Source organism: Elusimicrobiota bacterium, assembly GCA_016721625.1.
Classification (GTDB): Bacteria; Elusimicrobiota; Elusimicrobia; order FEN-1173; family FEN-1173; genus JADKHR01.
Genome location: JADKHR010000001.1, coordinates 2,075,070 through 2,305,755 on the forward strand (window position 1 = coordinate 2,075,070; position 230,686 = coordinate 2,305,755).

At 58.5% G+C, this 230,686-nt stretch carries 186 protein-coding genes, 1 tRNA gene, 1 other RNA gene and 3 pseudogenes (2 of these 191 only partly in view); 150 read left to right on the plus strand and 41 right to left on the minus strand.

The window, feature by feature from the left end:
- The 20 genes from argH to glmM form a co-directional block, all read left to right on the plus strand.
- Positions 1-1,291: the 3' portion of an argininosuccinate lyase gene (gene argH, locus IPP35_09035; protein MBL0059234.1), read on the plus strand. Its footprint begins 59 nt before the window's first position; only the last 1,291 of its 1,350 coding nucleotides appear in the window; its start codon lies off the left edge, out of view; it ends in the stop codon at positions 1,289-1,291.
- On the plus strand, positions 1,288-2,604 hold the full coding sequence (locus tag IPP35_09040; GenBank protein MBL0059235.1) for a TolC family protein: 1,317 nt from the start codon (positions 1,288-1,290) through the stop codon (positions 2,602-2,604). Before argH ends, IPP35_09040 begins: the two co-directional genes overlap by 4 nt.
- Complete coding sequence (locus IPP35_09045; GenBank protein MBL0059236.1) at positions 2,601-3,575, plus strand: patatin-like phospholipase family protein; 975 nt, start codon at positions 2,601-2,603, stop codon at positions 3,573-3,575. The genes IPP35_09040 and IPP35_09045 overlap by 4 nt, the downstream gene beginning before the upstream one ends.
- 43 nt (positions 3,576-3,618) lie before the next feature.
- The gene (locus IPP35_09050) at positions 3,619-4,566 is read left to right on the plus strand and encodes a tetratricopeptide repeat protein (protein MBL0059237.1); all 948 of its coding nucleotides are present in this window, start codon (positions 3,619-3,621) and stop codon (positions 4,564-4,566) included.
- Positions 4,563-5,834 carry a diaminopimelate decarboxylase gene (lysA, locus tag IPP35_09055; protein MBL0059238.1) on the plus strand — a complete coding sequence of 424 codons (1,272 nt, stop codon included), beginning with the start codon at positions 4,563-4,565 and terminating at the stop codon, positions 5,832-5,834. The genes IPP35_09050 and lysA overlap by 4 nt, the downstream gene beginning before the upstream one ends.
- On the plus strand, positions 5,831-6,682 hold the full coding sequence (locus IPP35_09060; GenBank protein ID MBL0059239.1) for a diaminopimelate epimerase: 852 nt from the start codon (positions 5,831-5,833) through the stop codon (positions 6,680-6,682). The genes lysA and IPP35_09060 overlap by 4 nt, the downstream gene beginning before the upstream one ends.
- 9 nt (positions 6,683-6,691) lie before the next feature.
- Complete coding sequence (locus tag IPP35_09065) at positions 6,692-7,594, plus strand: 4-hydroxy-tetrahydrodipicolinate synthase (protein MBL0059240.1); 903 nt, start codon at positions 6,692-6,694, stop codon at positions 7,592-7,594.
- Between the two features lies 1 nt (position 7,595).
- A complete protein-coding gene (locus IPP35_09070) occupies positions 7,596-8,375 on the plus strand; it encodes a 4-hydroxy-tetrahydrodipicolinate reductase (GenBank protein MBL0059241.1) in 780 nt (259 codons plus the stop codon).
- A gap of 2 nt (positions 8,376-8,377) precedes the next feature.
- Positions 8,378-9,145, plus strand: a complete 768-nt coding sequence (locus IPP35_09075) for a fumarylacetoacetate hydrolase family protein (protein MBL0059242.1) — start codon at positions 8,378-8,380, stop codon at positions 9,143-9,145.
- Positions 9,100-9,513, plus strand: coding sequence for a hypothetical protein (locus tag IPP35_09080; GenBank protein MBL0059243.1), 414 nt, complete (start codon positions 9,100-9,102; stop codon positions 9,511-9,513). Before IPP35_09075 ends, IPP35_09080 begins: the two co-directional genes overlap by 46 nt.
- Positions 9,514-9,588: 75 nt before the next feature.
- The gene (locus IPP35_09085; protein ID MBL0059244.1) at positions 9,589-10,767 is read left to right on the plus strand and encodes an LL-diaminopimelate aminotransferase; all 1,179 of its coding nucleotides are present in this window, start codon (positions 9,589-9,591) and stop codon (positions 10,765-10,767) included.
- A 22-nt stretch (positions 10,768-10,789) separates the two neighbouring features.
- On the plus strand, positions 10,790-11,665 hold the full coding sequence (locus IPP35_09090; protein ID MBL0059245.1) for an EamA family transporter: 876 nt from the start codon (positions 10,790-10,792) through the stop codon (positions 11,663-11,665).
- On the plus strand, positions 11,662-12,420 hold the full coding sequence (locus IPP35_09095; protein ID MBL0059246.1) for an RNA methyltransferase: 759 nt from the start codon (positions 11,662-11,664) through the stop codon (positions 12,418-12,420). Before IPP35_09090 ends, IPP35_09095 begins: the two co-directional genes overlap by 4 nt.
- A complete protein-coding gene (gene folK / locus IPP35_09100; GenBank protein MBL0059247.1) occupies positions 12,410-12,910 on the plus strand; it encodes a 2-amino-4-hydroxy-6-hydroxymethyldihydropteridine diphosphokinase in 501 nt (166 codons plus the stop codon). Before IPP35_09095 ends, folK begins: the two co-directional genes overlap by 11 nt.
- A complete protein-coding gene (gene panB / locus IPP35_09105) occupies positions 12,907-13,731 on the plus strand; it encodes a 3-methyl-2-oxobutanoate hydroxymethyltransferase (GenBank protein MBL0059248.1) in 825 nt (274 codons plus the stop codon). Before folK ends, panB begins: the two co-directional genes overlap by 4 nt.
- A 19-nt stretch (positions 13,732-13,750) precedes the next feature.
- Positions 13,751-14,638, plus strand: coding sequence for an alpha/beta fold hydrolase (locus tag IPP35_09110; GenBank protein MBL0059249.1), 888 nt, complete (start codon positions 13,751-13,753; stop codon positions 14,636-14,638).
- Positions 14,635-15,474 carry a pantoate--beta-alanine ligase gene (locus tag IPP35_09115; protein ID MBL0059250.1) on the plus strand — a complete coding sequence of 280 codons (840 nt, stop codon included), beginning with the start codon at positions 14,635-14,637 and terminating at the stop codon, positions 15,472-15,474. Before IPP35_09110 ends, IPP35_09115 begins: the two co-directional genes overlap by 4 nt.
- Before the next feature lie 75 nt (positions 15,475-15,549).
- Positions 15,550-16,359 carry a TIGR00159 family protein gene (locus IPP35_09120; GenBank protein ID MBL0059251.1) on the plus strand — a complete coding sequence of 270 codons (810 nt, stop codon included), beginning with the start codon at positions 15,550-15,552 and terminating at the stop codon, positions 16,357-16,359.
- On the plus strand, positions 16,356-16,493 hold the full coding sequence (locus tag IPP35_09125) for a hypothetical protein (GenBank protein MBL0059252.1): 138 nt from the start codon (positions 16,356-16,358) through the stop codon (positions 16,491-16,493). Before IPP35_09120 ends, IPP35_09125 begins: the two co-directional genes overlap by 4 nt.
- Positions 16,494-16,665: 172 nt before the next feature.
- Entirely contained in the window at positions 16,666-18,006 is a 1,341-nt protein-coding gene (gene glmM, locus IPP35_09130) for a phosphoglucosamine mutase (protein MBL0059253.1), read from the plus strand.
- On the opposite strand, the gene IPP35_09135 is transcribed toward glmM, so the two are convergent.
- Complete coding sequence (locus tag IPP35_09135; protein ID MBL0059254.1) at positions 18,003-19,454, minus strand: hypothetical protein; 1,452 nt, start codon at positions 19,452-19,454, stop codon at positions 18,003-18,005. The two genes, glmM and IPP35_09135, sit on opposite strands and share 4 nt — an antisense overlap.
- 50 nt (positions 19,455-19,504) lie before the next feature.
- Between IPP35_09135 and IPP35_09140 the strand changes: the two genes are divergently transcribed.
- The 9 genes from IPP35_09140 to IPP35_09180 all read left to right on the plus strand — a co-directional run bounded on the left by IPP35_09140 (position 19,505) and on the right by IPP35_09180 (position 29,830).
- The gene (locus tag IPP35_09140; protein ID MBL0059255.1) at positions 19,505-20,248 is read left to right on the plus strand and encodes a pyridoxine 5'-phosphate synthase; all 744 of its coding nucleotides are present in this window, start codon (positions 19,505-19,507) and stop codon (positions 20,246-20,248) included.
- A gap of 5 nt (positions 20,249-20,253) precedes the next feature.
- Entirely contained in the window at positions 20,254-22,119 is a 1,866-nt protein-coding gene (gene glmS / locus IPP35_09145) for a glutamine--fructose-6-phosphate transaminase (isomerizing) (GenBank protein MBL0059256.1), read from the plus strand.
- A gap of 54 nt (positions 22,120-22,173) precedes the next feature.
- Complete coding sequence (lpdA, locus tag IPP35_09150; protein ID MBL0059257.1) at positions 22,174-23,523, plus strand: dihydrolipoyl dehydrogenase; 1,350 nt, start codon at positions 22,174-22,176, stop codon at positions 23,521-23,523.
- The gene (lipA, locus tag IPP35_09155; GenBank protein ID MBL0059258.1) at positions 23,520-24,398 is read left to right on the plus strand and encodes a lipoyl synthase; all 879 of its coding nucleotides are present in this window, start codon (positions 23,520-23,522) and stop codon (positions 24,396-24,398) included. The genes lpdA and lipA overlap by 4 nt, the downstream gene beginning before the upstream one ends.
- Positions 24,395-25,504 carry a glycine cleavage system aminomethyltransferase GcvT gene (gene gcvT / locus IPP35_09160; GenBank protein ID MBL0059259.1) on the plus strand — a complete coding sequence of 370 codons (1,110 nt, stop codon included), beginning with the start codon at positions 24,395-24,397 and terminating at the stop codon, positions 25,502-25,504. The genes lipA and gcvT overlap by 4 nt, the downstream gene beginning before the upstream one ends.
- A gap of 1 nt (position 25,505) precedes the next feature.
- On the plus strand, positions 25,506-25,877 hold the full coding sequence (gene gcvH, locus IPP35_09165; protein ID MBL0059260.1) for a glycine cleavage system protein GcvH: 372 nt from the start codon (positions 25,506-25,508) through the stop codon (positions 25,875-25,877).
- Positions 25,878-25,909: 32 nt separating this feature from the next.
- Positions 25,910-27,238, plus strand: a complete 1,329-nt coding sequence (gene gcvPA / locus IPP35_09170; GenBank protein MBL0059261.1) for an aminomethyl-transferring glycine dehydrogenase subunit GcvPA — start codon at positions 25,910-25,912, stop codon at positions 27,236-27,238.
- The gene (gene gcvPB, locus IPP35_09175; GenBank protein MBL0059262.1) at positions 27,235-28,701 is read left to right on the plus strand and encodes an aminomethyl-transferring glycine dehydrogenase subunit GcvPB; all 1,467 of its coding nucleotides are present in this window, start codon (positions 27,235-27,237) and stop codon (positions 28,699-28,701) included. The genes gcvPA and gcvPB overlap by 4 nt, the downstream gene beginning before the upstream one ends.
- A 103-nt stretch (positions 28,702-28,804) precedes the next feature.
- Positions 28,805-29,830: a Fic family protein gene (locus IPP35_09180; protein MBL0059263.1), complete on the plus strand. Its 1,026-nt coding sequence runs from the start codon at positions 28,805-28,807 to the stop codon at positions 29,828-29,830.
- Positions 29,831-29,837: 7 nt separating this feature from the next.
- Here the strand turns inward: IPP35_09180 and IPP35_09185 are convergent, their stop codons facing one another.
- Complete coding sequence (locus IPP35_09185; protein MBL0059264.1) at positions 29,838-30,221, minus strand: sulfite exporter TauE/SafE family protein; 384 nt, start codon at positions 30,219-30,221, stop codon at positions 29,838-29,840.
- A 7-nt stretch (positions 30,222-30,228) separates the two neighbouring features.
- On the minus strand, positions 30,229-31,944 hold the full coding sequence (locus tag IPP35_09190; protein MBL0059265.1) for a hypothetical protein: 1,716 nt from the start codon (positions 31,942-31,944) through the stop codon (positions 30,229-30,231).
- A 261-nt stretch (positions 31,945-32,205) separates the two neighbouring features.
- On the opposite strand from IPP35_09190, the gene IPP35_09195 reads away from it, so the two are divergent.
- On the plus strand, positions 32,206-32,787 hold the full coding sequence (locus IPP35_09195) for an outer membrane beta-barrel protein (GenBank protein MBL0059266.1): 582 nt from the start codon (positions 32,206-32,208) through the stop codon (positions 32,785-32,787).
- A 77-nt stretch (positions 32,788-32,864) separates the two neighbouring features.
- Positions 32,865-33,560: a hypothetical protein gene (locus IPP35_09200; protein MBL0059267.1), complete on the plus strand. Its 696-nt coding sequence runs from the start codon at positions 32,865-32,867 to the stop codon at positions 33,558-33,560.
- Between the two features lie 24 nt (positions 33,561-33,584).
- Here IPP35_09200 and IPP35_09205 read toward each other — a convergent pair whose 3' ends face one another.
- A complete protein-coding gene (locus IPP35_09205) occupies positions 33,585-34,307 on the minus strand; it encodes an HAD-IA family hydrolase (GenBank protein ID MBL0059268.1) in 723 nt (240 codons plus the stop codon).
- 4 nt (positions 34,308-34,311) lie between these two features.
- Entirely contained in the window at positions 34,312-34,758 is a 447-nt protein-coding gene (locus IPP35_09210) for a MazG family protein (GenBank protein ID MBL0059269.1), read from the minus strand.
- Between the two features lie 88 nt (positions 34,759-34,846).
- Here IPP35_09210 and IPP35_09215 point away from each other — a divergent pair, with 88 nt between their 5' ends.
- The 8 genes from IPP35_09215 to IPP35_09250 all read left to right on the plus strand — a co-directional run bounded on the left by IPP35_09215 (position 34,847) and on the right by IPP35_09250 (position 43,892).
- Positions 34,847-35,497 (plus strand): bifunctional precorrin-2 dehydrogenase/sirohydrochlorin ferrochelatase, encoded by a 651-nt coding sequence (locus tag IPP35_09215; protein MBL0059270.1) that lies wholly within the window; start codon positions 34,847-34,849, stop codon positions 35,495-35,497.
- A complete protein-coding gene (ccsA, locus tag IPP35_09220; GenBank protein ID MBL0059271.1) occupies positions 35,484-36,401 on the plus strand; it encodes a cytochrome c biogenesis protein CcsA in 918 nt (305 codons plus the stop codon). The genes IPP35_09215 and ccsA overlap by 14 nt, the downstream gene beginning before the upstream one ends.
- Positions 36,398-37,483: a glutamyl-tRNA reductase gene (locus tag IPP35_09225; protein ID MBL0059272.1), complete on the plus strand. Its 1,086-nt coding sequence runs from the start codon at positions 36,398-36,400 to the stop codon at positions 37,481-37,483. Before ccsA ends, IPP35_09225 begins: the two co-directional genes overlap by 4 nt.
- Positions 37,480-38,403 (plus strand): hydroxymethylbilane synthase, encoded by a 924-nt coding sequence (gene hemC / locus IPP35_09230; protein MBL0059273.1) that lies wholly within the window; start codon positions 37,480-37,482, stop codon positions 38,401-38,403. The genes IPP35_09225 and hemC overlap by 4 nt, the downstream gene beginning before the upstream one ends.
- Before the next feature lie 32 nt (positions 38,404-38,435).
- A complete protein-coding gene (locus tag IPP35_09235; GenBank protein ID MBL0059274.1) occupies positions 38,436-38,603 on the plus strand; it encodes a hypothetical protein in 168 nt (55 codons plus the stop codon).
- Between the two features lie 124 nt (positions 38,604-38,727).
- Positions 38,728-41,127, plus strand: a complete 2,400-nt coding sequence (locus tag IPP35_09240) for an MMPL family transporter (GenBank protein ID MBL0059275.1) — start codon at positions 38,728-38,730, stop codon at positions 41,125-41,127.
- A gap of 180 nt (positions 41,128-41,307) precedes the next feature.
- Positions 41,308-41,499 carry a hypothetical protein gene (locus IPP35_09245; protein ID MBL0059276.1) on the plus strand — a complete coding sequence of 64 codons (192 nt, stop codon included), beginning with the start codon at positions 41,308-41,310 and terminating at the stop codon, positions 41,497-41,499.
- A gap of 14 nt (positions 41,500-41,513) precedes the next feature.
- Positions 41,514-43,892, plus strand: coding sequence for an MMPL family transporter (locus tag IPP35_09250; protein ID MBL0059277.1), 2,379 nt, complete (start codon positions 41,514-41,516; stop codon positions 43,890-43,892).
- Here IPP35_09250 and IPP35_09255 read toward each other — a convergent pair.
- The 3 genes from IPP35_09255 to IPP35_09265 are packed head-to-tail and all read right to left on the minus strand — an operon-like array spanning position 43,889 to position 48,028.
- Positions 43,889-44,692, minus strand: coding sequence for a hypothetical protein (locus IPP35_09255; protein ID MBL0059278.1), 804 nt, complete (start codon positions 44,690-44,692; stop codon positions 43,889-43,891). The two genes, IPP35_09250 and IPP35_09255, sit on opposite strands and share 4 nt — an antisense overlap.
- 13 nt (positions 44,693-44,705) lie before the next feature.
- The gene (locus IPP35_09260; protein MBL0059279.1) at positions 44,706-46,064 is read right to left on the minus strand and encodes a DUF1329 domain-containing protein; all 1,359 of its coding nucleotides are present in this window, start codon (positions 46,062-46,064) and stop codon (positions 44,706-44,708) included.
- Positions 46,065-46,096: 32 nt separating this feature from the next.
- Entirely contained in the window at positions 46,097-48,028 is a 1,932-nt protein-coding gene (locus IPP35_09265; protein MBL0059280.1) for a DUF1302 domain-containing protein, read from the minus strand.
- A gap of 326 nt (positions 48,029-48,354) precedes the next feature.
- Between IPP35_09265 and cobA the strand changes: the two genes are divergently transcribed.
- From cobA to IPP35_09350, 17 genes and pseudogenes are all read left to right on the plus strand, one after another.
- Entirely contained in the window at positions 48,355-49,953 is a 1,599-nt protein-coding gene (gene cobA, locus IPP35_09270; GenBank protein ID MBL0059281.1) for a uroporphyrinogen-III C-methyltransferase, read from the plus strand.
- A pseudogene (locus IPP35_09275) lies at positions 49,950-50,758 on the plus strand (inositol monophosphatase). The gene cobA and the pseudogene IPP35_09275 overlap by 4 nt, the downstream one beginning before the upstream one ends.
- A 32-nt stretch (positions 50,759-50,790) precedes the next feature.
- Entirely contained in the window at positions 50,791-51,144 is a 354-nt protein-coding gene (locus IPP35_09280; protein ID MBL0059282.1) for a cupredoxin domain-containing protein, read from the plus strand.
- A 46-nt stretch (positions 51,145-51,190) separates the two neighbouring features.
- The gene (hemB, locus tag IPP35_09285) at positions 51,191-52,180 is read left to right on the plus strand and encodes a porphobilinogen synthase (GenBank protein MBL0059283.1); all 990 of its coding nucleotides are present in this window, start codon (positions 51,191-51,193) and stop codon (positions 52,178-52,180) included.
- Complete coding sequence (locus tag IPP35_09290) at positions 52,177-53,040, plus strand: MBL fold metallo-hydrolase (GenBank protein MBL0059284.1); 864 nt, start codon at positions 52,177-52,179, stop codon at positions 53,038-53,040. Before hemB ends, IPP35_09290 begins: the two co-directional genes overlap by 4 nt.
- Positions 53,037-54,314: a glutamate-1-semialdehyde 2,1-aminomutase gene (hemL, locus tag IPP35_09295; protein MBL0059285.1), complete on the plus strand. Its 1,278-nt coding sequence runs from the start codon at positions 53,037-53,039 to the stop codon at positions 54,312-54,314. Before IPP35_09290 ends, hemL begins: the two co-directional genes overlap by 4 nt.
- Before the next feature lie 201 nt (positions 54,315-54,515).
- Positions 54,516-55,508 carry an alanine dehydrogenase gene (gene ala, locus IPP35_09300; GenBank protein ID MBL0059286.1) on the plus strand — a complete coding sequence of 331 codons (993 nt, stop codon included), beginning with the start codon at positions 54,516-54,518 and terminating at the stop codon, positions 55,506-55,508.
- Positions 55,509-55,673: 165 nt separating this feature from the next.
- Positions 55,674-56,906 (plus strand): DUF1015 domain-containing protein, encoded by a 1,233-nt coding sequence (locus IPP35_09305; protein ID MBL0059287.1) that lies wholly within the window; start codon positions 55,674-55,676, stop codon positions 56,904-56,906.
- 602 nt (positions 56,907-57,508) lie between these two features.
- Complete coding sequence (locus IPP35_09310) at positions 57,509-58,261, plus strand: TolC family protein (GenBank protein ID MBL0059288.1); 753 nt, start codon at positions 57,509-57,511, stop codon at positions 58,259-58,261.
- 27 nt (positions 58,262-58,288) lie between these two features.
- On the plus strand, positions 58,289-58,774 hold the full coding sequence (locus IPP35_09315) for a TolC family protein (protein MBL0059289.1): 486 nt from the start codon (positions 58,289-58,291) through the stop codon (positions 58,772-58,774).
- A gap of 11 nt (positions 58,775-58,785) precedes the next feature.
- On the plus strand, positions 58,786-59,901 hold the full coding sequence (locus IPP35_09320; protein ID MBL0059290.1) for an efflux RND transporter periplasmic adaptor subunit: 1,116 nt from the start codon (positions 58,786-58,788) through the stop codon (positions 59,899-59,901).
- Between the two features lie 83 nt (positions 59,902-59,984).
- Positions 59,985-61,487: a hypothetical protein gene (locus IPP35_09325; GenBank protein ID MBL0059291.1), complete on the plus strand. Its 1,503-nt coding sequence runs from the start codon at positions 59,985-59,987 to the stop codon at positions 61,485-61,487.
- A gap of 119 nt (positions 61,488-61,606) precedes the next feature.
- A complete protein-coding gene (locus tag IPP35_09330) occupies positions 61,607-62,740 on the plus strand; it encodes a glycosyltransferase family 2 protein (protein MBL0059292.1) in 1,134 nt (377 codons plus the stop codon).
- A 29-nt stretch (positions 62,741-62,769) separates the two neighbouring features.
- Complete coding sequence (metG, locus tag IPP35_09335) at positions 62,770-64,464, plus strand: methionine--tRNA ligase (GenBank protein MBL0059293.1); 1,695 nt, start codon at positions 62,770-62,772, stop codon at positions 64,462-64,464.
- Between the two features lie 6 nt (positions 64,465-64,470).
- The gene (locus IPP35_09340) at positions 64,471-66,147 is read left to right on the plus strand and encodes a hypothetical protein (GenBank protein MBL0059294.1); all 1,677 of its coding nucleotides are present in this window, start codon (positions 64,471-64,473) and stop codon (positions 66,145-66,147) included.
- A gap of 22 nt (positions 66,148-66,169) precedes the next feature.
- On the plus strand, positions 66,170-67,144 hold the full coding sequence (locus tag IPP35_09345; GenBank protein ID MBL0059295.1) for a hypothetical protein: 975 nt from the start codon (positions 66,170-66,172) through the stop codon (positions 67,142-67,144).
- A gap of 102 nt (positions 67,145-67,246) precedes the next feature.
- Entirely contained in the window at positions 67,247-68,506 is a 1,260-nt protein-coding gene (locus tag IPP35_09350) for a glycosyltransferase (protein MBL0059296.1), read from the plus strand.
- A 114-nt stretch (positions 68,507-68,620) separates the two neighbouring features.
- Here the strand turns inward: IPP35_09350 and IPP35_09355 are convergent, their stop codons facing one another.
- Positions 68,621-69,394 (minus strand): IS3 family transposase, encoded by a 774-nt coding sequence (locus IPP35_09355; protein ID MBL0059297.1) that lies wholly within the window; start codon positions 69,392-69,394, stop codon positions 68,621-68,623.
- A complete protein-coding gene (locus IPP35_09360; GenBank protein ID MBL0059298.1) occupies positions 69,391-69,666 on the minus strand; it encodes a transposase in 276 nt (91 codons plus the stop codon). The genes IPP35_09355 and IPP35_09360 overlap by 4 nt, the downstream gene beginning before the upstream one ends.
- Before the next feature lie 97 nt (positions 69,667-69,763).
- Here IPP35_09360 and IPP35_09365 point away from each other — a divergent pair, with 97 nt between their 5' ends.
- The 3 genes from IPP35_09365 to IPP35_09375 all read left to right on the plus strand — a co-directional run bounded on the left by IPP35_09365 (position 69,764) and on the right by IPP35_09375 (position 74,418).
- Positions 69,764-70,444 (plus strand): HAD hydrolase-like protein, encoded by a 681-nt coding sequence (locus tag IPP35_09365; GenBank protein MBL0059299.1) that lies wholly within the window; start codon positions 69,764-69,766, stop codon positions 70,442-70,444.
- A gap of 229 nt (positions 70,445-70,673) precedes the next feature.
- Entirely contained in the window at positions 70,674-71,912 is a 1,239-nt protein-coding gene (serS, locus tag IPP35_09370; protein MBL0059300.1) for a serine--tRNA ligase, read from the plus strand.
- Positions 71,913-71,943: 31 nt separating this feature from the next.
- On the plus strand, positions 71,944-74,418 hold the full coding sequence (locus tag IPP35_09375; protein ID MBL0059301.1) for a beta-galactosidase: 2,475 nt from the start codon (positions 71,944-71,946) through the stop codon (positions 74,416-74,418).
- Between the two features lie 563 nt (positions 74,419-74,981).
- On the opposite strand, the gene IPP35_09380 is transcribed toward IPP35_09375, so the two are convergent.
- Together IPP35_09380 and IPP35_09385 are read right to left on the minus strand one after the other, a co-directional pair.
- A complete protein-coding gene (locus IPP35_09380; GenBank protein ID MBL0059302.1) occupies positions 74,982-75,965 on the minus strand; it encodes an ATP-binding protein in 984 nt (327 codons plus the stop codon).
- A 639-nt stretch (positions 75,966-76,604) separates the two neighbouring features.
- A complete protein-coding gene (locus tag IPP35_09385; GenBank protein MBL0059303.1) occupies positions 76,605-76,769 on the minus strand; it encodes a hypothetical protein in 165 nt (54 codons plus the stop codon).
- Between the two features lie 55 nt (positions 76,770-76,824).
- On the opposite strand from IPP35_09385, the gene IPP35_09390 reads away from it, so the two are divergent.
- The 20 genes from IPP35_09390 (at position 76,825) to IPP35_09485 (ending at position 95,782) form a co-directional block, all read left to right on the plus strand.
- Positions 76,825-77,340, plus strand: coding sequence for a response regulator (locus IPP35_09390; GenBank protein ID MBL0059304.1), 516 nt, complete (start codon positions 76,825-76,827; stop codon positions 77,338-77,340).
- A gap of 215 nt (positions 77,341-77,555) precedes the next feature.
- Positions 77,556-77,885, plus strand: a complete 330-nt coding sequence (locus tag IPP35_09395) for a type II toxin-antitoxin system RelE/ParE family toxin (GenBank protein MBL0059305.1) — start codon at positions 77,556-77,558, stop codon at positions 77,883-77,885.
- Positions 77,886-77,899: 14 nt separating this feature from the next.
- Positions 77,900-78,256, plus strand: coding sequence for a helix-turn-helix transcriptional regulator (locus tag IPP35_09400; GenBank protein MBL0059306.1), 357 nt, complete (start codon positions 77,900-77,902; stop codon positions 78,254-78,256).
- Between the two features lie 271 nt (positions 78,257-78,527).
- Positions 78,528-80,960, plus strand: coding sequence for a hypothetical protein (locus tag IPP35_09405; protein ID MBL0059307.1), 2,433 nt, complete (start codon positions 78,528-78,530; stop codon positions 80,958-80,960).
- A complete protein-coding gene (locus IPP35_09410) occupies positions 80,960-81,247 on the plus strand; it encodes a barstar family protein (GenBank protein ID MBL0059308.1) in 288 nt (95 codons plus the stop codon). Before IPP35_09405 ends, IPP35_09410 begins: the two co-directional genes overlap by 1 nt.
- Before the next feature lie 219 nt (positions 81,248-81,466).
- Positions 81,467-81,766: a barstar family protein gene (locus tag IPP35_09415; protein ID MBL0059309.1), complete on the plus strand. Its 300-nt coding sequence runs from the start codon at positions 81,467-81,469 to the stop codon at positions 81,764-81,766.
- Positions 81,767-81,786: 20 nt separating this feature from the next.
- Positions 81,787-82,077, plus strand: a complete 291-nt coding sequence (locus tag IPP35_09420; GenBank protein ID MBL0059310.1) for a barstar family protein — start codon at positions 81,787-81,789, stop codon at positions 82,075-82,077.
- A gap of 978 nt (positions 82,078-83,055) precedes the next feature.
- Positions 83,056-84,198, plus strand: a complete 1,143-nt coding sequence (locus tag IPP35_09425) for a GAF domain-containing sensor histidine kinase (GenBank protein MBL0059311.1) — start codon at positions 83,056-83,058, stop codon at positions 84,196-84,198.
- A gap of 119 nt (positions 84,199-84,317) precedes the next feature.
- Entirely contained in the window at positions 84,318-84,833 is a 516-nt protein-coding gene (locus tag IPP35_09430) for a response regulator (protein MBL0059312.1), read from the plus strand.
- Positions 84,834-84,895: 62 nt separating this feature from the next.
- Positions 84,896-85,444 carry a hypothetical protein gene (locus IPP35_09435; protein ID MBL0059313.1) on the plus strand — a complete coding sequence of 183 codons (549 nt, stop codon included), beginning with the start codon at positions 84,896-84,898 and terminating at the stop codon, positions 85,442-85,444.
- A 26-nt stretch (positions 85,445-85,470) separates the two neighbouring features.
- Complete coding sequence (locus IPP35_09440) at positions 85,471-86,931, plus strand: GAF domain-containing sensor histidine kinase (protein ID MBL0059314.1); 1,461 nt, start codon at positions 85,471-85,473, stop codon at positions 86,929-86,931.
- Positions 86,932-87,527: 596 nt separating this feature from the next.
- Positions 87,528-88,460 carry an acyl-CoA thioesterase gene (locus IPP35_09445; protein MBL0059315.1) on the plus strand — a complete coding sequence of 311 codons (933 nt, stop codon included), beginning with the start codon at positions 87,528-87,530 and terminating at the stop codon, positions 88,458-88,460.
- Positions 88,387-90,441, plus strand: a complete 2,055-nt coding sequence (locus tag IPP35_09450) for a GAF domain-containing protein (GenBank protein MBL0059316.1) — start codon at positions 88,387-88,389, stop codon at positions 90,439-90,441. Before IPP35_09445 ends, IPP35_09450 begins: the two co-directional genes overlap by 74 nt.
- Before the next feature lie 13 nt (positions 90,442-90,454).
- Positions 90,455-90,607 carry a hypothetical protein gene (locus tag IPP35_09455; GenBank protein ID MBL0059317.1) on the plus strand — a complete coding sequence of 51 codons (153 nt, stop codon included), beginning with the start codon at positions 90,455-90,457 and terminating at the stop codon, positions 90,605-90,607.
- A complete protein-coding gene (locus IPP35_09460; protein ID MBL0059318.1) occupies positions 90,597-91,703 on the plus strand; it encodes an outer membrane protein transport protein in 1,107 nt (368 codons plus the stop codon). Before IPP35_09455 ends, IPP35_09460 begins: the two co-directional genes overlap by 11 nt.
- A 180-nt stretch (positions 91,704-91,883) precedes the next feature.
- Positions 91,884-92,858 (plus strand): hypothetical protein, encoded by a 975-nt coding sequence (locus IPP35_09465; protein MBL0059319.1) that lies wholly within the window; start codon positions 91,884-91,886, stop codon positions 92,856-92,858.
- Positions 92,749-93,948, plus strand: a complete 1,200-nt coding sequence (locus IPP35_09470) for a hypothetical protein (GenBank protein MBL0059320.1) — start codon at positions 92,749-92,751, stop codon at positions 93,946-93,948. Before IPP35_09465 ends, IPP35_09470 begins: the two co-directional genes overlap by 110 nt.
- Positions 93,949-94,026: 78 nt before the next feature.
- Positions 94,027-94,260 carry a hypothetical protein gene (locus tag IPP35_09475; protein ID MBL0059321.1) on the plus strand — a complete coding sequence of 78 codons (234 nt, stop codon included), beginning with the start codon at positions 94,027-94,029 and terminating at the stop codon, positions 94,258-94,260.
- A gap of 2 nt (positions 94,261-94,262) precedes the next feature.
- Entirely contained in the window at positions 94,263-94,601 is a 339-nt protein-coding gene (locus IPP35_09480) for a type II toxin-antitoxin system PemK/MazF family toxin (protein MBL0059322.1), read from the plus strand.
- Positions 94,602-94,711: 110 nt separating this feature from the next.
- Positions 94,712-95,782, plus strand: coding sequence for a Fic family protein (locus IPP35_09485; GenBank protein ID MBL0059323.1), 1,071 nt, complete (start codon positions 94,712-94,714; stop codon positions 95,780-95,782).
- Positions 95,783-95,907: 125 nt separating this feature from the next.
- Here the strand turns inward: IPP35_09485 and IPP35_09490 are convergent, their stop codons facing one another.
- On the minus strand, positions 95,908-96,408 hold the full coding sequence (locus tag IPP35_09490; GenBank protein ID MBL0059324.1) for a response regulator: 501 nt from the start codon (positions 96,406-96,408) through the stop codon (positions 95,908-95,910).
- Positions 96,409-97,072: 664 nt separating this feature from the next.
- Between IPP35_09490 and IPP35_09495 the strand changes: the two genes are divergently transcribed.
- From IPP35_09495 to IPP35_09540, 10 genes and pseudogenes are all read left to right on the plus strand, one after another.
- Positions 97,073-97,279 (plus strand): hypothetical protein, encoded by a 207-nt coding sequence (locus IPP35_09495; protein ID MBL0059325.1) that lies wholly within the window; start codon positions 97,073-97,075, stop codon positions 97,277-97,279.
- A gap of 280 nt (positions 97,280-97,559) precedes the next feature.
- Positions 97,560-99,113: a hypothetical protein gene (locus tag IPP35_09500; GenBank protein ID MBL0059326.1), complete on the plus strand. Its 1,554-nt coding sequence runs from the start codon at positions 97,560-97,562 to the stop codon at positions 99,111-99,113.
- A gap of 258 nt (positions 99,114-99,371) precedes the next feature.
- Positions 99,372-100,624: pseudogene (locus IPP35_09505) on the plus strand (IS256 family transposase).
- Positions 100,625-101,627: 1,003 nt separating this feature from the next.
- Positions 101,628-109,763: an RHS repeat protein gene (locus IPP35_09510; GenBank protein MBL0059327.1), complete on the plus strand. Its 8,136-nt coding sequence runs from the start codon at positions 101,628-101,630 to the stop codon at positions 109,761-109,763.
- 78 nt (positions 109,764-109,841) lie between these two features.
- Positions 109,842-110,699 carry a hypothetical protein gene (locus IPP35_09515; GenBank protein MBL0059328.1) on the plus strand — a complete coding sequence of 286 codons (858 nt, stop codon included), beginning with the start codon at positions 109,842-109,844 and terminating at the stop codon, positions 110,697-110,699.
- A gap of 207 nt (positions 110,700-110,906) precedes the next feature.
- Positions 110,907-119,192, plus strand: coding sequence for an alpha/beta hydrolase (locus IPP35_09520; GenBank protein MBL0059329.1), 8,286 nt, complete (start codon positions 110,907-110,909; stop codon positions 119,190-119,192).
- Positions 119,189-119,632: a hypothetical protein gene (locus IPP35_09525; GenBank protein MBL0059330.1), complete on the plus strand. Its 444-nt coding sequence runs from the start codon at positions 119,189-119,191 to the stop codon at positions 119,630-119,632. Before IPP35_09520 ends, IPP35_09525 begins: the two co-directional genes overlap by 4 nt.
- A gap of 353 nt (positions 119,633-119,985) precedes the next feature.
- Entirely contained in the window at positions 119,986-121,110 is a 1,125-nt protein-coding gene (locus IPP35_09530; GenBank protein ID MBL0059331.1) for an acyltransferase, read from the plus strand.
- A 299-nt stretch (positions 121,111-121,409) separates the two neighbouring features.
- Positions 121,410-121,883: a hypothetical protein gene (locus IPP35_09535; GenBank protein ID MBL0059332.1), complete on the plus strand. Its 474-nt coding sequence runs from the start codon at positions 121,410-121,412 to the stop codon at positions 121,881-121,883.
- A 9-nt stretch (positions 121,884-121,892) separates the two neighbouring features.
- Positions 121,893-122,369, plus strand: coding sequence for a transposase (locus tag IPP35_09540; GenBank protein ID MBL0059333.1), 477 nt, complete (start codon positions 121,893-121,895; stop codon positions 122,367-122,369).
- A gap of 45 nt (positions 122,370-122,414) precedes the next feature.
- Here the strand turns inward: IPP35_09540 and IPP35_09545 are convergent, their stop codons facing one another.
- Positions 122,415-123,230 (minus strand): IS3 family transposase, encoded by an 816-nt coding sequence (locus IPP35_09545; protein MBL0059334.1) that lies wholly within the window; start codon positions 123,228-123,230, stop codon positions 122,415-122,417.
- 23 nt (positions 123,231-123,253) lie between these two features.
- Entirely contained in the window at positions 123,254-123,568 is a 315-nt protein-coding gene (locus IPP35_09550) for a transposase (GenBank protein MBL0059335.1), read from the minus strand.
- Between the two features lie 266 nt (positions 123,569-123,834).
- Here IPP35_09550 and IPP35_09555 point away from each other — a divergent pair, with 266 nt between their 5' ends.
- The 3 genes from IPP35_09555 to IPP35_09565 all read left to right on the plus strand — a co-directional run bounded on the left by IPP35_09555 (position 123,835) and on the right by IPP35_09565 (position 134,041).
- Positions 123,835-125,088 (plus strand): IS256 family transposase, encoded by a 1,254-nt coding sequence (locus IPP35_09555; GenBank protein ID MBL0059336.1) that lies wholly within the window; start codon positions 123,835-123,837, stop codon positions 125,086-125,088.
- Positions 125,089-125,900: 812 nt separating this feature from the next.
- Positions 125,901-133,577, plus strand: a complete 7,677-nt coding sequence (locus IPP35_09560) for a hypothetical protein (GenBank protein MBL0059337.1) — start codon at positions 125,901-125,903, stop codon at positions 133,575-133,577.
- Positions 133,544-134,041 carry a hypothetical protein gene (locus tag IPP35_09565; protein MBL0059338.1) on the plus strand — a complete coding sequence of 166 codons (498 nt, stop codon included), beginning with the start codon at positions 133,544-133,546 and terminating at the stop codon, positions 134,039-134,041. Before IPP35_09560 ends, IPP35_09565 begins: the two co-directional genes overlap by 34 nt.
- Positions 134,042-134,293: 252 nt before the next feature.
- Here IPP35_09565 and IPP35_09570 read toward each other — a convergent pair whose 3' ends face one another.
- Together IPP35_09570 and IPP35_09575 are read right to left on the minus strand one after the other, a co-directional pair.
- Positions 134,294-134,887 carry a ThiF family adenylyltransferase gene (locus tag IPP35_09570; GenBank protein MBL0059339.1) on the minus strand — a complete coding sequence of 198 codons (594 nt, stop codon included), beginning with the start codon at positions 134,885-134,887 and terminating at the stop codon, positions 134,294-134,296.
- Entirely contained in the window at positions 134,884-135,201 is a 318-nt protein-coding gene (locus tag IPP35_09575; GenBank protein ID MBL0059340.1) for a ThiF family adenylyltransferase, read from the minus strand. Before IPP35_09575 ends, IPP35_09570 begins: the two co-directional genes overlap by 4 nt.
- 196 nt (positions 135,202-135,397) lie before the next feature.
- On the opposite strand from IPP35_09575, the gene IPP35_09580 reads away from it, so the two are divergent.
- The gene (locus IPP35_09580; protein ID MBL0059341.1) at positions 135,398-137,314 is read left to right on the plus strand and encodes a hypothetical protein; all 1,917 of its coding nucleotides are present in this window, start codon (positions 135,398-135,400) and stop codon (positions 137,312-137,314) included.
- Positions 137,315-137,351: 37 nt separating this feature from the next.
- Here IPP35_09580 and IPP35_09585 read toward each other — a convergent pair whose 3' ends face one another.
- The gene (locus IPP35_09585) at positions 137,352-138,212 is read right to left on the minus strand and encodes a ThiF family adenylyltransferase (protein MBL0059342.1); all 861 of its coding nucleotides are present in this window, start codon (positions 138,210-138,212) and stop codon (positions 137,352-137,354) included.
- A 371-nt stretch (positions 138,213-138,583) separates the two neighbouring features.
- Between IPP35_09585 and IPP35_09590 the strand changes: the two genes are divergently transcribed.
- The 5 genes from IPP35_09590 to IPP35_09610 all read left to right on the plus strand — a co-directional run bounded on the left by IPP35_09590 (position 138,584) and on the right by IPP35_09610 (position 145,728).
- Positions 138,584-140,500 carry a hypothetical protein gene (locus tag IPP35_09590; protein MBL0059343.1) on the plus strand — a complete coding sequence of 639 codons (1,917 nt, stop codon included), beginning with the start codon at positions 138,584-138,586 and terminating at the stop codon, positions 140,498-140,500.
- The gene (locus IPP35_09595; protein MBL0059344.1) at positions 140,490-142,319 is read left to right on the plus strand and encodes a PorV/PorQ family protein; all 1,830 of its coding nucleotides are present in this window, start codon (positions 140,490-140,492) and stop codon (positions 142,317-142,319) included. Before IPP35_09590 ends, IPP35_09595 begins: the two co-directional genes overlap by 11 nt.
- Positions 142,320-142,452: 133 nt before the next feature.
- Complete coding sequence (locus tag IPP35_09600; GenBank protein MBL0059345.1) at positions 142,453-143,853, plus strand: HAMP domain-containing histidine kinase; 1,401 nt, start codon at positions 142,453-142,455, stop codon at positions 143,851-143,853.
- A complete protein-coding gene (locus IPP35_09605) occupies positions 143,850-144,539 on the plus strand; it encodes a response regulator transcription factor (GenBank protein MBL0059346.1) in 690 nt (229 codons plus the stop codon). Before IPP35_09600 ends, IPP35_09605 begins: the two co-directional genes overlap by 4 nt.
- Before the next feature lie 181 nt (positions 144,540-144,720).
- Positions 144,721-145,728: a transposase gene (locus tag IPP35_09610; GenBank protein MBL0059347.1), complete on the plus strand. Its 1,008-nt coding sequence runs from the start codon at positions 144,721-144,723 to the stop codon at positions 145,726-145,728.
- Between the two features lie 24 nt (positions 145,729-145,752).
- Here the strand turns inward: IPP35_09610 and IPP35_09615 are convergent, their stop codons facing one another.
- The 3 genes from IPP35_09615 to IPP35_09625 are packed head-to-tail and all read right to left on the minus strand — an operon-like array spanning position 145,753 to position 146,564.
- Complete coding sequence (locus tag IPP35_09615; GenBank protein ID MBL0059348.1) at positions 145,753-145,902, minus strand: transposase; 150 nt, start codon at positions 145,900-145,902, stop codon at positions 145,753-145,755.
- Between the two features lie 12 nt (positions 145,903-145,914).
- Positions 145,915-146,211 carry a transposase gene (locus tag IPP35_09620; GenBank protein ID MBL0059349.1) on the minus strand — a complete coding sequence of 99 codons (297 nt, stop codon included), beginning with the start codon at positions 146,209-146,211 and terminating at the stop codon, positions 145,915-145,917.
- The gene (locus IPP35_09625; protein MBL0059350.1) at positions 146,208-146,564 is read right to left on the minus strand and encodes a transposase; all 357 of its coding nucleotides are present in this window, start codon (positions 146,562-146,564) and stop codon (positions 146,208-146,210) included. The genes IPP35_09620 and IPP35_09625 overlap by 4 nt, the downstream gene beginning before the upstream one ends.
- A gap of 398 nt (positions 146,565-146,962) precedes the next feature.
- Between IPP35_09625 and IPP35_09630 the strand changes: the two genes are divergently transcribed.
- Entirely contained in the window at positions 146,963-148,063 is a 1,101-nt protein-coding gene (locus tag IPP35_09630; protein MBL0059351.1) for a hypothetical protein, read from the plus strand.
- Positions 148,064-148,163: 100 nt separating this feature from the next.
- On the opposite strand, the gene IPP35_09635 is transcribed toward IPP35_09630, so the two are convergent.
- Both IPP35_09635 and purE read right to left on the minus strand, forming a co-directional pair.
- Positions 148,164-149,162 carry a hypothetical protein gene (locus IPP35_09635; protein ID MBL0059352.1) on the minus strand — a complete coding sequence of 333 codons (999 nt, stop codon included), beginning with the start codon at positions 149,160-149,162 and terminating at the stop codon, positions 148,164-148,166.
- Positions 149,163-149,875: 713 nt separating this feature from the next.
- Positions 149,876-150,367 carry a 5-(carboxyamino)imidazole ribonucleotide mutase gene (gene purE / locus IPP35_09640; GenBank protein ID MBL0059353.1) on the minus strand — a complete coding sequence of 164 codons (492 nt, stop codon included), beginning with the start codon at positions 150,365-150,367 and terminating at the stop codon, positions 149,876-149,878.
- A gap of 66 nt (positions 150,368-150,433) precedes the next feature.
- On the opposite strand from purE, the gene IPP35_09645 reads away from it, so the two are divergent.
- From IPP35_09645 to IPP35_09815, 35 genes are all read left to right on the plus strand, one after another.
- Entirely contained in the window at positions 150,434-151,177 is a 744-nt protein-coding gene (locus tag IPP35_09645; GenBank protein ID MBL0059354.1) for a Crp/Fnr family transcriptional regulator, read from the plus strand.
- A gap of 180 nt (positions 151,178-151,357) precedes the next feature.
- On the plus strand, positions 151,358-151,738 hold the full coding sequence (locus IPP35_09650; protein MBL0059355.1) for a cyclic nucleotide-binding domain-containing protein: 381 nt from the start codon (positions 151,358-151,360) through the stop codon (positions 151,736-151,738).
- A gap of 364 nt (positions 151,739-152,102) precedes the next feature.
- The gene (locus IPP35_09655) at positions 152,103-152,717 is read left to right on the plus strand and encodes a hypothetical protein (protein MBL0059356.1); all 615 of its coding nucleotides are present in this window, start codon (positions 152,103-152,105) and stop codon (positions 152,715-152,717) included.
- A 224-nt stretch (positions 152,718-152,941) separates the two neighbouring features.
- The gene (locus IPP35_09660; protein ID MBL0059357.1) at positions 152,942-153,688 is read left to right on the plus strand and encodes a hypothetical protein; all 747 of its coding nucleotides are present in this window, start codon (positions 152,942-152,944) and stop codon (positions 153,686-153,688) included.
- 193 nt (positions 153,689-153,881) lie between these two features.
- Positions 153,882-154,379 carry a zf-TFIIB domain-containing protein gene (locus IPP35_09665; protein MBL0059358.1) on the plus strand — a complete coding sequence of 166 codons (498 nt, stop codon included), beginning with the start codon at positions 153,882-153,884 and terminating at the stop codon, positions 154,377-154,379.
- A gap of 165 nt (positions 154,380-154,544) precedes the next feature.
- Positions 154,545-155,033 (plus strand): NAD(P)H-dependent oxidoreductase subunit E, encoded by a 489-nt coding sequence (locus tag IPP35_09670; GenBank protein ID MBL0059359.1) that lies wholly within the window; start codon positions 154,545-154,547, stop codon positions 155,031-155,033.
- Between the two features lie 28 nt (positions 155,034-155,061).
- Positions 155,062-156,684, plus strand: coding sequence for an NADH-quinone oxidoreductase subunit NuoF (gene nuoF / locus IPP35_09675; GenBank protein ID MBL0059360.1), 1,623 nt, complete (start codon positions 155,062-155,064; stop codon positions 156,682-156,684).
- Positions 156,681-157,385, plus strand: coding sequence for a bidirectional hydrogenase complex protein HoxU (gene hoxU, locus IPP35_09680; GenBank protein MBL0059361.1), 705 nt, complete (start codon positions 156,681-156,683; stop codon positions 157,383-157,385). The genes nuoF and hoxU overlap by 4 nt, the downstream gene beginning before the upstream one ends.
- The gene (locus tag IPP35_09685; protein ID MBL0059362.1) at positions 157,382-157,918 is read left to right on the plus strand and encodes an NADP oxidoreductase; all 537 of its coding nucleotides are present in this window, start codon (positions 157,382-157,384) and stop codon (positions 157,916-157,918) included. Before hoxU ends, IPP35_09685 begins: the two co-directional genes overlap by 4 nt.
- Entirely contained in the window at positions 157,911-159,338 is a 1,428-nt protein-coding gene (locus IPP35_09690; protein ID MBL0059363.1) for a Ni/Fe hydrogenase subunit alpha, read from the plus strand. Before IPP35_09685 ends, IPP35_09690 begins: the two co-directional genes overlap by 8 nt.
- A gap of 42 nt (positions 159,339-159,380) precedes the next feature.
- On the plus strand, positions 159,381-159,794 hold the full coding sequence (locus tag IPP35_09695) for a peptide chain release factor-like protein (protein ID MBL0059364.1): 414 nt from the start codon (positions 159,381-159,383) through the stop codon (positions 159,792-159,794).
- A 286-nt stretch (positions 159,795-160,080) separates the two neighbouring features.
- Entirely contained in the window at positions 160,081-161,361 is a 1,281-nt protein-coding gene (locus tag IPP35_09700) for a TolC family protein (GenBank protein ID MBL0059365.1), read from the plus strand.
- Positions 161,358-164,477 carry an efflux RND transporter permease subunit gene (locus IPP35_09705; protein ID MBL0059366.1) on the plus strand — a complete coding sequence of 1,040 codons (3,120 nt, stop codon included), beginning with the start codon at positions 161,358-161,360 and terminating at the stop codon, positions 164,475-164,477. Before IPP35_09700 ends, IPP35_09705 begins: the two co-directional genes overlap by 4 nt.
- A 13-nt stretch (positions 164,478-164,490) precedes the next feature.
- The gene (locus tag IPP35_09710) at positions 164,491-165,942 is read left to right on the plus strand and encodes a TolC family protein (protein ID MBL0059367.1); all 1,452 of its coding nucleotides are present in this window, start codon (positions 164,491-164,493) and stop codon (positions 165,940-165,942) included.
- Positions 165,935-169,105, plus strand: a complete 3,171-nt coding sequence (locus tag IPP35_09715) for an efflux RND transporter permease subunit (protein ID MBL0059368.1) — start codon at positions 165,935-165,937, stop codon at positions 169,103-169,105. The genes IPP35_09710 and IPP35_09715 overlap by 8 nt, the downstream gene beginning before the upstream one ends.
- Positions 169,099-170,325, plus strand: a complete 1,227-nt coding sequence (locus IPP35_09720) for a M48 family metallopeptidase (GenBank protein MBL0059369.1) — start codon at positions 169,099-169,101, stop codon at positions 170,323-170,325. Before IPP35_09715 ends, IPP35_09720 begins: the two co-directional genes overlap by 7 nt.
- An 83-nt stretch (positions 170,326-170,408) precedes the next feature.
- On the plus strand, positions 170,409-170,846 hold the full coding sequence (gene tadA / locus IPP35_09725; protein ID MBL0059370.1) for a tRNA adenosine(34) deaminase TadA: 438 nt from the start codon (positions 170,409-170,411) through the stop codon (positions 170,844-170,846).
- Positions 170,843-171,178: a PilZ domain-containing protein gene (locus tag IPP35_09730; GenBank protein ID MBL0059371.1), complete on the plus strand. Its 336-nt coding sequence runs from the start codon at positions 170,843-170,845 to the stop codon at positions 171,176-171,178. Before tadA ends, IPP35_09730 begins: the two co-directional genes overlap by 4 nt.
- A gap of 204 nt (positions 171,179-171,382) precedes the next feature.
- Complete coding sequence (locus tag IPP35_09735; GenBank protein MBL0059372.1) at positions 171,383-172,567, plus strand: transposase; 1,185 nt, start codon at positions 171,383-171,385, stop codon at positions 172,565-172,567.
- Between the two features lie 219 nt (positions 172,568-172,786).
- Positions 172,787-173,134: a transfer-messenger RNA gene (gene ssrA, locus IPP35_09740) on the plus strand.
- A gap of 243 nt (positions 173,135-173,377) precedes the next feature.
- Positions 173,378-174,385, plus strand: a complete 1,008-nt coding sequence (locus tag IPP35_09745) for a hypothetical protein (GenBank protein ID MBL0059373.1) — start codon at positions 173,378-173,380, stop codon at positions 174,383-174,385.
- Complete coding sequence (locus IPP35_09750) at positions 174,373-181,284, plus strand: hypothetical protein (protein MBL0059374.1); 6,912 nt, start codon at positions 174,373-174,375, stop codon at positions 181,282-181,284. The genes IPP35_09745 and IPP35_09750 overlap by 13 nt, the downstream gene beginning before the upstream one ends.
- Positions 181,285-181,697: 413 nt before the next feature.
- Positions 181,698-182,477, plus strand: a complete 780-nt coding sequence (locus IPP35_09755) for a tryptophan synthase subunit alpha (protein ID MBL0059375.1) — start codon at positions 181,698-181,700, stop codon at positions 182,475-182,477.
- Between the two features lie 14 nt (positions 182,478-182,491).
- On the plus strand, positions 182,492-183,328 hold the full coding sequence (locus IPP35_09760) for an acetyl-CoA carboxylase carboxyltransferase subunit beta (GenBank protein ID MBL0059376.1): 837 nt from the start codon (positions 182,492-182,494) through the stop codon (positions 183,326-183,328).
- Between the two features lie 7 nt (positions 183,329-183,335).
- Complete coding sequence (locus tag IPP35_09765) at positions 183,336-184,649, plus strand: bifunctional folylpolyglutamate synthase/dihydrofolate synthase (GenBank protein ID MBL0059377.1); 1,314 nt, start codon at positions 183,336-183,338, stop codon at positions 184,647-184,649.
- The gene (locus IPP35_09770) at positions 184,646-185,551 is read left to right on the plus strand and encodes an ROK family protein (protein MBL0059378.1); all 906 of its coding nucleotides are present in this window, start codon (positions 184,646-184,648) and stop codon (positions 185,549-185,551) included. The genes IPP35_09765 and IPP35_09770 overlap by 4 nt, the downstream gene beginning before the upstream one ends.
- A gap of 2,186 nt (positions 185,552-187,737) precedes the next feature.
- Entirely contained in the window at positions 187,738-188,772 is a 1,035-nt protein-coding gene (rfbB, locus tag IPP35_09775; GenBank protein MBL0059379.1) for a dTDP-glucose 4,6-dehydratase, read from the plus strand.
- Complete coding sequence (locus tag IPP35_09780) at positions 188,769-190,085, plus strand: UDP-glucose/GDP-mannose dehydrogenase family protein (protein ID MBL0059380.1); 1,317 nt, start codon at positions 188,769-188,771, stop codon at positions 190,083-190,085. Before rfbB ends, IPP35_09780 begins: the two co-directional genes overlap by 4 nt.
- Positions 190,086-190,515: 430 nt before the next feature.
- Entirely contained in the window at positions 190,516-192,171 is a 1,656-nt protein-coding gene (locus IPP35_09785; protein MBL0059381.1) for a thiamine pyrophosphate-binding protein, read from the plus strand.
- Positions 192,111-192,374: a hypothetical protein gene (locus IPP35_09790; protein MBL0059382.1), complete on the plus strand. Its 264-nt coding sequence runs from the start codon at positions 192,111-192,113 to the stop codon at positions 192,372-192,374. Before IPP35_09785 ends, IPP35_09790 begins: the two co-directional genes overlap by 61 nt.
- Before the next feature lie 328 nt (positions 192,375-192,702).
- Positions 192,703-194,127, plus strand: coding sequence for an ABC transporter substrate-binding protein (locus IPP35_09795; protein MBL0059383.1), 1,425 nt, complete (start codon positions 192,703-192,705; stop codon positions 194,125-194,127).
- Positions 194,124-194,537: a hypothetical protein gene (locus tag IPP35_09800; protein MBL0059384.1), complete on the plus strand. Its 414-nt coding sequence runs from the start codon at positions 194,124-194,126 to the stop codon at positions 194,535-194,537. Before IPP35_09795 ends, IPP35_09800 begins: the two co-directional genes overlap by 4 nt.
- A 13-nt stretch (positions 194,538-194,550) precedes the next feature.
- Positions 194,551-195,483, plus strand: a complete 933-nt coding sequence (locus tag IPP35_09805; GenBank protein ID MBL0059385.1) for a transporter — start codon at positions 194,551-194,553, stop codon at positions 195,481-195,483.
- A 245-nt stretch (positions 195,484-195,728) separates the two neighbouring features.
- A complete protein-coding gene (locus tag IPP35_09810) occupies positions 195,729-197,729 on the plus strand; it encodes a hypothetical protein (protein MBL0059386.1) in 2,001 nt (666 codons plus the stop codon).
- 80 nt (positions 197,730-197,809) lie between these two features.
- On the plus strand, positions 197,810-198,301 hold the full coding sequence (locus IPP35_09815; protein MBL0059387.1) for a transporter: 492 nt from the start codon (positions 197,810-197,812) through the stop codon (positions 198,299-198,301).
- A gap of 40 nt (positions 198,302-198,341) precedes the next feature.
- On the opposite strand, the gene IPP35_09820 is transcribed toward IPP35_09815, so the two are convergent.
- A complete protein-coding gene (locus IPP35_09820; protein ID MBL0059388.1) occupies positions 198,342-200,417 on the minus strand; it encodes a ThiF family adenylyltransferase in 2,076 nt (691 codons plus the stop codon).
- 158 nt (positions 200,418-200,575) lie between these two features.
- On the opposite strand from IPP35_09820, the gene IPP35_09825 reads away from it, so the two are divergent.
- Genes IPP35_09825 through IPP35_09845 form a run of 5 tightly spaced genes read left to right on the plus strand, consistent with a single transcriptional unit; the run spans position 200,576 to position 206,269 of the window.
- Entirely contained in the window at positions 200,576-201,967 is a 1,392-nt protein-coding gene (locus IPP35_09825; protein MBL0059389.1) for a HAMP domain-containing histidine kinase, read from the plus strand.
- Positions 201,964-202,650, plus strand: a complete 687-nt coding sequence (locus IPP35_09830) for a response regulator (GenBank protein MBL0059390.1) — start codon at positions 201,964-201,966, stop codon at positions 202,648-202,650. The genes IPP35_09825 and IPP35_09830 overlap by 4 nt, the downstream gene beginning before the upstream one ends.
- Entirely contained in the window at positions 202,643-204,052 is a 1,410-nt protein-coding gene (locus IPP35_09835) for a VCBS repeat-containing protein (GenBank protein ID MBL0059391.1), read from the plus strand. Before IPP35_09830 ends, IPP35_09835 begins: the two co-directional genes overlap by 8 nt.
- Positions 204,049-204,507 carry a hypothetical protein gene (locus tag IPP35_09840; GenBank protein ID MBL0059392.1) on the plus strand — a complete coding sequence of 153 codons (459 nt, stop codon included), beginning with the start codon at positions 204,049-204,051 and terminating at the stop codon, positions 204,505-204,507. Before IPP35_09835 ends, IPP35_09840 begins: the two co-directional genes overlap by 4 nt.
- Positions 204,508-204,538: 31 nt before the next feature.
- Positions 204,539-206,269 (plus strand): PorV/PorQ family protein, encoded by a 1,731-nt coding sequence (locus IPP35_09845; GenBank protein ID MBL0059393.1) that lies wholly within the window; start codon positions 204,539-204,541, stop codon positions 206,267-206,269.
- Positions 206,270-206,282: 13 nt separating this feature from the next.
- Here the strand turns inward: IPP35_09845 and IPP35_09850 are convergent, their stop codons facing one another.
- Positions 206,283-207,425 (minus strand): hypothetical protein, encoded by a 1,143-nt coding sequence (locus IPP35_09850; protein MBL0059394.1) that lies wholly within the window; start codon positions 207,423-207,425, stop codon positions 206,283-206,285.
- Between the two features lie 67 nt (positions 207,426-207,492).
- Here IPP35_09850 and IPP35_09855 point away from each other — a divergent pair, with 67 nt between their 5' ends.
- The 3 genes from IPP35_09855 (at position 207,493) to ygiD (ending at position 210,075) form a co-directional block, all read left to right on the plus strand.
- Positions 207,493-208,509, plus strand: a complete 1,017-nt coding sequence (locus IPP35_09855; protein ID MBL0059395.1) for an NAD-dependent epimerase/dehydratase family protein — start codon at positions 207,493-207,495, stop codon at positions 208,507-208,509.
- Positions 208,510-208,597: 88 nt separating this feature from the next.
- Positions 208,598-209,263 carry an NAD(P)H-dependent oxidoreductase gene (locus tag IPP35_09860; GenBank protein MBL0059396.1) on the plus strand — a complete coding sequence of 222 codons (666 nt, stop codon included), beginning with the start codon at positions 208,598-208,600 and terminating at the stop codon, positions 209,261-209,263.
- 80 nt (positions 209,264-209,343) lie between these two features.
- A complete protein-coding gene (ygiD, locus tag IPP35_09865; GenBank protein MBL0059397.1) occupies positions 209,344-210,075 on the plus strand; it encodes a 4,5-DOPA dioxygenase extradiol in 732 nt (243 codons plus the stop codon).
- Positions 210,076-210,503: 428 nt separating this feature from the next.
- Here the strand turns inward: ygiD and IPP35_09870 are convergent, their stop codons facing one another.
- The 5 genes from IPP35_09870 to IPP35_09890 all read right to left on the minus strand — a co-directional run bounded on the left by IPP35_09870 (position 210,504) and on the right by IPP35_09890 (position 213,687).
- Positions 210,504-210,971 (minus strand): arsenate reductase ArsC, encoded by a 468-nt coding sequence (locus IPP35_09870; protein MBL0059398.1) that lies wholly within the window; start codon positions 210,969-210,971, stop codon positions 210,504-210,506.
- 16 nt (positions 210,972-210,987) lie between these two features.
- The gene (locus IPP35_09875) at positions 210,988-211,239 is read right to left on the minus strand and encodes a TM0996/MTH895 family glutaredoxin-like protein (protein MBL0059399.1); all 252 of its coding nucleotides are present in this window, start codon (positions 211,237-211,239) and stop codon (positions 210,988-210,990) included.
- A gap of 11 nt (positions 211,240-211,250) precedes the next feature.
- Positions 211,251-212,198 carry a permease gene (locus tag IPP35_09880; GenBank protein MBL0059400.1) on the minus strand — a complete coding sequence of 316 codons (948 nt, stop codon included), beginning with the start codon at positions 212,196-212,198 and terminating at the stop codon, positions 211,251-211,253.
- Positions 212,192-213,280: an ACR3 family arsenite efflux transporter gene (gene arsB, locus IPP35_09885; GenBank protein MBL0059401.1), complete on the minus strand. Its 1,089-nt coding sequence runs from the start codon at positions 213,278-213,280 to the stop codon at positions 212,192-212,194. Before arsB ends, IPP35_09880 begins: the two co-directional genes overlap by 7 nt.
- 62 nt (positions 213,281-213,342) lie before the next feature.
- On the minus strand, positions 213,343-213,687 hold the full coding sequence (locus IPP35_09890) for a metalloregulator ArsR/SmtB family transcription factor (protein ID MBL0059402.1): 345 nt from the start codon (positions 213,685-213,687) through the stop codon (positions 213,343-213,345).
- A gap of 84 nt (positions 213,688-213,771) precedes the next feature.
- On the opposite strand from IPP35_09890, the gene IPP35_09895 reads away from it, so the two are divergent.
- Genes IPP35_09895 through IPP35_09915 form a run of 5 tightly spaced genes read left to right on the plus strand, consistent with a single transcriptional unit; the run spans position 213,772 to position 218,835 of the window.
- Positions 213,772-215,013 (plus strand): aminoacetone oxidase family FAD-binding enzyme, encoded by a 1,242-nt coding sequence (locus tag IPP35_09895; GenBank protein ID MBL0059403.1) that lies wholly within the window; start codon positions 213,772-213,774, stop codon positions 215,011-215,013.
- Positions 215,014-216,612 (plus strand): hypothetical protein, encoded by a 1,599-nt coding sequence (locus IPP35_09900; protein ID MBL0059404.1) that lies wholly within the window; start codon positions 215,014-215,016, stop codon positions 216,610-216,612.
- Between the two features lie 21 nt (positions 216,613-216,633).
- Complete coding sequence (locus IPP35_09905; GenBank protein ID MBL0059405.1) at positions 216,634-217,341, plus strand: hypothetical protein; 708 nt, start codon at positions 216,634-216,636, stop codon at positions 217,339-217,341.
- Positions 217,342-217,372: 31 nt separating this feature from the next.
- Positions 217,373-218,137, plus strand: coding sequence for a hypothetical protein (locus IPP35_09910; GenBank protein ID MBL0059406.1), 765 nt, complete (start codon positions 217,373-217,375; stop codon positions 218,135-218,137).
- Complete coding sequence (locus IPP35_09915; protein MBL0059407.1) at positions 218,134-218,835, plus strand: hypothetical protein; 702 nt, start codon at positions 218,134-218,136, stop codon at positions 218,833-218,835. Before IPP35_09910 ends, IPP35_09915 begins: the two co-directional genes overlap by 4 nt.
- 463 nt (positions 218,836-219,298) lie before the next feature.
- Here IPP35_09915 and IPP35_09920 read toward each other — a convergent pair whose 3' ends face one another.
- From IPP35_09920 to rpsP, 11 genes are all read right to left on the minus strand, one after another.
- Positions 219,299-219,502, minus strand: a complete 204-nt coding sequence (locus IPP35_09920; GenBank protein MBL0059408.1) for a hypothetical protein — start codon at positions 219,500-219,502, stop codon at positions 219,299-219,301.
- Position 219,503: 1 nt separating this feature from the next.
- Entirely contained in the window at positions 219,504-219,749 is a 246-nt protein-coding gene (locus IPP35_09925; protein ID MBL0059409.1) for a sodium-dependent bicarbonate transport family permease, read from the minus strand.
- 3 nt (positions 219,750-219,752) lie between these two features.
- A complete protein-coding gene (locus IPP35_09930; GenBank protein ID MBL0059410.1) occupies positions 219,753-222,131 on the minus strand; it encodes a phosphoenolpyruvate carboxylase in 2,379 nt (792 codons plus the stop codon).
- 629 nt (positions 222,132-222,760) lie between these two features.
- Positions 222,761-222,997, minus strand: coding sequence for a hypothetical protein (locus IPP35_09935; protein MBL0059411.1), 237 nt, complete (start codon positions 222,995-222,997; stop codon positions 222,761-222,763).
- Positions 222,998-223,173: 176 nt separating this feature from the next.
- Positions 223,174-223,263 (minus strand) — tRNA-Ser (locus IPP35_09940).
- Between the two features lie 134 nt (positions 223,264-223,397).
- Positions 223,398-223,787: a YraN family protein gene (locus tag IPP35_09945; GenBank protein ID MBL0059412.1), complete on the minus strand. Its 390-nt coding sequence runs from the start codon at positions 223,785-223,787 to the stop codon at positions 223,398-223,400.
- 13 nt (positions 223,788-223,800) lie between these two features.
- Complete coding sequence (locus IPP35_09950) at positions 223,801-224,445, minus strand: ribonuclease HII (protein ID MBL0059413.1); 645 nt, start codon at positions 224,443-224,445, stop codon at positions 223,801-223,803.
- A 25-nt stretch (positions 224,446-224,470) separates the two neighbouring features.
- The gene (gene rplS, locus IPP35_09955; GenBank protein MBL0059414.1) at positions 224,471-224,878 is read right to left on the minus strand and encodes a 50S ribosomal protein L19; all 408 of its coding nucleotides are present in this window, start codon (positions 224,876-224,878) and stop codon (positions 224,471-224,473) included.
- 7 nt (positions 224,879-224,885) lie between these two features.
- Positions 224,886-225,605 carry a tRNA (guanosine(37)-N1)-methyltransferase TrmD gene (gene trmD / locus IPP35_09960; protein ID MBL0059415.1) on the minus strand — a complete coding sequence of 240 codons (720 nt, stop codon included), beginning with the start codon at positions 225,603-225,605 and terminating at the stop codon, positions 224,886-224,888.
- A gap of 48 nt (positions 225,606-225,653) precedes the next feature.
- On the minus strand, positions 225,654-225,890 hold the full coding sequence (locus tag IPP35_09965) for a KH domain-containing protein (GenBank protein MBL0059416.1): 237 nt from the start codon (positions 225,888-225,890) through the stop codon (positions 225,654-225,656).
- A 10-nt stretch (positions 225,891-225,900) separates the two neighbouring features.
- Positions 225,901-226,155, minus strand: a complete 255-nt coding sequence (gene rpsP, locus IPP35_09970; protein ID MBL0059417.1) for a 30S ribosomal protein S16 — start codon at positions 226,153-226,155, stop codon at positions 225,901-225,903.
- Between the two features lie 360 nt (positions 226,156-226,515).
- Here rpsP and IPP35_09975 point away from each other — a divergent pair, with 360 nt between their 5' ends.
- The 3 genes and pseudogenes from IPP35_09975 to carA form a co-directional block, all read left to right on the plus strand.
- The gene (locus IPP35_09975; GenBank protein ID MBL0059418.1) at positions 226,516-228,072 is read left to right on the plus strand and encodes an FAD-dependent thymidylate synthase; all 1,557 of its coding nucleotides are present in this window, start codon (positions 226,516-226,518) and stop codon (positions 228,070-228,072) included.
- A gap of 208 nt (positions 228,073-228,280) precedes the next feature.
- Positions 228,281-229,569 (plus strand): annotated as a pseudogene (locus IPP35_09980) (adenylosuccinate synthase).
- A protein-coding gene (gene carA, locus IPP35_09985; protein ID MBL0059419.1) for a glutamine-hydrolyzing carbamoyl-phosphate synthase small subunit crosses the window boundary here: on the plus strand, positions 229,566-230,686 show its 5' portion. The gene runs 28 nt beyond the window's last position; only the first 1,121 of its 1,149 coding nucleotides appear in the window; it begins with the start codon at positions 229,566-229,568; the stop codon falls past the right edge of the window. The pseudogene IPP35_09980 and the gene carA overlap by 4 nt, the downstream one beginning before the upstream one ends.

Consider the following 230,686-nt stretch of genomic DNA (forward strand, 5'->3'; position numbering starts at 1 on the left):
GTTGGCGCCCTACGACCTTGCGGCGTCCATGGCCCATGTGGAAATGTTGGGGCGGCGGCGGATCCTGCCCCGGGGGGATGTCTCCAAAATCGTCGCCGGGCTGAAACGTTTGCTGGCCCGGGTGCGAAAAGGCGGCCGACTGCTCGCCGCCGAAGACGTCCATTTCGCTATCGAAAAAAGCCTCTACAAAGAAATCGGGCCCGTGGCGGGGAAAATGCACACGGCGCGGTCCCGGAACGACCAAACGGTTACCGCCCTCCGTCTCTACCTTCGGGACAAGATCGATGGGATCGACGCCCGTTTGAAAAGTTTGATCGAGGCGTTCCTCCGACAATCGGAGGCAAACGCCTCCGCGGTGATGCCCGGCTATACCCATTTGCAACCGGGCCAACCCATCCTGGTGGCCCACCATCTGCTGGCTTACGGGTGGATGTTCCAGCGGGATCGGGAACGGCTGGCGGACGTCCGCCGGCGGGTGAACCAGCTTCCCCTGGGAGCGGCGGCGCTGGCGGGAACGAGCTTCCCCATTGATCGCCACGGCGTGGCGAAACGGCTGGGGTTCCAGGGGGTCATCCCCAATTCCATGGACGCCGTGAGCGACCGGGACTTCCTGGTGGAATTCCTGGCCGCGGCTTCCCTGGTCATGACGCATCTCTCCCGGTTCGCCGAGGAATTGATCCTTTGGTCCAACCCGTCCTTCGGGTTCGTCCGTCTGGACGACAAATTTACCACGGGGTCCTCCATCATGCCGCAAAAACGGAACCCCGATATGGCGGAACTTTTGCGGGGAAAAACGGGCCGGGTGTTCGGCGACCTGACGGCGCTGTTGACGATCCTCAAAGGCACGCCGCTGGCCTACAACCGGGATTTTCAGGAAGACAAGCCTCCCCTGTTTGACACGGTGGAAACCGTGGAGGCCTGTTTGGACGTGACGGTTCCCATGGTCCGGACGATGAGCGTGGACGGGGAGAAAACCCGCGCGGCCTGTGGCCTGGGGTTTCTGCTCGCCACGGAGGTGGCGGACGGATTGGCGCGTCGGAGTCTTCCGTTCCGGGAAGCCCACGGCGCGGTGGCCCGGGCGGTGCGTTTCGCGGCGGAACGGAAAATCCCGCTGGAAGAAGTTCCGCTTTCCTTCTGGCGGGAACTCGCGCCCCAGGCCGGCCCCTGGATCCTCCAGGCGCTCTCTTTGGATAAGGCGGTGGACGCCCGCCGGTCCTTCGGTGGAACGGCTCCCTCGGAAGTCCGGAAGCAGAGGGCCGCGCTCCGACGGATTTTGGGGTCAAAACCGTGAGGGTCTCTGCCTCCAGGTTTGCGTTTTTCACCTGGTGGCTGGGGCTGGTCGTCTTCGGGACGGCGGGCGTGGCCCGCGCCGCGGGGGACGGAACGCCCGAGCCGGACCGGGTGCTGACGCTGGAGCAAAGCGTTCAAACCGGTCTCCAAAACAGCCAAGCCCTTCTCTCGGCCCGGGACGATGTGCGGATCGCCCAACAACGCATCGTCGAGGCGAGGTCCCTCTATTTTCCAACGCTGGCCTTAAACATGAACGCGTCCCGTTACCGCGCCAACGACCCGGTCGTCCTCCCGGGAGATTTCGGGTCCACGGTGTTGGTCCCCTCCAGCGAACCGGAAAATTTCTACGCCGGCCGCCTGGGCCTCCGCCAGATGATTTACAACGGCGGCCGCAATCAGATGAACCTCCGCCTGGCGGAAGCGGCTTTGGAACAGGCGCGCCTGCGGGAAGAGGAGATCCGCGGCCAGGTGACGGCGGATGGGGTGCAGGCGTTCTTCGACGTTTTGTTGGCGCAAAAGCGTTTGGCCCTGACCCAAGAAACCGAGCGGACCCTGGCGGCCCGGGCGGAAATCGTGCGGCCGGGCGACGAGTTGGCGCGCGGCACCCTGGACGTCCTCCGGACCCGGCTCCGCCGGGAACGGGCCGAACGTCGGCGGGAGGAGGAGCGCGCCACTCTCGCGTTCCTCAGCGCCGTGGGCCTCGAGCTCTATACCCGGGTGGGAATGTCCGGAGAGTTGGAAACGACTCCGGTGCGGGAACCCCTCCCCAAACTGTTGGCCCGTGCTCAGGAAGTCCGACTCGAAATTCGCGGCACGGAATATCAGAGGGAAATCGACCGACTGGCCGTGAACCTGACCGAATCCGAGCGGAACCCCGTGGTGGCCTTCGGCGCCGCCTACGAATTGAACAACGACAGTTTTCCCTTGGACCGGTCCTTCTGGAACGCGACCTTGAACGTGAACCTGCCGATCTTCGACGGGTTCGCCAGCCGGGCGCGAATCCGCCAGACGCGCTTGCTGGCCGACCAGAGCCGGATCTCCCGCGCTTCGGTGGAAGACCGCATCAACCGCGAAGTGCGGGAGACCTATGGGGACGTCCTCTTTTGGCAGTCGGAAATCGAGAACCGAAAAGCGGACCTCGACCGCATCTCGGACCTCGTGACGCGTTTGGGGGCGGGACGGAACGCGGCGGAGCGGGCCCCCATGCTGTCGGAACTGTTGGCGGCGGAAGAGGCCTATTGGGAATCCATACACGGCCATCGGGTGGCGCGGGCTCGGCTGGAGAAAGCCGTGGGTTTGCCCCTGGCTCCATGAACCGCCGGTCCCTGTTGGCCGGATGGCTCTCGATCGGGCTGGCTTTTCCCGCCATCGCCGAGGTTCCGGAACCCCGAACGGCCGGGGCGGTCGTCACGGACGCGCTCTGGCTAAAGCTTCGTTCTTTACCTCCGGCGAAACGGCCTCGGATCGGCCTGGTTCTGTCCGGGGGAGGCGCCCGCGGGTTGGCCCACATCGGGGTGTTAAAGGTGTTGGAGCGGGAAGGCGTTCCCGTGGACCTCGTGGTGGGGACCAGCGTCGGAGCGATTGTGGGAGCCCTGTATGCCGCCGGGGTGCGCACCTCCGAAATTGAAGGCATGGCGGCGGAAGTGGGGTGGGAGCAACTCACCGACCTTTCCTCGGCGCGGGTGGTGCGGCTCCTGGTGTCGGAACGGCTTTTGTCCACGCAAAAGATGGAGAAATACCTCCAGGCCCGGATCGGCGAGAAAACCTTCGCCGATTTAAAAACCGAGTTCGCCTGTCTGGCCACCGATGTGCGCACGGGCGAAGGGGTCGTTCTCCGGGAAGGGAGCGTGGCTTTGGCCGCGCGGGCCAGCGCCACCATGCCGGGGATCTTCGAACCCGTGCCCTTCCGCCATCGTCTGTTGATCGATGGAGGAGTCGTGGACAACGTTCCCACGGAGGTGGCCCGCCGCCTGGGCGCCGACATTCTCCTTTGCGTTTACGTTCCGGTGGACCTCAGCCGAAACAATGTTTCCAACGTGCTCACCATGATGACCCAGGTGCTTTACATTCAAGGCCAGGCCATGAGCGAGGACCGCGTCAAACGGGCGGATTTTCTGATCAAGCCGGAGGTCTCCGACATTTCGGCTTTGGAGTTGTGGCGTTCAAGGGAATGCATGGAGGCCGGACAACGCGCCGCCGAAGCGGCCTGGCCGGAACTCAAGAAACTATTGGTGGAAAAATTGTTTGAACGATCTTTGTCGCCGACGCCACCGGTGGCCAAATAACGTGGGCGCCCGAAGAGTGTCCGCGCGGGGAGGCGGGGTCGGTTTGTTTCTTTTCGTCGTTCTTGTCCCCTTTTGGGTTCAAGCGTCGGAACTCTCCCATCGGGAAAGGGAATCTTTGGCGCGGGAGGCGGAGACGGCGTTTCAGGCCGGGCGGTACGAGGACGCCCGACAGAAATGGAGCGCCGCCCTGGCCGACGGGGCCTCTCGAGCGGAAAAACGCCTCTGGATCCCCGCCCTTGGGCGGGCCTATGAAGCGGAGGGAAACTTCCAGAAGGCGTTGGCTTCTTTTCAGGAAGCCTACGACGCCGCCCCCACGGAAGTCGACCGGATGGTGGATCTGGCTCGGCTCTACGACGCGGTGGAAATGGACGATCAGGCGATCCGCTTTTATGCCGAAGCCCATCAACGGAACCGCGACCGGCGGGACGTTTCCTTGGCGTTGGCCCGGCTCCACAAACAGGGGGGGCGCCTGGCGGAGGCTCGAGGCCTGGCCGACGCCGCCGTGCGGGCCGAACCCCGGGACTTTTCCGCCCAGGAACTTTTGGCCGAGATCGAGGAAGCCCAGGGAAACCTGGGCGACGCCTCGCGCCGCCGGGAATCCATCGTGTCCCAACGTCCGACGGCGGAGGGCTATATGAAACTCGGCTATCTCTGGGCCCGGCAGGACGCCTTTGAGCAGGCGGACATCGCCTTCTCCCGCGCGGAACAGGTCGGGATCGCGGGGCCCGAAGCCCATTTTGAGCAAGCCGTACTGGCCTGGCGGCAGGGAGACCGTCCCCGCGCGGCCCTCTTTATAGAACAGACCGAGAAGATGTCTCCCGGGTATTTTCCCGCTGGTTTTCTCGGGGGTCTGCTGGCGTTGGAGGCGGGGGATACTTCGCGCGCCGAGGCTCGCCTCGACCCCATGGTGGCGCCGGACGCCGAAGCCCGGAAGTGGCGGGATATTTTGGAGGTGGGGATCGTCGGGTACACCGCGGGAGGAAACCCTTGAAAGAAAAACCGTACAGCACGTTTCGTTACCGAAACGGCGATCTTTACGTGGAAGACGTGAAACTTTCCGCTTTGGCCCGCCGGTTCGGGACGCCGCTTTACGTGTATTCAGGAAGCAAGATCCGCTCCCAGTTCGAGGCTTTTGATCGGGCTTTCGCCGCGCACCCCCACACGGTGTGCTACGCCATGAAAGCCAACGGAAACCTGTCGGTGATCCGTCTTTTGGCCCAGGCCGGGGCGGGGGCGGACATTGTTTCCGGGGGGGAACTGTTCCGTGCGCTGAAGGCCGGCGTGGCCCCCCACCGCATCGTTTTTTCGGGGGTCGGGAAAACGAACGAGGAGATGATCTCCGCGCTCAAAGCCGGGATTTTGATGTTCAACGTGGAATCTTCCGAAGAGATGGACGCCTTGGCCCGCGCGGCCCGGCGGTTCGGTAAGCCCGCCCCGATGTCCATCCGGGTGAACCCCAACATCGTGGTGGACACGCACCACCACATCACCACCGGCAAGGCCGAAAACAAGTTCGGTGTCATGATCGCGCATGCCGAGGCGCTCTACCGGCGGGCCGCCAAAAACCCTTGGCTCCGGGTGACGGGGATCCAGGCCCACATCGGGTCCCAGCTCCTGGACGTGCGGCCTTACCGGGAAACGTTGGAAAAACTCCTCCACCTGGTGGACCGGCTGGAACGGGCGGGGATTTCCCTGCGCGTTCTGGACATCGGCGGTGGCCTCGGTGTGTCCTATGCCAACGAGCGCTCCCCCCGCCCCGCCCGGTTGGCGGAACAGCTTTTACCCCTTCTCCGGGGGAGGAAGCTTCATCTGCTTTTCGAGCCCGGCCGGTTCCTGGTGGCCGAGTCGGGCTGTTTGCTGACGAAGGTTCTCTATCGAAAGGAGCCCGGGCACAAAAATTTCGTGATCGTCGACGCCGCCATGAACGACCTGGCCCGCCCGGCGCTCTACGACGCGCACCACCCGCTCTGGCCGCTTCGCCGGGCCCGGGTGGGAACCTATGTGGCGGACGTCGTGGGCCCCATCTGCGAGTCCGGGGATTTTCTGGCGAAAGCCCGGCGCGTGCCGCGCCCCCGGCCCGGTGACGTCTGGGCCGTGATGGCCGCCGGGGCCTACGGTTTTTCCATGAGTTCCCAGTACAACGCCCGTCCCCGCGCGGCCGAGGTTTTGGTTCTGGGCCGGAAGGCGTGGGTCGTCCGGGAACGCGAAACGTTCCGGGACTTGGTCCGCGGAGAAATCATTCCGGAGGCGCTCCGATGAGGAAGCTCCCATTCACCAAAATGCACGGCACGGGCAATGATTTTGTTTTGCTGGACGCTCTGCGCCATCCGGTTCGGGTGACGGCGGTTTTGGCCCGCCGCCTGTGCGACCGGCGGTTCGGCGTGGGCGCGGACCAGGTCCTGGTCCTGGCCAAGTCGAAATCAGCCGACTTCAAAATGTTGATCTATAACGCGGACGGGTCCCAGGTGGAAATGTGCGGCAACGGCATTCGGTGCCTGGCGCGGTACGCCTTCGAGCGGGGCCACACGAACAAGCGGGAACTGTCGGTGGAAACCCTGGCCGGCCTCCGGCGTCCCGTCGTCCAGCGCTCCCTCGTCCGGGTGGACATGGGCCCGCCGATTTTGGACGCGGCGCTCGTCCCCACCCGCGCCCAGGGGCGGGTGATCGATCACCCGTTTTCGCTCCAGCCCTTGCCCGCTTCCCGCCGCGGGAAGGGCGCGGTGAAACTCCAGATGACCTGTCTTTCCATGGGGAACCCCCACGCCGTCATTTTCGTGGAGGACGTGGACGCGGTTCCCCTGGCGGAATGGGGGCCGGTGATGGAGAGCGATCCTTTTTTTCCCCGGCGGACCAACGTGGAATTCGTCCAGGTGAAAGATCCCGACCACGCCCGCGTCCGTGTGTGGGAACGCGGCAGTGGAATAACGCTGGCGTGCGGCACCGGCGCCTGCGCCGTGGGGGTGGCCGGCGTGTTGACGGGGCGGTTTCACCGAAAAGTGACGCTGTCTCTTCCGGGCGGGGACCTCGGCGTGGAATGGGCGGCTGATAACCGGGTGTATCTCACGGGCCCGGCGGCCTTCGTTTTCGACGGAACGTTCGACCTCTAAGGAGCGATTATGTTTGAAGGTTCAGCGGTGGCGTTGGTGACGCCGTTTTCCAACGGCGCGGTGGACGAAAAGAAGTTGGCCGAGTTGGTGGAGTTTCAAATCGAGGCGGGAACCTCGACCCTCGTCCCCTGCGGGACCACGGGCGAATCCGCCACGCTCTCCCACGCGGAACACGGGCGGGTGATCGAGCTCGTGATTAAATTTGCCCGCAAGCGCGTGCGGGTGTTGGCCGGCGCGGGATCCAACTCCACCTCCGAGGCCGTGGCCCTCACGCGCCACGCCAAAGAGGCCGGTGCCGACGGGGCCCTCCACATCACGCCCTATTACAACAAACCCACTCCGCGCGGGTTGGTCGAGCATTTCCGCGCCGTGGCCCGGGCGGCGGATCTCCCCATCGTGCTTTACAACGTCCCCGGCCGCACCGGCGTCAACATGCTCCCGGCCACGGTGATCGAACTGGCCCGTTTGGAAAAAAACATCGTGGGGATCAAGGAAGCGTCCGGAAGTTTGGACCAGGCGACGGAAATCGCCGGGGCGCTGGGCGACTCCTTTGAACTTATTTCCGGCGACGATTCCCTCACCCTCCCGATCCTGAGCGTGGGCGGGAAAGGCGTCATCTCCGTGGTCGCCAACCTGGTTCCCAAGGACGTCTCCTCCCTCTGCGCCGCGGGGTTGCGGGGGGACTGGGTGGAGGCCCGTCGCCTCCACCACAAGCTTTACCCGCTCGCCAAGGCGATGTTCATAGAGACGAGCCCCATCCCGCTGAAGACGGCCATGGGGTGGCTGGACCTTTGCTCGCCGGACCTTCGTCTTCCTCTCGTCCCGTTGGAAAAGCCGAACCAGGACAAACTGGAAAAGGTCCTTCGGGAGTATGGTCTGGTGGCCCCTCGACGGAAACACCCGGTCTGTTGACATGGCTCCGCTCAAGCTCGGGGTGATCGGCGTGGGGGGCCGCATGGGCCGCGCCATCCTGGAGCTGGCTCTCCAAGACCCCCACGTGCGGCTGGCCGCGCTTCTGGAAGCCCCCGGGAGCGCCGCCGTGGGCGAGACACAGAACGGATTCCGGGTGACGGACGACGTGGCCGCGTCTTTGCCGGGGGTGGACGCTCTGATCGACTTCACCGCGCCCGCGGCCAGCGTGGCCCACGCGGCTCTCGCGGCCCGGGGGTCGGTTCCCATCGTGATCGGAACGACGGGGGTGGACGAAGGGGGACGGAAGGCCTTGGCGGAAGCCGCCCGCCGGATCCCGGTGGTTTTCTCCCCGAACATGAGCCTGTCGGCGAACGTCTTGTTCGACGCGGCGGAACGAATGGCCGCCCTCTTGCCGGACTACGACGCGGAAATTTTGGAAACGCACCACAGTCGAAAGAAAGACGCTCCGTCGGGAACGGCCCAGCGTTTAGCCGACGCCGTTCAGCGCGGCCGGAAGGCGGGCCGCTTCGTCTATGGCCGCCAGGGGCTCGTGGGGGAGCGGAAGAAGGACGAGATCGGCGTCCACGCCGTGAGGGGCGGCGACGTGGTGGGGGACCACACGGTCCTTTTTCTCGGGAACGGAGAGCGGATCGAACTCGTTCACCGCGTCACCTCGCGCACCGCTTTCGCGGCGGGCGCCCTCGCCGCCGCCAAGTGGGTCATCGGCAAGCCCGCCGGGCTCTACGACATGCGGGACGTGTTGGGGTTGAACAAAGCGTGACGTTGCCGCGAAACCGGTTCTGCCGGTTTGAATGGGAGGGCACGGTCCGCTGGGGGGTGGTGGAGGGAAACTCCGTTGAGGAAATTCTTCCCGATCCCTTCGGGCCCTTTGAAGGGACGGGCGTTCGGTGGCCGCTTCAGACGGTTCGCCTGCGGGCCCCCGTTCAACCGAGCAAGATCGTGGCGGTAGGGGTCAACTACGCCGACCACGCCAAGGAGTTCGGCCATACGCCGCCCGCCGAACCGTTGATTTTTTTGAAACCCCCCAGCGCGGTGATCGGACCGGGAGAGGCCATCCGTTGTCCCCGCCGGTCGAAACAGGTGGATTTCGAAGCGGAGATCGCCGTGGTGATCGGCCGCCGGGCGCGGTCGGTTTCCGTCCGCCGCGCTTTGGACTATGTTCTCGGCTACACGCTCATGAACGACGTGACGGCCCGGGACCTCCAGCGTTCCGACGGCCAATGGACCCGGGCCAAGGGGTTCGACACCTTCGCTCCCCTGGGCCCTTGGATCGCGACGGGGCTGTCTCCCCGCGATCTCAAAATTCAGGCCACCGTGAACGGCCGACGCCGCCAATCGTCGTCGACGAAACAGTTGATTTTCGACGTTCCCGCGCTGGTGTCTTTCGTGAGCGGGGTCATGACCTTGGAACCGGGCGACGTGATTTCCACCGGGACCCCGGCGGGCGTCGGCCCTTTGAAACCGGGGGATTTGGTGGAGGTCCGTTGCCCCTCCATCGGGCGGCTCCAAAACCGGGTGGCGCGGGCGTGATCGGCCGGGCCTGGAAACGGGTCCTGTCGCTTTGGGAAGACGGGGCGGCCGACGGAGAGCCGGTCTACGATCCCGTGCACGTGGCGGCCGTCGTCGTCGGATGTCTGCTGGCCCTGGGGGTCCTCTTCTGGGTTCTCTGGGGTTTCCTGGTCTGCGAGGGCGGGCTCTTCACGAAAATCCTCCCGTTCCTTCAGGTCGTGTTCACGTCGAAAACGTTAAAAGATTTCGGTTATGAGGGCGCGCCCTACGCTTTGGGGATTTTCGAGGGATGGATCATTAATCTGAGCGCCCTGGGGATGTCCTTGGCTCTTTTGGCCGGCGGCTGGCGGGTGTTCCGCTCCCTTCCCCCGGAACGCCGGAATCCATAATCTTTCGGTGGCTCTTGTGAAACATGTTTTTCTTGTTTTTCGAAACCGCATCGACCGGCGTTTTCCGCCGAAGGAGTGTCTTCCATGAACCTTTCCCCTTCCGACCGTTTGGGTCGACTGCCGCCCTATTTGTTCGCCGCCATCGACGCGGCCAAGAAAGCCGCCCAGGAAAAAGGTGCGGACATCATTTCGTTGGGGGTCGGCGATCCGGACCTGCCCACCCCGCCCCACATCGTCGCGGCGGGCCAAGCCGCCCTGGCGAACCCGGCCAACCACCAATACCCCTTCGGCGCGGGCCTCCTAGGGTTCCGCCAGGCCGTGGCCCGGTGGTATAAAGCCCGTTTCCACGTGGACTTGGACCCGGCCACCGAAATCCACGCGTTGATCGGGTCCAAGGACGGGCTCACGCACTTGCCCCTGGCTTTCCTCAACCCCGGCGACACGGCCATCGTGCCCGAACCGGCTTACCCGGCCTATAACGCGTCCATCCTCTTGGCGGGGGGGGAAACCCATTTCGTCCCTCTGTTGGAGGAGAACGGATTTCTCCCCGACCTGGCCGCGATTCCAAAATCGGTCCTGGCTTCCGCGAAACTGTTTTATCTCAATTATCCCTCCAACCCTCTTTCGGTCACGGCGCCCCGGACCTTCTATGAATCCGTCGTTCGCCTGGCGCGGGACCACCGGTTCCTGGTGGTCCACGACGCGGCCTATTCCGAAATGTATTACGAGGAGCCGCCCTTGTCTTTCCTCGAAATCCCCGGGGCCAAGGACGTGGGGATTGAATTCCATTCCTGCTCCAAAACCTACAACATGACGGGGTGGCGCGTGGGCTGGGTGTGCGGAAACGCCGAGGCCGTCCGCACGCTGGGCCGGCTGAAGGATAACTTTGACTCCGGGGTGTTCCAGGCGGTTCAGGAGGCGGGCGTCGCCGCGCTGACCGGGCCCCAGGATGGCGTGGCCGAGATGCGCCGGATTTATCGCGAACGCCGCGACCTGTTCGTGCCGAAACTTCGCGCCTTGGGTTGGCGGGTGACCAATCCGCCGGCCACGTTCTACGTGTGGGCGCGTACCCCGGCGGGGTTCACCTCGGCCCAAACGGCGGAGCGTCTCCTTCAAGAGGCCCACATCGTGTGCACGCCCGGAAACGGTTTCGGCCCTTCCGGGGAAGGATACGTTCGGTTCGCCCTCACGGTTCCCACGGCGCGCCTGGAACTCGCCCTGGAGCGGATCGGTCGAATGAAGTGGACGCATTAACGGAACGAACCCGTTTATCGTCGTGAACTCTTCTTCCCGCCGAGGGGCGGTTCGGATCGCCTTGGCGGCGGTTCTCTTCGGTCTGCTGGGGGCCATGGTCAAGAGCCTGTCCGCGGATCTGCCCAGCGCCATGATCGTGTTCTTCCGGAACGCGGTGGGTCTCCTGGCCCTGCTCCCGTTCCTCCGGGGCTCGGGGGGGCTCCGCACCCAAAACTTCGGCGGCCATTTCGCCCGATCGCTGGCCGGCGTGGCCTCCATGTACCTTTCCTTCTATTCCATTGGACGGATGCGGTTGGCGGACGCCTATGTTCTGGCTTACACCGCACCGCTTTTCATGCCGTTCCTGGCCCGCGGGTGGTTGGGAGAGCCCCTCTCTCGCCGCGTCGGGGTGGCGTTGGCTCTGGGGTTCGGGGGCGTCCTCCTCCTGCTCAAACCGGGTTGGGGGGTGTTTCAGCCGGTGGCTCTGGTGGCCCTGGCGTCGGGCTTCCTGTCCGCCGTGGCCCAGGTCGGTATCCGCCAGTTGACGCGAACGGAACCCCCCGTCCGCATCGTGTTTTATTTCGGGCTCATCGCGACGGCCCTCACCGCTCCGCCGCTGGCGGGCGTATGGACCGCGCCGTCCGGTCGGACGTGGATCGTTTTAGGGGTTTTGGGCGCGGTGGCCACGGCGGCCCAACTGATCATGACGGAAGGCTATCGGCTCGCATCCCCGGGCGACGTGGGGGCTCTGATGTATCTCGCCGTGGCCGTGGCCGGCGTGGCCGACTGGATCCTCTGGCGGCGCTTGCCGGATCCCGTCTCTCTGGCGGGAATCGGATTCATCATGGCCGCGGGCGCGTGGATCCTTCGGGCGGTCCCCCCGGCGCGGCCGGCCGTCCCTCTTTCTCCAGTGCCATGAACCTCCGCTTCGTCCTCGTCCGACCCCGAAACCCCCTGAACATCGGCGCCGCGGCGCGCGCCATGGCGAACTTCGGGTTCAACGACCTCGTGGTCGTCAAACCCTTTGCCCCCGTCTGGCGGGAGACGACCTCCGCGGTGGGCGCGGAACAGTTGGTGCGCGAAGCCCGGGCTTTCTCCTCCATCGACGAAGCCATCGCCGACTGCCATCTCGTGGTCGGCACCACGGCGCTCCGGGCGCGGCGGCTGGAGCGGCCCGTGGTGTCCCTTCCGAATCTCGCGGACTATTTGGCCCGGGAAGACCCCTCCCCCTGGCGGAAGAAAAGAGGGGAAACGTTCCAAACGGCGATCCTCTTCGGCCCGGAGAAAACGGGTCTCTCCACTCCCTATCTGGAACGGTGCCATTTCTGGTTGACCATCCCCACGGACCCCGCCTGTCCCTCCATGAACATGGGCCAATCCGTGGCCCTCTGCGCCTACGAATGGGCCCGGAGTCTCCATCGCTTGGCTCCCCGGCCGCTTCCCGGCCCCTCCTCCTTGGCCACCACCGGAGATCTCGATCGCCTGGTGCGCCAGGTCATGGATTTGTTCGAAGCCGCCGACTACCTTCCCTTTCTGCCCCGATCCTCCCAGGAGCGGAAAGTCCGCCGCCTCTTTCAGCGATGGCGGATCCACCGCCAGGACGTCCAATTGATGCATGGACTCTTCCGGTTTCTCCTGCAGGGTCTGGCCGGAGATTCTCCCCGTGGCCGCTGAACGGGTGTTCGTGGGGTTGGGCTCCAACGTGGGCCGTCGGCTGGTGTTCCTCCGGCGGGCGGTGCGGGCCTTGGGCCGGGTTCCCGGGGTTCGGGTCATTCGGGTTTCTCCCGTCTATGAAACGGCCCCGGTCGGGCCCCGTCAACGGGATTTCTTGAACGCGGCGGTGGAACTGCGTTTCAGGGGCGAACCGTTGGCTCTGTTGGGTCACTTGAAATCCATCGAACAAAACCTGGGGCGCCGCCGGCGAAAGCGCTGGGGGCCCCGGGAGATCGACCTGGATTTGATTTTTTTCGGCCAACGCCGTTGTTGCGCGGCGCTTCAACTGCCCCACCCCCGTTGGAAAGAACGTAAATTCGTCGTTTGGCCCCTGACCGACATCGCGGCGCGGTTCAAAGACCCGACCGATGGGCGTTCCCTGGCGCACACCCGTCAAAAATTGACAGGTTCGGACCAAAGCATTAGACTGTACGAACGGTCCCTCCGATGACGAAAAAACCAGTCGCCCGCCCCGAAAAAGTGACGGTTCGTACCCTCCGGGAAATGAAACGGAAGGGAGAAAAAATCGTCGCTCTCACCGCCTACGACGCCCCCATGGCGCGCCTTTTGAACCGGGCCGCCGTGGACGTGATTTTGGTGGGCGATTCCGTCGGCAACGTCAAACTCGGTTTTTCGAACACTCTTCCCGTGACTCTGGACGATATGCTCCACCACACCCGCGCCGTTCGGCGGGGAAACAGCCGGGCGTTTCTCGTGGCCGATATGCCCTTCCTTTCCTACGAGTTCGATCCCAAGGACGCCGTGCGCCAGGTGGGGCGCCTGATCAAAGAAGGTGGCGCCGAAGCCGTGAAAGTCGAAGGTGCGGGCGCCATCCTTCCGTCGATCCGGGCGCTGGTGGCCGCCAACGTTCCGGTGGTGGGCCATCTGGGATTGACCCCGCAATCCGTGCACCGATTGGGGGGCTATCGGGTACAGGGCCGCGTCCGCCGGGAGGCGGCGGTTTTGGTGCGGGAAGCCCGACGGTTGGAGTCCGCCGGGGTGGTCGCCTTGGTGCTGGAAGCCGTGCCCGAGGCCCTCGCCCGACGGGTCACCCGCGCGCTCAAGATCCCGACGATCGGGATCGGAGCCGGGGTTGGAACCGACGGACAGATTTTGGTTTTGGACGACCTCCTGGGTTTTTCGGACGCCCCGGCGCCCCGCTTCGTTAAACCCTATGCCGCCCTCTGGGCCGAAGCTCTCTCCGCTGTCCGGCGCTATGGGGCGGACGTTCGCTCCTCCCGGTTCCCCGGCGCCGGGCAGACCTACCACTGATGCCCGGTTCCCTCCACCCATGAGGGATATCCTGTTCGTTCTCCCGTTTCTTGTCGTCGGGGCGATCTTGTTCTGGGGGTGGTACACCTCGGGTCTTGTCCTGCACGGCGAGCGAGATCCGCTCACCGCGACGCCCCGAACCTTCGGCCTTCCCTATCGGGAGGAATCATTTTCCTCCGAAGACGGCGTCCCCTTGCGCGCCTGGTTCGTGCCGAGTTCCAAGCCCACCGACACGACCCTGGTCGTCTGTCACGGGTGGGGAGCGAACCGCTCCGACGTTCTGGAGCGGACCCATTTCTTGTCGGGCCGGGGCGGGTACCACTTGTTTTTCTTCGATTTCAGAAACCACGGGGAAAGCGGGGCGGGACGTTCGTCCCTTTCCCGTTACGAGGCGGGGGACCTGCGGGCCGCGCTCGCGCACCTGCGGGCCGCCCACCCGGCGGAGGCGGCGCGCGTCGGATTCTACGGGATGTCCATGGGCGCGGCGGTTTGTCTCTGGGTGGCCGCCCAGGACGCCGGGGTTGCGGCGGTCGCGGCCGAAAGTCCTTACAGCGATTTTAACGGCGCCGTCACGCGATTTGGTCGAATTTTCTACCACACCCCTCCTCTCCTTTCCCGGCTCACCCTGTGGTTTGTCCGTCGGCGTCTCGGGTTCGACCCCAACGAATACGCGCCCATCCTCGCCGTCGGGCGGTTGGCTCCCCGGCCCCTGTTCCTTCTCCAAGGGGAGGAAGACGGCCGAACCCCGCCGGAAGAAGGCCGACGTCTTTTTCAGGCGGCAGGGGAGCCCCGGACGATCTGGACGGTCCCGGGCGCGGATCACGGGGAGGTGGCGGAGGTGGGGGGTCGGGATTACCAGGATCGAGTGCTCGCTTTTTTTGACGGCGTGTTCGGGCCCCGTTCATGAAAATTCTGCGCGATCTTGGGGCCCTGCGGGCCACCGTGCGGTCGTGGCGCCGGGCGGACCGGTCCGTGGGTTTGGTCCCCACCATGGGCGCCCTGCATGAGGGGCACGCCTCCTTGATCCGCCGGGCCCATGGGGAAAACGACGTGGTGGTCGTTTCCATTTTCGTGAATCCGACCCAGTTCGGCCCCCGGGAGGATTTTACCCGTTACCCCCGCCCGTTCCATCGGGACGCCGCTCTCTGCCGGCGGGAAGGCGCGGCGGCGATCTTCGCCCCGTCGGCCGACGAACTTTACCCCGCCGGCTTCGACACCTGGGTGACCTCGGATAAACTTTCCGCCCCCCTCTGCGGCGCCTTCCGCCCGGGCCACTTTCGGGGGGTGGCCACGGTGGTGCTCAAACTGATGAACCTGGTCCAACCCGCCCGGGCCTATTTCGGGGAAAAAGATTTTCAACAATGTCGGGTCATCCAAAAGATGGTGCGGGACCTGGACGTCCCGGTTCAGGTGGTCCCCTGTCCGACGGTTCGCGAGCCTTCGGGTCTCGCCCTCTCCAGCCGGAACGCCTTCCTCTCTCCCGGTGATCGGGCCGCGGCCCCGCTCCTGCGCCGCGCTTTACGGGTGGCCGGTCAAGTGTTAAAATCCCGACGGAATCTTTCCGAGGCACGGCGGGCGGCCCGGGACGTGGTGCGGAAAATCCCGGGGGCCAAAATCCAGTATCTGGACATCGTCGACCCGGAAACCCTGGCGCCTCTTTCCCGCGCCGGGGGTCCCGCCCTGGTCGCCGCCGCGGTGTTCGTGGGCCCCACGCGGCTGATCGACAACGAACGAGTGATGTAAGAAAATGTCCGAGGAGGCCCGCCGTCCGTCCGGGGGATCGTTTCCCTGTTTCGTCTGTCGGCATTTCACTTTCCTATGATGCCTCTCCTCTCCCGTTTATGGCAGGGCTCCTTTGTCCACCTGGTGGACATCGCGCTCGTCGCCTTCCTTATTTACCGCGTCCTGCTCCTCATTCAAGGAACGCGGGCCGTTCAGGTGCTTCGGGGTCTCGTGATCCTCGCTCTGGGGACGTTTCTGGTGGAGCACGTGCTTGGACTTCCGACGCTCGGGTGGTTGCTCCGAACCTTCTGGATGGCGTGGGCCGTGGTGCTGGCGGTGGTCTTTCAGCCGGAACTGCGCGCGCTCCTCGCGCAACTGGGAAGCCGGCGGCTCGGCCGGGTGCTCATCCCCCAGGAACTCCGTTTTATCGATGAGATCATCGACGCCTTGCGGGAAGGCGCGGCCGGCCGCGTGGGAATGCTGATCGTTTTGGAGCAGGAAACGGGCCTCCGCAATTTCATCAGCACCGGAACGATCATCAACGGCGAGGTCACCCGCGATCTGTTGTTGACGATTTTTTATCCCCACACGCTTTTGCACGACGGCGCGGCGATTTTGCGGGAGGACCGCCTGGTGTCGGCGGGATGCGTTTTGCCCCTGTCCAACGATCCGGAGTTGGCGAGAATCATGGGCACCCGCCACCGGGCGGCCTTGGGGGTGAGCGAAATTTCCGACGCCATCGTTCTGGTCTTAAGCGAAGAAACGGGGACGGTGTCCATGGTGCGGAACGGGAAGATTGAGCGGGACCTGAAACTCGAGGATCTGGCGGAACGCCTGCGGGACTTCTATCGGTCCCTGGGGGAGAAGGGTCTCCTCCGTCGGCGGTCCCGGGAGCCGGACCTATGATTCGTTGGAAACGGAACTGGGAACTGAAGCTGATGGCCGTCCTTCTTTCTCTTTTTCTGTGGCTGGCCTTGCGCCTAAGCCCGAGCGTTCCGCCGCCGGCCCCGTGGCCCGCCGGCGCGGAGGAGCCTCGCTGAGAAAGGAATGAGTCGTTTCAGCCGTAGGATCCCTCCCCTGGATAAGGGGAGGGCGAGGGAGGGGTGGCTTTCAAACCTGGAGGTCCCCGTGTGCGGCCGAACCGAATAAGCAACGATCGCGCCAGGAGGAGGACATCGATGAGATCCAAGGGAACGCGAGGAACGAAATAACGTGCGAAAACTTTTCGGAACGGACGGCGTGCGCGGGGTGGCGGGCCGATGGCCGTTGACCCCGGCGTTTGTCCGTCGTCTCGGCTGGGCGACGGGGACTGTCCTGGCGGAACGGGAGCCGCGACGTCCGCGGGCCCTTTTTGTCGTCCGCGACACCCGCGCCTCGGGGCCGGTTTTGGTTCGCGCTTTGGCGGAAGGTTTGGGCGCGGCGGGTTTTCGTGTTTTGGACGGCGGCGTTTTGCCGACCCCCGCCGTCGCCGCCCTCTTGCCCACCTTGCCCGCGGCCGCGGGCGCGGTTCTTTCGGCCTCACACAATCCCGCGGCGCACAACGGCGTCAAGCTCTTCGGCCCCGGCGGTTTGAAACTGGACGACCGGTGGGAAGAGGCCATCGAACAGCGGGCGCTCTCCAACGATTCGATGCCCGTCCCCCGGGCGCGCGTGAAACCGTGTCCGGGCGCGCGGGAAAGCTACCTTCAGTTTCTCCTCCGGGGTTGGCCCGCCGGAGCGTCCCTGCGCGGCGTTCCGATCGTGCTCGATTGCGCCCACGGCGCCACCAGCGACGTGGCTCCTCGGCTCTTCCGCCGATTGGGCGCTCGGGTCACGGTCCTTTCGGCGTCGCCCACGGGGCGGAACATCAACCTTCATTGCGGCGCCCTTCACCCCGAGGCGCTCGCCCGCGCCGTTCGCCGCACGGGCGCCCGGCTGGGCGTGGCGTTCGATGGGGACGGCGACCGCGCGATCTTCGTGGACGAGGCGGGTCATCCCCGGGACGGGGACGCGGTCCTCTTGGCCGCCGCACGACAGTGGCGGGCCCGGGGACGGTTGAGGGATGGAACCGTGGTCGTCACGGTCATGAGCAACCTGGGTCTTCTGCGCGCCTTGGAGGCGCTGGGCCTCCGGACGGAAGTCACGGCCGTGGGAGACCGGTATGTGTGGCAGGGTATGCGGAAAACCGGCGCGCGGCTGGGCGGGGAACCGTCGGGGCACGTGATCTTTCGGGATTTCCTCCCGACGGGGGACGGTATTTTAACCGCTCTTCAAGTGGCGGCGCTCTTGGTGGAGACGGGACGGAATTTTTCCGCTCTGACGTCCTTGGCTGTCCATTATCCCCAGGTGCTGGTGAACGTTCCCGTGCGGGAAAGGCGCCCGTTGGAGGCGATCCCAGGTTTCGCCCGAACGCTGGCCCAGGTGAACGCCGCCCTGGGCGACACCGGCCGAACCCTGGTTCGCTATTCCGGAACCGAACCCCTGCTCCGCATCATGATCGAAGGCCCCGACCGCGCCGTCATCCAGTCCCATGCCGACGAGCTGGCCCGTCTGGTCCGCGCCGCGTCCGTTTAGTTCCCGACTCCCCGCACCCGTTCATAGAGCGCGATCTCGCCGGAGGGCGTGACGGTGCGCCGCCGGAAGAAGGCGGGGTCTTTCAACCATCCTTCCGTTTCCCTCAAGGCCCGCATCGTGGGGTTCCCCTCCCGGGTGAAGCCAAGGTCCAAGCGCTTTTTCCAAAGCACGTAACGGATCCCCCGTCGGTCCAGTTCCCGGGTGAAGGCGGCGGCGTCGGTTTCAACCGGCAGAGGCTGGAACAATCGCCCCGTGTGGAGGAGGTCCGTCCCGTAAAAGGCGCCGGCAAATCGGTCGCCCGGACCCGTGTGGGTTTGAATCCAGGAATAGGTCGTCGCCAACTCCGTCGGCAGGTTCCCAGAGTCCGCCCTGAAAAGAAAAAGGCCCTGGCCCAAGAACGCCGTCAGAGCCGGGACCATCAAGACCGCCGCGATGGTTTTAGGTTGGCGTTCTATCCATGGGAGGGGAACGGACTGCAGGGCCGCCGCCCAAACGAAAGGAAGAAGGGGGACCCCATACCGATCGTACCACCAGGGCCAGAGCAGGTGCATGCCCAGGCTGAAGGCGAGGAAGAGATCCGCCGCTTGCCACGGACGGCGTCGGAGCGCGGCCATGGTTCCTGCGACCGCCGCTCCGGCCAGGGCGAGTCCGGAGGCCAGGGCCCAGTCGGTTCGGGCCCAGGGAAGCGGTAAAAGGGTCTGACCCAGGGTCTGGAGGAAGGTGCGGAGGTTGGTGAGCGCGTTGGTCCAGATCATGGCCGGGGTGGCGCCGGCGTAGAGCGTTCGCAGTTCGTTGGTTTCCTGAACCCCGCCTCCCGCTCGGCTCCACAGCCACCAGAGGGCGAAACCCCCCAGGGGAATCGCCGAGGCCCAAGCCAGATCCCGCCACCGTTTGCGAACCGCGAGAGCGATCCAGAGGGCGACCCACAAGGGGGTGGCCGCGGGCCGGATCAGATAGGCGGCCAAAAGGCCGCCGCCCAGAAGGATCCCGGACCGGTCGAACGATAACAGCACCAAAAGCGCGGCGCAGAGGAACGGACCTTCCGGCATGACGACGCCGCTCCGGGACAGGACGAGGGGGTTGAGGGCGAACAGCAGAGTGAGCGCCAAAGCCACGGGTTCCGGCCAACGCCGGCGGAGCCACCACCAGAGAAGCGGCACGCATGCGGCGAGGAAAAGCGCGGCCGCCTGTTGGTAGGCCCAAAAGGCGTCGGGACCCACGGCCGCCACGGGGGCCAGGAGGGCGGGCCAACCCGGGGTCGTTTGGAGGATGGAGGGACGGCCCGGCAGAAACCACCAGCGGTAGTGGCCTTCGGCCACGGATTGGGCGGCCAGGACGTACAGGGCATCGTCGTGCTCCCGGCCCAAAAAGCCCTGGGGGCACGCCGCCCACACCGCGGCGGTGGCCGCCGCCACAACCGTCGGAATAAAAACTCGGGAAATCCTCATCGGCTGGCATCATAGCGAAATAGCGCGCGATATGAAATAATTGAAGCAGAATCACCTCGGCGAACCCTGTGCCCCTCCTCGGCGTCAACATCGACCATATCGCAACGGTCCGGCAAGCTCGCCGGGCGGAGAGGCCCGACGTGGTGGCGGCGGCGCGCGCGGCGTTGGCCGGCGGGGCCGATTCCATCACGGTGCATCTCCGGGAAGATCGACGCCACATTCAGGACATCGATGTGTCGCGGTTGGGGAAGGTGGACGGTCTTCGTTTGAATCTCGAGATGGCGGCCACCGATGAGATGATCCGCATTGCGCGGGTCATCCGCCCCTCCAGCGTCTGTCTCGTCCCGGAACGAAGACAGGAGTTGACCACCGAGGGTGGTTTGAACGTGGCGGGCCAACTGGCGCGGGTGCGCGAAGCTTGCCGAAAGATTTCCGCCAGGGGGATCGCCGTGAGCCTGTTCATCAACCCGGATCCGGAACAGGTGGCGGCGGCCAAAGACGCGGGGGCGACCTTGATCGAGCTTCACACGGGCGCCTACGCCGGGGCCTCGGGCGCGGCCCGGACCTCGGAATTGAAGAAGGTTCAGGAGGCCGGATTCTTGGCCCAGCGGCTTGGGCTCGTGGTGAACGCCGGGCATGGGTTGGATTATGAGAACGTCGGCCCCATCTCCCAGGTGGATGGCATGAACGAACTGAACATCGGTTTTTCTTTGATCGCCCGGGCCCTTTTCGTGGGGCTCGAGTCGGCCGTGCGCGAAATGAAAGTTCTTCTGACGAGCGCGGCGGGGAGGTAGTCCCTATGTGTGGAATTGTCGGCTACATCGGACCGGAGGAGGCGGCGGACGTTCTTTTGGACGGTTTGCGCCGCCTGGAATACCGCGGGTACGATTCCGCGGGGATGGTGGTCTTAAACGGGTCTGCCATGGACATTCGCCGGAGCGTCGGCAAATTGGTCAACCTGGAAAAACTCCTCAAGAAATCCCCGCTCGCCGGCCACTCCGGGGTGGGACACACCCGTTGGGCCACCCACGGACGCCCGTCCGAAGAGAACGCCCATCCGCACCGGGACGTCACGGGCCGCGTGGTGGTGGTCCACAACGGCATCATCGAAAACTACATGTCCTTGAAGGCCGGCCTCCAGGCGCGGGGCGTTAAATTTGTATCCCAGACCGACACCGAGGTCGTGGCCCATCTCGTGGGAGAGGCCATCGTCCGCCGAAAACGATCGTCCACCGCCCTTTCTCCCGCGGATTTTCTCGAGGCGGTCCGCGAGGCCCTGTCGGAACTCAAAGGCACCTACGCGCTGGGCATCGTCTCGGCGGATTGCCCGGACGTCGTGATCGGCGCGCGCCGGGAATGCCCCCTCCTGGTGGGGGTGGGGGAAAAAGAGTTCTTCCTCGCCTCCGACGCTCCCGCGATCCTTTCCCGCACCCGGAACGCCATCTTCCTCCAGGACGGCGACCTGGCCCTCCTGACCCGGGAGGGCGTCCAACTCTTCAGCATCGACACCGGCCGCCCCGTGGAACGGCCCACCACCCATCTCCCCTGGGACGCGCTCCAGGCGGAGAAATCGGGCTACCGCCATTTCATGCTGAAGGAAATCCACGAGCAATCCCGCGCCCTGGAAGACACCCTTCGGGGCCGCTTGAATTTGGACGAAGTCAAGGTCCACTTGGACACCCTCAAATTGTCCGAAGACCAAATCCGCGGTTTCCGGAAAATGACGATCGTGGCTTGCGGGACGTCCTACCACGCGGGACTCCTGGCGCGATACCTGTTCGAGAAATGGGTCCAGGCTCCCTGCGATGTGGAAATTGCCTCGGAATACCGTTACCGAGACCCGCTGGTGGGTCCCGGAGACCTGTTGGTCGCCATTTCCCAATCCGGCGAAACCGCGGACACGATTGCCGCCGTGCGCCACGCCAAGGAGAAGGGGGCGAGCACCCTGGCCATTTGCAACGCCGTGGGCTCCACCCTCTACCGGGAATGCCAGGGCAAGATCCTCACCCACTGCGGTCCCGAAATCGGGGTGGCGTCCACGAAAGCGTTTACGGCGCAACTGGCCGTGCTTTATGTTTTAGCGCTTTACGGCGCGTTGATCCGCGGGTCTCTCCCTCGCGTGGACGTGGAAAAGATCATGCAGAACCTGCTTCATCTCCCGCATTGGGTGGGGGAAGCCGTCAAAACCGAACCGGTCGTGAAAGCCCTGGCCAAGAAATTTTTCCACGCCCGAAATTTCCTCTACCTGGGCCGAAACCTCAATTATCCCATTGCCATGGAAGGGGCCTTGAAACTTAAGGAAATTTCTTACATCCACGCCGAAGGGTATCCTTCGGGAGAACTGAAGCACGGCCCCATCGCTTTGATCGACGAGGACATGCCCGTCGTGGCCATCGCCACCCAGGGCCGGGTCTACGACAAAGTCATGACGAATCTGGAAGAAGTCGCCGCCCGGGGCGGGCGCATCATCGCCTTGGCCACCGAGGGCGACGCCCGCGTGGCCGCCCTGACCTCGGACATCGTTTGGCTTCCGGACATCCCCGAGTCCATGTCGCCGGCCGTCAACGTGGTGCCGCTTCAGTTGCTGGCCTACCACATCGCCGTGCTCCGCGGTTGCGACGTGGACCAACCCCGGAACCTGGCCAAATCCGTCACCGTCGAATGAGCCCGTCGGCTCATTTTTTGAAACCCTTCACTTTTCTTTCCAAGGACCGTTTTCATGCCTTCTAAATCCATCGTGGTCATCGGCGGCGGCCCCGGCGGAGAGGCGGCGGCTAAACGGGCGGCGGCTTTGGGGGCGGAGGTGGTTTTGGTGGAACGGGCAAACCTGGGGGGGCTCTGCCTCAACTGGGGGTGCATCCCCTCCAAGGTGTTGCTGGAGGGGGGGCGACTGTTCCACCGCCTCCGGGCGTCGAGTTCTTTGGACGGCGTCTCTTCCGTTTCCCTGTCCTGGGAAAAACTTCAGGAAAAGAAACGCTCCATCGTGGGGAACCTCCGAAGCTCCTTGGAACAGCGTCTGGCCCAGTTGAAGGTCCGGGTGGTGCGCGGCGACGCGCGGTTCCAGAACGAGCGGTCCCTGGTCGTGACGGGGCCGGAGGGGTCCAGGGAACTTTCCTTCGACGCCGCCGTCATCGCCACGGGGTCCCGGCCATTTTTTCCGCCGCCCTTCGATCGCCTCACCGACCAGATCCTGGACAGCGACCGGGTTTTGAGCCTGCCCCGGGTTCCCCAAAGCCTCGTCGTTGTGGGGGGCGGGGCCGTGGGGCTGGAGTTCGCCTGCCTGTTTCAGGAGTTGGGGACCCGGGTGACCGTGGTGGAGAAAATGGCCCAAATCCTTCCCGGCGAAGAAGCGTCGGTGGCCCGGCTCCTCCGGCAAAGTTTCGAAAAGCGGGGGATGGCCGTCCTGACGGAACGAACCGTGGCCACCGCTGAGAAAGCTCCGGATGGCTGGCGTTTGACGCTGTCCGGCGGCGAGACCCTTTCGGCTGAACAGGTTTTGGTTTGCGTGGGGCGCCGGCCCGGTTTGGAAGGGTTGGGGCTGGAGGCCGCCGGGGTGGCCGTCGAAGGCGGCCGCATCGCGGTGAACGAATTCCTGCAAACCTCCCAACCCCGCCTGTACGCGGTGGGGGACGTCAACGGCCTTTCCCTTCTGGCCCATGCCGCCGGGGCCCAGGGCGCCGCCGCGGTGGGGCACGTTTTTGGGGAGGGCGGTTCCTACGATCCCGCCCTGGTTCCCCGCTGTCTGTACACCTGGCCCGAAGTGGCAAGCGTCGGGGAATGGAGCCATTCGGCCCAGGCCAAGGGACTGGACCTCAAGGCCCAACGTTTCTTCTTCCAGGGATCCGCCAAGGCCCTGGCGGATGAAGACACGGAGGGCCTCATCCAAATCCTTTCGGAAAAAAAAACCGGACGCCTCTTAGGGGCCCAAATCATCGGTCCCCACGCCACGGAACTCATCCACATTTTTTCCGTCGCGCTGAAAGCCTCGATGACGGTGAAGGATCTTCACGGCGTAATCTTCGCCCACCCCACCCTGGCCGAAGGGGTTCGGGAGGCCCTCGCGCGATGAGCGGTTCCGGGATGGTTCGGGGAGGGGCGGTGTGGCGGCCGCGGCTTCCCGCCTTCATGAAAGGCGCGGTGCCCAAAGGCCGGGCGCTCTTCGGTGTGCGCTCGGTGTTGGCCGGGGCGGGCCTGCCGACGGTCTGTGAGGAAGCATTGTGCCCCAACCGCACGGACTGCTGGGCCCGGGGGACGCTGGCGTTTCAGATTTTGGGGTCCACCTGCACGCGCCGTTGCGCCTTTTGCGCCGAGGCCACGGGCCGGCCGGGTCCGGTGGACCCCGAGGAGCCCGCAAAAATCCTGGAGGCTGTGCGTCGGCTGAACCTTCGGCATGTGGTGATCACCTCCCCGGCCCGGGACGATTTGGAGGATCAGGGGGCGGGGTCCTTCGCGGCCTGCGTCCGGGCGCTCCGGGCGGGGGCGCCGACGGTCACCGTCGAGCTCTTGGTTCCCGATTTCCAGGGGCGGTCGGATTTGCTAGATTTTGTTTTCAACGCGCGCCCCGACATCTTCAACCACAACATCGAGACGGTCCGTCGCCTCACCCCCGCCGTTCGGGCCCGCGCCACCTACGAGCGTTCTTTGTCCGTCCTTTCCCTGGCTGTGCGGGCCGGGTTGGCGGTGAAGTCGGGGCTCATGGTGGGGTTGGGGGAAACCGCCGATGAAGTGCGGGAGACGTTTCAGGATTTGGCGCGGGCGGGCGTAAGATCTCTCACCGTGGGGCAGTATCTTCCGCCCAGTCCGGCCCATTGGCCCGTGGAGCGGTTTTACACACCGGAGGAGTTCGTGTCTTTGCGAAAAACAGCCCTGACTTTTTTTGAACGCGTGATGGCGGGCCCCCGGGTCCGAAGTTCCTATCACGCCGACGAAATGGCGCTCCCATGACCGCGACCCTCCAACGAACGCCCTTTCACTTCCTTCACAAAAAAAACGGCGCCCGGCTCGTGGAGTTCGCGGGTTGGGAGATGCCGGTCCAATTCGAAAGCGTCATGGCCGAACACCGGGCCGTGCGGGAGCGGGCCGGTGTTTTCGACATTTCCCACATGGGCCAGCTTTGGGTGACCGGGCCCGGCGCCCAGGCGAGTTTGCAGAAACTCGTGACCAACGACGTGGCGGCCCTCCCCGCCGGTCGGGGCCTCTACGCGCTCCTTTGCCGGGACGACGGCGGGGTGGTGGACGATCTTTACGTTTATTGCTTTCAACCGGATCGGTATTTGGTGATCGTGAACGCTTCCAGGGCCGAGGTGGACACGGTCTGGATGCGGGACCGGTTGGAACCCGGCACGGATCTTTCCGAACAGCCCCAAGCGGCGGCCCTCGCCGTGCAAGGCCCCGCCGCGGCGGGCCTCGTCGCCGGGCTCTCCAAAGAGGCCGTTCGGCTCGAAAAAAACGGGGTGGCCGAACTTCCGCTGTTGGACATGGAGCTCGTGGTGGCGCGGACCGGTTACACGGGGGAAGACGGGTTCGAGCTGTTCGGCCCGGCGGGCCACGTGTTCCCCGTCTACGAGTATTTAATGAAGGAAGGGAAATCCGTCGGGCTCGTCAACTGCGGTTTGGGCGCCCGGGATACCCTGCGGCTGGAAATGGGCTACCGGCTTTACGGCCACGAGCTGGATGAGGACCATTCCGCTCTGGAAGCCGGGCTCGGATGGGCCGTGAAGTTATCAAAACCGTTTTTTATCGGCCGCGACGCCCTCTTGAAAGAAAAAGAAATGGGGTCCCGCCGCCGCTTGATCGGGTTCCGGTTGTCGGACCGGGGCGTCCCTCGGGAAAAGTTTGAAATCCAATGTTCCGGCGCGCCGGTGGGGACGGTGACGAGCGGGACCTTCTCCCCTTCCCTGGGGGTGGGGATCGGCATGGGCTACGTGGACAATGCGCGGATGCTAAAGACCGCCGCTTCCGCGGGCGGTCTATCGATTCAGATTCACGGGCGGGCGGTCCCGGCGGAAATGGCCGCGCTTCCCTTCTACCGACGCACCAGAGAGGTTTGACATGGACCCGAAAGACCTTCGTTTCACCAAATCGCACGAATGGATCGCGGCCGACGGAGCGGTCGGGATTTCCGAACACGCCCAGCACGAGATCACGGATGTGGTTTTCGTCGAACTGCCGAAAGTGGGCCGGGCGGTCCAGGCGGAGGAAGCCTGCGCCGTGGTCGAGTCGGTCAAAGCCGCCTTCGACATTTACGCCCCGGTCCCGGGCACCATCGCGGCCGTCAATGAAGAGGGCGCCCGGAACCCCGGCCTCTTGAATAAATCCCCCTACGGGGACGGTTGGCTCTACAAAATCCAAATGACCTCGCCCGCCGACCGCGAAAAATTAATGACCCACGACCAATACCAACAATTTATCAAAGAAAAGTAATTGCCCGATTTATCGGGCAAACGAGAGAATTAATGTTTATCCCGCACACCGACGAACAAAAGAAGGACATGCTCGCGACCATCGGCGTGGCGCGCTTCGATGATTTGATCGGGGCGCTCCCCGCGAATTTGGTGCGGCCGCGGTTGAACCTCCCCGGTTCCATGAGCGAAATGGAATTGGTTCGGCACATGGAGGAACTGGCGTCCCGGGACCACCTGGCCCAGTCGTATTTGGGCGCCGGGGCCTACGAACATTTCGTTCCCACGGCGGTGTGGGCCCTGGCCCTCCGGGGCGAGTTCGCCACCGCCTACACCCCTTACCAAGCCGAGGCCAGCCAAGGCACGCTTCAGTCCATCTTTGAATTTCAAAGCCTCGTTTGTGAACTTTTCAAAATGGACGTGGCCAACGCGTCGATGTACGACGGGGCCAGCGCCGCCGCGGAGGCCTGTTTGGTGGCCGCCAAACACACGGGCCGAAACGAGATTTTAGTTCCCGAAACGGTCCATCCCCAGACCCTTCGGGTCATTCAAACCTATCTGGCCCACAGCGGGGCGCGGGTGACCTCTGTGCCTTGTCCCAACGGCGTTTTGGAACCGGCCTTTCTGCAAAAGAGCCTGGGGCCCGACACCGCCGCGTTATTGATCCAAACGCCTAACTTTTTTGGTTGCCTGGAAACCCACGTCAAAGAATTGTCCGATTTGATTCACGGCGCGGGGGGCCTCTTGATCGCGGCCACGTATCCCGTGGCCCTGGGACTGGTCGCGCCGCCGGGCGAATACGGGGCCGATATCGCGGTGGCGGAGGGGCAATCGTTGGGCCTTCCCCTGGCCTACGGCGGGCCCTACCTGGGACTTTTTGCCTGCAAAGAAGGGCTCCTCCGGAAAATGCCGGGGCGCGTGGTAGGCCAAACCTTGGACGCCGATGGAAAACGGGCGTTCGTCTTGACTCTCCAGGCTCGGGAACAACACATTCGCCGGGAAAAGGCGACCTCCAACATCTGCACGAACCAAGCCCTTTGCGCTTTGGCCGCCACCATTTATCTTTCGTTGGTTGGAAAAAATGGATTTAAAGAATTGGCCGCGCTCAATTTCCAAAAGGCCCATTACGCGGCGGGGGCGCTGGCCCAGCGGGGGTTCCCTTTGGTATTCCCACACCCGTTCTTTAACGAATTCGTGGTTCGCTGTCCGGTTTCCGCTGAACGGATCGTCAAGCGGTTATCGGAAAAACGGGTGCTCGCGGGGCTCCCGCTCGCGGCCCACTTTCCCAAGCGGGCCGAAGAGTTGTTGGTTTGCGTCACGGAGATAAAAACCAAAGCGGACATCGACCAATTTGGCGACCTGCTGGCGGAGGCGGCCCGATGAACGGTGAAAAAGTCGTGGAACCGTTGTCGTTCGAAAAAAGCGCGCCGGGTCGAAAAGGACTTCCGTGGCCGGTCTGTGACGTGCCCTTCGTCCCGGTGGAAAAACAGATTCCCGCGAACCTCCTTCGAAAAGAACCGGCGAAGTTGCCGGAACTCTCGGAACCCCAGGTGGTGCGCCACTTCACGCGGCTCTCTCACTTGAACTTTTCCATCGATACCAATTTCTATCCCCTGGGTTCTTGTACCATGAAACATAACCCCAAGGTCAACGACCGCATCGTCCAAATTCCCGACTTCGCGGGCCTCCACCCTCTGCGCCCTCACGAATTGAGCCAGGGCATTTTGGAGATTTTGTATGAAGTGGAACGCTGGTTGTCGGAAATTTGCGGAATGGATGCTTTCACGCTTCAACCGTCCGCCGGCGCCCAAGGGGAACTGACGGGCATTTTGGTGGCCCGGGCGTACCACGAACATCGCGGAGAGAAGCGCCCCGTGGTGTTGATCCCCGACTCGGCCCACGGCACGAACCCCGCCAGCGTCGCCTTGGCGGGTCTAACCGCGGTGACAGTGAAATCCACCGCCGACGGGCAGGTCGACCTGGATGACCTTTTAAAAAAGCTGACCAAAGACGTGGCTCTGGTCATGATGACCATCCCCAGCACCCTGGGCCTCTTCGAGCCGCGCATCCAGGACATCGCCAAAAAAATTCACGACGCCGGGGCCCTCCTTTATATGGATGGGGCCAACTTAAACGCGTTGGTGGGCCTGGTTCGTCCGGGCGATTTGGGAGTCGACGTGCTTCACGTCAATCTTCATAAAACCTTTGCCACGCCCCACGGCGGCGGCGGTCCCGGCGCGGGTCCGGTGGGCGTCAAAAAAGCCCTCGAACCGTTCCTTCCCGTTCCCCGCGTGGCGTTGGAAAATGGTGTTTACCGCCGAAAGTTTGACCGGGCAACCACCATTGGGCGAGTCCACGGGTTCCAAGGAAATGTGGGGGTTTTAATCCGCGCCTACGCCTACATGCGGCTTCAAGGGGCGGAAGGACTCCGAGAAATCAGTGAAAACGCTATTCTGGCCGCCAACTATTTAAAGGCCAAACTCACGCCGCTCTTCCCGAAAATGCCCGCCGGCGCCTGCATGCACGAGGTGGTGGTTTCCGGCGAAGGGGCCTTCGGCCCCGGGGTCCGAACCTTGGACGTGGCCAAACGTCTGTTGGACTACGGCTACTATGCCCCGACGATTTATTTTCCGCTCATCGTCCCAGAGTCCCTTATGATTGAGCCCACCGAAAATGAAACCAAAGAAACCTTGGACGCTTTCGTTGAAACCCTCCGCACGATTGTGTCGGAATCCAAGGCCACCCCGGATCTCGTCAAAACCGCCCCCCACAGCACCCCCGTCCGCCGCCTGGACGAAGTCAAAGCCGCCCGAGAACCGCGCCTCCGCTATCGTCCTCAACTTTGAATTTTCACCAAAAAAATGAGGGCTCGTTGCTCCTTTTGTTTGTGTCCGCATGACCCTATCCATAACCCTTGACATAAATTTTACATAGATATATCCTGGCTTTATGGGATTTGAGCCGAAATTTAACATCACCGCTGAAACGTTGCGCCTGGTGGCGGAGGCCACCGAACTGCGGGCGTGGATTGCCGCCGCTGTGGTGGATGTCCCTTGGCTCCCAGCGTTGCAGCGAGACACGACCGCCCGGTTGGCCCATTCCTCCACATCCATTGAGGGAAACCCCCTCACTTTGCCGGAGGTTGAGGCCTTGGCCCGAGGAGAACCCATCGGGGCCGAAAGGCGCGCTGCCTTGGAAGTTCTCAATGCGCTCGCCGCCATGAGGTGGATTTGGCGACAAGTCGAAAAAAATAAAATACAGGATAAAGGTCTTCTCCGCTTACATCGCCTCCTGACTGTTGGCCTACTGCCGGAAAAGGCTGTTGGGGCTTACAAGTCTGTCCCAAATCGCGTGATCGACCATCGCGGTCATCCGATTTATATCCCTCCCCGCCCAAAGGACGCTCCTCGGCTAACCCGCGAACTCTTCGCCTGGCTTAATGGGAAGGGGGGGCGATGTTTGCATCCTGTTGTTGTGGCCGCCATTGCTCATCACCAGTTGGTTTCGATTCACCCGGTGTCGGACGGGAACGGTCGGTTGGCCCGCGCCCTTGAGGTTTGGATTCTATATTCTCGGGGATTTGACACACACCATCTGTTCTCTCTGGACGACTATTTTTGGGCGGATCGTCCATTGTATTATCTGAAGATTCAACAAGCGCGCGATTTGGATGACGATCTGACCCATTGGGTGGAATATGTGGCGCAGGGGGTCGTCTCCACACTTAAAGAGACGGTTGAGCGTATCCGCTCGCTTCAGGTCCGGCCACCGTCTTCGAAGATCCTTCTGACAAAAAGGCAAGAGGATCTTCTTCGATATTTAAGGGATCGCGGAGTTGTCACTTCTGCCGATATACAAACGGCGTTCAAATTCACGCGCGCAAGAGCCGGCCAAATTCTAAAACCGTTGGTGTACGAAGGGCTGGTGGAGGTCGTAGGTCGGCAACGGTCCGCCCGGTATCGGTTGGCGAAATAGAAACAGGCTATTTTCGGAGGCGGGAGTAAGTGGTGAGGACCATGTAGGCGCCCATGATCATGGCGAAAACGCCGAAGGCCATTTTGAGAGTGGCCGGGTTCATTCGTTGGGCGAAACGGCCGCTGAGCCAGGCGCCGACGAACAGGGCGACGGCGGCGAAAGCCGCGGCGCGAATGTCCACGTTCCCGTTTCGATGGTATTCAATCACCGCGCCAAGACCGACGGGCAAAAGCAAAATGGCCAAGCTTGTGCCGGTGGCGCGGTGTTGACTGAATCCTGCGAAATACACCAGGGCTGGAACAATAATCAACCCGCCCCCCACGCCAAAAAATCCTGAGGAGATTCCGGCCAATCCCCCAATCAGTGCGTAAATAAGCGGGGATCCGCCCATGGCGCCGCTATTTTTCCGGACCCGCGCCCACCGCCACGGGATCTTCCGGTTCGATCCGGTCCAAAACTTCCGGCGCGAGGTCCGGGGCCACGGCGTTCGGGCTTTCCCAGAGCGTCACGTTCTGTCGTTCGCCCGGAACCCGGTAGACCGACCGGCGGAGCCGGGGGTGCTGGAAGAGGTTGAATTTGAGGGTGAAGGCGGTCCAAACGGCCATGACCGTGGCCGCCAGTGAAAGCGCGCGCTCGATCAGCGTCGGACGGCCGAGGGCTTCGTAGGCCCGGGCCTCCAACTCGCCCACCCATTTTCGAATGGCGGGGTTGGGACCAAACAGCCGGCCCGCGAGGAAGATGGGGTAGGACTTGCGAACCTCTTTCGCGTTCATTCGCGCTTTGGCCCGCAGGAGCGGATTGGGGGAGTCTTTGAGCGTGTGATAGCCCAGGAGCCACGACTCCACCACGCGAAGAATGCTGGGGCCCAACCGCTGGAAATCCTCCTCGTAACACCACTGTTGAATCCCCTCGATCTGGGTAGGGGTCAAGGTGGGGTGTTTGATCATGGTGGTGAACCCGTCGGCGCGTTTGTAAAACTTTTCCGGATCCCCTTGATAGTCGTCCCTCAAAAGACCCGCTTTCATAATGCGGTCATAGAAGGGGGTGCTGGGGACGGGCCCGTAAATCAGGATCTGGGTCAAGGAGGGTTTTAGCTTCATCAACCCCGCCAACTCCGCGGCCACGACGTCGTGGTTTTGATAGTCGAAGCCCACGATCATGGAGGCGAGGATGGTGATGCCGTGTTGACGGAACTCGGTGAAGATGTCTTCCACGGGGCGTCCCTGCTGTTTTCCGTAGCCGGATTTAGTCCCCTCGTAGCCCACCCAGAAACCGTCGATCCCCATTTCCAGAATTTCTTCCACCGTGTACTGGCTGATGGCTTTGATGCTGGAGAAGACGAAAATAGAGGGGAGGCGCCCGCTCCGCTTCACGCAGTCCCGGAACTCCATGGCCCGGGTCTTGTTCAGCAGGAAGTCCTCGTCAAAAATGATGAACACCGTGCTCGGATCGCGGTCGAGGTAGCTTTCCACCACCGCAAAGATGTCTTTTCCTTCCGGCAGGAGTTTCACGTGCCGCCGCTTGAAAAAATGCGAGGTGCAACAGAAATCGCACCCGTTGGGACAGCCCAAACCCGCGAAAATTTTTCCGGTGTGGGAGACCGGGATGGAAAAAATCTTCAGGTCGCTGACGATCAGCGGGTGTTTATAGGGTTTTGGAATCGGCGTTTCGCCCAGCAGGCGACGGAAAAAGGTCACGCCCTCTTCCCGACAAAAGAAGTCCCCGTAGGGGGCCAACACGTCGTCCTGAAGCACGGTCCCATACCCGCCAAGGACGATCTTGCTGTGAGGCGAATACCGGCGGACCAGGGCCACCGCGTCTTTCATCTTGTGGAAAAGCGCCATAATGAAGGAAATGCCCACGTAGTCGTAGCCTTTCTTGAGCTCCCGAATGAGTTCTTTTCGGGACGGGTATTGAAGCACGACGGTCGGGGCGTCCAGGTTCGCGGCGATGTATTCCAAGGAATATTGCACCTGCACCGCCCGGGGGCTGAAAATTCCCTGGGCGCGGGTGACCTGTTTGTGGAGAAGCTCATAGCCCACGGAGTCCGCGTCCCCATATTCCGTCCCAAAAGGACGGCAAACGCTGGTCAACAAAACTTTTTTAGAAGTCACGTGAATCTCCTTTTAACAAAGGGGTCTGATCGGGCAAAAACACACGTCCCGTGTTTCGGGCGGACTCCAACGTTGATTCGCGGAAGGGAAAAGCCGGAAGGGGGAACTAGTTTGATTCAATCAACGAGAGTCTAGAACTTTTTGACCCTTCCCACAAGGAAAACCGAGGGGATTTTTGGTAAATTTGACACATTCTCTCCGGTTTGAGACAATTCCTTAAAGGCGATGATCAAAACAAAATGTGTTTTCAAAGGGGATAAAATGAAAAAAATGGGGGTGTTGCTGGCGTTGTCCTTGGTGGTGCTGGGGGGTTTTTCGGCGAGAGCGGAGAGTTTGATTGAGCTCCGAGCCGGGGCGGGGCTTGTCGGGTCCAACCCGGATGACCTGAACGATAAACTTCAAGGGAGCGGCATGGATTTCAGCTCCGTCGACAACTACAACCTGGATGTTTTCTTCAACCTCCCGCTGATCGGACTCGGGGTCCGAAACGAGTGGCTGAACGACAAACAGTCGGGCAGTGGGCAGGACTTGGAAATAAATGTCAACAACCTAACGCTCCTGGCCGACCTTCGGCTCTTGGACAATGACCTCTTCTACATCGGTCCCATCGTTGGAATCGGCTATCCCTGGGGGGACATAAAGGGGTCCGGCGGGAAGGTGAGTCTGGACAAGTCCCAGTTCAGCTACTCCCTAGCGGGAGAGGCCGGAGTCAAACTTGGCCGTTTCATCCTCGCGGCGGAGGCGGGGTATTCATCCCTTGTGCTTGATACGGAAGACGATACGGCCAAGGTCGACCTTTCCGGGTTCTACGGGAAAGTAATGGTGGGAATCGGCATTTTCTAGTTTCAATTATAAAACCGGCGGGCCGCCCCTCGCACCGTTTTGTACGGGGGGCGGCCCGTGTCGTTTTGAGGAAATCCATGACCACCGTTCCGGCTAAGACCACGCCGTGTTCCGCTTCCATTGAAACCCCCACCCCCTGGCGGCTGTGGGTGGACGGGGCGCTGTCGGGAGAGGAAAACATGCGTCGGGACCAGGAATTGTTGGAGGGCCAGCGCGATCCGGCCGCCGTTCCCGTTGTGCGATTTTTCCGTTGGGCGGCGCCCACGGTGAGTTTTGGGCGGCTACAGCCCAGGGCGGGAGCGGAGTCCTTGGCGAAAGCGGCGGGCGCCGGGAGCGCGGTTCAACGGCCCACGGGCGGCGGGATGGTTTTGCATGATCGAGATTTGAGCTTTTCCATCGCCTGGCGCCGGGATTTGGCGGGATTCCCTCCCTGTGTCAAGGAGGTGTATCGATCTTTTCACGGCGTGGTGGCCGACCTTTTGTGTGCGCGCGGAATGGACGTGGCGGTCCACCAACCCTCCAAAAGGCTCCCGATCGCGCCCGGGGTTTGCTTCAAGGAGCCTGCGGATCAGGACCTTCTTTGGTGCGGGGAAAAAGTCCTTGGCGGGGCGCTCCGGGTGACCCGCTGGGGCCGGTTGTATCAAGGCGACGTGCGGACGGAGGTCTTAGGGCTCGACCCAGACGAACTCGTTCAAGCGATCACCAACGGACTGGCCAAAAAGGTTTTCCTAACCCCTCCCGGGAAGGAACAAGGCGGACAAAAGGCGGTTTAGCTCTGGATGTCGGAAAGGCCGGAATCACTGTTCCTCCACGAAGTCGATGACCTCGTGGAGAGTGCGGATGGACCGGACGCCCTTGGGGCCGGGGTTGTGCCGGTCGAGCAGGAGGGCGGCCAGTCCGGCGCGAGTGGCCCCGCGGTAATCTTCGTGAAGGCTGTCGCCCACATGGACGGCTTCGCGGGGTTTGGCCCGAACGTGCCCGAGAGCCTTGTGGAATAATCGCCGGTCGGGTTTGACCAGGCCTTCCACAGACGACACCAGCAGAAATTCCACTTCTTTCGTAAGTCCGATCCGTTCCGCCAGGGTCACCAGGCGGGAATCCCAGTTGGACACAATCCCCACCCGGTAGCCCTTCCGGCGCAAAGCGCGGAGGGTCGGGATGGCGTCGTCAAAAAGACGCCAATGGCGGGGGTGGGCGAACCGCCCATAAAGGTCTTCGAAATAGCGAAGAAACTTTTCCCCGGTGAAATGGGGGCCCATGACTTGGCTCACCATGTTCCGCCACCATTCCTTTTCCGCCCCGTCGTTTTTCAAATGCGCGACCCCGTGCCGATTTTTCCAGACGTCGCGGAAGCGCTGGTCCACGCGATCAGCGGGAACGCGGACGCCGTGTCGGAGGGCGGTGCGGGCGTATATGTGTCCGACGGAGGGGTGCGCGCGAAGAAGCGTATTTCCCGCGTCGAAGAAAACGGCGCGGATGAAAGGCTTTTTGCGCGAGGCCGTGGGGCGGCGAGCGGCCATGGAACTACCGGGGCCTTTTGGACGGCAAAGGGGTTGAAATTCGTCGATGGGGGGCGGCTTCTTTCCGCTTCAGGTCCCGCTCCCGTTGTTTAATTTCTTTCCAGCGCGCCACCACTTGGGCGGCGGTTTTTAGTTTCATGGAGCCGAAAACGTGAGGGTGTCGGCGGACCAGCTTCTTTGCCAAGCCGTCCACCACGTCGGCCATGGTGAAATGGCCGCGCTCCGTCGCTATTTGGGCATGAAACAGAACCTGCAACAGAACGTCCCCCAATTCTTCGCAGAGATGATCCGGGTCCCCTTGGCGAACGGCGTCGGCCACCTCGGCGGACTCTTCCTTCAAATATTTGAGGAGACTTTTGTGGGTCTGTTTCCGGTCCCAGGGACACCCCCGAGGGCCCCGGAGATGTTTCATAAGATCCACGAGCTGGGAATAGGTGTAGTTTTTTCGCATGGGAGTGTGCCTATTTTATCAGTTTCTCTCGCAACGGCGGGCGGTCATTGTGGTAGAATTCTAGCGCGGCGAGCGCCGCCTGGCCCGAATGCCCTTCTACCCCGCGTTCTTAAATTTGTCCGGCAAGGAGTGCCTGGTGGTGGGGGGAGGACGGCTCGCGCTCCATAAGGCCGAGTCTCTCGTCTTGAGCGGCGCGCGAGTCACCGTGGTGGCGCCGCGGGTCCACCCTGGGTTCCGGCGGTGGGGAGAGGTCCGGGTTCTCCAGCGGGCGTTCCGTCCCGGCGACCTGGCCGGACGGCCCTGGCTCGTGGTCGCGTCCACGGACGACGAAGCCCTTCACGCCCGGGTGGCGGCGTTGTGTCGGCGACGGCGCATCTGGGTGAACGTGGTGGATCGGCCGCCGCTTTGCGATTTTATCGTGCCCTCGGTCGTCCGCCGGGGACCCGTGACCTTTGCGGTTTCTACGGGTGGGTTGAGCCCCGCGGTGGCCAAGTTTCTCGGCGCGGAACTGCGGGCCCTCTTCGGTCCGGAAGTTGGGCGCTTGGCGGCGGTGTTGAAGGGACTGCGGGCGGAACTTCTGCGCGTGCCGATCCGCGCGCGGCGGAAACTACTAGAAGGGCTCGTCACGCGGCGGTGGTTGGAGCGATTGTCGGCCAAACCGTCCAAGGCCACGGCGGATTTTCGGGCGGCCGCGCGCCGGCGGATGAAGAAAATCGGGAGAAAACGTGCAAAGAGTTGAAGCGCTTCTTTTCGATTTTGCCTTCCTGGGCTATCTGGCCGGGGTGATCCTTTATTTGGCCTACGTTTTTTTCCGCCGGGAACGGCACAGCGCTCTGGGGCACCGGGTCCTCGTGGTCTCGGCCCTCCTCCACGCCGCGAGTCTCGGCCTGGGCCTCTGGATGGAAAGCCACCGGCCCGGCCACGTCGCCTACGGGTTCTGGAGCAACTGGTTTGAAAGCCTTTCCCTCTTTTCTTTTTTCATCGTCGCCGTCTTCCTGGCGGTTCAATCCCGGGCCCGCCTCGCCATCTTGGGCGCCTTCGTTCTTCCCTGGGCTCTCCTTTTAATGGGGTTGGCGCTCACCCAGGCCTTCCTGGCCAGCCCTCGCTGTCCCTTCGCTTCCGTGGAGGATTTTCTAAAGGTGGCCGACGCCACGCGCCGCCTCCCCGCCATGCCCAGCACCGTGTGGGCGGCGATCCATGTTCCCCTGCTTTTCTTCTCTTACGCGGCTTTTGCCAACGCCTTCGGGATCGGGTTGGCGTTCCTGATCCAGGAGCGCCAGATCAAAACCCACCGGTCCACGGAATTAGGGTACCGCCTTCCCTCCTTGGAGGAGATGGACCGTTTGATTGCGCGGCTCATCGCGGCGGCCTTCCCGGCCCTCACGGTGGGCCTGGGTCTGGGGATCATCTGGGCCCACTCCGCCTGGGGCGACCGTTGGATCGCCGATCCGAAGGTGCTTTGGTCCGTCGTTGTTTGGGCGGTTTATTTTTCCTATTTGCTTCTGCGTTACGCGTTCAATTGGCGGGGCCGGCGGGGAGCGTACCTTTCTTTGGCGGGGTTCGGTTTGGTTCTCGTGAGCTACATGGGGATCAATTACGTGTCTCGGGCCCACGGCTACGTGGTGGGGAAGGTGTTGGAATGAACCGGCTTCGCCTCGTGGGGCTTTCCCACCGGACGGCGCCGGTGGAGTGGCGGGAACGCTTGGCGGTTCCCGACCATCGCTTGCCGGGATTTCTCGAGTCGCTTCGGCGCGAGGTGGGTGCGGGAGAAGCGGTGGTTCTTTCCACCTGCAACCGCGTCGAGGTGTACGCTGTGACGCCTCCGGAGGGCGAGGCGGAATGCCTGCTCCGGAAAGGGCTCTTGGACCTGCACGGCGACGTTTCTCTGGACGGAAGCCTCTACGCCCTGGAGGACGACGGTGCCGTTCGGCACCTTTTTCGGGTGTCGGCGGGGTTGGATTCCCTGGTGGTGGGGGAGGCGGAGATTCTGGGGCAGGTCAAACGGTCCTACGATTTGGCCCGCCAGGCCCAGTCCACGGGGAAACTCACCAACGTGCTTTTTCAACGGGCCATGTACGTGGGGAAGACGGTGCGGACCGACACGAAAATTTCAGAGGGGCCAACCTCGGTGCCGAGCTTGGCGGTGTCCTTGGCGCGGCGAATCTTCGGCGAATTGGCCGAGAGCCGGGTTCTGGTCGTGGGGGCCGGGGCCATGGCGGAGCAGGCCGTGCGGGCCTTCAAAAGTCAGAAGGCGGCCCGCGTGGTGATCGCCAACCGAACCCTCGAAAAAGCCGTGGCCATGGCCGAACGGTTCGGCGCCCACCCCACCCCTTTCGACGCCCTGCCCCGTGAGCTCGTCCAGGCGGACATCGTTCTTTGCTCCACGGGTTCCCCCGACTTTCTTTTCACGCGCGAGTCTGTATCCCAGGTTCTGGAAGAACGAAAGGGCCGCTCCCTCTTTTTCATCGACATCGCCGTGCCCCGGGATGTGGACCCCGCCGTGGACGACTTGGAGAACGTTTACCTCTACAACATCGACGATTTGGAAGGCCTGGTGGCCGAAAGTTTGGTCCGCCGCCAGGCCGAAATTACGAGGGCCGGCGAACTGGTGGAAGCGAAAACCCAGGAGTTCGCCCCGTGGTACGAATCCTGGCGCCGGGGCGCCACGGCCGCGCTCCGCCACAATGCCCGCTCGTCCATGAGCGCGGAGGCGGAACCCGGATGACGCGCCTGGTGATCGGAACCCGGGGTAGCGCGCTGGCGCTGGCCCAATCAAATTTCGTCAAAAAAAGCCTGGAAACCCTCTCGCCGGAGGTTCAGGTTGATTTGAAAATCATTAAGACGACTGGAGACCGTTTGGCGGACGCGTCCCTGGCCTCCATCGGCGGGAAAGGGGTTTTCACCAAGGAATTGGAGGAAGCGCTTCTCTCGAAAACCGTGGACCTGGCCGTTCATTCGCTGAAAGACCTCCCCACGGAACTTCCGCCCGGTCTTGCCGTGGGCGCCATTTTGGAGCGGGAGGATCCCCGGGACTGCATGGTGTCCCGGTTCGGCGAGCAGTTGATGGAACTTCCCCGCGGGTCGGTGGTGGGCACGAGCTCGCTTCGCCGACAGGCCCAAATCCGCGCGGTGAAAAAAGGGATCCGGGTGGAAGATTTACGGGGCAACTTGGATACGCGCTTGGCGCGGGTGGCCGCGGGCGATTTCTCTGCCGTGGTCGTGGCCTACGCGGGCGTCCGCCGGTTGGGCCGCGCCGAGGAAGTGACCGAGGTTCTCCCCACCGCGCTCATGCTTCCCGCCCCCGGCCAGGGTTTTGTCGCCATCGAGCTCCGCGCCCAGGATCCTGAAACGCTGGGTTGGGTGTCCCAACTGAACCATCTTCCCAGCCAACAAGCCGCCACGGCCGAGCGGTCTTTCCTGGCCGCCCTGGGCGGCGGATGCCGCGTCCCCATCGCCGCCTACGCCCGCGAAGAGTCCGGCCGCTTGGTTCTGGACGGCCTCGTGATCTCTCCCGACGGAAAAACCCAGGTCCGCGGCACGGAATCCGGCCTCCCCGGCCAAGCCGAGACGATCGGCGCCGCCCTGGCCGCCCGCCTACTGGAACAAGGCGCTCTCGAGATCCTCGAAGTCCTCCCGCCTCACTGAACAGTCCGGCTTGCCGGCACACAAGAAAAACAGTGGGCGCTTCCATCGATTCTGATGGATCGGATCCGTTTCTTCTGCTCCTAAAAAAAAGGCAGGAGGCGGTGACCGATCGCCAACGATGGCGTGCCCATTTGAACCGTGCTTTTGCCAAAGGCATGAACGCGGTGCCGCCGCTCACTCCCCACGGGGTCCTGACTTGAACCTCACTCCGTGGTTTAACCCGAAATGTTAGGGTGATTTTCAAGGGAAGCGTGTGGGTGGGCGTCTTTGCCCCTTTGAAATGTTCCCTTGACGTCAGTTCTTTTCCATCATACGCTTAGGTCCATGAGCCCCCGCCCATCTCCTCCCACTGGCACGACCCCCAGCGTCCCGTGGCGCGATCGTTTTTCGGATAGCGCGGCCCGGTTCATTTCCAGCCGGGCAGGGTGGGTGGTCCTGGGGACGTTGTTGTTTGTGGGTTTTTTTTCCGCCTTTCTGCCTCGCGTGACTCCCAAAAATGACAGCTACGATTTCGTCATCGATCGTGACCCGGCAACGGATTTCTTTAACAAATTCCGGAAAATATTCGAGAAAGACGAGTTCTTTGTCATTGCCTACCGGGAGCCAAACCTTTTCACTGAACCGCGCCTTCGGGAACTGAAGGAACTCACGGAGTCTCTCGAAAACGTGGAGGGCGTGACGGATGTCGTAAGCCTCTCCAACGTGGCCGATATGCGGGGGACGGAAGACTCTTTCGAGGCCGATGATTTCCTTCACGAGATTCCCACGTCCCCATCGGCCCTGGCGGCTTTGCGGCGGCGGGCCCTGGCCAATCCTTTGTACGACCGGACCCTCCTTTCGCCGGACGGCCAAACCACGGCGATCGTCGTTTTCACGCCGCTCCCCCCGCCGGGGTCCGACCGGGACATCGAAAAGGAGATCCGGGTGTTGTTGGGCTCGGTGAATAAAATCTTGGCTCCCTACCGCGAGCGGGGCCGGCGATTTGCCGTCGCTGGGTGGCCGGTGACCACGTTCTATATGGGGGAATACATGAAGGCCGACGCGCGGCTTTTTTTCCCTATTTCCTTGTTTCTGACTCTGGTCACGATATGGTTCGTGTTTCGGAACGTGAGGCTTTTATTCGTCGCTGGCCTGGGAATTGTGTTGACGTTGATGGCCACCTTGGGCCTGGCGGGCTTAGCGAAGATCACGATTAACAACGCCTCGATCGCGGTCGTGCCTCTGGTCATGGCCCTGGCGCTCTCGGACATCATCCACATATTCACCCATTTGGATCGACGATCCTTGGACGAGAGCGGAGGCCATCCCGGGAAAGCCCTGGGCCGCGTGTTAAAAATAGTTCTCTTTCCGTGCCTGCTGACGAGCGTGAACACGGGGATCGGTTTTTTTTCCTACACCTTCAATAGCGTTTTGGCCATACGGAGTTTCGGGTGGTTGGCGGCGACCGGAATGATGTTCGAGTTCATCGTCACCTTTGGGTTTGTGGCTCCTCTCCTGACTTTTTTTCGGTCGGATCGGATCTACCGGTCGCCGGAAGCCCACCAGGAGCGGGAAATTCCACGACTCCTGCGTTGGGTTCATGGCGGCGTCACGCGACATCCCTGGTGGCCGTTTCTCCTTTGCTTGGCGGGGTTGGTCTGGGGCGGATGGTTCACACGCGAAGTTAAGGTCAACACGAATCTGGAGGAATTGTTCAATTCGAAATCCCTCCTCCGACAAGACACCAACTTCGTTCGGGACAACCTGGCCGGGATCGAGGCCGTCAGCATCGTTTTTGAGTCCACGCGGGACGCCTTTAAAAACCCCGCTCTGCTCGGCCAAATCGATGCGATCGGCCAAGAAATCAAAGCGAATCCGCGCATTCATTCTTTAATTGGGTTGGGTGAATATTTCAAGGAAATGAATAAAGCCTTCCATGCGGAGGACCCCGCGGAATACCGCCTTCCGAAAAACCAGCGGATGCTGGAACAATTTTTATTGCTTTACGGACGGGACGATCTAAAGGATTACATCACCCCGGCGTTCGATACGACCCGGGTGATGATCCGCGCCTCCGCTCCCAGCTCGAACGAATCGCGCGATCTAGTCCGCGCCATTCAAGAGGTTCTGGACCACCACCCGATCGCGGGGGTCACGGCCACGGTGACCGGGTCCACGGCCCTGAGCGTGCGGACCATGAAGGTCATGGTGGACGACCAAATCAACAACATCGGTCAAACAGTGATCGTGATCTGGCTGATCATGGTGGGGGTTCTGCGGTCCTGGGGGTTGGCCCTGCTGTTCCTTCTCCCCAACTTGTTCCCGATCGTCATCAACTTCGGGCTCATGGGTTTTTTCGGAATTCCTTTGGACTCCGGAACGTCGCTGATCGCGGCGTCAGCTTTTGGGATCATCGTGGACGACACCGTGCATTTTTTTGTCACCTTCGGCGCTTATCGAAAGCGGGGGTTCGGGATTGCCCAGGCCCTGGAGGCCACCACGTTCGAAAAGGGCGAGGCCGCCGTGGCCTCTTTCTTCATCATGGTGATTGCGTTCGGGGTGTTGACGTTATCCCATTTTCAACCGATTCTCATGTTTGGTCTTCTGAACATTTTTATTTTGGTGGTGGGGATGGTGGGAGATCAGGTGTTTCTGAAATCGATTATAACCCTATGGGCCCATTGGCTGGATTGGCGGGACCCCTCTCCTTCCTTGGTCGCCAAAGCGCCGACAGGCGAGGGGTAGCGGGTGACTCCCTTTTCGCCCGCCCGCGAACGGGGAGTGAAGGCGTATTTCTATCCGTTGATTTTTAATGTTCACGGATCTTCCACCCCGCGCGATCGGTCAATAATAAAGTCTGGAAGCTTTTCAAGCCGGTAAATGGTTCCTATCGTGGGACATAAATTTCCATAATGAGTTGAATCGATGCCCCCCAAGCGAATCCTCTTTTTGGCCGAAGCCGTCACCCTGGGGCGGATTTGTCCCAGCTTCGACACGCGAATGCCCGTTATCTTTTTCTGGATCGGCCCCGCTCCGGTCCCAAGGACCAAGTCTCTGCGCCACCGGTTTGAAACTGTTTTGCAGGATTCTTCCATCCAAGGCCGGTCGCCGGTTTGAGGCTCGCCAAAACCATGACGAAACTTTTCGAGAGATGGGTTCTTTATCGGAGCCGCGGCCTGTGGATTTTCTCCCTTTTCACCCTCCTGCTCGGGATTTCGGCCCTCGGGGTGCGGGTGAAAGCGCCCCTTGAAAATTTGGTTCCCCGGACCCATCCCTTCATGCGGACGTTCTTGCCACTGCGGAATGCGTTCGGCGGGGCCAACGTCTTTTTAGTGGCTCTGGTTCCTCGGGAGGGGGATATTTTCAATCCGACGTTCTTCAAGATTTTGGAGGAAACGACCAACGCCGTCCTTCAACTCCCCGGCGTGGACCGCGGGCGCGTTCGCTCGCTGTTCACCCCCGATGTTCGGACGCTGACGATCACGAGCGGCGGATACGAGGGGGAAAACGTCGTCCCCTCGGATTTCGCCGGGACGAAAAACGATTTTGAAAGGGTCAAAACGAACATCGGACTCAACAAAGAGGCCCAGCGTCTGGTGGCCCGTGATTTTCGAGGCGCCATGATCCGCGGGTCTTTGCTGGACTTGGACCCCGCGATGGGGGCTCCATTGGATACGGGCCCTTCCGCCCGGGCCCTGGAAAGCCTCCGCCAACGATGGCAAACCCCCGACCTCCAGGTTCATATACTCGGTTTCGCCACACTGGCGGGGGACATGGCCCAGGGGGCTCGGAAGATCCTGGCGTTCTTCGCGCTGGCCGGCGTCCTCAGCGCGCTGCTTCTGCGACGGATCGTTCGGTATTGGAGCCTGACCGGGATGGCTCTCCTGGCCGCGCTTCTGCCGGTCGTCTGGCTGGTGGGCCTTCTTCGAATGCTCCGGTACGGCATCAACCCCTTGTCCATGCTGATCCCTTTTTTAGTGTTCGCCCTGGGCTTGAGCCATGGGGCGCAGATGGTGAACGCCTGGGCCCGCGAGCGGCGCGCGGGGGCGACGCCAGCGGACGCGGCCGCCCGCTCCATGGACGCCATGCGGTTGCCGGCGGTTCTCGCCCTGGCGACCGATGCTTTTGGTTTTTTGATCCTCTTTTTGGTCCCGGTGCCCATGATCCAGGAAATCGGCGTGACGGCGGGGATCGGCGTGGCCTTGATCATTTTTTCCAACCTGCTCTTTCTCCCCATGCTGTTGTCGTTCTCGGCCGCCGTTCCGACCGACCGACCGTCGAGGGCCGACGGGGTCTGGCGTGGGCTGTCGGAAGCCTCCCGGGGTAAACCCGCCGTTATCCTTTTGATCCTTGCGCTCCTCCTGGGCGGAGGGGCGGCCTATTGGGGGCGGCGCGTGGTGGTGGGAAGCACGCACCCCGGCGTTCCGGAGCTTCGATGGAACTCCCGCTACAATCAAGACTGGCGGGCGGTGGCGAACCTTTTCCCGGTGGGGCTGGACTTATTGACGGTCTACGTTCAAGGCCCTACGGAGATCACTCAGGATTTTGAAACGACGCGGGCCATCGATCGGTTTGCGGAGCGGATGCGAGCCGTGCCGGGGGTCCAGCGGGTGATTTCCTCGGCGGATGGCGTTCGCGCCGCGAACGTCCTCCAAAACGAAGGGTTTCCCAAATGGGCCGGGCTTCCTCACCACCCGCAAACCCTGGGCGCCTACGCCAACCTGGCCGGCGTGGAACAGGGCTTGATGAACGCGGCCGCCGACACCTTGCAACTCCTGGTTTTCACCCAAGGGAACGAAGCCTCTGTCCTGGCCCCGGTCGTGGCCGCCGCGAAAGAGGCCGCCCGGGACCTTTCAACGGACCGCACCCGGTTTCTCCTGGGGGGAGGGAACGTGGCCGTCTTGGCGGCCACCAACGAAACGGTCGCCCGGTTCAATCGGGTCCTCCTCTGGGGGATATGGGGCGCGGTGGGCCTTTGTTGCCTGATCGCCTTTCGCAGTCTGCGCGGGGCCTTGATCGTTACCTTGCCCCTCCTGCTGGCGTCCCTCCTGGCCAACGGGTTGATGGCGCTGGCGGGGATCGGGATCACGCTCTCGACGTTGCCTGTGGTTTCGCTGGGGGTCGGGGTGGGTGTGGATTTCGCCGTCTATCTTTACGAAAGTTATGCCGCCGGTCGGCGGAGCGGGCGGACCCGGGACCAAGCCCTGTTGGACGCCTACCGAACGAGGGGGAGGATGGTGGCCTTTACCGCGAGCGCCACGTCCCTGGGGGTGGGACTTTGGGTTTTTTCGCCGCTTAAGCTTCAAGCGGACATGGGCGGGCTCCTGGCCTTTCTTTTCCTCGCCAACGCGGGAATGGCCTTTCTTCTTCTCCCGCCCTTGATCGGTCTTTTTGAACGGAAGACTACGGGTGGGGGGAAATCCGACGGCTTTCTTCGGGGCCCAGAACGAGGATTTCCCCAGAACCCGCCCTCGCCACTCCGGTCCAACGCGTCCCCTCCTCTGTTTTAAGAATCTTCAAGGTCTCCGGGTCCGGCCCCACGAGGACCGTTCCGTCCCCGGCCAAAACCACGCCTTCGGGATCCCAGGCGCCGGCGTAAAGGGAAGGGCCCTTCCTCGGCAGTCGCTTCCATCGGACCCCGGCGTCCCGGGAGACCCACACCGCTCCGTTGAATCCGTAAGCCGCCAGGGAATTGTTCGGGCCGACGGTCACGCCGAAGAGCGTTTCCCGCTCTTTCACCGGCGTGGTCTTCCAGCCGCGACCGCCGTCCGCAGATCACAGGATGATCCCCTTCTCCGACCACCACCCAAACACCCGGCCTGGGAGAGGCGACCCCGTAGAGGTGTCGATCCCCGCTGGGAAGGGAAATGTTGGTCCAGGTGATCCCGCCGTCCTCGGTCCGGAGGCAGAGACCGTAGGCCCCCACGGCCATGCCCTGCGCGGGGTTTTGGAAAAGAACATCAAAGAGCGGTTCGTCCGCCGCCGGGGCGCTCCGCAACAGACGCCAGCGCCCCCCGCCGTCTTCCGTTTTCAGGATCACTCCCTCATGGCCCACGGCCCACCCCATTCGATGGTCGAGAAACCGCACCGCGGTCAAGGTGACCTCCACCGGCGACTCCGCTTGCCGCCAGGTTTCCCACCGGTTCTCCGAAAGGAGGATGCGCCCCTTCTCTCCCACCGCCACCCAGCGGTCCCCCGCCCGGTCGACGGCCAGAGCCCCGGGCCCGGCGGCCCGTAGCGGGCCTGCCAGGAGGGCCAGGAAAAAAAGACCTCCCTTCGTTGCCCGGAAGAGAGGTCGGAAGAACGTCATGGAACCCTCGGGACTATCGCGTGCCTTGTCCGCGCAGGTTCGCCGGGGTGAAGTAGGCCGCTGGGAATTTGCGTTCCTTCCAGGGAGAGGATTCCTCGTTGGTGAGGTTCAAGGCGAGATAGCGCCCGGAGGGCAAGTCGTAAAAAACCGTCACGGACGCCCAAGGCATGGGGACTTCAAAGTAATTGACGAGGTGCTGTTCCGCAAAATACGATAGCTTTCCCCCCGCATCGTATTTGTCCGAGAGAAGCGGAATCCAGGAATCCTCATCCAGATAAAAGACCCGGCGGGCGTAGAGGTGGCGGAAGCCTTTTTTCAACGTCCCTTCCAGAACCCACACCCGGTGCCGCTCATAGCGGGGGACCTCCTGGTTGAGATGGCCCGCTTTCAGGATGTCCTTGTAACGCAGAGCCGGATCGTTCAACCGATAGGAGTTGTAGGGGACGAACATCTCTTTTTTCCCGATCAGGGTCCACTGATACCGATCCGGCGAGCCGTTGTACATGTTGTAGTCGTCGTAGGTCCTCAATCCCTCCGCGGTCAGGGCCAGGTTGTCGTAGGCCAGGGTGGGGGCCAAACGGACCCGCCGCTGGCCTGGGTTGTACAGCCAGGCGGTGCGATGCTGTTTCACCTGGTCCACCGGTTCGTGGACCAAAAGGATGGACCCCGCCAGGCGAGGCGGGGAGGCGAAGGTTTGCAGGAATTCAAAGAACAGGTTCGGGGTCCGGCGGTCGAGGGGTTTGTCCAGGTTGTTGTAGTGGGGCTCAAAATCCACGGAGCACCGCGACGGGGTGTACGTCCCGTTCCGCAGAACGGGGGCTTCAATGGAGTTCATCCGAAAGGCGGGCCCGCGAAAACGCAGGAGCACGTTCCACACCGCCTCGGCGCCGTCTTTGGGGATCGGGAAGGGCACCCCGTCGGTGGCGTTCAACACCCCGTTGCCGCCATGGGATAATATGGTTTTGGTGGCGTTCTCCCGGGTCTTCTGGTAGAACGCCGCCGGGAAGGATGCCGTCCGCCGGGTGGGATAGACGACCATCGTGTAATCCGGAAACTGGGCGAACAGCGCCAGCTGGCCGGGAGTCAGTTGTTCTTTGTACTGGTCAACGTTCTTGGAGGTGATGGTGAAGAGTGGCTTGTCCTTCGCGAAAGGATCGGCGTAGTGTCCGCCGTTCGCGTGGGGATAGGCGTCTTTCGCCAGGCCTCCCTCCCAGGCGGGGATGGTTCCAGCGGCGTTGCCCTGGCGTTCCGCCCCGACGGGGGTCAGATTTTTTCCCAACGCCGCGGCGTGCGCGGCGTCCACCGCGGCGGAGAGGCCCGCCGGCCAGAACAGGGCCAGGGCCGAAACGATTTTGAGCGCAGTTTTTCCCATAGCGGGTTTCCTCCCAAGGGGTCCCATGGCGGTTAGAACGAGTAGCTCAGGTTCATGGAAACGATGTCCCGGTCCTTCACTGAATTCGACGAGGTCGCCGTTTCCTCCGGCTGATCGGGCGGGTAAGTGCCCGGCGCTGAGACGGACCGGAACGTCCGGCCGCCGAAAAAGTCCGTGTAGGAGAGGTCCAAGGCCCAGTCCTGTTTAAAGGTGGTTCCCAGCCCGTAGCTGAGCGCCTTGACGTTTTCGTTAAAGGTCGCGCTCACGCCGCTCACATCGTGGGAGAACGTTACCCGGGGAGAGATGTTCGTTTGAAAAAAGGAGTCGAGGAAATCCATCCGCGCCGTCACCCGGTATCCCCAGGAATCCTTGGTGGCTTGGCCCTGGATGGGGGCATTGGAAACGCCGCTCCCGGGGTTGGACCCCGGAGCCAAGCTCGTGGCATACCCCTGGTAATACTTGCCATCGGTCAGGTCCATATGGGTATAACCGGCTTCGCCGGCCACGGTGAGGACATCCATTTTCCATAGGGGCCCAAGGACCTTGGTCACGCTCACCTGGGATTGTTGAACGGCCAGCCGTTCGTAGCCTTTGATCTCCGTTCCCATGGGAACCGCTGCCGCCGCGCCCGCTCCGGCCACGTCGGCCCCCGTTAGGAAGTTCGACAATCCGCCCGCCGCCAGGGCCAGTTCGCTGACCGTGTATTGGACCGGTTGATTGGGCCGATAGGAAGATTCCCCCTGGAAAGCGAGTCCCCAGGGTCCCACCGTGTTGAAGCTGAGGCCGTAGATCCGGATGTTCTCCGGATACTCCACAAAGTAGGAGGCGGGCTTATCCGTGCAGTCATCGCCCCAAAAGGCGGGTCCCCCGGCGTCATTGAAAGTTCCTGGGATGTCGATGTATTTCCCGGAACAGTCGATCGGCAATGGCGCAAGCGCGTTGTTGGGATTGTTGACAGACACCCCACCCCGCACGCTTGAAATAAGGGGCGTCCGGCTGTGGTAGTTGACGTGATAGAGCCCGAACTCCGTGTTGTTAAGCAAAGGCGCGAATATCCGTAAGGCGACCCCGGCCTGGCCGGAGTCTTTGGCGTCTCGATCTCCCGACCGAATGCCCCAGACCTGCCCTAAGTTCGTGGTACTCGTGCTAACCGGAGGGGGGATCAGATTGGCGTCGGCGGGTGGCATGTGCTGGTCATACCGACGGCCGGAGCCGAGGAAGATCTTGTCGCCGTCGTCCGAAATCAGGTCATCGGTGCTAAAAAAGGTTCCCCGGGGATCCGTGCGGACGTGGTCGAAGCGCGAGAGGACGAAGCCTTCCAGAGAAAACGTTTTGCCCAGGCTCTGGGAGGCGAAGGCCATGGGGGTCGGGAGGAGAGCTTCCTTAATCTCCGCGCCCGGCACCCGCAGTTTGCTGAGATCGATGGCGTTGGCCACGCTCAGGCCGTTCGGGATAAAGGTGCTTTCTCCCCAGTTCACGACCTGTTGCCCCAGTCGGAGTTTGAGGGATTGGCCCATGACCGGGAATTCAGCCCGCACATAGGCGTCCAACAGCTCGGCGTAGTGGCCGGTGCGGTTGCGCGCCTGGTCGCCCAGGGTTTCGCGGGTGATGTTGGCGAAATCGTAGAAATAGGACCCGCGGGCAAAGGCGCCGAAATTGCGGTAACGGAGGTCCAGCTCGTTGGTCATCTTGACGACATTGTAGGCGGCATCCCCTTTGCTGTAGTTTAGGTTCCCGTCGTCGCCGTTGATGTTGCCCGAAACGCCGCCGTTGGAGATTCCGACCAATTGAGGATCCCTGTCCTGGGCTCGAAAGGTTACGCCGTAGGAAACGGTGGTGTCCAGGTTCCCCTGAAAGTCGCCCGACCCCGGCAGTTGAAAAGCCGAGGCGGGTCCCACCAAAACAAAAGAGAAGCTAGCCAGCGCCCAGCTTACGCGCCCAATGTGTTCACCCTTTCCCTTCATGCATCCTCCTCCTTCCGCCTTTAAACCCAACGCAACGCATTCAGTCTGGATCGCGAAGCAATAAATTTCAAGAGATTAATTTCGCCAGAGAATCACCGTCTGTTTTTCCTGCGGCAATTTCGAATCCCGCGCCCCATCCTTCAGTTTGCCTTCGATAAAAATCCCGACCTCTCCGCCTTGGCGGGGTTTCCTGGCCGCCGGACTTTTGTTTGGTTACCCGTTGACCCGGGCTAAACAAGCCGATCTCCGCAAATAAATCGCCCTCCAGTAAAAAGGCTTGGTCTCGGGCCTTGCAGTGACGTACAAGGGCGTGGTATTGTCTCCCCATGAGCAGATCCTTCCGAGTTTCGACTCCGAACGCCGTCTCCCGCGCGACCCTTCCTGGAAATGGGAAGGGGTTTGTTTATCTGGTGGGGGCGGGGCCGGGGAGGGTGGACCTAATGACGGTGCGGGGGGGGGAGTGTTTGGGGCGGGCGGAGGTGGTGGTGTTGGACGCGTTGGTGGATCGACGGGTTTTGAAACATTGCCGGGCGGGCGTCAAAATAATTGATGCGGGGAAACGGGGCGATGGGCGGGTTCGGATGCGTCAGCCGGAAATCAACCGACTGTTGGTTCGCTTGGCCCGGGCCGGAAAAACCGTGGTGCGGCTGAAGGGGGGGGATCCTTTCTTTTTCGGGCGAGGAGCGGAGGAAGCGGAGGTTTTGGTGGACCACGGGGTCCCTTTTGAGGTGGTGCCGGGGGTGAGCGCGGCGACGTCGGTGCCGGGGTTCGCCGGGATTCCGCTCACGCACCGGGGGCACGCGTCTGTCGTGACGGTCGTCACGGGGCACGAGGGTCGGGAAAATCCTTATCTCGGGGAAACCGCCGGTCAGGCGGTCCGACGGCGGGGGCCGGGGGTGGATTGGTCCAAAATTTCTTCCGAGGGGACGTTGGTGATTTTGATGGGGATCCGACAGCTTCCGCACATCGCCCGCCGGCTTCTCGGTTTAGGCTGGCCGTCGTCCCTTCCCGCGGCGGCCGTGCAGTGGGGGAGTTGGGCCCATCAACGGACGGTGCGCGGAACCCTGAAAGATATTGCCCAACGGGTTCGGCGGGAACGGTTGGGAGCGCCGGCGGTGATCGTGGTGGGGGACGTGGCGGGGCTGGGAAAAAATTTAAATTGGTTTGAAAAAAGACCGCTGTTCGGAAAAACGGTTTTGGTCACCCGGGCCCGGGATCAGGCCTCGCACCTGAGCGCCCTCTTGGAGGAGGCCGGGGCGCGGGTCATTGAAAGCCCGGTCCTCCGGATTGTCCCTTTGCCCCTGGGGCCGGATGGGCGGGGGTTCCTCCGAAACCTTTTAAGCTACGACGGTGTTCTTGTGACAAGCGCCAACGGGGCCCAACTTTTCGCAAAAAGAGTTGGAACGTCCCGCGCCCTTCCGCCGGTCTTCGCCGTGGGCCCTAAAACGGCGGCCGCGTTGGCGGAAGAGCGGATTCCCGTCCAAGGGGTGGCGGACACTTTTCAAGCGGAGGGCATGATGGAACTTTTGGGCAAAAACGTCCGGGGCCGACGGTATTTGTTTCCGCGGGCCGAAGAGGGGCGGGAGGTTTTGGTCGCGGGTTTAACCCGGCGCGGCGCCCGGGTGGACCTCTGGCCGCTCTATCGAACGGTCCCGGTTCCTTTGACGAAAGAGGCCCGCGCGGCTCTCCGAGCGGGCACGGTGGACGCGGTCACGTTCACGTCCTCCTCCACGGCGAACTCCCTCTTGGGCAACTTTTCTGCCCCGGACGTTCACCGTATTTTCTCTCGCGCCCAGGCTGTTTCCATTGGGCCGATCACCTCCCACACCCTGCGGGCTCGGGGGGTACGCCCGACCGAAGCGGCCCGGGAAGCCACGGTGGAAGACCTGGCCCGGGCCGTGGTCCGCGCGGTGGGCGTCCGATGAAAACCGGAATCCCCACCGCCGCGCTCCTCCGCGCCATGCGGCGCGCCTTGGCCGAGGCCGGGGCGATCCATCGGCGTGGGGCCCGGCGAACGTTTTCGATTTCGCACAAAGGCCTGGTCGATATCGTGACCTCCGTGGACCACGCGGCGGAAAAACGAATCCTTGGGGTCTTGCGCGGGGCTTTTCCCGACCACGGGTTTTTGATGGAGGAGTCCGGTCTCCACGCGACCCCCTCCGGGTACCGCTGGATCGTGGACCCGTTGGACGGCACGGTCAACTTCGCGCACCACGTGCCGCTCAGTTGCGTGTCCATCGGTCTCGAAAAGATGGACACCCGTTGCTGGGCGGGGTGTATGCGCCCTTTTCCGAGGAGCTTTTCCTCGCGGTCCGCGGGAAGGGGGCGACCCTGAACGGCCGGCGGATCCGGGTGTCCCAAACGAACCAATTGATCGACGCCCTGCTCGTGACCGGTTTCCCCTACGACCGCTACAAAAAAGCCGCCTTTTATCTTTCTTTCGTCGAGAAGTTCATGAAACGGACCCAGGGACTGCGGCGGCTGGGGGCGGCGGCGCTCGATTTGGCCTACGTGGCGGCGGGCCGGTTCGACGGCTATTGGGAATTCAATTTGAAACCCTGGGACTCGGCCGCGGGGCGGCTACTGGTCGAGGAAGCCGGCGGGCGGATGAGCGATTTCCGGGGCCGCCCCTACACCTCCGCCGACACGTCCCAGACCTTGGCCTCCAACGGATTTCTCCACCCCGCCATGCGGGCTCTCTTAAGACAAATGCCCGCCCTGCGCGTATGATAAAATAGAGACGTTCGACCTGGAGGCATTCCATGAAACGTTTCCTTCCCTGGGCTCTTGGCTTGGTTTTGGCGGCGGCCCCCGTCCTGGCTGGAGAAACCCGCGAGTTGACGCTCCTGAACATCAAATACCAAGGCAAAGTGATGTGGCTTCCCGGAACGATCGTTGTGAAAAAAGGCGATCACGTGAAATTGACCCTCCTGAACAACGTGCCGGAAGATCCCGCCGTTCACGGATTTACGATTCCCGAATTCGGGGTGAAGGCCGAAGCGGCCCGGGGCGTCCCCACCGTTGTGGAATTCGATGCCGTGAAGGCCGGGCTCTTCGACACGAGCTGTCATCTTCATCCCGCCCACCTCAAGGGCCAGCTTTTGGTGATCGACTGAGCGGCGATCGGCGAACAACGGCCATGCGTCCTTCGCTCCCCCCGTTATGAGTTTTCCAAAACGTCGGCTCCGTCGGTTGAGGGCCTCCCCCGCCGTCCGCCGCCTGGTTCGGGAGACGGCGCTTTATCCCCAGGATTTGGTCCAGCCTTTCTTCGTCCGGCCCGGCCGGGGGGAACGGCGCGCGGTGCCAAGCATGCCGGGGGTTTTCCAACTTTCCGTCGACCAATTGGTGAAGGAAGCCCGGGAGACGGCGAAATTGGGGATTCCGGCCGTGATCCTTTTTGGGATCCCGGAGAAAAAAGATGCGGAGGGGCGGGACGCCTCGGATCCGGACGGGATCGTCCAAAGGGCCGTGCGGGCGGTGAAAGACGCCGTGCCGAATCTCCTCGTGGTCACCGATCTCTGTCTTTGCGAATACACCGATCATGGACATTGTGGGATTTTGCGCCCCACCGGAGCCGGTCCAGCGATTGATAACGACGCCACGCTGGAGCGCCTCGCGCAGATCGCCCGCGCGCAGGCAGAGGCGGGCGCCGACTGGGTGGCCCCCTCGGGCATGATGGACGGCGCCGTGGCCGCCATCCGCCGGGCCTTGGACGATGGCGGAAAACAAGAGATCGCGATCTTGGCCTACGCGGCCAAATACGCCTCGGCTTTCTATGGCCCCTTTCGGGACGCGGCGTCGTCCGCTCCCGCCTTCGGCGACCGCCGCACTCATCAGATGGACCCCGCCAACGTTCGGGAAGCCCTGCAGGAAGTCTCTTTGGACATTGACGAGGGCGCCGACATGGTGATGGTGAAACCCGCCTTGGCCTACCTGGACGTGATTCGCCGGGTGCGGGATCAGTTCGACGCGCCGGTGGCCGCCTACAACGTGTCCGGCGAATACGCCATGGTGAAAGCCGCCGCGGCCAAAGGCTGGGTGGATGGCGCGAGGGTGATGGAGGAAATTCTTCTTTCGATCAAGCGCGCCGGGGCCGACGTGATCCTCACCTACCACGCGCGGGAAATGGCGCGCCGGCTCGCCGATCGATGAGGCGGGGTTGGCGGGCGGCCCTCCTCCTTGGCGCCACCGCCTGCGCCCTGCGGCCTGTGGCGCGCCCGCGGGGGGATCCCGACCTGGGAGTGGACGTGCGGTGGTGGGGGCATTCTTGTTTTTCCATCCGGGACAGCGCGGGCCGGGTTTTTTTGCTGGACCCCTTCGACGACACCGTGGGATACCCGCCTCCCCGGGTGAAGCCGGACGCGGTGCTGATCACCCACGACCATTTTGATCACAACGCCGTCCCCCGGGTCCCGGTTTCCGTTCTGGTCCCGGGAGGATCTTCGGCCGCGACCGAGGGCGGGGAATCCCGGCCGGAGCACGAACGACCCGCTCCCAGCCGGCCGTCTTCCGTCGTTCCTTTCCCGGTCGTTCTGACCACGGGAACGGCAACGGCCGCGGGGATCGAAGTCACTGGGTTACTCGCGGACCACGATGACCAGGGAGGACGCCGGAACGGAACCACGCGAGTGTATGTGTGGGAAATGGGCGGTCTTCGTTGGGCGCACCTGGGAGACATCGGCCAAAAGGCCCTTCGGCCGGACCAAAAGGAAGCGCTCGCCGGCGTGGACGTGCTTTTCATCCCCGTGGGCGGCCGGACGACCGTCGACGCGGCAGGCGCGGCCGGTCTTGTCCGGGAAATTGGTCCCCGTATCGTCCTGCCGATGCACTTCGGCACGCCGCGTACACGATTTTTTGAGTTCGATCCCTTGCCCCCCTTTTTGATCCTCTTCGAGCGGGTGAAACGTCTTCCGCCCGGCAGTTTTCATCTTCGAAAGGCGGACCTCCCGCCCGACACCAACGTCTACGTCCCGGCTTCGCCGGACGATGAGAACGTCAAGGAGACCCCGTGAACCGATCCCAAGAATTGTTCCAGCGAGCGAAACAGACCTTTGTGGGGGGCGTGAATTCTCCGGTGCGGGCTTTCCGCGCCGTGGGGGGGACGCCCGTGTTCTTCGACCGGGCCAAAGGGTCCAAACTGACGGACGTCGATGGGAACACCTACATCGATTACGTGGGTTCCTGGGGCCCCATGATCCTGGGTCACGCCCACCCAAAAATCGTGGGCGCCGCCCAACGGGCGCTCAAGAAGGGCAGTTCCTTCGGCGCGCCATCGCCCTTGGAATTGGACCTGGCCGGGCTCGTGCGGGAAGCCTTCCCCCAGGTGGATCTTCTCCGCTTCACAAGTTCCGGGACGGAGGCGTGTCTCTCGGCGCTCCGCTTGGCCCGGGGGTACACGGGCCGCCGTTTGATCGTCAAGTTCGCGGGTTGCTACCACGGCCACGGCGACAGTTTGTTGGTGAGCGCCGGAAGCGGCGCCTTGACCCTCGGCCAGCCGACCTCGGCCGGGGTGCCCAAAGAGCTCGCGCGGCTGACCCTTGTTCTGCCCTACAACGACGCGGCGGCCCTCACCAAGGCCTTCGCCAAGTGGGGGAAAGACATTGCGGCCGTGATCGTGGAGCCCGTGGCCGGCAACATGGGGGTCGTCGTCCCCTCGGTGGGTTTTTTAGAAGCGCTGGCCCGGGTCCCCCGCCGATACGGAGCGCTCCTGATCGTCGATGAGGTGATGACGGGGTTCCGTCTGGCCTGGGGCGGGGCCCAGGGGCTGTTTGGAATCCGCGCGGACCTCACCTGTTTCGGAAAAATTCTCGGCGGCGGACTGCCGGTGGGCGCCTTGGGCGGATCCCGCCGGGTGATGTCGAAATTGGCGCCTTTGGGGCCGGTCTACCAAGCGGGGACGCTGTCGGGCAACCCCGTGGCCATGGCGGCCGGCGCGGCGACGCTCTCTCTCTTGAAACGCGAACCGCCGTACAAAGTTCTCCGGGACCGGGCGGATTCTCTCACCCACGGTCTCCGCGCCATCGGGCGTAGGCACCGCCGGGACATCACGGTGAACGCCGTGGAATCCATGTTCACGCTGTTTTTCACCAAAGGGCCCGTGACCGACCTGGCTTCCGCCGAGGGATCCAATACCCGGGACTTCGGCCGATTTTTCCACGGGATGTTGAAACGGGGGATCTACCTGCCCCCGTCCCAATTCGAGGCCTGTTTCGTCTCCGCCGCCCATTCCCCGGCCGACATCGAGAAAACCCTGGCCGCCGCCGACGCCACCTTTCGGGAGATGTAAAAACCGGCGATCAAGCGCCCTGAGCGGTTTTGAAGCGGATTCCCTCTCCCGCTAGCGGGAGAGGGGGAGGGGATGTTTTCGACGGAAATCCGTTCCTCATCCGCCGCTTCGCAAGCCGTTTTGAAACGGAGGAACGAAGGAAGCGGTGTCGGTTGGGCATTGTGAGCGGCAGGTGCGGTCTGTTTCACCGGAGGTGTACCGATGAATATTTTGTGGTTGTCGGAAAAAGAAGTGGACGGTTTGTTGACGGTGGAGGCGGCGATGCCCCTCGTGGAAGAGGCCTTCGGGCACTTGGCTCGAGGGGAAGCTCAAATGCCGCCCAAGGTCTATTTGGATTTTGAGGAATACGGGGGAGACCTGCGCGCCATGCCGGCTTATATCCCAAAGATTTCCTGCGCGGGGGGGCGCCCCTTCGCCGGGGTGAAAGTGGTCAACTCCCATCCCGGCAACCCCAAACGCGGGCTCCCGACGGTGGCCGCAATTTATGTCCTGAACGATCCCGAAACCGGCATGCCTCTGGCCGTCATGGCCGCCGGGCGGCTCACCGACATCCGCACCGGCGCGGGGGGCGGGTTGGCGGCCAAAACCATGGCCCGGAAAGACTCCACGGTGCTGGGGTTGGTCGGCGCGGGTCGCCAAGCCGCCACCCAGCTGGCGGCCATCCGACCGCTTTTCCCGTTGAAAGAGGTCCGCGTGGCGGCTTTTACAATGGAAGAGGCCCAAACCTTTTGCGCCCGCGAAGCTCGGCCGGGGGGCCCCGTTTTTCGCGCGGTGGGGGTCGAAGAAGCCTGCGGGGCCGACATCGTGGTCACGACGACGCCGGGCCGGGAGGCGGTGGTCAAATCCGCCTGGATCCGGGAGGGGACCCACATCAACGCCGTCGGGGCCGACGCGCCCGGCAAGCGGGAGCTGGAGGTGGAGATTTTAAAACGGGCCCGCATCATCGTGGACAGTCCGGAGCAGGCCCTCCATTCCGGCGAAGTCAATACCGGGATCGACGAGGGAACCCTCACCGTTCGGAACATCGCCGGAAGCCTGGGCGAGGTTTTGATCGGCAAGAAACCCGGCCGCCAATCCGACCGCGACATCACGGTATTCGATTCCACCGGCCTGGCCATCCAAGACGTGGCCGTCGCCGGTTGCATCTACCAGCGCGCCCTCCAGTTGAAAAGAGGACTCACGCTGGAGCTATAAAGCGATTTTCGCGCATCCTTTTTCTCTTAGAAGTGGTTTCCCTCTCCCGCGTGTGACCGCGCTAGCGAGAAATGCCGTGAGGGAACGGCCGGGAAAGGGGATTCCCAAACGCTTCCCTGTTGAATGATGTTAAGGAAGGGAAAAAACTCCATCAAGGACAAAACCATGCCCGACATTAAACCGTTTCGCGCCTTTGTTTACGGCGAAAAATACCGCAAAGCCATTAGACGCCGGGTGTGCCCGCCCTACGACGTGATTTCGCCCGCCGGCCGGGAGGCGTTGATCCAACGGGACCCTTTGAATTTCATACGCGTGGAACTGCCTGCGGGAGACCCGGCCACCCGCTACGCCGAGGCGGCGAAATGGTGGGCGGACTGGAACGCGAGCGGGGTTTTGCGCCGGGCCCCGACCCCCGCCTTCTATGTGTATGAGGCGCGGTTCCGCTCTCCCGTCGACGGCCGCCCGCTGGTCCGGCGCGGATTTTTCGCGGCGCTTAAGGTGGTTCCATGGGGCCAAGGGGTCTTCCCCCACGAAAAAACCCTGCCCACCGCCAAGGTGGACCGTCTTCTTCTTTTCAAAGCGCTCCGCGCCCAAACGAGCCCCATCCAACTTTTGGTGCGGGACTCTTCGGGCCGGATCGAGGCTCTCACCCGCCAACACGCGAAAGGCCGACCCTGGGTTCAATTCAAGGACGAGGCCGGGGTAACCCATCGGGTCTGGGTGTGGAAAAACGACGCTTCGGCCAAAGAACTCCAACGGCTCTTCGCCAAGTCCCCCTGCGCCATCGCCGACGGCCATCACCGCTACGAAACCGCCCTGGCCTACAGCGAATGGGCGCGCCAGGCGTTAAAGAACGGTTCCCCCGCCGCCGACCGGGTCTTGGCTTATTTCTCCTCATCGGACGAAAAGGGTTTGGAGGTCCTTCCGACCCATCGCGCGGTCCCCTGGGAAAAACGAAAGTTCGTGAACCTGGAGAAATGGGGAACCCTTCACCCCGTCAGCGGATTGAAAGCGCTCAAGACCCTCACCGACGGGAAGAAAGGGGCGGGTCTCCTGGAGGTCGGGGTTTACCGCGAGGGAAAATATTATCTCTACACTTTCACCAAAATCCCGAAGGAACTTCTCCGCACCCCCCACGAACGCTTGGCCATGGCCTGCCTCCACGCCGGTCCGCTGAAAGGGTTGGGAAAAGAGGATTTCTTTTTCACCCGCACCCCCGCCGAAGCCGTTAAAAGCGCTAAAAAAAACAAAGGATGGGCCTTCTTCCTGGCCCCCAACACCGTCCAAGAAGTGTTGGCCGTTTCCACCGCCGGGTTCGTGATGCCCCCCAAAAGCACCTACTTCTACCCCAAAATCCCCTCCGGCCTCGTCAGCCACTCTCTCCAAGGGAGTCTCTAGAACGCTGAACGTGGCGGGCCCGTCCAAAAGCCTCCCGCTCATCACCGACGCCAACCTTGAGAAGGCATCCGTCGTTGTCTTCGGGGACATGGTCAATTCCTTTAGAACCAAGATCATAAAACATCATATAGGTATTTTTCATGTTTGTGTTATTTATGGGTTCGTGTTATCATACGCGGAGACCCTTTTCGCCGGGATGAACTGGTTTTCAACTTTGTTACAACTTATTAAGAAGATCTTTCGGTTCGCCGTGCTACCTTATCCCGGTTGAGAGTGAGGGGGAATTCCGCCGAGCCTTTTTGGTGGGGCGGATGGTTAATAAGTTCATTCCATCCCCACGGAATTCCTCACTGCGCTTCACTCCGCGTATCTGATTCTCGGAGGGCTGTCTCTCGGGGGTAGCCCCTTCCTCGGGGGCGGGGTACCCGTGCTTTATGGACAGGATCGTGGGGGGGCCGAACGAAACGATGCCAAACCCTGATCGGCGTTTTCTCGGCAGGAGTCTCCCTTGGATAGGAAACCATTTTGAGGGGCGTGGCCGATTAAAAATGAAGTGGTCAAAAAAGATCATTCAAGAATGTTCAAGGCGGGGTCTGTGGGGTTTGCCCCTCTTTTGGGCGGTTCTCCCCTTAGGGGTTGTCACGGTTCTTGCCGACGCGGAGGAACCTGTTTCGACGGGTACCCTAAGCCTGGCGAACAGTATTGCTTGTGCCTTGGAGAATAACCCGGAAATCCAAATGGCGATTCGGGGAATGGAGGAAGCGAAGTCTCGGTTCGAGGAACGCAAGACCAAAAACTTCCCTAGGCTCCTGGCCCAGGCGGACCTTGAAAGAGGAAGCGGGCCGGCGAGCGATGCTCTCAATTTCAACCAGGCGAGATTGTCCCTGATCCAGCCTCTCTATACAGGGGGGCGGATTCGGGGAGAAGTCAATAAAAACCAAGCCCTTCTAGGTTCGGCCCGAAGCGAAGTGCAAGAGATAAGGAATGACATCGTTTCCCTTGTTAAGCGGACGTACTTTGAAATTCTTGCAACGCGCCAAATCGTGGAGGTCCTGCGCGAGGGCATCGTTCAGTTGGAGAAGGACCACGCGCTGGTGGAAAACCGACTCAAGGCCCGATCGGTCATTCCCTTGGATCTCTTGAGAACCGAAGCCGCCCTTTCGCATCAAAAGCAAGACTTGATTGAAGCCCAGTCCGCACAAAGGCTTGCCGAAATAAAGTTCAACCGCCTCCTGGGCCGGGACCCTCAGGAGTCCGTCCAATTGGAAGATCCCGGGCCGCTTCCTGCCGGAGATTTGGAACCGTTGGAGGAATACCTGCATCGGGCAGAAGTCCATCGCGGTGCGCTCTCTTAATCCCAGGAGGATTTGACCGCCGCTAAAATGGAAATAATTATTGCCCGCGCAGAGAATAGGCCGCATGTGGTTGTGCAAGGTAATTTCGGATACAGCGGCCGCCAATTGTCTTCCCTGGAACAAGACCTGAGCGGACAGCTAAACGCTGTCCTACCGCTCTGGTTCGCCGGCGAATCGAGGCACAGAGTTGGACAGGCCCAATCCGTCCTGGAACAGACGAGAATCTTCGCGGATGAAACCCGGAAACGGGTGGAGGACGACGTAACCGAAGCCTATCTCACCGTTCTCTCGGCCCGCGCTAGGCGGGAAATGGCCAACCGAGTTCTCGAATCCGGGGAAGAGGGCCGACGGGTCGTCGAGGTCCTTTATCGGGAGGGAACGGCCACGACAGAGGACCTCCTAAACGCCCTGTCGGATTGGATCAAGGCCAGAATCGACCGCATCCGAGCAAATGTCGGACTGCTCGTCTCAATTGGAAAACTGGAGCGGTCCGTGGGCGGAACATCGCAGTAGCTGGGAGGGCTATGACGAACACAACGAACGGTAGGGAACAATTGGAGGAGAGGGCCCGGGCCCTTGAAGAGCGGGAGAAAAAACTTTCCACCCTCCAAGAGAGTTTCGAATCACTGATTCCTTTTTTGCGAGAGGATAAGCGGGCGGGGCATGACATCCCGGATATCCGCGAAAGCATGGACGGTGTCCGTCCGGAGGAAACAATCCGCCCCGGGCTCTCACCGGGTCGGCGACTCGGATTAAAATTTCTCGTCGCCATCGCTGTGGCGGCCCTCCTGTTCGTCAAATTCCCATGGACATTGGACGTCCAGGGCGAAGCCCGCCCCTCAACCCGCGCCGTGATCAAAGCCCCTTTCGATGGGGTGTTGGAGGATATCCGTTTTCCTTCCGGAGCACACGTCCGGTCCGGGGACCTCCTGGCCCACATTCGAAGCGCCGACTGGCGGACGGAACTGGAAAAGAAACGGGAACAGATCCGTGTCGTCTTACGCCAAGAAGCCCTTCGGCGGGAGGATGCCCTTCGGCTGGAAGAAATTTACGAACGGACCAAGCGACTATTTGAAGACCACGTCGTCCCTGCTGTGGATTTGGACCGCGCGGACGGGGATCGCCGCCTGGCTTGGATCCAGAGAGGGGAACTGGAGATAGGTAGGAAGGAGCTGGAAGCCCAAGAAGCCCACCTTCACGACATGATCTCCCGCGCGGAATTGCGGTCGCCCACTGCGGGCGTCATCGTCACCCAGAACTTGACCGAGAAAAGAGGTGTATTCTTTGAGACAGGAGACAGTCTTTTCGAGGTCGCTGATCTGAGTCATTTTGTGATTGAAGCGATGGTGCCGGAGAAGCGCCTGTCTCAAGTCAAAGTGGGTCAAAGAGCCAGGGTCCGACTTGAATCTCATGCACGCTGGTTTGAAGGAGCGGTGGCCGGCTTGGCGGATTATTCCGGGAAACCTTTAAGGACACTCGATGAAGTGCTGGCGGAGGGTGGCAATTTCAAGAAGGGCATCATCGTCCGCATTGAATTTCGAGATCCACCGAAGGACATTAAATACGGTATGGATGCCCGCGTGAAAATTCGTTGTCCTCGGGAGAGCCTGTTGAGGAAGCTTTTCGGCGGAGATGATTAATTCGGATGGATGACAACCTGGGAGGGCCCAATTTGGACAAATGTAAAAGAGGATTCGGCGTCCTTGTCCGGAGCGTGAAGAGAATGCTTCTAACACCGTATTGTTTTCTCGCCATGATCCTGGTGTTCGGATTGTTAATCCTTTATATCCGGATCATCACGGTCAACTTCCACGCCATGGGTCCTCTGGCCTTTCTGTGGATGTTCGTTTTTGCTTTTCTCATCATGAATGTCGCACGAATGTTTGTCTGTAGCCTCTATACACTTCTTTTCCCTCCGCCCAAAACTCCGGAACGCTTCCTGTCGGAATTTCCCAGGACGGCGATTCTCTACACCGTCCGGGCGGAATCTTGCGGTCTTTTCGAAAGAATGGAATACACCTTTCGGAACAATTACTGCGGAAATGTCGATCTTTGGATTGCGAGCGGCGATGCCCCCGAATCGTTTTTGGCCTATGAACTCAGTGTCTTGCGTCGTCTCCAGCGACGTTTCGGGGAAGAACGGGTCAAGAGGTTTCACGTCAGCGACCCCGCCAAAAAGAAAAGGGAAATGATGGAACAATGGCTGAAAGAACACGGCCATCATTACCGTTACTTTGTCAATTGCGATGGGGACAGTCTCTTGCCGGAAAACTTTCTGTTGAAACTCTTAAGAAAAGCGGCGCATCCCGCGAACCGAGACGTTGCCATCTTTCAAGCTTCCATCCGGATTGCCAATGCTAAAACTCATTATAGTCACCTCCAAGTGGTTGGAAATAGGATTGGCCTCCGCCTCTATGTGGCTACGGAACAGAATGCCTTTGGCCGCGGTCTCTATTGGGGACACAATGCCCTGGTCCGCATCGATTCTTTCATAGGAGTTTCTATTCCTCCTGGAGTTCTTAGCCATGACATTTGGGAAACCGCCTATTTGGATAAGGCGGGCCAGCGAACCGTTTTTTGTCCGGATGTCGTCAGTTTTGAGGAAGCCCCAGCGAACTACCTGGAATCGCGCAAACGGTCCGCGCGATGGGCCAAGGGAACGTTGCAATCTTGGAAGTTGATCTTCGACGGGGGAATTTCACTTCCCAGCCGGTTCTATGTTTTTGACGGAGTCTATTCCTATCTGTCGAACTTGATTTTTCTCGGTTGGGTCTATTTCGGCATATATCTGGAGAAGACGAGCATTTGGAGCGACATGGTCGGAATGCGGTATATTACGACGTGCGTCGTGTTGTCCATCGTTTTTCTGCACAAACTGGCCGCCGCCCGGGGCGTTCGGGATGTCCTCAGCATTTTCCACGAGATTTTTATTTCCACCATTCTAAGTATGAACAACCTGTTCTATACCTCTTTGGCTCTCCTCCAGATGCCTTTTCATAAGAAATCCGTTTGGGTTCCCATGAAAAAGGATCCACGGGAAACGCTCAGCTTTAAGGACACCTTTCTAAACTTCTGGCCCAGCACGGCTCTCGGAGTCGGAAGCACTTTCGTGGCTTTTCGATTCGCCCCTCAATGGGGGATTTGCTCCATCCCCATGCTGGCCAGTTTTCTGCTTTCCATCCCCACGATCTACTTTACGGCCAAAATCCGAACAGGGGAGCTTTAAATGGAGACGAAAATGAAGCCGCTGTTCCGGTTTCGGGGTTGGGGCGCCGGGCATTCACTCCCGGCGATTAACGCGGTGGAATTGAGGGTTAACGAATCGAGGACTTTAAAGGAGAATCCATGACCCGGCGGCCTTTCGTTTCAATCATCGGTCCTTTCTACAACGAAGAGGATTATATCCGGGATACGCTCTCTTCTCTGGCCGCTCAAGTGGACCATTCGGGGAATCTATTCGACCGTGAGTCTTTCGAGATCATCCTTGTTGATAATAGGAGTACGGACGGCACGTTGGAGGTCATTAAGACATTTTCCGCAGAAAATCCCGGATTAAAATTTAAAGTGCTGAAAGAGATGGAAAAAGGCCATATCCATGCAAGGATCAGCGGTATGCGGTTTGCCATTCATCATCAAAATGGGCCCCATGTGCTTGTCGGAATTGACACCGATACTCTTTTTCCAAAACGATGGCTTCAGTCTCTTCTGGATTGCCTTGAACAAGAGGACGCTTCCGCTTGCGGATCGCCAGGGTATTTCACCGGGGAAATGTGGCTAACGGCGCGCCGCTTATCAGAGCGTTATCTGCGGGAGGTCGGCACTCTCTTCTTCGATCCCGAAACCGTTGAGAAATTGGGAGCAAAAGGGAAAAGATATTTGTTCACACAGGAAGTTTTCAAGGATTTTGAACGTCCTTTTTCCGACTGCGGATTTGCCATCAAGAAAGAGGCTTACCTGAGAGCTGGGGGGTACCGAATCGAACACCAAAAAGCCAACCCGTCGCAGGAACTTCTTGCGGAAGGGTGGAGATTAAAGTTTCAGCTTGACCATCTCGGGGAAAAAGTTTCATACACAGATAAAACATTTTTCACGACAAGTCCAAGGCGCTTTCTGCAAGATTCCGTTGGGATGTTTGACGGAACAACGTATGATACCATGGCGGACTATCGCTCCCGCGTTCGCCAAAGCGATTTCATGAAATTGGACTCCATCGCCGGTAGGCTCAATTTCCGTCATTTACAGGCTTATGTCGTGCGGAATTATATGCTCCTTCCATGCCTGACCAAGGCGCCGCTCCTCCAAAAGAACCGGCGATATTTCGCCGGTTTTTATGACGAACTAGAGGCGGACCTGAAGCGGCTCAGGGATTCTTTGGATTGGAAGGACAGCAATTCAATCTTTGAGACCGGTTACACAGTAACCGAAAAGTACTTTGATAAAGTGTTGAACGTCGTATCCCAATTAGAGTTTAGGGCCTAAAAAGGCTGATTGAATCGCTGGAGGAACCCTTGCGATACCTGATTACAGCGGCTTTGCCTTACATCAACAATGTCCCACATCTGGGTCACATGGCGGGTTCTCATTTGCCCGCGGATATTTTTTACCGTTACGCCAAGATGCGTGGGGATGACTGCGCTTTCGTCGGAGGCTCTGACGAATACGGAACGCCTTCGCTCATGGCGGCGCGCAAGTTGGGCGTTCCGGTCCGCACGTTGGTGGACGCCTTGCACCCCATTCACAAAAACATTTACGACTGGTTCCAGATTTCCTATGACAACTATTCGCGCACCAGCAACGAAACCCATTCAACGACGGTCAACGAGGTCTTTCAACGCATCCTGGAAACGGGCGGCATCGAGGAGAAGGAAATGGAGATGTATTATTGCGTCACGGACGATCAATTCTTGTCGGATCGGTTCGTGAGTGGTAAATGCCCTCGTTGTTTTTTTGAAAAGGCGAACGGAGACCAATGTGAGCGATGCGGAACCTTGATTAACGTCGGCGACCTGATTGAAGCGGCGTGCGTTCTGTGCGGCCGGAACGCGGCCGTAAAAACAACCAGGCACCTCTTCTTCAAACTGAAGGCTTATGAGAAAAAAATTGACAATTTCATCAACGAAAAAAAAGGTCTTTGGAGAGAAACGGTCGTTCACGTGGCGCAGGAATGGTTGAAAGCCGGCTTGCGGGACAGAAGCATCACGCGCGATCTTCCTTGGGGCGTGAGGATTAATCTCCCCGGTTTAGAAAACAAAGTTGTGTATGTGTGGTTTGAGGCCTTGATCGGGTATATTTCGTTCACCAAGGAGCTTGGGGACTCGATCTATAAGAAATTTTGGGAAGATCCGGATGCGCGAGTTGTTCATTTCCTCGGTAAAGACAACATTCCGTTCCACACCGTTTTCTGGCCCGCCATGCTCATGGCTCACGGGCATTTAAATCTTCCTTATTCTGTGTCCGGTTACCAATATCTCACGTTTGAGGGAAAGAAGTTTTCAAAAAGCGAGGGGGTGGGGGTTTTTTGTTACGGGTTGCCAGAGAGTGGAATAGAGGTTGATACGTTGCGGAGCTACCTCACTCAAATATTGCCCGAGAGTAAAGACGCGGACTTCAAATGGGAAGAATATAAAGCGTTCGTGAACAGCGAGCTGATCGGGAAGTTTGGAAACTTTTTTAACCGTGTGATCAGCATGATTCATCGTTATTTCGGTGCAAGCATCCACCTGAAAGAATTCAGCTTGGATCCTCTGGATCAGGAGTTTGTCAAAAGTTGCACGGCAAAAATCCATCTCATTGACGAACTTTTGGGGAAAATCCAAATCAGGGACGCTTACCGTGAAGTCATTAATTTGGCGACGCTGGGAAACCAATATCTCAGCACCAAAGCTCCTTGGGATCTGGCAAAAGCGAATAAAATGGAAGAAGTTGGCCGCACTCTCCATCTGTGTTTGAATTTGGCCAGAGCATTGGCCGTCGTGGCGTTTCCTTTCACTCCGCTGTCGATGGAAAGAGTTTGGGCAGAACAATTGAAAATGCGCGTCGATATTAGGAAATGCTGGGGTTTGGCCGATTCATTGGTCTGTTTGCCTGGCGACCACGAGATCGGGGACCCTCTGCCTCTCTACAAGAAGATCGAAGAAACGGATATTGAGCGATTTCGGCAAAAGACCTCCACCGATTTCAACTTGGAGTCGTTGGTTCGATGAGGGAGCATGAACACAAACGCTGAAAACAGGTTCTTCGGTGTTCACCAGGACATTAGAAAGGTCCTTGGCGTATTCCAGGCGGGCCTCTTAGAAGAAGAAGGGCTGTTGCTTGGATCAGACCTTCCTCGGATCCCGGAGCCCGCTGGGGGTGTTTCGAGTGGGTGGAAGGGGTTGGAAAGATATGGGTGTTTGGACGCACTCCCAAAGGATCCGGAACAGGTCGTGCGCGGGATCGTCCGTGATTTTTTCCCAGGGGCTGTGCGATGGGAGAGTCCTCAGTCCCATTTTAATGTCGGCACGGCGGTGAATGTGGCGGCTTCGGCCGTGTCCATGCTGGCGGGGGCGACAAATATTTATCTAATTAATGATGAACTGGCAGGCAATTCGATCCTGGGCGAAAAGTTGGTCGCCAATATTCTTGCCAAATTGGCGGGTTTAGATCCCATGCGGACATGGGGTATATTTACTTTCGGAGGGACAGGTACGCATCTGTATGGTCTCCGCATCGGATTGCGAAAGGCATGTCCCGAAGCGGACAAGGTCGGGATGCAAGGCAATTGCAGTGTGCTCTTCGCCGAAGACTCCCATTTTGGGAATATGCGAAGTGCGGAATGGCTTGGTGTAGGAAAGGATAATATGACACTCATTAAGGCTCAACCGGATCGGACGACCGATCTGGCTGAGCTTGAAGAAAAGGCCCGTAAAGTTCTTCGAGACGGACGACGATTGGGGTGCATTGTGTTGAACGGAGGAACCACCTATAACCACACAATCGATCCCATACGCCGTGTCGTGGAACTTCGAAACCAGCTGGCGAAAGAGTTCTCTCTTCCCTACAAACCGCACCTCCACGTTGATAGTGTGATCGGTTGGAGTTGGCTCATGTTTCGGGGCTATGATTTTGAGGCAAATCCCTTGGACATACCCACAACCGCTTTGGAGAAGACAAAGAAACAGTACGAACGGATCCGTGACGTTGGGCTCGCGGATTCGTGGGGGGTCGATTTCCATAAAGGAGTTGGTTCTTGCCCGTTGCCTTGTTCCATCGTTATGATCAACGATAACAATGAGTTGAAACATCTTAAACGTGGGCAAGCCGAATTGTTTGCAATGCATCAGCTCGCCTATGAATACAGTGCTTTGAATCCCGTTGATTACACCCTGGAAACCTCCCGCGCTTCGTCCGCCCCTCTGGCGGCCCTCGCTTCATTCCATGCGCTTGGACAGGAGTGGTACCAAAGGCATTTATCGAACTTAGTTCACATCGCGGATTGTGAGCGTCGCGCCATAGACCAACAGTCGGATATGGCCGTTGTCAACCATTTCTCTGACGGGTTCGCTACATTTTTTCGAATCTATCCGAAAACCCTGAATGGGAAAACCACATTTCTCATTGAAAATGAGGAATCCCATACGGAGGCGGCATCTCTCACAAAAGCAATGAACGATTACATCGAGCGTTTTTTCAAATGGGCGAATAAGAATAGGATCGGCAAGGACGGGGGACCCCTCTATTCAAAAAGCAAATGTTTGTGGGTCGGTCCATCGGGGGTCGGGCTTTCCGCATTAAAGCTGTATCCCACATCTCCCTATATTAAGGAAACCGATGCCCACCGGTGCATCGAGGCCATCCGACGCCATAAAGACGAGTTTGACAGGCTAGAGTCCCTGGGTGTTATTTGATAGTGAGGACAACATTCGATAAATGATGGGACTCGATGAAAAACAAATGATTCCATTGCCCACCAATCTCTCTCCTGTGGCGGCTGCATTTCCAACGGCCATGAAGGCAATTTTTCAACGCTTGCACCCAGTTTTTGGTCCTGAGGAATTTCTTTTGTTTGGAGGAGCGGCGATCGATCTTCTGCGTGACCCCACGGCCCCCGTCGCGGATTACGACATAGCGGTGCGGAACCATCCCGCGAAAATTCGAAGATGTAAAGAGGCGTTGGTGCTAAATGGCTTCGATATTGTCGTCAACGAAAGATCGTATTACATACATCGCGATGTGAGGGTGATCTTGGTCGTTGCTAAAAAAGGGGATGAAGTTTTAGACATTAGCTTTCTAGACGATTTTAGCGATATCGGACTATTTGACGTTGAAACCCTCGTGTGTCGGTTCCCCAAAATAGTTGTTCAAGATCCTTTTCACGCTGTCGCCGCGCTTAAACGGCGTGAGGTTCGCTTAATCAGAAGATTGGATCAAGAGGATCCTTTTGTTGTCCTTAGTCGTTTTCTGCATTTATGTTCTAAATATGATTTTCCTATGCATCAGGGTCCCGAACACAAGGGTCTGCAGGAAGAACTTCTTAAGCGAATTCTTCAAAAAGAGCGAAAGTCGTTGTCTCCCAGCGAACGGGTCTCCCCGGCCTCCCATTGTTCAATGGTCTTGCGTTCAATGGCGTCCGCCGCAAATCGTTCGATGTTTTTATTGGATTTGAGCGAGTCCGATTGGTTGGGTTTCACCATGCCGGAACTTAAAGTTCATCTTTTGTCTCTTGGCGAGGCCCGTCGCCCACTGGAAACAGCGCGAGGGAAAACAGATCTGGTGGAAATATTAATTAATTCGATGTCGCCCCGTCTGCGGACCGAATTTTTGCAACGTTTAGAATCATTCCGTCCAAGAGTGTGGGATTTGGAGGATCAAATCATTGTGGATCGGCTCGCCCGCAAAAATTAATTATTTGAGCTTATCACGGATTGTGAAACTCGCGCCAGGGGCTCCACCCCCAGGGCATGGAAGTCATGATCCTGCGCCTCCCGATGAAAGGAGAATTCCCCTATGCCCGGTATCCAGCGGGTTCGGCGATCAGCCAAAGAGCGTAACCAGGATCGCCCGACCCTCTCTCTTTGCATGCTCGTCAAAGATGGTGGACCATCGCTTCAAAAAGGATTGAACCTGGTTTCCCCTTGGGTGGACGAAATTGTCCTTGTTGACAATGGGTCGCGAGACGCGACTTGCCAAGTCGCCGCCCAGCATGGGGCACGAATTCTGCACATGGCGGAAGATCTGCGGGATTTCTCGAAGGCGCGCAATTATGCCTTGGAGGCGGCCACAAAACAATGGATTCTGGTCATCGATGCGGACGAATTCTTACTGCCAGGCGATATAGAAACCATGAAGGGATTTTTAAAAAATCCGCGTTCGGTCGGTTATCGCCTATTCCGTTATAACTATTTTCAAAACGGGGGGTGGTTCTTTAGTCCGCCCGCCTGCCGTCTCTTTCAGAGACATCTGCAAGTGCGGTATGAAAATTGCGTCGACGAGGCCATTGAGCCCACCTTGCGAACGTTGGGGCCGATAGGAACTCTTAATATGAGTCTCCATCACATTGGTTATACGGACCTTACTCACCGCGCGGAAAAAGTTCAGTTCTATCTCGGACTGGCTGAAACCGCATCGAAAGGAAATCCAGAAAATCATGCCGCTTTGTGGCGACTCGTGTTTCGAGCCTTTCTCTTGAACGAACATGGAGAATACGGCGAGGCGGATCATTTGTTAGACCGGTTTTTCGCCATGACCACCGAGGCGGACCTGGCCGCGCAGGGAACCCTGCGCGGCTACATGTTACAAACAAGGGGAAACGAAAAAGAGGCGGAAGCCGCCTATCTTGATGTCTTGTGCACAAAGGGCGGACATTTCAAATTATCCTGTTATAATAAATTGGGTGTTATATACTTCAACAGAGGGGATTTGGAGAAGGCGACCGAGTTCTTTCGTTTGGCCCTTCATCGCGGAGGAGGGGTTCACCCTTTTGTGAATCTTGGGATTTGTCATCTTAAGAAAAGGGAGTTAAACCGCGCGGCCGAGCTTTTTTCTATTGCGCTGGAGGATAATCCGTTCCTTTCTGAAGTTGTTGAATGGAAACGAGTCCCACTCAAAAACGATTACTTTTCTCTCATGCAGGATACTGTCCCAGAAATAGAAATGTTTTACCAGTTCATAATCACAAAGGGGCTACTTGCCCAGAGACATACACAGGAGGGCAACGTTGAAGCCGAAGATCCCGGTTTCGACGGCTCCGATAAATCATCTTTCTGATTCCTGTTGGGAATTTGGCGAAATAGGTCGGCGCCAAGAAAATGCGCTTTCAAGCCTTTGAAAGGGAACAATCAACTATGCCTCGATGGCCACTGGTTTGTACTGCCCCCGTTTCTAGGCAGCCGGGGAACGACTAGTGATGTGGCTGTTGAAGTAGTTTAGCTCAAAAACGTTTGGCGGTATACCGCCGTTCGTTGAATGGGGGTAAAGGGCGTTGTATTTGTCCTCGACCCAGATTCCCAGTTCTTTGAAAAAGACAAACGGGCTCGTCCATTCGCGGAGCCAGACGAGCTCTTCTTTCATGGTGCGGTTGACACGCTCGGTGTCGGCGTTGCCCTTGGGATTGTTGTAGCTGGTGAAGGCTTGATGAATCCCCAGCTCGGAACAAACCTCCATAAACCTCTGGGAGGTGGGCTGACAGCCGTTGTCGCTCATGAGGTGAAGGTCCTGGCCGCGCGCTCCGTGGGGGAATTGGCGGTTGACGGCCATATCCAAGGCCTTAAGCCAATGTTCTGTTTTGGAACGAATATCGGCGTGGTAGCCGACGATCTTTTTGGAATACCAGTCGAGGACAATGACGATGTAGACCCATCCAAAGTTTTGGATGAGGACTTTGGTCATGTCGATACCCCACCATTCGTTGGGGCGAGAGGCTCGTGGTTTGGATTTCATGGGAGTGCGAATAGCCTTCAAGCGTAGATTGGGTTTGACCTGAAGGTTATGTCGACGCATGATGCGCTCGATGCGTTTTTTGTTGACCTTGATTTTGCCGATGCACCGAAGGAAATTCGAAATTCTTCGGTAGCCCCAGAAAGGGTGCTCGGATTTGATCTCTCGAATCGAAGCCAAGAGGTCTTGGTCTCTGAGGTCGACTTTGGGGTAGATCATAGAAGGCCGAATTCGCTTTTTTTTAATTCCATGGTCAACTCCCCGATCATGTGTTTCAATCGGGCATTTTCCCGCTCGAGGGCAAATTCCCGACGGGATTTGTCGGCGATCTCGAAAACAGAGTGGGATTCGGAGAGGAAATGATCCCTCCACTGATAAAACTGCGCCTGAGAGATTTGATGCTCAGCGCAGAGGTCGGCGATGGGTTTTCCTTTGAGGCCCTGTAAAACGATCATGGCCTTGGTTTTGGATTCCCAGTTGCGTCTTTTCATGGCGAATCTCCTTTGTCCGCCACATTTTAGTAGTTCATCAGGCCTTCCTTAAAACGGGGGGCGGTATAGGTTTGATTAGCGGAGAAAGGTCGAATTTATGAAACTTCTTCTTTTTGATCTGGACGGAACGCTCCTCATGACGGGCGGTGCAGGTTTGCGAGCGTTGGATAGAGCCTTTCACACACTCTATGGAATATCGTGCGTTGTTGATGGCGTCTCGATGGCCGGCAAGACCGATCCAGCCATTATACGGCAAGTATTTGAGAAAACTCTCGGACGGCTTGCCGGGAACCGGGATGTGGAGGAGATTGGCGACAAGTACCTGACATTTTTAAACGGAGAGATTAAAAGTTCACCGGGCTACCATGTGATGGAGGGAGTGCAAGAGTTGCTGGAAAACCTCGTCGGCCGGGAGGACGTTTTGTTGGCGCTTGGAACGGGAAATTTGGAACGAGGGGCCAGGATCAAAATGGAGCGGGGTGGGTTGAATCCCTATTTTCTTTTCGGTGGTTTCGGATCGGATGCCGAAGATCGTCGAGAGGTTCTGAAAACGGCAGTGCGGCGCGGAGAAGAACGGGTGAATCGCCCATTTGCGCTGAAGGACATTTTTGTAATTGGCGACACGATCCTGGACGTGCGGGCTGGCAAAGCCATAGGCGCTGTAACGGTGGCGGTGGGGAGTGGCTTCGGACAAGAGGCTGATTTGCGTGCTTCCAGGCCCGACCTCTACATCGATTCATTCCTGAAGGCTGGACTTTTTTATAAACTTCTAAATTAATTCCATTTATTCAATTAAGCTCGTTTACAAAGGGCCGGGCCTTGGGTTCCCTCCGTAGGAGGGATATATCGAAATCATCAAGAACGAACTCCTTCATCAATAGAATCTCGCTTTGGCAAGAGAGCTTGGGATTGTTTCAACTTTTGAGGTCAGAGAAAACAGGTTTTTCGATTTCCAGCCATTTGGACGGACGGAAGACCTGCAGGATTGTCAAATAAAGGGACCTTCAATGTTAGATATTAATTTTATCGAAAACAATATCGATGCCGTTAAGGAAAACTGTCGCCGAAGGCGTTGCCCTGTTGATGTGGAAGCCCTCCTGGCGCTGGAGAAGGAACGCGTCGCTCTCATGGTCAAACACGACGCCGTGCGGGCCTGCCTGAATGAAATGGCTCGATCGTTCAAGGATGTTCCGGCCAGCGAGGAGGACCGTCGCAAAGTTCGCGAGTTGAAGGATGAAATTGCCGGTTTGCCGGACGCGATCGAACAGCTCCAGCGGAAGCGGGATGAACATCTCGCCTTGATTCCGAACATGTTGGATCCACGTGCGCCTGTCGGTGGGGACGAGGCGGCGGTGGTTCTGCGTGAAGTGGGTGAAAAACCCCGTTTCAGTTTCACCCCCCTCTCCCATGATGAGCTGGGCGAAAAGCTCAACATCATCGACATCAAGCGAGGCGTCAGCGTCGCGCGGGCGAGGTTTTACGTCCTGAAGAATGAGGCCGTTCTTCTGCGCATGGCACTGGTGCGGATGTTTTTATCCTTGGTGGAGGGCCAGGGTTGGGAGCTTGTTTCGCCACCCGTCTTGGTGAAAAACAGAACCCTTTTTACGTCCGGGTATCTCCCTTTTTCCAAAAAAGATAATTTCCGAATCGAAGGAGATGACTTATCTCTGATCGGCACCAGCGAACAGGCGCTGGTTGGAATGCACCAGGACGAGATCCTTTCGTCACTGCCTATCCTCTATCTGGGGGATTCCATGTGTTTCCGGACGGAGGCCGGAAATTACGGCCGCGACACGAAGGGGATCATCCGGGTCCACCAGTTCTTTAAGCTGGAGCAGTTCGTTTTTTGCCATCCCGACGAATCGGAGAAGTGGCATCTCCAGTGTTTGTCCAACGAGGAAAAGCTCATGCAGGAGTTGGGCATCCCTTATCGCGTGGTTCTGATGAATTCCGATGATATGGCGGCCCCCGGGGCTCTCAAATACGACACCGAGGCTTGGCTCCCTTCTCAGAATCGTTATCTCGAGATGACATCCAACACAAATATTCGGGATTATCAGTGTCGTCGAGGTCAAATTCGCTTCAAAATCGATGGGAAAAAAGGGTTCCCGCACACGATATCCGCCACGGGCTTTTGTGATCGGCTCATCGTTTCCTTGCTTGAAATATATCAGCAGTCCGATGGCACCATACAGATTCCAGAAAAATTAAGACCCTTTATGAACGGACTGGACCGCATTGCTTGACGTTATTCAGTCCCATCGCGATTAAACTGAAATGATCTACCCTCCTCGACCGGAGCCTCACACGGTGGAAATCGAAGCCACCAACCGGCGCAGGGGAGTGACGTTTTCTTTTGGCGATGGCCTTTTCCTCCTGAACAAAAAACCATTATTTGTCCTATCCGGCGAAGTTCATTATTTCCGGTTGCCCAGGTCCCTCTGGGGGGAACACCTCCGCAAACTCAAAGAGGCGAACCTCAATACGGTTTCCACCTATATTCCTTGGGATTGGCATGAGCCCCGGGAGGGAGTATTCGATTTCACCGGAAAAACCCACCCCCAACGAGACCTTCACCATTTCATCCAACTGGTCAGGGAGCATGGCCTCCACCTAATCCCCAAGCCCGGACCCTATATCATCGCCGAATATCGTGGTTGGGGGATCCCGCTTTGGACGCGGGGAAAATACCCCGACATTTTCGCGCGGGACGCCTCCGGAAGAGGGCTGGGTGAAAGCACCGTGACTCTCCTTCATCCGCAGTTCCTGAACCTGGTGGAAAGATGGTACCGCGAGGTCCTCCCGGTTCTCCGGAAGAACCAAGTTCGGCGGGGCGGCCCGATCCTCCTGGTTCAATTATGCAATGAATCCGGGGTTATTCAATGGCTCAACAAGGAATGCGATATGAGCCCCGTGGTTCAGAATTTGTATAGGGCCTTCCTCCTGAAGAAATATAAGAAAATCCATGCGCTGAACGAGGTCCATGGTTCCGATCATAAAGGTTTCGGGAGCCTCACCCCTCCCGACCCGCTTCCCGTGGCGTCTCCCGCCCTGCTGGCCGCCCAATGGGATTGGCATGAATTCTGGCGGTCCTATTACGCCCGATATTTGAAGCATCTGCGCGGCCGGATGGTCTCCGGAGGCCTCCGGATTCCATTTTTCCATAACGTACCAGGTTGGATCTCGGGCCGGGCTCTTGAGTATCCGGTCAATCAAACCATGTATAAAAACGTGGTGTCTCGGTGCCCGAACACTCTCTTGGCCGTGGACCATATTCCGGAATTCCTGTCTTCGCGTAACGCCCACGATGGGCCGGCCGTCCAGAAGATCAACCGCATTTTTCAGAAGCGCAACGCCCCCCTTTTCGTCGCTGAAATGCAGGCGGGCACTCGGGACCATGGCATTCCTCCCTCTCACCGGGAGCTCGAGACCTTCTATCGTTTGTGTCTCATGGACGGCGCGGCTGGGATTAATTTCTACATGTTCTCCTCCGGCGACAACCCGCCCGGCAAAGGCGAATCGGGCCGTGAGTTCTATTGGAATACGCCTTTGGATTCGCGGGCCCGGGAAGGCCCGTCGTATCCAGGCTTCAAAAGGTTGGGCCGTCTCATCAACGCTTTCGGCCCGGCGATCCTGAAGGCCAAGGTCCGCGCTAAAGTCGCCATCGGTTTTTATCCGCCCTATTACCAAACGGAAGTGATGCCACCGGTTCCTTGTCTTCCCTATGATCTTAAAGCCATGAGGGACACCATCGTTTTCGAGGGACTTATCAAAACGTTAGCAAAGGAGAACCTCGATTACGACGTGTTGGACGTCCGCCGTTCCTCGGTGCGGGATTGGATGGCTTATGATCAAATATGGATCCCCACGTTGGACTTCATGGACAAGAAAGCCCAAGCGAATATCTTGAAATACATCCGCGGCGGCGGCCATGCGTTCCTGTTTCCCCGCCTGCCGGACCGCGATTCGGAGTGGAAGAGAGGTCGCCTGCTCCAGGACGCTCTTCAGATCCGGCCGACGGGGCTCCATCTCGCTCCCCAATCTCAGGTCCATATGGGGGAAGTCAGGGATATCCCCTGTCTAAACCCGATGCAGACATACACAGCCCCTCGCTCCCGGGTGGTCGCTCGAACATCGGATGGAAGGCCCTGCGGGTTATCCGTTCGTTGCGGCCGCGGCCAGGCCACGGTCCTGGGGACCGCTTTTGCCTATACCACTCCCGACCATCTTCGCGCCGTGCGGTCCATCCTGAAAAAAGACGACATTACCCCGGAGGCTTACAGCGACAACGAATACATCACCGTTCGGCAACGGCATGGAAACGGCGCGGGATTCCTGCTCGTGGCGAATATTCACAACGACGAACAGAGGGGAACGATCTACTACAGGGACCCGATCACGAGGAAAACGCGAAAACTGGCGCGGGGACTTCACCTGCCGCCGATGCATTCTTTCATCACTCCCTTGAATTACCGTTTCGGGCCGGTCCTTCTCATCCACGGGACGTCCGAGATCGTGGGATATGAGATCGGCCCATCCCGTGTCGTTCTGGCCATCGGCGGAAATCCGGGGGGCCGCGGTGAAGTGCTTCTATCGTCTCGACGCCCTCTCACCAAAGTAACTTTTGAAGGATTGGACATCCCCTTGCGACGCCATAAGGACGGGACGTTTTCGCTGGAATTCATGTTTGACCAACAAGGGGAAGGTCTTTCATCCCTGGCACTGCATTTCCCAAACAAGGTGATTGCCTGAAGCTTTTGGGCCGACTCGAAGGGGGACGGAATATTCTCCCCTGGCCATCATTCCATTTTAGGGATACTACCTCCTGATGAAGAACCCAGAGGCATTCCGCTGGTGGGAAGCGGAATGAATGCGTCGTCAACCGGTGGACTTCCGTTCAAATCTGCGCCTGGCGAATTCAAGGGGCGCTGAAAAATTTATAACTTAGCAAGGCGGAAAGGGGATGTTGTGCCAGCCTATGTGAGATCACCTTGAAGATCCGTCCCGTTTTGATAGGTTGGTCGTCGCCGGTGACGCCGTTGACGGGGGACGCGTTCGTTCGAAAAACCGCACAGCTGGTAACAAGGGGCAACATCACCCGCATTACGCGGCCAGGCCAACCGGCCCATCCCACTCCTTATGACCCCGAAAACCAGGTGAGCGACTACACTTCGCCAGACCTGGGCGCAGGCCTCACCGCCAAACTTATGCCAACGACCTGGATGGCCACCCCACATTGATCACCCGCCCGGACGGCCAAACGACAACTTTCGATGACAACGCCGGCCACCGAAACGACATTTCCGCTCGCGCTTTCAAAGTTTGGAAAAGAACCGGGTCGCCGAAATTCGGTAAGCATTTTTCCCTGCCAGGGAGGCCACTCCCTCCTGCCGGCAGACCTGAACAAATGGAATTCCGCCCAACTGGGCCTGGGTTCCCAAGTGATGGGGCGCCACAGGACCATCCGATCGTTTACTCTCGATCAATAGCCAGGGTTTGTTTTGCCTGAGGATGAGAAAGTCTGTTTCCTGCCGATCCTTTGTTCTGACGAAGTGTAAGCGGAAAGGGATTCCGGTTCCCTCTTCCCAAGACCGCGTCAAAGAAAGGAGTTCGCACGCCATCCAGTTCTCAAAACGAAGACCGGGGTCGCGCACCCGTGTCCAATCAAAAAGGTAAACCTTTGGAGCTTTCAGCAGAGATCGTTTTATGTTTTTCGAATAAGGCGGGAGGCGAAAGAGGAGATAAAAATCTTCCATCCGACGCAAATGGTTTTTTATTGTCATTGGGCTGAGCTCGATGTGTCCCGCCAGGGAAGCCACCGAAATAGGACTCCCCACCATTTCAGGGAGAAGCTGATACAGGTCGATCAGATATTCCCGATCGATGATTCGGGTGAGGGCCCCAATGTCTTCTCGCACCACCCGGTCAAGATAATCCTGGGACCAACGGGACATAAAGCGGGGGGACCCATGCAAAAAGGGTTCCGGAAAACCGCTGAAATCAAGTAGTTTCTCCAACCCTTCCGCAGGGCTTGGTGAAGCGGCCATCCGTAATTCCATAAACAGCGTTGAATTTTCCGGAGGGGGGTGGATTTTTGATATTCCCTCTAACTCTCCGATCGAAAGGGGGAAAAGGTGAAAAGTGAAATACCTTCCCGCCAAACTGTCGCCCGCCCGCTTAAACATTTCAAACTTCGCCGATCCCGTGATGATGAAGCGATACTGTTCCTGAGTGGAGTCAAAAATCGCCTTAAGAACATTTTTCCACTTGGGATACTTGTGAATTTCGTCAAAACACACCCAGTGGGGATGAGCGCGAGGGGGGGCATCTTTCGGTAAAAAAAAGCTCGTTTTTCTTGTATCGTTCTCGCACGTCTCTGCGGTCCCAGAGATAGTAAAGACCGGGACTCTTATCCTGTTCCAGCTTTTGACGGGCCAGGGTTTTCTTGCCGCATTGGCGGGGGCCCGTGATAAACCTCATCTGGCGCCCCCACTCTTGATCGAAAACGACGGATCCCATCCGGCGGTTCAGCATAATCCCATCCTACACTATTTGGAATCAAAAGTCGACTAAAACACATGAATATGCGTTTTAGTCAGACTAAAATAAATGATCATATTTTTTGGTCGAATTTGAAAATGAGATTTTGACAACTCCTTCAGTTGATTTTTGGGGGTCTGTCCGACTTTCATCCTCCCCAAGAATACCGGCCTCAGTGAAAGCGGATTGTCAGGCCAAAAAGTAATTCCGGTTTTGGGTGAGGTGAGCCCATTTCGATTTTTTTGAAATTGGTCTTAACCAAGGGGCGGGCGCCCCGCGGTCATGGCTCCCCTGGCCAACATCCAATTTTAGGGATACACTGCTTTTGTCGTGAAGAACCCGGAGGTGTCTAGTCGATGGAAGGCGGAATAGATTCGTTGATCCATGATCTCTGAGCACTACCCGATTTCTTTTGCCGCCACCGTCGCCTGCGCCGCGGTGGGATTCGACGCGATCAACCGCTCGAAAGGCGTCTCAAATTGAGACGACAGCGAGGAATGTTTTCCAACAAGGAAAGAATTGGGGGAGAACGGATATTCTATGGACAAAAAAAAGCTTTTCATCCAAAATCTCACCTGAAGAACAAATGTTGTTAATCTGGGGTCAAAGGTGGGTCAAATGAGCCAACCGATCATTTGGGCTGTGGAAGACAGTGTGGAAATGCAAAAGACGTTGCGGGACATTTTCACACGGCTGGGTTGTGCCGTTTCTGTTTTCGGCAAGGCGGAGAATGCTTTGGCGAACCTCAAGGCGGGAGCCCGGCCGGACGTCATGATCCTGGACTTTCGACTTCCGGGCATGAGCGGCCCTCAACTCTTCCGAATCATGGGGATGGACGACACCTTCAAGACCATTCCGGTGGTCCCCTTTACGTCCCACTGGGAAGAGAACTCCCCGTCCCCCATGGCGGTGGAATGGGACACCCTGGCCCTCGCTTTAGCCAAAGGCGAGAAATCCGATATCGACGTCGTCAAGAAGCTGGAAGGAGACGATTTCACGATCCCCGAGCGCTTGATCCTCTCCGTGGCCAACATTTTGAAAAGCTCCCCCAAGGGCCTGCCGAAGGTATATGAAGAGGCCGTCCTCGAACTGGTCCATCGCGTCATGGCCCACCTGAAAGACGCGGGTCTCTGAGGGCGCGGGAGGTCCTTCCGGAGTGGCGAGGCCGGGGCAATGGGATTTATTGAAAGCCGCCATGGGTAAGGACGAACCGCAGATTTCATAGCTGATAAAGTCGAAGGGGTGTTAGGACTCCCCATCGAACGAGGTGACTGTCGTTTCGGGGTCTTGACGTTATTACTCTTAAGTAATATACTGGAAGCGGGGGCGAGGGTGTCTGGGGAGCGCGGATGAGATACAAAGCCATTTATTACACAACGGGACGGGGGGAGAACCCCGTCGCGGAATTTGTGGACGGCTTGGATCCTTTGACCCAGGCGAAGTTTTTCGCCTATGTGGGTTTACTGGAAGAGTATGGGCCGAACTTGAAGAGGCCCTATGCGGATGTGGTGCGTGGGAAGATTCGAGAATTGCGGCCGCGCCAGGCGCGGGTTTTTTATTTTTTCGCCGTGGGCGAGCGGATTGTTTTCGTGCACGGGGTTGTGAAGAAGCGAGACGCCCTGGATTCCGGCGCCATTGACATGGCGCAGGCGCGAATGTTGGATTGGTTGAAACGGTAAGGAGGAGGGGAGAAATGATCAGGCACAAAGAAATGGGCGCGTCCGTGCAAACACATTTCAAGAAAAAAATGATGGATCCAAAATTTCGGCGGCTCTACCAGGCGGAGGAAAAGAAAGTCCGGCTGGGGTATGTGATTCATCGGCTCAGAACGGAAGCGGGGTTGACCCAGGCGGCCTTGGCCCAGCGCGTCGGGGTGACCCAAGGCTATATCGCTCGCTTGGAAACGGCAGATGAAGAGAATTATGAGATGAACACGCTTAAAAAAATTGCCGCCGCGCTCCACCGGGTGGTGGTAATCGGGTTTGCGGAGGAGCCGAGAAGGCATTCGGCCACCGTTTCGCGGAGGGCCAATCCCTTGGTGACGGTTTAATTCGTCGATTGCTCGCCAAGCAGGAACCCGAAAGAGGAGCGGTATTCTTGGCCGCTAATTCAGTGACAAAAGGCCGTGTTATGCGCCGAGCTATTTCGTCTATCTCTTGGCTCGATCCTGTGGTGAAACAGAGTCTTTCCTTGGCCCTGAGCGTTAGCCTCGGGTTTATCCATGCTGCCCCCGCCTTTGCCCAGAACGAAGACCGGTATGCTTACACGCCAAGCAGGGCCCAGGACTTTCAAGAACAATACAAACCCCGCCGAACTTTTCATTGACCTCCCAACTGGATCGGCAAATCCAGATCCAGAACACGGCGTTGCAGTTTCGCTTTGGCCAGAGGATCGAAACCAAAACCCCCACATTCACGCTCAGCCCCAGCCAAACCCCGACTCTTCCCCAACCAAAGTTTCAATTCGGGACGGCACCACCCAAACTGCTTGCATCCTTTAAAGCCGACATCCCGAAACCCCTGGCCCTAAGCCGCGCTGAGCCCAAAGGCCTTTTGGGAGCCGTCGTTAACGCCCTTAAGCCCGTCGTCAACGCCATCAAAACAACGTTCCAAGCCATTGGCACGGCCGTCGGAAAGGTGGTCCAGTTCTTCGCCGTTGATAAAGCCAAAATCACCTACCAGGTCCAGCGGGACCTGGTGTTAAAAGAGAACCCCAACATCCGCGAGGTGTCCCGGGGCACCTTCCAAGTCCCCCCGGGCCAAACGGCCCAACAGGGGGGCCGAACCTGGGAATCGGGAACCACATTTGAAATGAATTCCAACGGCCGGATAAGCCTGACCGAAGGCGTGACCCTCAGTCCCGACCTGGGGGGAATTTCGAGGGCCGACGGGAAACTTCTCCCGGTCAAGATGATCGGGGATAACGGGATCGTCAAACCCGTGGGCATCGACTTCGCCCGGATCGAGCCCAAGACGAACTTTAACTTGACCTATCCAGTGACCATGGACGGCGTGGGTAAAATCCCCGCCGGGGCTTCCATGACCTATGAGGGAACAAAACCAGGGTCCGAAGGACAAACGCCCACCGTCGTCCTCTCGTTCCAAAACGCCCGGCTCGAGAACCACGCCTTCCAATCCCTGGGGAATGGGAAGGAACCACTCTCCCTCGCCCAGGCGGAGATGACTCTCAAAGGGGCCATTTACCAAATCAACAGTCTTTACATGAACCGAGGAAAAGAAAAGTTCTATGGTTCCGAAAAGGGGGAACTGTTTTCCCTGACACAGCTGGAAGGGAAGAATTCGGCGGTTCAAAGCAAATCAGCTGATCTGACCAAACAGTCAAAAAAACTGAGCGACGACACCCAGGGCGCGGTGAACCTGTCCAACCATCACATGGAGAGCCTTCACAAAGTCACCGGGACCCCGGCGACCATCCATTTCCAAACCAAAGAACCCCTGAAAACCCAGAGCGAAACCACCAAATCCCTCCAAACCCAGACCCAGGCCCTCGCGCAACACATGGAACAGGGCGACTACGGCAAGGTGGCCAACGCCGTCACCGATATCGAAACAACCCAAAGCGCCCTGGCCGACCAGATCAAAACACAACAAACCCAGGTGGAGACATTCCAAACCTACAAAAGAGCGGTCAAAGGCTTAGAACAATCCTACGCAAGCATGGCGCCCCAAGCCGACCCCAAGAGCATGCAGGCGGAAGTGACGCCAGAACAGATTTCTGACGCCGCGCCCTACTTCCAAGAGCAAAAGACTGAAATCCGAATCCAATCCACCAATGCCATGAAGGCGCTTAGGGAGATGGAAAAGCAGGGAATCATCACCCCGGCCGAGAAACTCTTAAAGATAGCGGAAATTAAAGTGATCAGTGCGCATTTGTTGGCGGCCAAGCCGGACAACGTCGGGAACGCAGTGATCAAAACGGCCAGTGCCTTGGAGAAGAACTACCAAGGCGTCAGCAAAGATTTTGACGAAGCGATATTTGACCACCTAGACAATGCGGCGGAGAAATATCCCAAGACTATGCAGGCGGTGGGACAGGGCGCGCTGGCCGTGACTGGCGGCGCGGCCATTGTGGGGGTGGGGTTCGGATTGGCGACACAGCCCGCCACAACCGTGGTCGTTGTGGGCGGGGGTATCATCTCCCAAAAGACTTTTGAAGTCATGGGGCTCAGCCCGGAAGCGGCAAGTTTTTATACGGCCATTGTTTTGGTACCCGTGATCGCTGTAACGTCGACGGCCGAGAGTTTTAAAACGATGAATGAGACAGGTGTGGCGGCGTTCAAAAACTTTTTCAAACGGGCTGTCCAGTGGATTGACGATGAAAGGGTCTGGTTGGGAAAGGTTGTTGCCAGCCAAACGGGACATGCGATCAATCCTCTGGGTGTGACGCTCTCAAAAAAATATGAGGTGGCTGGGCTTGACGAAATAATTCAATCCCTCAAAGAGACCGGGAAGCTTCCTGGGGAATATATTTCAAAAGAACACGCGGGATTTCTTGGTTGGAAGCAGAGGCCCGGAGCAACGTTAGACAAAATTGCACCTGGCCGGAGCATAGGAGGGGATGTTTTTGATAACTTTAGAAATCCGTTGCCGATTAAACCCGGAAGAATTTGGTTCGAAGCGGATCTTAATTATTCCGGTGGATTTCGAAACGGACAAAGATTACTCTATTCAAATGATGGATTGTTTTATATCACTAAGGACCATTACAAGAGCTACACACAGGTGATCGAATAATGTCCACTGAAATTCTACTAGACGGTTCCGCCATTAAATCTGAGGCCGATTTTTATTTGGAACTTTCAAAACAAAGGAAGCTTCCCGATTATTTTGGGAATAACCTGAACGCTCTTTGGGATGTCATAACAGGATTTGAAATTTGTTCCCCCAATTCTCCTGTCGATCTGGTTTGGGATAATTCGATAGAATCTAAAAAACATCTCGGGAATGTTTTTGATGAACTCGTTGGACTCTTACGGGAGGCTGAAGAAAAGAAAATCGGGCTGAAGCTTGTCCTGCGATAACGGGAGCTTTTGGAATCGGCACAAAAATGAAGGGGAGATTTTCGTGGATGACAAAAATCAGCACGGGTAACTCCCATTGGTTATGCCCGAGCGTATGTCCACCACCCTCCCGGGGTAAAGGGGCCAGGTCCCCAACGTATCGTCATTGGAAAAAACGGGGAAACGTATGACACGCCCGATCACTACAAAAAATTATTCAAAATCAATTAAAGGGACAGCATGATTAAGACCCGGCAAGTATTGACCATCGCTCATGCGACGTCGTCAAATTCTTTGCATGAAATTCTAGCGGCATCCTTAAATTTTCCGGGTTATTACGGAAAAAATTGGGACGCGTTTCGTGATTGCATATCGGATTCACAACAATCCACTCTTCCGAACGAACTCATTATCAAAGGATGGGAAATCCTAAGGAAAAACCTTCCGGAAGATGCCGCAATGTTGAAAAAATCCCTTGAAGAGATTGCCGGGCAAAAAAACGGCAGCTTTCGTGTATTGTGGGTTCCTGCTGAGGATTAATGGGAAACGGCAGTCATCGAATGAAAAACAAAAAAGTGACTTTAGAAGGGAAAGTTATTCAAACGGAAGAGGATTTTTATGCTCAACTGGAGGAGAAGGTAAAACTCCCGCGTTATTTTGGGCGAAATCTCGATGCTCTCTGGGACATTGCCACTGGGTTGGAAATCAGTTCTCCCATCAATCCATTGGAAATTGTTTGGCTAAACTCGGATTTTTCGAAAAATAATCTTGGTGGGTTTTACGACGACCTGATTTTGCTCTTTAATGATCTTGAGAAAGAGAACGTTGGGATTAAGCTTGCACTTTTCTGAAGGTGGGGCAAAATTGCCCCTTACTGATTAAAGCCGGGGTAAATCTGTGCGATGACACCGAATGACGCATGATTTCTGAACATTACCCAATATCTTTTTTGGCCTCCGTGGCATGCGCGACGGTGGGCTTGTATGCCCTCCGTCGGTCGAAGGGTCGCCCCGAGCGCGTAAGCCTCGCCCGAATTTTATTTTTCGCCTCCGCTTGGACTTCGTTTTCCTTTTCAACCAGTTGGACCCGCGATCCGACCGTAAATATCTATATCGCCCGATCTCTTTATGCCGTGGCCGCTTTTGTCCCCAACGCATTTTGCCGCTTCGCAACGTCCCTCCTCCCCTCTCCGCGACGTTATTTTCATTGGTTCGTTCAGGGGGCCGGGGCTGTGGGCATACTGTTTGCCTTTCTGGCTTTTCATCCTTCCTTTATTATTGGCGTCCGGAACGCGGGAGATATTCACACCGTTTTGCCAGGCCCGCTCTTCGGTATTTTCGTTGTCTTTTTAATGATCGGGATGGGTATCGGATTTCTTGAAATCGCAGCGGGGCACAAATCCCTTGAGGGGATTTATCGAAACAAACTCAAATATTTCTTTTTTGGATTTCTCATGGCGTACTTTGGCGCGGGCTTGCACTTTTTCAGCGCTTTCACCGGGCACGAGCCCTTTTCCCATGATCTATTGATTTTGATTTATGCCGTTTTCGTTTTCTTCGGTCTTTGGAACCCCGGCCGAGATTTTAACGAAATCCTGCGGCGGTTCCTTGCCCAAGGAATATTCGGCGGAGCGTTGGGCCTTCCAACGGCGATGTTGGTTTGGACACTTGGAGGCGGGGTTCCCGCCTCCGCCCTGGTTTTCTTCGCGGTCACCCTGGCTCCCCGCTTTTCCTTAGATGGCGCGAGAATATTTACGCCCTTGTGGACCGCCTTCCCATTCTGCGAGGCAAGTTCGTTCGGCCGGATGTTTAGCCCGGGAGGCATCGGTGGTGTCGGAGCCGCGGAGCCTCGACGAGTGGGCGCGGCGGGTGGTGCGCGCTGTCCAGGACGTATTTGGGGTGCGGTCAGCCAGCGTTCTCCTGCGCCAAGAAGACATGGGCGCCTTTCTGATCCGGGCGGGGGTCGGGCTGACGCCGGGCGAAATGGGCCTTCTTTCCTTGCCTTTCACCAGTCCCGTCGTGTCGATATTGCAATCCAGTGGCCGGTGTCTTCTCGCCGACGCCCTGGAAGGCCTCTTTCCGCAGAGGCGGCGAGATGAATTGGCCGACCTCCGGTTTGTCCATGCCTGCGCCATGGCCCCCATTTTCTCAAACGGGCGGTTATTCGCGCTGATGTGCGTCGGCCCAAAACTCACAGGGGAAATGTTCAATCAGTCGGACATCGACGCCCTGTCTAATTTGGCTCATTCAGCCCAATACGCTCTGGCCGCCGCCCTGGCGGGTCAGTCCCGTGGCCGGCAAAGCGCCTATTGGGCCCATGACATGTTTAGGCCTTTCGGCCCGAAGGGCGCTATTCAGAATGTGGTTCGCGCATTGAGGGGAGATTTTGGCCCTCTGCCGGAGGTGGCGCGGGCGGCCCTGGCTATCGCCGCGGAGGACGCGAATTTTGTTGCGACACATATGAAACAACTCACGAACCCGTTGGCTCAGGAACTGGTTCAAATTCAATCGACGCCCCTGACGGCGGCATTCAACAGGAGTCGCGACCGTTTTTCCCCTCTCGCCAACGAAAAAAGCATTGTTTTAAATGTGGATGTTCCGCCGGAAAACCTGTTGGTGTTTTGCGACGCATCGCTCATTGAACACCGAGTCCTCGCGAACCTTCTGGAAAACGCCATGCGCCACACACCGTCGGGAGGGAAGGTTCGCGTGGGGTACCGCTTGGAGAGTCAAAGGTTCGTCGGTTTTGTGGAAGACACGGGGCCGGGAATTCGAAAGGAGGACCTTCCGACATTGTTTCAACCCGGGACTCAGCTGGATCCCCAAAATAAAGGTCTCGCCGGGCTGGGCCTGGCCAGCGTGAAAAGCGTGATGGAGGCCCACGGTGGCGCCGTCACGGTTCAAAGCGCCCCCGGCCAATGCGCACGTTTTGAGTTTATCCTTCCCATCGGCCGTTCGGTGGGCACGGGTTAATTCGCTCTCTGATTCGGACGGGGAACACCGAAAATCTATGGACAGAATTGGGTATTTCATCCAGAATAACGATCGAAGGTCGCGTGTCCAATTTAATGGATGCTAAATCAAAGGGTCAAATGAGCCAACCGATCATTTGGGCTGTGGAAGACAGTGTGGAAATGCAAAAGACGTTGCGGGACATTTTCACCCGACTGGGTTGTGCCATTTCTGTTTTCGGCAAAGCGGAGAATTCTTTGGCGAACCTCAAGGCGGGAGCCCGGCCCGACGTCATGATCCTGGACTTTCGATTGCCGGGAATGAGCGGCCCTCAACTCTTCCGAATCATGGGGATGGACGACACCTTCAAGACCATTCCGGTGGTCCCCTTTACGTCCCACTGGGAAGAGAACTCCCCATCCCCCATGGCGGTGGAATGGGACACCCTGGCCCTCGCTTTGGCCAAAGGCGAGCAATCCGATATCGACGTCATCAAGAAGCTGGAGGGAGACGATTTCACGATCCCCGAGCGCTTGATCCTCTCCGTGGCCAACATTTTGAAAAGCTCCCCCAAGGGCCTGCCGAAGGTATATGAAGAGGCCGTCCTCGACCTGGTCCATCGCGTCATGGCCCACCTGAAGGATGCGGATCTCTGACGACGAGGGATTCTTTTTGGTGGGTATCCTCTCTTCCGGATCCCCTTTCATGAGAGAAGGCCATGTCTTCTGATTGGCTCGTTTTCCGGTTGGTAACGGCCACCGTCGCCGGCACGGCGTGTTTCATTTTCGCCGCCTTTCTTTTCCTGTTCGGGAAAGATCGACGCGTGAGCCGGTTATTTGCTTTTTCCAATTTATTCCTCGGCCTTTGGAACATCAGCGATCCGGCCATCGCTCTGGCGCCCACTCACGGGGTGGCGTTGTTCCTCGACCGGTTGTCCTATGTGTGGGCCACCCTCCTCATTTTGGTGTTTTTCCGATTTGTTTCGGCGGTGTTGGGCCGCCCGGCCTTGGGCCGAACCGTTTCCACCATTCACGTGGTCTATGGGTTTGTCGTTTCGGCTTTGACGCTCACCCCTTACGTCATTCGGGATGTGAAAACCCTCGGAGATCTGGTGGAGATCCCTGGGCCGCTCTATTCGCTGTTTTCGGGCTATTTTCTTTTTACCCTGGTCGCTTCAGTTCTTGTTTTCAATTCGGCTTGGCGCCGGGCGGAAGGCTTGCGGCGCAATCAGTTGAAATATCTCGCGCTGGTGTCGGCGTTGGCCTGACGGCCGGGGTTTTATATTTCGTCAGCATGTTCGTGCGGGGGGTTCCTCCTTTCTATTTTGTCGTTGAGCTGGCCTATGTCTCTTTAATCCCGATCACCATCGTCCGGATTCGAATGATGGATATCACGCTGGCCCTCCGCTTTTCCGTGGTCTACCTGGTATTGGGCCTCGGCCTTGGTTTGCCTTTGGCCGCCCTCCTCTGGATCCTGTCGGGGAGCCCTTGGGTGGGGGCTATTTCCATGGTGTTGCCTGCCGTCGGTTATTTTTTCATTCAACGCGGGGCGGGGAGGGTGCTTCGCATTGTGGATTTGTTGCCTATCTTTCGAGACCGATACGGGGCTTTGCGCATGCTGGAACACCACGAGCGCGAAGTCGCTCAAGGGGCCTCCCTCCCGGAGTGGGCGGCCCGGTTGGTTAAAGCGATTCAGGAAGTCCTTTCCCCCGAGTTTTCCTTTGTGCTGATCCGCGACGATCAAGAAGGGAGTTTGGTGGTCTCCGCCGGGCATGGAATTGACGATGCAAGGAAAACGTTTCTCTCGATTTCATGCGACGGCCCCTTGGCGACCAGGGCCAAACGGGGCGGCATTCTTCTAAAAGAGGTCATTGAAAATGAGGCCGCTCCGGATCTTCCCCAGTTGCAAAAGGAAATGGCATTTTTGGGAGCGGAAGTGACGGCCCCCATTTATTCCCATGGGCGGGTCGAAGCGCTTCTTTGTTTGGGCCCGAAAATTGGTCGGGACATGTACAACGATGTCGATTTGGCCGGCCTTCACGGTTTGGCGAAATCGGCGGAATTGGCCCTCTGCGCTCTGTTGAGCGGCGCCAAAAGCGAGTTGAAAACGGCCGCCTGGGCCCATGACCTGCTCCAACCTTTTGGTCCCAAAGGAGCCCTTGGGGTGATCGATGGTTTGTTGGCGGGAAAATTCGGCGAACTCTCTCCCCCCGCTCAACAGGCGCTTGAGAAAATGAAAGTCGATATGGATTTCCTCAATCGAAACCTCAAGCGGGTTGTGGTCGGCGGACCCGTTTCTTCAATTAAACGGGTCTCTGTCCGGCTGGGAGAGGTGTATGGAAGGGTCCGTGAACGTTATTCCCCTCTGGCCCACGAACGCGCAGTGAATTTGACGGTCGCCCTTGTCCCTCCCCATCTCACTCTGTCGTTGGACGAGACCCAGTTTGAACGGCGTGTCCTGGGAAACCTTATTGAAAACGCGATTAGACATGCCCCCAAGGGTGGAACCGTGGAGGTCGGATGTCGGGAAGAGGAAACCGAAATTGTCGGATGGGTCAAAGACACAGGCCCCGGAATAAATCCCCAGGATTGTGAAAAGATATTCGAACCCGGGGTTCAATTGGGGAACAACACGGGGCTGAGGGGCCTCGGGCTCTATAGCGCCAGGTTGGTCCTCGCCGCCCACGGCGGGCGAGTGTGGGTCAATCCCGCGACCAAAAACGGAGCCTGTTTTATGTTTGCTTTACCCATCTGACTTCCAAGTATTTGGGGAGGGAAATGATTTCAAGATCTCCAAGAGTTCGGTTCTATCTACCTCAATAACGGCTCAGAACCGCAAGAATCACGTTGCCGAAGGGCACCCTGATAAAGCGTCCAAAATGGTGAGTTTGTGGGGGTGCCAAAAGGACATCGGGCACCTCAAATCCATTTCATGGCCCATTTGCAATGACTTGACCCATTTCCTCTCTCTGAGACACAACAAAATTAGCCGTTAATCGAGTCTAGGTTAAATTTCCTACTATTTTCGGTCCAAATTCTAAAACTGAAGCACGAATTATCTGAGAGGCGCGGTAGAACTTTAGTCCTTCAAAAGTGCCCGCTCTTTTTCAAATGCTTACTGTGAAGACTTCTCCCAGGGTGAGACCCGTTGTGGTTACTGTCTCACTAAGTGAAACGAAACGATTCACCCATGACATGGTAGCTTTACGCGCCCAGCGCTCAGTCGAATTAATGGGATGAAAAGAAATTGTTGAATCATTCGTCTAAAAGATGGAGACTATGAACCAGGGTTGGTCCAGAAATATATGGGCTGGACAAGAAAAAGATTCACCTAGGGAGGGAATCCACCTTATGACCACCGTCGTTGCGAATAGTGAGCGGAGAGCATCAAACCGAAGTGTCTTGGTTGGTGATGTGCCTGTCAAGATTTCTTTTTTTTCTGACGGGAGGTTTAAAGAATTGAAGGCAAATAGAGTAGATCTTGGTGAGATGGGCCTTGGGGCTGAGTTGCAGGATGGAATTCCAGTTGGAGTGCCCGTGACCGTAACGATGGAAAAAAATGGTGCGCCCATCTCAGCGAAGGGAACAGTCCGTTGGGGTCATCCTATAGGCAAATATGATTCGGCAACGATCGAATTGTACAAGGTTGGCATACAGCTAAATCCTCAGTTGAATCAACCAATGATGGATGTCGGAGGGTCGATAAACCAAGACCGAAGAGCGGCTCCCGATCGCCGTCAACCTGGTCCCTGGTTTAACCGGCGAAACACGAACCGTCGAGCCAAGGAATTTGTTTTGGACCACAATGTTTATCTCTCTGATACAAACTTGGTAGGAAATACATATTTTGCAAAACATTTTGAATGGCAAGGGCATGTCCGGGAAGCTTTTCTCTTCCATGTAGTCAATTTTCCGGAATTCGCGAAACTTGGCGTTAAACTAATAACCAAAGAGGCCTCATGTGAATACATGAGCGAGTCCACGCTTGGGGATCCTGTGGCGTTGACTTTGAAGGTGGGGAAGGTCACCTATGCCCGTTTGGAACTTCTTTTTACCTTCATCCATAAAATCACAGGTAAGGTTATTTCTTGCGGGCGCCAACTAATTGTTTTTGGCGGGCCGAAAGGAAAACCAATCGGGATCCCCGACATGATTTTGAAGGGAATTTCCTTACCGTTAAATTTCGTTGTTTTAACCTCAAGGAAGACAAATGCAGGCGGCTTCGATCCCACCGCTTTTCGCGTCATTGGTCTTCCTTGCGTTGGGAGTCGCAGTTTTTCATAACAGACCTAGAACGGGCGCAAGTCTTGGCTATACTATTTTTGCGGCCGCCACTGTTTGGTGGCAGGGGTGTTGGACCATCCTCTTTAACACCACAAACCCCATGTGGGCTGGGATCCTCGTTCGAATTGGTTATTCTGGAATCATTTTCCTGCCGGTAGCCTATTACCATTTCACCATGGAGTATGTGCAACCCGGTGTCCACCGTCAAACCATCTGCTGGAATTATGGAATTGGAATTTTGTTTCTTCTATCCCTTTGGACGACCCCATTTTTTATCAAAGGCTACTACCATTACTCCTGGGGATTTTATCCAAAGGCTGGTATTCTCCACCCAATATTTTTAGCTTATCTGTCCGTTCTGGCTATGGTTGGGATTTATCTACCCTTTAAACAGTTGATTCACCCAGGTAACGCCCCGCTTCGTAAAGCTCAGCTTCGGTTTGTTATTGCGGCCAATCTGATTTATTCCTGTGCAGCTGTCGATTTCCTTGTAAATTATGGAATAGCGTTCTATCCATTTGGATTCGGTTTTATTTTACTTTCGTCAGGAACGGTAGCTTACGCCATTGTCCGTTATGCCCTGCTTGATATAAACCTTGCCTTCCGTCAGGCGACCATTTTATTTTGTTCAGCCATCCTGTTGAGTTTCCCGTTCATGATTTTAATTTGGGTTACAAACTCCCGCGCGGTAGTCTATTTAGTTATCTTCACTCTGTTTCTTATTGCGCCAAAACTGAATGAACGCATTTCCGGATGGGTGACTTCCTCTATTGATCGGCTTCCCCTATTTCGAGGTCGGTACGAGGAATTTGAGCGTCTTCATCTTCATTTCCATAACATTGCGCTAACCCAGACAGTTCCCGAATGGGCGAACGCAATCGTGGCCGTTGCCAGGGACCTTTTCCGGGCCGAGCGGGTTATGCTGTTGTTGAGGGATGAGGTAAAAAAACGCCTTCTCATCAAAGCGCATCACGGATTGCAAGGGGCGAACTCCATTTTCACGTTTCTTCCCCTATCGGGGGCTTTAGCGGCGCATTTGGCAAGGACCCAGATGGCTTTTATTAGGGACATTCACATTCATGATTTCCCGGAAAACGAAAAAGCGGAGGTTTCAGGCGAACTAGAATTTCTTAAAGGATCGGTCTTAATTCCCATTCTCCTGAGCGATCTCCTCTATGGAGTTTTGGTTCTTGGCGCAAAGAGCAAAGGCCGGGTTTATAACTCGTTGGATCTCGCCTCACTTGAAGCATTGGCGCGTGCATCTGAACACACATTGCAAGTCATTCTGAGTGGGCTAAGTCAAGAACAACAGACGGCCGTCTGGGCGCATGATTTGGTTAAACCGTTTACGCACAAAGGGAGCTTTTCGCTTTTAGAAGAAATGCATTCAGGTTCCTATGGGATATTCTCTGATCCCATGAAGAGAGCCCTTGAGCTCATGCTCGGGGATGTGGTATTTGTTCGCAAGCATCTCAATCGTTTGGTTCATCCCGGCGAACCTGAAAGTTATGACATTAGGTCAAGTGCCTTAACTCCAGTGTTTGAACGACTGAGAGACAAATATGGGGTGCAAGCTACCAAGCAAGGATTAAACTGGAGCGTGGTTGTCCCTCCTGGTGATATACGGGTATTTTGGGATCAGGACATGATGGAGCATCGAGTTCTCGGGAATTTGATTGAAAATGCGTTCCGTCATACGTCAAAGAATGGAAACGTCGAGCTGGGATACCGCCTCGAAGGCAATCAGGTTGTCCTTTTCGTAAAGGATTCAGGATCGGGTATTCGGGAAGAATTTATTGAAAAACTTTTTCAACCCCGATCCCAGATTGAGGATGGGCGTGGGGGACTGGCGGGTTTAGGCCTTTTCAGTGCAAAAATGGTAATTGACGCCCACAATGGAAAGATTTGGGTGAAAAGCACGTTTGGAGAAGGCTCAACCTTTTCCTTTGATTTGCGATTGGCGAGCGCTTCAACAACTTAATTAGGAGGAAATGATGAATAATCGGTTCATCTGTTTGCTTGGTTTGGGATGCATGACCGCGATATCGGTGCATGCGGAGGGATTCCGGATTTACGGGATGTCGGCCGAGGCCCAAATGAAAGGGGAGGCGTCGGTGGCGACGGCTCGGAGCGGGGATGCGAACTGAGTACAACCCCGCGGCGCTCCTGGAGGGAGACAAACGAGAAGTGAGCGCGGGGATCAATTACCTGAGGGTCAACGCGGATCACACAAGCCCATCGGGTGTGATGACGGATAATCAGCAAAGTGATTTCCTGCTTCCCTCCGTGTATTATAAACAACAGCTTTCCTCCGCCTGGGCTATTGGCGTCGGGGTAAACACTCCCTTCGGGCTCGCGAGCGAATATGAAAAATCCGCGCCGTTCTCTTACATCACGACCGGAGGAGAGATCAACCTCGTGAACATTTCTCCCAACGTCGCGTATCAGGTGACGAAGAGTATTTCCATTGGCGCCGGGGTCAACTACTATCAATCCACGGCCAAACTAACGCAACAGGCGCCCTGGTCTTTTCCTTCAACGGGGAACCCGGATGGTGAGTTGAAGGTGGAGGGCTCCGGCACCGGGGTGGGTGTTAATAGTGGGGTCTTGTGGAAAATCAACGATAACCAGCGGTTTGGCGCCACCTATAAGAGCGAAGTGAAGGTGAAGTATTCCGGGAAAGACGCTAGTATTGAAAATGTGCCTTTCCTCGGCGGGGCGACCTATAAAACCGGCGTGGAAACGAGCATTCGATTCCCGGACATCCTTTCCATGGGGTATGGGTTCAAGCCCACTGAAAAACTGGAAATCGAGATCGGCGGGCAATGGACCAACTGGACGGACGTGGAGAAACTAACCATCACCTTCGACCAACCCACTGCGTTCCTCCCCAACAACACCCAGAGATTGGATTGGAAGAACTCCTGGGTCGGGCGAGTGGGGGGAACCTACCAGATGAATCCGACCTGGTCCCTGGCGGGAGGGTATTTCTACGACAGCACTCCGACACGCGAATCCACCTACACCCCTTTGGTCGCTGACGGGGACCACCATGTGTTTTCCCTTGGCGCCATGTATAAGTCCGGCGGGTTCAGCGTTGGCATCCCCGCCGTCCTGATCCTTCAAACGGGGACTTCGCACATCGACAACGACATTACCGATATCACCACCACCCAAAACGTGGACGGCAAGTATAACTTGCTGGGGTACCAGCTTGGGCTTGGGGTGAAGTGGGCCTTCTAAAGACTCCCACCGTCGTTCTTGGCGGGGTCCGATCGGGGGGGCAGAGGAATGCCTCTGCTCCCAAGGGGGCCATGGCGCGGTTTTGGTGAAAGAAGTTGGCCCGTCGCTTCACGGACGGGCCGACCATGCGGGGCTGAACATTTAGGCTAAGGGGATCCTTTTATCCCCCACGGGGAATTTGTGGATTATTATTACTTTGGTTCCATGATGTTCTCCGCGGTTTCCGCGGTGGTTTTGGCCTCTTTTCTTCGTGTGAAAGAGGCTCCTCTCCTCACCCTCGCCTGGCGGCTTTCCATGGTCTGCACGTTCGCTTGGAGTTTCGGGCGGGCCATGATGTCGGTTTCCACCACCGCGGGTTCCGCCTTGGGTTGGATGCTATTTTCCTACGTTGGATCCATTTGGGTGTCCGCCTTGTGGCTCTGGGTGAGTTGCGAGTTGACCGGCCAAAAAATCAACCGTTTTTTCTCTTGGGTGGTCGTGGGCTCAAGCGCCTTGTTCAGCGTTGTGAATTTCACGCCCTCCTTCATCGGGCGCGTCGTCCCCAAACTTGGTTTTCGATTTTACGATGACTCTCCCGGGATTTTATTTGAATGTTGGTCATTCCTTTTCACGGTTTCCCTCCTGTGGGCGCTCACGGTGGTATTTCGAGGAATCCGAAGGGCGTCCGGTCACCAGCGGAATAGGCTCATTGCTTTTTTTATTTTCGGCCTGATGGGGTTTTTGGGTTCAGCCACCACCTTCCCTTTGGTCAAAAACATCGGGCTTTACCCGTTCGGGGTATTGGCCGTCGCCGCCTCCACCGTGTTAATGAGTTACGCTGTTTTAAGATACAACGTGATGGATGCAAACCTGGCATTTCGTTACGGGACCATCGGGATGGCGTATGCATTCCTGGGCCTCAGTATTTCGCTGGGACCGTTTTTTGGTGTTCGGGGCGAAACTGCAAGCGTCTTGGCTGATTTCCGTTTTGATTGCCATAGGGGGAAGCCCCTTCCTGTTTCAAAGATTACTGCCCGGGCTGACATCGTGGGTGGATCGCCTTCCCTTGTTTCGAGGGCGGTACCTGGACCGGCAGGCGGCCATCGCCGTATTGGGATCCCTCCAGGACGTGGAAACCATGGGCCGGTTTCCTTGGGCCATCGTCGAGAAGGTTAAAAGCATCATCGACGCGAAATCGTGCAACGTCCTATGGAAGGATGCCGAACAACCCTGGTTCATTGTAAAAGCCCATTATGGCCTTTCCGCGGGCCAGGCCGCTTTCCTTTCCACCCCCCAGGGGGGCCCGCTGGCTAACTTTTTCCGCAGGGGCCCCATCCCGTGCGTTTCCGAATTGTTGGTGGAGCGAGTAAAGTCAGACGAAGCCGAAGGGATTCGTCGGGAAATGAATTTCCTCCAGGCGACGGTGTCGCTCCCGATCTTCTTTCGAGGGGCCCTTCACGCCATCGTCAATATCGCGGACAGGGAAGACGGACGCCCTTACAACGACATTGACCTGGGGCATATGATGGAACTTGCCCATCGATGCGAGCACCGAATGGAAACCCTCATCGCGGGTCTTGCCCACGAGCAAATGACCGCCATGTGGGCCCACGACCTCGTCAAGCCCTTCACGTTGAAGGGGAGTTTCCATTTCATTCAGGAAGGGGTGGAGGGCGTTTTCGGGCCCATTTCTGAAGCCCTGAAGACGGCCTTAAGCATTGTTCTCTCGGACGCGGCGTTCGTCCGGATGCACTTGAACCGTCTTATCCATCCGGGAAATATGGATGTCTTTAACATCGTGCCGAACGTCATTCGGTTCGGCTATGAGCTTCTTCGAGAGAAATACACCATTGAGTCCATCAAGTGCGGAATTACCTGGAAAGTGGACGTGCCGCCGAAGAACATTCGGGTGTTCTGCGACTGGATGATGATTGAACATCGGGTCCTGGCGAACCTGATTGAGAACGCCTTCCGTTATACCCCGAAGGGGGGGGAAGTGGAGCTCGGCTACCGCGTGGAGGGGAACCGGTTCATCACGTTCGTGCGGGACACGGGACTTGGGATCCGGGAAGAAGAACTGCCCCACGTCTTTGAGGCGAGGGTTCAGGGGAAAGAGGGGGAAAAGGGGTTGGCGGGATTGGGGCTCTTCAGCGCCAAGACGGTCGTGGAAGGCCACAAGGGAAAAATCTGGGTGGAAAGCCAAATCGGGAAGGGATCCACCTTTTTCGTTGAATTGCCGGTGGCCAGCGTGGGTGGACCGGAATAATGTTTTGCCGGGTGGCCCCCTTGAACAAAATCCGAATATGCATTAGAATATGCATTGAGGGAGTTTAAGGAGATCCATATGACCTATAAGCGGCTCACCATCACTTTTCCCGAGGACTTAGTCACTCGGGTTCAGCGTTGTATTCATGGACGCGGATTCAGCACCTACCTGGCGGAAGCCGCCCGGGAAAAACTCAAACGGGATGACAAAGCCACGTTGGCCAAGCGGTTGGCCGAGGGATACGCTCAGTCCGGCGGGGAGGACAGGGCTATTGCCCAAGACTGGAATACCGTCACGGCTGACGGATTGTGACAATAAAAAGGGGCCAAATATATTGGGTCGCTCTGGACCCGACCATGGGGGCGGAAATTCAAAAAACTCGGCCCGCGCTGGTGGTCTCTAACGATGTCGGGAACACTCATTCTCCGCTTGTGACGGTCCTTCCCATCACTTCAAAGGCCGAACATGTTTTCCCTTTCGAGGTCCCGCTCCACGGTGGTCAAGGCGGGCTAAAGGAGGGGGGGAAAATAAAAGCCAACCAAATTCGGACCATCGACAAAAAAAGGCTCCGGGGTCGGCCCGTCGGCCAGTTGGATGTCGCGACCATGCGCGCCGTTGACGACGCCATCAAGATTCACTTGGCGTTAAATTAATCCGACCCCCCCGTCTCATTTCTATGCTTCTTCCTCCCGTCCTTCCAGAAGGGAAAATTTGGCCAAAAAGTAGACCCGGCTAATCTTATATAATCTTGTATGCTTGAGGTATGAGAAAGATCCATGGAAAAAATAGATTTGAAAAAAGACTGGAACACCTTTCTCCGGACATCCTGGTCCGGATTGCTCAAATCGATGAGTTGAAGGGCCGATGGATCGCGGGGGCGCGTTTGAGCCCCCAGATTCTGGGACGGTTGAAAAAATCCGTCCTGGTGACATCCACCGGAGCCTCCACGCGCATTGAAGGGGCCTCGCTCTCGGATCAAGACATTGAAAAGCTCATGCGGGGCCTTTCCGTCCAAAAATTCACAAACAGGGACAAACAGGAGGTTCGGGGTTACTACGAACTCCTCCAAAATGTATTTGAGTCCTGGCAAACCATTCCGTTTTCCGAAGGGTCCATCAAACATTTCCACAAGGAACTGCTCAAATACGTCGAGAAGGACAAACTCCACCGCGGGGATTACAAAAAGAGGGAAAACAAGGTCGAAATGGTTTCAAACGAAGGGAAAACCTTGGCCACGATTTTTGACCCTACGCCTGCCTATCTTACGCCTAAAGAAATGCAGGACCTCATGGAATGGACCCGTTCCGCTTTGACGGAGGGAGCTTTTCATCCCTTGTTGGTCATCGGAAACTTTTTGGTGGAGTTCTTGGCCATCCATCCTTTCCAAGACGGTAATGGCCGAATGTCACGAATTCTGACCAATTTATTGATGCTTCGAGCCGGATATCTCCATGTCCCCTATGTTTCCCATGAAAAGTTTGTTGAGGATAATAAATCGGATTATGACATTGCCCTTCGCCGAAGTCAGAAATCGTTCAAAACCAGGGAAGAGAACATCCACCCCTGGTTGTCCTTTTTCTTGGGTGTTATCTTGAACCAATCCAAAATGGCCGTTGATCTGTTGTCTCCCGATGCCTTGGATAAATTGCTTTCTGGGAAGCAGTTGCTGGTGTGGACGTACATTCAATCGGTAAAAGAAGCCTCCCCTCGGGATATTGTTCGCGCCACCCACGTGGCTCGTCCGACGGTCAATCAGGTCCTTAACAAACTGCAAGCGCTTAAAAAGATTGAGCCGCTGGGCCAGGGAAGAGCCACGCGGTATAGAAAACTTTAGGAGGAACGAACAGGCCCCGGCCTCAGCAAAAAGTTGGACCTGGCCGCCGACGACCAACCGGCTAATTGGTGGCGGGCATTTCAAGAACGTCTAATTTTTAGTTTCTCAGGTGTTTGGGGGAAAGGCTAATCCAACAAGGCTCGAACGTGGATTTTCATGGCGGCGCGGAGGGTGGGGGGAAGGGGGATTCCGGCGTTTTGGAGGGCGTGGCCCACCGATAGGATCAACGGGCCCGGCAGTTGGCTGACGTCCTCCCGGCCCCCTTTGGAAACGATGGGGTGGGATCGGTCCGCTTTGGCGGTGGGGCGGGCGGTGACGAAATCCTGGGCCACGGAGACGTTGGTGGCGCTTTCATCGGCGTACATGATCGCGGTGAAGGGGATCACGGCGATGGAGGAAAAACGGGGGTCCATGGCGAACCGGCGATAGAAACTGGCGCCGTCTTCCCCCGGCAGATGGAAATCCAGGATCACCGCGTGAAATGCGGGTTCCCGCTCCAAAATCTCCCAGGCTTCCTCCGCCGTCCCGGCGATGACGATATCACAACCGTACTCCTTCAATTCCCTCTTCAAGGCCGATTGGGTGATCGCCGTGTCTTCCACCGCAAGAATTCTCGGAGTAGGCATGCCCCATTTATACCAACTCCCTCGTGGTCTGACAAGATTGATTTCAGTAGGAACGCGGATTCAGCCTCAATGGAAAGGCCACATCGACAGACTGTGGCAGGAGAATCGAATTCTCCGTGAGGAGCCCAGCTCTCGCACGGAGAAACAGAAACCGATTTTGAATGCGAAAATAGGCCGATACGTAATACAAGTATTATAATGGTTTAAAGTATTGTTACAATAAATTTACATATTGTTAACACAAAAAACGGGCTCCCTGTGGTAGAATACGAAAACGCAAAAGGCCGTTTTGTTTTATTTTCCGACGATGTTTTGTTGGTTGCTGAATTCATATATCGCAAAGAAAATTGAAGAGCTTGAGGAAGGGGGAAGTGTGGCCGAGAAAGATGTCTTTTCGGTTATTGTTTGGACGTCTATGAGACAATACTTTTTGGCGATTTGTTTTGCCGGTTTATTCGGTGTATGCGGGGGGAACGCTTTTGCGGGCCCCGAAGGGCAGGTGCGGGTGGTGGGGGAGGGGGGGGGGACGGAAGCTCAAGGGCAGACTTTGGGGTGTTCCGATAAAATATTTGCCTATTCATCAATCCCAGGGGGCCTTGATTTCCCTTTGGTGATTCGTTTTCAATGGATTCGGCCGGGCGGGATAATCCAAGAAGAAACGTCCGTGCCCCTCAAAGAAGCCCTGAAACCAGGCGCGGAGGTTTATTCGTGGTTGAAGATCGACAGCGGCGGCGGGGTCATGGACGATTTTATCCTGGGTGGGGATTATGGAGAAAGGCGACAGGTTTATGACGGGATGTGGCAGGTGGTTGTCCATGTGGGTAATAAAGAGATAAATCGTCGATCATTTAATGTGGTTTGCCAGCGGTAGGAATTGTCGTGATCGGTTTTCTCCGATCGAAGTAAAAAATGCGGTTGCCAAATGAGGGGGGCATGCTATGAATATTCGAAAATGGGTGGGATTTTTTGCGACCGCCGGGTTGTTGGTTTCCCTGGGGTGCCAAAAAAAAAGCGATGGAGGCGGTGGAACTTCGTCGGGAGGGGGCGTATCTGCATTTACATTGACGCTAACAAAGGCAGGGACAGGGACCGGACGGGTTCAGTCTTCCTCGCCTGGAATCGATTGCGGAAGCGCTTGTTCGAGCGCGACAATGACGGGTTCGGCTGTCACTCTTTCGGCGACGCCGGATACTGGAATGGTTTTTAGCGGTTGGTCCGGGGGCGGATGCTCCGGCACGGGGAGTTGCGTTGTCACCCTGGACGCCGACAAAACGGTGGTGGCGACATTCACCAATCCATCGGCGGTTTTGCGGAGCCTGGTAATCAATAAAACCGGGGCTGGAGTGGGGACTGTTTCTTCATCCCCGGCGGGAATTTCCTGTGGCCTCGATTGCTCCGAAAATTATTCGATCGGGACGTCGGTGACCTTGTCGGCGGTGCCGGACGGCTCCTCCCAATTCGATGGATGGTCAGGTGGGTCGTGCGGGGGGACCGGTCCCTGCGTCGTCGCCGTCAACGACAATACGGTGGTGACCGCGCAATTTTCCGTGACCCCGGTCAGCCTGTTCGCTTTGACCGTTGTGCGAGCGGGAACGGGGGGCGGGTCGGTGGGGTCATCCGTTGCAGGAATAAACTGCGGGGTTGATTGCACCGAGACCTATAGCAACGGAACATCGTTAACCCTCACGGCCACTCCGGACGCCACATCGATTTTTACAGGCTGGAGTGGGGCGTGCGCGGGGACCGGTTCGTGTTTGGTCTCGATGACCGGGGCTCGAACCGCCACCGCCACTTTTGCCAGGATCACGTATCTGCTGGGCGTGACGATGTCGGGTGCGGGCATCGGGACAGTAACTTCCGACCCGGCGGGAATCAATTGTGGGGCGGATTGTTCCGAAGGACTGGTAGTGGGGACGGTTGTTACGTTGACCCCTACGCCGGACGTCTCATCGGTTTTTGCTGGTTGGGGCGGGGCTTGTTCTGGAACGGGGGCGTGTGTCTTCACCGTGTCTGCGGATACCACGGTCTCTGCGACGTTCAATAAGCGGCCGGTCACCCTTTCCATTTCGAAAACTGGAAACGGCAATGGTTTGGTGACATCTTCCCCCCCTGGAATCAGTTGTGGGGCTGATTGCGGGGAAACCTACCTTTACGGCGACACGATCCAACTGGCGGCGACGCCGGATGGTTTCTCGACTTTTAGTGCCTGGTCCGGGCCATGCGCGGGATCCGGAGGTTGTACGGTGACGCTGAACGGCGATTCCAGCCCGTTTGCGGATTTTCAAAAAATTCCTCTGAACGGCACCTACAGCGGCACAACGTCCCAGAGTTACCCCATGTCATTCATTGTCTCCGCTGACAAAATTCAATCCGTCACCTATAAAATAACTGTCAACGGATATTATTGTAGCGGCACCTTTACGGTTACCATGAACTACACAAATGGGCTGGACATCATCAACAATGCCTTCAATGACAACAGTGGGCCGCAAACGTTCGGCGGATTGTTTACCTCGGCTTTCGGGGCGAACGGGAACATTCATGAATATGACGGTTACTGTTCTGGATCTGCGGATGTGACCTGGGCCGCAACACGTCCTATGGGGATCGGATCCGCGCCGGTAGCGATGTTGAGTTCCGCTTCATCGGATGGAGTCCAAGTCATTCGGGGGCCGGATTATGTCAAAACGATTCATCGCGAATGAACAGGAAAGTGATCCGATAGGAAAACATGGTTTTCCCTAAATTATCGGGACCACATGATTTTGTAAATAATAATTCAACGGAGTGAGAACCTATGGAAAAACGAATTAATTTCTTAGGGGTGTTGGGTGTCATTGTTGAGATATACTCAAAAGTTGTGGGTGAGGGGTTGAGGGGATAAAAAAGAAAAGCGTATCCTGTCTGGTGAAAGGAAACAAAAACCCGGTGGTTGACGCCACCGAACCCAGGAGGATACGCTTATGAAAGATGTTAAAACAATTCGGGCAGAAAAACCAGAAGGGCAAGGGGTGGTGGGTACGCTGGAAGAGATCGTGCGCCGCGGGGCGCAACGGCTATTGGAAGTGGCGCTGAACGAAGAGGTGGATATTTTTTGTCAACGCCATGCGGCCCGGGTGGACGAACACGGGCATCGGTTGATTGTCCGCAACGGAAAACAAAACCGGCGGGTCTTGGTGACGGGAGCCGGCCCCTTGGACATTGAGCCTCCTCGTGTGGACGACCGGGTTCTGAAAGGGACGGGGGAGCCACGATTTCAGTCGATCCTGATCCCGCCGTATTTGAGGAAGACCAAGAACCTGGAGGAGCTGGTGCCGTTCCTGTATTTGAAAGGGATCTCCACGGGGGATTTCACGGAAGTCCTGGAGAAGCTGGTCGGGGAAAAGGTGCTGGGATTTTCAGCGGAAAGCGTGGTGCGGATGAAGCGGATCTGGGAACAGGATTACCAAGAATGGATCGGACGGGACATATCGAAGAGCGAATATGTTTACTGGTGGGTGGACGGAATCTATTTCAACGTCCGGCTGGACGATGATCGGCAGTGTATTCTGGTGATTATTGGGGCGAAGGAAGACGGAACCAAAGAACTGGTGGCGGTGGAGGACGGGTTTCGGGAGTCGAAGGAAAGCTGGCAGTCCGTTTTACGGACATTAAAACGGCGTGGATTGGCGAAGGGGCCAAAGTTGGCGATTGGTGACGGCGCGTTGGGGTTCTGGGCGGCGCTGTCGGAGGAATTCCCGGCACGAAGACCCAGCTTTGTTGGGTTCATAAAACAGTCAACGCGCTGGACAAGCTTCCGAAGAGTCTTCAAGGGAAAGGGAAGCAAATGATCCACGACATTTACCTGGCGCCGACGAAAGAGGAAGGACACGCCGCCTTTGACGCTTTCGTCAAAGAGTTCGAACTGAAATATCCGAAGGCGGTGGAAACGATCAACAGGAACCGGGAGAGTTTGCTCACGTTCTACGATTTCCCGGCGGAACATTGGTTGTCGATTCGAAGCACGAACGTGATTGAGTCGACATTTGCAACGGTGCGTCTACGGACAAAAAGAACGAAGGGATGCGGTTCACGGATCGCGACGTTGACGATGGTTTATAAGTTGGCGGAATCGGCGCAGAAGCGGTGGCGGAAATTACGGGGATACAAAAAGTTGACGGCGGTGTGGAAAGGGATCCAATTCAAAGACGGGGTTGAACTGGAAATGGCCGCCTAATTTACGACCGGATGGGATACGCTCCTCAAATCCCACCCACAACATTTGACAATATCTCGTCATTGTTTTATGCGGCGCGATCCTGGCGTGTTCAAAAAAAAAGGATAGCGATGGTTCATCTTCAGGCGGCGGGGTCGTATCCTACGTTGGAAGTTGGACCGGATCAACGTCGCAGTCGAAATCCGTTTCATTCGACGTCGTGCCTGGGGGTATATCATCGGTTTTCTTCAGCTTCTCATCTACCGGGGTATTCTGTTCAGTGTCTGGCACCGCCGTGGTCAATTATAGCACGGCCACACCCCTTGCGATTACGAGCGGGAATTTCGACGATGCTACTGGCAACCCTAGATTTTACGGAACGTTTACTTCTGCAAATTCAGCGTCTGGGGGAATTTACGCTTTTGATTCATATTGTTATGCAACCACAAACGTAACTTGGACAGCGTCTAAACCGGCAGGCTCCCCTGCGATCAAAAATCAACTGGCAGGTATTGCGGCGGGTTCGAATGCCGTGACGTTTCACGAGGGCAATAAAACGATCACAATCTCCAGGCATTCGTTCAAACGATAGTGGACTCAATAAGCCTACGGCTATAGCGCTGGCAGAGCCGTTGAGGTGAAAATCCGAAAAGATACTGGCGGTGGCATGAAAACAGTGGAACGTCGACCTTTTTTCGGGTTTGTAACCTTATCGTTCCTGACGGGCGGGGCCAAACCCTAAATCGGTCCACCACGGGTTCCCCGCTTTTATTCGGTGGGGGCCCGTGGCTTTTGGGGTGGGTAAACCCATGATTTTTCAGTTGACGAAACAGTCATTTAATGTTATAAATAACTACTTGCAACTTGCTCTGCACAAGACCTATAAATATTAGTTTGAAACTCCGTGGAGCACGACATGGGCAAGTATCATCTCCCCCCATCCCCGAATGAGCTTTTCCGTCAAAGAACGACCCGCTACATCCCGGGGGTTATGTTCTTTGGGCGGCCTCTCCAACATTTCCTGATGATTAAGCTCCCCCGCGCCGTGGTGTGGACGTTCCGCCCGGCGTTGGCGGGGGCATTTTTATTGACGACCCTGTTCGGCCCGGCGTCGGCGTGGGCGCAAAGCCGTGCGTCTCAAATGCTGGGCCAGAAGCAGTATGACGAGTTCACGACCTCCAGCGAAGACGGGGCCTATTTCAGCCCGGAGCGCCTGCGGGCGCGGATCGAAGCGGTGGACGCGCTGGTGGCGGGGCAAAACGCGCGGTTCGCGCGCCTGCAGGGGCGGCCCTACGATGGCGTGGCGGATTTGGGCCCGCGGGTATTCCAGATGGCGCTGGAGAAGTTCCAAACGGCGGCGACGATGAGCGCGGAAGTGGAGATGAAACAGGCGCGGTTTTCGGCGCGGATGGCGGCGGCGGGAGGATTCCAGTATCGAACGTTCGCTGACGGGAAAAGGATGTGGTTTAAGAACGGCCGTGTGCATCGAATAGAGAACGAAAAGATCAAAGACAGCTATGGCGGGGTGCGGGTGCAGGACACGACAGAGATGGAGTATGACAAACACGGGAACTTGCTGAGCTCGAAAACGACGACTAGGGACGCGAAGGGCCACGCGGACATCAAACGGTGGGCGGGGACGTATGCGATCGTGCCCGGGAGAGACCGGCTGGAGTCGTTTACAGAAACGAGCTGGGACGCTTTGGGGAACGAAAGCCGGCTTGAGCGAACCCACATGGCGTGGAGCGGTGACGGGAAGAACCTGCTGGGGTATGAAGAGAAATCGACGGACGCGAACGGGCGGGAGACGACGCGGCGTGTGTGGGATTCGACGCACGATGAAGCGGGGAACCTTCTTTCCTTTAAGGAAGAGTCGATTGAAGACGGGGTGAAACAGTCCCGAACGTGGAGCGGAGCGACGTACGAGAATTTCAAGAAGGACAAAAAAGACGACTGGCGGCTGACGGGGTACAAGGAAACGACGCGGGACGCGGCGGGGCGGGAGTCGACGCGGGAGTGGGGCGGGGCGAAATACGACGAACGCGGGGCGCTGGTGGGTTACCGGGAGAAGCGGACGGACCCTTCGGGAGAGACCACGGACCGGAGCTGGGGGGACGCGGCGTTTGACGAACAAGGGAACGTGACGAGCTACCGGGAAACGGTGAAGAGTTCCACGGGCCAAGAGACGCTCCGGGTGTTCCGAAACGGGAAGTATGACGAGCACGGGCGGTTGACGTCGTATGAGGAGCTGAACGGGGAGAAAGACGGGCCGTCGAGCTACCGGCGGTGGAGCGGTGGGGAATACAACGCGAAAAACGAGCTGTTGAGCTACCACGAGGACGTGACGGACGCGCGTGGCCTGGAGACGGGGCGGGATTGGAAGGCGGAGGGGTATGAAAAAGGCCGGGTGACGGGAACCCATGAAACGACGACGGACGACCAAGGTCGGAAGACGACGAAACATTGGGTGGGGGTGTATGAGGAGGGAGGGCGGCTGAAGGGGTATACGGAGGAGGGTGTGGACGCCCTGGGGAACGGTACGTTAAGGACAGAAGACGAAATGAGGTATGACGAGCTGGGTCGGCTGGTGGGATATAAAGGGCAGACGAGGGACGCCTTTGGGCGAACGGCAAATACGACCTGGAGAGCGGAGGGATTCGACGGGAAAGACCGGGCGCTGGTGACGGTAGAGAGCGAGACGGGGGAAGACGGCCGAACGCGTACGACGCGGCGCGGGAACGTGGGGTATGACGGGTCCGGGCGGATGACGCGATACGAAGAGGAGTTGACTGGGGAGGGCGGGGGTTCTCCCCGGGCGACAGGTCGGCAGGAGTGGACGGCGCTGGGGTATGACTGGAAGGGCGATTTGAAGGGCTATGAACTAACGACGACAAACGTATTGGGGGAGAAGTCGACCCAGCGGCACGAAACGGGCTACGACCACCGCGGGCGGGTGGCGGAGACGACGGACACGTATACGGACGCACTGGGAGCGGTGCAGAAGGTGGAATGGTCAGCGGAGGGATTTGACGGATGGGACCGCGTGGCGGCCTATAAGGAGACGGCGACGGCGGGTGGGGCGTGGCGGGAACGGCGGTGGAGCGGCCAGCTGGACGGGCGGGGATTGGCGGTGGAATCCAGCGAAGAATCGCGTGACGGGGCGGGTCTTGTGGTGAAGACGGATATGGCCGGAGCGCGGTATGACGAGCGTGGGCGGGTGACGGATTCGGTGGAAACGGTGGTGCGGTCTGACCGACCGGCCGTGAAGAGCGTGACGACGCTGGCGGGGCGGACGTATGACGCGCAAAGCCAAGCGACGGGGGGAACCTCGACGACGCGGATCACGGGGCAAACACCGAATGGCAACGTGGATTTGACGGTGGTGGAAGGAACGGAGGCTGTGGGGGAAGAATCGGGTGGAGGAAAGAAAAGCCGGACGACGGCGGAAACGACGGGTGAACTGGGCGGGATGGCGGTGCATACGCGGGAGGTGCTGGACGCGACGGTGTCGTCCAACGGGGACCGGTTGGAATCAAGGCGGTCCCAGGGGTATGACGTGGCGGGGAACCTGGTGAAGGATGGGGAAACCACCAATGAACGGACCCACTTGGCGGTGGACGTGAACGGGCGGGCATTGACTTATACGGAGCGGACGGGTGACTCCGCGGCTCCGGGTGGCGTGACGACGACGGAACGGCGGAACCGGTATTACGGGAATGGGGAGTTGGCGGGGACGACGGAGGATGCGACGAACGCGCAGGGCGTGCGGACGCATGTGGAAACGAACGGGATGAGCTACAACGCGGCGGGTCAGCTGGCGGGGAGCGTGGAAGAGGCGACGCGGCCTGGGCTGACGGTGGTGACGGAGGTGACGAAGAAGAGCGGGATGCGGTATGACGAATTGGGCCGGGCGGCGGGTCACCACGAGCAAACGACCACGACGGGTCCTGGCCTCTACAGCGAAGAGGAGGGGGACCGAACGACGACGTACGACGGCGCGGGCCGAACCGCCCGAACGGAGTCCGTGGGCGTGCGGAACGGGGCGAGTTATTCGTCGGTGACAGAGAACAGCGCCTTTGACGTGAACGGCCGAGCGACGGCGTACCACAGCCGGTCGGACGGGACGGCGGGGATCAGTGATTTAAACATAACGAAGGTGGGCTACGACGAAACGGGCCGGGCGTTTGAGCGCCACGAGGATGGGTACAACAACGGATCGTATACGAACGCGGACGTGAAGGTGGGGTATGACGCCCAGGGGCGGGAGGTGGAAACGGCGCGGGAGGGTTACAACGACCAGGGGTCGTTTAAAGAGACAACGGAAACGGCGGGATACAATTCTCTGGGCCAGGCGGTGGGACGAACCACGAAGGGGTGGAGCGCGGGGGAGGGGAATTACGAAACGAGCGACACGGGACTGGCGTATGGGCTGACGGGGGAGCTGGAGTCTTTTGATCGGACGAGAGAAACGGCGGAGAAGACGACGACGTCGCGTTGGAAAACGAAGGGCGTGGACAGCCGAGGCCGCTCCCTAGGTTATGAGGAAGAGGGGCAGGTGTTCGAGGGGGGAACGTTGGTGAAGGATTTCAAAACGACGCACGCGGCGCTGGGTCTGAACGACAACGGGCAAGAGACGGCGTATGGGCAGACGACCGTGAATACCTATGCCACGGGCGCTGTGGAGACGGTGACATCGAACTGGAAGAACGGGGAGTATGACGAAATGGGCCGGTTGGCGGGGTTCCAGTCGGACGACACGACAACTTTCGTCAAGGATGGGGAAACCAAAACCAGCACGAATAGCCGGATGCGGGAGGGGATCACGTATTACGACGCGGACGGAGAGGGCCACCGAAAAGGGCTGATGGCGGGGTATGACGAAACGAGTTTGGAGAGCGCTACGGGGGAGAAGGGGAAGAAGGTGGCGGTGCGGAACATGCGGTATGACAAAGAGGGGCGGTTCGTGGACGGGGAGACGAGCGCGGGGGAGACGAACCGGGTGAAGGACGCGCTCCGAAGAATCTCTGACATTTTGGGCGGCGGGACCTTGGCGGGGGCGGGCCGGAACCTGTGGGAGGGACTGGTCCAGCTGGCGAGGAACACGGCGGGGTTGGCGGCAGACGTGGGGGCGTGGATTAAGGAGAACGTGGCGGACCCGGCGGAAGGGTTTGTGGAGCGGGTGACGGGCTGGTTGAAATCCTTGGGCGGGTCGGAGGGCCGAACGGTGCCGCAACTGGACGCGCGGACGTTGGCGAACTTAGTACGGGCGATTGAGGAGAAAGCGGCGGGCGCCAAGATGGGGGACATCCCGCTAAAACTGCAGTCGGCGGCCGTGGCGGTGGGGGTGTTTGACCAGGGATTAAGCGTAACGAGATCAAAGGACAAATCTTTCGACGCCCAGGGCCGGGCGGTGTCCTGGTTGGAGATCTCCCGTTCCGCGGCGGCGCCGGAGAAGGAAGTGGAATCCGTGGTGACGGTAAGCTACGAGGGGACGTCCACCCGGTTGGCCAGCTACGCGGCGCGGACGGCGGACGGAGAAAAAATCACCCACCTTTATCGGGACAACTTCGCCTACGACGAGCTGGGCCGATCGACTTTCCGGGAAGCGACGTTTAATGGGGAGGACATCGTCCTCCTGATGGAGGGTGACAACGGGGCGTCTTCAAAACCTGCGGGGGAGGGAGCGGACTTGACAGTCCCAACGGTTTCCGCCGGCTGGGCACAATTGACGGCAGACCAACGCACCCAACTCATGGATGATGTTTTGGCTGAAAAGGTCGAAGTATTGGGACAAGTCGATTTCACAATTTTAGATGGAGCCGACTTTGACGCTAACGGGATCATGGAGAACCGTATTGGCCGGTACGAATCGCGAGGGGTTGCCCTTAACCGTTTTGACGAAGCGATTCTCTTCGACCGTCCTTTGGATCAAATGAAGGCCGAACTTCTTGCCGGAATCGATGCCGAGGCGGGCCGACAGATGGTCCTTGGGCAAGCAGAGAAAGACCTCGCGAAGTTGAATCTGGACGCGGCCAAGGACACTTTAGTGGCCGAAGAGAAAGGGTTGGAGGACGAAAAATTTAAAAAGGAAGCCGCGGAGAAAGAGCTGAAATCTGCTGAGGAAGACCGAAGATTGCTTCCGATGGAAATTGGCAAGCTCAACGAGGAAATCCGAGGGTATGTGGGCAAAATCCTTGTTGATGATGACAGCCAGAAACAGAGTGGGCTAACAGAGTATCGAACGGTATGGTTTGATGGCGCGGGGACGATTTTTTTCAAGAAAGAGCGTGGAGGATACGTCAGGGATTATTTTTCGATTGGCATCTTAAACAACGATTCCGGCCAAGACGTGGTTGGCGCCATCGCCGGGCAGGGGAGGCTTACGGCGGAGGGGGAACGGTTTATTGGTTTACTGAATCGGCGGATTGACCTGAAAGATAAGTTAAATAAAGCCAATGCGAACTTCGATGATGCCAATAGACTATTGGACGGAGACTATGACCCCCTGACTCAAAAGGGGGAAAAGGGATTAACAGAAACATTGAAGGAGAAAGAAGGAACCCGCGACCTTGCGAAAAATTTCTATAAGACGGCCCAGGAGGCGTTTGACGGCGCCGAAAACAGATTTAAGGAGATGGAGTCGTCCCTGCCGACGTCCACGGCCGACAAAAAGAACGCGGCGTTATCGAGTTTAGAAGGGATGGTGGCCGAATTCACAAAGACGTTGGCGGAGCAAATCCTCCAGGTGGGCCGGGGTGACTATCGGCTGGACTCGAAACAAATGGAAGGGCTGTTGAATGGGGGGACCGTCCTTTTGGGCGAAAAGGAATATGGGTTGAAGGAACTCGGAAAGGTTGCGATGGTCAAGCAGACGCTCAAGAAATCGGAATCCCTCGCCGGTTTCGGGTTGAATCGCCCGGACGAGGCGGTGAACCTTTCTTGGGGTGGGTCCTTGCGGTTGCACGGCCGCCCGGTAACGCTGAAAGATGGGGAGGCGGTTCGAACGGTCTTGAAAATGGCGGGAAAAACCGGGGCCAAGTTTCCCGAGGGCACTCCCGTGCTTCCCGGACTTTCCTTTAACGGCGATGGGAAACTCACCATTTCCCGGTCCATCGAGCAGACCCAGGACGTCGCCGGGCGGACTCTATCGCACGTCAATGAAACCATCACCTTCTCCCGCAAAGGAGGGGAGACCTCGACCTCCCGCACGGTCCAAACAAGCGAGAAAATGGTTTACGATTCACGCGGAAACCTGGTGGGTTTTGATCGTACGACGGTCCAAGACGGGAAAGACCCCGTGAGGGAAGTGTTGGAGGTTGCCGATTTCGATGCGGAGGGGCGGTCTCGCCGAAGTGAAACGCAGGTGGAGGATGCCAGCGGCAAATACCGGTTGGTTGCCACCAACGACGGCTACGATGCCCAGGGCCGGGCCATTAACGCCACGCGGGCCCGCTTCGCGGGCGGAAAGGTGGATATCTCCCGCGATGTCGGCCCCGCCCGCGCCGACCCCTGGGGGCTCCTGACTTTTTCACTCACGGACACCCTCACCACAACGGTTGATGCGTGGACGAAATATGGGGAGGACTTTGCGAAATCTTCGGGGGAACGATCCCGCGTGGCGGAATGGAACCTAGCCCACAATGCCGCCGGTGAAACCACCGACGGGTTCCGATTGACCCAGAAGGGGGTGGGCCTGCCGGGGTACCACCTGGTCTTCGAAAAGACAAAGAATGCCTTCAGCGGAACGGCGGTGGCCAATACGGGCACCCACGCGCTTGAGGTGGGTTGGGACCCGGTCTCCAAGACCGGTGTTTACAGATCCTACCGCGAAGAAACCGCGAGAGACAGGGCGGACGGGAAGGGCCGCGCGTTGCGTCAGACGACGACCCGTTGGGAAGATGGCGAGAAGACTGTGACCCGCGATCTTCAAGACCGGGTCTACGATGCGAACGGGCGACTCCTGGAAACCCTGACGGCGACCGCCAATGCGCTGGGTGAGACACACCAAAACTATTATAAGGCCGATCCCTATTCTTTTGACGATCTGGGCCGAGCGCAACGTTTTGAACGGTGGTCGGTTGACGCTCAAGGCGTAAAAACAGAGGAGCGCACGACTGGCGATGTCCGCTACGATGCCCTGGGCCGAACGACATGGGAACAAACCGAGCTGACGGAATGGGACGCGGATCACAAAGAGTTTAAAACCTCCCGAAAGAGGGAGAGCGAGCATACCTATGACCGGTTCGGCCGCCTCCGGTCTTACGAATCTGAAACGGTGACCGTGGACACCGCTGGGATAACCCATACGGATAGGAAAACCATCGCCTACAAATATAACCTTAAAGGACAAATCGTCATTACCTCTGTGGATGGGGTTGAAACAGTGGACGGGAAGAAAAGGGTCTATAACTCTTTGAACGAAGTCATCGCTTTTGACAATAACGGGCGCGCGCGACGGACGTTGAATACGGTGAAGGAGGGCGGCCGAACAGTCCAACGACTTTCCCTGGACGATATTCGCTATGAAAACGGGCGCGTGGTCGAATCCCGGGACCTCGTGCGCGAAACGGGGGACAAACTCGATCGGATCACCGTCGAAACAATGCGGGTGGATGAGGTCGATTCCTGGGGTCGATCCAAAAGATACGTCCAAACGGTTCAAGACGGGCTAAAACTTACCACCCATGACGTGCACGACATTGTCTACAACGCGGACGGACGAGTGCTCCGTCAGGTCACCGATTCTTACGAAACGTCGCTGGCGGGCGGGGTGGCGCTCGATGTTCACCAGGTCATTCGTCAAACCGGCATGGTCTACGACGCCCAGGGGAACTTGGTGGATTACACCAAGAGCATTACGGATGCCGCGGGCACGACGACCTATACCCCCGTGGCGGGGAGCCTGATATATGATGAGTCGGGCCGATTGTTGGAATCGATGGTGAAGATCACTCCCCCACAGGGTCCCGTCGCCTATGAACTGACGTTCGGCAATCTCGTCAACGATTTAGGTCAAGCCACAAACAACGTTACCGTGAACCTGGGGACGCAAAACGGGAGCCCCGAGCGCGGAAGCGATCGCCGAACTGCGACGCTTGTTCAGCACCGGCCGTCTGAATTCGAAGGAAGGGGCGGTGATCGACAGCCAATACGCTGGTGAGCGCATTGGTGGCGGAAATCCAGAAGAACGTGGTCGCGGGGTTTACCCAGGCCTATGAAGCGGTAAAAAGCGCTGGGCATGGAGCCAAGCGTAAAGGCTGTCACCGCGCCCAGCGTGGAAAAATTGAAGGGGCGGAAAACCGCTCCCGCCGTGGTTTCGGTTCCCACGTCGCCACGGTTGGAGAAGTGCCTGGCGCTCATGGCGGAGGCCCTGCCGAGCCTGGACCAGCTGATGCAGGACCCCTCGGGCCTGGCCGCGCTGGCGGCGCTGGCCGGTGGGGGGTCAAAGAAAAGGGTCTTGGGTCATTCGCTGACAAAGGGCGCCTTGGAGCTCCTGCCGTTGGGCGCGCTTGAGGCGGCGCTGGCGGTGAATAAAATGTTGAGCCAGGTGACGCAGGCGCTTCCGACGTTGGAGTCCTTGATCGAAGACCCCACGAGGCTGGGGCGGTTCATCGATCAAGCTGGGCCGGTTTTGGGAAAACTGGTGGTGGCCTACGCGCCGGAATCCCTGGCCAAGCATGGGAGCCAGTGGATGGGGCTGGTGCGGAATGGCGGATGGAACAAGGGGTGGTCGCCGGTGTTTCGACCGGAATTGTTCAAGAACTATTTGGCGGCGAACGGGGAAAATCTGGTGGAAAGGCTTGGGTCCTATGGGTTGACACGTGCGGATATCACCGGGATCAAAGGGGCGACCTACGATATCAATGGCCGATCGGAGTCGACGCCTGGGATCGTCGTTAACTTGGCTTGGGACAAAGAGGGCACGCTCATTAAGAACGAAGCCAACCCGGCGACGACAACGAACCTCCAATTTGACGGCTTGAATCGCCCCATACTCCAAACCCGAACAACGACCGAAGGGCAGGTGAATAGGAAACCACATCCCTCATCGCCTACGGCGCGGACGGCCGTGTGGCCACGCAAACAAACCGCGTGACGGAGACCGGCGCCATTAACCGCGCCTATTCGCAGGAAGTCTCATATACATACGACGCCCAGGGTCGCGCGGTCGGCCAGACCACGCGGACCTACCAGGACACGAACGCCCCGTTGAAAAATTCCTACACCCAATGGACCGCGACGAAGTTCAACGACCAGGGCCAGGCGGAAGACTTTGAAACCAAGAGCTGGGACAACACGTCGGTTGAAAAGAGCGTGGAGAAGACAACGGGGGCGAAATACGACAACGCCCGGGAACGTGGTGTGGGCGGACGGCAAGGAGACCTTCCGGGAAGTGGAGGACGAAAACGCAACCGCAGCGCGGACATTGCTCTATACGGACCGGAACGTGGGGACGACTTACGACCTGAACGGCCGGATGACGCGGACGGATTCCACCCGCTATTGGGGAGCCGCCCTGGCGGCGCTGGCCGGTGGGCAGAAATACGAGCAAAACTACGACGGCGGCGGCGTTCAGGGCCTGTCCGAAGATTGGACGAGCGGCCAAGCGCAGATGACGACGACCTACGGCTACGATGCCGGGTCCGGATTACTGTCCTCCATGAAAGTGACCGCGGACGGCACCGGCGTTCACGCGAACGGCGAAGTGCAGGCCATGGGCATCCACCTGACGTACCACCAATCCGCCATCAAATATGACAGCCTAGGAAGGATCACCAGCTACCACCAAAGCGTGACGCAGGTGGAGAAATACGATTACGTGAAGCAGGTGCAGAAGGGCCTGAAACGAAAGAACGCGAAGAAGAGCGCCACGGAATCGGTAACCACGGAGAGCGACGTCCAGGTGCTGGAATACGATGGATTCGGAAGACAAGTCCACACGATCACGACCAGCCAGCGGAACGACCGGAACAAGGTGTGGACGCAGACGGACGCGCGGGTGAAGAGTTTCGACGACCACGGGCGGGCGTTGGAGGTGGAACGGTTCACCCAGAGCAAGGCGACGGTGGAGAAGAAGAAAGGAAGCCTGGGAATGCAGGTTCTGTCGATCGCGGTGATCGCCATAAATCCGGTCGTAGGATTGGCGATGCTATCCTCCACATCCCTGGGCGGCCAAAACATTCACTCTTTCAGTCACACGGTGGCCGTGAACCAATACAAAGCGGACGGCACGTTGGACGAGGAAGCTACGAAAGCCCACACCACGACGTTGGAAGAATACAGCTACCAGCAAGGCCAAAACTTCGGCGACAAGACCATGCAGGCCGTGGACATTTCTGTGGCGGTGGCGCTGGTGGTGGCCACGGTCGTATCCTTTGGGGCGGCGACGCCCTTGGCGGTGTTTGGTTTCGCGGTCCTGTTCGCCGGGGCTGGGGTGGCTTACCAGGGCGCGCGGCAAGGGATTTCAATCAATGATTTTGAGGCGCACCCCGACCGTGAGCAAGCGCACCAAAGCCGGATGATGGTGGCGCAGTTTGGGGCGACGGTGGCAACGGCGGGCGTGGCGAGCTGGGCGTCGCAGACGAGCGCGGTGGTGCAGTTGACGGGCATGGTCACGCAGGTGGGGGTTGCGGCGGCGGGGGGCGCGCATGGGAAAACCCTATGGACGGTGGCGGCCGTGTCTGCGGTGAACGGGCTGATGGGCGGGTATGGGTTGTCCGGCGGCGGGAACGCTTTGCGGGCGGGGGTCGGGGAGCTTGTGCGACAAACCGGGATGACCTACGGCAAGTCGTCACAAAGGACGACGTGGATGCTGGCGGGCACGGCGATCGGCGCGTCCGGGGACACGGGTCAAATGGCGACGAGCGTTGGGAAATCCCTCGCCCTGGGTTTATACGCCAAAAAGAACGACGGAAGCGGTGGAACGGACCAGGAGCGTTACCAACAAGGGTTCGTGGTGAGCGCCATGGGCGAGGCATTGGGAACGGCGTTGGGGCTGGGGACAAAGTTGTATGAGGAGCGAGCGTTTGAGCAAAAAGCGTCGGCCCTGGGGAAAACCCCCGCAGAATACCGGGAATATCTATCTTCACTTCCCCAACCGAAGAAGGACCTGACGTTCACAGGGTTTATGAGCGATCTGGGGGCGGGTCTGATGTCGCCCTTAAAGGCCCTGGCGGGCTGGATGGGTTTGCCAGGGTCGGGAGCTAAAGGACCCGCCGAAACCGGAAACAAAATTCTCTCCCCCGGTGAACCATCGGTCGGAGCGGAGAACAGCGCAACGAACGCCCCCACCCCGGCAATTCCCGGCGTGGGCGCCGAGCCGAAGGGAACGCCGACCGGCGCCATGCCGCGCCTTGGAACCCCGAATCTTCTGCCCCGTGGGGCGGTTGAAGGAACCCCGGAAGGTGAGCCCTTAGGGGAGGGAACAAGAAAAGCGCCGAGACTGACGCCGACGTTGGACCTGTTCCCGTTCCCGATCATCCGTTTTCCCTCCATGCGCCTTGGGCCTCTAGGGATGAAGCCCACGAGATCACGAGAAACGAATTTGGGTGAAGAGCCATTGATGGCAACGGGACCGAATCTATTTGGCCCCGCAGAACTTGCGGAGACGGCCTATGCTCTGTTCTTGAGCCCGGTTCATCGCGATGTTGGGGGGCTGATGTTTTCTTGGACTGATCTCTCTGGCGGGGCTACTGATCCTATTGCGCCCAGCGCGATGGGACAAGTTTTGGAGGCGGGGCGTGCCTCGGTGCGCAACCTGGGGGCGAGACGGGCGGCCAAGGAAGAATCAAGGACGAAGGCTGTCCGTCAGGAATTCGACAAACGGACGTCGGAAGAGTTGGCTGTGGTGATCGAGCGGAAACGGGAGGCGAGTCGAACCGCGGCGGAGTTCTTGCGTAGCGTTGTTGGGCAGAGCGGGAATCCGTTCGTAAGTCATTGGGGGAAAGGACAGGTATTGGAGATTGCGGGGGCGAAAGACAGGGAAGAGAACTTAATGGCGGTGAGACGGTTGATTGGGAATGGCCGATGGGAAGAGGCCTCCGTGTTGGAGCAAAGCGGGGCAGAGTCTTACCACACCGCGCAGAAAGAAGCTCTGACGGAAAAATTGGGAGCGATCAACTATTGGGTCAACGAAGAGAAGGTGAAAGCGCGGGATTCAGAAACTTTGGCTATGTTGGGGTCGATGGCGGTTTCGATTGAAAAGGCGAAGGCGGCCTTAGCCAGGGATGAGGTTGCGACAAAGAGAGAGGGGGATGTGAAGGCGTTGGTGGCTGGGATCCTCACGGCGTATCGAAGTAAGGACATGCAAAAGGCGTCGGCTGTCATAGGGACTTACTTGGCTCCAGAATACAATGCCAAACAAACGCCGTTGGGTAAATCTCTCTCGTTGGTAAGCGGTGCGTGGGGAAAAGTGAAGATGCTGAATCCCATGGATCCGGGCGGGTTGGTGAGTGCGTTCACATCGAAGCTGGCGGAGAACCGCCAGGAGCGGCGGGACTATATGGCGTTGCGGCTGGGAGAATTAAACGAGGCGTCGGAGGTCTTGGCATCGACGAGCCGAACGTTGGGGCGAGAGAAGGGGGATTCCGCGCTGGTTCGGGGTCGGGCGGGTTTGGCGGCGGTGGAATATTTGACGCGTGGGGCGGGCTTGTCGCGGGCTTCCTCACTTTTTAAAGCGCGCGCGAAGGAAGGGATGCCGTTGGCGTTGGTCGGGAAACAGCGCGTGGCTGAAACGCAATTTAAACGACGAGAGGCTCTGGGGGTTCTGACTTCCATGGCGCGGGGAGATGGCGAAGCGAATCCAAAGGAGATGGAGAAAGCCGTTCAGAGGATGGAATTGTTTACCCTGTATGGCAACGACCTCGGAACCGCGGCGGGCCTGATGACGGAGCGAGAGGCGATGCGGTATGACATAGGAGCCAACATTGGGGCGTGTCTAATGCCTAAAACGACCAGGTCGGTCGGGCAGGGAACGGATGCGTTGCTAAAGTCTGTGCTAGTGCGTGGGGAAATCGGAAACGGAGGTCTATTGAACGCGATGGAAGAGGCCTACTCTATTCGGTCGGACCTTGGTTGGCACACGATAATAACGACAGCGAACGCATTAATGTGGACCGCGAGCGGGGTTCAGGCGGTTCGTGGGGGCTGGTTGGCCGCGTCCCGGTTGGCTACGCTTCGTGGGGCGCCCCTCACGAAAATAGAACGCGTGGTGGCGACGTTTAAACTCGCTGGTAGGACGGGTCTTTTGAAAGGCACAGAAAAAATGGCTTTCGGGCCCAAATGGGGGGTGGCGGCGTGGAATGAAACAGTGAGTTTGATGGCGACACCCGGTGCGACGGCGATCAAATATCTTGTGGGCGGAGGAATAATGACGGGGATCCGCGCTGGCCAAACGGGTTTGAAAGAAAGGCGTTTGTTGACGATGGGAGAAGCCTGGGACTCGTTTGGTGAAGGAGTGTTGATCACCGGACCCTTTGGGGTGTTGGCCGCGCCGGTGGAGGCGATTCCGGGATTATCCACATTGACCGGCAAGGGCGCGGCGGCGCGAGGTTGGATGTCCACGGAAGCGTTGGCGGGTGGGGTGACGGCGCGTGGGTTGAGCCTAACGGATCGGATTTGGGCGGCCGGGGTCACCGGAATGTCGACGGGGGAAAATCTTCTTGGGATGTGGGCGGTCCAGTCTGTAACGAAGGAGACGGTGAATGGGTTAGGATCGGTGATGTATGGGGATGTGACAACGGAAGGAATGCGGGTGGCCGTGGCGGATCAGGTGGGCGGGGCGGTGGGGCTGACGAAAATGTTCAAAGGAATAACGTTAGCGGATGTATGGGAGACAGAGATTCTGCGGTCAGCTCAAGCGGAAAAATCAGCTTTCCCTCTTCCACGCGACGGTATCTTGCTGACAGCGAGCAAAGCGCCGTATGCGCGTGCCGCCGCTCAAGGGAAAGGGTATGGAAATCCTGCTGGGGAGGGGGTATGGGTGACGGTGCCGGAGGCTTACCGCGGGGTCAAGACCTCTTTGGATGTGGCGCGAAACGGGGCGCTATTTGAGGTGGGAGGAAACGGGCATTTGTTGTTGGATCCTGCGCGCGGCGAAAAAATAGTTATGATCCGGGTCGTAGATCCTACTGGAGTGGAATGGCGGGTGCCGCTTGACCGTGCGCCCTTGGATCCCGGAGTGTTGCCGAACGGAAGCAACGGGACGAACAACGGACGAGGCCGGTCCTATGTGGAGGGGAACCAGACGTCCGGAGGGTCGCCGGAATGGCTGGTGCGGCGGATTGAAATAAAAGACGGGGCCTATGAGGTGCTGGGAGAATTCGACCCTTCCGAGGTAGGCGGAGCGCGGTGGAACAAGGCGCTGGCGGACGGGAAAAAGGCGGGGGGGAGCGGATTCAAAGGCCCCGGTTTTGAGTCGACGGTATCCGCGCCGATCGTGAGTGTGAAGGATGTTCCAGCGGCGGCGGAAGCGGCGAGGCGAGTGGCGGAGAAGGGCGGAAGCGTGAAGTTGAACGTGACGCCGGAGGCGGGGGAATTGTTGTTGAAGGAATTCGGAACGATGGCGGACGCGCGGGCGGTGAAAGCCTGGCACGAAGGGAACGCGGAAGTGCTTTTGGCGGGAAAAGAAGCGGCGGAAGTTCAGTTGAAATTGGCGAACGCGGAAACGGACTCGCTGAAATTGAAGCGAAAGGGAGTGGAAACATCGAAGGGGATGCATGAAGTGGAATTAAAGAAAGCCAAGCTGGAGCAAATAGCGGCGGCGGAAGACGCCAAAATAAAACGAGCGGAGGCTGACGCGCTCAAACAAAAGATCGACGGAGTGAACGATGGGACTGCTAGACAAACTGTTCGGCCGCAAGCGGGGAACACCGAAGGTGGAGCCGCGCCAAGACTTGAAGAAGTCACCGGATCCAAAGACAGCCGCATTTTCATTGACGGAGACGGAACGGCAAAAACAGGAAGCGGAGGCCCTGTCGAAGGACTTCGGGCGGATCAAGGACAAGCTGAGCGATCCAAGCTGGGACAAGCTGAAGACGGGCGTCCAGCAGTTAAACGAGGACATAGCGGACCTGAAAACCTGGGGCCAAAAGACATTGAGCGATTACGAACGGATGGGGCAGGAGGCGGCGGAATTGAAAGCGCTATTAGAAAGCGATCAGCAAGAGTTGGGAAAGCAGAAGCAAGAGTTGGACAGACTACTCGAAGAGTTTCTGAGCTTGAAGGGATCATTTATGGAGAAACTTCGCAAGTCAAATCTCTCACAGAGCGAATTGACGGATTTGAAAGCGAGGGCAGGCGCCTTGCGAGCGAGGTATCGCTCCTTGACGGGGGAAGATTACGACATTTGGGCGGAGCTGCTGACGCTGAAGCCCTGATGAAATCGTGGGCGGGGGACCCGGCGCGCCAGGGAGGCCGTGGGGTGGACCTAAAGATTCGGTTCGATGCGGCGGAGCGCGCGATCTTGCCTGGAACCGTGGTTGAGTCTGGCCTGTTGCGCGTGGCTGAACGATTGTCGGGGCGAAATCTTGGGACGGGCGCGGTGCATTCGAAGGCGAAGGTGGCGCCTGGTGTGGAAGTGGAGGTGGTGGAATCGGCGCCTGGAACCAAGACGGACCCTGGCACGAGAGAACCCGGGCATGGATACCGTTTTGAATTCAATCAAGAAGGATGGGTGGTGACGGATCTCCAGCAGGGGGCGAACGGTCAGAAAGTGTGGACGACGTTGGACGGAATGGGGATCGGATCCCGTGCGGGCCCCGGCCGAGTCCGAGTGGGGACGGCGGACGAGGCGCTGGCCCTGGCGCAAGCGCATTGGAATGTAAACCGGCGGGGGGAACCCCCGTTGGTCTGGGACGTGAAAGCGTTCGAATCGGCGCGGATCGAGGCGGAAGCCCGCGGGGTGTCGCCTGAAACGCGGCGCTGGGCGTTGTGGGGCGCGGGGCAAATAAATTGGGTGTGGGAAGTGTTTCAAGACAGTTTCGATAACGCTTTTGACACGGGAGGCCGATCGGGCGCGTCCGCGCTGAGTCGAGATAAATGGGCTTGGCAAAAATCGTTGGTTGCCGTCGGAGCGCTGGCCGTCGTCGTTTCGGGGGCATCCGCTTCCACTTTGCCCACGACCAGCGGGACGGGCGGTCCCGCTCCCATGATTACCCCCGCCTTGGAAGGCCGGCCTTCCGTTCATTCAGCCCACGATCCTGCTCAACCGGTCGTGGTCCCCTTGGGGCAGGCGGTGGAAAGCAAAGACTGGTGGTCGGAGACGACCCATGCCGTTTCCCACACCTTAACCGCCACGAAGGATCGCGTGGTGGCCAACGCCAAAGTGGTTCAAAACAAAGCGGCTCGGCTATACCAATCCACAAAAGACACGGTCGCCGAAGTGGCAGACCGAACCATGGACGTGACACACCAGTGGGCAGTAGCCACCGTCCAAACCGCCCAAAAAGTCAAAGAGGCCACCGTGGATACGACCCAAAAAGCAATGGCTTGGACAGCCCGCGTATCGCGGAGCGCGGAGGAGAACGCCAAGGCGTATGTGCTTGGGTATCCTGACGATGCAAAGATGGTGGTGGGGTATATCGGGGAGAAGTCTTCCGTCGCCTACGGCTTAGCGCTATTGAAATACGGGGCGCGGGTCAAAGAGGATCCCATCCCTGGCTACGAGAAGATCGCGAGCCCCTTGAGCACAAAGGTCCTCGCCGATCAAGACGGAATGAGTTTTTATTCTGTCCAAAAAGGCACCCCTCACAAAATTCAACCCGTAGCTGTTTTTGAAATGCGCCACAGCTATCGTGTAGTTCCAGGTCTTGGTATGACATCTTTTTCTCCCCCGATCAGATTGGAGAAAGGTGAAAACGCTTCCCAAGTCAGCCTCATGTTTAACACGGCGCCTGGCGAAATCGAGGCCGAGTTGAAAACTTCCAAGACTATTGACCTATTCATTCACGGCTATAACGTGCCAAGCGAAAATTCATTGAACATGGGAATGAATTTCGCTAAAGGATTACTTTCAAATCAATACAAAAATCCTGGTTTGATGGTTTCCTGGTCTGGAGACCTCGGTAGTAATAGGTTTTCCAAGTTGGCCCTTTTCCGCCGGGCCGAGCATTCGGCCGATATTTCTTGGCAGGGCCTTCAAAGGCTGGAGAGCTTCGTAAAGGTCTACAACCCCGACATCAAAATAAACGCGGTGACTCATAGCTTGGGTGCTCACCTTCTTTTGGAGGCGGCGGCCAATGGTGTTAAGTTTAATAACGTGGTTCTCTTCGTTCCTGCCGTTGATAACGAGGACATTTCCGTTGGCGGCAAATACGAGAAGGCCATCCAAAACATAGACCACCTGACGATCGTGTATTCGGAAAGGCAGGAAGTGGTCTTTGGTTTATCCTACCGTCTTACTCAATGGGACCGCGCGCTTGGTTACACGGGTCCTTCCGGATTGGTTCGCCATCCTGACTTCAAGGCTATTAACGCCACCGACGCTCGGCGCAATCCATACGGGATAGAAATCAATAGCCACAGCGACATTTATGAGCCAGAAGCCGTTGAAATGCTGTATCGTCAATGGCGCCTGGGGCAGAAACGATGAAGTTCTATAAGGGAGTTCAAATCATCTTGGCCGCCCTGACGGTCGTGGGTTGCCATAAGATGAATGTCACGGAGGTTACCTCCAAATTAAGGGTCGGGATGAGCAAAGCGGAGCTCGACACCGTGATGAAGGGCGAAAAATTCTTGAAGGAGCAGACAGTCAAGACGCGCCCCGGGAATACAGTCGAGGAAACCCGGGGGTATTTATGGGCCCTTAATACCTATGAGGTGATTTATCCCCGAAATCTGATCACCGAACAAATTCCCTTTGATGGTAGCGTTAAGGCCTATTCCTACTTGGTTAAGGAGGAGCGGCGATTCGCCAATCCTATTGATGTTGAAGCCCTCTTTATTTTCGTTGATCAGAAAAAAGGCGAAGTGATTGGCTGGGCGGATATTCGTGGCTTGGTCGAGGTTCGTCTTTGGGACGAGGTGTTCTGAAGGTCTTGGAGTCGAGTCTTGCAATGTCCCAACGGCTTAGACGGCCTTTCTTAATGGCGCTAATGACCGGGAGCATCTCTCTCTGAAGAAGAATTTAGAGTGCGCCAGGCTGAAAGATCGTCCTGATTTTGCGGTGCGCCGTGAGGAATGGGAGAATATCTTCGCAATGAACTAAGCATATGAAATACGCAACGTCCCCGATGTGTCATGGGGGCTGAAATATCCCCCGGGCTACTCGACCCCTGGCAACTGCGGTTCACAAGGACTCATGGCCGCCCTTGGCGGGCCGGTGTCCCTGTCGTCTAGGCGGATTTGAAAATGAATTTTTCAGGAAGCCCTAAATAGAGATGATCATGGAAGACATCACCAAAGCACCTCAAAATCGACTTGCTGCTCTGGATGGCCTGCGTGGATACGCAGCAATCGCGGTCGTTATTTATCACGCGATACTGTTTCCTATCGCAGCCCGAGCCAGCGACCTTCTCGCCATGCGCGCCTGGTCTTTAAAGGGATATGATTTTTGGGCGCGTCTTATTCTGGCCGGTGTGAGTGGCGAGACCGCTGTAATTCTATTTTTTGCAATGAGAGGAGCAGTCCTTTTGCGCTCACTGGATAGCGAAACAAGGCGAAGCGGGACGTTCCGCACTCTTGCGCTGTTTGCACCTCGTAGAGCATTCAGAATTTATCCAGCATTGATCGGATGCTTAGTCGGTCTGTATGTTATATATGAAGGCATCTTCTTGATGTTCCCTAGCATTTACCCAACCCCTAACCTTAACGCCACCATCATAAATGCAACCCTTTACGATACATCCGCACACGGCGCAACTTGGACATTGAAGGCTGAAATACAATCCATCCCGTTGATACTTATAGCCTTCATTCTTAGAAAAACATTGGGAACCTTTGGCCTGACATTGTTGCTTATATACTCAGTGCTTTTGTTAGAAAGTTCATATATTTCATTTGGAATTCAGCTTGTTTCCGGATGCTTGATGTATTTTGTAGCCGGCTTCATAGCATATGACCTTTCCAAGTCGACTCTCATACAGGACCTCATGCGCGGTTGGCGATGGGTTTCAGTCCTGGCAATCATAATTTTTCTCAGAGCTTTCTTTTCACTATCATCTAATGTCGCAAAGCTATTACAACTCGCTGGCGTTGTTGTATTCATAAGCTACCTTTTGAGCGGCCAAACTAGCTCGCTGACTAGATTTTTATCTTGGCGGATTTCAGTATTTTTCGGAAAAATCAGCTACAGCCTTTACCTTTGGAATGTGATTTTTCTAAATATCCTTCTAATCCCTGCCGTGCGATATGGATGGACCAAGACTCACTATATCGAATCTGGATTAATTATTGGGATCGGCGCAACCATCATATCAATCCCGTTTTCAATGCTATCTGAGAAATGCTTGGAGCGTCCTTTCTCCAGTATGTGGAAATCTCCAAAGCGTGTCTCTTTAGGTGCGCCATGAAGGTGAATTCGTCCAGCGGGTGAGGTCCACAACGTCCCCGATTTTCGCAACGTCCCCGATTTTCGATTTTCCCCTTTGTAATGCCCCCCGTTTCTAGGCCGCCGGGGAACGACTAGTGATGTGGCTGTTGAAGTAGTTTAGCTCAAAAACGTGTACTGCCCCCCGTTTCTAGGCAGCCGGGGAACGACTGTAAACCCCGGTTCGAAACTGTACAGATTCCCCCGGTGGAGGAGTGTACAGGAGATGGCAGTGCCGTAGTGATGGTTTGAGGTCTATGCTTATGGCGGGAGGGTCCCGCCATGAGCGAAACGAAGAAACGATGCGTCTATTGCCACAAAGCTTACCGTCCTGATCCCCGTACGGCGAGGTTCCAGAAGTCCTGTTCCGCCCCCACCTGCCGCCTGCAACGCAAACAAGAAGCCCAATCCATGTATCTCCAGAAGAACCCCGGCTATTTCCGGGGGCGCTACGGCCAAGTAAAGGTCTGGCTGGCGGCCCACCCGGGGTATTTGAGGGCCTACCGGGCCTCGCACCCGGGACATCTAGTGAAAAAGCGCCTCCAAGACCGGCGCCGCCGCCAGCAAATGAAAGCGGCTCGCGCGGATATACAAGTCACGATGCTTCGACGGAAAGTATGGGCGCTGAAGGAGCTCCGTGGCGCGGATATACAAGACACGATCCGGCGCCGCCTCGACGGACTCTTGACCGTTCTGGGCGGGGAATCCCGCGCGGATATACAAGTTCAGAGTGCCTTTTCGGTCGCCACCCCGTAAGATATCTCCATGGATTCCGAACTCTGGGCTAACATCCGACGGCTTCACCTAAGCGAACACCTGTCCAAAGCCTCCGTCGCTCGACAATTGAACATCCACCGGGACACCGTGCGGCGCGCATTGGCCGCCCACGATGGCCCCCCTAAAAATGGACTCCCCCACCCCACCGTTTCTTCCAAGCTGGATGCGTTCAAGCCCCACCTGGCGGAACGGATCGCCCAATTTCCAGACATCCCCGGCACGACACTCTTCCGGGAAATACGCGGTCAAGGCTACGTCGGGGGCATGAGCATCTTGTGGGAACATCTCCAGGCGATCCGCCCAGGCGCGCCAAAAGCGTTTCTCCGCCTGGAAACCCTGCCAGGCGAATTCGCCCAAGTCGATTGGGCCCACTGCGGGACGATCCTCATCGGGAACCGGACATGGAAGCTATCGTGTTTCCTGATGGTTCTAAGCTATTCCCGAATGCTCTACCTGGAGAAATAGGGGACGGTGTGATCTTGCCCCGATAATGTGGACACGCGATTAAGTTCATGAGTTCTGCTTCTCAAAAGCCGATGGGCTTTTGTAGCCCACTCCAGAATGCCGCCTCTCGGCATTGTAAAACAACTCGATGTAATCGAACAGACTGTGTTCCGCCTCTTCGCGTGACCCATAACTCTGCCAATATGTGTGCTCAGTTTTCAGCGTGTGAAAGAACGACTCCATCATGGCGTTGTCGTAGCACGTTCCTTTGTCGCCCATGCTGCCATCGATCCCTTTGGCTTTCAGCAGCGCCTGGTATTCATGGTTCGCGTATTGCGCCCCCTGATCCGAATGGTGGACCAATCCGGGTTCCACTTTTCGCTGGCCCAGAGCTCTTTCAAATGCTGCCCGGGCCAATTCTGTCGTCGGTCGGCGCCCCAAGGACCATCCCACGATCTTGCGGGAATAGACGTCCAGGATCGCCGCCAAATAGGTCCAGCCTTCCCGCGTCCAGATATACGTAATGTCCGCAAGCCAAAGCCGGTTGGCCTGGGGCGCGGAAAAGACCCGCTGAACGAGGTTCGGCACGCCCACAAACCTCTTCCCTTTGTGTCCCTTGGCCCGGAACCGTTTCTTTACCTTCGCTTGGATTCCCGCGCGCCTCATGAGTCGCGCGACGCGATGGCGCCCGCAGCGGAACCCACGTTCCTGCAGTTCTTCGGTCACGCGCGGGCTCCCGTAAGTCCGGCGGCTATTTTCAAAGATCTCTTTGATTCGGTTCAAAAGAACCTGATTCTCTTGCTCCCGGGAGCTCACTGCTGCTCCCCGTCGCCGGTAATACCCGCTTCGTGACACATCCAGCGCCCGGCACATCAGATCCACCCGGTGTTCTCTTTCGTATTGCCTTATAAGCCTGAATCGATCGACTTTGGGCGCGACAAGATGGTTAAAGTTTTTTTTAGAATCTCGCGCTCTTCTTCGGCATTTTTCAACGCCTGCCGGAGCCTCCGGTTTTCTTCTTCCAGGTCCTTTCGTCGTCCGCGACCGGGAAAGGCGTTCTTGGGGTCTTGTTTGTAGTCCTGTTTCCAGCGGTGCAGCACCTGCCGATGGATATCCAGCTTTCGCGCTACTTCCTCCAGGGGGACCCCTTCATCGAAGACCATTCGCAACGCATTGTGTTTGAAATTGGCGTCAAACGTTCGCCGTGTTCGCTTCTCCATGGACACACCTCCACCCGTAATGTAACTTATCTGGGTGTCCACTTTTTCGGGGGAAGATCAGGTGATAACTTGATAACTTAGTAGGCTCCCGGCCTATTGAAATTATAGGAGCCTTTCCCGCCTAAGGTTTTCCGGTGGAAAATAAGAGATATACTCAAAAGTTGTGGGTGAGGGGTTGAGGGGATAAAAAAGAAAAGCGTATCCTGTCTGGTGAAAGGAAACAAAAACCCGGTGGTTGACGCCACCGAACCCAGGAGGATACGCTTATGAAAGATGTTAAAACAATTCGGGCAGAAAAACCAGAAGGGCAAGGGGTCGTGGGTACGCTGGAAGAGATCGTGCGCCGCGGGGCGCAACGGCTTTTAGAAGTGGCGCTGAACGAAGAGGTGGATATTTTTTGTCAACGCCATGCTGCCCGTGTGGACGAACACGGGCATCGGTTGATTGTCCGCAACGGGAAACAAAACCGGCGGATCTTGGTGACGGGGGCGGGCCCCTTGGATATTGAGCCTCCTCGTGTGGATGACCGGGTTCTGAAAGGGACGGGGGAATCGCGATTTCAGTCGATCCTGGTCCCGCCGTATTTAAGGAAGACCAAGAACCTGGAGGAGCTGGTTCCGTTTCTATATTTGAAAGGGATCTCCACGGGGGATTTCACGGAAGTCCTGGAGAAGCTGGTCGGCGAAAAGGTGCTGGGATTTTCAGCGGAAAGCGTAGTGCGGATGAAGCGGATCTGGGAACAGGATTACCAAGAATGGATCGGACGGGACATATCGAAGAGCGAATACGTTTACTGGTGGGTGGACGGAATCTATTTCAATGTCCGGTTGGACGATGAGCGGCAGTGTATTCTGGTGATTATTGGGGCGAAGGAAGACGGAACCAAAGAGCTGGTGTCAGTGGAAGATGGGTTTCGTGAGTCGAAGGAAAGCTGGCAGTCGGTTCTGCGGGCATTAAAACGGCGTGGATTGGCGAAGGGGCCGAAGTTGGCGATTGGGGATGGTGCGTTGGGGTTCTGGGCGGCGTTGGCGGAGGAATTCCCCGGCACGAAGACCCAGCTTTGTTGGGTTCATAAAACAGTCAACGCGCTGGACAAGCTTCCGAAGAGTCTCCAAGGGAAAGGGAAGCAAATGATCCACGACATTTACCGGGCGCCGACGAAAGAGGAAGGACACGCCGCCTTTGACGCTTTCGTCAAAGAGTTCGAACTGAAATATCCGAAGGCGGTGGAAACGATCAACAGGAACCGGGAGAGTTTGCTGACGTTCTACGATTTCCCGGCGGAACATTGGTTGTCGATTCGAAGCACGAACGTGATTGAGTCGACATTTGCAACGGTGCGGCTACGGACAAAAAGAACGAAGGGATGCGGTTCACGGATCGCGACGTTGACGATGGTTTATAAGTTGGCGGAGTCGGCGCAGAAGCGATGGCGGAAATTACGCGGATACAAAAAGTTGACGGCGGTGTGGAAAGGGATCCAATTCAAAGACGGGGTTGAAATGGAAATGGCGGCCTAATTTACCGCCGGATGGGATACGCTCCTCAAATCCCACCCACAACATTTGACAATATCTCGGAAAATAATTATCAATGGGGCACGTCCGATCTACCGTCAAAGCTGAATTGGCGTTTTTGTGGAGAGTGGGAAGCTTACGGTTTGAGAATATCGAGCTCTGGGGAGTTTGTTCAGGAAATCATGAAAGCGGTAGAGGTGGAGGAGACTGCCCAGGACCGGCTTAGGAAAAAAGGGGTCACCCTGAGCCAGGTGGCGGAGCGGGTGGCCGAAAAGGCTCAGGTATCTAAAGACATTCTCTCCAAAAGGGACAGGACCGCGCGGGTATCGAAAGCGAAGCCTTGTTCATCCAAATCGGGGTGGAGTATCTCGGACACACGAACCGGGAGATGGCGCTGATGACGAAGATGGGAGACGTTGCGGCGACGCGGGCGCGGCCTCTTCGCCACGTCCAGCTTGGCTTCCTAGCTGGAAGTCAATGAGTCAATCATCTCCCCCTGCTTCCCGGCCTCAACTGGTCCGAAAATTCGTGTCAGTTTAGCGCTCTGAAGCGATTTTTGTAGTGGCCCAATTTATCGGGCGATTTTCCGTCAGAAGACCTCGTCCTGGAAAAAGGTGGCCCCATCCATGGGGCCACTACAAAATGCATGCGTCGTCGGATGAAGCAAGCGGCTAAAGAGACACGAACATTCAACCGATTAAATAAGAAGCTTTCGTTGTTACAATTTTGTTACATTGTCTTAAAGGGATCTTCTCCCAGGGGAGTTTATAATCTTCCCTAAGATGGTCCCCATCCGAAAAATATCAGCCGCTCTCGTGACCGCCACCTATTTTCTGGCCCAGGTCGCGGGGGCCTACACGCTGGAGGGCAACCTCTGGGCCCAACGCCGGGCCGCGCGGCAGGATACGCGGCAAGGCGATCCTGACACCCGGGCGGGAGAGTCCCAAATAAGTCCGACCGCTATCGATTTAAACAGGGGACCCTCACCCTGGCAGGATTTTAAAAGCAAGACACCGCCAGCGGACCTGGCTGGCGTCGTCTTGCCTTTCGGCACGATCCGCGAAGTGGTTCCCGGCCGGGCCGGCGCTCCGGTCGTCGTCCACCTCCAGGACGTGCACGGGGACGAAACGGCCCAACGGAACATCGCGGGACTGGTCTCTGCCCTGGCGGCGCGCGGGGCGGTGCTCGTCGGTGTCGAGGGCGCGACAGGCCCGCTGGATCTCGCTCCTCTCCGGGATTTCCCCGACCCCCGCGCCACGGCCCTCCTTGCCGACTATTTCCTAAAGATGGGAATCCTCTCAGGGCCCGAGGCGGCCGGCCTTACCGCCGAACCTGTTCCGGCGCTGTTCGGCGTGGAAGACCCCGCGCTCTACCAGGCACACCTGGCCGCGGCCCAAGCGTGCCTGTCTCGGCGGAAGGAGACCCGCCGCTGGATCGCCGGCCTTCGGTCCCTCCTGGAGAGGGTCAAGGGGCAAGTCTATCCGGCGCCCCTGGCGGACCTGGACCGCCGCCGAATGGCGTTCGAAGACAACCAGGGCACGCTGGGCGATTACGCCGGTTACTTAACCGGGCTGGCCCACGGCCGCATGGCCGTGGGGGAGAACCTGCGACGGTTCACGGCGCTCCGCGCCCGGGAGCGACAACTGGATGTCGCCCGGGTGGAGGAAGAGCGGACGCGACTCTTGGGCGAGTTGGCCCGCCGACTGGACGAAACGGGGCTTCGACGGTTGACCCGGGCCGGGCTCGACTATCGGCTGGGTCGGCGAAGTTTCGGCGATTTCCACCGCGAATTGGCCGAGCTTTGCTCCCGCGAGGGCCTCCGAAGGGCGGACTACCCCGCCGTGGAAAACCACGCGCGTTACTTGGGCGACGTCGAAAAAATCCAACGCGCGCGGCTCTTCGGAGAACTCCGGGAACTGGAAGACCGCGTGGCTCGGTCCTTGGCGGGCGACGAGACAATGCGGGTCCTCTGGGGGTTGTCGCGGGACGCCGACCGGTTGACGGCTCTCCTGGAAAACAAGATGGCCCCGGAAGATTGGGCCGATTATCAGGGCCGTCGGGAGGATATTCTCGCGCTTCCCGCCCGGCTTCAAGCTTTGGTTCCCGGAGAAACCGCGCCGGTTTTGCCGGACCTGGCGGCCCACGAGACCTTTTGCCTCCGGGCCGTGGAACGGAACGACGCTCTGGCCGACCGCCTGGCCGAACAAATTCGGAAGGCGGGGGGCGGAACGGCTGTCCTCGTCGCGGGGGGGTTCCACACCCCGGGGATGGTCGAAACCTTGCGCCGAAAAGGATTCACATCGGTGGTCGTAACGCCGCGCCTCGGCGACGCCCTCCCGGGAAACCCCCTCGACGTCTTCGCGCGGGACCCGATCCCCTTGGAACGGTTCTTGGCGGGGAGGCAAATCAATCTTTCACCCGAACGGGTTCTGTGGGGCGGCAAACGGGAGACGGAACGAGCGGCCGTCACGGCCATCCTGGCGGCGGGCCGGGCCCCTTTGGCGGCCGCGATCCGTCAAGCCGAGGGAAAGCCGGCCGTTGCGGGTCGCCCATTGGGAGGATGGACGGTTGCCTTCGAGCCTTCCGCGACGTATGACGCCATGGTGCGGGCCGACGGTCCGAAATCCTGGCGGGTGGGCGCGTCCAGGGCCGGGGGCCCTTCGGGGGCGGTCCGCCACGCCGTTTCCACTGGCGATCGGTTGGTCCAGAGCGTAGAAGTCGAAGGGTATCGGTTGGACTTCTTTTCGCGCTCGTCGGGCCCGCTCGCCCGACCGCGCGAAATCCTGCGCGCCGTCGGGTCCAAACTTTCGGTCGCCCTCCGCCGGTGGGCGTCGGGGGCGGCCCGCGCGGCGCACCTGGCGGCCCGCCCTCTCCCGGTTTTCGTCGGTGGGGCCGCGCGATGGATCGCCGACGATTCCGGGAACGGCCCCGGTTTGTTTTGGCTCGGAAAGGTTCCCTTTATTCTCCAGCCCCCCCTCCATCTCGACATAATTCCCCAGAGCCCCGGGTGGACGTCCACGCCTCGGTCCGAGCCCGATATCCCCGAGTTGGAGAGGGATCTGGGCGCGACGCCCGCCGCGCACCGGCGGGCCTTTGTGGAGGCGCTGGCCCCCGCTTTGGCCGTTAATCCCGCGGCCCCAGAGGAATCGGTGGTGGACGTGCGGAGATCCTTCAACGAATTCAACCGGGGAGGGTTCGAATTTCAAGCCCTGCGGGGGGGGCGGATCCTTTTCACCGTTCAGGGGGATCCGTGGATCTTCAAAACCTCCTTGTTCGATGGGCAAACGCAGCGGGCGCACCTCGATTGGATGCCGGGCCTGGGGCCTCTCGTCTATTTTGAAAACCGCGCCACCGGCAAAACGGTCGCGTTTTCGTTAGAACGGTTCCGGGGGGGGCCATCGAGGAAAACGTCCTCCGGACGCGGCGTCGGCGATTTCGATTCGTTGGAGGAAGCGGTCCGGGAAACTCCTCGTCGGCTGGCGCTCGCTTTCCTAGTCGAGGAAACGGCCCCGGGGGGCGCCAAAGACGTCGCCGCCCGCGTGGCGACGTTCAACGCCATGGACCTTCGGGTGCCCGTTCCGGAATCGGAGAGGCCGGGGTGGTCCATCTTTAATCCCCGCACGGAGCGAACCTTGCGCGTGAACGACCTTCCGTCAGGCGCCAACGCCGTGAGCGTGGTTCAACGCGACGGCGATCTCGCGATCCGTTTCCGGTCCGTGGAGGGACCTCCGCGAGTGTCCGAATTCAGCGTCGAGAGGTTTCGTCGGTCCACGGCTCGGATCTTCCAGGTGGATTCCAAACCCCGGTCGCCGGATCGGCTCGACCCGGAACGCGAAAAGATGTCGGCGCGGACGGCCTTGGCGGAGTTGACGGGTGAGGCCCTCCGAGCCTCCTGGGCCGGGGAGGAGCCTCCGACGTTGCAGGCCTTGCGCGAGGCGTTCAACCGCCGGGGGATCACGTTGACCGTGGGGGAGGGCGAACGGCTTTCCTTCGCCCTTCCGCGAGACGGCTCTCCTCGGATGGCTGTCTTGAACGGTTTGCGGCCCCGGGGAGTCTATCGGACGGCCGCCCATTGGGTGGAAGGGCGCGGACTTTTGATTCTCTTAACCCGGATTCCCCAGTTGGGCGCGAAGACCGGGACGGACAAAGGATTTTGGGAAGGGAAAACGGCCGATTTTACCGTCGAATCCCCTTTCAGAGGCTCTCCCTCCTTCGGGATCCAGCACTCTGCGCCGAACCCCGATCCGCTTGGGGAATCCGCGTTACCGGCGACCGACGGGGAGACCGACGCTTTCGCCTTGGGCGGCCTCCGGAGGACCGCCAAGGACGGGTGTTTTTCCCGCCTTGGCCGGTTCACCTCCAAGAAGGAGGCTCTTTGGGCGGCGGCCCTCGAGCCGGCGGGACTATTGAGGGAGGCCTACCTCTTGCGCGGGTCCGAACCGGGGTCGGCGTGGGACCGGTTCCAGGAGCGCTTGCGCGCATTCAACGCAGAAGATCGGGTGTGGTGGGGCAACCGGACCTTGTGGGTCGAGGATTCCTTTTCCGGGGATCGCCGGGGGTTCCGTTTCCGGGCGTCGGGGATCGGGGCATTGCCGGTCCGGATGGCCCTGCGCTTCGTTCGGGGCATCGGGGGCCGAGTCGTTCTGAACCACGGCGCGGCGGGCCAGGGAATTCGGAGCCATTATTGGGGCATGGTGTTCGGCCCTCGCCCGGAGACCACGGAGATTAAACGAGGGGACTTCAGGGCATACCGGACTTTCCTCGCCGAGGGGCGGGCGGCCGTTCTCGCGGCCGCTACCAGACCTGAGCGTCCGGGGGAAGCCGCTTTTCGAACCGTCTTGGCGAGCCTCCTCCTGCCCGGGGCCTCCTTGAAATCGCCCACGTCCTATTTCGCGGCGGTGCTCGAGCGCGCGGTGGACTCGCTTCAGGCCAATCAAGCGGACCGGGAACGGGTGCGAACGGCGCGCGGGTCCCAAGAACGTCGGGAACTGTCGCAGGAGATCCTGGCCCGTCTAGCCGCGGCCCAGGCGTTCTTCAGCGACACGTTGGAATGGCATTCCACCCTGGCGGCCTTGGAGCATGACGAAAACGGAGCGACCTGGAGCCTCTTGGCCGGTTCCACGGAAGGGGCCGAGGCGAAGCTTTTGAAGGAATTGGTGGACCTGCAACGGACCGTGAACACCCAACTTCGGGGGAGCCGCTCGGTGACGCTTCGCCCCCGATGCGATTTGTTTTTCGGACGGCTCATGGAGATCCGTCGCTTAGGGTGGGTCTCCCCGCGGATCGGTCGCCTCCTGCCGTGGGGGGGGGCGCGGGTGGACTTGTTATCGGCGCTGGCGTTGGTAGCCCTGGGGGCGCTTCTTCTTTCGGCCGTCGGTCCCGCGGCGTTAATAGAGGTCGGCGGGCCCGAGGGAGTCCTGTCGCAGGCGATTTTCCTCTTCGGGTTGGGAATCACGGCGCTGGGCGAAGTTTCGCCGGCGGAAAGTTTACGGCCGCGGGCGGCGTTGGCGGCCCGTCTGCGCCCTCTGGCCCGCACGGCGGTTGATACTCCCGTCAATGAGGACATCGCCGTCCGCGTGCGCGATGGAGAACTGTCGCCAATCCCGCCCACGTCGTCGGGGCTCATCAAGATGGCGATCGGCCCCGTCAGTGTTCGGTTCAAGGCCCAGGAATTGGGGGATAAACCGTTGTCTCCCTCTCTCGATTGGGTGGAAGGGTTCGGCGCCGTGGTCCATTGGACCCGCCCGGACGGGAGGACCCTGTCTTTTTCGATGGCGCGTTACCGGGAACGCGAAGCTAACGGGAACCTCTACTCGACCTTGGTCGGAGTCTTCGATTCTTTGGAGTTGGCGCGCACGGAGGTGCGGGGCCGGTTGGAGCTGGCCCGGCTGGTGGAAGACCTCGGGGCCCTGGACCATTTATCCGATGACCCGGCCTGGGCCCGGAAGGTGGAGGATTTTAATCGGCGAGGGATCGTCCTCCCTGTTCCGGAGGCGGACCGCGCCGCCCTTTCCGGAGACCCCGAGAACGGCGATCAGCCCAGAGCGCCGAAATTCCGCGCCGGCTGGACCATCCTAAATCCTCGGACGGGACGTTCGCTCCGGCTGGTCGGGTTGCCTCCCGGCCCTTGCCGGGTCACCGCCGTGTCCAGCCGTTCCCTGGGATTGGCTCTGCGGTTCCAAAGCGTTCAGCGGCCTGAGGAGGCCCCCGCGGAATTCACGTTGGAGGCGTACCGCACCAGCGATAAACCCATGGTCAGCATCGAACGCCGGTTCCGGACCCACGCCGGGAACGCGCTCCGTTGGCATGAACAGCGGGACATCGAGCGGCGTTTGACGGACTTGCTTTGGGATTACGTCGGGACGGACCCGAACGCGCCCGAACCCGACGGGTTGTCTCGTCGGCGCGCGGCCTTGAACCGGGAAAACATTCCCCTCAATTCCTACGAAGCCCGCCTTTTGGAGATGGTGGGGAGCCGGGAACGAAAACAGCTCCATATCATCGTCTTCGGGCTGTCGACCGAGCCCATCTGGGTGCCGCGGGTGGAATGGATCCCCGGCCGCGGCCCGCTGGTCGGTTTCGTGGCACCCTCGGGCGAGGCGCGGGTCTTCGGTCTCGGGAGCCTCCTCCTGCATCGCGCCCGCGTGAAAAAAGCGGCCCTGACGTTCGCGGGGACGTTTTGGTCCATGGCCGAAGCCGTGGAAAGGAGCTCCTTCAAACCTATCGGTCTTTGGCGGGAGGCGCGCCGGGCGTGGGATTCCGGCATTCCGGGCGATATCGAGCGGGCGAAAAAGCGCGTGGACATGTTCAACGCGGACCCGCCTCCATTGTCGGACGGGCTGGGTGGAGGGATCCGGATCATTGACCCGTTTTCAGGCGACATCCGCCGCCTGCGCCTTCGGGGCGCGGCGGGGGCTTCTTGGCACGTCCGCATCGACTGGGCGACCGGGGAACCGCCGAAGCTCCTCCTGTCGCGGATGGATACCCTCGGCGAATTGGACCTGACCTACGCCGACGGTTTTTTCCTTCCGGTCCCCCAGGATGTCTGGATCGAGCCGGACGTGGCTTTCCATCGCAAAGGGCCGAACGAATCGGCGTTCCAATCGAAGGCCGGTCCCCCCACGAACGGCGTCGCTCCCGTGCCAGGCCGATCCGGATTCGGCGCGCCGCCGAAGGGAGAGGGTTCCCTGGACCAGGCCGCCCTTTTCCGTGAAAGAGGCGAGCTCCGCGGCATTTCCCGAGACATCGCCGACGCCACGCGGGTCGAAATGGAACGGATCTTCGGGGACGGGAGGCTGGCGGCAATTTTGGACCGGGCGATCGACGCTTTGAACGCCAACCGCTTGGAAAGGGAGGGGCTGAGCTTGGGTTCGGACGTTGGCCCGGCCCAGCGGCGTGAGATCGGGTTTCGAGTTATGGCCCGATCCGCGTCCGTCCATGCTCTTTTCGGGACGCCGTTGGAATGGACCAACGCGGTCGCCTCCCTCCGACGCGCGACGGAAAACGGCGCCAGCTGGATGGAAGCGATGTCGTTGCGGGATTCCGACGGACAAGTGTCGCGGCGTTTGGTGCTTCAGCGGCCGGCCGCCAGCGCGGGAGGGCCGGCCATCGGTCTGGCGCGAAGAACCCTGTCCGACCGATTGAGGGATTTATGGGCCGCGGGCTGGCTGCGGTTTCCCGCCCACAATTCGCTTCTGGCGGCTGGGTTGGTTCCTTTGTCTCCGGAGCCATTGGTCGGATGGCCCGTGGCCGTCCTTCTCCTCGCGACGGTCTTCCTCGCGCGCTTTTTGACCCGGTGGTCCGGGAAGTCCGAGGGAGCGGGCGCCGATATCGGCCCGAACGGAGAAGAGACGGTCTCCTCCGTCCCCGGGATAACCGTGGAAGGGGGCGGGGCGCTGGAACGCCTGGCCCCGCCCGTGGCCATTGCTCCCTTGGATTCATTGGCGGACCTCCGCGGTCAAGGCCGAGTCGCGGATGAAGCGGGGGATTCGTGGGCCCCCGCGTTCCTGACCGCATTGGCGCGGGCGCGCCCGGGCCTTCGCCCGCCCGCGGTCCATCGCCTGACGCTGTCCATCGGCCCGGAGGGCGCGAACCCGGCGGAAAAAGAGGCCCCGGCCGATCCGGCCATCACGCGGCTCGCCGACGCCGCGCTTTCCGGCGATGCCGGCGCGGTGGCCCGGCTCATGGGGCGCGCGTCCCAGCCGGGAGGCGGGGCGGCGGTGTTGCGCACGGGGGAGACCCTGGCTCGAGAGGGATGGAACCCGGCCGCGGCGGGGGTCTTGTCCGCGGTGTCGGACGAGGCGGAACATCCCTTCGGACAGGGGCTGGCGTGGGCGCGGACCGAGGATCGCGCCGTCGCCTTGGCCCGGGCCGGGGGACGGAGGTCGGCCAAGATTTTTGAGGAGGCGTATAACCGCGCCCGCTCTTCGGTGTGGCGATGGCGTTTGGGGGGACCGCGTTGGCGCGCGCCCGCGCCGCCGCCCTGGACGTGACGCCGCTTCTGCTCAACGGAGATCCGCGCGACCGGGACGCGGTGGTCCACGCGTTGACGGGGGTCGCCCGCGCCTTGGCCGAAGGGGACGACGGCGGGAGCGGGCGATTGGGCCTGTTAGTGACCGATCCCAAAATCGTTCGGGGCCAGGCGGTGCGCGTGTTGGAACAAGCGGCCCCCGGTTGGGGCGATCGGCTCTCGTCGGGGCGGGCGCGCCTCTTCCTTTCGGGAGAGGGCGGGGAAGGCGTTTTCGCCAACGGCTACGTCTCCCTGGCGGCCCTCAAACGGGGTCTGGGCGATCCGCCCAGCCTGTCTCTTTTCGGTGTCTCCCCTGAACTCATCGACCCCGCCGACCGGCGCCGCCTCGACGCCCTCGGAGTCGCGTGGATCCCCCTGGGCCGCCCATTTTCCGAGGAGCTGGAAGCCGGCCTCGCCCGCCTCCAATTCCTCCACATCCAAGCCTGATAAATTATTGACTTTCCCGTATCTCTTCAGCCGCCCGTTGCATCCGACGGAGCATGCCTTTTGGAGTGGCCCCATGGATGGGGCCACCGTTTTCCGGGGCGAGTTCTTCTAATGGAAGACCGCCCGAAAAATCGGGCAACCACAAAAATCGCTTCGGAACACTAAAGAGACACACTTCCCCCGCGTAAGAAGCGCCCGTTCTTTGAGGTTCTGAAGATCGCGGCCCGGGCGGGCACGATGGGTTTGCCCTTTTTACGCGCAGGCCATTTTGTTGGCGATTTGGTCGAAGAGGTTGACGTAGATCATTTCAGGGGCCTGTTTGACGGGGAGGCCGGCGACGATGCGGTAAACGATGGCACCCGCCAGGGATCCCACCGCGAAAGCGCCGGGAGCGACTTGGGACGCCGGGCAGGGTTTGCCGTCCGCCATGATCGTCAGCGCTTTGCTCACCGCATAGAGCACCGAGGGGTCCAGTTTGTCTTTGATGCCCATGAGGAATTCCTTAAACACGTCCAAGTAGCTCAGGTGGCTGACGGATCCCTCCGCCGGAAGGCCGAATAGCTCCCGGCAGGAGACTTCCTGATCTGGGGCGAAATAGTAAGCGATGGCTCCCCAGCCCGCGGCCAGGGCGGTGACGATGGGTTTGCCTTGCCGGCGGCTTTCGTCATGGAGGCGAACGATGGCCGGGAGGTCCAGAAAGTCCACCGTGTCGAAAACGATGTCCGCCCGGCCCACCAGCTCCGCGGTGTTTTTCTCGTCCAAATAGGCGTGGACGGCGTTGATCTCAACGTCCGGGTTGATGGCCCGAAGACGCCGGGCCAGGGCCTCCACTTTCGGTTGGTTCACGTCAACGGCCTCGTAGGTTTGGCGGTTGAGGTTGTGGGAGCCACGGTGTCGCCGTCCACCAGGATGAACTTCTCAAACCCCAGCCGAACAGCCGATTCTGCGAAGGTGCTTCCCAGGCCGCAACCGGCCACTAAAACCCGCGTGTTCCGGATCCGGTCCTGCACGTCGGCCGTCACATAGTCTTTGTTCCGGAGAGTGAACATTTCATAGCGACGGTCGGGGTTGGAGTCGGTCGATGTCGGAGAAAAGTCCTGGGCCACATTCGAGTCGGCGAGAATGGATTCGATGGTCTGGGGTTTCGGCGTGTTTTTCATGGCGTTCCTCCTAGTTTCGGCCGGTGCTCCGGTCCGGTTTGCCTACAACACCAGTCTAGCGGGTTGAGGATACACGCCCATCAAATCTTGGTTACATCTGTGTTACACTTTTCAGGGACGTTTGACCCTTCAAATCCCTTGCAATACGACTTATTTCGTCTATACTAAAGGTGTCGTCGAATAAAGGGGCGTTAAGATGATAAACCTTCGTTGGTCGAACATTGTGGGGGGAATAGCTATTTCATTGGCTTTCCCTGTCTTGGGATCCTCCACCGTTTTATCGATTGACAACGGCGATCAGAACGCCACCATTTTCAATGACGAAACCTATGACAACAGTGATTATAAAGGGCTGGCGGGGGATTTCGACGGGGACGGGCGACGGGATTTGGGGCTCCATACTCATTACGGAAAATTATTTCTTCTATTAAATGGGCAAGCCGGGTGGGGAAGTGCGGCTTTCCTGAAAGGTCTAATCAACACTCGTATTAGTGTCTTGGGTTTCGATTTCCTTGTGGCCGACATTAATGGCGACCATAAAGATGACTTAATTACATTGAATCGAACCTTCGTATCCAGCAACTCCGCCACCGATTGCGAAATTCAGGTGGTATGGGGTCGAAGCGTGTTTCCACCGACCATCGATGCCCCGGATCTGAGGATAGTGGGAAAGAGAACCATTTTTGGTTTTACTCCTTCCATGGCGGTCGGCGATATCAACGGCGACTCTTTTCCCGATATTGTCACCTCTTTGGAGAGTGGAACGGCCTATGTATTTTACGGGAAGGGGATTTTCCCCTCATCGTTGATCGACGTAAATGTTTCAACGCCCGACGTGACGTTTTCCTTCGTGACCTTTTCCTCACCGTACGAACCTTCACCCTGCGTCTTTTCGGCGGACATCAATGGAGATAATAAAAGCGATGTCATCCTCTCACCGAGAACTTCCCCCGGAGGGCGAGCGAATGTGGGTGAAATTGACATAATCTGGGGCTCCGTTTCCTTGCCGAGCCAATGGAATCTCGGTACCACGCCGCCAAATTTGAGCCTTTGGGGCGATCATACCTCCCGTTTTTATTCTTGTTCCATGGCGGGGGATTCCAATGGAGATCATCGGGCGGACCTCATCATTGAAGAAAAAGTGCCCGGCATTATTACAACGGTCTCCGCCAGGTATTTCTTGGATGGCGCTGCGGTTGCTGGAAAAAGCGGGACGCTCGATCTGCGGCCTGGGTCTGCTAATTCGGTGGCAACATCCTTGCTTCTGCGCATGCAACCACCCGCTTACGGCGATTTTGATGGGGATCAAAGGATGGACATGGTCGGGGATTTACAAACACCTTACATCACGACGATTGGCGGTTTTCTCACCTCTGACGCGGACTCTTTGGGCCCGCCCCTGCCAGGGACCGCAACCTTAACAGTGAATTCTCTGCTGGCCATCTCGCGAGTCATCATGCCGGGGGACATTAACGGCGATGGAATTTCTGACCTACTCCTTTACGGATATGACCCTAAATATTATGTTGGCGCCTATTCCAACACGTTCTTCGTTTTCTACGGTTATCGTCCCTTAAAAAATCCGACGATGCAATTAAACCCCCGTGACGAAGATTCCCGTCGGTTGCACGTGACCCTCCATTCAGAGGGGGACCCGGCGGAAATGTTCTTCTCCGGCGACATCGTTGACGATAAAAATAAATGGATTCCCTTCCAGACCACCTACGACCTGGCCCTCACGCCCGATCAGGGCCCAAAAACTGTCAGCGTTAAATTTCGCAACCGTTTTCGTCGGGAAAGCGACGTCGTTCAACAATCCCTGTCTTTAACCGTGACCGAGACCAGGTTGACTGTTATTACCAACCGCGTCGGCAACGGCAAAAAGGCCATCTTCGATTTCCGCTTCGCCGCCCCGACCCGCGTGCGGGCCCGAATTTACGACAACCAGGGGCGGGAGGTGAGGGAATTGATCAATCAAGACGTCCCCGCTGGCCTGATGACCGTGGAATGGGACGGTTCCTCCATCGGGGGCCAGAGGGTCTCCCCCGGCGTTTATATCCTTGTGGCCGAGGTGGGCGGCGAGGTCTTGCGAAAGAACCTATTGGTCCAGTAACCCGCTCCCCCTTCGTCGTCCCGATTCTTTATGCCTTTTACTGTTCAAACGATTTTTGGCCGGCGATTTGGTCGAAGAGGTTGACGTAGATCATTTCAGGAGCCTGTTTGACGGGGAGGCCGGCGACGATGCGGTAAACGATGGCACCCGCCAGGGATCCCACCGCGAAAGCGCCGGGAGCGACTTGGGACGCCGGGCAGGGTTTGCCGTCCACCATGATCGTCAGCGCTTTGCTCACCGCATAGAGCACCGAGGGGTCCAGTTTGTCTTTGATGCCCCTGAGGAATTCCTTAAACACGTCCAAGTAGCTCAGCTGGCTGACGGATCCCTCCGCCGGAAGGCCGAATAGCTCCCGGCAGGAGACTTCCTGATGGGGGGCGAAATAGTAAGCGATGGCTCCCCAGCCCGCGGCCAGGGCGGTGACGATGGGTTTGCCTTGCCGGCGGCTTTCGTCATGGAGGCGAACGATGGCCGGGAGGTCCAGAAAGTCCACCGTGTCGAAAACGATGTCCGCCCGGCCCACCAGCTCCGCGGTGTTTTTCTCGTCCAAATAGGCGTGGACGGCGTTGATCTCAACGTCCGGGTTGATGGCCCGAAGACGCCGGGCCAGGGCCTCCACTTTCGGTTGGTTCACGTCAACGGCCTCGTAGGTTTGGCGGTTGAGGTTGTGGGGAGCCACGGTGTCGCCGTCCACCAGGATGAACTTCTCAAACCCCAGCCGAACAGCCGATTCTGCGAAGGTGCTTCCCAGGCCGCAACCGGCCACCAAAACCCGCGTGTTTCGGATCCGGTCCTGCACGTCGGCCGTCACATAGTCTTTGTTCCGGAGAGTGAACATTTCATAGCGTCGATCAGCGCTAACCGGGGTCAATGCGGGAGGAAGGCGGTGTCCCGCCATCAGTTGGATTTTTCCCCAAGGGTTCGCGCACGCCTTGAGAAATTTGCGAAAAACATCAGCCAAAACGGAGGAGCCCATGGGAGACCCATAGTATTTAAAAATTATCGAGCGGGCAATAATATCTATGCTCGGCGAGGATAGAATCGATCGCCTGGCGCTTCAGTGATTTTCCTGGTGTTTCTCCTGGTTTCGGTCGATGTTTCGGTCCGGTTTGTTTACAACGCCGGTCGAGCGGGTTGGGATACAGCCCATTGTCTTTTGGGTAGGCGCGCGTTGTACTTTTGAGGAACATATTCCCAACGAAAAACCTTGCAGAAACCGGTATCGGGGATATACTAAACCGAGTATATAGAATGGGGGGGGGATCTGACGTGAACGCCGTTCATAGGTTTCTTTTTAGCCTGGGAGGGTGGGGCTTCTTAGCGGCTTTTCCTGTCCGAGGACATTCGGCGACCTATTTCATCAACAATAAAGACCAGAACGTGACCATTTATAATGATGAAACGAGCGACCTCGGGAACGGGAACGGTGCCCTGGCGGGGGATTTTGACGGAGACGGACGGAAAGACCTCGCCTTCCTGTTCCCATCGTCAGGCAAAGTAGTTCTTCTCTTAGATTTTCAGCAGGGGCTGGGATCCACGGCGCTCCTCAAAAGTTTAATCGACACGCGAATCAATGCGCCGTCGATCATTGACTGGAAAGTCGCGGACTTAAATGGAGATAAAAAGGACGATTTTATCCTGATGAAAAGCACCCCCCTGCCAAACAACTCGGCCAGGGATTCTGAAATTCAAGTGTTTTGGGGGCGCGGCGCGTTTCCGCCCAATATCGATACCCCTGACCTGAGGATTGTCGGAAAAAGAGCCTTATACGGTTGCACCCCTTCGTTGGCCGTGGGCGATGTCAACGGGGACTCTATGGCCGATATCGTCTCTGCTTTGGATAATGGAACGAAGGCTTATGTCTTTTATGGAAGAGGAGTTTTTCCATCGTCGGTGATCGACTTAAATGTTGCGATGCCAAGTGTGACTTTCACCCGTCCGACGGGTTCAATCGCGGAATATAATATTCCGGCCCAGGTGGCGGACATCAACGGGGACAACATCAACGACATCATCCTCTCTTTTCAACTTGCCGATCCCGGTGGACGGACAGATGCGGGAGAAATCGACGTGGTCTGGGGATCCACTTCATTGCCAAGCCAATGGGATTTCGGCTCGACCCCGGCGAATGTCCGCATTTGGGGGGCAGACAATTATTTTAGATATAACTGTTTCGCGAGCGCCGATTTCACCGGAGATCATAAGGCGGATCTCATTCTTCGATATAACTATTACAATGACTTATTGATAAACGGTCTTGAGGTGGCGGGCTATAGCGGTGTCCTTGATCTGAAGCCCGGGTCTTCGAATTCGGTTGTAACGACCCCTCTTTATTATTTTGGGGGAAGGAGCGGATTTGGGGATTTTGACGGCGATGACAAGAAGGACCGCTTCGGGGATTATGCGGGGAGTTTTTCCTCTACGATCGGCGGTACCCTCACTTCCGACGCCGTTGCCATGGGCTCTCCCTTCCCCTCAACCCCCACCTTCGTGGTGGGTTCATCCCACACGATCGGTGGTTTGTTCATGCCGGGAGATATTAACGGAGACGGCGTTTCAGACCTGTGTCTTTACGGTTATGACCCTGATTTCTACGTCGGCTCGATTCTCAATACTTTTTACATTTTCTACGGGTTTCGTCCTCTGAACAATCCGACCCTGCAATTACAGCCTCGGGACATTGACTCCCGGCGGGTTCATGCCGCCCTTCACGTGGACGGAAATCCAACTGAAATGATGTTCAACGGGAATATTACCGCGGACCTTAAAGGCCGGTGGATCGCCTATCAGACGACGTACGACCTGGTCTTGACACCGGATCAAGGTCCAAAAATCGTGAGCGTGAAGTTCCGGAACAGTTTCGGACGGGAAAGCCGTGTCGTTCAGCAATTCCTATCGTTGACCGTGACCGAAACCCGTATGACGGTGGTGACCAACCGTGCGCGCCGCGGCAAAAAAGCAGCCTTCGATTGCCGCCTCCCCGCACCAGCCCGCGTGCGGGCCCGAATTTTTGATACGCAAGGGCGGGAGGTCCGGGAATTGATGAACGAAGACGCCCCAGCGGGCCTCCTCACCTTGGAATGGGACGGAACCACCTTGGGTGGCGAATTAATCGCCCCGGGCGCTTACTCTCTCATCGTTGAAATCAATGGCCGCGTTGAACGAAGGAACGTTCTTGTCCAATAGAAATTTCTACATGATGAGGGTTCTTTGGGCCGCGGTTTTCCTGTTCGTGGCAGCGCCGGCGGCGGCTCTGTTTTCCGGAGGCGATCGCGGGTCCAGGGGCCCGGCCATTTTGAAAATGGGGGCGGGCGTCCGGGCGGCGGGATTGGGGGACGCTTATAGCGGGATAGCCGACGATCCCAGCTCTTTGGTCTGGAACCCGGCGGGGCTCAACCGAATGCCTCGCCAGGAAATTTTGTTCACTCATTCCGACTCTTATTTGAACCAGACCCACGACTTCCTGGGTTACGCCTTGCCGGTGTGGTGGGCAGGGGAGCGTCGGACCCTTGGATTGAGCCTAACGACGTTGGCGACACCCGCCTTCGATGTGGTGGAAGAAGAGCAATCTTTGGGGAGAGCCCACCCCCTGGAGAGTGTCGTGGGATTTTCTTTTGCCACGCCCTGGCGGGAACTCTCAGTGGGCGCCACGGCCAAAATTATTCAACAGCGAACATTTCAGGAGTCCGCCAGCACCTTCGCCCTGGACGGGGGAGTGCTGGGGCGATGGTTTCGCGGCCGGGCCACTTGGGGCGTCAGCGTCGCCAACATCGGAACCCCGTTGCGGATCGGGGATCGAACGGTGAAGCTGGCGGGCGTTGTCCGGGCAGGGATGGGTTATACCGTTTTTTCCAGGAAAACCCGTCCGCGCCAGGACGCCTTGCTTTTGGCGGCGGAACTGGAAGCCCCCTTTGACGACCGACTCAGTCCCCACGGCGGGTTGGAATATTCTCTCCGGGTCAAAGAAGGCGTTCGCGTGGCCCTTCGCGGAGGATTCCGCGCGGGAGCGGAGACCTTGACCTTTTCCGATGGGGCCCTGGTTCTGGGCGCCGGCGTGGAGATGGGGTCGTTTAAATTAAACTACGCCTTCATTCCCCACGGATCGCTGGGGGATTCGAACCGATTTGACATTGGCGTGGCGTTCGGCGGAGAACAACCGGAAGAAATCCGACAACGTGAACTCCTGGCGGAGGCCCGGGCTCAGGTCGCCGAGGGGAAACTCGTGAAGGCGCGGGAAACGATCGATGAGCTCCTCGTGCTTTCGCCCGGCCTTCATGCCGCGCGGGAGTTGGACCGGGAAGTGAAGGGCCGGTTTTCCGAAAGCATTGATCCCGAAACGCTTTTTAACCTTGGTTTTTTCGCTTACTCGAAAGGAGATTACGAACGGGCGGTGGACTTCTTCCGCAAACTGTTGGTGATTGAACCCGATCACGCGGAGGCCAAAGCGTGGTTGGCGAAATCAGAAGAAATCGCTACCGCCGACCGGGTGAAGCGGGTCAAAGAACAAGTGGATCGAGTTCGTCAGAGGGAACGAGGGGACAACCTCCGTCAAGCGCGTGAAAAAATGGTTCGGGGAGAATGGCTGACCGCCCTGGAACAGTGGCGCCGGGTTCAAGTTTTGGGCGGAGACAGCCCTTCGGTGAAAGCCTCCATCGCCCAATGCAGGGAAGGCCTGTATGCCCAGGGCCTGGCGGCCCAGGGCCATGGGGACACGGAGGCCGCCCTGACTCTTTTTCGAGCTGTTCAAGAAGGCGGAGCCCCCTACAAAGACAGCGATCGGAGAATCTCGTCTATGGAAGCGGAATTGAAAAAGGAACGCCTCTCGCAGGCCTCGGAACTATACATCCAGGGTCTCGCGGCCTATAAAGGGGGCGACCTGGTGCGGGCCCGCGACCTCTTCCAAAGTTCCCTGGATGCGGTGGCCGACGATAAAACCACCCGCCGCGCCCTGGAACGCGTTGAAGAAGAATTAAAAAACATTGGAAAGAAGCCCTTGGGGAATTGATTCCTGGCGGAAGGTGACGGCCATGGATGAAAGCCTGATTTAATCGACGGAGGCCGGCTTCTTCCGGAATGGCGGCAGAGGGCTCGGAGATTCGGAATGATAGGGTTTCCCGTGAAGAAGGACATTGGACAACATGACCATACGCGCGCGCATAAGTCTCTTGATCGGATCCTTGCTGACCTTGGTGATCGCGGCCACGGGGACAGCGCTGTACGTGAGCGAGAGGGTTCTTCTATTGGAGAAAATGGAAGAATCCCGCCAGGGCCTTATCCGGCACTTCGCGCAATCCTGCCGCGACGCCATTGTCATGCACGATGATCTGGCCGCCATTAACGCCGCCGAATCCGTGAGCCGATCCCTCGGGGTCACCGAGGCGTTCTGCGCCGACGGGAAAAACCGAATTTTCGCTCACTCCCAAATGGGTCGTATCGGCCAAAACGACGACATGAAAGGCCCGGTGTCCCCGGACAGCCTTCGGCTCGTCCGGCAGATCGCCATGGGGGAAGGCCCCTCCGGCCGGGCGGTGATCCTTTTTTCTCGGGGGGCCTTTGACCAAACCATTCGGGAGGCCTTAAAGGAGACAGGACAACGCATCGCGGTGGTCACCGGAGCAGCGCTCTTTCTTGGAATGCTTGGGGCCTTCGTCCTTGCCAGAAGCCTGACACGGCCGATTCAGCGAATCGCAAAAGGCACCCACGAAATCTCACAGGGCCGACTGGACCACCGCATCCAACTCCCGCGCAAAGACGAGCTGGGGAGCCTCGCCCAGGATTTCAACCACATGGCAGAGAAACTCGGGGAGCTGGATCAGATGAAAAACGATTTCGTGTCCAACGTCAGCCACGAACTCCGGTCTCCCCTGGGCGCCATCGAAAGCTACGTCAACCTGATCACCGACGATTTAAGGAACGCCCGCACCCACAATACCATGGACCACCTCAACATCGTCCGAAACAACGCCACCCGTTTGCGCCAATTCGTCAACGATATTTTGGACGTCTCCAAAATTGAGGCCCGCGGGATGGAGGTGGTTAAGGAGAAGGTCAACGTTTTAGAAATGTTCAGCGAACTGATCCAACTCTTTGGGCCTAAAGCCCAGGAGAAGGCCATCCACCTGGCGCAAGAATCAGTGGACCCCGGTCTGGCCGTTAACGCCGATCCGGACAAACTCACCCAGGTATTAACGAACATCGTCAGTAACGCCCTCAAATTCACCCCTATGAGCGGGCGTGTGACCCTCACGGCCCGGGGAGGCGTGACATCTGCGGTGGATCCTCGTCTTCCAAACGGCCAATTTGTGAGCCTGGCTGTGATCGACACAGGCCCCGGAATCGCGGCCAAGGACATGGAGCGAATATTCAACCGATTCGAGCAGGTGGCGGAGGCCCGGGAAGAAGTGCATGGGCAGAAAGGGACAGGCCTGGGTCTGCCCATCACGAGAGGGTTGGTGGAGATTCACGGGGGGAAAGTGATGGTCGACAGTGAAGTCGGGCGGGGAAGCCGGTTTACGGTATATCTCCCGGAGGAAGTATGACCTCCTCCAGGATCCTGATCGTTGACGACGAACCTGATTTTGTCCGGTTTCTTGACGATGTTTTGAAGCCGGAGAATTTCGTGGTGACGGTGGCCGAGGACGGAGTGAAAGCACTGAAAATGGCGGCGGCTTCCGTGCCGGACCTGATTTTACTGGATTGGAACCTGCCGGGGAAAGATGGTATCGAGGTCTGTAAGGCTTTGAGGGCTAACCCGAAAACCGAGCATATCCCCATCATTATGTTGACCGCCCGGGGGCGGGAGACGGATACCGTGTTGGGCTTGGAAATGGGCGCCAATGATTTCATCACCAAACGCGCCCTTCGGCCGCGGGAGTTGATCGCCCGGGTTCGCACCGCCCTACGGAAGGCCGGGACCGGGGCGGGGGACGCGACGGAAATCCTTCGGTCCGGGGAATTGGTTCTCGATACGGCCCAACGAAAAGTTTGCGTCGGCGACCGGGAAGTGGACCTGAGGAGGAAAGAATTCGACCTGCTCTACATCTTCATGAAAAAAGCCGGGCGCGTGTTGACACGAAACTTTCTGACCGAAACCGTTTGGGGAGAACAATTTTTTGGCACGAGCCGAACGGTCGACACGACCATCGCCCGGCTCCGGGCTGAGCTAGGAAAGGAAGGACGCAAGATCGAAGCCATCCAGGGCGTCGGCTATAAATTCAATCAATAGCAATAGGGGACGTAGGCATAGGGGACGGTCTTTAGTTAATAACATATTGACGCAAATTCGCTGATCTCCTAAAATCGTGTTATGCCACGACAACGGCGGTTAGATGTTCCCGGAGGCATAGGGGACGGTCTTTAGTTAATAACATATTGACGCAAATTCGCTGATCTCCTAAAATCGTGTTATGCCACGACAACGGCGGTTGGATGTTCCCGGGGTTCTCCATCACGTTATCACCCGCGGCATTGAGCGGCGGAAGATATTTTTGGACAATCAGGACCGAATCGACTTCCTGGACCGACTGGAGATTGCTCTTGAAAAGACGGGGGGTCGATGCTACGCCTGGGTCTTAATGCCCAACCATGTTCACCTTTTGATACGCACAGGGAAAACGCCCCTAAGCGTCATGATGAGACGGCTACTGACCGGTTACGCGGTTGGGTTCAATCATCGACATCATCGGCATGGCTATCTCTTTCAAAACCGTTACAAATCGATCCTTTGCCAGGAGGATGCTTATTTTATGGAGCTGGTGCGCTACATCCACCTCAATCCCGTGCGGGCAAAGTTACTGGAAACCATGGAAAAATTGGACCAATATCCCTGGAGCGGGCATGGGGTTCTGGTTGGCACTCGGAAGGCTAAATGGCAGGAGAGGGGGGAGGTTCTGAATCGGTTTGGGAAAAGGGAATCTTCTTCAATCGCTGGCTACCGACAGTTTCTGAAAGAGGGTTGGGGAATGGGGCGGCGAGAGGACTTAATGGGCGGAGGTTTGCGCCGAAGCGCAGGTGGATGGCAAGCGCTCCTGGCCATGCGCCGGAACAAGGACTACCAGAGGGGAGATGAGCGAATATTGGGCGATGGCGATTTCGTCAACGAAGTGTTGAAGGCGAGCGAGGAAGCTCTGGCGGGAACGGAACGGTTGTTTCGGGAGGGCTGGACGTGGGAAAGGCTTGTCCAACGGGCCTGCGAGATCAACCGGTTGTCCCCCCAGGACTTGAAGCGCAAGGGTCGTAGTAACGCCATTTCCCAGGCGAAGGCGATGTTAACGGATGCAGGACTCCATCGGTTGGGAATGAAACAGAAAGATATCGCGGAACAGTTGGGGATATCCCAGGGAGCTCTCTCGCAAATTTATCGAGCCAACTTGCAAGGTATCGGCGATATATTATTATCTAAAGACCGTCCCTAACGCCATGGTTGATCAGAACCAGTCTCATAACGATCGACGATGGTTTTTGAGTTTACGGAGAGCGATCCGGATCATGGCCAGCGTCACAAAAGCCTCATAGGCCTCCAAAGAATGGTCATATCGCACCGCCACCCGTCGGAACGCATTGAGCGAAGCGAACGTGCGCTCGACCACATAGCGTCGCCGTTACCCTCGAGGCCCTTTGTGTCTTGGAAGGCCTGGACCTTGCCCATGTCGGTTTTTGCGCGAAATGCAGGGAATGGTCCCTTTCCGATGCAGGTACTGACGAAAAGCCCGACACGCATAGGCGCGGTCCCCCAGAACCTTCCCAAACCGTTTTCGGGGGCGTCCTCGTCCCACCGGAATGGCCACCCGGTCCAAGACCTTCGCCGCCAATTTGATCTCATGGGCCGGCCCTCGTTCCAATACACACGCCAGCGGGATCCCGTCCCGGTCGACAACGATCTCCCGCTTGGTTGTCAGGCCGCCTCGCGTGCGACCGACACAGCCGCCCCCCTTTTTGCTGGAGCGAAGCTACCGTCCAGAACCCCATGTGACAATTTCAGTCGCCCTCTTTTTCCCAACTGCCCGAGTAAGACACGCAACACCCGCGCCCAGACCCCTCGTTTTTGCCAGGCCACCAGACGCCGATGGCAACCTGCGGGCGATCCGTATTCCCGTGGGACATCCCGCCACCGGCATCCCGTCTTCAGCACGAACAGAATACCGTTCAACGTCTTCCGGTCATCCGTTCGCGGTCGGCCAATCCTCTGGCGCGGGAGTAGTGGTTTAATCCGTTTCCAGTCTCGATTCGATAGTTCGGTGTCTCGTTTCAAAGAACACGCTCCTTCCCTCGGCGGGGTTGGCCGCATGTTACATTTAATCAGGTTTTGTTGTCGACTCTTTCGAGACCAGCTCTAGTCAATCATGTCCCCAAATTGGTTTAATTGGTCCTAATTTCGATCGTCGTTGCCAGAAAACGAGATTTTAGACCATGATATTATCAGGGAGGAAAAGAATGAAAAAATCCTTTTGTGTGATCTTCTTTTTGTTGATTTTCTTTTTTGGGACCCATTCCGGATACTGTTTCACTCTTGCCGGCGATTTGGCCTCAAAAAAACCGGAGGTTGTGAAGAAGGCTCGGACACGATACGCCGCTTTGACGAGCCAAAAGAAAAAACAATTTGTCGATTCCCTGGCCAACAACCTCCGGTCGGATTATCCCAAAACTCAAATGAATGCCGCGAGAGCCTTAGGTAACATCGGTCCAGAAAAAGACGTGGTTCTGGCACTCCTCCAATTTTCCCATTATTTGGACAGTTCCACCGATGGGAGAAATGCTGTCGGTCAGGCCTACGTGGCCATGGGCGCCGGGGCCATCCCACCGCTCATAAGGTATCAAGGGACAGACCAATATCTCGAACAAGTTGTTTCAAACACGGGAAAACCCGGATTGCGGACCGTCGACATCGTTATTAAGAATCCTTCCGTTGTCGACAAGTTTTTTGGAAATCCAAGTCACCCCGACGAATTAACGAACTACCGTTACCGCGCCGTCGAGGCTTTGGGCTATTGTGGGCCCGATGCCGTTGACGCGTTGCCAACCCTGATTTCCCTTGTCAAGGAAAGGGTTTTTGTGGGGTCTATGTTCCCCGTATTGGAAAAAATGGGACCTGCCGCCCAACAAGTTGTTCCATATCTGTCTTCCGGATATCTCAAAAACAGGGAAGACTTCATTCTTCACAAAGACAGAGTTACGGCGGTTTTAAAAGCCATTGGCACTCCCGAAGCCCTGAACGCCATTAAGAAAATCGATCAAGACGAGAAAAGGATAATGGAATTTGAGAGGGTCCAACATGAAGCCAGAATGAACAAATTGGAATGGGATGTTAAAAACGGAAAAATCGAATCTTTGACAAACGAACAAATGAATGAGTTGACCAATTACAACAACCAGAAATTGAAGGACTTGGCAAAAAAGGTTAACGCCGTTTCTTGGGATGCTTTCATCGACGAAGCCGAGAGAAAAGGGCGTGGGGAATTGGGCAAGATGCTTCTCATGGGTGGAGAGGTAATCGATTTTGATTACATCAACAACGAGACCGTCATAACCCTGCATAAGGAAAATGTTCTTTCCCCATTCATCTGCAATTTTCGCGGAATGCTCAACCGGGATGATTTTATCGGGCGTTATGGACGATACAGTTTGGGTCTGGTTGGTCGTTACGATGGGATTATCACTCTTGGTTCGAAACTGAACCCAACGAGATGCGGAAAAATCCGGATTTACGCCATCCAGTTGGGGCCGCGCCTTTTTGTATCGAAAAAATTGTGACGACGGTCGATTTGCCCAGCGGCAGGGAAACCGCATGCGATAGGGCAACAGGGGAAGATCACAACGTCCCCTATTGGGGGATCTCCATGAAAAGGGGCGACTACCACCGGACGTAGGCGCGCAGGACCGGGCCGTAACGCATTAGTTCGGCGCGGGGGTCGAGGCCCACCTCGGTGGGCGAGCTGGCGCCTCCGCCGAAGGAAACGGCGGTGGCGCCCATGAATTCGTAACCGGCGCCGAGCGATAAACGGCCCTGGCCGAGGCGGCCGGTCCAGCTGAGGCCCATGCTCACGTTGTATTCGATCCAGCCGCTAAATAATTTGTCGTCCACGGGCTGGCGGTTTCCGTTCAGCTGGGAGGCGGCGGCCAGGGCGTCTTTTCCCACGCGTATTTGTCCCAAACCCGCGCGGTCTTCCGTGGCGAAAAATATGCCGAACCCTTTCACCTTCATTTTGGCTTCCATCGAATCCTCGTAAAGCATGGAACTGGCGAAGGTGTCGAACCCAAAAAGAAGGTCATAGAACCGTCCCTGAAAGTCCGGATCAAAAACAGGCGTTCCCAGCACCTGATTCTCCTTTTTCCCGGGGGTCGTCATGGTTTGCATTTCCACGGGCATTTTGAGGCTCGTGTACCCCAGGCCGAAATACAAAGGCGTACGCATTTTTTTCGGTTGCAACCAATAAAGTAAATCCACATGATTGAAGGTGTTGTCAAAAGCCACGGTGTCCGTTTGGCCGGTCCCCAGCGCTCCATCCCAGGACGCCACACCGCGCAGGCGGCCGGTTTGCACCCGAAGATAGGTTTTTTTGAGCCCCAGGTATCCCGTGATACGGTTCACCTCCCCCACTTCGTTGTTATCCAGGTCCACGTTGACGCCGGCAGAGAGGCCCAATTTTTTTTCACATAACGTGCCCTCGACGCGGGTAAACGCCGTGTTGTCGAAATCCAGCGAAAGGTGTTCATTGAACCCCATCAGATTGTCCCCCCACTTCGCTGCCACCTGGGAGTAGCCTCCGGCGACCTCCACCACCGATGCGCGCGCGGCGCTCCCGGAAACCATCAGCAGTCCTGCCCACACCAAAACGTGTTGTCGTTTCATTGGCTCCTCCCTTCCAGCTGTCCTGTGGGCCAGTATGGGTCCCGAACGGCCAGCGGTCAAGGCTTCTGTTGACGGGGGGTTACGGGTTGCCAACATTCCATTTAGTGTTTTTTATGGAGAAATGCGGGAACCCATCTTGAAAGACGGTGTCTCAAAGGGGCTGTTTAATTAAATTTAGGGAGGCTCTTATGGCCCGGTTTCTTCATCCGCTTGAACAAAATAAAAATAGCGTCCCCCTGTTCGGCCGACTGGGGTGCCATGACGGGGAATGAGCGGGTTCGGTTTTGTGGAAAGTGCCGACTTAATGTTTACAACCTTTCGGGGATGACGCGGGGGGAAGCGGAAACCCTCCTTGCCCAGCAAGAGGGACGCCTGTGCGTGAGGTTCTATCAACGAAAGGACGGATCCATTATCACCCAAGACTGTCCGGTGGGGGTGCGGGCCTATCGATTGGCAAAGGCCGCTTTAGCCGCGATTTTCGCGGCGGTTTTTGGACTTCTCTCCGCCTGGGGCGTCCGGCGACATGTCGCTCAAAAAAAGCCGGACCCCGCCGTTAGATCAGGGTTGATGGGTGAGGTGTATATTCCTCATGCGACGATGGGAAAGCCCATTCAAAGAAGGTAACGGCATCGCCCCTTCCCCACCTTTTTGGAATCCATGGGGCGACACCTCAAGGGATTCCGTCCCGCTCCCTGCTGACGCCCTCCGCGCGGTTAGGGTGAGGGGAGTTTGCTCTGGAGGACCTTGCGGGCTTGGGCGGCTCGGTAATCGACGATTTTCTTTCGGAACTCGCCGTGTTTGTTGGCCAAAATGGCGATGGCCAGAAGGGCGGCGTTGATGGCCCCGGCGCGGCCGATGCCGAGCGTTCCCACGGGAATTCCGCCCGGCATTTGCACGGTGGAGAGGAGGGAGTCCATTCCTTTCAGCGCGGCGCTTTCCATGGGGACCCCCAGGACCGGAAGCGTTGTGAGCGAGGCCACCACGCCCGCGAGGTGGGCGGCGCCGCCGGCGCCGGCGATGATCACTTCCAGACCCCGGGCTTCCGCGCGTTCCGCGAAGGCTTTGGTTTCTTTCGGGGTGCGATGGGCCGAGAGGACTCGGCATTCGTGCGGAACATCAAAATCTCGGAACACGGCGGAGGTGTGTTGCATTGTTTCCCAATCGCTTACCGAACCCATCAGAACGGCCACCAGCGGTTTTTTCATGGAATCCTCCTTGGGGGGACCTCCATTGTAGAAAATCAAGGCCTTCTTCAGGAACGGCTTTCCAATGTGTATAATGAAATCTCCATGGCGCTCAGTGTCGAGAAGCCCGTCCACTGCGAATCGTGCCCGACCCGGCTGGAGGGTGTTTTCAACCGGCTCTCCCGCGATCGGTTGCGCGAGTTGGACCAGTGCAAGGCCGATAATTTGTTCCGGAAGGGTCAGGTCCTTTTTTACGAGGGCAACCCGGCGTTGGGCGTCTATTGCGTCTACGAAGGCCAGTTGAAACTTTACAAGTCCGGAAGCCAAGGACGGCCCCAGATCATCGGTATCGCCAAGGCGGGGGCCCTCGTGGGCCATCGGGCCGTGTTGACGGACAAACCCCACAGTTTCAGCGCGGAGGCCCTGGGCGACGCGCGCGTGTGTTTCGTGGAACGACGGACTTTTCTATCGATGTTGTCGGCGAACCCCGTCGTGGCGGAGTCGCTTCTTAAAAGACTGGCCATGGACCTTGACGCCGTTGAAGATCGTCTGATGGACTTCGTTGAAAAGCCGGTCCTGGTTCGGTTGGCTCGCCTGCTCTTGACCTTGAAAGACATCTACGGAAAACCTTCCCAGAAAGGAACCGAGATCGCCCTTTTGCTCACCCGTGAAGAAATCGCCGAAATGATCGGGACCACCCAAGAAACCACCATCCGGCTTTTGAGCCAATTCAAGAAACTGGGTTTGGTTCGACTCGATAAAAAATCCATCACTCTGCTGGACCCGGACGGGCTTTCCCGCCTGGTCAATCCGCCCTCCGAACGCACCTGACCCCGGTCACCCCCGGCGATGAGCCGGATCATTGCTCCTCTCCCTTGAAGGCGATAGACTCGAAACGTCAAAACCCGCTCACGCTTCCCGTCTCCTGGTTTTCTCTTTGGAATGAGGGGGACTGGTCTGGTGGAAATCCTGGGACGGAGAAAGGGTCATTTTGGACCGAAGGGGAATGCCATGAAAGAAGCGGGTCCTTCCATGGGGGATATGGCGGTCCCCTGCGGAGAGGAAACGGTCGGGCGGTTGGCGGCTCGGCACGTTGTTTATGGGGTGGGAGAGGGCCAAACGCTTTTTTATGCCGGGCATCGACCCGCGGGGTTCTTCCTGTTGGTGGATGGGCGGGTGGACCTTGTGCCGGAACGCGGGCAGGCGGTGGAAGTCCGGGGACCCGCGATCTTGGGCCTGCACCATTTGATGGAAAGTCAACCGTATCCGGTGACGGCTTTGGCCGCGCGGGGCGCCCGGCTGGTGTTCGTGCCGCGTCGGGTCGCCGCGCCGGAGCCCCGTCGACGGACCACGGACCATTCCTCCGAGCCCACGGCGGAGCGCGTTCGGTGAACGGGGGCGAATTCAATGAGTAGGCGCAACGGAATAGTAGAGTCAAGTCAACGTCGCGGGCCTGTCCGGCCCGCACCCGACCAAGGGCCCTTTTTGGACGCGCAAAAAGGGCCCCTGGACCCCAAAAACGCGCCCCGGCGGCCTGCGCGCGCTTTTTCGACGGAGGCCGGACCAACTCCCGTCCCTCAAAGGCCTTCGGGGCGGATCGGACAGGTCCGGCCCCGCTATCGTCGAAAAAACGTGCTCGAAACGCCTTATGGGGAACCAAGGTCAAAAACAAACCGACCCTGTTGCACTGAGACCTAGAACTCGTTGGGGGTGGGAAATCCGGCGGGTTCGCTCAAAAAATGGTTTGATTTGGGGAATGAAACTCCTCCTTCGTCGTCCACCGTTTTCTTCTCTTCTGGCCGGGGCGTTTCTCGTCGGGTGCGCCGCCGGGCCCAGCGTCCATTTGGAAGTCCAGCGGGAGCCGGCCGTGACGGCCGGGCCGTACCACCGGACGCTGGTGGTCTTGCTGACTGGAGATCGAAAGACGAAGAACATCGTGGAAAGCGCTTTTCAGGAATCGCTTCGGAGGACCCAAACGGACCCCGGGCGCGGTTTGGTCCTGTTGGACTCCGGCCTCGGAGATCCGAAGGACGCGGCGAAACTCGGCTACGATTCGGTGTTGGTGGTGGACCGCCATCCCATCGTTCACTGGGCCGAACCCCATGCCGCGACGCTGGCGGACGCTTTTCTCCCCCACGAAGCCACGCCCTTTTCCCAATCCATCGTCCCGGCGGAGGATACCCGGGACAAGCGGCATGTGAACGGGTGCGCCCGTCTTTACGACGCCGTCACCGCTCGCCTCGTCTGGACCTGCCACGGAACCATTTCGGCCTACAAAGACGATTGGACCACCGGCCCCACCCGCGCCGCGGCTCAGGCCGTCGTCAAACGCCTGACGGAAGAAGGGCTTCTTCAGCGGCTTCCGCTCTAACAACCACCCGAATGGTTCGTCATCGTTTCCTCATGCCGGTCTGTTGAGTTGTTCATTTGGCCTGAATAAAATGAGGGGAATGAAATTCTTCTGCTGGCGCTCCCTAAGATTTGGAATTCTTTGCAGAGAATTCTCGGACATGCCCGCCCATGATGGACCATCCCATCCGTTCCGACCCATTTAGTTTTTACGCATTGGCCACCATTTCGTTCCTTGAGAGCGATGTGTCGATCTACGTTGAAAACCTGCGACCGCTCTTCCTGGGGGATACGGGGTTTACTCAATGGCTGATCCATACCTGGCTTCCTGAGGAAAAGACCCACGGTCTTATGACTCAAGAAATGGTCCAAAGGGTCTGGCCTGAATTTGACTGGGAAAGCGCATTCGCCTTTTTTACCGATCGTTATCGGCCTCTTTGCGATACCGCCATGCTCCGACGTTCTCCCGGATTGGAAGCGTTGGCTCGATGTGTCACCGAAACCGAAACCGCCATGATTTATCGAGCCATTGGGGTACAAACAAAATCTGAGGAATTAAAAAAACTGATGTTTCGAATGAGTTCGGATGAAATTCGACATTACAAATACTTTCGAGAGATTTTTCATAAATACGACTCGCGGGAACGACATTCCTTGTGGCGAAAATTCCAAACGATAGCGGATCGAACGAAACTTGTTCGGGATGAAGATATGAATGTGGCTTTCTCTCCCTTGAATCACTATTGGAAAAAGCGCATGCCCTTTCGAGCGCTGTGTTTTAAGGAATTTTGCCTTGGGGCTTCCAGCGTGGCCCAACACTACATCCCATTCGGGACAGCGAAGCAGATGCTTTTGAATCCACTGGAGATGGGATCCTGGTCCAGAGCTCCCGTTTTTGATTTATTGTTTTCTAGTTTTTGTCGCTACCTTCTGCGGTGCATCGGAGGGCCGGCTCGCGGGGCTCACCCGGTCCTTCTGCCAGGCCCCGTCTGAATCCGCGGGGGGGGCGTGCGGCCGTGCTTTCATTTTGACGTCGATGCGGAGCCCGGAGACGAGTTTCGGAAACGTTTTTCCGATGAAATCCTGAAACATCTCATCGGCGTGAACGCGGATTCGTTGCGCTGTTTAAGACCGACGGGGAGGCAGCGGAAACCTGGTTCGTGAACGGAAAAATAGGAGAACCTCCATGCGGTGTCCGGTGTGTGGCAAGGAAATGGTGACCAAAAACTTCGGGGTCAACGTGGATGTATGCGAAAACGGGTGCAAGAGCCTATGGTTTGATCAGGATGAACTCCGAATGCTGGACGAAAAAAACGAAGGGTTGGGGGACGCGTTGGAAGAAGCGTTGCGTTCCCCGAGGAGCAACGACCTCGAAAGGGCTCCCGTCAACTGTCCTAAATGTTCCATTCCATTGCACACCCACAAATACAATCGGGACAAAGAAGTCAACGTGGACGAATGCTACAAATGCGGCGGTTTCTTTTTGGATTCCGGCGAATTGACGGAAATTCGCCATCATTACATGAACGACGCGGAGGTTCAGGCCTATGCGGACCAGGTCATTGCCTCCGTTCCAGAGTTCGCCCTGGCCTTAAGCAACCTCGAGGCGCAAAAAAAGCGTTTGGAGGCGATTCAACATTACACGAAATTCATGACGGTTCAATATTGGCGAAAACAGTTTTGAAGGTAGGCCGATGGGGGTGTTCGTTGGAGGATCGCGGACGATGGACCACAAAAGAGCTACGGGGTTGTCGGGGAAAGGCCTTCTCCCTCCGGCTCTCCTGGCAAGGGAGAAACATGACGGCCGTCATGGTGCTTCCCGAGTTCGGGACGTATCATTATCCTTCCTATGAGCGCTCCCCTCACTTTCGACGATCCCCGCGTTAAGCGCGTGACGCGCGAGATGAAACTGTACGATCGGCGGCCCGACGCGCTGATCCAAATCCTCCACATCGTTCAGGAAATTTTCGGCTATTTGCCGGAGATGGTCCTGCGTTTGGTCGCCAAGGAATTGCGGGTGCCGGCCAGCCGGGTGTACGGGGTGTCTACCTTCTACCACTATTTCTCCCTGAAGGCCCGGGGAGACCATCAGTGCCTGGTGTGCATGGGCACGGCCTGTTACGTGAAGGGAGCGGGAAAAATTTTGGATCAACTCCAGAAAGCCTTCGGGGTTCGGCCCGGAGAAGTGACGCCGGACGGGAAATTGGGGTTGGCCCAGGCCCGGTGCCTGGGGGCCTGCGGTTTGGCCCCGGCGGTGGTGTACGACGAGGAAATTTTAGCGCGGGTGGATCCGGCGAAAATAGCCGCTACGGTGCAGGAGAAACTTCGTGGATCTTGAGAAAACAGCCTCACACGCCAAGGCCCAGATGGGCCAGAAACGGCGCATCGTCGTTTGCGCCGGGGCGGGGTGTTTTTCCTGCAACAGCGCGGAAACGCTTTCGACCCTTCAGAGGTTGGTCAAAGAGCGCGGGGTGGAAACCCAGGTCGACATCGTCCCGGCCGGTTGCATGGGGGCCTGCCAACGAGGGCCCTTGGTTCAACTTCCCAACGACGACATTTTATTGCAAGGCGTAGGGCCCCAGGAAGCGGCCGCGGTTTTGGATCAGGTTTTGGGCGGGCCCGCGGCACCGGCCGAACTCAAACTCTATTCGGCGCGCGAGCCGGACGCGCCAGACGCCCACTTTTTTCAAAAACAACAGAAAATTGTTTTGGAAAACTGCGGCCGGATTAACCCGGAAAGTTTGGACGAATACATTGCCGTCGGAGGATATCAGGCGCTCCACCGAATGCTGAGCGAAATGACCCGGGAAGCCGTGGTGGCGGAAATCAAAAAGTCGGGCCTGCGCGGGCGCGGCGGGGCGGGTTACCCCACGGGGCTCAAATGGGAAACCGTCGCCAAGATGGTGAACGAGCAGAAATACGTGATCTGCAACGCCGACGAGGGCGACCCCGGCGCCTTCATGGACCGCTCGGTGCTGGAGGGCGACCCGCACCGCGTGCTGGAGGGCATGGCCATCGCGGGCTACGCGGTGGGGGCCAACAAAGGATTTGTTTACGTGCGGGCCGAATATCCCCTGGCCATCAAACGGTTGGAACTCGCCATCAAGGGGGCCCGGCGGGAAGGGCTGTTGGGGCGTGAAATTTTCCGAACGAGTTTTTCGTTCGACGTGGAAATCCGCATCGGCGCCGGGGCTTTCGTGTGCGGAGAAGAGACCGCGCTCATCGCCTCCATCGAAGGCCGCCGCGGCCAACCCCGTCCCCGGCCGCCCTACCCGGCGGAATCGGGCCTCTGGGGAAAACCGACGCTCATCAACAACGTCGAGACCTTCGCCAACATCGCGCCCATCCTGACCAAGGGCGGCGAGTGGTTTTCGGCCATCGGGACGCCCAAGAACGCGGGGACCAAGGTGTTTGCCTTGGCGGGAAAAATCCGCAACACCGGGCTGATCGAGGTCCCCATGGGGATCACGCTCCGGGAAATTATTTTCGACATCGGCGGCGGCATCCCCGGCGGGCGGCGCTTCAAGGCGGTCCAGACCGGCGGTCCCTCGGGCGGGTGCATCCCGGAAGCCCATCTGGACACCCACGTGGACTATGAATCGCTCCAAACGTTGGGGTCCATCATGGGTTCCGGCGGGTTCATCGTGATGGACGACACGTCCTGCATGGTGGACGTGGCCCGATTCTTTATGGAATTCTGCATGGATGAAAGTTGCGGCAAGTGCGTGCCCTGCCGGGTCGGAACCAAACACATGCACGACCTTTTGGCCAAAATCTGCGCCGGGCACGCCACCATGGGCGACCTGGCGCTCTTGGAAGAATTGGCTCCCATGGTGAAGGCCACGAGCCTCTGCGGGCTCGGCATGACGGCCCCCAACCCGCTCATTTCCACCCTGCGCTATTTCCGGGACGAATACGCCGCCCACATTCGGGACCGCCGATGTCCAGCGGGCGTCTGCTCCATGGACGCGGTCGAGGCCCTCCGATGAGTTTCACGATCACCATCGACGGTCGCGAGGTTTCGGCGGAACCCAAGGAAACCCTGTTGGACGTGTGCCGACGGGAAAACATTTGGCTTCCCACCCTCTGCGCCATCGACGGGCTGACGGAAGTGGGGGCCTGCCGGTTGTGCCTGCTGGAGATCGAAGGGACCAACAAGCTCCTCCCGGCCTGCACCACCCCGGCGGTCCCTTACCAAAAAGTCCGCACCGAATCCGACCAGCTCCGGAACTACCGGCGGATGATTTTGGAGCTCTTTTTTTCCGAGCGGAACCATATGTGCGGGGTCTGCGTGGCCAACAACCATTGCGAGCTTCAAGGCCTGGCCGTGAAAGCCGGGATCGATCATTTCCGCTACCCGTTCCTTCAACCGGGGGTCCGGGTGGACGCGTCCCACAAGGAATTCGTCTTGGACCACAACCGGTGCGTCCTTTGCACCCGCTGTGTGCGGGTCTGCGACGAGATCGAATCCGCCCACGTGTGGGACGTGATGGGACGAGGCGTCGAGAGCCGTCTGATTTCAGATTTCAACCAACCCTGGGGGGAATCCACGGACTGCACGAATTGCGGAAAGTGCGTCCAGGTCTGCCCCACCGGCGCCCTCTGGAAAAAAGGATCGGTGCCGGGCGAGTTGAAAAAAGATCCTTCCATCGCCGGGGTTTTGGCGGCAAGGCGAAAGGCCCTTCCATGAAAAAGCGCGTCGCCACCGTTTGGTTGGGCGGTTGTTCGGGGTGTCACATGTCGCTCCTGGACATCGATGAAGGCCTTTTGGAGATCGCGCCGCTCATGGACCTGGTCAAAAGCCCGCTCGTGGACGGCAAGGAGTTCCCCGAGAACGTGGATGTGGCGGTGGTGGAAGGGTGCGTGTCCACTGACCAGGATCGGGAACAGATTTTAAAGATCCGGGAACGGTCCAAAGTATTGGTGGCCCTCGGTGATTGCGCGGTGACGGGGAACGTGACGGCGCTCCGGAACCTATTGGGGCCCGCGGCCATGTTGGACCAGGCCTACCGCAAGGCTCCAACGAACGATGGTCAAGGGACGGTCCCGTCGGTGGAAATCCCGACGCTTCTGCCCCAGGCGAGTCCGCTGTCCCGCCACGTGAAGGTGGATGTGTACGTGCCCGGGTGCCCGCCGCCGGCGGATTTGATTTTTACGGCGCTCAAGGCGCTGTTGGAGGGCCGGCCGTTGGAAATCCCGGCGGGGGCGCTAAAAAATGGCTGACAAGACTATCGTTATTCATCCGGTGACGCGCGTGGAAGGCCACGCGAAGATCACCCTCGTTCTGGGTGACGACGGCCGGGTGGCCGACGCGCGGTTCCACGTGGAAGAGTTCCGCGGGTTCGAAAAATTTTGCGAAGGCCGCCATTTCACGGAAATGCCCATCATCACCCCGCGCATTTGCGGCATCTGTCCCGTGAGCCACGCGGTGGCCAGCGCCAAGGCCTGCGAAAATATCATGGCGGTGGAGGTTCCACCGACGGCCACGCTTCTCCGGCGGCTCATGCACCTGGGGCAGATGTTCAGTTCCCACGCGCTCAGTTTTTTCCATTTGTCGTCCCCCGACTTTTTGTTCGGCTGGGATTCGGACCCCGCCTCCCGGAACATTTTGGGCATCGCCGAAAAGTTCCCCGACGTGGCGCGGCGGGGCATCCGCCTACGGAAGTTCGGGCAGGAGCTGTCGTCCCGCCTCTCCGGAAAAAAAATCCACACCGGGGCCGTGGTGCCGGGCGGCGTCACCCAAGCCCTCACGGAAGAAAACCGCGCCGCCCTGTTGGCCTGGATCCCCGAGGCCAAGGAAAGCGTCGAGGTGGCCCTGGGCCTTTACAAGAAATACTGGGACGCCAACCGGAAGGAAATGGAAGCCTTCGCGCGGTTCGATACCCTGTATTTGGGCACCGTCAAGCCGGACGGGACCCACGAACTGTACGACGGAAAACTGCGCTGGGTGGACGCGGAAGGGAAGGTCGCGGCCGATCAGGTGGATCCCGCGCGCTTCGCGGAATTCATCGCCGAACGTCCTCTAGCCTACTCCTATTTGAAAGCGCCTTATTTCAAACCCCTGGGATATCCGGGCGGCGTCTATCGGGTGGGTCCCCTGGCGCGGCTGAACGTGGCCACCAAGATGCCCACCCCACGGGCCCAGAAAGAGTTCGAGAATTTTCGATCCATGGGAGGGGGACGGCCCATCGGGAGTTCCTTCGCCTTCCACCATGCTCGGATCATCGAAATGATGACCTCGGTGGAGCAGGTGGAGATGATTTTGAACGATCCCCTGGTGACTCTCAACGATCTTCGCGCTGAGGCGGGCCGGAACCGGTCCGAGGGCGTGGGCTGTTCCGAAGCGCCCCGGGGCACGCTGTTCCACCACTACACGGTGGACGTCCATGGGATACTCACGGGCGTCAACCTCCTGATCGCCACGGGCCAAAACAACCCCGCCATGAACCGGGCCGTTTTGGAGGTGGCCAAAACCTATGTCCACGGCGCCGACGTTAAAGAGGGCGCGCTGAACCGCGTGGAGGGCGCCATCCGTTGTTACGACCCCTGCCTTTCCTGCTCGACCCACGCCGTGGGCGCCATGCCCCTCCTGCTCGAAATTCAGGACCCCGCGGGGCGGGTTCTCCGCCAAATCAAACGCTGATCCCGCCGTTCCGGGATCCACCCTTCCATCCCTCGGATGAACATGCCTGAATTCCCCGTTCAAGAAAGTAAGGTGAAAGAGTTGGAAGCCCGTTTCGCCCGATTGGGAATTCAGGAGAAGGACCTGGAGGAAAGTTTCGTTCGCTCCGGCGGTCCGGGCGGGCAGAACGTCAACAAGGTGTCCTCCTGCGTGGTTTTGATCCATCGCCCGACGGGCACCGCGGTGCGTTGCCAGGAGGAGAGGTCCCAGGCGTTGAACCGTTTCCTGGCCCGTCGCCGGCTCGCCGAACAGATGGAAGAAAAGGTTTTGGGCGCGGCCAGCCAAAAAAGACAGGCCATGGAAAAGATCCGCCGCCAAAAACGCCGCCGTAGCCGGCGCGCCAAAGAAAAGATGCTTCAAGGCAAACACCACCACTCCCGAATCAAACAAAACCGAAAACGCCCCCACGTCGAGTAGGCGAGCCCGTTTAACGCTCCGAAGCGATTTCTGTAGTTGCCCGATTTATCGGGCGATTGTCCGTCCAAAGAACTCGTCCTGGAAAAAGGTGGCCCCCTAAATGGGGCAACTACAAATTGCATGCTCAGACGGGTGGCCAGGCGGCTAAAGAGACACCATCGGGCGGGCCAACGCCTCAACCAAGAGGCCCAACGGGGCCCCGGCCTTTCCTCGAATTTGAGATAATTTGACGCCGACCGCCCCCTTCGGGGGTGGCGTCCAGAACTCCCTTAGAGCGGTGTGTGTGATGAAGAATAGCTGTTCGTTGATTTTCCTTCTTTTAATTTCTTCGGTTCAGGCGGAAGAGCCGCGGGCGTTGGCGGAGCCTTTGACGTTGGACGCCTGCTACCGTCTGGCTCTGGGGCGGAGCGAGTCGGTGGGGTTGTCCGAGGAAGACATTCGCCGGGGGGAGGCCCAATACGCGCAATTGCGTTCCGGGGTGCTTCCCTCCGTGGGACTGCGCGCTACCGATAAAATCCAGGATATGTCGGGGGTTCCATCGGGGGCCAACGACAGCGTTTCGCGCCGCGATCGGCCCGAAGTCGCTTTGTATGGCCGGCAGGCGATTTTTTCCGGGTTCCGCGAATTCGCGGCCATGCGGGGCCAAAAGGCGGAGATCGCCGCCCGGAGCGAGGCGGTGGGACGCGCCAAAATCCTTCTCTACGAGGATGTGGCCGGGCTCTTTTTCACCGTCGCCGATCGGGACCGGGAAATGGAGAGTCTGCAATATCTGATCCGCCTTTCCCAAGAACGCATCGCGGAACTTAAAAAGCGCGTGGCCATCGGCCGCTCGCGGGAAAGCGAGATCTTGTCCACGGAATCCCAAAACGCCAATCTGGAATCCCGGCTGGAAGTGGCTCGCGGATTTCGGGAAGCCTCCTTGGCGGTCCTGAACACCTTTATGGGTGTTCAAGCCACCGCCATCCGAGACGACCGGCCCGAGGCCGCCGCCCCGGCCCCCTTGGAGAACTATCTTCAAAAGATGGCTCAGCGGCCCGAGGTGCGGGAAGCGGAAGCCCGTCAGGAATCCCGCCGACAGTATATCCGTTCGGCCCGGGGCGGCTATTCGCCCACGCTGGATGTGGGCGGCAACTATTACCTGAAACGCGTGGGAGCCACCGAGCCCGTGGATTGGGACATTCTCTTCACTTTGGACGCGCCCTTTTATAACGGGGGAAAGACGCGAAGCCTGGTGGATCTGGCCAAGTCCGAAGAGCGATCCGCCGCGCTTCAAGTTTCCCAGGCGCGCCGAGAGGCCGAGGGGGAGATTCGGGAACGGCACCGAAACCTTTTGAGTTTGCTCTCCCAGGTGGACAAGTTGAAACGTTCCGCCGACCTGGCTGAAAGGAATTACATGGCTCAGCGGAACGACTACCGTCTGGGCCTCGTGAACAACCTGGACGTGCTGGCCGCTTTGAACACCTGGCAAGAAGCCCAACTGTCGCTGGACACCGCCCGGCTGGCGGCCAAGAACGTCGCTCTTCGCTTGGAACTGGCCACCGGAAACACCCCCGAGGGGAACCCATGACCCTGTCCGACCTGTCCATCAAGAACCCCGTCTTCGCCTGGATGTTCATGATCGGGCTCATCGTATTCGGCGCCCTGAGTTACCAAAAAATGGGGGTCAGCCAATTGCCGGACGTGGATTTCCCGGTGTTGACGGTTTCCATTGATTGGGAAGGCGCCGCCCCGGAGGTGATGGAAACCGAAGTGACGGACGTGGTGGAGGACGCGGTCATGAGCGTGCAAGGCATCCGGGAAGTATCCTCCAACTCCCGGCAGGGCCGCTCGAGCGTGACCTTGGAATTCGATCTGTCCAAAGACATCGACGTGGCGCTCCAGGAAGTGCAAACCAAGTTGGCCCAGGCCCAGCGACTCCTTCCCAATGAAGTGGACCCCGCCGTCGTGTCCAAATCCAACCCCGAAGATCAACCTATTATGTGGCTGGCCGTGAGCGGCAACCGAGACCGCCGTTTCCTGATGGAATATGTGCGCGACAATTTAAAGGATCGATTCACCACGGTCCCCGGCGTGGCGGAAGTCACCCTGGGCGGCTACATCGACCCGAACCTGCGGGTCTGGTTGGACACCGAAAAATTGCGGGCGAGGGAACTGGCGGCCGAAGATGTTCTGCGCGCCATCACAGCCCAGCACGCCGAAGTCCCGGCGGGCCGGATCGAGGCGCCCCGCCAGGAATTGAACGTGCGGGTGATGGGCGAAGCCGGCACGGTGGAGGAGTTCCGCCGCATCATTCTTCCCGCCCGAAGCGGTTCGCCCATCTACAAAACCATCCGCATCGGCGACGTGGCGGAAGTGGAAGACGGTTTGGCGGACCTGCGGCGGCTTTCCCGCTCCAACGGGGTTTCCGCCGTGGGGTTGGGGATCCGCAAACAGCGCGGGGCCAACGCTGTGGCCGTGGCGGACGAGGTGCTTCGCCGCATGGCGGAGGTGCGAAAGGATCTTCCCCAGGGGCTCACCATCGACCTGAATTTCGACACCACTCGTTTTATTCGTGATTCCGTCCATGAACTCGTCACGACCCTGGTGTTGGCCGCGATCCTCACCTCCTTCGTTTGCTGGATGTTCCTGGGATCTTTCAGTTCGGCCTTAAACGTCATTTTAGCCATTCCCACGTCCATCATCGGGGCCTTCACGTTTCTTTATTTTTTCGGCTTCACCCTGAATACCTTCACGCTCCTGGGGCTTTCTCTCTGTGTCGGCATCGTGGTGGACGATGCCATCATGGTGCTGGAAAATATCGTTCGGTACAGAGAAATGGGGCAAAGCCGTGTTCGTGCCGCCATCGTGGGGGCCCGGGAAATATCGTTTGCCGCCATGGCGGCCACCGTGGCCATCCTGGCCATCTTCGTCCCCGTGATCTTCATGAAAGGGATCATCGGGAAATTCCTTTTTTCCTTCGGCGTGACGTTGTCGGTGGCCGTGACGCTTTCGCTTCTGGAGGCTCTCACCCTGGCCCCCATGCGCTGTTCCCAGTTCCTGGACATCGGGCATACCACCGCCTTGGGACGCGGTATGGACCGATTCATGACGGGCCTTTCCAACCTCTACCGCCGGTCGTTGGTCCATTGTTTGAGCGCCCGGTGGGCGGTCATCGGTCTAGCCCTGGCGATCTTCGTCGGATCTCTTTTCCTGGCCAAAGGCGTGAAAAAAGAGTTCGTTCCCTCCCAGGACCAAAGCCGGTTTCTGGTGCGGCTCCAAACGCCCCTGGGGTCCTCCATTGGGTTTACGGACGAGGTGATGAAGAAGGCGGAAGCGATCGTGGCCGAACGGCCCGAAGTCCTGCGCACGTTCGCCGCCATCGGCGGGTTCGGCGGCGGCGATGTCAACTCGGGGATGATGTTCGTCTCCATGAAACCCCGGGGCGCTCGCCCCGTGGCGGACCCCTTCAAACAACCCGCCACTCAGTCAGATTTGATCGGGCTCTTGCGAAAGAAATTGAACGGAATTCCCGGCGTCATGAAAGTCGGCGTCCAGGATCTTTCCCAACAGGGGTTCACGGCCCAGCGGGGCTACCCCGTGGAATTGACCGTGCGCGGCCGGGACTGGGACACCCTGGCCGCCGTCAGCGCCGAACTCATGAAAAAACTGGAAGGCTCCGGCCTGGTCGTGGATGTGGACACGGACTACCGGCTCGGCATGCCCGAGGTTCGCGTCACGCCGGACCGTGAAAAGGCCAACGAGCGGGGCGTCACCGTGGGGGCCATCGCCGATACCATCAACGCCATGATCGGCGGCGTTCGGGCCGGCAAGTTCACCCGGGGGGGGAAACGCTATGACATCCGGGTCCGCCTCGCCACCGGCGACCGGGAAAAACCTGCCGACATCGAGCGCGTTTATGTCCGAAACAATCGGGGGGAGCTGGTTCAGCTCTCGGACGTGGTGGCCATTCGGGAAAAACCCACGCTTCTCACCATTACGCGGAAGAACCGGGAACGGGCCATCGGGATCTTCGCCAACATCGCCCCCGGTCATTCCCAGGGAGAAGTGTTGAGTTTCTTGGATAAAGCCGGCGCGGGTTTGCCCGAGGGAAACCGGTTGGTCCTTTCGGGGAGCGCCCAAACCTTTAAGGAATCGTTCTCCTCCCTCACCTTTGCGCTGGTCCTGGGCCTTTTCGTGGCCTACATGGTGCTCGGGGCCCAGTTCAACAGTTTCATCCATCCGTTCACCGTTCTCTTGGCTTTGCCTTTCAGCATCACCGGGGCGCTCCTGGCCCTGCGACTCACGGGCATCACCTTAAACATCTACAGCATGATCGGCCTCCTCCTTTTAATGGGGCTCGTTAAAAAGAATTCCATTATGCTCGTGGAATTTACCAACGAACGCCGAAAAATCGGCCGCAACGTTCGGGACGCCCTGTTGGAAGCCTGCCCCGTTCGCCTCCGTCCCGTGGTGATGACGTCGGTCTCAACGGTTGCGGGCGCCTTGCCCGCCGCCTTCAGTTTTGGGGCCGGGGCGGAAACCATCCGCCCCATGGCGGTGGTCGTGATCGGCGGCGTCACGGTCTCGACCTTGCTGACGCTTTTCGTCGTGCCGGCGGCCTACAGTTTGTTGGCGCGTCTCCAAAGCCACCGGCACGATCAAGACCTCAAAGAGGCCCTCCTGGAGTTGGGCGAAGGGAAATGAGTTGGCTTTTTCGTTGAGGTTTATTTTTGCGGGGACGGCGATTCTTCTTTTCGCCGCTTTCAGCTGGGGACAATCTCCTCTTTCGTTGGCGGACAGCGTTCGGGAAGCAGTGGAAAAATCGCCCGAAGTGGCCCGCGCCATGATTGCCGCCCGACAGGCGGCGCTCCAAGAGCCGCTCCTCCTTTCCGAGACAGATCCGGATTTCTTTGGACTGTATAACTGGAAAAAAGATGAATCTCCCAGGGCCGCTCCGCTCGTGCAAGGAGAGAAGAGCGAAGAAACCGCCTTTGACCTGGGCATTACCCAGCAGACGTTGCTGGGCACCACGGCGCGGCTGGCGTGGACGAACAATCGTATCTCCAACCCCTCGGCTTTCCGTTCTCTGGACCCCAGCGTGGATTCCCGATTGACCCTCAGCGTCGATCAGCCGCTCCTCCGGTATTTCTGGGGGCGGCCCGACATCGCTCGCCGGAGCCTGTTCCGCGCTTCCACCCGTGCCGCCGAGGCCCAGGCCGCGACCGCCATTGAAAACATCGTGTTGGCCGCGGGGAAAGCCTACGTGACCTATTATTACGCCCAAGAAAATTTGAAAGTGGCTCTAGAATCCAGAACGTCGTCCAAAAAATTGGCGGACGTTTATCAAGATCGAAAACGATACGGATTGGCGGACGATTCGGATCTCGCTCAGGCCGAAGCCTCTTTGGAAGTGGACGAAGCCGAGGTTTTACTTTCGACGTCGCTTTTGGAGCGGGCGCGGTTGAGCCTTTTGGCGGTCCTCCACCGCCAGGGGGAATCCTCCGCCGGGGAGGTGGCGGTGTCCACGCCGACCTTGGATTTGGTTTTGCCCACGTCCGAACCCGACGCCGTGGCACTGGGGCTAAACTCCCGCCCCGATCTTGAAGCGGCTCGGGCGAGGCTGGAAGCGGCCCAATGGAACGAACGGGTGGCGACCCTGGACACGTTGCCCGAACTTTCTTTTTTGGGGTCTTACGGGATGGCGGGGTTGGACACGGGCTACAGCCCCGCCTGGAAGGATTTGAGCCAATGGGACAATCCCGTCGTGAGCGCCGGACTGGCTTTCCGTGTTCCCTTCGCCGGGCGAAAAGAAAAGCTGGAGCGAAAGAGCGGAGCGTTGACCTTGGAAGACGCTCGGCAAGAACTGGCCCGGGTCACGGAAGCGGCCCTGCGCGATATTCGGGACCAGATGGAGGCCCGGCGCCTGGCTCTGGAACGGGTGTCGGTGCGCCGCCGGATCGTGGCCATCGAACGGAAAAAACTGGAGGCCGAAAGGGCCAACTTTCGCCGGGGACGGTCGAGCACGGACCTGTTGGTGCGCTTTCAAAAAGATTTGCAACGGGCCCAAACCGTTGCGCTGTTGGCCGAAGCCGACGAACTCATGACCCAGGTCGAGCTGTCCCGGGCCACGGGCGGGCTCTTTCGCGCCTGGGGAACGACCCATGATTGATTTTTTTCTTCGTCGGCCGGTGGTCACGAACCTCATCACTCTCTTCCTTTTGGTGGTGGGGGGGTATCAGTTTTTTCATGTAAGGCGGGAGGCGTTCCCGGAAATCGATTTTGACATTATGGTCATCACCACCCTTTACCCCGGGGCCTCGCCGGAAGAAGTGGAACGGTTGGTCACGACCAAAATCGAGGAACAGCTTCGGCCGGTGGCGGGGATCGACAAAGTGTTTTCCTCTTCCCTGGAAAACCGGTCCGTCATCACGGTTCGGATGGACGAAGATTTGTCGAAACGCCAAATCGACCGGGCGATCAACGACATCGAACAGGCGGTCAACCGCGTCACGGATTTCCCGTCGGAGGTGGACCGGCCCGTGGTTCAAGAAATAACCAGCGATCGCCCCTTGATCACGCTGTCGGTGGCGGGGGGAGAGGAAGAGGTCCGCCGTCATTTCTCCGATGAATTGGCGGACGTGGTGGAAGACCTGCCCGGGGTGTCCCGGGTGGAGAAGAGCGGGTACAAAAAGCGGGAGATTTGGATCGAGGCCGACCGCCGCCGGTTGAATCAGCATCAGTTGAGCTTGTCCGAAGTGGCCGCCGCGGTGCGCGCCCGCAACACCGATGTTTCCGCCGGAACGGTGGAGGTGGGCACCCAGGAACTCTGGGTGCGGGTCACCGGTTCGGTCTTGTCGGCCGAGCAGGTGGGGGACTTTATCCTTCGCGGTAACGACGCCCGGCAATTTCTCCGTGTCAAAGACGTGGCCCGGGTGGCGGAACGGTTCGAGGATCCCCGGTTCCTCTACCGGGCCAACGGCCTTCCCAGCATCGACCTGAACGTTCGAAAACTCAGTTCGGGCGACACGATCCGGTTGGCGAGCGCCGTGCGGGCCGTTCAAGCCAAATTCACCTCCCGCGCCAAAGCCCAAGGGCTGACGCTGGTGGCTTCCGACGATTGGTCTTTCTTCATCAAACGACGACTGTCGGTGATGACCAACAATTTGGTGCAGGGCGGTATTTTGATTTTAGCCGCGCTCTTCCTATTTTTGGATTGGCGGTTGGCCCTGGTGGCGGCCCTGGGCGTTCCGCTTTCCTTTGCGGCGGCGTTCGCCCTGGCGGTTCCCCTGGGGTTCACCATCAACTTGATGTCGCTGTTGGCGTTCATCATTGTGTTGGGGATGCTGGACGATGATTCGGTGGTGGTGGCCGAAAATATTTACCGCCATCTCGAAATGGGCAAACCCCCGCTCCAGGCCGCCCTCGATGGAACACGGGAAGTGGTGGTCCCCGTCTTGGCGTCGGTGGCGTCCACGTCGGCGGCGTTTTTGCCGTTCGCGTTGGTGACGGGGATCATGGGCAAGTTCTTGTTGATGATCCCGATCATCGTGGTGCTGGCTTTTTTGGCGAGCGCCTTTGAAGCCTTTTTCATTTTACCCGGGCATGTGGCGGAACTGATCCCGTTCGGCAAGCCGATCACCGAAGAATCCGAGGCCCGGGGCTGGTTCCGCTATGTTCGAAACGGGTTTCGGACCGCGGTGTCCTGGGGGGTCCATCATCGGTTCAAATTTGTTCTCTTGACGTTCGCCGTGATTTTAGGGACGGTCGTGATCGCCCGCCATCGGCTCAAATTTGTGCTTTTTCCCGCGGGATTGGTCGACCAGTTCTTTATTCAGCTCGACATGCCGGAGGGGACCCACCTGAAAGAAACGGAGCGGGCCATGGCCTTTGTGGAGCGAGCGGTGTTGGAAATCTCCCCGGAGGATTTGGAGGCCGTGACCTCCAACGTGGGGATGAAAGGGTTTGAGGAAGAGATGCGGGCCGGAACCGCCTACGCCCAAGCGCGGGTGTTTTTGACGCCCGAAGAAAAACGGAAACGGAAAACCAAAACCCTCATTGCGGATTTGCGGGAGAAGCTGAAAGACATTCCGGGAGGCGGCCGGGTGGTTTTTGAAGAGCTTCGCACGGGGCCACCCGTGGGGAAAGCCGTGCAGGTCCTGGTCCGTGGCCGGGACCCGGCGGTCATTGGACGCATCGTCGACAATATCAAAAACGACCTGTCGACCTGGCCGGGGGTTCGGGATTTGCGGGATTCCCGGGAAGGCGGCAAGGTTCAGATGCGCGTGGTCCTTAATCCCCGGGAGGCGGCGTTCGCGGGATTGACCGTGGCGGGGGTGGCGCAGACTATTTTGTACGCGGTGGACGGCGGCGAGGCCAGCGTCATCCGGCGCGGGAACGAACAAGACGAAATCAAAATCCGCGTGCGCCTTCAGGCGGACCAACGGACCCAAGCCCAAGAACTGATGTCTCTGGAGGTGCTCAACCCCCAGGGGCGCCCCGTGAGGCTGGGGGCCGTGGCTCGGGTGGAGAAGGGGCGCGGCCCCCCCTCTCTCGAACGCTACAACTTCCGCCCGGCCGTCACGGTGTCCGCAGACGTGGACACGGCGGTCGCGACCTCCCGGGAAATCAACCTGCGCCTAAAAAACAAGTTTAAGACCCTTTCCGAGGAATTCCCCGGGTATGAATTGGTCTATGGCGGAGAAGAAGAGGAAACCAACAAATCGCTCCGCTCCCTGTACAAGGCGTTCGGGGTGGCGATCTTTTTGGATTTCGTGATCCTCGCCGCGATCTTTAAATCCTATGTTCAGCCGTTCATGATCTTGTTGTCCATTCCGATCGGCATGTTGGGGGTCGTGTGGGCCCTGCTCCTGCACAATCAGCCCGTGAGTTTCATGGCGCTTCTGGGCGTTGTCGCCATGACCGGCGTGGTGGTCAACAACGGCATCGTGCTGGTCAATTTCATCAATCAGCGCCGGGACGAGGGGCTCAGCGTGAAAGAGGCCGCCGTGGAAGGCGCGGTGGTCCGGTTGCGCCCCATTTTCGCCAGTTCGGTGACGACGCTTCTGGGTCTGTTGCCCACGGCCTATGGAAAATTCTTGCAAGACAAATTCGGCATGAACGGGTACGAGCCCTTCGTTTCCCCCATGGCTCTGTCCCTGGCCTGGGGGCTGATGATCGCCATGCCCATGACCTTGTTTCTGATGCCCACCGCGTATGTTTTAATCGAAGACGCCCGCTCGCTCACCGCTCGGGCGATCGCCCCCGTGGTCCGTTCTTTTGGCGGGCTCATTAAGCGGATCGCGGGCGCGACCAAAAAGGAGAAATCATGCTAACCCCTCTGGGCCTATTCATCGCGGGGACCCTCGTTCTCATTCAATGGGTTGAATGGGTGGCCGAGTGGTTGAACGTGAGCGCCTTGAAGAAAGACCCGCCGCCGGGTTTCGAAGACGTCTACGACGGAAAGAAATACGCCCGGGCCCAAGACTACACCCGGGCCAAAACCCGGTTCGGTTTCGTTGATTCTTCCTTGAAACTCGCGGGGCTCTTGGCCTTCTGGTTTTTGGGAGGTTTTGGATTCATGGATCGGTTCGCCGGGAGTTTTGGATTTTCCGAGATCCCCACCGGCGTGATTTACCTGGGAGTTCTTTTCTTTCTGAATGAGCTCTTCAGCCTGCCCTTCTCCATTTACTCGACCTTCGTGTTGGAGGCGCGTTTCGATTTCAACAAAACCACGCCGAGGACCTTCGTTCTCGATCGGTTGAAAGGACTTTTGTTGACCGCGGCGATCGGCGGGCCCCTGTTGGCCCTTTTGTTGTGGTTCTTCGGGCGGTTGGGGTCGACCGCGTGGCTGTGGGCCTGGGGCGCGGTGACGGGGTTCACCCTCCTGCTCCAGTTCGTTGCGCCGAGCTGGATTCTTCCGCTCTTCAATAAGTTCACACCGCTTCCCGAGGGCGACCTTCGTCGGGCGATCTTTGACTATGCCCAGAGGGTGGGCTATCCCCTCTCCAACCTGTTTGTCATGGACGGATCCAAGCGGTCCGCCAAGGGCAACGCGTTTTTTACGGGGTTCGGAAAAAACAAGCGGATCGCCCTGTTCGATACCTTGGTGGAAAAATATTCGGTGGACGAACTGGTGGCGGTTTTGGCCCACGAAATCGGCCACCATAAAAAGGGGCATGTTTGGAAAGGGTTCGCCCTGAGCGCCCTGCAAACCGGTGGAACCCTGTTCGTCCTGTCCCTGGCCCTCCGCTGGCCGGCGCTCTTCGGCGCGTTCCAGGTGGATCCTTCCGTTCACGCGGGGTTCGCCGTGTTCGGGATCCTCTTCTCTCCCGTTGGTTTCATCCTGTCCCTGCCGCTCCACGCCTTTTCACGGCGAAACGAATTCGAGGCGGACCGTTACGCCGCCGAAACCCTCGGCACCGGCCGCGCCCTGGCCTCCGGCCTTCGAAAACTCTCCGCGGAAAGTCTCGCCAACCTCACTCCCCATCCCTTCTACGTTTGGCTCCACGCCACCCACCCGCCGCTGGTGGAGCGGGTGCGCGCCCTCCAGTGATTCGACGAAAAAAAGGGGCGGGGAGCGGTCCGCCCAAAAATCCGTCCAGGCCGGGGATTGTTTCCGCCGCGGATCGTCGGTTCATGAGGGAAGCCCTGAAAGAAGCCCGCCGGGCGGCCGAGTCGGATGAAGTCCCGGTGGGAGCCGTGATCGTCAAAGGCGGGAAGATCATCGCCCGGGGGCGAAACCGCATCCGTGAACTCAAAGACCCCACCGCCCACGCCGAGGTCCTCGCCATCCGGTCGGCCGCTCGTCGGATCCAACAGGAACGATTGATGGATACGACCCTTTATTGTACGATGGAACCCTGTCCTCTTTGTGCGGGTGCCATCGTTCTGGCCCGCGTGAAACGCGTCGTTTTTGGCGTGTGGGACATTAAGGCGGGTGCCGCAGGCTCAGTGGTGGACTTGTTGCGGCATCCGGTTTTGAATCACCGCGCGGAAGTTGGGGGGGGGATCCTGGAGGTCGACGCTCGTCGCCTGCTCCAGGATTTTTTTCGAGCGAAAAGGCGGTCCATATGATAACCGATCAGCGCGCCCATAATAGGGTGAGTTTCTTCTTCGGCGGCGACATTTACAAGGACGCGGACGGTGAAAAGGTGGGACGCGTCATTATTCGGGACATCAGTTTTTCCGGCCTCCGCATTGAAACCCTGGAGCCCTGGGAACCCGGACAAACCGTGTTTCTTGATTTCGACATCGCCGGCCGTTTCGAGTTCCGACGGGTTCCCGTGGTGGTGGCCCGAAGTGACGGCAACCAGGGTTCTTTCGTGACCGGCCTTAACTTCCGCCAAGGCGAAGATCGCCGCCGCGTCCGCCACGCCCTCACCTACGCCATCGAAAGCTCCAATTAAATGGTGTCCCGCGGGCGCGAGAGTCCAATCCCGGAGCGCCGGTTAATTCAGGCGGATTTATAATTGAAGTTGAACTCCATCCATTGAGCTCCCTCTCCCGCGAGCGGGAGAGGGCCGGGGAGGGTATAAACCGGGTACACTGGTAACAGAATAGACCGGGCACATGGGTAACAGGTACAACAAAGGGCAAGGAGGGACACACCTATGCCCTGGAGAGAGACCTACCCCATGGAAGAGCGATTGAAATACATTGGCGATTGGCTGAAGGATGAAGAGCCCATGACGGATCTGTGCCGGATCTACGGCATCAGTCGAAAAACTGGGTACAAGTGGATTGAACGGTATCAGACGCATGGATTGGATGGTTTGAAGGAGATGAGCCGAGCCACGCATAGCCATCCCAATCAGACCCCCGCGTTGACGGAAGAAGGGCTGGTTCTGTTTCGGCATCAGCACCCGCATTGGGGGCCGCGCAAATTGGTCCATCGGCTAAAGGAAATCCGGCCAAACGAGATTTGGCCGGCGGTGAGCACAGCGGGAGCGATTCTGAAGCGCCACGGGCTGACGAAACCGCCACGCCGCCGAAAACGAACGCCGATTTTCGCAGGGAATGTGCGCTCGGCTTGCCGCCCCAACGACGTATGGGCTACGGATTTCAGGGGATGGTTCCGAACACGGGACGGCGGCCGGGTGGATCCGCTGACGATTACGGACCTGGCAAGTCGTTATTTGATCGAGTGCCGGGCGCTGACATCGACGACGGGAGACAACGTTCGTCCCTGGTTCGAAGCGGCTTTTCGGGAGTTCGGTCTGCCCTGGGCGATTCGATCGGATAACGGACCGCCGTTCGCCAGCGTGGGATTGGGCGGGCTGTCGCGGTTGTCGGTGTGGTGGATTCGGCTGGGGATCATTCCTGAGCGCATTCGACCCGGCCATCCGGAAGAAAATGGGTGCCACGAGAGAATGCATCGAAGTTTGGCGGAGGCGACGGTAAACCCGCCGGAGAAAAACAGCATGGCGCAACAAGGATCGTTTTGCGTTTTCCGAAAGGAGTTCAATGACGAGCGGCCCCATGAATCTTTGGGAATGGCAACGCCCGCTCGGATTTATCGTCCGTCGGAAAGAACCTATCCGCTGAAGCTCCCGGAGCTGGAATACGGAAACGGGGTCGAAGTCCGGCGCGTGAGGTCCAACGGCGAGATCAAATGGGGTGGCGACTTTATGTATGTGAGCGAAGCGTTGATCGGCGAGCAGGTGGGTTTGCGTCGTGTCGATAACGATCGGTGGACGATTCATTTTGGCCCTGTTCCTTTGGCGATGTACGATGCGTCGAACAAACAATTGCAACCTTTTGATTCAGTAAAACTGTCACCCATGTGCCCGGTCTAAAGTGTTACCTATGATCCGGGTTGCACAGAGAGGGTGGGGGGAAAACTTAGCGGAGTCTGATTAAGCCTTCCTTCGCCTGAAAGCCTTACCCTCCATTTGTCGTCGAGAAATGCTAAAATCAAAAACAACAGTCCAGTATACCGGGCTGGCCTCTAAGCTGTGGCACCCACGCAGAGCGTGGGTGCGTGCGGCGGGCGCAGAGCGCCCGAATTCCCGCACGGGGGTGAACAGGGTTCGACGAGGGTGTTTGAGGTTCTGGTTGCAGGCCGAAGTCGTCCGAGCTTCGCTAAAAAACGGGCAAACCGTTAAACGCCAACACTGAGTTGGCTCTCGCGGCCTAAACAGCCGTGACGCTTGTCCCTGAACGCCGGCTACAGGGAACGAGCGCCATTAGCCGGCTGGCCGCATCCCGCGCGTTTCGTCGGGACCGGCGAGACCATAACGGAGCTGGCGCATGGGCGGTTCTGTCTAGGGACAACCCGAGCGCGAGACCAAGCCTAGGCTAAGCCTGTAGTGACCTGACCAATGCACTCCCGGACGCGGGTTCGATTCCCGCCACCTCCACCATTTGGTGGGGTTTACCCAACGAAGGGCCACCTCCTCGCGGAGGCGGCCCTTCGTGCTTCCCGGGCGCTGATCGCTTTCCATTGAAGCTAATTCCTTGTTTTTTCCGCCCGTTTGTTCTGTTACAACAAATTTACAACTTCCTAAGGGAATCTTTTGCGTTCTGGGGTTAGACTCTTGGGGAACGGTCAATCCATTGCAACGAACGAATGAATGAGTAGTGAATAACGTGCTCAAAAAAACTCTATGCCTCGTTTGAATCGTCCGCGTTCCCTTCTGGCCCGAGCTCTTTTGTCGGGGCTGGCGGGCGTCTATTTTTTCAGCAACGTCGCGGTGGTGCATGCGGTCGAAACGGCGTTTTGGAACCAGCGCCGCCATGCGGTTCGGGCGCAGTCTCAATCTTCCGCGGACGAAGATAAACCGGCACCGCTTTACGCCCAACTTCCCGCTTCGGTTTCAGCGCCCCGCGATCTCTCGGTGGTGTTGGACCGGGTTCCCCCACAAACCACGACGGACCTCTCCCATTTAGGCAAAGAGGTGGTCCAAACCACGGACCGTCGAATTCAAGACGTCGCGAAGACCCTCCTTCCCTACGGCCACATCCGCTTTGTCCGCCAGTCGAAAAAGACCGACGCCCCTCTCATCCTCCATATTCAAGACGTTCACGGCAATTTGGAGGCGCAACGGAACATGGCGGAAATGTTGTTGGCCCTGGCCCGGGACCACGGCGTCCGGTGGGCGGGTCTCGAGGGGGCGAGCGGGGCGTTCGCCACCGACGAATTCAAACCTTATCCCGACCAGGAACCCGTCAAGCAGGCGGCGGAGCTTTTCCTGAAAAAAGATCTTATCGGCGGGCCCGAATTCGCCGCGCTCTCCTCCGAGAAACCTCTCACGCTTTGGGGGATCGAAGACCCGGCCCTCTACAAGGACAATGTGGCAGCCGTCAAAGAATCGCTGGCGGAGAAACCCCAAGCGGAAGTGTTCCTGGCGTCCCTCCAAGGAACCCTGGACTCCGTCAAAAAGACCCTCTATACGGAGGACCTGAAAGCGTTCGACCGGAACCAAACTCTTTACGATCAGGACCAGCGGGGGTTGGGGGAATACGTTTCGGCGTTGACGAAGTTTAACGGGGGGGCCACTGCCATCGCGGCGCGGTTCCCCAACGTGAATCGGTTCCTGTCTGTTCTGGGCGAGGAAAAAGCCCTTCGTTTCCCGATGTGGAGCACGACCGTCGGGCGCTGGTGGAGAACCTAATTGAAAAACTGAAGGAGGCTGAGCTTCAGGAACTCGTGAACCGAAGCGTCGATCTCCGCGCCGGCAAGGTTTCCCACAACGCGTACCATTCCTTTCTGCGGGGCCTTTGCGGACGGAACGGTTTATCCCTGGCTCGATATCCTGCGCTCACCGGATACATGCGCTACGTGGCGGACGCCGAGGAAATCGATCGAGCGGATCTCGAGAAAGAATTGACGGACCTGGAAACCTCCGCCCAGGACGCCTTGGCGAAAACGCCGGACCAACGTAAATTGGTTATCCTTTCCCGGGACGCGATCCGGTTAAAGAAGCTTTTCGCCAACGAAATGCGACCCGGCGACTGGGTGGCTTACCAAGGGCGGCGGGCCGTCGTCCTTGATTTCCCCTCCCGCCTGAAAGCCTTGGCGCCAACGGCCCTGGTCCATTGGCCCACCGATCTGCCTGGTTTCCTGGCCCCGTTCGAGGCTTTTTGCGGGCGCGCCATGGACCGGAACGCCGCCCTGATCGACCGTCTGCTGGAAAAGATGGCGCTGGAAAAACAATCCGTGGCCGTTCTCGTGGCCGGCGGTTTTCATACGGACGGCCTCATGGAAACCCTGGTCCAACGCGGCGCGTCGGTGGCGGTCCTCACGCCAAAAATCGGCCCGGCGGACCCGACCCAGCGTTACCTGGACGCCTTCGCCCAGGACCCTTTGCCCATCGAAGAGATCTTTTCGGGAGAACCCATCTCGCTCAAAAAACCCTGCGGTTTGGCCACCGAAGAAACGACCTCCCGGCTCCAGGCTTCCGCCGCGGCGTTCAGCCTATTTCCAAGCGTCCTTTCAGGGAAAGAAATGGGTTACAGCCTCCGTGAAATTTTGGGGTTTGCTCGGGAAAAACTTCTCGTGTTAATGCAACAAGTGCCGGGCTTAGCCAAAATTAAGCCCCGGGTTTTGGGGGTTGTCGCTAAAGCCATTTCGAGCCTAACGTTGGGTTACTCCGTTGGTGGAGAACCATCCCGCAGGGAAAATCTAACGATTACCGAGGACGGTGAAGGTGCGATTTCCCTTCAGGGGAAGAACGGGGCCGGGTTGGCCAGCTGGTGGGCGGGTGTGCGTAAATCGATCGTCCTCGGCTTCGCCGTCGTGACGGGTTCGGGGCGGAGGAAACCTTCGGCCCAGACGACCGGTTCATTGGTCCCCGCGGCCATGCCCGGTGTTGTGAAATGGCTGGAACGGCGAGGAGCCATCACGGCTCAGGCGATACGAAAGGCGCCCCTGCTGGAATCGGGCTTGTTCTCATTGGCCTTCTTGGCGCCGATGGCGATGATTCTGATGGGTGCGACTATGCCGGGTTGGGCAACGGGGGGCGTTTACGGGTTGATGAACGCGTATTTCGGATACAAGCACACGGGTGTTTACCGGTTTGTCGAAGGTGTCTGGGTATACGAGGAGAAAGCTTCCTGGAAGGATCGCGCGTGGCTGATGAGAACGAGGTTGTTGATTCATAGCCCTTTGCTGTTGGTGGCGCTGAATCCTTTGTTGGGACCCTTGGGAATGTTGGGCCTGTACGCCCTGGGGGCGGCGACGAGTGTGTTCTTGCACAAAGGATACAACGCCCTGGCGAAGGTCGCCGGCTGGCCGGCGGCCACCGTTGGGGGGGACGAACCACTCCGGATTCCAAACAATATTGAAGAGATATACCCCGATTTCTCTACGTATACGGATGGTCGGACCACGGAAGTAGCCTCCGCCAACATCGAGGAGTTGCGATCTCAAGCCCTAAGTTTTCAATCGGCTGCGTCGGCTGCGGATTCCTTTGCCAAAAATAACGGCTGGGACCCAGGTCGATCAACAACGTGGATGATGGATGCCCTTGAAAATTATGCCACCGTCTCAAGGGCCACAAAACCCGGAGAGAATCTCGGGAGCGAATTTTTCTCCTATCCGGCCGGGTGGCTAACCGTTCACATCCATGGTTCTCCAACTGGGTTCTCTCGCAAGGACAGGACGAGTCTTTTTGGGCCCGAGCTCGATGCTCCCGTTTCCGCTGAGGATTTGGCAGAAATTATTTTGGCCCAATTAGGTGATGATGAGAAGAACAACAAATCGCCTATTTTGCTTGTGAGTTGCCGGTCGGGAGGTGAATTGGCTTTTGGTGCAAATGTTGCACAACAAATTTCCAAAATACTAAATCGGCCAGTTGTCGCTCCTACCGACACACTCCTCCACATGCGCTCATTTGTAATTGTGAAGGACCATAATTCCAATCAAGGCTCAAATGAATGGACGCCAGGGGGTCGCTGGAAATTATTTTTACCTAATGAAGCGGGGGGTCTCGAAAAGACCGCCGCGGCCGTCGTTGGTGAAATGGACAAATGGTTTGAAGGCATCACCCCCCCCTCTTTCACGCTTGACTCCACGCTGGCCGAAGGGCGGGCGCGGTTGTTTAAGTTTTTGGGTTGGAACTCGGCGCCTGCGTCTCCTGCCCTCAACTGGATGATCGACCGAAGCGTCGAAATATTTTACGCACCCTTTAGGGAGCGCGAAGCGTCGCGAACTCCGTGGCAATGGTTTAAGGACCACCCCTTCAGCGGAATTCAACGCGCGGTGGCGGCGGTGGGGTTGGTCTTTATTGTGGCGGCGGTGCCGGCGCTGGTGGCGATGGGGCTCTTTTTCGGGTTGGACATCCCGTTCATGGAGAAGGCCTTGGCGTTCGCCTTTTTCGGCGCCGGCTATTGGAAATACCGCGACATCGGCATGATTCTTCCCCACATGGTCTGGAACGTCTTGATGGTCCCATTTCGATCGATAACGGCTCTTCTCGGCTTTTTCTCTCCCCGGCTCGCCATGGCCGTCCCCGTATTCACTTCAAACAATGACGTTTATTCCGAAATGGACGATATTATCGACCAGCTAAAAAAAGTCCGAGCCGCCGCTGATCGATTTTCTCGATCTCAGCGCACGCCAAAGAAGGGGGCTGTGGATGTGCGGGATATCGTCACCGATTATTTCGACGCCCTGGACCAGTTCCTGAATCTCCAAGGCGGGATAAGGAGAGGGCTCTATTTGCCTCAGGAAGTTGAATTTGTTCAAAAGAAATTTGAAATCGTCATACAAAGAGGCGGTTTGCTCCTGACCGGAGCCGTTTTGTTGGGACTGATTGAATATGACGCCATCCAAACAGGGCGATTTAAAGAAGCCCATGATTTTCTTAAAAGGGTAAATAAATACTCGCACTTTTTGAACGATTATGAAAAAGAGCAACTGGAGTCCCTGCCGAATCAGTTGAGAAAACAGGCGGTGAAATCAATTCCAGGACTTATCACCGGGAAACAAGTTCTCAAAATCGCGTCAAAATTAGATCTGTCGCTGGAACAGGAGAGGTGGCTTCGCGTTTACGTCGATCTGGAAATCGCTGGGATGAAACCGTCGTTCCAATTGATGGAACTGGTTGGAAATTATTCCGCCGCCAAGAACCAGAGCCTATGGAACGGCGGTATGTCCGAGTTCCTGAAAGGCATTTGGAGCGGTGGCGTGGAAAACGAACCCGAAGACAACGCCATTGTAGAGGACTTGGAATCCATCTATGGCATGATCCTCGATGAAAATCCCACGGAAGAGGCGTTCTTGGCAAAATTTCCGACGGTGGACGAGCTGGCGAATTTTATGGCGGATATTTCCAGCCGGCCCGTCCGGCTGGTTCGACTGTGGCTCAAATTCGGGGCGAACCAGAAAGAGTATCTTAAGAAAGTCCGCAAAATCACTGAAACAAACATTGCCCCTATGAAACTGAGCGGAGATTTTGAAGACTGGGCCATATGTATTCATCCCGACGCTGTGGGTATTTTTAAAACGCAGAAAAACGTATCCCGGATCGTTCGTGAATTGGCCGCTAAATTATTGAAAGGCGATCCCGGCGCGTTGTCACGTGGCGAGGGGTATAGCCAACGCGGGCTTTCTCGAGTGAAGTGGGGGGCGGAGTTTCAAATCCTTGGTAAAAGATTTGATGCTGAAAAGAAACTGGTCATTCTTTGGTTTGGAACCGCGCGGGATGCTCATCAACCAGGTAACGATTTAAGGGTTAACCAAGACGTGGAGGGCCTTGTATTTCGAAGGTCGGACACATTGAAACTTCAGGATATGCAGGTTCTGATGACTGATTTGTCAACCGAAGTCCCTCCCGCCGCGACGATTCCGGCGGTGGAAAGGTTCATTCGGGGTCTGTTAAATTGGCGGGCGAAAGCTTTCCCCCAGACGAACTGGGCGAAGCAATGGGTGGGGATGAATGAAAATCAACGAAGGGATCGAATCATTCGGGTTTACGCGCCGTTTGTGGAATCCTTCGGGTTGGGGGCGGCTTATTGGATTTTGAATGCGTTGGCGCCCGCGGTCCTCTCCATTTTCGGGTTCGACCCGGGGCTTTGGTTTGGGAACCGGTTGGATGTGGGGTTGTATGCGGCGCTGAACCTTATTTTTGGCGCCTTGCACACCGAGGTCTATCGACTGGGCCCAAATCCCGGGGAGTGGATCAAAGGCCCGGCCTCCTGGCCGACCCGTTTTGGAATCATGGCCACCGCCCTCTTCATCCATAGCCCTCTGCTTTTCTCAATTCTAAATCCCGTCCTTGCTCCTTTCTCTTTAGTCGTTGGGAACCTGCTGCCGGTCCTCCTGACGGGATTTCTGCACCGCCTCTACAACGACTTCCTCGTTCCCAACTGGTTGGGCCGTCAATTTAAGCTCCCTGCGTTGAGCGTGTCCGACGACAGTGAAAGAGGTAAGCCTGAAAAAGAGCCCATCACGGTTGAAGAAGGCGATGAAGAGGCGTGGTTATCCATTTTAGTCGAAGCTTTCCAAAACGGTCGCTTAAATGCATTTGAGAATTATTTGCCCGCTCCCCGAGCGGATATCCAAAGAGAGTTGGAGCGCATCGCCCAGTCCGTCGCAAAAGAAAAAATCAATTCGGCCTCAAGGGTTATGCCCTTTAGAGAAATTCCCAACACCTACGGCATGACAATGAGGGCATTCGAGCACCCTCTATTAAGCAACATCGTCATCAAGGTGGCGAGGGAAAATCGGTTGGTGGGCGGAAAGGTTGACTTCGCAAGGGAAGTCCTCTCGGGATACAAACTTGCGAAAGATCGTTTGGGGGGAATTTTTGCATTAATGGTATTGGATGTGCACGACGAGGAGACCCCCCTCCACATTGCCGGTGATTTACTAAACAAGGACTACATCATCATCCAGGAACGGGTCAAACCATTGGAGGATATTCTTAGCTCCATTGAGAGACCGGCGGAACGAGCCACGGTTCGGGCTGAGTTCCTTAAACGGATTAAAGAGGATTTGTTTTTGAAAATGAGCGAAAGAGGGGTTGTGGAAACTGATTCGGATCCGGTCGATAACCTGTTACGAAATTATGGAATGAACAGTCATGGGAAGATCGTTGGGTTCGACGTGGACGGGCTCGAGACTATTGAAAGCCGCAAAGCGATGTTGCTTTCGGAAGGCGTGAGTGGCGAGGGGTTAAAAGAGATCGAAGAAATGGAACGGGCCTGGAAGCGGAAAGGTAAATCGGGGAACCAATTCCATCGAGTTCGAGATCTTTTCCTTGAAGATGTCCGTGACGCTCAACGGGATTACCTTCGAACCTTGTTCGCTAAAAAACAATTATTCAACTCCGGATCGGTCAATGGTCAAGTTCTGGAAACAAAATCTGGGTTGAATCCATTGGTCATTCGGTGGTGGAATAAATGGATATTGAGCCTTTTCTTCAAAGTTGTTGGGGGAAAGAATATATCTTGGGAAATGGCTCAGTTCAGGGCCGAGTTAGAAGTCAATTCAAAGGGGTTCGGCTGGAAATGGGCGCCGTGGACTGAAGCGCCCGGTTTGCCGGGGTTCGCCCTGCTGTTCTCGGCTTTTGACCCGTCCGGGTTTCTGGCCTCCGGGCTCTTCGCCCTCCTTCACGCGGGCCGGGCCCCTCCGGGCGAGGCTCGGCAGGCCCTTTTGGTTCGGCTCACCCGCCAACTGATCGCTTCCTGGTTGATCAACGCCGCCGTCCTTTACGCCGCTCCGTATCTGGTTTCACTGGACCTGGTCTCGCCTTTGCTCGATTCTTTGGGGATCCCTTTAATCGCCATCCAAACATGGACGGGGATCCTCCTGCACGGAATCCACAACGCCGTCCAAAAAGAAGAAAAACCGGATGAAGTGAAGAATTTGGCAAGGTCGGCGGCATTGAAAGTGCTGGCCAATAAATTGCGAAGCACTCTTTTGGGGGGCCCGGCGGGTCCGATGAAGTTCGACCTGAAACGAACGGGCGAACTCACGAGACGCTTTGCCCCGCTGATCCGCCGAATGGGGAACGGGATTTCGAACAACGACCTGCGCGCCGGGGTCGCCGCTTTAACGGCCGTGGAAGGGATGGGCGCGGTCTTGAAATCCTTGGAGGCCCAGCTGGATGGATGGGCACCGTCTTCCATCACCGAGGAAATTTATAGCACGGCTGGCGCGGAATGGGCCCAACAATTCGAGGGGCCCCTGCCAGTGGCGATGCACGATTTTGAATCGAAAGCGTGGACAGACGATCCGAACAAAATTGCCTTCTTCCGGGGGGCCATGACCGTGGCCCTCAGAGAATCGAGGCCGGTGGTGATCGCCGCGAAAGCAGAGACCCAGGACTCCATCCGTAACATGTTCGGGCTTTCGAATGAAGCCGCCTTCTGGAACGCGGGCATTACTTCGGACAACAAGTTGGACGCCAAAAAGTTCGCCGCCTTCGCCAAGTCGGATTTCCTGCTGGCCGCCGACCTCGAAACCATTTTGAATGGCGAGGGGTTAACGATCTTTTCCTACGTCCTGGTTTCCAAAGCCATCAGCGACGAAATTACCCACCTCACGAAACTTCTCCAACAGGCCTAGCCCGGCTCCGTGGGGGGCTGTTTTTAATCGAAAATATTCCCTCTCCCTCCGCTTTAAACGTAACTACTCAGGTCTCCGATCGGTTCCTCCTCGGGAAACCCCACCCTCTCCCGCGGGCGGGAGAGGGAGAAACGACTGTACCTGAGTCGTCACCTTTAGCCCGGAACTTTCAGTTGGATCACGGGATTCGACGTAAAATCCAGGCTTTTTACTTCACAAAAAAGTTTGAACGTAGCCCCCGCTACGCCCCAACTTTTTTGTTTCGTAAAAATCCCGGCTTTTCCGTCTCGGTCCTCGCGCCCAACTGAAAGTTCCGGGCTAAACAGCCATTCTTCCCTTGGCCGGGCCTGGTCGGGAGGCTGGAATCTTAATAGAATAAGCCCCGTCGAGGGTCCAGGCGGACCCGCTACCCCATGAACCGCATTGACGAACTCTTTGTAAACCTAAAAGCCCGCCGTCGAAAGGCTTTGATCGCCTATTTGACGGGAGGCTACCCCTCTTGGCCCCTCTTTGAGCGGGCGGTAAGGGACTTGGTGGAGTCGGGAGTGGACCTGATCGAAATCGGGATCCCCTTTTCCGACCCCATCGCCGACGGGCCGACCATTCAGGCGTCTTCCCAGAAGGCGTTGGAATCGGGGGTGACGCCGGGGGCCATCCTGGAATGGGTCCATCGCTTTCGCCGGAAAAATTCCACGCCCTTGGTTCTCATGACCTACATGAACCCGGTTCATCGGATCGGCGCGTCATCCTTTGCCCGTCGGGCGGCGGCCGCGGGAGTGGACGGGGTTATTGTTCCCGACCTGATTATTGAAGAGGGGGCGATATTGGAACGCGAGTTGGAGCGGGTGGGCCTCCACCTCATTTATTTGGCGGCTCCCACCACGCCGCCCCGGCGCCGGGGACTGATCGCGCGGCGGTCCCGAGGGTTCCTTTACGCGGTGTCGCTGGCAGGGGTGACGGGGGCGCGCCGCGCCTTGCCCCGGAGTTTAGGCGCATTTTTGGCCGATCTCCATCGACGTTCGCCGGTTCCCGTGGCGGTGGGGTTTGGGATTTCGACCCCGGCTCAGGCTCGACAGGCCGCGAAGCGGGCCGACGGGGTTATTGTTGGATCCGCGTTCATTCAGCGCTTGAAAAACCGGGAGCGTTTGGCTCCTTTTGCGCGCTCGCTTCGACGGGCGCTGGACGCCGACTAAGAGGAGGTTTTTCCATGGCAGTGGACGAGTCCGGACAAAAAAAGCGGGTGCCCCACGGGCTTTGGACCAAGTGTCCGAAGTGCGAGCAGATCATTTACAACAAGGAACTGGAAAAAAATCTCAAGGTTTGCCCCAAATGCCGTTATAACCTCCGCGCTTCCGCGCGGGAACGGATCGACCAGCTTTTCGATGAAGGGACGTTTGTCGAATTCGCGGAAAACTTGACCGCCGCCGATCCGTTGGGTTTCCACGATTCGGGCTCCTACGTCGATCGGGTGAAGGAGAGCCGCAAGAAAACCGGGGAACGGGAGGCCGTGATCGCCGGCGCGGGGAAAATCGAGGGAACGCCGGTCGTCGCGGCGGTGTTGGAATTTGGGTTCATGGGCGGAAGCATGGGGAGCGTGGTGGGGGAGAAAGTGACGCTGGCCATCGAGCGCGGTATCGCCGAGGAGCTCCCGGTTCTCGTGGTTTCCTCTTCCGGGGGCGCCCGCATGCAGGAGGGGATCCTGTCCCTCTTTCAAATGGCGAAAACGAGCGCGGCCCTGGGCCGGTTGGAGAAGGCGCGGCTCCCCTTCATCTCTCTCGTTGCCGATCCCACCACGGGAGGCGTCACGGCCAGTTTCGCCATGCTGGGCGACGTCATCGTGGCGGAACCCAAGGCGCTGGTGGCTTTCGCCGGTCCCCGGGTGATCGAGCAAACCATCCGCCAAACCCTGCCCCAGGGGTTTCAACAGTCGGAATTTCTCCTGAAACACGGTATGGTGGACATGGTGGTGGACCGGCCCCTCCTGAAACAACGCCTTGCCGCCCTCTTCGCCTTTTTCATGGCCGCCCGAAAAAACGCGGTCTGAATTTCCTATGAGCTCCGCCGCCCCGGCCCATGGGTTCACGGGCCCGCGAGTCCGTCGGTGGCCTCCTCCTCCCGTTTTTCCCCATGTGATCCGTCCCGGCCTGGACCGCGTCCATCGGGCTCTGTCCCTTCTGGGCCATCCCGAGGAAGCCTTCGCCTCGGTGATCGTGGGCGGAACCAACGGCAAAGGAACCGTGAGCGCCTTGATCGAATCGGCCCTCCGCCGGGGAGGGCATCGGACGGGTCTCTACACATCGCCGCACCTCCTGAACGTCCGCGAGCGGGTGCGGGTGGCCGGGATTCCCGTGGCTCGGCGGGCCTGGGCCCACGCCATGGCCCGGGTGGCCGAAATGAAACGGCGTCACAAAATTTCTTTGACGGAATTCGAAGCCCAAACCCTGGCCGCGTTCCTGGAGTTTGCCCGCGCCAAGGTGGACATCGCCGTGCTCGAAGTGGGCCTCGGTGGACGGCTGGACGCTGTGAACGCGGTGCCGGCTCCCGAACTCTCGGTGATCACGTCCATCGGGCTCGACCACACCGCGTGGCTGGGATCCACGCTGGATAAAATTTATTTTGAGAAACGAGGCATTGCCAGGGTCGGCACTCCGCTCCTCCAGGACATCCCCCGGTCTTTGCTCGCGGCGTCCCGCCGGTGGGCGGAGAGGGAGGGCATCCGGACCTGGACCCTGGGCCGGGAAATCCGGCTCGAATCGGTCCGGCGGGATCGGAAAGGCCTGCGGCAATGGGTGCGCGTGGGGTTGCCCGACGGGGCTCGGGGGCTGGTTCCGGTTCCCTTCTGGGGTGCCCATCAAGCGCGCAACGGAGCGCTGGCGTTCGCCGCGCTCCATCTTCTGGCCCGACGGGGGTGGCGCCTTTCCGAGAAAGCCATCCGTGACGGCATGGCCGCGGCCCGCTGGCCGGGCCGGTTCGACGTGGTCCAGAGGACGCCGCCGGTGGTTTTGGACGGCGCCCACAACCCGGCGGCCGCGCGCGCGTTGGCCGAGGCGTGGAGGGCGTCCTCCTGGGGGAAAACGCCCGCGGTCCTCATTTTCGCTTGTCTAAAAGACAAAGACATCGGCGGGATCGCGTCCGCCCTGGCGGGCCTGGTCCGACGGGTGATTGTCACCCGGCTTCCGTCCCCTCGCGCCAGGCCGGTCGAAGAACTGGAGGCTCTCTGGCGCCGGCGCGTTCCGACGGAGACGGCGAGGAATTTTCGCGAGGCCTGGCGGTTGGCGAGGAGAGAACGCGGCGCGCCCGTTCTGATCGCGGGGTCCCTCTATTTGGTAGGAGAAGCCATGAAGGTTTTAAGGAGACGGATATGAGGAAAGGACTTCGGCTGGGCGTCGATTTGGGCGGGACCCAGGTCAAAATGGCGTTGGTCAATGAGCGGGGGCGCATCCTAGAACGGATCCAGGTCTCCACCGTCAAGGATCCCCGCTCTCTGGTCCGCGCGCTCGCCGCGGCGGCGGAACCGTGGGGCTCCCGTTCACTGCTCGGAACCGGGGTGGGGGTGGCGGGAAACGTGGATCCGGCCCGGGGCCTCGTCCGGTTCGCGCCCAACCTCGGCTGGAAAAATCTCCGCCTGGCCGACCTTTTCCGGCAGGCGGGGTTCCCCTCCCCGGTGGTTTTGGACAACGACGCCACCGCGGCCGCCTGGGGGGCGCACCATTTGGAGTTCGGCGGCAAAACCCGGAACCTGATCGTTCTGACCCTGGGCACGGGCGTGGGGGGCGGACTTATTTTTGACGGCCGGCTCTATCGCGGATCGTCGGGCACGGCGGGGGAAGTGGGGCATCTGACCGTGGAGGCGGGCGGGGAACCCTGCCCCTGCGGCCACCGGGGGTGCCTGGAGGCCTATGCGGGGGGCGCCTCTCTTGTTCGTTGGGCGCGGCGGGCCTATGCGAAAAAGGGCCGCGTCGTGGATCCGCTGAATCCAAAGATTCTTTACGATCGAGCCCTCCGGGGCGATTCCGTGGCTCGTGCCGCTTGGCGGCGGGCGGCCGGGGCGCTGGGAACGGCGTTGACGGGGCTCGTGAACGTTCTCAATCCCGACACCCTTCTCCTGACCGGGGGAGTGGCCCGGGCGGCGCGGCTCTTTTTGCCGGAAGCGACGCGCGTGATGAAAAAGAACGCCTTCAAAACCCCCGCGCGGGCCGTCCGTGTTCTGGTTTCAAAACGCATGGAAGATCTGGGCGTCGTCGGCTCCGCGTTATTGGTGGAGTGAGAGCGTGTACCGTTTGGGTCGCTGGCCGCCTCCCGTAGGTCCCTGGACGTGGGGTGGGTTGGGGGGAATCTCGCTCTTGGTCTTGGCGGCACCGATTCTTTTCGCCCAAGAGATCGTTCCTTCCACGGCGGCGTCGGCTTTGGATCTTCCCGCTCCGTCCACGCTCTCCACGGCGACTTTGAACTGCGATTTTCTGGAGTACCGCTCCACCGACAACGCGGTCTTGGCCCAAGGACACGCGGTTCTTCTGTCCAGCGGAACCCGGATGGAGGCGGACACCCTCACTCTTTATTTGTCCAGCCATGTGGCGGAGGCCCAGGGCCATGTATACCTGGAGGATCGGGACTTGGCCGTCCTTTCCGATGGGATCGGCTACAACTGGGAGGCCTCCACAGGGGTCCTTCAAAACATCTTCATTCAGCAGGGACCTTGGCGCGTGTGGGGCCGACGGATGGAACGATTGAGCCCCGAGCTCTACCGCATCGACCGCGCCGCCTTTACGAGTTGCGAGCTCAACCCGCCCCATTTCCATTTCCGAGGAGGGTCGGCCCTTTTTCGGGTCAAAAAGAGGGTCACCGTGAGCCATATCCGCGCCGCCGCCGAAAACACGCCGATCTTTTATTTGCCGTTTTACACCCATTCCTTGGAAGACCACCGATGGACCTACACGGTGGATCCCGGCAACAGCGCTCGGAACGGCTATTTCGCGAAAAACGTTTTCACCTATCCGGTGGGCGGTTACTCCCGGGCGAAATTGATGTGGGATTATTACTCCGAGGCCGGCAATGGGTTCGGCGCCGAGTTCACTTATTCCACGGCGAGCGTGCGGGGGTCCCTATCGGGTTACCAAATTAATGACCGGATCGACGGGACCCGGCGCTGGAACATTCGGGCGGCCCATTGGCAACAGTTGAATTCCCGGTGGCAGGTTCAATCTCATGTGGCCATGCAGAGCGACCAGGACGTGAACAACGAATATCTCGGGGACGATGTTCAGCGCACCCGCCAGTTGGGGGAGTCGGACCTGGCTCTGACGCACGCGGCGTCCTGGTACACGGCGCGCATTTTCAGCTCCCACGACCGCGCGTTGGACCCGACCCAAAATCGATATGTCACCTCTCAAACGATCCTTCCCCAAATCGGATTTCAAACCAGGGCGTTGAAACTCGGGAAATCCAACGCCTATTTCAATTTCAACGGGAATTTTCGAAACCAATACGACCGTCCGGAAGCCAACCCTCCGAACACGGACCCGATCCTGCCGGGAAAGGATTCCTACCGGCAATTCGCGGACGGGTTGGGCCGGCTCAGTTGGCGGTTGCCTTTGACCAAAAACATTTCACTGGAACCGACGGCCGCTATTTCGGAAAGCTGGCAATCCGACCAGGAAACGGCCACCGAATTCATTCCCGATGACGTGACCATCGGCAAGGGGTCCACCGGGCTGAATTTGCGCCAGAGGGTGACGCCGTCTTTGGATTTTGATTTATCCCATCTCTACCGCGTGCGGTGGGAACCGAACAGTTTCACGCGCGATCGCACGGCCGCCGATCAAGGCTTGGAACAAAACGGAATGAACTTTTTCGCCTCTTATCGCCCGTCTTCGGCCCTGTGGGGGCGCGCCGGCACTTTTTATGATTTTCGGGATTCGCCTTCGCTCGGCTACACCACCCCCCGCCAGCGCTTCACGCCCCCGTCCATCGAGGTCGGGGTCAAACCGCGGCGATGGTTTTCGGCCTCCGCCCGGGAAACGGTTCAACTTTATCCGGCGCGAAAGCCCCAATCCACCCTGTTTGATTTCAAGTTGGGGCCCGACGAGATGGCCTTTTTTTCAACCGGCTTTAGCTATAATGTGGGACGCTCGGGCGAGCTCGATGTCAACCATGGAGCGGCGTTTCAGCTCACCCCCGGATGGTGGCTGTCCGGCGACCTGCACTACACGGCCATGGGTCCCGGCGGAATTCAATACAACAAAACCGAATTTAAGGAGAAAAATCTGGTGGTCCGGCGCGATTTGCACTGTTGGGTCCTGCGCGCGACCTACCGGGAACGGCCGGGCGTCAACGAAATCTACTTTCGCCTGGACTTGAAAACCAACATGGAACTTCGAAAAAGCAGGGCGAGATCGACGAAAAACAGTTCTACCCCGGTCGGGATACCCGCGGGGACGATTAGGAGGATTTCGCATGAAGCTTTTAGTCACCGGCGGCGCCGGGTTTATCGGGTCTCATTTCGTGCGGTATTGGCTGGAGAACCATCCGGCGGATTCCGTCACGACCTTGGACAAGCTGACGTATGCCGGGAACCTCGACAACCTGGCGGGGGTCCTGAAATCCCCGCGCCATCGGTTCGTCCGGGGGGACATCGGCCATGCCCCGACGGTGAAACGTCTTCTTCCCGGCATCGAGGCCGTCGTTCACTTCGCGGCGGAAACCCACGTCGACCGCTCCCTCTTGGACGCCGACCCGTTTCTTCAGACCAACGTCCAGGGGACCTACACGCTGGTCCACGCGGCGCGGGAGGCGGGCGTTCGGCGGTTTCTCCACGTGTCGACGGATGAAGTCTACGGGTCGGTCCCAAGGGGAAAATCCCGGGAAGACGCGTGGCTCCGTCCCACCAGCCCTTATGCCGCTTCCAAGGCCGCGTCGGACCTGGTGGTTCTCACCCAGTGGCTCACTCACCAATATGGGGTGATCGTCACCCGGTGCACCAATAATTACGGCCCGCACCAACATCCGGAAAAGTTTTTGCCGCTCTTCATCACGAACGCCATCGATGGAATTCCTTTGCCCCTGTACGGGAAAGGGCTGAACGTCCGCAATTGGATCCACGTCTTGGACCACTGCGAGGCCTTGGACCGCGTGTTGGCGCGCGGCCGGGCGGGGGAGATCTACAACATCGCGGGCCCGGGAGAGTTTAAGAACATCGACGTGGCCCGCCGTCTTTTGAAGCTCCTGGGCCGTCCGGCGGATCTGCTGAATTTCGTCCAAGACCGCCCCGGCCACGACCTTCGCTACGCGCCGGACATCGCGAAAATCCGACGGGAACTGGGGTGGCGCCCCCGGCGCCCGTTCGAAGCCGGTCTGGTCGACATGTTGGATTGGTATCGCGCTCACGAAAACTGGTGGCGGCCCATCAAGACCCGGAAGGGGAGTTTTCAAAACTATTATAAAAAGCAATACGCCGCGCGCCTGGCTCGCCCAACGAAAGGAAAAATATGAAAAGCAAAAACGTCGCGGTGGTGGGGAGCGGGTATGTGGGGCTCGTCACGGGAGCCTGTCTGGCGGAGATCGGGCATCACGTTTTGTGCGTCGATTCGGACAAGGGAAAAATCCAGACCCTAAAAAAGGGCGGACTTCCCATCTACGAGCCGGGCCTGGCCGAAGTCGTCGCCGCCAACCGCAAAGCCCGCCGGCTGAATTTCACCCACCGCTTGGAAGAGGCCATGAAGACCGCCGAATATGTGTTTATCGCCGTCAACACGCCCCCGCTTCCGAACGGCGAGGCCGACCTCTCTTTTGTTGAAACCGTGGCCCGCCAGGTGGGGCACCTGCTTCGGCGCTACACGGTGATCGTGGAGAAATCCACCGTTCCGGTGAACACCGGCGACAAGGTCCGCCAGACGCTCTTGCTCCACGGAAAAAAAGACGTTCCCTTTGACGTGGTTTCTAATCCCGAATTCCTTCGGGAAGGCACCGCGGTCCAGGATTTCATGAAACCCGACCGCATCGTGGTCGGCGTGGAATCGTCCCGCGCCGAAACCATGATGCGGGAACTCTACGCCCCGCTCAAGGCGCCGGTGTTGGTGACGGACATCAAGAGCGCGGAGCTGATCAAGCACGCGTCGAATTCCTTTTTGGCCGCGAAAATCTCTTTCGCCAACGCCCTGGCCACGCTCTGCGACCGCGTGGGGGCGGACGTGACGCTGGTCACCCAGGGCATGGGGGCGGACCCCCGCATCGGCCCCGCCTTCCTGCGGGCCGGGATCGGCTATGGCGGATCTTGTTTTCCGAAAGACGTGAGCGCTTTCATCCATATGGCGGAAACCGCCGGCGTGGATTTCAAACTGCTCCGCGCGGTGCGGGAAATCAACGACCAAGCCAAGTTGTGGGCGGTGGACCGCCTGAAGAAATCCCTCTGGAACCTGCGCGGAAAAACCATCGCGGTCTGGGGCCTGGCGTTTAAACCCGACACCGACGATTTGCGGAACGCGCCCGCCTTGGACATCATTCGAGGCCTCCAAAACGAGGGCTGTCAGGTGAACGCCTACGATCCGGTCGCCATGACCAAGGCCCGGATCCAAATGAAAAATGTCCGGTTCTGCCGGGATCCCTACGATGCGGCCCGGGGCGCCGATGCCGTTTTGCTCGCCACCGAATGGAAAGAATTTCGCGACGTGAACCTCGCCAAGGTGAAATCACTTTTGCGGACCCCGGTCTTCCTCGACGGTCGAAACCTCTACGACCCCGCCGTCGTTTCCGCCCTGGGGTTCCAATACCATAGCGTCGGCCGCTCCGCCCCCTCCGGGTCCTGATCGTCCGCTCCCTTTTTCTCACCCCTCCAAAATAAAGCATGACCCCCGTCATGTTTTTTAGCCCATCATTGTTACATTAAATTTACAACTGATGATTGACACCTTTCGCCGCATGGGAATATACTCTCCCTAACAAAAGGCCTCCCCCTGGGCAACGCGGGGGGACCGAGCGAAGGGCGCTGGGAGGCGTCCGGAGCATGGCCTCCCGAGTTCCTTTCCGAACGCCGAGAAACGTAGGGTCCGCGGTATCAAAACCGAGGACCAGGCCCGTCCGGATACCGACGCCACAGGCGCCGGGAGGTCAACACGTGTTGCGTTGCGACTACTGGGATCGACTCCATGGTTCGAAGACCGCCGCTGTCGCGGTGACGCCCTTTCCACCCCCCCCTTCTAGTTCCCCGATCTTTCCGTTGCTGGACGGGTTCCTTCCATGAAGGCGAAAATCTCAAATCCGGGTGAAGTTCCGCCGACCCTTTATCGGCGACGGAGTTCCGACTTCGTACCCGTCTCAACCAACGGGACGGCGTCCCCCGCTCCGACGGTGCCGGCGGCGGCCACCCTTCCGGCGGTCCAGGTCCTGCTGGCGTATTTGGAGCAGGAAGGGGTCGATACGATTTTCGGGCTTCCGGGGGGGCCCCTGATGCCGTTCTACGAGGCGCTTTTCGAGCGGGGGAAAATCCGGTCCATCATCGCCAAGCACGAAGAAGGCGCCGCTTTCATGGCCGACGGCTACGCGCGGGTGTCGGGGCGCCTCGGGGTCTGTTGCACCACCACCGGTCCCGGCGCCACCAACGCGCTGACGGGAATCGCTTGCGCTTACCGGGACTCCGTCCCCGTCCTCATCCTCACCGCCCAAGTGGCCTTGGCCGCTTTCGGCAAGGGGGCCGCCCAGGAGAGTTCCCCCTTGGGTATCGATATTGTGGATATGTTCAAAGACGTGACCAAAGCCAGCGTCATGCTGATGATGCCGGATAAAATCGCCGACATGACGCGCCACCTCCTCCGCACCGGGCTCACGGGCCGTTCCGGGCCGATCCATCTCAGTCTCCCGGCGGACATGATGAAAATTCAAGTTCCGGCGGACATTCGCCCCCCTACTCAATACCGCACCCCTCCCGAACTTTTTGATCGCCGATCCGTGAAAGAGGCGGCGAAATTGATTTTGCAAGCCAAGCGTCCGGTCCTCCTGGCGGGCTATGGGGTCCATCTGGCCCGGGCCTACAGTGAACTTCGGACGCTGGCCGAGCGGCTGAAGATTCCCGTGGCCACCACGCAAAAAGGGAAAGGCGTTTTTCCGGAAGATCATTTGCTCTCGCTGGGGGTTTTCGGTTTCGCGGGGTCGCCTCAAGCTGACGCCGTCCTCTTGTCCGACGAGACGGATCTCCTGCTCGGCGTCGGCACCAGTTTCGGCGAGCTGGCCACCCACGCCTGGGACCCGCGCGTCGGAGCAAACCGGCGGATCTTGCAGATTGATGTGGATCCCCACGAGATCGGAAAAAACTATCCCGTGGATGTCAGTTTGGTCGGCAACGCTCTGCACGTGCTCAAGGAACTCAACTTTCAATTGGAGCGGGACATGCGGTGGTTGGATCAGGAGGCCGATTTCGGGCCTCGTTTGGCGGTGATTCGGGGCATGAAGGCCGCCACGCCCCGGTTCCTGGACGCCAAGAAGATGACCGACGACTCTTTGCCCCTCTTCCCGCAGAGGGTCATCGCCGAAATGCAGAACGCCCTTCCTTCGGACACGATTCTGTTCGTGGATATCGGAAACGTCATGGCCTGGGCGCTCCACTATTTCACGGTGCGGGAGCCGGGGGGATTCTTCATCAACATGGGGTTCGGGTCCATGGGCCACGGCGTGGCGGCGGCCATCGGGGGAAAGATGGCGGCGAAGGACCGCCCCGTGGTCGCCCTGGTGGGCGACGCCGCTTTCGCCATGAACGGAATGGAGGTTCACACCGCGGTTGAAAACGATATTCCTGTGATTTGGATCGTGATGAACAACGGGGCCATGGGATGGTGCATTTGGGCGAAACCCTCCAGTTCAAAGGCAAATTCTGCACCTCTCTTTTCAAACACCCGCTGAACGTGGCCCAGATCGCCGAGGCCGTCGGGGCCCAGGCGTTCCGGGTGGAGCGGGGCGGGGAACTCGAACAGGCGCTCCATCAAGCGCTTGAATCCGGACGTCCCACGGTCATCGACGTCCACATCTGTCCGGACGCCATCCCTCCCACCGGCATGCGCCTGGCCACCTTGGAGAGGTTTTTTTCTGGGAAGAACGACAAATGAGGGACTTATCGCAAACCGCCGGGACCCTCCGCGATGAATCCGATGGTGGCCGGTCGGCCGAATCCCTTTTCACCGCCAATGGTTCGCGTGCGAATCGGCCCCAACACCGTTCCGCCTCAAAAAACCAGTCAAATTATGGGAGCCGCCGTTAAATGGTTCCGACCGTGGAGGGAAACCCAGAATGGTAACCCGTAAACGATTCACCGGATTCCTTAAGTCTTTGAGGACAACCCGAATTTGTCGTCTCGCGGGGGCCTGTGGAATCTTCAGCGTGTTTGGACTGTTCCTGTTGCCCACGATTGGTTGGGCTAAGGGGGCCCCTCGGCGCGTGGTGGTCTGTGACGACAATATCGATCCGGGAACTTTGGATCCTCTTTATACCCTTTCAGAGAAAAAATGGACGCTTGTTTACCAGATGATGGAGGGCTTGGTGCGTTTTGACGCCGATGCGCACATCGTGCCTGTTCTCGCGGAATCCTGGGAACGGATCGATCCCCTCCGGTACCGTTTTCGTTTGCGTAAAAATGTGCGGTTTCACAACGGGGAAGAGTTTGACGCCGGAAGCGTTCAATACACCCTTCAAAAAATTCTTGATCCTGGTTCAAAATCTCCTCTTGCCGGAATTCTTTACACGATCGATAAAGTGGAGATCATCGACCCGTACACGGTCGAAATTGTGACCAAGTTCCCAGACGGTCTTCTTCTTCGTCGTTTTGCGGGATTGCTGGTTTTTGTTCCTCCGATGGACTACGGCACCCGGGGTTCCGCCGCCTTTGCGAAAAGCCCGATCGGAACGGGTCCATTCAAGCTGAAGCGTTGGGTTTCGGGAAAGGAAATTGTTATGGAGAAAAATCCGGATTACTGGGATCCCGCGCGTCCGAGCATTGATGAGTTGGTGATGCGGTTTCTTCCAAATGTCGACGACCAGCTGGCAGGCCTATTCGAAAGCACGGTGGACATCATGACGGAATTGCCTGGAACGTACACCCTTAAGGTGGCGGAGAATCCTCTCACGCAGGTGGTGAAAAAAGAGGCTCTCTACGCCGTGGGAGGCCATTTCAATACCGACATCCCCCCGTTTAACGACAAACGTGTCCGCCAGGCTGCTAATTATGCGTTAAATAAAGAGGAGTTCATCCGTTTCGATCTCCAGGGGAACGGAGAGCCTGTGGCGACGTTGGCGACCCCTGGCCAGACGGGGTATGACACCCATCTTCAACCGTATCCGTTTGACCTCGCAAAAGCCAAAGCCCTTCTTCGCGAGGCGGGTATTGCGACCCCCGTGAAGGTGGATGTGTTCCTGGTTCCCTTTGTTGAACGGCCGGCCCGCATTGTTAAGAAACAATTGGATTTGGCGGGATTTGATGTCCGGCTTCATATATTTCCAGAGGGAGAAGCGGTGGAGGCCTTTAAAAAAGGAACGTGGAATTTCGGGATGTCCACCTTTCCATCTCCAACGGCCCACGTGTCTTTTTCCGAGGGCCTCTTGTTCTACTCAAAATCTTTTTTCAGTATGCACCACGATCCCTCTTTTGATCAGGCGTTCGAGAAAGCCACAATGGTCTTGGACCCTAAAGAAAGCGAACTTGCTTTTAAAAACCTTGAAAAGAGGGTTCACGATGAAGCCCTGGGCTTGTTCCTTTACCGACGCATTAAAACCTATGGGGTTCGTCGGCGTGTCCTGTTTCGACCCTATCTTACGGGCATGCCCCACTTTGTGGACGCCGTTTCAATGTCGAACGAGGGACGGTGACTCGGTTTCTTCGCTCCGGTATCCCGGTCTTGGTCTTCATCGCGGGGGCTTTCCATTTTTTACTCGTTGGGGCGACGGTCAAATTTTTTCGTCCTTCGAGGGCGGGGGAGGCTTCTCCAGGGGATGTATTCATCGACCCGGTTCGCCGGGGGCTTATGCTGTTCGTCCTCGGATCCGGATTTGTGGTCATGCTGAACGCGCGAACCATTGCGGCGGGCGGGCCGTTGGCCGTCTCTCTGTGCTTCTTGCTCTCCTCGGTTTTTGCCTATCGTTGGTATGTCCAACTCTTTCAGTTTTCACGCTGTCTTCGTTTGGGGTCTTCCCGCTTTGTCCATCGGGTCATTGTTTTTACGTGCGGGTTCTCTTCCCTCGTCTACGGGTATACCGCCTTTGTCCTATTCGTTCAATAAGCCAGGAGGATTCATGATGGATTGCCGCGGAGCAGGGCCTCGAATCGTAAAAGCCATCGCCATTTATTTTTGTTTTTGGATGGGGTCCCTGTCCCTGTGGGGGTTTCAGCAACCCCCTCTCAACCTCAGCGCTACGACCTTCCTCGACGGCGGCGCTCCACGGGGCCTGTATTACTTGAACTATTCGATTTTCGTCGACGGGAATAAGGCGATGGATGGGGATGGAGATGTCATTCCGGGGGGAGCGCGCGTCAACGTGTTGACGCAAATGTCCCAACTCTATTACCACTCTTCGCTTCGGGTGTTGGGGGGGGACGCGGCGTTCATGGTGGCGGTCCCCCTCGTGGCCGTTACCGCGAAAGGCGACCTCGGTCCGATTCCCCTTGTTTCCGATACGGCGGGGCTCGGGGACTTCGTGTTTGGCCCGGCGCTTCATTGGGATGGCCAAACCCTTTTTGGGAAACCCGTTTTTTACCGGGCGGAGTTAACGATCACTCTTCCCAGCGGACGGTATAGCAAAGACGGGAAAATCGATGCCGGCTCCAACCTCACGACGTTTGATCCGTATGCCTCTGTTGTGTGGTTCTTTCAGCCGAAGTGGGAAACCAGTTGGCGTTTCTTCTACACGGTTCACTCGGAAAACGGCGACCACCCCCTGGGAGCCGTGAAGCCGGGCCAGGCGGCGCATCTCAATTACGCCGTTTCCCGGGAAATCTTTCCGAAATGGCGTTTGGGCGTGGCGGGATACTATCTTCAACAAACGACGGAGGACAAAATAAACGGGGTGAAGGTCCCGGACTCGAAAGAACGCGTGGCCTCCGCCGGGCCCGGCTTTGTCTATATGGGCCAAGGGCTCACTGCTATGTTCAGCTACCCCCTGGAGTTTTCCGTCCAGAACCGTTTCAAGGGGTCCCGCGCGACTTTACAACTCATTCATAAGTTCTAATCCCTTGTTTCGGCGATATAATTCAAGCCTGGGGACGGGAAGATGCTTTCCGTCCCCTAGGCCGCTATTTATTGGCCCGCGTCTTTGGCATCCAGGACGGATAAAATATTATTGAATGGTGGGCTTTCCTTGTGTATGATTAAATCCAGGCCTGGTGCTTCAGCGGTATGCCCTTGATTTCTCTCCTGAGTTCCATCCCTCCAGAACGAGCTTTTTTTGCATACAGCGCACTGCTGAATTCAATAATGGCGGTTATTCTCGTCGCCCTTGTCTTGACCAAAAGCAAACGGAAAGGACGAGATTGGGTTTTTCTTTGGTATTGCGCCTCCATCGCCTGGTGGAATGCTTTTTATTTCCTCTGGATGATTTCTACCAAACTCGGAACCGCAAGATTCCTCGTCGGGCTCTTAATGCTGGGTGCGCCGGTTTCGTCGGTGACGTTCTTTCACTTCGCCTCTCTTTTGGCAAATACTCGGAAGAATTATAAAAGGTCGCTACCACTGGCCTACACCGTGATTGGGTTTTTCGCGCTGGTGGGCCCCACCTCGTTAATCATCGCTGGCATGGGACCGATCATGGTCTTTCCGTTTTGGCCGAAACCTGGCCCTTTGTTTCCCTTTCAAGGGATTTCGTTCACGATATTGGTCCTGTTATCTTTTCGGGACTTATTCAAAGCCTTTCGTTCGACATCGGGCATTCACCGAGAACAAATCCGATATGTCCTCATTGCTTCCTTGGTCGCGTTTCCCGGTGGAATGTGGAGTTATTTACTTTGGTTCGGTGTGGAGTTGAAGCCCTACGGAAATATTCTTATTTTTATTCAAACAGCAACCATTGCCTACGCAATCCTCCGTTATCGGCTGATTGATCTCAATCTGGTGGCGAGGAATGCTTTGGTTTACGGGCTCTTCGCACTGATTTATTCAGGGCCTTTTCTGATGGTCGTCTGGCTCACAAAGTCCCTGCCCGTTGCATCTCTTATTGTGGTATTGGCGGTCCTATGGTCTCCTCTATTTTTTACTAAAATCCGGACTCTTCTAACCTCGGCGGTCGATGCCATCCCAATTTTTCGGGAACGGTATGAACGTTTTCGTTCCATGCAAATGTTTCTTAAGCGGTTGGATGGGGTGGGAACTGTAAGCGATTGGTCGGAACGCGTGGTGGAATTGGTTCTTGGTGTTTTTGGGCCGAAGTTCATCAGCGTCCTCGTCTGGGATGAGAGAGATCGGGCATTCCTCATCCGGTCGGGGCATGGTCTTCCCGAGGCAGAACGGGCGTTTCTGTCGCTCGCGGAGACGAGTCCCCTATTCTCCCATTTTACTAGGACACGCGAATTCTTGATCTCCGAAATGGTGAATGATCAATTTAATGAGGAAGAACGTGAAACCGCTGAGCACGACCTATCTTTTCTTCGGTCGGCGGTCAGCCTTCCGATTTTTCATGAAGGGCGTTTGACGGCAATCATCAATGTGGGATCCCTCCCCCATCATGGGATGTTCAATGAGCTGGAGTTGGCTCACTTGGGGAGTGTCGCCCAAGCAGCAGAGCATTCTCTCGCCGTGGCACTCAGCGGGCTGGCCAAACAGCAAACAACGGCTCTTTGGGCCCACGACCTTTTGAAACCTTTCACCGCCAAGGGAAGCGTGGAAGCCCTGAAATCATTGTTAGGCCCGTTAGATAGTTTGCCGGGTGATGGACGGCCGGTGCTTGAAATGGCTCTGGGCGATTTGGCTTTCGTGCGGGAAAACCTTAAGAACATTCTATCCCCGACCGAAACGACCTCTTTGAAAAGGGTCCTTTGCCCGCTAAGCGATGTTTACCGTCGATTGCGTCGGCGATTTCAAGACCAGGTAAAGGAGAAGGGAGTCTCTTGGCGCGTGGTGGAGCCCCCGGAAAGTCTCCGGATATTCTGCGACGCGGGAATGATCGAGCATCGAGTGTTGGGAAACTTGGTCGAGAACGCCCTTCGCATCACTCCCGCAGGAGGTGCTGTTGAGGTGCGGGGAGAATTTGTGGGCAATCAATTCATAGGGTCCGTCTGGGACGATGGGCCGGAAATTGGGTTAGAGGATCAGGCTCTTATTTTTGAGTTCGGAGGTCAGGGGAATAAAAGTGACCGTGGTTTAGCCGGGCTGGGACTTTTCATTGTAAAAAGTGTTGTCGAAGCTCACGGGGGCAAAGTGAGGGTGGAAAGCGATCCCGTCAAGAGAACCTGTTTTTATTTCGAGTTGCCGATCTCTTTTTAGCGTTTCCATCGTTCCAAGATTTCGCCCCTCGCCAAAAAGGGCACTTTGGTCCCGCGTTGGTGTGGAACGGCGGAACGCTTTTGGGCGGCCCGCTCTTTCAACGGGTGGAACTGCAGACCACCTTCCCGACGGGGAAATACGACAAGAACAACATGGCGAACCCCGGCTCCAACCTGACGACCTTTAATCCCTACTATTCCCTCGTTTGGTTGTTCGGGCCGAAATGGGAAACCAGCTGGCGATTCTATTACGCGGTTCACGACACCAACGAAGACGACCTTCGGGGTCCCATGAAGCCCGGCCAGGCCCTCCATTTCAACTACGCCTTCTCCCGGGAAGTCCTTCCCAAGTGGCGAATCGGTGTGGCCGGCTATTTCCTCCAACAATTGACGGAGGACAAAATAAACGGCGTGAAAGTCCCGGACTCCAAAGAGCGCGTGGCTTCCGCCGGGCCCGGCTTCGTTTATATGGGCCAAGGGCTCACCGCTATGTTCAGCTACCCCATGGAATTTTCCGTTCAAAACCGTTTCAAGGGTTCCCGCGCGACCCTCCAGCTCATCCATAAATTCTAACCCCCGGTTTCAGCCAGTCGTCCGGCCCGGGGAATCCCTGTTAGGACGGGGCGGTGAATTTGAGCAGGGCGGCCAGCGGGCGGCGGGGGGCTCGGGCGGTAACGGGGGTGAGGGAACGTCCCAAGCGGAACACGCAGGCGATGGTTTGTTCTTTCGGGACGGCCAAGAGGTTCCGCATTTCAACATCTTCCCGGAGGAACCTCTCGCCTTCCTTCGACGTCAAGCCTTCCCCCTGGTATTTCTTGCAGAGGTGGGCCATGACGGAATGGCCGATGACCGGTTGCAGGGTCCAGCCCTCTTTCGTGAGGTAGAGCCAAAGGCGCTGCCAAATCCATCCCATCCGCACATAAGTGATAGGGTCCGTGTTCGGGATGATGAAGGCCCCGAAGGCGGCCGACCGGCGATAAACTCGGAGCGCTCTCGCGGCCGCCAGGCGGGTGAGTCCCAGGGATTTAAACAGGCGGGCGACCCCCCAACGCGCGAGGAGACGGAGGCCGATGGCGTCCAGCGGATTCACTCCCAGGGTGGACAAGGGCAAGCCGTCCATGGTTTGGCCGGCCTTTTTGTCCGACCACCGTAACCAGCGGAAAAAGAAGGCGTGGAGGTTTCTGTGTCCGAGCATAAACGCCTCAAACGCGCTGTGGATGCGGGCCGCGGTCTGGATCTGGGCCGGACGGGTCAGGAGGTGGAGGCGAATTCCCCAAAGGTTTTCACCGTGTTCCATCAATTCTTTCTCGAAGCGTTGGGACATCCGCTCCTCGCGAAAGGGTCTCCGGTCCACCGCTCTCGTTCGAATGGCCCCCGCCAAGGGGGACGGCCGAAGGGGGCCCGGCCCAAAGGAGACACGGGCAACGGTGGACCCCAAATTCACCTTTTCCCATCGAGCCACCCAACCCCACTGTTCAGCGCTGAGCTCCATGTTGGCTAAACACATGCCCAGGGCCATATCACTGGCGATGTTTCCAACGTTCATGAATGCTTTGCTTCGGTTGATGTCTTCATGAACCAACAGGTTTTTCCCGTTCCACTCAAAGGAGAAGGGTTGGATGTTGTCCCCGGAAGGAGCCCAACGGGCGCTGTCGACGATGGCGGTGATCTGGGCCCCGGTGGGTTGGGAGCGGTCTGTGGCGGGGTACGGCACCGCCGGTTGGATCGGTTCCATCCGGAGGATCGGCTGAGAAGGGTTTTTTTTCTCTTCTTTTTTGCTGAGGACCCAGCGGTAAATCCGGGCCTTCAGTCTTTGTATCCAACCGCGGTTGCCCCACCGCAATTTTCCCTCCACCAATTTTCCTTTATAAGCGTCGAACTGATGAAAGTTCGGCGCGGCCGAAACGGTGCCCCGGCCCAGAAGAATTTTGAGGATCTCGGCCGCCGCCACGCCCGCGCACAGTTGAACCGCCAGGGCCATGGAGGGACCCCGGTGTTCCTCCAGATTAACATAATTTCTGTCCAGGTAAGACATTTGGGTCGCCCGGGGGGTTAACCCCAGAGCGAAAAGTAGGTATTTGTCTGATTTATGGCGCGCTAGATGGAAGGCGAAATAATCCCGCCACGACATGCTTCCCGGCCGAAAAACAAGCCAAGCGACGCTCATGCCGATGGGGCCGGCAGTGACGAGAGGAATGCCGCGCCGTTCGGCCTCATCGTAAAGCATTTCCCGGGCCTCCACCGCGAAAAAGTCGAGGCCGTCCACCACCACGTCCACGCCGTCCAGAAAGGCATCGACGTTTTCCCGTTGGACGCCGGTTTCAAATCGTTGGACCCTCGCCGTGGGGTTGATGTCCATCAGCTGTTCGGCCATCACGTCCACTTTCGAGCGGCCCACGCTGGAAACGGTGGCTCCGGCCTGCCGGTTAAAGTTTTGGATTTCAAAAGAATCAAAATCAGCGATATGAAAACCGCCAATTCCTGTCCGGGCCAGGGTGGTCAGGTGAACCCCGCCAACGCCGCCCAGTCCCGCAATGGCCACCACGCTCTTGTGAAGGCGGCGTTGCTCTTCGGGTTGAACCAAGCCCAGGTTCCGGGAATAGGCCTTGGAATAATCAAATGTTTCCAGGGAGTCCGCGGGGTTTATCGGTCCCCTCTGTGAGGCGTGCGTTCGTTCCAGGGTATCCATGGGGCATCTCCTTTGCTTCAACCTTCACCCCTAATATACCGGCGCCGGATGATCCCATCGTGGCGCGTATGTGGAATCTTTGTGATCTTTTATTGCCATTGCAAATGGGAGGAAAGTGAGGTAAGTATAGGAGGGACATTTTCATTCAAGGGGATTTCATGAGTTTGGGCGTGCGGTTCACCTTATGGATACTGGCGGTCATGGCCATGACGGGGGGGGTGATGGTCGGTGGATTTTTGGGGGTTGAGAGGGGATACCTTCTGACGGAAGGGAGGCGGACCCATCAAACCAATACCGACCATTTGGCGCAAGTCTGCGCGGAAACACTCGTAAACAACGACGAACTGGGGTTAATGAATTTTCTTAAAGAATTGCGAAAGTCCACTGAATTGGACGAGGCCTATTGCGTGGACGGTGGGGGGAAAGTGTTGGCTCATACGAACTTGGCATTCTTGGGACAGGTCATTGACCGAAATCCGGCCGCGTGGATGTCCGCTCTTCCAGACCCGGTAAAGGCGGATCGATGGACGTACCAAAGCGCGGCTTTGCGCGGTGGGCGCCCAGCGGTTTTCGCCCGATCGGTTTTTCGTTCTTCGGCGGTCAAAAGAATGGTGGGAGAGCGTATAACCAACATGGTTCACCGGTCCATTGGATTGGGACTTTCCGTCTTAGGTTTGGCTTTACTGTCGGCCTGGGGGACCGCCCGAACCATGACGCGCCCCATTCGAAAACTCTCCCAGGGGGTTCGGCGCGTGGGCGGAGGGGATTGGACCGTTCGGGTGCCGGATCATGGGCCCGGGGAACTGGGAGATCTGGCGCGGGAATTCAATACCATGTCCAACCGGCTGGGGGATTTGGATCGCCTGAAGGACGAGTTCATCCACAACGTTTCCCACGACCTTCGCAACCCCTTGAGCGCCATCGCCACTTCCGCGAAAATGTTGAGAACGGACAATCTCCCTCCCTCCTCCGCCCCCGTTCTGAAAGTGATCGAAAGCGCCGCCCTGCGACTTCGAACCATGGTGAACAATATCCTGGACACGGCCAAGATGCGCGAAGGTCGCTTGGCCTTTGATAAAACGGAGTTTTCACCCCACAAACTGCTGGAGGACCTCTTCGCCCTCTATACCCCCATGGCCGAGAAATCCGGGAAGAAACTGGTTTTGGACCTTCCGGCCGACCTTCCGCCGCTCCACGCGGACGAAGAAAAAATCCTCCGAATATTTCTCAACCTTTTGTCGAACGCCTTCAAATTCACCAAGGCGGGGGACGAAGTGGGTCTTTCCGGAAGGGCCCAGGGCTCATGGGTGGAGTTTCGGGTGTGGGATACGGGTTGGGGAATCTCCCCCGAACGGTTGCCCGCCCTCTTCAAGCCTTTCCATTCCACGGACGAGGGTCCGAACGCGCCTCCCCAACAGGGAACGGGATTGGGTTTGTCCATTGTGAAAGTCTTGGTGGAAGGGCATGGGGGCCGCGTCTCGGTGGCCTCGACCCTCGGGAAGGGAACTTCTTTTACCGTTCTGCTCCCGGCGGCGAGGGAGGGCGCGTGAAAAAAACCGTTTACATCGTCGAAGACGATCCGGAAATGCGGGACGTGACCCGCCTGGTTTTGGAGCGGGCCGGTTACCGAGTGTCCGAGGCGGGCACGGCGGAGGAAGGCTTGGCGGGGATTCAAAAAATCCTTCCCGACCTGGTCGTCTCCGACATACAGCTTCCGGGAATTTCCGGCATTCGGTTTTGTGAAATTCTACGCCAAGAAGAACGAACCCGCGGCATCCCCTTGATCCTTTTGACGGTGATGGGGAAAAACGCGGACAAGGTGAGGGGCCTGAAAATCGGCGCGGACGATTACATCACGAAACCCTACGACCCGGGAGAATTCGCGGCCCGCGTGGAGGCCCTCCTGCGCCGCACCGGAGGAGTTCCTCAGGATCCCGCCCGGCCGATTGAATTCGGAAAACTGAGGGTGGATGTGGACCGGCGCGAAGTCACCCTGGCGGGAAAACCGATGGATGTGCGTCGGAAAGAATTCGATCTGTTGGTCTTTTTCCTCCGCCATCCGGGAAAATTGTTGACGCGCTCCAGGATCGGCCAGGCGCTGTGGGGGGACGAGGTGGTCGTCTCCGACAACGCCCTCACCTCCCACATCAAGAATCTGCGGGCCCTGTTAGGCCCCTTTGGGGACCGGATTGAGACCCTTGTCGGTGAAGGCTATCGGCTGAACGATGAATAAACGTTCCTTCGTCCTGCTGTTGTTGCTGGCCCCACCGCTGTGGGCCGTTCGGTTCGCTCCGGGGGATTTGGACGTGAGCCTTCGACACTACTTTAACTCATCCGTAAGGCTCGTAAGCGCCAACGGCGATTTCAACGGAGACGGAAAAGAAGATATCTGCATGCAAGAGGCCGATGATAAATTCGCGCTCATTTTAGGCGGGGGGCTTCCCAAACAATCGGACCTGAGTTTAATTCCGCGAACGACCATTCTCCTTCCCATTGCTGGTTCTCAACCCACCCCGCCGTTTTTCGCGGACATAAACGGAGACGGGAAGGACGATTTGTTCGTCCCAACGCCAACGAATCTAACCCTACTCGCAAACGTGATTGTTTATGTGATATTTGGGTCTTCAGTGGTTCCCGTGTCGGTGAACCTCGCCGCCACATCGGATCTCGCCCTTTCCTTTCCCGTCAACGGAGTCCTGGGAACTCATTTTGGGAAGGGGGACTTTGATGGGGACGGCAAAGAGGATGTGGTAATGTCCGGCGCTACTGTTGGCCCGGGGACCAGTGAATCTTTTCTACTGCTGGGGCGTTCGGTCGCAGGGCGTACCAATATTAACTTGAACGACGGAGTTTCCGCGGTCCGCTTTCATAAATACCCCGCATCTATCGCGGCACCAACCGGCATGGGGGACCTAAACGGCGATGGTTTGGCGGATCTTATTCTATCGGATCAGTATGCGGATATCGCCGGCCGGTCCGATGCCGGCCAGTCGTATATAATTTTTGGGACAACGGTCCCCTTTTTGCCGGGATCCATGGATTGGGATTACGCCGTAAAACCGGCCAATGTGACAATAACCGGTCGTCGGGCCTCTGGTAACATGGTCTGTCAGGCTGTGGGGGATTTTACGGGCGATGGGAAAGCCGATCTGGCTTTGGTGGAAGGTGGGCCCTTGTCGGTGATCCTGTGGGACGGGGGTATTATAACAGGCGCGGGTCCCCAGGTTGATTTGGCCGTGGGGATCCCAGGGCATGGACCGGTTTGGTCCTTGGGGGGAATTCTTGCCGCACCCAGTTTTTCGCAGTTCGGTGATTTTGATGGAGATGGAAGAAAAGATTTTTTTACGATCGACAACGCGTTGCAAGTGACCGGGGGTTTGTCGACGACACCGCTCCAACAAAGCGGGGGCCCGATGTTGCCTTCGGACATAGGCTATGCGTCGGCCGACTCTTTTGATTTAGGGGACATCGACGGCGACGGGAAAAAAGACCTTGTGGTGCTGGGTCTTGATGGAAGCCTCGGCGTTCTCTATGGATTTCGGCCCCTGAACAACCCCTCCGTGCAGATTCGAAGCGGGTCGGTCCCGCCCAAACTGGTCCTTGATTTCTCTGTGGAGGGGAGCCCACGGAAGTGAAAATAAGCGGGGATGTTGTGGACTCGGAAAAAGATCGTTGGTTCCCCTATCAGGCCTCTCTTCCCGTCACCGTGTCCCAAACCGAAGGGGCAAAAACCCTGCGGGTGGTGTTCCGAAATGCGCTGGGGCGTGAAAGTTCCGAGGTCCAGACGACCCTCACGCTGGACTCGGCCACCCCGGGCGTGCAGGTGGTCGGCAACGTAATTGATTCGCAAAACGAGTTCGCGCGGGTGGATTGCCACGTGGACGCGCCGGCCCACGTGAAGGCCGCTGTCCATGACCAATCGGGAGCGCTCATCGCCGGGGTGTTGGACGCGGACCTCCCCGCGGGCGTGTGGCCGATGGAATGGAACGGAAAAAACGATTCCGGCCGAACGGTCGGTCCGGGAGTTTATTACCTGGTTGTGGAAAAAGACGGGAAATCAGAAAAGAGAAAAATTCTTGTTCAACGCTAACCGAGGGAAGCCTCTCGCGGGGGCCATTGTTGTGGCGTTGTTGTGGACCCCGGTCTTCGGCGGTTATTTTTCCAAGGGAGACCGGGGCCTCCAGGGGCCCGCGGTTCTAAAAATGGAGACGGGGGTTCGGGCCCTATCGCTCGGAGGTGCCTTTGTTGGGTCGGCGGACGACGCCAGCGCTCTCTTTTGGAACCCGGCCGGGCTGGAGCGGGTTCCCCGGCAAGAATTTATCGTGGGGCATTCCCGTGTGTTTGAAGACCAGACCCGTGAAGATCTGGGGTGGGTTTTGCCCGCTTGGCGTCGGGGCGAACGGGAAACGTGGGGGGTGCAGGCCTCTTACCTCGCCATGGATTCCTTTGATCTGGTAAAGAACGGAGTGCCCGCCGGGTCGGCCCAACCCTGGGAAGGGGCACTGGGGCTCTCCTACGCCCGGCCGTTTCGAAACCTCTTTTGGGGAATCACGGGAAAGGTGGCGCGGAAAGAGTTCCCCGGCGCCTCGGGACAAAGTTATCTTCTGGACGGAGGCCTCCAGGGAGAATCCAAGAATCTGGGGATGGCGTGGGGGTTTGTGATCGCCGACCTGGGAACGACGATGTCTTTGGGGGAGGGCACGCTGGCGCCTCCAACGGTATTTCGGTTGGGGGGAACGAAACGGTTTCTCCTGGGACGAAAAAATCAACTCCGTTGGTCGGGGCAAATCGACGCTCCTTCGGATGACACAGCGATCGCCCGGATGGGTTTAGAATATGTGGTTCCAGGGAAAGAATGGGAAGCGGCTCTTCGACTGGGGGGCCAAACGGCTGGAGCCTCCAAGTTGACGGCGGGGTTCGGGGTGGGCCGAGGCTCGTTGGGGTTTAACTACGCCTATGGTCCGAGCGAGAGTTTAGGCGCCGCCCATCGAATGGATGTGACGTTCCGCTTTGGTCGGCCCTTGGAACCCGAGGTCCGTCGCCGGGACTTATTTGAGTCCGCCCAGGCGGCGTGGTCCTCCGGCCAAACGGCCCGGGCGGCGGACCTGCTGGAAGAGATCGAAGGAATCTCCCCTCGCTATTTTCCGGCGCAAGCGTTGGGTAAAGAAGTCAACCGGCGAATTGAAGAGAGCTTAAAACCGGACACGCTCTTTACACTGGGCCTTCAAGCCTATGAAGCGAAAGATTTTGAAACCGCGGAGAACTACTTACGAAAGCTGGTGATCCTCGATCCCTCCTATCCGGAGGCCGGCGCTCTGTTGAAAAAAGCCGAGACAGGGCTGGCCGCCGCGCGGGATTCCCAAGCTCGGGCGGAACTCACCCGCGGCCTTGAACGAGAACGGAAATCGCTCCGCCGGTCGGCCCAGGAGGATCAACGGTTCGAACGGTGGCCGGAGGCCCTGAAAAATTGGCGGAGCCTCTTGGTTCGGTTCCCCAAAGACGCGGAAGCCCTGGCGGGCGTAACGCTCTGCCGGAATAAAATCGCCTCCTTGGCGGCATCAGCGGAACGGGCGGGAGAAGGGGGGAAGGCGCTTTCGTTCTATCGACTCTTGCAGGAAGATCGGCCCGACCCCGCCCTAGCGAAGCGAATTGAAAAAATGGGTGGAGAGGCCCGCGCGGAGACCCAGGCCCGGGCCCGCGCTCTCTACCAGGAAGGGGTCCGCGCCTACGATGGGGGAAATTTGAAAAAAGCCCTGCCGCTCTTTGAAGAGGCGGCGCGGTTAAACCCCGACGATGCGGCCATTGCCCGCGCGCGGGATCGGGTCCGAACGGAGCTCAAGCGCGCCAAATAGCCGATGACGATTTTCAGGTGAACTTGACTCCCACGTCCTTCGGGGTGAGGTCCAAGTCTTGAAGGGCTTTTAAAATGATGGGCTTGAGGAACAGGCCCGTGCGCGCGGTGTATTCCAAAAACTCGAAGACGGCGCGCCAGCGTTTGAGCGGGGCTTTGCCTTCCCGGATCATGCGGCAGAATTCCTTTTCAAAACCGCTGTAGCCCATGCGGTGGATGTCTACGACCCCCAGAAGGGGAATGAGTTGGTGATTGGTGACGAGGGGGCTGTTTTCCCGGGGGTGGAGGAGGCCCCAGTCGGCCACTTGTTTCGCAATCACGGATTCGTCTAGGTTCCAGGCGTACAGGGGAAACAAAAGCCGCGCCACGCGTCCCGCCGGCCATCGGGAGCCCCGCCACCAAAGTCCCCGTTCCGTTTCCGTATAAATGTCGGACAAGGCCATCCCCGCCACGTGGGTCCGATCGGACCGTTCTCGTTCGGGGGGGGATTCGAAATCCCGTAGGCCCAGGCCGTCTTGCACCTGGTAACGGGAGTAGCCGCAAAGGATGAGCGGAATTCCTTTTTCCGCCGCCAGGGCTCGGGCAGAGTCCAATAGGAACTCGCCGTCGCTAAAGTCCACGGTGCCGTATCCGCCGTCTTCGTTCAGGTGGGTGATCCCGTAGCGGTAAAGCTTTTTCATATAGGCCCGGGCGGGGCGGAAGGTAAAATGGTCCAGATCCAACCGTTCCACCAGGCGAAGCACGTTGGCCCGGGCCACGGGGCTCATAAACGTGTTGTCCATGGTGAGGGCCAAAAGCCGGAGGTTCGGGTGTTCGTCTTTCATTCGGCGGACCATGTAAACGCTGTCTTTGCCGCCGCTGAAAAGGACCAGGGCGTCGTAGCGGCCGCCGCCCCGGCCCTCGTGTTCCGTCAAGATCTTGGCGAGGGAAGCGATTTGGTTCTCGAGGGGATCCGAGACCGTAGCGGCAGGGCGAGGTTCCAGGCAGGCGGAACAAAAGCCGTTCCCGTCCAAAGGGGAGGCCCGTTCCGAAAGGGCGCATCGCCGGCAACGTCGGGCTATTTTGTTCCTCACCCACAGGCGGTGGAAGGGCCAGACAAAACGCGTGTGGAACTCGAAGAGTCGGGCGGTGAGGACGGCGCTGGCGACGGTTTCCATGGGGCACCCCATTATACTCAGAAAAAGCCAAAATGACGGTGGGGAATGAAGGATTCTGGAGGTGAAAATGAAGGCTTTCGTCACGGGGTCCACGGGGTTTTTAGGGATCCAATTGGTTCAGGAACTGGTCAAGGCCGGGTGGGAGGTGACGGCTCTTCACCGCGCCTCCTCTGACCTCGCCGATTTGAAAATCATTCCCGGGATTAAGTTCGTGGTGGGGGATGTGACGGATCGAACCTCCCTGGAGAAGGGAATGCCGCACAACATCGACGCGGTATTTCACGCGGCGGGGTCCGTGTTGCCGCTCCCCCATGACCAGGAGTTCACGCGTTACGCGGTGAACCAGGCGGGGACTCGCCATATGGTTGAAACCGCCCTCAAGCAGAAAGCTCAACGGTTCATTTACACCTCCACCGTCCTCACCTACGATTTCGCCCGGGGAGGCCGGGTCACGGAAGAATTCGGCCCTTATCAAGGGGTGGACGCCTACATGCGCTCCAAGGCCTTGGCCGATGTGGAGGTGGCGAACGGGGTTTCGGCGGGGCTGGACGCCGTCTTTCTTCACCCCTCGGCTATTTTCGGCGCCTACGACAAAGCCACCTGGTCGAAATTGTTTCTGGAGATTCAGCGGGGCCTGCCCCTCCCCTTCGCGCCGCCGGGGGGCGCCAGCGTGGCGCACATGCGAAAAGTGGCCCAAACACACGTGGCGGCCTTTCATCGAGGACGGAGAGGGGAGCACTACATTTTGGGAGGCCCCGACGTCACCTGGTTTGACGTCGTGCAACGGGTCGCGCGCCTTTTGAACAGGCCCGGCGCGCGCTGGACCTTGCCCTCCGGCCTTTTCCTCCTCTACGGTTACGTGGAGTATTACCTGTCGACCTGGCTCGGCCGGGAACCCACGATGACGCCTCATATCGCCGAAACCCTTCGCCACACCATCCTGTCCGATTCCTCCAAGGCGATCCGGGAATTGGGCTACGAACCCTCCAGCTTGGATGAAATGTTGACGGATTGTTACCAATGGATGGTGGCCACGGGCCGGTTGTCGGCGCGACCCCAGGAAGGGAAACCGAAGTCATCCTGAAAAAAAAGGGCCGCACCCGACCTTAGGGAACTTTTTAGCTGGTTAAGTGTTGTTTAAGAGCGAATCCAACCGAAGAAAGGAGCCTGCTATGCCGACACTTTCTGTTGAAAGTCCCATTTCCCCCGCGTCCTTGATCGACCAACTCCGCTGGCGTTACGCCACGAAGGTCTTCGACCCCGCGCGCAAAATTCCGGCGGCGCTTTGGACGGCGCTGGAGGAGGCCCTCGTTCTTGCCCCTTCTTCCTTCGGCCTCCAGCCCTGGAAGTTTTTTGTCGTGCAGAATAAAGCCGTGCGCGAAAAGTTGCGCCCGGCGGCGTGGAACCAGTCCCAAATCACCGACGCCTCCCACCTGGTGGTGTTCGCGATCAAAAAAAATCTGAACGTCGAAGACGTGAGGAAATTTATCGCGCTCACGGCCAAAGTCCGAGGAGTGACGGTTGAAAGTTTGGCTCCCTACCAGAAAATGATGGAAGGCTTCGCCGCCCACCCGCCCTTGGACATCAACGTCTGGGCGGCCCGGCAGGTCTACATCGCCTTGGGCACGTTTTTGACCTCCGCCGCTCTGCTCGGGGTGGACGCTTGTCCCATGGAGGGGTTCGCGCCGGGAACGTTCGACGAAATTTTGGGGCTCGACAAAAAAGGCTATGCAACGGTGGTGGTCGCCACGGCGGGCTATCGCTCGGCCGAGGACAAATACGCCGCCGCGCCGAAGGTTCGATACGAGAAAAGCGCCGTCCTCGAGGTTTTGAACTGACCGCGAAAACTGCGGGCGGTTCCACCGGCGCTGGGAAGGAACCTCTTTGGCCGGCCTTGTTCCTGGGCCATGGATCTCCGATGAACGCCATCGAAGAGACCTCTTTTTCCCTGGCTTGGGGGAAATTGGGAAAGGAGCTCGGGCGGCCCAAGGCCGTCCTCTGCGTTTCGGCCCATTGGCTCACCCAGGGGTCGCGCGTGACGGCGCAGAAGAGTCCAAAAACCATCCATGATTTCTACGGGTTTCCCGAGGCCCTTTATCACGTTCGCTACCCCGCCCCCGGGGACCGGGCCTTGGCGGTTCGCGTGGCGGACCTTTTGGGTCTTTCGTCCGACGCCTTGACGGAGGACTGGGGGTTGGACCACGGGGCCTGGAGCGTTTTGGTCCACCTGTTTCCCAAGGCGGACGTCCCCGTGGTCCAGCTTTCCTTGGACCCACACGCCTCGCCCATGGACCACGTGAAACTGGCCCAACAGTTGGCTCCTTTGAGGGCAGAGGGCGTCCTCCTCTTGGGAAGCGGCAACCTCGTCCACAACCTCGGTCTCTTGAGCGGCGACCCCGAGGCGGCACCGCCCGCCTGGGCGACCGCGTTTGACCGGGCGGTTCAAGAGTCGGCGATTCGAGGGGATCTGGAGGCCCTCACCCGCTGGGAAAGTCTCACGCCCGACCCGCGCTTGGCCTGCCCCTCGCTGGACCACTACCTCCCGCTTCTCTACGTCCTGGCCCTCCGCCACCCAGGGGAACCCGTGTCGTTCCCCGTCCAAGGTTTTCAGCACGGAACCATCTCCATGCGATCTGTTCGCGTCGGCTGAAGGTTTCAAAACCCCGGTCGGCGTCAGCTTTCGCTTCACCGACATCTCCTTCTTCAGCCATGGTGGGTTCCTTAACCCGAATAATTCAGTTGCCCACTGTTCGTCCCTTCCAAAAACTTAACAGAAGGGACTGTCCTGACATTTCAATTGTTTGACGAATAGGACGACGTAGAATCTGACCCTTTTAACTCCACGAAAATTTTCGACCGTCGTCCCATCTACGCTCTCACTTTTTTGTTTCGGAAAAAGGGGCATCTTTTGCGTCTCGCATCAGCGGCTCTGTCCCGTCCATGCCGGTCCACAGGGTCGGGACTGCACCACTATTCATGAATTGTCGGACGGTGCTTCCGCCTCAGGTGCCCCGCGCTCTGCGCGGGGCCGGTCCTCGGGTGCAACTGAATTGCCTTGTTTAACGCTCTCGCCCGGTTCTAACCCGAAATTGGAATGAGAGTCGTTCGCTCTTCGGGCCGTATCGCCGGGAAATCCTGAACAAACCGTTTAATCTCATCCCGCACGCGGCGGTAATGGGACAAGGCTTCCTCTTCGGTCTTGGCTTCAGCGGCCAGTTTGGGCGGGTCTTCAAACCCGGCGTGGATGATTTTCGTTTTCCCCGGGAATCGCGGGCAATGTTCGTTGGCGTGGCCGCAGACGGTGACCACGACGTCGAAAGGGACGTCTTTTAATTCGTTGATGTTTTTGGACCGATGCTTGGAAATATCCACTCCCGCCTCGGCCATCACCTTGACGGCGAGAGGGTTCAACCCGTGCGTCTCGAATCCCGCGGAGAATGCTTCCACCACGTCGCCCCTCAACGACCGCGCCCACCCCTCGGCCATTTGGCTTCGGCAGGAATTTCCCGTGCACAGGAACAGAATGGTGATTTTACGGTCGCTCATCCCCGCTCCGCCCTGGTCACCCGGAATGGGGAATCTGCCCCAACAGGGTCTTGAGTTCGTCGAGCCCGGGCACCCGGCCCGCCACTTTCACCATGCCGTCCACCGCCAAGGCCGGGGTGGCCATGACGCCGAAGGCCATGATCTTTTCAATGTCCGTCACTTTTTCAAGCGCATAGTCCAAGCCCATCGCCTTGGCGGCTTTTTCCGTTTGATCCGCCAACGCCTTGCATTTGGAACAGCCGGTCCCGAGTATTTGGAGTTTCTTCATGTCACGCCCCCTTATAAAACAGCGTTGAACAAATAGCCCACCCCGACAATGGCCAAAGCCACGATGCCGAAAAACGTCAAGAGCAGGCGCATCTTGAGGACTTTTTTCAAAATGACCGCCTCCGGGAAAGAAAGCGCCGTCACCGCCATCATGAACGCCAGCGCCGTGCCGATGGGGAGCCCTTTTCCCATGAGAGCCTGAACCACGGGGATCATTCCGGCGGCATTGGAATAAAGCGGGACCCCAACGACAACCGCCAACGGCACGGCGAAGGGATTGTCCCGCCCCGCGTGGACGGCCAGGAAATCCGCCGGGGCATAACCGTGGATGAAGGCCCCAACGCCCACCCCCGCCAAAACATAAGGGCTGATCTTCTTGAGCAAGTCCCAGGTGTAAAAACGGGCGTCGGTGAACCTCTGTCGAAATGACAAAGAAGTCAGGCCCACCGCTCCCACCTTTATTTGATAAACGTAGTCCTGAACGTATCTTTCCATCTTCAATTGACCAATGACGATACCGGATAAAATGGCGACGAAGACGCCGGTGCCGACGTATAACAGCGCCACTTTCGCGCCGAACAGCCCCCACAAGAGGATCAACGCCACTTCGTTGACCATGGGCGACGACACCAAGAAAGAGAACGTGACCCCCAACGGCACCCCCGACTCCACAAACCCGATGAAGAGAGGCACGGCCGAGCAGGAGCAGAAGGGCGTCACGATCCCCAGGAGCGCCGCCAGCACGTTCCCCACGTATTGTCGCCGGTGAGCCAAGAGCGCCCGCGTTCTCGCCGGGGAGAAATAGGAACGGAGGACCGCGACCACGAAAACGATGACGGTCAGGAGGAAAACAATCTTCACGCTGTCGTAGAGGAAGAAGTGGACCGCCTCGCCCAGGGGCGTGCCACGTTCAAGTCCCATCCAGCCGAAGGTCAGATGGGCGACGATTGTTTTCAGCATGACTCGCACCTCTGGCCCACGGCGTCATGGATCGGGGTAAAAAACAGGCGTTTGGCTCGGAGGGACACGTTCACGAGCCCGATCATGACCGGCACCTCCACCAGGGGACCCACGACGGCCGCGAAGGCCGCGCCGGAATGAATGCCGAAAACCGCCACGGACACGGCGATGGCCAACTCGAAATTGTTGCTGGCCGCCGTGAAAGAGAGCGTCGCGGACTTTTTATAATTCGCTCCAATCTTCCAACTCATCCAGAAACTCACCAGGAACATGACCAGGAAGTAAATGAGCAGGGGCACGGCGATTCTCAACACATCCAGGGGAATCCAGACGATCATCTTTCCTTTAAGGCTGAACAGGACGACGATGGTGAACAAAAGCGCGATGAGCGTGAGCGGGCTGATTTTGGGGATGAACGTCTTTTCATACCATTCTTTCCCCTTCGTTTTCAGACCGATGACCCGGGTCAGCATCCCCGCCAGGAACGGGATTCCCAGGTAGATAAAGACGCTTTGGGCGATCTGCCCCATGCTGATCTTCACAAGACTCCCCTTCAACCCGATCATCGGGGGCAGGACGGTGATGAACAGGTAGGCGAAGGCGCTGTAAAAGACGACTTGGAACACGCTGTTGAACGCCACGAGCCCTGCGGCGTATTCGGTGTCCCCCTCCGCCAAGTCGTTCCAGACGATCACCATGGCGATGCATCGCGCCAATCCGATCAGGATGAGACCCACCATGTATTCCGGATACCCGCGCAGGAATACGATCGCCAGGACAAACATCAGCACGGGGCCCACGATCCAGTTTTGAACCAACGACAACCCCAAAACTTTCCAGTCCCGGAACACGTCCCCCAATTCCTCGTATTTCACCTTTGCCAAGGGGGGAACCATCATGAGGATCAACCCCGCCGCGATGGGGAGGTTTGTTGTCCCCACTTGAAACAGGTTGATGAAGTTCTCAATCCCTTGAAAAAAATACCCCAGACCAACACCAAGCCCCATCGCCAGAAATATCCAGAGCGTGAGGTATCTGTCCAGAAAAGAAAGTTTTTTTACAATGCCATCGCGATCCGCCATCACAAAGACCTCTCATAAAAGAAAGCAGTTAAACGTATATAACAACAAAACAAATTAACAGGTCAAAACAGGGGCGCCGGGCTTACGGGTGGAAGGGCCGCGAATCCCCGCAAATCCTTTTGAATCAAAGGGCTTTGGTCCCAAAGAGCGCGCAAACAAACGAGGGTTTCCTTTAAGACGCTGGGAAGGGTCGGGGAGATCTCATAGTGAATCCAAGTCCCTTCTCGCCAATCGCGGACAAGACCCGCCTTCTTGAGAATTCCCAAATGGCGGGAGACCTTGTACTGGGGAGTTTCCAGGGCGCGCATCATTTCGCAAACGCATAATTCTCGCTCCATGAGGAGGCGCAGGAGCCGAAGCCGTAACGGTTCGCTGAGCGCCCCATGGAAGGAGGTGAGGTTTAACATATCTATATGCGACATACAGCATATATTAGCCTCGATTCCTTTACGAGTCAAGTTTAATCGACGCATTCTTGTTAAAATGAACCAATGACGCGGAACTCGAATACCGTTCTTGTGGTGGGCGGCGGCGCGGCGGGAATGATGGCGGCGTTGGCGGCGGCGGGGCGCGGCGCCCACGTGACCGTTTTGGAGCGGATGGACAAGGTGGGGAAGAAAATTCTTGTGACGGGGAACGGCCGTTGCAATATCACCAATACCCGGCAGGAACTTTTCCGCTACCACGGCGCTCCGCCCGAGTTCGTTGAAAGCGTGCTCCGTTCGTTCCCCGTCTCCAAAACCATGGAATTCTTTAAAGCGCTCGGACTGGAATGCGTGGAGGAAGAGGAGGGGCGAGTATATCCCTCCTGCGGCCAGGCCTCGGCGGTTTTAAGCGTTCTCCGTTTTGAAATGGAACGCCGAAACGTGCGCGTTCATGGGGGCGCGGAGGTTCACCGTCTTGCCTTCGACGGGCACGCTTTTCGAGCGGAAACCAAAGACGGGAGAATGTTCGCGGCGGCCCGCGTGATTGTCGCCGCGGGGGGCAAGGCCAGCCCCCAGCTCGGTTCCAACGGATCGGGTTTCGAACTTGTAAAAGCCCTCGGCCACCGCGTTCTCCCCACCTTCCCGGTTTTGGTTCAACTCAATCTGAACGCGCCGTTCCTCGCGGAGGCGGAGGGGGTCCGATTCAACGGGGCCGCCGCCGTCGTTTCCCAGGGCCAGGTGCGGCGGAAAGAAACCGGTGAAATACAACTCACCGACTACGGCGCCTCCGGCATTCCCATTTTGGACCTCAGCCGGGCCGCGGGGGAATGCCTCCTCCATAAGCGCGAGGCGTTCTTGGAACTGAGTCTTTTTCCCGATCGCTCGCCCCAAACCCTTTGGGAGGAGGTGCAAAAACGTTTGGCCTCCCGCTCGGATGAAACCATCGAAAGAGCCCTCTTGGGCTTGGTTCACAGCGATCTTCTTCCACCTTTGATTCAAGCGGCGGGATATAAGAACAAACATGTGCCCTGCCACCTCTCTTCCGCCAAAAACGCGCGGAATTTGGCCGATCTTTTAACCTGCTGGAAAGTTCCCATCACCGGGACCCAACCTTGGAGCCGCGCCCATGCCACGGCGGGTGGCGTGGACAGTTCGGAAATAAACCCGGTCACGCTGGAATCCAAAGTCCTCCCGGGCCTTTTCCTGGCAGGGGAAATCGTCGACGTTGACGGCGACTGCGGCGGTTACAACCTCCAATGGGCCTGGTCCTCGGGAGCCGTGGCCGGCTTACACGCCGCCGCCCCTTAAATGCTTCGTCTGGAGCAGGTGCGGCTCCCCGTGGGTCATTCGGACGACGATCTTCGCCGGGCGGCGGGAACCGCCCTGGCCGTCGATCCCAAGGACTTCGGATCCTTTCGCGTTCATCGCCGGGGAGTCGACGCGCGACACTCCCGCCAAATATTTTTCGTTTATTCCGTGGATGTGGAGGTGCCTGACGAAGGGGCCGTTCTTTCCCAGAAGCGCCCCCATTTGGCCCCCGTGGCGGAGGTCCTCTATTCCGTTCCCCACGTCCTCCGCCCTAATTCCCATCGGCCCCTGATCGTCGGCACGGGCCCCGCCGGACTGTTCGCCGGGCTTTGGCTGGCCCACGCGGGAGCGCGTCCCCTTTTTCTGGAACGAGGCCAACCGATGGAAGCCCGCGTGGAGGACGTGGGGAAAATGGTGTCGGGCGGCGTTTTTGACCCCGAATCGAACATTCAATTCGGAGAAGGCGGCGCCGGCACTTTCTCCGACGGAAAACTGAACACGTCCATCGCGGATCCTCGCTGTCGTTGGGTCCTGGAACAAATGGCCGCTGCCGGCGCGCCTTCCGACATTCTTTTTAAAGCCAAACCCCACGTGGGAACCGACCGAATTCGGGAAGTGGTGAAACGATTCCGGAGCGAGATCCAAGAACGCGGCGGAGAGTTCCGGTTCGGAACCAAGGTCACGGGGTTGGTGGTTCGGGAGGGGCGCCTGGCTGGTTTGCAGGTGAACCATTCCAATGTCATCGAAAGCGATGCTGTCGTGTTGGCCATCGGCAACGCCGCCCGGGACACCTTCGAGATGTTGCACCAAAGCGGAGTTTTCATGGAAGCGAAATCTTTTTCCATCGGAGCGCGGATCGAACATCCTCGGGCTTGGGTGGATCGGGCGTTTTACGGCTCCCTGGCGGGACACCCCCAGCTGGGGGCCGCCGATTACAAAATGGCCCACCACGGGGCCAACGGCTATAGCGCCTACACCTTCTGTATGTGTCCAGGAGGGGTTGTGGTCCCCGGCGCTTCCGAGGAAGGGGGGGTCGTGACCAACGGCATGAGCGAATACGCCCGGAACCAACCCAACAGCAACAGCGCGTTGATGGTGGGGGTTTCCCCCAAGGATTTCGGGAATGACCACCCGCTGGCGGGCGTGATGTTTCAGCGGGAATGGGAACGCAAGGCCTTTGCGCTGGGCGGCGGCAAGTTCAAGGCCCCCGTTCAACGGGTGGAAGATTTTATGGCCCGCCGCCCCTCGACCCGTTTAGGTTCGGTGTCGCCCTCCTACCGTCCCGGCGTCACACCGGCCAACCTGTGGGATTGCCTACCGGAATTCGTCTGCGCCGGTTTAAAGGAGGCTTTAAAGATTTTTGCCGGACGCCTGAAGGATTTCGCCCACCCCGACGCTCTGTTGACCGGCGTTGAAACCCGCAGTTCCTCCCCCGTTCGAATTCGGAGGGACGACTCTTTTCAAACCAACCTTCGCGGTCTTTATCCCGCGGGGGAAGGCGCGGGTTACGCCGGCGGAATCATGTCTTCAGCGGTGGATGGTATTCGTGTGGCGGAAACCCTTTTTAAGAGGTTTGCAGTGGAGGGAGCTAGCTCCTAGGATGGTAGAATAAAAACTTCCATGGCAACGGCACCCTCGCGGTCGAAACTTTTTTTCTTTTTCTTTATCTCCGGTTTTTGCGGACTCGTTTATCAAATCGTTTGGTCCCGCATGGCCATGGGCTGTTTCGGAGTCACCACCCCGATCCTGTCCGCCGTCGTTTCGGTTTTCATGCTGGGCCTCGCCCTGGGGTCCTGGGCGGGAGGGCGGTGGATCTGGCCGATGGTTCGGCGGTCCGGACGTTCGCCTCTTTTCTTTTACGCCGTGGCGGAGGCCGTCATCGGCCTCGGGGCTTTCGCGGCGCCCCATTTGCTTCAGTGGGGGGAACAGCAACTGCGCGGATTGCCCACGTCCAATTCCACCGTTTATTTGGCGGGAGCCATTTTGGCCATCGGCGTGAGTCTGTTGCCTTGGTGTCTCGCCATGGGGACGACCTTTCCTGTCGTTTTCGCCTTCCTCCATGAAACGGAAGACGGCCCGGGTTTAAAATTTAGTTTTCTCTACACCGCCAACGTCGTCGGCGCGCTCTCGGGCGTCGCCGCCGTCTTGGTTTTAATTGAAACGGTCGGCTTTCACCACGCCCTTTTCGTGGCGGGGACGCTCAACTTCCTGATCGCCGCGCTGGCGTTTGTTTCGTCCGGGGAACCGAAAATGAACCATCGGTTCCTCCCCCGGATGTTTCCCCGCCCGTTTCGGGCCGAGCCTCCGTGTTTGCCTTCCTTTTCATGACGGGTTTCACGTCCATGGCCCTGGAGATGGTTTGGGTGAGAACTTCACCCCGGTCCTGGGGACCGAGGTGTATGCGTTCTCCTCCCTGCTGTTCGTCTACCTCTTCGCGACTTTTCTCGGCGCCGTGTGGTATCGTCGGGACGGAGCCAACGGGAACGTCCGGAGCGCGCCGCTCTTGATCGGGGCGCTGGCGATCGCGGGGGTCGTCCCGATCCTCGTGAACGACCCTCGGCTCTGGACCGGTTTGGTTTCGAACCATCTTCAAACGGTCTGCGTGGCTGTCGCCCTCGTTTCGTTGGCCCCTTTTTGCGGCGTTTTGGGCTATTTGACGCCGCGCCTGATCGACCGCCATTTTCATGATTCTCCGTCGGCAGTCGGGCAGGCCTACGCCGTCAATGCCGCCGGTTGCATCCTAGGGCCCTTGGCCGCGGGTTTCTTTCTCCTGCCGCGTTGGGGCGCGAAGGGCAGTTGGGTTCTCTTGGCGATTCCCTACGCGGCGGCCTTTTTTCTGGTGTCGGGTTCTGTTCGCCCGTGGCGTCGATGGGGGGCGCGGGGAGCCTTGGCGGCGCTTTTGGCCATCGCCGCGTTCCGAAGCCAAAGTTATGAGCTGGTGATGGCGGCCCCGGCGAGTTGGGTTCTGCGCGATCACACGGCGACGGTGGTCTGCACGGGGTCCGGCCGGGAGAAACAGCTTTGGGTCAACGGGTTCGGCATGACGTGCCTGACCCCGATCACGAAGTTCATGGCCCACGCCCCGTGGCCTTCCAGGAAACGCCGCCCAAAAAAGGGTTGGTGATTTGTCTGGGCATGGGCACGACGCACCGATCGACCTTGAGTTGGGGAATTGAATCGGTGGCGGTGGAGTTGGTTCCCAGCGTGAAAGACGCCCTTCCTTATTTCTGGGACGACGCCGCCGGAGTGATAAAAAACCCCCGAGGGCGGATCATCGTTGACGATGGGAAACGGTTCCTCCAAAGGACCAAGGAGCGGTTCGACGTGCTCATCCTGGACCCTCCTCCGCCCGTGGAAGCGGCCGGGTCGAGCCTTTTGTATTCGAGGGATTTTTATCGTTTGGCCAAACAACGGCTTTCCCCAAAAGGGATTCTTCAACAATGGATCCCTTACGAACCCCGGCGGGATGAGGAGGCCATTTTGTGCGCGGTGGCGCGTTCCCTTTCCGAGGAATTTCCCCACGTCCGCGCCTTTCGCTCCATCGGAGGGTTGGGGTGTCATTTTTTAGCCTCCCAGGAAAACATTCCCCCGGTGACCGCCGCCGAATTGACCCGCCGTATGCCTCCTGAGGCCCAACGGGATTTGTTGGAATGGACCCTGAACACCACCGCCCAGAACTATTGGGCCAATTTCCTCTCCCGCGAAATCCCCATTGAAGCCCTCCTCTCGGACACTCCCGCCGAGAGGATTACGGACGACCGTCCGTTCAATGAGTATTTCCTGATCCGCCGGTTGTGGAAGCGATGGAAACAGTCGAGTTGAGGGCGACTCGGCCCTCTCTCCGATGGTTTTTTGCCTTTGTACAGGGGGAGGAACGTTGATGACAAAATGGTTTCCAATGTCACCCCATCGGGCGTCTCGATGCCTGTAATTAGGGGACGTTTTCAGGATATCAAGTTAAGGAATTGAGGGTATTTATTCCGGCGTTTTATTTGGATTTCCAGCGGGGGGCGAAGCGGATCAGGCAGGTGAAAAAACAGACCACGCGGTCCTTGTGAAACCGCGTCGCCGATAAGGAGTCGTAGGGGTCGGTCCCACCCTGGGCCGAAATGTTCAGTCGGATGAAGGTTTGGTCCAGAGCTCCGCATGGGGGAGCCGGCCCTCGCGACCGCCGGAACCTTCCGGGTTAGAATTTGCCGGGCCGTCGCACGCGGACATCGGTTTCATAGGCCACCACTGCGTAATGGGGAAAAAACTCTTTTCCCAATCGATCCATCAACCGCTCTCACGCGGCCGCCGGCACGATCACCTGAAGTTGGATGTTTCCGAATTCCGCAATGTCCGCCGTCTGTTCGCCTTTCGCCCCTGCGCCCTCCACCTCGAATAGGGTGTATCCGTGGGCGCCGATGTCCCGTATTAACCGAGTGACCGCGTCACGCCCCAAAGCCTCACAAATGATCGTCACCAATTTCATCGTATGGTTCGGCATCTCAGTTTCCTCCCATCCACCATTTGGCGATGGCGTAATAAATTGGAATCCCCAGGGTCACGTTGAAGGGAAACGTAATGACCAACGCCGAGGTCAGATACAGGGTCGGGTTCGCATCGGGCAAGGATAGCCGCATCGCGGCCGCCGTGGTCATCTTGGCCAGTTGTCCCCCGCCCAGGATCCCCAGTCGCGGGAGCGGAACCTCGGCGAGCGGGCGAAGGGCGGGAGCGAGTTCGGAACGATGCATCGTTTACCCCGTGCTCTTCATGCCGAAGGCGATGCCGTTGACCGTCAGCGCCAATAAGCGGCGCAGGCTTTCATTTCCTTTGTCCCGCCGCCATCGAGGAAGAAACCGAATCTGCAAATAGTTCAATGGATCGATGTACGGATTTCTCAACGCGATGGACTCGGCTAAAACCGGTTGGTTCGCCAGCAACCGGGTGCTCTGCTTGACGCTCAACACCATTTTCACCGAGCGCTCGTGTTCGGCGCCAATGAGGCCGAGGATGGCTTTGCGCACGCTAGGTTCTTGAACAAGGGAAGCATACCGGCCCGCGATATAGAGGTCGGTCTTGGCCAGCGAGAGTTCGGCGTTGTCCAGAAGCGAGGCAAAGAACGGCCAGCGGCGGTACATTTCCCGGAGTTGTTCCAAATCGCCGTGGCCTTTGAGGGCGTGCCCGATCCCGTACCAAGCGCTCAAGAGATGCCTGCTCTGGGTCCACGCGAACACCCACGGAATCGCTCGTAATTGCCGGACATCGCCGCCCCCTGAACGCCGGCTCGGTCGCGAACCCAACGTGAGGTGCTCAATCAGATCGATCGGTGTGGCCTGCTGAAAATAGGTCAAGAACATCGGTGTGCGGTAGACCAAGTCCTGGTAAAACACGAATGAACGGCGCGCGAGTTGTTCCATCGCGGCGATCCAACCCGGTTCGGGGACGAAGGCGGGCAGGCAGTTCGCGGCGATGACCGCGCTGGTCAATTGTTCCAGGTTGCGTTGAGCGATGACCGGGTTCGAATACTTGAACGAGACGACCTCTCCCTGTTCCGTGATGCGTATCCGGCCGCTGTGCGCGGCGTGCGGTTGAGCGCGCAAACTTCGATAACTCATTCCGCCGCCGCGATCAATCGAACCGCCTTTGCCGTGGAAGAACCGAAGTTTCACGCCATGCGCATCGGCCCGTTCGGCCAGTCTTTGCTGGGCGCGGTAAAGAAACCAATTCGCCGCCAGATACCCGCCGTCCTTGTTGGAGTCGGAGTACCCAAGCATGATTTCCTGGAGATGGCCCCGTCGCCTCAAGTGTTTTCGGTAATCGTCATCACGCCAGACGGCGTCCATGATCTGGGGCGCATGATCGAGATCTTCGATCGTCTCGAACAACGGCACGATGTCCACGCGCGCCTTTGCCCGCCGTGCCAGCGCCAGTAGGCCGGTCAGGTCGGACGGGGTGTGCGTCATGCTGAGAATGAAATGGTGGGCGGCGATTTCGCCGTGGGCGCGCTGGATGGCGCGGATGGTTCGGAGTTGTTTCGAAAGTTCCGCCGGCGCTTGCCGGCTGTGGTCGCGGACATCGAGTTGCGCCAAATGAAAACCGCAGGCCTTGGCTTGCGTGATCAAGTCGGCGAGGTGACCCTGAGCGGCGCGATGGGCGCCTTGGCGGCGTAGGCCGGACTGGAGGACTTCGAGGTCACGCACAAAGCCGTTGGGGTGCCGGTACGTGCCGTCCAGTTTTTGCTTTATGGCGACGAGTTGTCGGCGATAGGTTTCACGGGGTTGAAAGGGACCTTTTGTGGGCGCTTTCTGACGACGGCCGGCATGCGTCAACTCGCTGATGAGCGCGTCGCATTCTCGCTGGTAAAACGCGGTCAGACGGCCATGCTGGGTTTCAATGGTAGCCAACGTGATCTCCGGCGTGACAAATGGATGTCCATCGCGGTCGGCGCCGATCCAACTGGCGAACGTGAGGAACGACCGCGGTTGTTTCACGGTGGGGTATGCCGCGTGCAACTCGGCCGCAAATGTCCTGTAGAAATGAGCCAACGCCGGTACGATGGTGCGCTCAAAAAGGAACAACGCGTTGTCCACTTCGTTGAGGGGCCCGACCTGGCGCTCGCGAACTTCGTCGGTCTGCCAAAGGGCTTCGAGAATTTCGTCGGGTCGGTCGAACTGGGCCCCAAGCCGGAGAATGTGATGGAGGATCGTGCGGCGTTTGGCCTCGGTGGGATGCGCCGTCAAGACCGGCTGTACTTCCAGGGCGTCCAGGACACTCTGGAGCTTTGCCTCTTGGACCCCGGCCTCTTTGAGCTCCCGGAACAAGCGGCGCAACGACTGCGCGGGCGCGGGATTGTTTTGGAGATGCCGGACGCGCGCGCGTTCTTCACAGAGGTTGGTCAGTTGAAAAAACAGACTGAAGGCGTGGGCCACATTGTACGCCTCGCGCGCCGTGAGTCCGGCCACCAGCCGTCGCTTGGCACGAATGCTTCCGCGATCGCGTTTCGCGCGGACGGCCTTCGCATAGTGCCGGAGCTGTTCGACGTGGCCGTACGTGATCTCTCCCGACTGTTCCCGGATCATGTGGCCCAGTCGTGTGGTGATGAAACGTACTTCTTGCCGCAGTGGTTCGTCCATGGGCGAAGGCTTCCCCCGACGGTGACATGGGTTCTAAAAAACGGATCAGAACCGGTGAGACATCCTCACACACCGGCTCACCAAAAGGGTTCCCCGAGATCCAGGCGGACGAAGTGGTGATCGATCCCCGTGCCGCTAAACGCGGTGGGCCGGACACCTTCGCCAACCCGCGTATCGCTGTTTTTATCGGTGAAGGCGCGCTCGTCAGGCTCACCCGGATATCAAATCGGTTCCCCCATGAGCCTCTCCGTGAGCGGGGAGGTGTGGATAGGGGATCTCATCAAGGTCGTGACGGTGCATCGACGTCACGGCATGGGAAAAGAAAGAAAACACACCGCGCACTGGGCGGGAGAACCGCTATTCTAAGGTCACGGTGAACACGTTCTCAGCCTTGCGCAACGGCACCGGGGGTTTACGCGAAAGATTTTAACAAATTCGACCGGGGGACCCCGAAATAGGGGACGTTTTCAAGCATTCGGTTTGTTGAATTGAAAAGAATTCAGCTACCGCTCAGGAAAGGCGCGTTTATTGGTTGTGAACGTGGATCCCTCGGATTTCCCGTTCTCTGTCGGTTGGTCGGAACTTGCTGAAATTGCCGACTTGGAGGGAGAGGGGGAATTCCCGAGGAGTTATTTGGATTTCCAGCGGGGGGCGAAGCGGATCAGATAGGTGAAAAAACGGGCCAGGATTTTGTTTGTCCCGTGGGCCACCATGCCTTCGTAGCAACCGCGTTGGAATTCCTTTAGGTCATGGCCTTCGTAACACAATTTTCCGTTCTTAAAACAATAACTGCAATAGCGTTCCGACTCCCGTGGGCCGGGATCTTTGCTGAACGGCATCAGGCAGGATTCGCAGGAATTTTTCATTTTAAAAATGGCGGAAGGGGAGGGATTTCCCTTTCCCCCGGCTCCTCTCGGAGCCTCCTCCAGGGCCGGCCACTCGCCCTTTATCCGCCATTCCCATCCTACAAGCTGGGACTATGCCTAGCGGCATTGTCAAGGCGGCGGGCGAGTTGGCTTCAAATCCCTCGTTGAATTATAAATGGCGGAAGGGGAGGGATTTGAACCCTCGAGGATCTTGCGACCCTACACGATTTCCAGTCGTGCCGATTCAGCCGCTCTCGCACCCTTCCTACGGAGACGTCGGCCCTGAAGGCGCCTAAGAAAATTTCATCTCCAGAGGGGATATTTTAGCTTATTGGGGGGGGAGTGGATGAAAAAAACAGACCTCCGACCCCTCCTTGGGAAGGAGGGGGGGCGCGTGAAACTACAAGGTGTAGCCGGGGGGGGCGAAGGCGTTTTCGATGTGGCTGATGGTGCCGGATTGGACGGAGACGACGTCGAAACGGAGGGGGCGGCGGGTGAGGCCTTTCGCTTTGAGGAACATCAGGGCGGCTTTCGCGATCCGGGCTTGTTTTTTTCTTGTCACGGTTTCGGCGGGGGTTCCGAAAGAAGTCGATTTTCGTTCCCGCACTTCCACGAAGACGATGGTCTCCTTCTGTTCCAGGATCAAGTCCACTTCGCCCATCGGTGTTCGGTGATTGGCGGCCAAGAGGCGATAGCCTTTCGGCTCGAGCCAATGCAGGGCCAAGGTCTCGGCTTCCTGGCCCTGGGTCTGGGTGGGAGAAAGATGCGTGTCTTTTTTGGCGGGGAACAGCGGTCGGAGAAATTTAAGCAACGGGTTCGAAGGGCAGTTCAGGGGCGAGAGCTTTCCGGATCGGGGCAAAGCTTTTGCGGTGCAAAGGCGACGGGCCGTAACGGCGTAGCGCTTCAATGTGGTCTGGGGTTCCGTATCCTTTGTTGCCGGCAAAATTGTATTGGGGAAATTGTTTGTGGGCCTCGGCCATCCAACGGTCCCGGGTGACTTTGGCCAGGACGCTGGCGGCGGCAATGGAAGCGCTTTTTCCGTCGCCGCCGACCACCGTTTCCTGGGTGCGCGCGGGCAAGTGGGGGATTCGGTGGTTCCCGTCCACCAGGACCAGGGCGGGTTCCACTCCCAAGGCCCGAACGGCCTGGGCCATGGCCAGGAAAGTGGCCTGGAGGATATTTTTTTCGTCAATGATGTCCGAAGGAACCAGGCGGACAGCGGAAAAGAGCGCTTCCTGAAGAATTTTTTCGAAAAGAGATTCGCGGACGGCGGGGGAAAGTTTTTTGCTGTCGTTCAGTTCCGGCCAGAGGGTGTCCGGTCGGAGGACCACGGCGGCGGCCGCCACGGGGCCCGCCCAGGGGCCGCGGCCGGCTTCGTCCACGCCCGCCAAAAGAAAAAAGCCCTTTTCGCGCCACTTCTTATCGTAGGCGAAAAGGGCTTCCGGCATGGCCGGATGATATCAATCTTTTGGGCTATCGAGAAGGGGCGACGGCCGGTTCTGCCGCCACGGGAGCCGGTTTGGCGGCCACGGCGCTGGGAGTGACCTCTTCGATCCGGGCGGCTTTGCCGGAGAGGTCGCGGAGGTAATAGAGCTTCGACCGTCGCACTTTTCCGGAACGCATGACCTTGATGCCCTGAATGCGGGGGCTGTGGAGGGGGAACGTCCGTTCCACGCCCACGCCGAAAGAAATTTTTCGAACGGTGAAGGTGGCGGCGATGCCGTGGCCGCGTTTCCGGATCACGACGCCCTCGAAGGTCTGCACGCGGCGGGAATCGCCTTCAATGATTTCCACGTCCACGCGAACCACATCCCCGGGACGAAACTCTCCGGGGTTCTTTTTCAAAAAGGCGCTTTCAACTTTGTCGATCATCGCTTTCATGACACGCTCACTTTTTAACGTTGGCCCGCTTTTTTCGGGTCGTCGATGTTTGAATCAAATCAGGTCGTTTCTGGTCCGTTGCTTTCCGGGACGCCGCTCGGCGCCAGGCTTCAATGGCGCCATGGTCGCCGCCCATCAGCGTTTCCGGAACCGCGCGCCCGCGCCATTCGGCAGGGCGGGTATAATGGGGACAGTCCAGCCGTCCTTCCCACCCCGGCGCAAAAGAGTCCCATTCCAAAGAGGCCGCTTCTTTCACCACGCCCGGAACCTTTCGCACCACCGCATCCACGAGGGCCATGGCGGGGATCTCACCGCCCGTCAACACCACGTCGCCGATGGACACTTCCTGGTCCACCCAATCAAAAATTCGTTCGTCGATGCCCTCGTAGTGCCCCGCGATCAAGACCAGGTGTTTCTTCCGGGCCAATTCATCGGCCAGGGCTTGGGTCAAGGGCCGCCCCTGGGGCGAAAGATATATCACCGTGGGCCGCCGCGAACCTTTCCGGGATCCGGGGCCTTTTCTCGGCGTCCCTGCCCCGGCCGCTTTCAGGGCGCCGAAGAGCGGGTCCGGTTTCAAAACCATTCCCGGTCCGCCGCCGTAGGGCCGGTCGTCCACGCTGTGGTGCTTGTCCTGGGAGAAATCGCGAATATTGAGAACCCTCAGGTCCACCACTCCCCGCTCGCGCGCTCTCCCCAACAGGCTTTCGCCGAAGGCTCCCTCGAACATTCGAGGGAACAAAGTCAAAACGTCCACGCGGAGCGCCACCGGGGCGCCCTATTCTTCGCGCAGTTTAACGTCGATCCGTTCCCCGGGGTTGGCGAAGACCGCGCTCGCCAGGATCCGGAGAGAATCGATGGTTTTTCCGCGGCGGCCGATCACCTTGCCTCGGTCACCGGGCAAGACGTTCAACTCCACCGTCCGTTCCGCCTCCAACCACCGGGATTCGACATTTTCCGGCCGGTCCACGAGATTCTTAACGATGGAGGCGACCAGTTCGACCGGGGAAGGCACTGAGAAAAGCCTAGTTTTTGGAAACCACCCAAGCGCCCGCGGTCTTCAATACGGTGCGAAGGGTGTCGGAAGCCTGGGCGCCTTGGCCTAGCCAATACTTGAGGCGCTCGGCGTTGACCGTGATTTTATTGGTTTTTTCTTTGGGGTGGTAGTGGCCCAAGATCTCCAGGCTGGCGGCGTCGCGCGCCTTCCGGATATCAATCGCCACGATACGAAAATGGGGCGTTTTCGGGCGTCCCACCCGCTGCATGCGTATACGAACCATTGGATTCTCCTCGTAAAATTAGGGCTTCATTTTAGCGTAATGGTCCGCGGGTGTCAATAGAAATCCCCCGAAAAAGCCGGCGTGGCCGAATGGAGGGGGGGGGAAGGACGATTCAGAACTTCAGACCCCTCCCTCCCCGTCCCCCCGGGAAGGGGAGGGAACGTTCGGGTTTTTCGGGTGGGATCGCGGAAAAAATTGACGCTTCTTCCTCTATATAATAAAATCTTCCACGGGCTAAGGCTTTCCGGTCATTTTCAGCCGCCCACCTCCAGAACTGCCATGCCCCATGAATCGAGGACCCTCACAGCGGCTCCTGAAGCCGCCATGCCCTCCTCAGGCCCGCCAACGAAAGGGAGGCGAATGATTTCCCCGGAACCGCGAGTTCGGCTCGTCAACGCCTTCAAAGATCCCTACAACAACGCGGTCGCGACGGCGCGCACCTGCTATTCTTCCTCTGTGGTCCTATCGGAGGATGTGGATCGGGACGAGAAATCGAGAATTCAGCGGGACGCCATCGCCGAAAGCATTTACCGGGCCGGCCACCACACCACGCTCCAACATTCCAGTTTTCAGTTCGTCTTGGAAAACGTTTCCCGCCAATTCATCTGGTCTTTCCTTCACAGCCATCCTTTTTACAACAGCGAGCAGGTGAGCCAGCGGTATGTGACCGTGGGGCCGGACCGCTTGACGGTGCCGCCGCTTCAGGGCCCCGCTCTGGCGCTGTACCAAGAAACGGCGGGGGGCCTGATGGAGGCCTATCGCCGGTTGACCGATCTTCTGGCTCCCGCGGTCCGGGCGGAGTATAAGAAGCTTTTCCCTCTCAGGGACCCGGACCAAAAGCCCTGGGCCAAGTTCGTCCAGCGGAAATCCCAGGAGGTGGCTCGCTACGTTCTCCCGGTGGCCACCCACGCTCACCTCTACCACACCGTGAGCGGGTTGACCCTCCATCGCTATCACCGGCTGGCCAACAGTTACGACACGCCCTGGGAACAGCGCCTGGTGGTGGGAAAAATGATCGAGGCGGTGGGCGCCCTGGACCCGCTTTTCGTTCAACGGATGGAGGATCCTCTCCCCTTAGAAGACACGCCGGAACATCGGGCCCACCGGGAATTTCATGAAAAATCCGCCCGCCCGGCCCGCGCCTTCCTGGAAGAATTCGACGCTCGCTTGAACCGCCGGAGTTCCTGTCTGGTGGATTATAAGGTCCACGGCGAAGAGGTGTTGGCCCAGGCGGTCCGTTCCGTTTTGGGCGTTCCTAAATCCGCCATGACGGACGACGACGCCATCGATCGGGTGCTGAACCCCGCCCGAAACCGTCTCCTGGGCGAAGCGTTGAACCTCGCCACGCACTCTAAGCTTTGCCGCGCCATGAACCACATGCATTTCACTTTCGCCAAAAAGATTTCCCACACGGCGGACAGCCAGGACCAGCGCCATCGCATGACCCCGGCGTCCCGCCCGATCCTCTCCGGCCACTTTGTTTCAGACCGGCCGGACTACATCACGCCGGTCCTCGTCCGGCAAAGCCAGGCTGCGAAAGAATTTTACGACGCGACCATGGCCGACCTCTGGGCCCGGATTTCCCGCTTGATGAACCTGGGGGTGCCCGAAGAGTTCGCGCTTTATCTTTTACCGAACGCCGTCAGCATCCGTTTCGAGGAATCTGGCGACCTGATGAACTTCCACCATAAATGGACCAAACGCCTCTGCTACACGGCCCAGGAGGAAATCTGGAAGACCAGCCAGGAAGAGGTCCTCCAGGTCCAGGCCGTGGCCCCCCGGGTGGCCCGCCACCTCGGGCCTCCCTGCCAGCTCCGATCGGTTTCCGCCACCCGCCCCTTTTGCCCGGAAGGCGACCGTTTCTGCGGCGTCCTGGTCTGGAAGAAAAAAGTGGAGGAATACCAGCGTGTCATTTGAACGGGCCCGGCGCCCTCTGGACAGCGGAGGGCGGCGCTTGCAAGGGCGCTTCGGAGCTCCCCCCCCTCCTGCGGACCGTTCAATGCCTTGGTATACTTAACAGGCGGTTCTTCTGTCTTTCCGGATCCGGGTCGTCGTTGAGGCGCGGGGTTCAAAAAAAATCGGATCCGTCTTCGAACGGCTCCAAACGAGTGAAAAGGAAAAGGCCATGTCCACTTTAATTGTCGTCGGGGCCCAATGGGGCGATGAGGGGAAAGGGAAAATCGTCCATCTCTTGGGGAAAAAGGCGGACCTCATCGTCCGTTATCAGGGCGGCAACAACGCCGGCCACACCGTCGTCTTCGACGGAAAACATTTCGTTCTCCACCAGATTCCCTCCGGCATTCTTCAGCCCGGCAAGCGGTGCGTGATCGCCAACGGCGTGGTCATGGACCCCTGGGCCCTGCGGGAGGAAGCGCGGTTTCTGGAGTCCCGGAAGATCCGGGTGAAAGGTCGGTTGTTCATCAGCGCCTGGGCCCACTTGATCCTGCCCTACCACCGCTACCTGGACGCGCTCCGGGAGTCCGGCCAGGGAAAAATCGGCACCACGAAGCGCGGCATCGGCCCCGCCTACTCCGACAAAGTGGGCCGGGTGGGCATCCGGTTGGCGGACTACATGGACCCCCGAGCGTTCCGCGCGTTGGTGGAACAGAACCTCCAGGCCAAGGCCCCGCTCCTCACCAGCCTCGTCACCCTTCGGAAATTGCGCGCGGAGACCTTTAAAGACTACGACGCCCTTCGCCGTTTTTTCGCTCCGCTCATGGCCGACACCCCCGCCCTGCTTCAATCGGCGTTGGCGGCGGGCAAAAACCTGTTGTTCGAAGGAGCCCAGGGGACGTTGTTGGACGTGGACTTCGGCACCTATCCCTTCGTCACGTCTTCCAACCCTATCGCGGGGGCGGCTTGCGTGGGGTCGGGCGTGGGTCCGGCCGCCATCGACGAAGTGTTGGGGGTGGTCAAAGCCTACACCACCCGCGTGGGCGACGGCCCTTTTCCGACGGAACTGAAGGATGCCTTCGGCAACGCCTTGCGGGAGCGGGGCCAAGAGTTCGGCGCCACCACGGGACGACCCCGCCGGTGCGGTTGGTTCGACGCCGTGGTGGTCCGCCACTCGGTCCGGATCAACGGGATGACCCGCCTGTCTTTAACCAAACTGGATGTGTTGGAAGGGGTGGACCCCATCCGGGTGTGCGTGGCGTACAAGGTGGACGGAAAAATCGTGAAGGATTTCCCTGCGTCGCGACGGGCCCAGGCCGAGGCCGTGCCGGTGTATAAGGACCTGCCGGGTTTTTCGGGCCCCGTGAAAGGCATCACGGAATACAAAAGCTTCCGAAAGCCGCGCGGGAGTATGTCAAATTCCTGGAGCGGGAAGTGGGTGTTCCCATGACCTTGATCTCCATGGGGCGGAGCCGGGAGGAAACGATCGTGATGGACAAGAGATTCCGATGGGCGTCTTGAAGGCGGTCCTCGCGCTGGAAACGGGCCGGGTTTTTGAGGGGCGGGCTTTCGGCGCCCCCGGCGAGACCGCGGGGGAAGTGGTTTTCTGTACCGCCCTCACGGGCTATCAGGAGATCCTCACCGACCCCTCCTACCAACGCCAGATCGTGGTGATGACCTATCCCCATATCGGCAATTACGGCACGTCGCCGGATTTCAGCGAATCGAAAAAGCCCCACGTGGCGGGATACGTGGCCCGGGAGTTCAGTCCCGTGGCCAGCCATTGGAAACCCGTGGCGACGATCGGGACCTATATGAAGGAAAACGGCGTCGTCGGCATCGAGGGGATCGACACCCGGGCGTTGGTCCGCCATTTGCGGGACGTGGGGGTTTGCCAGGGAATTATTTCCAGCGCGAACGTGAAGCCGAAAGTGCTGGTGGACCGGGCGAAGGCCCAGGCCAAAATGGCGGGCTCGGATTTGGTGAAAGAAGTCACCTGCGCCGCTCCCTATGCCTGGAACAAAACCCAACTCTCCGCCGTCCCCTCGGCGCACCCGCTCTCCCGCGCGGGAGAGGGGAAACGGGTGGCCCTGCTGGATTTCGGCGCCAAATTCAACATCATGAACTCCCTGGCCGCCGGAGGATGCGACGTCACGGTGTTCCCGGCCAAAACTTCCTTCGAGGAAGTGATGGCGTTCAAACCAGACGGGATCATGCTTTCCAACGGCCCGGGGGACCCGGCGGCGGTCACCTACGCCATCAACACCCTGCGGCGTCTCGTGAGCCACAACGAAAACACGTCCACGCCCATTCCTATCTTTGGCATTTGCCTGGGCCACCAGTTGTTGGGTCTGGCCCTGGGCGGCAAAACCTACAAGCTGAAATTCGGCCACCGCGGGGCCAACCATCCCGTGAAGGATTTGACCACGGGCAAGGTGGAAGTGACCACCCAGAACCACGGGTTCGCGGTGGACATCGATTCTTTGGCGGGAAAGCCCGTGGAACTCACCCACGTCAATTTAAACGACCAAACGCTGGAGGGCTTGCGGCACAAACACTTGCCCCTATTTTCCGTCCAGTACCATCCCGAGGCTTGCCCGGGCCCCCACGACGCGCATTATTTGTTCGATCGGTTCTT

Bases quoted from the DNA above. Each gene is read 5' to 3' on its own strand.
- IPP35_09045 (MBL0059236.1), top strand. From the start codon at position 2,601: ATGAACCGCCGGTCCCTGTTGGCCGGATGGCTCTCGATCGGGCTGGCT.
- IPP35_09060 (MBL0059239.1), top strand. From the start codon at position 5,831: ATGAGGAAGCTCCCATTCACCAAAATGCACGGCACGGGCAATGATTTT.
- IPP35_09065 (MBL0059240.1), top strand. From the start codon at position 6,692: ATGTTTGAAGGTTCAGCGGTGGCGTTGGTGACGCCGTTTTCCAACGGC.
- IPP35_09070 (MBL0059241.1), top strand. From the start codon at position 7,596: ATGGCTCCGCTCAAGCTCGGGGTGATCGGCGTGGGGGGCCGCATGGGC.
- IPP35_09095 (MBL0059246.1), top strand. From the start codon at position 11,662: ATGAACCTCCGCTTCGTCCTCGTCCGACCCCGAAACCCCCTGAACATC.
- panB (MBL0059248.1), top strand. From the start codon at position 12,907: ATGACGAAAAAACCAGTCGCCCGCCCCGAAAAAGTGACGGTTCGTACC.
- IPP35_09110 (MBL0059249.1), top strand. From the start codon at position 13,751: ATGAGGGATATCCTGTTCGTTCTCCCGTTTCTTGTCGTCGGGGCGATC.
- IPP35_09115 (MBL0059250.1), top strand. From the start codon at position 14,635: ATGAAAATTCTGCGCGATCTTGGGGCCCTGCGGGCCACCGTGCGGTCG.
- IPP35_09120 (MBL0059251.1), top strand. From the start codon at position 15,550: ATGATGCCTCTCCTCTCCCGTTTATGGCAGGGCTCCTTTGTCCACCTG.
- IPP35_09125 (MBL0059252.1), top strand. From the start codon at position 16,356: ATGATTCGTTGGAAACGGAACTGGGAACTGAAGCTGATGGCCGTCCTT.
- IPP35_09135 (MBL0059254.1), bottom strand. From the start codon at position 19,454: ATGAGGATTTCCCGAGTTTTTATTCCGACGGTTGTGGCGGCGGCCACC.
- glmS (MBL0059256.1), top strand. From the start codon at position 20,254: ATGTGTGGAATTGTCGGCTACATCGGACCGGAGGAGGCGGCGGACGTT.
- lpdA (MBL0059257.1), top strand. From the start codon at position 22,174: ATGCCTTCTAAATCCATCGTGGTCATCGGCGGCGGCCCCGGCGGAGAG.
- lipA (MBL0059258.1), top strand. From the start codon at position 23,520: ATGAGCGGTTCCGGGATGGTTCGGGGAGGGGCGGTGTGGCGGCCGCGG.
- gcvT (MBL0059259.1), top strand. From the start codon at position 24,395: ATGACCGCGACCCTCCAACGAACGCCCTTTCACTTCCTTCACAAAAAA.
- gcvH (MBL0059260.1), top strand. From the start codon at position 25,506: ATGGACCCGAAAGACCTTCGTTTCACCAAATCGCACGAATGGATCGCG.
- gcvPA (MBL0059261.1), top strand. From the start codon at position 25,910: ATGTTTATCCCGCACACCGACGAACAAAAGAAGGACATGCTCGCGACC.
- gcvPB (MBL0059262.1), top strand. From the start codon at position 27,235: ATGAACGGTGAAAAAGTCGTGGAACCGTTGTCGTTCGAAAAAAGCGCG.
- IPP35_09180 (MBL0059263.1), top strand. From the start codon at position 28,805: ATGGGATTTGAGCCGAAATTTAACATCACCGCTGAAACGTTGCGCCTG.
- IPP35_09185 (MBL0059264.1), bottom strand. From the start codon at position 30,221: ATGGGCGGATCCCCGCTTATTTACGCACTGATTGGGGGATTGGCCGGA.
- IPP35_09195 (MBL0059266.1), top strand. From the start codon at position 32,206: ATGAAAAAAATGGGGGTGTTGCTGGCGTTGTCCTTGGTGGTGCTGGGG.
- IPP35_09200 (MBL0059267.1), top strand. From the start codon at position 32,865: ATGACCACCGTTCCGGCTAAGACCACGCCGTGTTCCGCTTCCATTGAA.
- IPP35_09205 (MBL0059268.1), bottom strand. From the start codon at position 34,307: ATGGCCGCTCGCCGCCCCACGGCCTCGCGCAAAAAGCCTTTCATCCGC.
- IPP35_09210 (MBL0059269.1), bottom strand. From the start codon at position 34,758: ATGCGAAAAAACTACACCTATTCCCAGCTCGTGGATCTTATGAAACAT.
- IPP35_09215 (MBL0059270.1), top strand. From the start codon at position 34,847: ATGCCCTTCTACCCCGCGTTCTTAAATTTGTCCGGCAAGGAGTGCCTG.
- IPP35_09225 (MBL0059272.1), top strand. From the start codon at position 36,398: ATGAACCGGCTTCGCCTCGTGGGGCTTTCCCACCGGACGGCGCCGGTG.
- hemC (MBL0059273.1), top strand. From the start codon at position 37,480: ATGACGCGCCTGGTGATCGGAACCCGGGGTAGCGCGCTGGCGCTGGCC.
- IPP35_09240 (MBL0059275.1), top strand. From the start codon at position 38,728: ATGAGCCCCCGCCCATCTCCTCCCACTGGCACGACCCCCAGCGTCCCG.
- IPP35_09245 (MBL0059276.1), top strand. From the start codon at position 41,308: ATGCCCCCCAAGCGAATCCTCTTTTTGGCCGAAGCCGTCACCCTGGGG.
- IPP35_09250 (MBL0059277.1), top strand. From the start codon at position 41,514: ATGACGAAACTTTTCGAGAGATGGGTTCTTTATCGGAGCCGCGGCCTG.
- IPP35_09255 (MBL0059278.1), bottom strand. From the start codon at position 44,692: ATGACGTTCTTCCGACCTCTCTTCCGGGCAACGAAGGGAGGTCTTTTT.
- IPP35_09260 (MBL0059279.1), bottom strand. From the start codon at position 46,064: ATGGGAAAAACTGCGCTCAAAATCGTTTCGGCCCTGGCCCTGTTCTGG.
- IPP35_09265 (MBL0059280.1), bottom strand. From the start codon at position 48,028: ATGAAGGGAAAGGGTGAACACATTGGGCGCGTAAGCTGGGCGCTGGCT.
- cobA (MBL0059281.1), top strand. From the start codon at position 48,355: ATGAGCAGATCCTTCCGAGTTTCGACTCCGAACGCCGTCTCCCGCGCG.
- IPP35_09280 (MBL0059282.1), top strand. From the start codon at position 50,791: ATGAAACGTTTCCTTCCCTGGGCTCTTGGCTTGGTTTTGGCGGCGGCC.
- hemB (MBL0059283.1), top strand. From the start codon at position 51,191: ATGAGTTTTCCAAAACGTCGGCTCCGTCGGTTGAGGGCCTCCCCCGCC.
- IPP35_09290 (MBL0059284.1), top strand. From the start codon at position 52,177: ATGAGGCGGGGTTGGCGGGCGGCCCTCCTCCTTGGCGCCACCGCCTGC.
- ala (MBL0059286.1), top strand. From the start codon at position 54,516: ATGAATATTTTGTGGTTGTCGGAAAAAGAAGTGGACGGTTTGTTGACG.
- IPP35_09305 (MBL0059287.1), top strand. From the start codon at position 55,674: ATGCCCGACATTAAACCGTTTCGCGCCTTTGTTTACGGCGAAAAATAC.
- IPP35_09315 (MBL0059289.1), top strand. From the start codon at position 58,289: ATGGAAATAATTATTGCCCGCGCAGAGAATAGGCCGCATGTGGTTGTG.
- IPP35_09320 (MBL0059290.1), top strand. From the start codon at position 58,786: ATGACGAACACAACGAACGGTAGGGAACAATTGGAGGAGAGGGCCCGG.
- IPP35_09325 (MBL0059291.1), top strand. From the start codon at position 59,985: ATGCTTCTAACACCGTATTGTTTTCTCGCCATGATCCTGGTGTTCGGA.
- IPP35_09330 (MBL0059292.1), top strand. From the start codon at position 61,607: ATGACCCGGCGGCCTTTCGTTTCAATCATCGGTCCTTTCTACAACGAA.
- IPP35_09340 (MBL0059294.1), top strand. From the start codon at position 64,471: ATGAACACAAACGCTGAAAACAGGTTCTTCGGTGTTCACCAGGACATT.
- IPP35_09345 (MBL0059295.1), top strand. From the start codon at position 66,170: ATGATGGGACTCGATGAAAAACAAATGATTCCATTGCCCACCAATCTC.
- IPP35_09350 (MBL0059296.1), top strand. From the start codon at position 67,247: ATGCCCGGTATCCAGCGGGTTCGGCGATCAGCCAAAGAGCGTAACCAG.
- IPP35_09355 (MBL0059297.1), bottom strand. From the start codon at position 69,394: ATGATCTACCCCAAAGTCGACCTCAGAGACCAAGACCTCTTGGCTTCG.
- IPP35_09360 (MBL0059298.1), bottom strand. From the start codon at position 69,666: ATGAAAAGACGCAACTGGGAATCCAAAACCAAGGCCATGATCGTTTTA.
- IPP35_09365 (MBL0059299.1), top strand. From the start codon at position 69,764: ATGAAACTTCTTCTTTTTGATCTGGACGGAACGCTCCTCATGACGGGC.
- serS (MBL0059300.1), top strand. From the start codon at position 70,674: ATGTTAGATATTAATTTTATCGAAAACAATATCGATGCCGTTAAGGAA.
- IPP35_09375 (MBL0059301.1), top strand. From the start codon at position 71,944: ATGATCTACCCTCCTCGACCGGAGCCTCACACGGTGGAAATCGAAGCC.
- IPP35_09385 (MBL0059303.1), bottom strand. From the start codon at position 76,769: ATGAAAAGCTTTTTTTTGTCCATAGAATATCCGTTCTCCCCCAATTCT.
- IPP35_09390 (MBL0059304.1), top strand. From the start codon at position 76,825: ATGAGCCAACCGATCATTTGGGCTGTGGAAGACAGTGTGGAAATGCAA.
- IPP35_09395 (MBL0059305.1), top strand. From the start codon at position 77,556: ATGAGATACAAAGCCATTTATTACACAACGGGACGGGGGGAGAACCCC.
- IPP35_09400 (MBL0059306.1), top strand. From the start codon at position 77,900: ATGATCAGGCACAAAGAAATGGGCGCGTCCGTGCAAACACATTTCAAG.
- IPP35_09410 (MBL0059308.1), top strand. From the start codon at position 80,960: ATGTCCACTGAAATTCTACTAGACGGTTCCGCCATTAAATCTGAGGCC.
- IPP35_09415 (MBL0059309.1), top strand. From the start codon at position 81,467: ATGATTAAGACCCGGCAAGTATTGACCATCGCTCATGCGACGTCGTCA.
- IPP35_09420 (MBL0059310.1), top strand. From the start codon at position 81,787: ATGAAAAACAAAAAAGTGACTTTAGAAGGGAAAGTTATTCAAACGGAA.
- IPP35_09430 (MBL0059312.1), top strand. From the start codon at position 84,318: ATGAGCCAACCGATCATTTGGGCTGTGGAAGACAGTGTGGAAATGCAA.
- IPP35_09435 (MBL0059313.1), top strand. From the start codon at position 84,896: ATGTCTTCTGATTGGCTCGTTTTCCGGTTGGTAACGGCCACCGTCGCC.
- IPP35_09440 (MBL0059314.1), top strand. From the start codon at position 85,471: ATGTTCGTGCGGGGGGTTCCTCCTTTCTATTTTGTCGTTGAGCTGGCC.
- IPP35_09445 (MBL0059315.1), top strand. From the start codon at position 87,528: ATGACCACCGTCGTTGCGAATAGTGAGCGGAGAGCATCAAACCGAAGT.
- IPP35_09450 (MBL0059316.1), top strand. From the start codon at position 88,387: ATGCAGGCGGCTTCGATCCCACCGCTTTTCGCGTCATTGGTCTTCCTT.
- IPP35_09455 (MBL0059317.1), top strand. From the start codon at position 90,455: ATGAATAATCGGTTCATCTGTTTGCTTGGTTTGGGATGCATGACCGCG.
- IPP35_09460 (MBL0059318.1), top strand. From the start codon at position 90,597: ATGCGAACTGAGTACAACCCCGCGGCGCTCCTGGAGGGAGACAAACGA.
- IPP35_09475 (MBL0059321.1), top strand. From the start codon at position 94,027: ATGACCTATAAGCGGCTCACCATCACTTTTCCCGAGGACTTAGTCACT.
- IPP35_09485 (MBL0059323.1), top strand. From the start codon at position 94,712: ATGAGAAAGATCCATGGAAAAAATAGATTTGAAAAAAGACTGGAACAC.
- IPP35_09490 (MBL0059324.1), bottom strand. From the start codon at position 96,408: ATGCCTACTCCGAGAATTCTTGCGGTGGAAGACACGGCGATCACCCAA.
- IPP35_09500 (MBL0059326.1), top strand. From the start codon at position 97,560: ATGACGGGTTCGGCTGTCACTCTTTCGGCGACGCCGGATACTGGAATG.
- IPP35_09510 (MBL0059327.1), top strand. From the start codon at position 101,628: ATGATTAAGCTCCCCCGCGCCGTGGTGTGGACGTTCCGCCCGGCGTTG.
- IPP35_09515 (MBL0059328.1), top strand. From the start codon at position 109,842: ATGGAGCCAAGCGTAAAGGCTGTCACCGCGCCCAGCGTGGAAAAATTG.
- IPP35_09525 (MBL0059330.1), top strand. From the start codon at position 119,189: ATGAAGTTCTATAAGGGAGTTCAAATCATCTTGGCCGCCCTGACGGTC.
- IPP35_09530 (MBL0059331.1), top strand. From the start codon at position 119,986: ATGGAAGACATCACCAAAGCACCTCAAAATCGACTTGCTGCTCTGGAT.
- IPP35_09535 (MBL0059332.1), top strand. From the start codon at position 121,410: ATGAGCGAAACGAAGAAACGATGCGTCTATTGCCACAAAGCTTACCGT.
- IPP35_09540 (MBL0059333.1), top strand. From the start codon at position 121,893: ATGGATTCCGAACTCTGGGCTAACATCCGACGGCTTCACCTAAGCGAA.
- IPP35_09550 (MBL0059335.1), bottom strand. From the start codon at position 123,568: ATGGAGAAGCGAACACGGCGAACGTTTGACGCCAATTTCAAACACAAT.
- IPP35_09555 (MBL0059336.1), top strand. From the start codon at position 123,835: ATGAAAGATGTTAAAACAATTCGGGCAGAAAAACCAGAAGGGCAAGGG.
- IPP35_09575 (MBL0059340.1), bottom strand. From the start codon at position 135,201: ATGAAAAACACGCCGAAACCCCAGACCATCGAATCCATTCTCGCCGAC.
- IPP35_09580 (MBL0059341.1), top strand. From the start codon at position 135,398: ATGATAAACCTTCGTTGGTCGAACATTGTGGGGGGAATAGCTATTTCA.
- IPP35_09585 (MBL0059342.1), bottom strand. From the start codon at position 138,212: ATGGCGGGACACCGCCTTCCTCCCGCATTGACCCCGGTTAGCGCTGAT.
- IPP35_09600 (MBL0059345.1), top strand. From the start codon at position 142,453: ATGACCATACGCGCGCGCATAAGTCTCTTGATCGGATCCTTGCTGACC.
- IPP35_09605 (MBL0059346.1), top strand. From the start codon at position 143,850: ATGACCTCCTCCAGGATCCTGATCGTTGACGACGAACCTGATTTTGTC.
- IPP35_09610 (MBL0059347.1), top strand. From the start codon at position 144,721: ATGCCACGACAACGGCGGTTGGATGTTCCCGGGGTTCTCCATCACGTT.
- IPP35_09630 (MBL0059351.1), top strand. From the start codon at position 146,963: ATGAATGCCGCGAGAGCCTTAGGTAACATCGGTCCAGAAAAAGACGTG.
- IPP35_09635 (MBL0059352.1), bottom strand. From the start codon at position 149,162: ATGAAACGACAACACGTTTTGGTGTGGGCAGGACTGCTGATGGTTTCC.
- purE (MBL0059353.1), bottom strand. From the start codon at position 150,367: ATGAAAAAACCGCTGGTGGCCGTTCTGATGGGTTCGGTAAGCGATTGG.
- IPP35_09650 (MBL0059355.1), top strand. From the start codon at position 151,358: ATGAAAGAAGCGGGTCCTTCCATGGGGGATATGGCGGTCCCCTGCGGA.
- IPP35_09655 (MBL0059356.1), top strand. From the start codon at position 152,103: ATGAAACTCCTCCTTCGTCGTCCACCGTTTTCTTCTCTTCTGGCCGGG.
- IPP35_09665 (MBL0059358.1), top strand. From the start codon at position 153,882: ATGCGGTGTCCGGTGTGTGGCAAGGAAATGGTGACCAAAAACTTCGGG.
- IPP35_09670 (MBL0059359.1), top strand. From the start codon at position 154,545: ATGAGCGCTCCCCTCACTTTCGACGATCCCCGCGTTAAGCGCGTGACG.
- nuoF (MBL0059360.1), top strand. From the start codon at position 155,062: ATGGGCCAGAAACGGCGCATCGTCGTTTGCGCCGGGGCGGGGTGTTTT.
- hoxU (MBL0059361.1), top strand. From the start codon at position 156,681: ATGAGTTTCACGATCACCATCGACGGTCGCGAGGTTTCGGCGGAACCC.
- IPP35_09685 (MBL0059362.1), top strand. From the start codon at position 157,382: ATGAAAAAGCGCGTCGCCACCGTTTGGTTGGGCGGTTGTTCGGGGTGT.
- IPP35_09690 (MBL0059363.1), top strand. From the start codon at position 157,911: ATGGCTGACAAGACTATCGTTATTCATCCGGTGACGCGCGTGGAAGGC.
- IPP35_09695 (MBL0059364.1), top strand. From the start codon at position 159,381: ATGCCTGAATTCCCCGTTCAAGAAAGTAAGGTGAAAGAGTTGGAAGCC.
- IPP35_09700 (MBL0059365.1), top strand. From the start codon at position 160,081: ATGAAGAATAGCTGTTCGTTGATTTTCCTTCTTTTAATTTCTTCGGTT.
- IPP35_09705 (MBL0059366.1), top strand. From the start codon at position 161,358: ATGACCCTGTCCGACCTGTCCATCAAGAACCCCGTCTTCGCCTGGATG.
- IPP35_09715 (MBL0059368.1), top strand. From the start codon at position 165,935: ATGATTGATTTTTTTCTTCGTCGGCCGGTGGTCACGAACCTCATCACT.
- IPP35_09720 (MBL0059369.1), top strand. From the start codon at position 169,099: ATGCTAACCCCTCTGGGCCTATTCATCGCGGGGACCCTCGTTCTCATT.
- tadA (MBL0059370.1), top strand. From the start codon at position 170,409: ATGAGGGAAGCCCTGAAAGAAGCCCGCCGGGCGGCCGAGTCGGATGAA.
- IPP35_09730 (MBL0059371.1), top strand. From the start codon at position 170,843: ATGATAACCGATCAGCGCGCCCATAATAGGGTGAGTTTCTTCTTCGGC.
- IPP35_09735 (MBL0059372.1), top strand. From the start codon at position 171,383: ATGCCCTGGAGAGAGACCTACCCCATGGAAGAGCGATTGAAATACATT.
- IPP35_09745 (MBL0059373.1), top strand. From the start codon at position 173,378: ATGCCTCGTTTGAATCGTCCGCGTTCCCTTCTGGCCCGAGCTCTTTTG.
- IPP35_09755 (MBL0059375.1), top strand. From the start codon at position 181,698: ATGAACCGCATTGACGAACTCTTTGTAAACCTAAAAGCCCGCCGTCGA.
- IPP35_09760 (MBL0059376.1), top strand. From the start codon at position 182,492: ATGGCAGTGGACGAGTCCGGACAAAAAAAGCGGGTGCCCCACGGGCTT.
- IPP35_09765 (MBL0059377.1), top strand. From the start codon at position 183,336: ATGAGCTCCGCCGCCCCGGCCCATGGGTTCACGGGCCCGCGAGTCCGT.
- IPP35_09770 (MBL0059378.1), top strand. From the start codon at position 184,646: ATGAGGAAAGGACTTCGGCTGGGCGTCGATTTGGGCGGGACCCAGGTC.
- rfbB (MBL0059379.1), top strand. From the start codon at position 187,738: ATGAAGCTTTTAGTCACCGGCGGCGCCGGGTTTATCGGGTCTCATTTC.
- IPP35_09780 (MBL0059380.1), top strand. From the start codon at position 188,769: ATGAAAAGCAAAAACGTCGCGGTGGTGGGGAGCGGGTATGTGGGGCTC.
- IPP35_09785 (MBL0059381.1), top strand. From the start codon at position 190,516: ATGAAGGCGAAAATCTCAAATCCGGGTGAAGTTCCGCCGACCCTTTAT.
- IPP35_09805 (MBL0059385.1), top strand. From the start codon at position 194,551: ATGATGGATTGCCGCGGAGCAGGGCCTCGAATCGTAAAAGCCATCGCC.
- IPP35_09810 (MBL0059386.1), top strand. From the start codon at position 195,729: ATGGCGGTTATTCTCGTCGCCCTTGTCTTGACCAAAAGCAAACGGAAA.
- IPP35_09820 (MBL0059388.1), bottom strand. From the start codon at position 200,417: ATGGATACCCTGGAACGAACGCACGCCTCACAGAGGGGACCGATAAAC.
- IPP35_09825 (MBL0059389.1), top strand. From the start codon at position 200,576: ATGAGTTTGGGCGTGCGGTTCACCTTATGGATACTGGCGGTCATGGCC.
- IPP35_09835 (MBL0059391.1), top strand. From the start codon at position 202,643: ATGAATAAACGTTCCTTCGTCCTGCTGTTGTTGCTGGCCCCACCGCTG.
- IPP35_09850 (MBL0059394.1), bottom strand. From the start codon at position 207,425: ATGGAAACCGTCGCCAGCGCCGTCCTCACCGCCCGACTCTTCGAGTTC.
- IPP35_09855 (MBL0059395.1), top strand. From the start codon at position 207,493: ATGAAGGCTTTCGTCACGGGGTCCACGGGGTTTTTAGGGATCCAATTG.
- IPP35_09860 (MBL0059396.1), top strand. From the start codon at position 208,598: ATGCCGACACTTTCTGTTGAAAGTCCCATTTCCCCCGCGTCCTTGATC.
- ygiD (MBL0059397.1), top strand. From the start codon at position 209,344: ATGAACGCCATCGAAGAGACCTCTTTTTCCCTGGCTTGGGGGAAATTG.
- IPP35_09870 (MBL0059398.1), bottom strand. From the start codon at position 210,971: ATGAGCGACCGTAAAATCACCATTCTGTTCCTGTGCACGGGAAATTCC.
- IPP35_09875 (MBL0059399.1), bottom strand. From the start codon at position 211,239: ATGAAGAAACTCCAAATACTCGGGACCGGCTGTTCCAAATGCAAGGCG.
- IPP35_09880 (MBL0059400.1), bottom strand. From the start codon at position 212,198: ATGCTGAAAACAATCGTCGCCCATCTGACCTTCGGCTGGATGGGACTT.
- arsB (MBL0059401.1), bottom strand. From the start codon at position 213,280: ATGGCGGATCGCGATGGCATTGTAAAAAAACTTTCTTTTCTGGACAGA.
- IPP35_09890 (MBL0059402.1), bottom strand. From the start codon at position 213,687: ATGTTAAACCTCACCTCCTTCCATGGGGCGCTCAGCGAACCGTTACGG.
- IPP35_09895 (MBL0059403.1), top strand. From the start codon at position 213,772: ATGACGCGGAACTCGAATACCGTTCTTGTGGTGGGCGGCGGCGCGGCG.
- IPP35_09900 (MBL0059404.1), top strand. From the start codon at position 215,014: ATGCTTCGTCTGGAGCAGGTGCGGCTCCCCGTGGGTCATTCGGACGAC.
- IPP35_09905 (MBL0059405.1), top strand. From the start codon at position 216,634: ATGGCAACGGCACCCTCGCGGTCGAAACTTTTTTTCTTTTTCTTTATC.
- IPP35_09920 (MBL0059408.1), bottom strand. From the start codon at position 219,502: ATGCCGAACCATACGATGAAATTGGTGACGATCATTTGTGAGGCTTTG.
- IPP35_09925 (MBL0059409.1), bottom strand. From the start codon at position 219,749: ATGCATCGTTCCGAACTCGCTCCCGCCCTTCGCCCGCTCGCCGAGGTT.
- IPP35_09930 (MBL0059410.1), bottom strand. From the start codon at position 222,131: ATGGACGAACCACTGCGGCAAGAAGTACGTTTCATCACCACACGACTG.
- IPP35_09935 (MBL0059411.1), bottom strand. From the start codon at position 222,997: ATGAAAAATTCCTGCGAATCCTGCCTGATGCCGTTCAGCAAAGATCCC.
- IPP35_09950 (MBL0059413.1), bottom strand. From the start codon at position 224,445: ATGCCGGAAGCCCTTTTCGCCTACGATAAGAAGTGGCGCGAAAAGGGC.
- rplS (MBL0059414.1), bottom strand. From the start codon at position 224,878: ATGAAAGCGATGATCGACAAAGTTGAAAGCGCCTTTTTGAAAAAGAAC.
- trmD (MBL0059415.1), bottom strand. From the start codon at position 225,605: ATGTTCGAGGGAGCCTTCGGCGAAAGCCTGTTGGGGAGAGCGCGCGAG.
- rpsP (MBL0059417.1), bottom strand. From the start codon at position 226,155: ATGGTTCGTATACGCATGCAGCGGGTGGGACGCCCGAAAACGCCCCAT.
- IPP35_09975 (MBL0059418.1), top strand. From the start codon at position 226,516: ATGATTTCCCCGGAACCGCGAGTTCGGCTCGTCAACGCCTTCAAAGAT.